Source organism: Rosenbergiella nectarea (assembly GCF_900111105.1).
GTDB classification, from domain to species: Bacteria; Pseudomonadota; Gammaproteobacteria; order Enterobacterales; family Enterobacteriaceae; genus Rosenbergiella; species Rosenbergiella nectarea.
The window spans coordinates 1-177,784 of the sequence record NZ_FOGC01000008.1 but is presented as its reverse complement, the minus strand read 5'-3'; the positions used below and the strand labels follow the sequence as shown (position 1 = coordinate 177,784).

Annotated in this window: 163 protein-coding genes, 7 tRNA genes, 1 rRNA gene and 1 pseudogene; 46 read left to right on the top strand and 126 right to left on the bottom strand. The window is 48.2% G+C overall.

The features are described 5' to 3' along the window. The 7 genes from BMX14_RS11170 to ubiD all read right to left on the bottom strand — a co-directional run. Positions 1 to 134, bottom strand: a 16S ribosomal RNA gene (locus BMX14_RS11170); the annotation flags it as partial. A gap of 378 nt (positions 135 to 512) precedes the next feature. Then, entirely contained in the window at positions 513 to 1,052 is a 540-nt protein-coding gene (gene hemG / locus BMX14_RS11165; RefSeq protein WP_092676821.1) for a menaquinone-dependent protoporphyrinogen IX dehydrogenase, read from the bottom strand. Positions 1,053 to 1,061: 9 nt separating this feature from the next. Beyond that, positions 1,062 to 2,513: a Trk system potassium transporter TrkH gene (gene trkH, locus BMX14_RS11160; protein ID WP_092676819.1), complete on the bottom strand. Its 1,452-nt coding sequence runs from the start codon at positions 2,511 to 2,513 to the stop codon at positions 1,062 to 1,064. Between the two features lie 34 nt (positions 2,514 to 2,547). After that, a complete protein-coding gene (locus BMX14_RS11155; protein WP_092676817.1) occupies positions 2,548 to 3,159 on the bottom strand; it encodes an IMPACT family protein in 612 nt (203 codons plus the stop codon). Then, positions 3,159 to 4,490, bottom strand: a complete 1,332-nt coding sequence (gene pepQ / locus BMX14_RS11150; protein ID WP_092676815.1) for a Xaa-Pro dipeptidase — start codon at positions 4,488 to 4,490, stop codon at positions 3,159 to 3,161. Before pepQ ends, BMX14_RS11155 begins: the two co-directional genes overlap by 1 nt. A gap of 203 nt (positions 4,491 to 4,693) precedes the next feature. After that, positions 4,694 to 5,395 carry an NAD(P)H-flavin reductase gene (gene fre, locus BMX14_RS11145; protein WP_092676813.1) on the bottom strand — a complete coding sequence of 234 codons (702 nt, stop codon included), beginning with the start codon at positions 5,393 to 5,395 and terminating at the stop codon, positions 4,694 to 4,696. Positions 5,396 to 5,441: 46 nt separating this feature from the next. Then, complete coding sequence (ubiD, locus tag BMX14_RS11140; protein WP_092676811.1) at positions 5,442 to 6,917, bottom strand: 4-hydroxy-3-polyprenylbenzoate decarboxylase; 1,476 nt, start codon at positions 6,915 to 6,917, stop codon at positions 5,442 to 5,444. Between the two features lie 181 nt (positions 6,918 to 7,098). Here ubiD and rfaH point away from each other — a divergent pair, with 181 nt between their 5' ends. Next, positions 7,099 to 7,587, top strand: coding sequence for a transcription/translation regulatory transformer protein RfaH (gene rfaH, locus BMX14_RS11135; protein WP_092676809.1), 489 nt, complete (start codon positions 7,099 to 7,101; stop codon positions 7,585 to 7,587). Here the strand turns inward: rfaH and tatD are convergent, their stop codons facing one another. From tatD to flgB, 32 genes are all read right to left on the bottom strand, one after another. Then, positions 7,588 to 8,376 carry a 3'-5' ssDNA/RNA exonuclease TatD gene (gene tatD / locus BMX14_RS11130; RefSeq protein WP_092676807.1) on the bottom strand — a complete coding sequence of 263 codons (789 nt, stop codon included), beginning with the start codon at positions 8,374 to 8,376 and terminating at the stop codon, positions 7,588 to 7,590. An 85-nt stretch (positions 8,377 to 8,461) separates the two neighbouring features. Next, positions 8,462 to 9,214 (bottom strand): Sec-independent protein translocase subunit TatC, encoded by a 753-nt coding sequence (gene tatC, locus BMX14_RS11125; RefSeq protein WP_092676805.1) that lies wholly within the window; start codon positions 9,212 to 9,214, stop codon positions 8,462 to 8,464. Beyond that, positions 9,214 to 9,789, bottom strand: a complete 576-nt coding sequence (tatB, locus tag BMX14_RS11120; RefSeq protein WP_092676803.1) for a Sec-independent protein translocase protein TatB — start codon at positions 9,787 to 9,789, stop codon at positions 9,214 to 9,216. Before tatB ends, tatC begins: the two co-directional genes overlap by 1 nt. A gap of 3 nt (positions 9,790 to 9,792) precedes the next feature. Continuing rightward, a complete protein-coding gene (gene tatA, locus BMX14_RS11115; RefSeq protein WP_092676801.1) occupies positions 9,793 to 10,035 on the bottom strand; it encodes a twin-arginine translocase TatA/TatE family subunit in 243 nt (80 codons plus the stop codon). Positions 10,036 to 10,119: 84 nt separating this feature from the next. Further along, positions 10,120 to 11,757, bottom strand: coding sequence for a ubiquinone biosynthesis regulatory protein kinase UbiB (ubiB, locus tag BMX14_RS11110; RefSeq protein ID WP_092676799.1), 1,638 nt, complete (start codon positions 11,755 to 11,757; stop codon positions 10,120 to 10,122). Further along, positions 11,754 to 12,359, bottom strand: coding sequence for a ubiquinone biosynthesis protein UbiJ (gene ubiJ, locus BMX14_RS11105; protein ID WP_092676798.1), 606 nt, complete (start codon positions 12,357 to 12,359; stop codon positions 11,754 to 11,756). The genes ubiB and ubiJ overlap by 4 nt, the downstream gene beginning before the upstream one ends. Next, positions 12,359 to 13,114: a bifunctional demethylmenaquinone methyltransferase/2-methoxy-6-polyprenyl-1,4-benzoquinol methylase UbiE gene (ubiE, locus tag BMX14_RS11100; protein WP_092676796.1), complete on the bottom strand. Its 756-nt coding sequence runs from the start codon at positions 13,112 to 13,114 to the stop codon at positions 12,359 to 12,361. The genes ubiJ and ubiE overlap by 1 nt, the downstream gene beginning before the upstream one ends. After that, positions 13,104 to 14,588: a DNA recombination protein RmuC gene (rmuC, locus tag BMX14_RS11095; protein WP_092676794.1), complete on the bottom strand. Its 1,485-nt coding sequence runs from the start codon at positions 14,586 to 14,588 to the stop codon at positions 13,104 to 13,106. Before rmuC ends, ubiE begins: the two co-directional genes overlap by 11 nt. 26 nt (positions 14,589 to 14,614) lie before the next feature. Further along, the gene (locus BMX14_RS11090) at positions 14,615 to 15,238 is read right to left on the bottom strand and encodes a LysE family translocator (RefSeq protein ID WP_092676841.1); all 624 of its coding nucleotides are present in this window, start codon (positions 15,236 to 15,238) and stop codon (positions 14,615 to 14,617) included. A 67-nt stretch (positions 15,239 to 15,305) separates the two neighbouring features. Further along, positions 15,306 to 16,067 carry a uridine phosphorylase gene (gene udp, locus BMX14_RS11085; RefSeq protein ID WP_092676792.1) on the bottom strand — a complete coding sequence of 254 codons (762 nt, stop codon included), beginning with the start codon at positions 16,065 to 16,067 and terminating at the stop codon, positions 15,306 to 15,308. Between the two features lie 107 nt (positions 16,068 to 16,174). Further along, positions 16,175 to 16,912 carry a C40 family peptidase gene (locus tag BMX14_RS11080; RefSeq protein ID WP_230527439.1) on the bottom strand — a complete coding sequence of 246 codons (738 nt, stop codon included), beginning with the start codon at positions 16,910 to 16,912 and terminating at the stop codon, positions 16,175 to 16,177. A 20-nt stretch (positions 16,913 to 16,932) separates the two neighbouring features. Continuing rightward, on the bottom strand, positions 16,933 to 17,835 hold the full coding sequence (locus tag BMX14_RS11075) for a flagellar motor protein MotB (protein WP_092676791.1): 903 nt from the start codon (positions 17,833 to 17,835) through the stop codon (positions 16,933 to 16,935). Further along, entirely contained in the window at positions 17,832 to 18,701 is an 870-nt protein-coding gene (gene motA / locus BMX14_RS11070; RefSeq protein ID WP_092676789.1) for a flagellar motor stator protein MotA, read from the bottom strand. The genes BMX14_RS11075 and motA overlap by 4 nt, the downstream gene beginning before the upstream one ends. Continuing rightward, positions 18,695 to 19,414 carry a FliA/WhiG family RNA polymerase sigma factor gene (locus BMX14_RS11065; RefSeq protein WP_092676787.1) on the bottom strand — a complete coding sequence of 240 codons (720 nt, stop codon included), beginning with the start codon at positions 19,412 to 19,414 and terminating at the stop codon, positions 18,695 to 18,697. The genes motA and BMX14_RS11065 overlap by 7 nt, the downstream gene beginning before the upstream one ends. Before the next feature lie 9 nt (positions 19,415 to 19,423). Then, entirely contained in the window at positions 19,424 to 19,882 is a 459-nt protein-coding gene (locus BMX14_RS11060; RefSeq protein WP_092676785.1) for a flagellar basal body-associated FliL family protein, read from the bottom strand. Between the two features lie 9 nt (positions 19,883 to 19,891). Beyond that, positions 19,892 to 20,968, bottom strand: a complete 1,077-nt coding sequence (locus tag BMX14_RS11055; RefSeq protein WP_092676784.1) for a flagellar hook-length control protein FliK — start codon at positions 20,966 to 20,968, stop codon at positions 19,892 to 19,894. A 4-nt stretch (positions 20,969 to 20,972) separates the two neighbouring features. Next, on the bottom strand, positions 20,973 to 21,245 hold the full coding sequence (locus tag BMX14_RS11050; protein ID WP_143056414.1) for a hypothetical protein: 273 nt from the start codon (positions 21,243 to 21,245) through the stop codon (positions 20,973 to 20,975). Positions 21,246 to 21,264: 19 nt separating this feature from the next. After that, positions 21,265 to 21,651 (bottom strand): flagellar export chaperone FliS, encoded by a 387-nt coding sequence (fliS, locus tag BMX14_RS11045; RefSeq protein WP_092676780.1) that lies wholly within the window; start codon positions 21,649 to 21,651, stop codon positions 21,265 to 21,267. 11 nt (positions 21,652 to 21,662) lie between these two features. Continuing rightward, positions 21,663 to 22,937 (bottom strand): flagellar filament capping protein FliD, encoded by a 1,275-nt coding sequence (gene fliD, locus BMX14_RS11040; protein WP_230527437.1) that lies wholly within the window; start codon positions 22,935 to 22,937, stop codon positions 21,663 to 21,665. Positions 22,938 to 23,126: 189 nt separating this feature from the next. Then, a complete protein-coding gene (locus BMX14_RS11035; protein WP_177173138.1) occupies positions 23,127 to 24,038 on the bottom strand; it encodes a flagellin N-terminal helical domain-containing protein in 912 nt (303 codons plus the stop codon). A 92-nt stretch (positions 24,039 to 24,130) separates the two neighbouring features. Further along, positions 24,131 to 25,153, bottom strand: coding sequence for a hypothetical protein (locus BMX14_RS11030; RefSeq protein WP_092676778.1), 1,023 nt, complete (start codon positions 25,151 to 25,153; stop codon positions 24,131 to 24,133). A 2-nt stretch (positions 25,154 to 25,155) separates the two neighbouring features. Beyond that, positions 25,156 to 26,055, bottom strand: a complete 900-nt coding sequence (locus BMX14_RS11025) for a flagellin N-terminal helical domain-containing protein (RefSeq protein WP_092676776.1) — start codon at positions 26,053 to 26,055, stop codon at positions 25,156 to 25,158. 14 nt (positions 26,056 to 26,069) lie between these two features. After that, positions 26,070 to 27,401 carry a flagellar hook-associated protein FlgK gene (flgK, locus tag BMX14_RS11020; RefSeq protein WP_092676774.1) on the bottom strand — a complete coding sequence of 444 codons (1,332 nt, stop codon included), beginning with the start codon at positions 27,399 to 27,401 and terminating at the stop codon, positions 26,070 to 26,072. Further along, on the bottom strand, positions 27,401 to 27,772 hold the full coding sequence (locus BMX14_RS11015; RefSeq protein ID WP_230527435.1) for a rod-binding protein: 372 nt from the start codon (positions 27,770 to 27,772) through the stop codon (positions 27,401 to 27,403). The genes flgK and BMX14_RS11015 overlap by 1 nt, the downstream gene beginning before the upstream one ends. Continuing rightward, positions 27,769 to 28,869 carry a flagellar basal body P-ring protein FlgI gene (locus BMX14_RS11010; protein ID WP_371316058.1) on the bottom strand — a complete coding sequence of 367 codons (1,101 nt, stop codon included), beginning with the start codon at positions 28,867 to 28,869 and terminating at the stop codon, positions 27,769 to 27,771. Before BMX14_RS11010 ends, BMX14_RS11015 begins: the two co-directional genes overlap by 4 nt. Positions 28,870 to 28,879: 10 nt before the next feature. Next, complete coding sequence (gene flgH, locus BMX14_RS11005; RefSeq protein WP_092676770.1) at positions 28,880 to 29,551, bottom strand: flagellar basal body L-ring protein FlgH; 672 nt, start codon at positions 29,549 to 29,551, stop codon at positions 28,880 to 28,882. Positions 29,552 to 29,556: 5 nt separating this feature from the next. After that, the gene (flgG, locus tag BMX14_RS11000; RefSeq protein ID WP_092676768.1) at positions 29,557 to 30,342 is read right to left on the bottom strand and encodes a flagellar basal-body rod protein FlgG; all 786 of its coding nucleotides are present in this window, start codon (positions 30,340 to 30,342) and stop codon (positions 29,557 to 29,559) included. A 13-nt stretch (positions 30,343 to 30,355) separates the two neighbouring features. After that, positions 30,356 to 31,087 carry a flagellar basal-body rod protein FlgF gene (flgF, locus tag BMX14_RS10995; protein WP_092676766.1) on the bottom strand — a complete coding sequence of 244 codons (732 nt, stop codon included), beginning with the start codon at positions 31,085 to 31,087 and terminating at the stop codon, positions 30,356 to 30,358. Continuing rightward, the gene (locus tag BMX14_RS10990) at positions 31,087 to 31,857 is read right to left on the bottom strand and encodes a flagellar hook-basal body complex protein (protein ID WP_092676764.1); all 771 of its coding nucleotides are present in this window, start codon (positions 31,855 to 31,857) and stop codon (positions 31,087 to 31,089) included. Before BMX14_RS10990 ends, flgF begins: the two co-directional genes overlap by 1 nt. A 28-nt stretch (positions 31,858 to 31,885) precedes the next feature. Beyond that, on the bottom strand, positions 31,886 to 32,545 hold the full coding sequence (locus tag BMX14_RS10985; RefSeq protein ID WP_092676762.1) for a flagellar hook capping FlgD N-terminal domain-containing protein: 660 nt from the start codon (positions 32,543 to 32,545) through the stop codon (positions 31,886 to 31,888). Next, on the bottom strand, positions 32,545 to 32,967 hold the full coding sequence (gene flgC, locus BMX14_RS10980) for a flagellar basal body rod protein FlgC (protein WP_092676760.1): 423 nt from the start codon (positions 32,965 to 32,967) through the stop codon (positions 32,545 to 32,547). Before flgC ends, BMX14_RS10985 begins: the two co-directional genes overlap by 1 nt. A gap of 15 nt (positions 32,968 to 32,982) precedes the next feature. Then, positions 32,983 to 33,333 carry a flagellar basal body rod protein FlgB gene (gene flgB, locus BMX14_RS10975; protein ID WP_092676758.1) on the bottom strand — a complete coding sequence of 117 codons (351 nt, stop codon included), beginning with the start codon at positions 33,331 to 33,333 and terminating at the stop codon, positions 32,983 to 32,985. A 97-nt stretch (positions 33,334 to 33,430) separates the two neighbouring features. Between flgB and flgA the strand changes: the two genes are divergently transcribed. The 3 genes from flgA to flgN all read left to right on the top strand — a co-directional run bounded on the left by flgA (position 33,431) and on the right by flgN (position 34,972). Then, positions 33,431 to 34,186, top strand: coding sequence for a flagellar basal body P-ring formation chaperone FlgA (gene flgA, locus BMX14_RS10970; protein WP_177173137.1), 756 nt, complete (start codon positions 33,431 to 33,433; stop codon positions 34,184 to 34,186). 67 nt (positions 34,187 to 34,253) lie between these two features. Then, the gene (flgM, locus tag BMX14_RS10965) at positions 34,254 to 34,532 is read left to right on the top strand and encodes a flagellar biosynthesis anti-sigma factor FlgM (protein WP_092676755.1); all 279 of its coding nucleotides are present in this window, start codon (positions 34,254 to 34,256) and stop codon (positions 34,530 to 34,532) included. After that, on the top strand, positions 34,529 to 34,972 hold the full coding sequence (flgN, locus tag BMX14_RS10960) for a flagellar protein FlgN (protein ID WP_092676753.1): 444 nt from the start codon (positions 34,529 to 34,531) through the stop codon (positions 34,970 to 34,972). Before flgM ends, flgN begins: the two co-directional genes overlap by 4 nt. On the opposite strand, the gene BMX14_RS10955 is transcribed toward flgN, so the two are convergent. The 7 genes from BMX14_RS10955 to BMX14_RS10925 are packed head-to-tail and all read right to left on the bottom strand — an operon-like array spanning position 34,969 to position 41,325. Beyond that, on the bottom strand, positions 34,969 to 35,394 hold the full coding sequence (locus BMX14_RS10955) for a flagellar FliJ family protein (protein WP_092676751.1): 426 nt from the start codon (positions 35,392 to 35,394) through the stop codon (positions 34,969 to 34,971). The genes flgN and BMX14_RS10955 overlap by 4 nt on opposite strands. Next, the gene (locus BMX14_RS10950; RefSeq protein ID WP_092676750.1) at positions 35,391 to 36,707 is read right to left on the bottom strand and encodes a FliI/YscN family ATPase; all 1,317 of its coding nucleotides are present in this window, start codon (positions 36,705 to 36,707) and stop codon (positions 35,391 to 35,393) included. The genes BMX14_RS10955 and BMX14_RS10950 overlap by 4 nt, the downstream gene beginning before the upstream one ends. After that, complete coding sequence (locus BMX14_RS10945; protein ID WP_092676748.1) at positions 36,704 to 37,381, bottom strand: FliH/SctL family protein; 678 nt, start codon at positions 37,379 to 37,381, stop codon at positions 36,704 to 36,706. The genes BMX14_RS10950 and BMX14_RS10945 overlap by 4 nt, the downstream gene beginning before the upstream one ends. A gap of 10 nt (positions 37,382 to 37,391) precedes the next feature. Further along, positions 37,392 to 38,423: a FliG C-terminal domain-containing protein gene (locus BMX14_RS10940; RefSeq protein ID WP_092676746.1), complete on the bottom strand. Its 1,032-nt coding sequence runs from the start codon at positions 38,421 to 38,423 to the stop codon at positions 37,392 to 37,394. Further along, entirely contained in the window at positions 38,398 to 39,978 is a 1,581-nt protein-coding gene (fliF, locus tag BMX14_RS10935; protein ID WP_092676744.1) for a flagellar basal-body MS-ring/collar protein FliF, read from the bottom strand. Before fliF ends, BMX14_RS10940 begins: the two co-directional genes overlap by 26 nt. 12 nt (positions 39,979 to 39,990) lie before the next feature. Continuing rightward, complete coding sequence (fliE, locus tag BMX14_RS10930) at positions 39,991 to 40,311, bottom strand: flagellar hook-basal body complex protein FliE (RefSeq protein WP_092676742.1); 321 nt, start codon at positions 40,309 to 40,311, stop codon at positions 39,991 to 39,993. Positions 40,312 to 40,332: 21 nt separating this feature from the next. Beyond that, positions 40,333 to 41,325 carry a sigma-54 interaction domain-containing protein gene (locus BMX14_RS10925; protein WP_092676740.1) on the bottom strand — a complete coding sequence of 331 codons (993 nt, stop codon included), beginning with the start codon at positions 41,323 to 41,325 and terminating at the stop codon, positions 40,333 to 40,335. A gap of 356 nt (positions 41,326 to 41,681) precedes the next feature. On the opposite strand from BMX14_RS10925, the gene BMX14_RS10920 reads away from it, so the two are divergent. The 8 genes from BMX14_RS10920 (at position 41,682) to BMX14_RS10885 (ending at position 48,561) form a co-directional block, all read left to right on the top strand. Continuing rightward, positions 41,682 to 42,533 carry a FliM/FliN family flagellar motor switch protein gene (locus BMX14_RS10920; protein ID WP_177173136.1) on the top strand — a complete coding sequence of 284 codons (852 nt, stop codon included), beginning with the start codon at positions 41,682 to 41,684 and terminating at the stop codon, positions 42,531 to 42,533. A 6-nt stretch (positions 42,534 to 42,539) separates the two neighbouring features. Continuing rightward, on the top strand, positions 42,540 to 42,920 hold the full coding sequence (locus BMX14_RS10915; protein WP_092676736.1) for a FliM/FliN family flagellar motor switch protein: 381 nt from the start codon (positions 42,540 to 42,542) through the stop codon (positions 42,918 to 42,920). Beyond that, positions 42,917 to 43,666, top strand: a complete 750-nt coding sequence (fliP, locus tag BMX14_RS10910; RefSeq protein ID WP_092676734.1) for a flagellar type III secretion system pore protein FliP — start codon at positions 42,917 to 42,919, stop codon at positions 43,664 to 43,666. Before BMX14_RS10915 ends, fliP begins: the two co-directional genes overlap by 4 nt. A gap of 1 nt (position 43,667) precedes the next feature. After that, a complete protein-coding gene (gene fliQ, locus BMX14_RS10905) occupies positions 43,668 to 43,940 on the top strand; it encodes a flagellar biosynthesis protein FliQ (RefSeq protein WP_092676732.1) in 273 nt (90 codons plus the stop codon). Between the two features lie 4 nt (positions 43,941 to 43,944). Continuing rightward, a complete protein-coding gene (locus BMX14_RS10900) occupies positions 43,945 to 44,724 on the top strand; it encodes a flagellar biosynthetic protein FliR (RefSeq protein ID WP_092676730.1) in 780 nt (259 codons plus the stop codon). Then, complete coding sequence (flhB, locus tag BMX14_RS10895) at positions 44,711 to 45,835, top strand: flagellar biosynthesis protein FlhB (protein WP_092676728.1); 1,125 nt, start codon at positions 44,711 to 44,713, stop codon at positions 45,833 to 45,835. The genes BMX14_RS10900 and flhB overlap by 14 nt, the downstream gene beginning before the upstream one ends. Continuing rightward, entirely contained in the window at positions 45,828 to 47,909 is a 2,082-nt protein-coding gene (locus tag BMX14_RS10890; protein ID WP_092676726.1) for a flagellar biosynthesis protein FlhA, read from the top strand. Before flhB ends, BMX14_RS10890 begins: the two co-directional genes overlap by 8 nt. Positions 47,910 to 48,042: 133 nt before the next feature. Further along, complete coding sequence (locus BMX14_RS10885) at positions 48,043 to 48,561, top strand: tetratricopeptide repeat protein (protein ID WP_177173135.1); 519 nt, start codon at positions 48,043 to 48,045, stop codon at positions 48,559 to 48,561. A gap of 43 nt (positions 48,562 to 48,604) precedes the next feature. Here BMX14_RS10885 and BMX14_RS10880 read toward each other — a convergent pair whose 3' ends face one another. Then, positions 48,605 to 48,841, bottom strand: coding sequence for a hypothetical protein (locus BMX14_RS10880; RefSeq protein WP_230527433.1), 237 nt, complete (start codon positions 48,839 to 48,841; stop codon positions 48,605 to 48,607). Positions 48,842 to 49,229: 388 nt separating this feature from the next. On the opposite strand from BMX14_RS10880, the gene metR reads away from it, so the two are divergent. From metR to glpQ, 3 genes are all read left to right on the top strand, one after another. Beyond that, a complete protein-coding gene (gene metR / locus BMX14_RS10875; protein WP_092676720.1) occupies positions 49,230 to 50,147 on the top strand; it encodes an HTH-type transcriptional regulator MetR in 918 nt (305 codons plus the stop codon). A gap of 136 nt (positions 50,148 to 50,283) precedes the next feature. After that, positions 50,284 to 51,633 carry a glycerol-3-phosphate transporter gene (gene glpT, locus BMX14_RS10870; RefSeq protein ID WP_092676718.1) on the top strand — a complete coding sequence of 450 codons (1,350 nt, stop codon included), beginning with the start codon at positions 50,284 to 50,286 and terminating at the stop codon, positions 51,631 to 51,633. 9 nt (positions 51,634 to 51,642) lie between these two features. Beyond that, entirely contained in the window at positions 51,643 to 52,704 is a 1,062-nt protein-coding gene (glpQ, locus tag BMX14_RS10865) for a glycerophosphodiester phosphodiesterase (protein WP_092676717.1), read from the top strand. A 39-nt stretch (positions 52,705 to 52,743) separates the two neighbouring features. Here glpQ and yigL read toward each other — a convergent pair whose 3' ends face one another. From yigL to lptM, 13 genes are all read right to left on the bottom strand, one after another. After that, positions 52,744 to 53,550 carry a sugar/pyridoxal phosphate phosphatase YigL gene (gene yigL, locus BMX14_RS10860; RefSeq protein WP_092676715.1) on the bottom strand — a complete coding sequence of 269 codons (807 nt, stop codon included), beginning with the start codon at positions 53,548 to 53,550 and terminating at the stop codon, positions 52,744 to 52,746. 48 nt (positions 53,551 to 53,598) lie between these two features. Further along, complete coding sequence (gene pldB, locus BMX14_RS10855; protein WP_092676713.1) at positions 53,599 to 54,594, bottom strand: lysophospholipase L2; 996 nt, start codon at positions 54,592 to 54,594, stop codon at positions 53,599 to 53,601. 2 nt (positions 54,595 to 54,596) lie between these two features. Then, positions 54,597 to 55,217, bottom strand: coding sequence for a threonine export protein RhtC (gene rhtC / locus BMX14_RS10850; RefSeq protein ID WP_092676711.1), 621 nt, complete (start codon positions 55,215 to 55,217; stop codon positions 54,597 to 54,599). Between the two features lie 35 nt (positions 55,218 to 55,252). Next, positions 55,253 to 57,076, bottom strand: coding sequence for an ATP-dependent DNA helicase RecQ (recQ, locus tag BMX14_RS10845; protein WP_092676709.1), 1,824 nt, complete (start codon positions 57,074 to 57,076; stop codon positions 55,253 to 55,255). A 16-nt stretch (positions 57,077 to 57,092) separates the two neighbouring features. Then, positions 57,093 to 57,974, bottom strand: coding sequence for a phospholipase A (gene pldA, locus BMX14_RS10840; RefSeq protein ID WP_092676707.1), 882 nt, complete (start codon positions 57,972 to 57,974; stop codon positions 57,093 to 57,095). Between the two features lie 254 nt (positions 57,975 to 58,228). Beyond that, entirely contained in the window at positions 58,229 to 58,465 is a 237-nt protein-coding gene (locus BMX14_RS10835) for a hypothetical protein (protein ID WP_092676705.1), read from the bottom strand. A gap of 297 nt (positions 58,466 to 58,762) precedes the next feature. Then, positions 58,763 to 59,716, bottom strand: coding sequence for a magnesium/cobalt transporter CorA (corA, locus tag BMX14_RS10830; protein ID WP_092676703.1), 954 nt, complete (start codon positions 59,714 to 59,716; stop codon positions 58,763 to 58,765). Positions 59,717 to 60,033: 317 nt separating this feature from the next. Further along, a complete protein-coding gene (uvrD, locus tag BMX14_RS10825; protein WP_092676701.1) occupies positions 60,034 to 62,196 on the bottom strand; it encodes a DNA helicase II in 2,163 nt (720 codons plus the stop codon). 46 nt (positions 62,197 to 62,242) lie between these two features. Beyond that, positions 62,243 to 62,959 carry a 5-amino-6-(5-phospho-D-ribitylamino)uracil phosphatase YigB gene (gene yigB, locus BMX14_RS10820; RefSeq protein ID WP_092676699.1) on the bottom strand — a complete coding sequence of 239 codons (717 nt, stop codon included), beginning with the start codon at positions 62,957 to 62,959 and terminating at the stop codon, positions 62,243 to 62,245. Next, complete coding sequence (gene xerC / locus BMX14_RS10815; RefSeq protein WP_092676697.1) at positions 62,959 to 63,870, bottom strand: tyrosine recombinase XerC; 912 nt, start codon at positions 63,868 to 63,870, stop codon at positions 62,959 to 62,961. The genes yigB and xerC overlap by 1 nt, the downstream gene beginning before the upstream one ends. Next, complete coding sequence (locus BMX14_RS10810) at positions 63,867 to 64,577, bottom strand: DUF484 domain-containing protein (protein ID WP_092676695.1); 711 nt, start codon at positions 64,575 to 64,577, stop codon at positions 63,867 to 63,869. Before BMX14_RS10810 ends, xerC begins: the two co-directional genes overlap by 4 nt. Continuing rightward, on the bottom strand, positions 64,574 to 65,398 hold the full coding sequence (dapF, locus tag BMX14_RS10805) for a diaminopimelate epimerase (protein ID WP_092676693.1): 825 nt from the start codon (positions 65,396 to 65,398) through the stop codon (positions 64,574 to 64,576). Before dapF ends, BMX14_RS10810 begins: the two co-directional genes overlap by 4 nt. A gap of 27 nt (positions 65,399 to 65,425) precedes the next feature. Then, a complete protein-coding gene (gene lptM / locus BMX14_RS10800) occupies positions 65,426 to 65,590 on the bottom strand; it encodes an LPS translocon maturation chaperone LptM (protein ID WP_168174345.1) in 165 nt (54 codons plus the stop codon). 172 nt (positions 65,591 to 65,762) lie between these two features. Between lptM and cyaY the strand changes: the two genes are divergently transcribed. Next, positions 65,763 to 66,080: an iron donor protein CyaY gene (cyaY, locus tag BMX14_RS10795; RefSeq protein WP_092676690.1), complete on the top strand. Its 318-nt coding sequence runs from the start codon at positions 65,763 to 65,765 to the stop codon at positions 66,078 to 66,080. 2 nt (positions 66,081 to 66,082) lie between these two features. Here cyaY and BMX14_RS10790 read toward each other — a convergent pair whose 3' ends face one another. Next, positions 66,083 to 68,641: a class I adenylate cyclase gene (locus BMX14_RS10790; RefSeq protein ID WP_092676688.1), complete on the bottom strand. Its 2,559-nt coding sequence runs from the start codon at positions 68,639 to 68,641 to the stop codon at positions 66,083 to 66,085. A gap of 271 nt (positions 68,642 to 68,912) precedes the next feature. Between BMX14_RS10790 and hemC the strand changes: the two genes are divergently transcribed. From hemC to BMX14_RS10765, 5 genes are all read left to right on the top strand, one after another. Continuing rightward, positions 68,913 to 69,845, top strand: a complete 933-nt coding sequence (hemC, locus tag BMX14_RS10785) for a hydroxymethylbilane synthase (RefSeq protein WP_092676686.1) — start codon at positions 68,913 to 68,915, stop codon at positions 69,843 to 69,845. Between the two features lie 4 nt (positions 69,846 to 69,849). Further along, on the top strand, positions 69,850 to 70,587 hold the full coding sequence (gene hemD / locus BMX14_RS10780; RefSeq protein WP_092676685.1) for a uroporphyrinogen-III synthase: 738 nt from the start codon (positions 69,850 to 69,852) through the stop codon (positions 70,585 to 70,587). A gap of 25 nt (positions 70,588 to 70,612) precedes the next feature. Continuing rightward, positions 70,613 to 71,767, top strand: coding sequence for a uroporphyrinogen-III C-methyltransferase (hemX, locus tag BMX14_RS10775; protein ID WP_092676683.1), 1,155 nt, complete (start codon positions 70,613 to 70,615; stop codon positions 71,765 to 71,767). Position 71,768: 1 nt separating this feature from the next. Then, complete coding sequence (gene hemY, locus BMX14_RS10770; protein WP_092676681.1) at positions 71,769 to 72,965, top strand: protoheme IX biogenesis protein HemY; 1,197 nt, start codon at positions 71,769 to 71,771, stop codon at positions 72,963 to 72,965. Between the two features lie 110 nt (positions 72,966 to 73,075). Next, positions 73,076 to 73,900 carry a PhzF family phenazine biosynthesis protein gene (locus BMX14_RS10765; protein ID WP_092676679.1) on the top strand — a complete coding sequence of 275 codons (825 nt, stop codon included), beginning with the start codon at positions 73,076 to 73,078 and terminating at the stop codon, positions 73,898 to 73,900. Between the two features lie 47 nt (positions 73,901 to 73,947). Here BMX14_RS10765 and BMX14_RS10760 read toward each other — a convergent pair. The 16 genes from BMX14_RS10760 to trxA all read right to left on the bottom strand — a co-directional run bounded on the left by BMX14_RS10760 (position 73,948) and on the right by trxA (position 87,310). Next, positions 73,948 to 74,024, bottom strand: a tRNA-Pro gene (locus BMX14_RS10760). Positions 74,025 to 74,055: 31 nt separating this feature from the next. Next, a tRNA-Leu gene (locus BMX14_RS10755) sits at positions 74,056 to 74,142 on the bottom strand. A 15-nt stretch (positions 74,143 to 74,157) separates the two neighbouring features. Further along, positions 74,158 to 74,233 (bottom strand) — tRNA-His (locus BMX14_RS10750). A gap of 83 nt (positions 74,234 to 74,316) precedes the next feature. Further along, a tRNA-Arg gene (locus tag BMX14_RS10745) sits at positions 74,317 to 74,393 on the bottom strand. 132 nt (positions 74,394 to 74,525) lie between these two features. Beyond that, positions 74,526 to 75,278, bottom strand: coding sequence for a lipopolysaccharide N-acetylmannosaminouronosyltransferase (gene wecG / locus BMX14_RS10740; protein WP_092676677.1), 753 nt, complete (start codon positions 75,276 to 75,278; stop codon positions 74,526 to 74,528). Beyond that, entirely contained in the window at positions 75,265 to 76,644 is a 1,380-nt protein-coding gene (gene wzyE / locus BMX14_RS10735) for an ECA oligosaccharide polymerase (RefSeq protein WP_092676675.1), read from the bottom strand. Before wzyE ends, wecG begins: the two co-directional genes overlap by 14 nt. Beyond that, positions 76,641 to 77,720: a TDP-N-acetylfucosamine:lipid II N-acetylfucosaminyltransferase gene (locus BMX14_RS10730; protein WP_092676674.1), complete on the bottom strand. Its 1,080-nt coding sequence runs from the start codon at positions 77,718 to 77,720 to the stop codon at positions 76,641 to 76,643. Before BMX14_RS10730 ends, wzyE begins: the two co-directional genes overlap by 4 nt. After that, the gene (wzxE, locus tag BMX14_RS10725; protein ID WP_092676672.1) at positions 77,720 to 78,967 is read right to left on the bottom strand and encodes a lipid III flippase WzxE; all 1,248 of its coding nucleotides are present in this window, start codon (positions 78,965 to 78,967) and stop codon (positions 77,720 to 77,722) included. The genes BMX14_RS10730 and wzxE overlap by 1 nt, the downstream gene beginning before the upstream one ends. After that, the gene (gene rffA, locus BMX14_RS10720; protein WP_092676670.1) at positions 78,967 to 80,097 is read right to left on the bottom strand and encodes a dTDP-4-amino-4,6-dideoxygalactose transaminase; all 1,131 of its coding nucleotides are present in this window, start codon (positions 80,095 to 80,097) and stop codon (positions 78,967 to 78,969) included. Before rffA ends, wzxE begins: the two co-directional genes overlap by 1 nt. Next, positions 80,084 to 80,779, bottom strand: a complete 696-nt coding sequence (rffC, locus tag BMX14_RS10715; protein ID WP_092676668.1) for a dTDP-4-amino-4,6-dideoxy-D-galactose acyltransferase — start codon at positions 80,777 to 80,779, stop codon at positions 80,084 to 80,086. Before rffC ends, rffA begins: the two co-directional genes overlap by 14 nt. A 1-nt stretch (position 80,780) precedes the next feature. Beyond that, a complete protein-coding gene (gene wecC / locus BMX14_RS10710) occupies positions 80,781 to 82,043 on the bottom strand; it encodes a UDP-N-acetyl-D-mannosamine dehydrogenase (protein ID WP_092676666.1) in 1,263 nt (420 codons plus the stop codon). Then, positions 82,033 to 83,169 carry a non-hydrolyzing UDP-N-acetylglucosamine 2-epimerase gene (gene wecB, locus BMX14_RS10705; RefSeq protein WP_092676664.1) on the bottom strand — a complete coding sequence of 379 codons (1,137 nt, stop codon included), beginning with the start codon at positions 83,167 to 83,169 and terminating at the stop codon, positions 82,033 to 82,035. Before wecB ends, wecC begins: the two co-directional genes overlap by 11 nt. Before the next feature lie 6 nt (positions 83,170 to 83,175). Further along, positions 83,176 to 84,129: a Wzz/FepE/Etk N-terminal domain-containing protein gene (locus tag BMX14_RS10700; RefSeq protein ID WP_092676663.1), complete on the bottom strand. Its 954-nt coding sequence runs from the start codon at positions 84,127 to 84,129 to the stop codon at positions 83,176 to 83,178. Between the two features lie 3 nt (positions 84,130 to 84,132). Next, positions 84,133 to 85,224: a UDP-N-acetylglucosamine--undecaprenyl-phosphate N-acetylglucosaminephosphotransferase gene (gene wecA, locus BMX14_RS10695; protein ID WP_092676831.1), complete on the bottom strand. Its 1,092-nt coding sequence runs from the start codon at positions 85,222 to 85,224 to the stop codon at positions 84,133 to 84,135. A 164-nt stretch (positions 85,225 to 85,388) separates the two neighbouring features. Continuing rightward, positions 85,389 to 86,648: a transcription termination factor Rho gene (gene rho, locus BMX14_RS10690; protein WP_092676661.1), complete on the bottom strand. Its 1,260-nt coding sequence runs from the start codon at positions 86,646 to 86,648 to the stop codon at positions 85,389 to 85,391. A gap of 329 nt (positions 86,649 to 86,977) precedes the next feature. Beyond that, positions 86,978 to 87,310: a thioredoxin TrxA gene (gene trxA / locus BMX14_RS10685; protein WP_092676658.1), complete on the bottom strand. Its 333-nt coding sequence runs from the start codon at positions 87,308 to 87,310 to the stop codon at positions 86,978 to 86,980. A 116-nt stretch (positions 87,311 to 87,426) separates the two neighbouring features. Here trxA and rhlB point away from each other — a divergent pair, with 116 nt between their 5' ends. Next, entirely contained in the window at positions 87,427 to 88,722 is a 1,296-nt protein-coding gene (gene rhlB, locus BMX14_RS10680) for an ATP-dependent RNA helicase RhlB (protein WP_092676656.1), read from the top strand. Between the two features lie 4 nt (positions 88,723 to 88,726). Further along, positions 88,727 to 90,214: a guanosine-5'-triphosphate,3'-diphosphate diphosphatase gene (gene gppA / locus BMX14_RS10675; RefSeq protein ID WP_092676653.1), complete on the top strand. Its 1,488-nt coding sequence runs from the start codon at positions 88,727 to 88,729 to the stop codon at positions 90,212 to 90,214. On the opposite strand, the gene rep is transcribed toward gppA, so the two are convergent. Then, positions 90,211 to 92,232 (bottom strand): DNA helicase Rep, encoded by a 2,022-nt coding sequence (gene rep / locus BMX14_RS10670; RefSeq protein ID WP_092676650.1) that lies wholly within the window; start codon positions 92,230 to 92,232, stop codon positions 90,211 to 90,213. The two genes, gppA and rep, sit on opposite strands and share 4 nt — an antisense overlap. An 81-nt stretch (positions 92,233 to 92,313) precedes the next feature. Between rep and ppiC the strand changes: the two genes are divergently transcribed. Next, positions 92,314 to 92,595 carry a peptidylprolyl isomerase PpiC gene (gene ppiC / locus BMX14_RS10665; protein WP_092676647.1) on the top strand — a complete coding sequence of 94 codons (282 nt, stop codon included), beginning with the start codon at positions 92,314 to 92,316 and terminating at the stop codon, positions 92,593 to 92,595. Here the strand turns inward: ppiC and BMX14_RS10660 are convergent. The 9 genes from BMX14_RS10660 to eptB all read right to left on the bottom strand — a co-directional run bounded on the left by BMX14_RS10660 (position 92,592) and on the right by eptB (position 104,363). Next, positions 92,592 to 94,064, bottom strand: coding sequence for a M16 family metallopeptidase (locus BMX14_RS10660; protein ID WP_092676644.1), 1,473 nt, complete (start codon positions 94,062 to 94,064; stop codon positions 92,592 to 92,594). The genes ppiC and BMX14_RS10660 overlap by 4 nt on opposite strands. 215 nt (positions 94,065 to 94,279) lie before the next feature. After that, positions 94,280 to 96,223 carry an EAL domain-containing protein gene (locus BMX14_RS10655; RefSeq protein ID WP_092676829.1) on the bottom strand — a complete coding sequence of 648 codons (1,944 nt, stop codon included), beginning with the start codon at positions 96,221 to 96,223 and terminating at the stop codon, positions 94,280 to 94,282. Between the two features lie 193 nt (positions 96,224 to 96,416). Beyond that, a complete protein-coding gene (locus BMX14_RS10650) occupies positions 96,417 to 97,412 on the bottom strand; it encodes a peptide ABC transporter ATP-binding protein (protein ID WP_092676642.1) in 996 nt (331 codons plus the stop codon). Continuing rightward, positions 97,402 to 98,388, bottom strand: a complete 987-nt coding sequence (gene dppD, locus BMX14_RS10645; protein WP_092676639.1) for a dipeptide ABC transporter ATP-binding protein — start codon at positions 98,386 to 98,388, stop codon at positions 97,402 to 97,404. Before dppD ends, BMX14_RS10650 begins: the two co-directional genes overlap by 11 nt. A gap of 11 nt (positions 98,389 to 98,399) precedes the next feature. After that, a complete protein-coding gene (gene dppC, locus BMX14_RS10640; protein WP_092676636.1) occupies positions 98,400 to 99,302 on the bottom strand; it encodes a dipeptide ABC transporter permease DppC in 903 nt (300 codons plus the stop codon). A gap of 9 nt (positions 99,303 to 99,311) precedes the next feature. Beyond that, a complete protein-coding gene (dppB, locus tag BMX14_RS10635) occupies positions 99,312 to 100,331 on the bottom strand; it encodes a dipeptide ABC transporter permease DppB (RefSeq protein WP_092676633.1) in 1,020 nt (339 codons plus the stop codon). Positions 100,332 to 100,440: 109 nt separating this feature from the next. Beyond that, a complete protein-coding gene (gene dppA / locus BMX14_RS10630) occupies positions 100,441 to 102,054 on the bottom strand; it encodes a dipeptide ABC transporter periplasmic-binding protein DppA (RefSeq protein WP_092676630.1) in 1,614 nt (537 codons plus the stop codon). Positions 102,055 to 102,489: 435 nt separating this feature from the next. Next, positions 102,490 to 102,566, bottom strand: a tRNA-Pro gene (locus tag BMX14_RS10625). 87 nt (positions 102,567 to 102,653) lie between these two features. Then, a complete protein-coding gene (gene eptB / locus BMX14_RS10620) occupies positions 102,654 to 104,363 on the bottom strand; it encodes a kdo(2)-lipid A phosphoethanolamine 7''-transferase (protein ID WP_092676627.1) in 1,710 nt (569 codons plus the stop codon). A gap of 321 nt (positions 104,364 to 104,684) precedes the next feature. Between eptB and BMX14_RS10615 the strand changes: the two genes are divergently transcribed. Both BMX14_RS10615 and BMX14_RS10610 read left to right on the top strand, forming a co-directional pair. Beyond that, a complete protein-coding gene (locus BMX14_RS10615; protein ID WP_092676624.1) occupies positions 104,685 to 105,389 on the top strand; it encodes a DUF3053 domain-containing protein in 705 nt (234 codons plus the stop codon). A 93-nt stretch (positions 105,390 to 105,482) separates the two neighbouring features. Next, positions 105,483 to 105,845: a YibL family ribosome-associated protein gene (locus BMX14_RS10610; protein ID WP_092676621.1), complete on the top strand. Its 363-nt coding sequence runs from the start codon at positions 105,483 to 105,485 to the stop codon at positions 105,843 to 105,845. 48 nt (positions 105,846 to 105,893) lie between these two features. Here BMX14_RS10610 and BMX14_RS10605 read toward each other — a convergent pair whose 3' ends face one another. The 12 genes from BMX14_RS10605 to kdpA form a co-directional block, all read right to left on the bottom strand. Then, a complete protein-coding gene (locus tag BMX14_RS10605) occupies positions 105,894 to 106,832 on the bottom strand; it encodes a VirK/YbjX family protein (protein ID WP_092676618.1) in 939 nt (312 codons plus the stop codon). 147 nt (positions 106,833 to 106,979) lie between these two features. Next, positions 106,980 to 107,597: a superoxide dismutase [Mn] gene (sodA, locus tag BMX14_RS10600; RefSeq protein WP_092676615.1), complete on the bottom strand. Its 618-nt coding sequence runs from the start codon at positions 107,595 to 107,597 to the stop codon at positions 106,980 to 106,982. 229 nt (positions 107,598 to 107,826) lie between these two features. After that, positions 107,827 to 108,636 (bottom strand): formate dehydrogenase accessory sulfurtransferase FdhD, encoded by an 810-nt coding sequence (gene fdhD, locus BMX14_RS10595; protein WP_092676612.1) that lies wholly within the window; start codon positions 108,634 to 108,636, stop codon positions 107,827 to 107,829. A gap of 64 nt (positions 108,637 to 108,700) precedes the next feature. After that, positions 108,701 to 110,770, bottom strand: coding sequence for a glycine--tRNA ligase subunit beta (glyS, locus tag BMX14_RS10590; RefSeq protein ID WP_092676609.1), 2,070 nt, complete (start codon positions 110,768 to 110,770; stop codon positions 108,701 to 108,703). A 9-nt stretch (positions 110,771 to 110,779) separates the two neighbouring features. Next, entirely contained in the window at positions 110,780 to 111,691 is a 912-nt protein-coding gene (gene glyQ, locus BMX14_RS10585; RefSeq protein WP_092676606.1) for a glycine--tRNA ligase subunit alpha, read from the bottom strand. Positions 111,692 to 111,819: 128 nt separating this feature from the next. Then, positions 111,820 to 112,200, bottom strand: coding sequence for a VOC family protein (locus tag BMX14_RS10580; protein WP_092676603.1), 381 nt, complete (start codon positions 112,198 to 112,200; stop codon positions 111,820 to 111,822). Positions 112,201 to 112,249: 49 nt separating this feature from the next. Beyond that, positions 112,250 to 113,902: a class I fumarate hydratase FumA gene (gene fumA / locus BMX14_RS10575; protein WP_092676601.1), complete on the bottom strand. Its 1,653-nt coding sequence runs from the start codon at positions 113,900 to 113,902 to the stop codon at positions 112,250 to 112,252. Between the two features lie 220 nt (positions 113,903 to 114,122). Further along, positions 114,123 to 114,791, bottom strand: a complete 669-nt coding sequence (locus BMX14_RS10570) for a response regulator (protein WP_092676598.1) — start codon at positions 114,789 to 114,791, stop codon at positions 114,123 to 114,125. Next, positions 114,788 to 117,457 carry a two-component system sensor histidine kinase KdpD gene (kdpD, locus tag BMX14_RS10565; RefSeq protein WP_092676595.1) on the bottom strand — a complete coding sequence of 890 codons (2,670 nt, stop codon included), beginning with the start codon at positions 117,455 to 117,457 and terminating at the stop codon, positions 114,788 to 114,790. Before kdpD ends, BMX14_RS10570 begins: the two co-directional genes overlap by 4 nt. 3 nt (positions 117,458 to 117,460) lie before the next feature. Next, complete coding sequence (kdpC, locus tag BMX14_RS10560; RefSeq protein ID WP_092676592.1) at positions 117,461 to 118,039, bottom strand: potassium-transporting ATPase subunit KdpC; 579 nt, start codon at positions 118,037 to 118,039, stop codon at positions 117,461 to 117,463. Positions 118,040 to 118,049: 10 nt separating this feature from the next. Then, a complete protein-coding gene (gene kdpB, locus BMX14_RS10555) occupies positions 118,050 to 120,089 on the bottom strand; it encodes a potassium-transporting ATPase subunit KdpB (protein WP_092676589.1) in 2,040 nt (679 codons plus the stop codon). A 1-nt stretch (position 120,090) separates the two neighbouring features. Continuing rightward, positions 120,091 to 121,779 (bottom strand): potassium-transporting ATPase subunit KdpA, encoded by a 1,689-nt coding sequence (gene kdpA, locus BMX14_RS10550; protein ID WP_092676586.1) that lies wholly within the window; start codon positions 121,777 to 121,779, stop codon positions 120,091 to 120,093. A gap of 292 nt (positions 121,780 to 122,071) precedes the next feature. Here kdpA and mmuP point away from each other — a divergent pair, with 292 nt between their 5' ends. Both mmuP and mmuM read left to right on the top strand, forming a co-directional pair. Continuing rightward, entirely contained in the window at positions 122,072 to 123,484 is a 1,413-nt protein-coding gene (gene mmuP / locus BMX14_RS10540; RefSeq protein ID WP_092676827.1) for an S-methylmethionine permease, read from the top strand. Then, the gene (gene mmuM, locus BMX14_RS10535; RefSeq protein WP_092676580.1) at positions 123,462 to 124,412 is read left to right on the top strand and encodes a homocysteine S-methyltransferase; all 951 of its coding nucleotides are present in this window, start codon (positions 123,462 to 123,464) and stop codon (positions 124,410 to 124,412) included. The genes mmuP and mmuM overlap by 23 nt, the downstream gene beginning before the upstream one ends. Here mmuM and oxlT read toward each other — a convergent pair. Next, positions 124,402 to 125,658: an oxalate/formate MFS antiporter gene (gene oxlT, locus BMX14_RS10530; RefSeq protein ID WP_092676577.1), complete on the bottom strand. Its 1,257-nt coding sequence runs from the start codon at positions 125,656 to 125,658 to the stop codon at positions 124,402 to 124,404. The two genes, mmuM and oxlT, sit on opposite strands and share 11 nt — an antisense overlap. 150 nt (positions 125,659 to 125,808) lie before the next feature. On the opposite strand from oxlT, the gene BMX14_RS10525 reads away from it, so the two are divergent. Both BMX14_RS10525 and BMX14_RS10520 read left to right on the top strand, forming a co-directional pair. Next, positions 125,809 to 126,810, top strand: a complete 1,002-nt coding sequence (locus BMX14_RS10525) for a LacI family DNA-binding transcriptional regulator (RefSeq protein WP_092676574.1) — start codon at positions 125,809 to 125,811, stop codon at positions 126,808 to 126,810. 252 nt (positions 126,811 to 127,062) lie between these two features. Beyond that, positions 127,063 to 128,376 carry an MFS transporter gene (locus BMX14_RS10520; RefSeq protein ID WP_092676572.1) on the top strand — a complete coding sequence of 438 codons (1,314 nt, stop codon included), beginning with the start codon at positions 127,063 to 127,065 and terminating at the stop codon, positions 128,374 to 128,376. A 65-nt stretch (positions 128,377 to 128,441) separates the two neighbouring features. Here BMX14_RS10520 and BMX14_RS10515 read toward each other — a convergent pair whose 3' ends face one another. After that, a complete protein-coding gene (locus BMX14_RS10515) occupies positions 128,442 to 129,272 on the bottom strand; it encodes a fumarylacetoacetate hydrolase family protein (protein ID WP_092676569.1) in 831 nt (276 codons plus the stop codon). A gap of 178 nt (positions 129,273 to 129,450) precedes the next feature. Continuing rightward, positions 129,451 to 130,296: an aldo/keto reductase gene (locus BMX14_RS10510; protein WP_092676566.1), complete on the bottom strand. Its 846-nt coding sequence runs from the start codon at positions 130,294 to 130,296 to the stop codon at positions 129,451 to 129,453. A gap of 1,134 nt (positions 130,297 to 131,430) precedes the next feature. Between BMX14_RS10510 and BMX14_RS10505 the strand changes: the two genes are divergently transcribed. Both BMX14_RS10505 and BMX14_RS10500 read left to right on the top strand, forming a co-directional pair. After that, entirely contained in the window at positions 131,431 to 133,107 is a 1,677-nt protein-coding gene (locus BMX14_RS10505; RefSeq protein ID WP_230527431.1) for an ABC transporter permease, read from the top strand. A gap of 31 nt (positions 133,108 to 133,138) precedes the next feature. Continuing rightward, positions 133,139 to 133,924 carry an ABC transporter ATP-binding protein gene (locus BMX14_RS10500; protein ID WP_092676560.1) on the top strand — a complete coding sequence of 262 codons (786 nt, stop codon included), beginning with the start codon at positions 133,139 to 133,141 and terminating at the stop codon, positions 133,922 to 133,924. A 226-nt stretch (positions 133,925 to 134,150) separates the two neighbouring features. Here the strand turns inward: BMX14_RS10500 and BMX14_RS10495 are convergent. The 3 genes and pseudogenes from BMX14_RS10495 to BMX14_RS10485 all read right to left on the bottom strand — a co-directional run bounded on the left by BMX14_RS10495 (position 134,151) and on the right by BMX14_RS10485 (position 138,867). Continuing rightward, positions 134,151 to 136,590: pseudogene (locus BMX14_RS10495) on the bottom strand (membrane-bound PQQ-dependent dehydrogenase, glucose/quinate/shikimate family). A gap of 76 nt (positions 136,591 to 136,666) precedes the next feature. After that, on the bottom strand, positions 136,667 to 137,836 hold the full coding sequence (locus BMX14_RS10490) for a TDT family transporter (protein ID WP_092676558.1): 1,170 nt from the start codon (positions 137,834 to 137,836) through the stop codon (positions 136,667 to 136,669). 143 nt (positions 137,837 to 137,979) lie between these two features. Continuing rightward, the gene (locus tag BMX14_RS10485; protein ID WP_092676555.1) at positions 137,980 to 138,867 is read right to left on the bottom strand and encodes a LysR family transcriptional regulator; all 888 of its coding nucleotides are present in this window, start codon (positions 138,865 to 138,867) and stop codon (positions 137,980 to 137,982) included. A gap of 130 nt (positions 138,868 to 138,997) precedes the next feature. Here BMX14_RS10485 and lldD point away from each other — a divergent pair, with 130 nt between their 5' ends. Next, entirely contained in the window at positions 138,998 to 140,137 is a 1,140-nt protein-coding gene (gene lldD / locus BMX14_RS10480) for an FMN-dependent L-lactate dehydrogenase LldD (RefSeq protein WP_092676552.1), read from the top strand. A gap of 158 nt (positions 140,138 to 140,295) precedes the next feature. Here the strand turns inward: lldD and BMX14_RS10475 are convergent, their stop codons facing one another. Further along, positions 140,296 to 141,501 (bottom strand): BaiN/RdsA family NAD(P)/FAD-dependent oxidoreductase, encoded by a 1,206-nt coding sequence (locus tag BMX14_RS10475; protein ID WP_092676549.1) that lies wholly within the window; start codon positions 141,499 to 141,501, stop codon positions 140,296 to 140,298. Positions 141,502 to 141,730: 229 nt separating this feature from the next. Between BMX14_RS10475 and pitA the strand changes: the two genes are divergently transcribed. Continuing rightward, positions 141,731 to 143,218 carry an inorganic phosphate transporter PitA gene (gene pitA / locus BMX14_RS10470; protein WP_092676546.1) on the top strand — a complete coding sequence of 496 codons (1,488 nt, stop codon included), beginning with the start codon at positions 141,731 to 141,733 and terminating at the stop codon, positions 143,216 to 143,218. A gap of 209 nt (positions 143,219 to 143,427) precedes the next feature. Then, complete coding sequence (gene uspA / locus BMX14_RS10465) at positions 143,428 to 143,859, top strand: universal stress protein UspA (RefSeq protein WP_071432661.1); 432 nt, start codon at positions 143,428 to 143,430, stop codon at positions 143,857 to 143,859. 43 nt (positions 143,860 to 143,902) lie between these two features. On the opposite strand, the gene rsmJ is transcribed toward uspA, so the two are convergent. Together rsmJ and prlC are read right to left on the bottom strand one after the other, a co-directional pair. After that, a complete protein-coding gene (gene rsmJ, locus BMX14_RS10460) occupies positions 143,903 to 144,664 on the bottom strand; it encodes a 16S rRNA (guanine(1516)-N(2))-methyltransferase RsmJ (RefSeq protein WP_092676543.1) in 762 nt (253 codons plus the stop codon). Positions 144,665 to 144,667: 3 nt separating this feature from the next. Next, positions 144,668 to 146,710, bottom strand: coding sequence for an oligopeptidase A (gene prlC / locus BMX14_RS10455; RefSeq protein ID WP_092676540.1), 2,043 nt, complete (start codon positions 146,708 to 146,710; stop codon positions 144,668 to 144,670). A 195-nt stretch (positions 146,711 to 146,905) separates the two neighbouring features. Between prlC and BMX14_RS10450 the strand changes: the two genes are divergently transcribed. Then, positions 146,906 to 147,748 carry a 23S rRNA (adenine(2030)-N(6))-methyltransferase RlmJ gene (locus BMX14_RS10450; protein ID WP_092676537.1) on the top strand — a complete coding sequence of 281 codons (843 nt, stop codon included), beginning with the start codon at positions 146,906 to 146,908 and terminating at the stop codon, positions 147,746 to 147,748. A gap of 63 nt (positions 147,749 to 147,811) precedes the next feature. On the opposite strand, the gene rnz is transcribed toward BMX14_RS10450, so the two are convergent. Beyond that, on the bottom strand, positions 147,812 to 148,723 hold the full coding sequence (gene rnz, locus BMX14_RS10445; RefSeq protein WP_092676534.1) for a ribonuclease Z: 912 nt from the start codon (positions 148,721 to 148,723) through the stop codon (positions 147,812 to 147,814). 141 nt (positions 148,724 to 148,864) lie between these two features. Here rnz and gorA point away from each other — a divergent pair, with 141 nt between their 5' ends. After that, entirely contained in the window at positions 148,865 to 150,217 is a 1,353-nt protein-coding gene (gene gorA, locus BMX14_RS10440; RefSeq protein ID WP_092676531.1) for a glutathione-disulfide reductase, read from the top strand. 84 nt (positions 150,218 to 150,301) lie between these two features. Here the strand turns inward: gorA and BMX14_RS10435 are convergent, their stop codons facing one another. The 6 genes from BMX14_RS10435 to mntP form a co-directional block, all read right to left on the bottom strand. After that, complete coding sequence (locus tag BMX14_RS10435) at positions 150,302 to 152,005, bottom strand: DUF2534 family protein (RefSeq protein WP_092676825.1); 1,704 nt, start codon at positions 152,003 to 152,005, stop codon at positions 150,302 to 150,304. A 40-nt stretch (positions 152,006 to 152,045) separates the two neighbouring features. After that, on the bottom strand, positions 152,046 to 152,474 hold the full coding sequence (locus BMX14_RS10430; protein ID WP_177173132.1) for a DUF2946 domain-containing protein: 429 nt from the start codon (positions 152,472 to 152,474) through the stop codon (positions 152,046 to 152,048). A gap of 74 nt (positions 152,475 to 152,548) precedes the next feature. After that, positions 152,549 to 153,052: a TIGR00645 family protein gene (locus BMX14_RS10425; protein WP_048912933.1), complete on the bottom strand. Its 504-nt coding sequence runs from the start codon at positions 153,050 to 153,052 to the stop codon at positions 152,549 to 152,551. Between the two features lie 78 nt (positions 153,053 to 153,130). After that, positions 153,131 to 154,966: an ABC transporter ATP-binding protein gene (locus tag BMX14_RS10420; protein WP_092676525.1), complete on the bottom strand. Its 1,836-nt coding sequence runs from the start codon at positions 154,964 to 154,966 to the stop codon at positions 153,131 to 153,133. 196 nt (positions 154,967 to 155,162) lie between these two features. Further along, positions 155,163 to 155,525: a protease inhibitor I42 family protein gene (locus BMX14_RS10415; protein WP_092676522.1), complete on the bottom strand. Its 363-nt coding sequence runs from the start codon at positions 155,523 to 155,525 to the stop codon at positions 155,163 to 155,165. Between the two features lie 33 nt (positions 155,526 to 155,558). After that, positions 155,559 to 156,131, bottom strand: a complete 573-nt coding sequence (gene mntP, locus BMX14_RS10410) for a manganese efflux pump MntP (protein ID WP_092676519.1) — start codon at positions 156,129 to 156,131, stop codon at positions 155,559 to 155,561. A gap of 246 nt (positions 156,132 to 156,377) precedes the next feature. Here mntP and BMX14_RS10405 point away from each other — a divergent pair, with 246 nt between their 5' ends. Together BMX14_RS10405 and mqo are read left to right on the top strand one after the other, a co-directional pair. After that, positions 156,378 to 156,626, top strand: coding sequence for a DUF1158 family protein (locus BMX14_RS10405; protein ID WP_092676516.1), 249 nt, complete (start codon positions 156,378 to 156,380; stop codon positions 156,624 to 156,626). Positions 156,627 to 157,004: 378 nt separating this feature from the next. Next, complete coding sequence (gene mqo, locus BMX14_RS10400) at positions 157,005 to 158,630, top strand: malate dehydrogenase (quinone) (protein WP_092676513.1); 1,626 nt, start codon at positions 157,005 to 157,007, stop codon at positions 158,628 to 158,630. Between the two features lie 34 nt (positions 158,631 to 158,664). Here mqo and BMX14_RS10395 read toward each other — a convergent pair whose 3' ends face one another. Then, positions 158,665 to 159,249, bottom strand: a complete 585-nt coding sequence (locus BMX14_RS10395) for a LysE family translocator (RefSeq protein WP_092676510.1) — start codon at positions 159,247 to 159,249, stop codon at positions 158,665 to 158,667. A gap of 141 nt (positions 159,250 to 159,390) precedes the next feature. On the opposite strand from BMX14_RS10395, the gene BMX14_RS10390 reads away from it, so the two are divergent. From BMX14_RS10390 to BMX14_RS10375, 4 genes are all read left to right on the top strand, one after another. Next, complete coding sequence (locus BMX14_RS10390) at positions 159,391 to 160,881, top strand: aminotransferase-like domain-containing protein (protein ID WP_092676507.1); 1,491 nt, start codon at positions 159,391 to 159,393, stop codon at positions 160,879 to 160,881. 55 nt (positions 160,882 to 160,936) lie between these two features. Continuing rightward, positions 160,937 to 161,947: an inner membrane protein YhjD gene (gene yhjD, locus BMX14_RS10385; RefSeq protein WP_092676504.1), complete on the top strand. Its 1,011-nt coding sequence runs from the start codon at positions 160,937 to 160,939 to the stop codon at positions 161,945 to 161,947. Between the two features lie 219 nt (positions 161,948 to 162,166). After that, a complete protein-coding gene (locus BMX14_RS10380) occupies positions 162,167 to 163,486 on the top strand; it encodes an MFS transporter (protein ID WP_092676501.1) in 1,320 nt (439 codons plus the stop codon). Positions 163,487 to 163,988: 502 nt separating this feature from the next. After that, positions 163,989 to 164,444, top strand: coding sequence for a GNAT family N-acetyltransferase (locus BMX14_RS10375; protein WP_092676498.1), 456 nt, complete (start codon positions 163,989 to 163,991; stop codon positions 164,442 to 164,444). Positions 164,445 to 165,317: 873 nt separating this feature from the next. Here the strand turns inward: BMX14_RS10375 and ilvC are convergent. Then, a complete protein-coding gene (gene ilvC / locus BMX14_RS10370; protein ID WP_092676495.1) occupies positions 165,318 to 166,796 on the bottom strand; it encodes a ketol-acid reductoisomerase in 1,479 nt (492 codons plus the stop codon). 155 nt (positions 166,797 to 166,951) lie between these two features. Between ilvC and ilvY the strand changes: the two genes are divergently transcribed. After that, on the top strand, positions 166,952 to 167,836 hold the full coding sequence (ilvY, locus tag BMX14_RS10365) for an HTH-type transcriptional activator IlvY (protein ID WP_092676823.1): 885 nt from the start codon (positions 166,952 to 166,954) through the stop codon (positions 167,834 to 167,836). Here ilvY and ilvA read toward each other — a convergent pair whose 3' ends face one another. The 6 genes from ilvA to ilvL all read right to left on the bottom strand — a co-directional run bounded on the left by ilvA (position 167,837) and on the right by ilvL (position 174,394). Next, complete coding sequence (ilvA, locus tag BMX14_RS10360; protein WP_092676492.1) at positions 167,837 to 169,384, bottom strand: threonine ammonia-lyase, biosynthetic; 1,548 nt, start codon at positions 169,382 to 169,384, stop codon at positions 167,837 to 167,839. It abuts the gene before it with no gap. A 4-nt stretch (positions 169,385 to 169,388) separates the two neighbouring features. After that, positions 169,389 to 171,239 (bottom strand): dihydroxy-acid dehydratase, encoded by a 1,851-nt coding sequence (gene ilvD, locus BMX14_RS10355; protein WP_092676489.1) that lies wholly within the window; start codon positions 171,237 to 171,239, stop codon positions 169,389 to 169,391. Positions 171,240 to 171,301: 62 nt separating this feature from the next. Beyond that, positions 171,302 to 172,231, bottom strand: coding sequence for a branched-chain amino acid transaminase (locus BMX14_RS10350; RefSeq protein WP_092676486.1), 930 nt, complete (start codon positions 172,229 to 172,231; stop codon positions 171,302 to 171,304). A 16-nt stretch (positions 172,232 to 172,247) separates the two neighbouring features. Continuing rightward, positions 172,248 to 172,505, bottom strand: coding sequence for an acetolactate synthase 2 small subunit (gene ilvM, locus BMX14_RS10345; protein ID WP_092676483.1), 258 nt, complete (start codon positions 172,503 to 172,505; stop codon positions 172,248 to 172,250). Further along, a complete protein-coding gene (ilvG, locus tag BMX14_RS10340) occupies positions 172,502 to 174,148 on the bottom strand; it encodes an acetolactate synthase 2 catalytic subunit (protein WP_092676480.1) in 1,647 nt (548 codons plus the stop codon). Before ilvG ends, ilvM begins: the two co-directional genes overlap by 4 nt. Positions 174,149 to 174,295: 147 nt before the next feature. Next, positions 174,296 to 174,394, bottom strand: a complete 99-nt coding sequence (ilvL, locus tag BMX14_RS10335; protein ID WP_092676477.1) for an ilv operon leader peptide — start codon at positions 174,392 to 174,394, stop codon at positions 174,296 to 174,298. Positions 174,395 to 174,665: 271 nt separating this feature from the next. On the opposite strand from ilvL, the gene BMX14_RS10330 reads away from it, so the two are divergent. Then, positions 174,666 to 176,177, top strand: coding sequence for a YifB family Mg chelatase-like AAA ATPase (locus tag BMX14_RS10330; protein WP_092676474.1), 1,512 nt, complete (start codon positions 174,666 to 174,668; stop codon positions 176,175 to 176,177). 30 nt (positions 176,178 to 176,207) lie between these two features. On the opposite strand, the gene BMX14_RS10325 is transcribed toward BMX14_RS10330, so the two are convergent. Further along, the gene (locus BMX14_RS10325) at positions 176,208 to 176,546 is read right to left on the bottom strand and encodes a DUF413 domain-containing protein (protein WP_092676471.1); all 339 of its coding nucleotides are present in this window, start codon (positions 176,544 to 176,546) and stop codon (positions 176,208 to 176,210) included. Positions 176,547 to 176,667: 121 nt separating this feature from the next. Here BMX14_RS10325 and hdfR point away from each other — a divergent pair, with 121 nt between their 5' ends. Next, positions 176,668 to 177,492 carry an HTH-type transcriptional regulator HdfR gene (hdfR, locus tag BMX14_RS10320; RefSeq protein ID WP_092676468.1) on the top strand — a complete coding sequence of 275 codons (825 nt, stop codon included), beginning with the start codon at positions 176,668 to 176,670 and terminating at the stop codon, positions 177,490 to 177,492. A gap of 115 nt (positions 177,493 to 177,607) precedes the next feature. Here hdfR and BMX14_RS10315 read toward each other — a convergent pair. Together BMX14_RS10315 and BMX14_RS10310 are read right to left on the bottom strand one after the other, a co-directional pair. Beyond that, positions 177,608 to 177,683, bottom strand: a tRNA-Trp gene (locus tag BMX14_RS10315). Positions 177,684 to 177,690: 7 nt separating this feature from the next. Continuing rightward, positions 177,691 to 177,767: transfer RNA gene (locus tag BMX14_RS10310), tRNA-Asp, on the bottom strand. Between the last annotated feature and the right edge of the window lie 17 nt (positions 177,768 to 177,784).

The window sequence follows — 177,784 nt, the reverse complement described above, 5'->3', positions numbered from 1 at the left end:
CAGATCCCCAGACATTACTCACCCGTCCGCCACTCGTCAGCAGAGTAGCAAGCTACTCTCTGTTACCGTTCGACTTGCATGTGTTAGGCCTGCCGCCAGCGTTCAATCTGAGCCATGATCAAACTCTTCAATTTAAAGTTTGATGCTCAAAGAAATTATTCTGTTATTCGTAAATGAATTTTCAGTGTCACTCTTCAAGACTTGATACTACAAAGTTTTTTTGTGATATCAATCCTGCGAGTGCCCACACAGATTGTCTGATAAATTGTTAAAGAGCATTGCGAATCAACGTTTTAACTCGTTGTCGCGAGGTGGCGTATATTACTCGCTTCACCTCAGAAGTCAATCATTGTTTTGATTTTTTCTCCTGGACCGAATCGCTTCAGTCCCTGTCACCGCGCTGCGTATCTCGCTTTGCCGTGTCAGTGGATGCGCATTATAGGGAGTTCCGTTCAGAGCGCAAGGGATTATTTAAAAAATTTTTTCGTTCGTTTCTTTTCTAACCGAACCACTCAATTTGCCACCAATTTGCTCTTTTTCTCAGCGATTTTCAGGGCAAATTCACGAACCTTTTCCCATTCCGTGTATTCAACCTCTTTGGTCTTATCCGTTTCTCCTCCGGTCATCTTCATAATCAATCCGATCATAAAGCGATCGAGCCAACGATAACGGGGATAACGTAACGCGCCAGCAAAAACGGCGACCTCATCCGGTACCCAAGAAGAAGTGCTTAAAAACTTATGCGTGTAGACATTCGTGTCGGGCGACGCTTTATCAGGTTTTCGCGCCGTAAGGTTTACCGAATAGAACGCACTATAGCGCTGACCTAACTCGTCGAGATGAGCATCGACAAACTCTGCCAACTGTGGTGCAAAGCGCCCGTAGCGAATCGATGCGCCAATAATCACTTTATCGTATAGCGACCAATCGATATTAGGTAACGCCGTTAAATCATAAAGGTCGACCTGTTGTGGAACCATATCCAGCTGGATAGCTTGCGCAATCTTACGAGTCTGGCCATCACGCGTGGAATAAAGAAGAAGAGTTTTCATTCATATACCTTATTGACGCCAGAAGGTTGGCGTGAAAAGAACGAGTAGCGTAAAAACTTCTAAACGCCCAAACAGCATAGTCGAAATAAGTATCCATTTCGCGGTGTCATTCATTGACGCAAAGTTATCTGCCACCACGCCAAGACCAGGGCCTAAGTTATTGAGTGTGGCAGCCACCGCAGCAAATGCAGAAAAGTTATCTACGCCCGTTGCGATGATCGCCATCATGCTGACTAAAAAGACTAAAGCATAAGCCGAGAAGAATCCCCATACTGCCTCGATAATTCGTTCGGGTAGGGGGCGATCCCCCAATTTGATGGTATAGACTGCGTTAGGATGCACTAAGCGCTTTAGCTCACGGTTACCTTGCTTAAAGAGTAAAAGGATACGAATCACTTTAAGCCCGCCGCCTGTCGAGCCTGCACACCCACCGATAAACGCGGTACATAATAGCAGCACGGGCAAGAATAACGGCCAATGAGCGATACCATCTGTAGTAAATCCCGATGTCGTTGCCATCGAGACAACTTGGAAAAAGGCTTGGTCTAGTGTGGCCCAAAAGCCGTGATAGACATGATGCGTCATTAAAATCAGGGTGGCGATAACAACCAGGCTTAACTGCACACCAATGAAGACGCGGAACTCCGGATCACGCCAATACACTTTAAGGTTTCGACCAGAAAGCAGCGAGAAGTGGAGACCATAGTTACAGCCAGAAATGAGAAGGAAGATTGCGATAATACTGTTGATCAGTGGGCTGTTGAAATAGCCGACACTCGAGTCATGGGTAGAAAAACCACCAATCGATATCGTTGAGAAGCTATGGCCAATCGCATCAAATAATGGCATCCCGGCAAACCATAGCGCGAGAGCACAGGCTATCGTCAGCAATACATAAATTAACCATAACGTTTTAGCCGTTTCAGCAATCCTTGGGCGCATCTTATTATCTTTTAGGGGTCCCGGCATTTCTGCGCGGTAAAGCTGCATCCCCCCTACCCCTAATATAGGTAGGATTGCTACGGCTAAGACAATAATCCCCATACCGCCTAGCCACTGCAACATCTGCCGATAAAACAATATTGCCTTGGGTAAAGTATCTAGACCGATAAGTGTTGTCGCACCGGTAGTGGTCAGGCCAGAGAATGACTCGAAAAAGGCGTCAGTGACAGAAAGATGTGGGCGCTCGGCAAACATAAAAGGCAATGCCCCAACGCTACCCAGTACTATCCAAAATAGGACGACGATAAAAAAACCTTCGCGAGGTTTGAGTTCACGCCGATGCTTACGGTTAGGCCACCAAAGTAATGAACCGATGACTAGTGCGGTGAGAAAGGTTTGGCTAAAAGCTCTTCCTGCCCCGTCTCGATAGATCAGTGCCACAAGCCCTGGCAACATCATGGTGCCGGAGAAGATAATAATTAAAAGACCTACAATACGGGTTAGGGCTCGGAATTGCATGCTGCCTGTCCTATTCGACCTGATTCAGGATTATTTATTGCTGCTGTAAATGGAGTTCACCACGACTAAACTGGCTCAGTGCCTCATTACACTCTGCTAAAAGGGCTTCAGGCAGGGCAATGTTAACCGTGACATGTTCGGTAAAATGAGTATCGAGAAGTTCACCTTGGTAACGTTGCACGATACGTTCGATCTCTGCTAACTGGCCATACTGACATTGCAGCCAATAGGCATTTTTGGGAATTTTTATTTGCCGTTCAACTTGCTTAAGGGCTAACTGTACCCCGCCACCATAGGCTTTCACTAACCCCCCCGTTCCAAGCATGACTCCACCATAATAACGCACAACAACGGCGGTAACTTCCCCCAGCCCGCTCCCCATTAATTGCGCTAACATAGGCTTACCTGCCGTTCCCGAAGGTTCACCATCATCCGAAAAGCCCAACTGTTGCGAGTCATTAGGGGCACCCGCAACAAAGGCCCAGCAGTGATGGCGTGCCGTAGGGTGTTGTTCTCGAATAACTTGAACAACACTTTTTGCGGCGTCAACGCCAACGGTATGCACAATATAGGTGATGAAACGACTTTTTTTTATCGTCTCTTCAACTATCGTTTCTGCTTGAACAGGGATCGGGTAGCTATGCATTAGGGTAGCTGTAAATCACGCGTCATATTCTCGACGTGGTCAGGCCACATGATGACATTGTCTTCAATACGAATCCCACCGTAGCCTTTCAATTCATCTATTGCATTCCAATTGAAGTGCTGGCTGTATGGGCTATTACGCCAAGGTGCGAGAAGCGACTCAATAAAGTACAAACCCGGTTCAATCGTTAGCACCATACGGGGTTCAATAATCCGCGTACAACGTAACCATGGATACTCAGCCGGGGCGGCAAGATGTGTCCCTTGGTCGTCTTGCATAAAACCGGCAACATCGTGAACTTGTAATCCGAGCGAATGGCCCACACCATGCGGCATAAAGGTAGAAGTAATATTTTCACTCACCAGTGCCTCTTCGCTGATACTTTTCATAATGCCGGTTTCGCAGAGAATAGAAGCAATACGCTGATTCATTTGCAGATGGTAGTCGCTGTAACGTTGCCCCACTGTTAACGTATCAATTAACGCCAGTTCATGTTGATTTAACGCCGCCACTAGCTCGGCATATAACGTTGTGGGTGATGCTGCATAAGACCGCGTTAAGTCGGCCGCATAACCGTTAAACTCACTGCCCGCATCTAACAAGAAACTGCGTGGTGTTTTCGGCCGCTCATGATCTAAATGGGTGTAGTGCAAGACAGAGGCATGTTCGTTGATCGCTACAATATTCCCATAGGGGACATTGGTATCACGTTGTCCTGTCGCCGCGAGATAATCATTATTGATTTGGAATTCACTTGCTCCCGCAAAGAAACTCTCGCGTGCGGCCAGATGCCCCTTCACCGCACTCTGCTGCGCTTCACGCATGCAGTACAGCTCATAATCAGTTTTAAAACTGCGATAATAATGAAGATAGTCGATGATCGGTTGCGGGTTTTGTTGTGAGGCTGGGATCCCAAGCTCTGTTGCGCGATGAGTCGCCGCCCCAAGGTAAGCCACGTTGCTGCGATCAGCCGGGAGTAAGGTTGCGATATCATTGGCCTGTTTTAACGCCACAACAGTAAATTCTCGGCTCCAAAAGGTATCTGGAAGCGGATCGACTTTGTGCCAGTAGTCGGTAGGAGAATAGAAATAGAGTGTGGGGGGAGTCTGGCCATCAATCCACAACCAGCAGTTTGCGGTTTCGATGATTGGCAACCAGGCCTTAAATAAGGGATTAACTTTAAAAGGATAAGCATGGTCATCTTGGAACGCGGTGATGAGCTCTCCAGAATGAATCAATAGTGCATCGCGCTGTGATCGCGCCAAAATAATCCGTGCGTGAGCGACCAAACTTTCAAGATGAGCACGATAGAGTGCGGGTAACGAATTCATTCTGCCTTCTCCAAACGGTTCAAAATCAGCCCATATGGTAGCACAGCTTTTTACTGGAGTGCGCAATGGCTCCTCAGCGATACGGGGCAAAACGGTATAGGTTAAAAAGCGTCGGATGGTGTGAATAGTACTTCTCAAATAAAAAGACCGATAACGGTGAGTTAATCGGCCTTTATTATGAAATCTAGGTTACTGAAAATAACTTATAAGAAAGCGAAAGCATCCCCATAAATATTTTCAGCTTGCGCGCCCGCTTCCGCACAGAAACGCTCGCGAGCGATTTTGGCCATTTCAAAGCGACCTGCAATATAGATATCATGTTCAGCAAGCGAGACGTGATCATTGAGTACCGCGGGGAGAACCGTTCCCGTGCGCCCCTGCCAATGAGCATCGGGTTGCTCGACCACCGGTATAATTTTGAGTGAGGGGTGACGTACAGCTAATGCCTCCAGCTCAGTTAAATCATACAGGTGTTGAGGCTCACGCCCTCCCCAATAGAGCTCAATCTCACGCTCTGGATTTTCCGCTAGGGCGGTTAATAGGATTGAACGGGCATAAGAAAATCCGGTGCCCCCCGCAATGAGAATAATAGGGCGTTGACCCCCTTCACGTAACCACGCATCACCATGAGGCATGTCCACTTGAATGGTTTTCTGCTGGCGAATTTTGTCCATCACCGCCATGGCATAAAGATTCATATCCGAAGCGCCAATATGTAATTCGATAATATCTTTTTCCATTGGCGTTGACGCCACAGAGAACGGACGTTTGTCTTGCTCATCCATCACAACCATTAAATATTGGCCAGCGCGAAAAGTAAATTCGGTTTCAGGGACAATCCTCACGCGATAAACGGTCTCGGTGATGGTTTCTACAGAAATTACGTTACAGCTCAAAATAGTCATTCATTACCTCTGTCAGGCATTGACAAGTTTATTGTAGTGTTGGCCTTTATTTCGTCTGAAAAATCGCTAGATCATCCCACAGGGCATCCACACGAGCGGTGACTTCAGGGTCTTTGACGATTGGTCGTCCCCATTCACGGTCTGTCTCACCCGGCCATTTATTGGTTGCATCCATTCCCATTTTTGAACCGAGTCCTGAAACAGGTGAAGCAAAATCGAGATAGTCTATGGGGGTATTTTCGACCAGTACTGTATCTCGTGCTGGGTCCATTCGTGTGGTGATCGCCCAAATAACGTCGTTCCAATCGCGAGCATTTACGTCATCGTCACACACTATCACGAATTTGGTATACATAAACTGACGTAAGAAAGACCACACGCCAAACATAACGCGCTTTGCATGCCCTGCATACTGTTTCTTAATGGTCACCACGGCTAAGCGATATGAACAACCTTCCGGCGGTAAATAGAAATCTACGATTTCTGGAAACTGTTTGATCAGTATTGGGACTAATACCTCATTCAAGGCAACACCGAGTACGGCAGGTTCATCTGGCGGGCGGCCAGTGTAAGTCGAATGGTAGATAGGCTTATCGCGATGAGTCACATGCGTCACGGTGAAAACAGGGAAGTCATCCACTTCATTGTAATAGCCAGTGTGGTCACCATAAGGGCCTTCTGGTGCCAGATCACCGGGTTCGATATACCCTTCCAACACAATTTCAGCGCTTGCTGGAACTTCCAATTCAGAAGAGAGGCATTTCACCACTTCTGTTTTGGTGCCTCTTAACAACCCGGCAAAAGCATATTCGGATAAACCATCGGGTACCGGCGTGACCGCCCCTAAAATGGTGGCGGGGTCAGCCCCCAACGCGACACTCACCGGGAAGCGTTCGCCAGGATGTTCTTTACACCATTCCTGGAAATCGAGCGCACCGCCGCGATGGGACAACCAACGCATGATCAGCCTATTTTTACCGATGACTTGTAACCGATAGATACCGAGATTTTGTCGCTCTTTATGAGGTCCGCGCGTCACCACTAATCCCCATGTAATCAGTGGGGCGGCATCTTCTGGCCAACAGCGCATGACAGGAATTTTATGTAAGTCGACTTCGTCGCCTTGTTCTACATGTTGTTGGCAAGGCGCCGAACGTAGCCTTTTAGTCGGCATATTTAAGACATTTTTGAAACGCGGCAGTTTATCAAAGAGATCACGGAACCCACGAGGAGGCTCAGGCTCTTTAAGAAATGCTAGGAGCTCTCCGACTTCACGCAGCGCACTGACTTCTTCTCTCCCCATGCCGAGGGCAACACGACGCGGCGTACCGAACAGGTTACACAATACTGGCATATCGTAACCTTTGGGGTTTTCGAATAATAACGCCGGGCCCCCTGCCCTTAAGGTCCGGTCAGCAATTTCAGTCATTTCAAGATTAGGATCGATCGGTAATGTGATTCGTTTTAATTCACCGATGGCTTCCAACTGCTGAATAAAGTCTCGTAAGTCCTGATATTTCATAACGGGTGATATCTACAATTATGATGGGCAATACTGCCATTATATGTATGAATAGCGACGGGCGCTGCGATTTATTTGGGTAAATTCCAGAATTTACTGAGATCTCCTAAGATTACCCCACAAGTAAACTATACCAATAAATATCTCTTTGTTATCATTTACCGTTACCTTTGGAGAGATTATGGCTGGTTGGTATTTACTGTATTGCAAGCGTGGGCAGATGGCTCGTGCGCAGGAGCATTTAGAGAGACAGCAAGTCACCTGTTTTGTCCCAATCATTGAGACGGAAAAGTTGGTGCGGGCCAAAGTCAAAAAGGTCTGTGAGCCACTCTTCCCGAACTACCTTTTTTTGCGGTTCGATCCAGAGATCATTCATACTACCACCATCAGTGCCACACGTGGAGTCAGCCATTTCGTTCGCTTTGGCTCAACGCCCGCTCTTGTCCCCGAACAAGTGATCACCAGTTTGCAGGCCTGTCCCTCAGAGAGCCCTTTCTGTCCCGCTCTCCCGCAAGCGGGTGAAAGCGTCATGATTACTGGCGGTATCTTTGAAGGGATGAGCGCTATTTACCAAGAAACTGATGGCGAAACACGCTCAATCTTATTGCTCAATCTGTTAAACAAGACAGTGGCACGCAGCGTTGAGAACGACGCATTTACCAAAAAATAACTATAAACCGCTGAGACCGAATAAACGCCGGGCGTTACTATCGGTTTGCACCGCTAAGCTTTGCGCATCTTCACCGCGCCAGGTTGCGACCTGATGGACTATATGAGGAAGATAACAAGGTTCATTACGCCTTGAGGGTGGCCGTGGCCGCATATCTCGCGGAAGTAGATAAGGGGCATCGGTTTCGAGTAATAAGCGAGCAGCAGGGATCAGTGGTAATAGTTCCCGAACCTCCCCCCCACGCCGTTCATCGCACACCCATCCGGTAATACCAATCATCATGCCCTGCGCAATATAGTCCTCGAGTTCCTTACGCGTACCGGTGAAACAGTGCACCACTACCGCGGGAAGTTTGTCTAACCATGGCGTGAGAATCGCCATAAAGCGATCGTGCGCTTCGCGACAATGAAGAAAGACTGGCATTGATAATTCAGCCGCTAACTCAAGTTGCGCATTGAACGCGTACTCTTGTTGCTCAGGGACAGAGATATTTCGATTGTAATCTAGGCCACACTCACCAATAGCGACCACTTGAGGTTGGCGCGCTAACCGGCGAAGCGTGCCAGCGGTTTCTTGCGACCATTCACTGGCATGATGTGGATGAACGCCGGCAGTGGACCAACAGTAGCCTGGATGTTGTGTAGCGAGAGAGTGTGCTTGCTGGCTTTCGAGTGCATTCGTTCCGGTAATTAAAATCCCAGTGATGCCTGCCTGCTGAGCACGAGTGACGATCTGTTTTCTATCTTTTGCAAACTGCGTACTTGTTAGGTTAACACCAATATCAAACATCTTATTTTCCAACGCGAGGCCACACTTAGGTGGCCTGGTTCAACGTTGTTCCGCAGCTTATCCCGCAGAACCTGAGAGGGGGACCTCAGGATTCGCTATCCTGTTCCTTATCCCAACGTCCTTTTCCTACATAATAACGGGAGAAGAATACGCCGACTTCGAATAGGCAGTACATCGGAATAGCGAGTAAAGTTTGAGAAAAAACGTCAGGAGGTGTTAACAGCATCCCTACGACAAACGCACCCACCAAGATATACGGTCGTTTTTTACGGAGATCATCAGGCGTGGTTAAGCCGGTCCAACACAACAGGACTATTGCGATGGGGACTTCAAAGGCAACACCAAAGGCTAGGAAGATCGCCATAACGAAGTCGAGGTAGTTACTGATATCGGTGGCAATCTGTACGCCTTGTGGAGCCGTCTTAGCAAAGAAACCAAACGCTAGCGGGAAGACAATAAAATAGGCAAATGCTACTCCCACGTAAAACAGCAGGCTACTCGAGAAGAGTAACGGCATCACCAGTTTGCGTTCATGGCGATAGAGTGCCGGTGCGATAAAGGCCCAGACTTGGTAAAGGATGACGGGCACTGCCAAAAAGACTGAGACAATAATGGTCAGTTTAATCGGGGTAAAAAAGGGTGACGCGACATCTGTCGCAATCATGCTCGCACCAACCGGCATTTGTCGAATAAGCGGCGCGGCAATCATTTGATAAATATCATTAGCGAAATAGATTAAAGCTAGAAAAATAACAAATACAGCAATAATACAGTTAAGCAGCCGCTTACGTAGCTCAATTAAGTGGCTGATTAGCGGTTGAGTATCTTCGACATCCATTAACTTTTATCTTCGCTAGTAGAGTGGGTTGCTTCTTTTACGACGCCAGAAGCCGCTTCAACCGCTGAGGTTGGCTTGGCCGCAGGAGCCGCTTCAACCGCTGGGGTTGGCTTGGCCGCAGTAGGCGCTTTTTCATCTTCAGGGGTCACTAAGCGTGAGGAACTCACCGTTGGCTGAGTCGTTTGGCTGTCTGGCTGGGGCTGGCTCGACGCTGAGGCTTTCGCTTTTTCTACTGAATCTGTGTGAGAGGCTAAATCTTCACTGCGCTCAGTCTCAATCGATTCATGATAGGTTTGCTTCACCGAATCAGCCGTTTTGCGTAGCTCTTCGATTGACTCTTTCAGCTCTGGGGAAAGCATGCCTTTACCGGCCTCTTCCACCTTTTTAACGCTGTCCTGCAGCTCTTGAAGCTTGAGTTCTTGCGCCAGTTCATGCTGTACGTTGGCAGCCAAAGAACGGATAGCACGGATCCAACCGACGACGGTTTTGACCGCTACGGGGAGTCGTTCAGGGCCTAAGACAACAAGCCCTATAACGAAAACCAACAGTAACTCGCTAAATCCAATATCGAACACGGGTTATACCTGATCTTTGTCTTTATGCTTAACTTCAGATTGCGAAGCGCTTTCAGAATCAGAGAGGGATTTTGTCGAGAATTCGGCATCCTGATCTTTTTTCGTTTCATCGTCGCTCATTGCTTTTTTGAAACCTTTGATTGATGACCCTAAATCGGAGCCTAAATTACGCAGCTTTTTTGTTCCGAAGAAAAGGATAACAATAACGGCAATGATGAGGAGTTTGGTAATACTTATCCCAGCCATGATGACCTCAAATGATAATAGCTTGTTAATTAAAATTGATCATACCAGATGTTTAACGGCAATGCTGTGCTCTACCATGACTCTTTACGTAGTTTTTCGCCAGCCCACTATCCAGCTAATCAAGGCTCCTGCCAGTAATCCCCCCGACATCCACTTCAATTCCGGGTGAACCAGCATTACTGCTGTGCTACTCAGCAAACAGATGGCGCCCATTCCCCACAAGTATCGAACTTGTATATGACGGTTATGCTGTTGGTTGAGTTGATCGGCGAGCTTATCAACACTATGCTTTAACAATTTATGGTGATGAAGCGTATCGAAGACCAGTTCAGGCAGTTCAGGTAGACGTTCCGCCCACATAGGGGCCTTGGTTTTTACCGTACGCCAGAGCGCAGGGAGGCCCACTTGATCTTTAATCCACTCTTCAAGGAAAGGCTTCGCCGTTTTCCATAAGTCCAGTTGCGGATAAAGTTGGCGACCAATACCTTCAATATAAAGTAAGGTTTTTTGTAACAGTACCAGTTGCGGCTGGACTTCCATATTGAAGCGACGAGCTGTGTTGAAAAGATTAAGTAACACATGACCAAATGAGATTTCAGCCAGTGGTTTTTCAAAGATTGGTTCGCAAACCGTTCTGATTGAAAACTCAAAATCCTCAACATTAGTGTCTGGTGGTACCCAGCCAGAATCCACATGTAGTTCAGCTACGCGTCGATAATCACGATTAAAAAAGGCGATAAAGTTTTCTGCGAGATAGCGTTTATCGTTTTTATTTAATGAGCCGACAATCCCACAGTCAATGGCAATATATTGTGGATCATCGGGATGATCATGACTGACAAAAATATTACCGGGATGCATATCCGCATGGAAGAAACTGTCACGAAACACTTGGGTAAAGAAGACCTGTACCCCACGCTCGGCGAGGAGTTGCATATTAATGCCTCGCTCTACCAGTGTTTGCGTCTCAGAGATAGGAATACCGTAGATGCGTTCCATCACCAACATCGTTTCACTACCATAATCGGAATAAATCTCCGGCACATACAGCAGGTTATTCCCTTCAAAATTACGGCGTAGTTGGATGGCGTTAGCCCCTTCGCGTAGGAGATTTAACTCATCAATCAGAGTTTTTTCGTAATCTTTAACAACTTCAATCGGGCGCAGGCGACGACCATCCGGTAAGATCCTCGGCAGCCAGCTCGCTAGCCGATAAATCAGTCGCATATCGGCTTTGATCACGGGCAGGATATCGGGACGGATTACCTTAATCACGACATGCTTTTGATTCTCTTTGAGAATAGCCGTGTGGACTTGCGCGATCGATGCCGAGGCTAAGGGATTGATATCAAAATCGTCGAAGTAGGTTTCAACCGGCCCACCTAGCGATTTTTCAATCTGCGCTTTAGCGCGAGCACCATCAAAAGGCGGAACACGGTCCTGAAGCGAGGCTAACTGATCTGCAATTTCAGGGGGGAAAAGATCGCGTCGAGTTGACAGCATTTGTCCCAGCTTGATCCAGACCGGACCTAACTGCTCAAGGGCAAGACGAAGACGTAAACCAATTGCCTTATCTTGGTGCCTATTCGGTATCCAAAAAACACCCTTACGCCAAAGCCTAAGCGGCAAGGCTAAACGAGTTCGAGGAATTAACTCATCTAATCCGTAAGTTAAAAATATACGAATAATAAAATAGAGCCGACGCAATTCACCAAACGTCATAGAGTCTCCAATTTCGATAAACGATCGTCTAACGCCTGACACTGTCGGGCGACAGCCTGCGCTTCTTCACAAAACCACGCTTGTTCAAGAGCACCCGGTACAACGCGCCACTCTTCAATCAGCGTATCACTGACCTGTGACTGCCGTCGAAGAAAGGTTCGCTGGACGAAGTTAGCGATATTTTTACCCGTCTGGGTCACCGATTGCGAGAATAAATCCCCGACCCAAGGCGCGAGATACTCGGCAGGGTCGAATTCTGCTAAATCGATCAACGTTGAAAAGAGCTGAATGACCTGTAGATCACCGTCTACCTCGACTTGACTCGACTTAATCAACGATGTCAGGTTTTTACGATCCTGAAGCTGAGGTAGCACAGTGATGCTTAGCGTGACGGTACAATCACTGTCGGGCGTTTCCATATTCAATACATCGATCTGCTGGTCGCTGAAGTACAGCACTAGCGGCTGACGCAGCTCACGAATATTGAGGGTAAGAATTTTCCCTTTTAAGCGCTGCCGAGTACTTTTCGCCCCGCGATCCTGCCAGAGCGTTCGGTTAAGTCCTTGCTCAAGTAGCGCCGTGATCATTGGCATGGTTGGCATTAAAATTTATACCCGCGATGAAGCGCAACAATCCCACCCGTCAGGTTGTAATAAGTGCTGTTCTCGAACCCGACGTCTTCCATCATCTGTTTTAACGTCTCTTGGTCCGGATGCATACGGATAGATTCAGCAAGATAGCGATAGCTTTCGGCATCGTTCGCGACGAGCTGCCCAATACGGGGCAGAATATGGAAAGAATACGCATCGTAAACCTTACTGAGTGGCGCGAGCAGTGGTTTAGAGAACTCTAAGACTAATAGACGACCGCCTGGCTTTAAAACACGGAACATCGATGCCAGCGCTTTGTCTTTGTCTGTAACATTACGCAGGCCAAAAGAGATGGTAATACAGTCAAAATAGTTATCAGGGAAAGGTAGCGCTTCAGCATTCGCTTGTACGTAGCTCACATTCCCCGCAATGCCGAGGTTACGCAGTTTCTCGCGTCCCATTTTAAGCATTGAACTGTTGATATCCGCCAGTACGACTTCACCGGTTTCGCCCACTAGACGAGAAAATTTTGCGGTTAAATCACCGGTTCCGCCCGCAAGGTCGAGTACACGTTGACCACGACGCACACCACTGCAATCAATAGTAAAGCGTTTCCAAACCCGATGGATACCCATCGACATTAAGTCGTTCATCAGGTCGTATTTTGCTGCAACGGAATGGAATACATCGGCTACTTTGCCGGCCTTTTCATCTTTAGCTACGGTTTGAAAGCCAAAGTGGGTGGTGTCCTTGGAATTATCTGCCATCTGTATTTACCTGCTTAGTCAATGCGTCTGTATCAAGTGTATCAGAGTCCGGCTCATCTGACATGGCTTGTTCGGTTAATTGCTTGTCTATAGGACGTTTTACCTCAACCCCTAACTGTCGGAATGCTTCCGTTTGTGCCAGCATATTACCACGCCCATGGGTAAGCTTTTTCATCGCCTGATGGTAACTAGATTGGGCCTTATCCAATGTGCCACCCAGCATCGTCATATCCTCTACAAATAGCCGCATTTTGTCGTAGAGTTTTGCCGCGCGCTCAGCGATTTTTTGCGCATTCTGACTTTGATGCTCGTAGCGCCATAGATTATTAATGGTCCGCAATGCCACTAACAACGTGGTAGGGCTGACCAGCATGATATTATGCGCTAACGCTTCATTGATCAGTTCGGGTTCCCGATCCAACGCCAAAAGAAAAGCAGGTTCAACGGGAATAAACATCAAAACGTAATCAAGACTGCGTAACCCTGGTAACCCTTGATAATCTTTGCGACCTAGCCCACGAATGTGCTGACGCACGGCCAAAATATGTTCTTGAGCGGCTTGCTGCCGCACGACGTCATCCGTGGCATTAAAATAGCGTTCATAAGCGACCAAGGTCATTTTAGCATCGATTACCACATCTTTCTGTTGAGGTAATCGCACAATAATATCGGGTTGATAGCGCTTTTGTTCGCTCTGGATACTGACTTGGGTCTGGTATTCATACCCTTCGCGCAGTCCAGAAGCTTCTAACACACGAGCGAGAACAACTTCTCCCCAGTTACCCTGAATTTTGTTATCCCCCTTCAGGGCATTGGTAAGATTAAGGGCTTCTTGTGCCATTTGGCTATTCAGTTGTTGTAACTGTTTTATTTCATGCGTAAGCGTATGTCTTTCTCGGGCCTCTTGACTAAAACTCTCACTAACATGCCGACGAAATCCATCGAGCTGCTCACGTAATGGCGATAATAGCCCACTCAGACTTTGGCGATTCTGTTCGTCGACCCGACGATGGCTCTGTTCAAAAATCCGGCTGGCTAAGTTTTCAAACTGCGTGGTGAGCCGTTTTTCGCTGTCGGTCAATAACTGATGCTTCTCTTCCATCGCACGTTGCGACTCTTGCCAACGTGTGGTGACTTCCCTTAGCTCGGCCTCTTGCGCACGATTAAGGTCGAATTGATGGCGTAATTCTTGATTGAGCTGTTCGGTCTGTTGCTGCCAGTAGTCAAGTTGTTGGAGTTTTTCCTGCGCCGCCGCGGCTTTAGCATGCCACTCGCTCTGTCGTTGCTGTAACAGCTGCAGCTGCTGTTGCTGATCATGGCCACGTTGCTCGCTAAGCTGTAAGTTCTGCGTGAGGTGTACGAACTCCGCCTCCCTCACTGCCGTGCTACGTCCTGTCCGTAGGATAGCCACTAACCACCCCACTACGATGCCGCATAATACCAAGGCCACATAGATTACATTCTGAAAATCCAAGATTACCCTCTTAATGTTTTGGTCAATTAGCGTGAACTCAACGCGAGTTTTGCAGCGAATAACACAAAAACACCTGCTGTAACGCGGTTCATCCACTGAATAATTTTAGGCTGCCGTAAATAACCCGATGCCTTTGCGGCGATATTGATCAACACCGTCGACCACAATGTTCCCATGACAACATGGATGGAGACCAACAAGAATGTCCACATCACTGGCGATTGGCCCACTGGGATAAATTGCGGCAAAAAGCTGACGTAGAAAATACCCATTTTGGGGTTTAACACATTCCCTAAACAACCCCGTAAAAACCAATTTGTCGTTTTAGGTTGATTGCTCGTCGAGGCGATGTCTAAGGGTTGGGGACGGGCGAGAATAAGCTGTATCGCTAACCAAAGTAAGTATGCCGCGCCAATCCATTTTAAGCAGTCATAGGCAACTTGGGAGGCCGCAAGCAGCGCACCAAGGCCTAACGCCACGATTGCCCCCCAAATAAAACAGCCCGCATTAATCCCTAACGCCGCCTTAAAGCCATTCTTACGGCCTTCGGCGATAGAGGTTCTTAGTATGAGGGCTGTGTCGAGTCCAGGGGTCAAGGTTAGGAGCATTGCTGCAAGGCTAAAGGTTAAGAGTGTCGCTATCATTACAATCCACCTCATGAGTTAATTGAGCTAATAGCAACACTATACGTTTTCTGCCTAATAAAGCGAGAGCGGTTTACAGCAGGCGACGCGCCGCTTCCACAACGATACGTATCGCCATACTTTCGGTATTCTGCATGGTACTTTCGTCCGGGATCTCTTGCTGTGTGCGGTTCACAATCACGCCTGCGATCATCCCTGCACGTAGCCCTTGGCTCGCACACTGCGTAAATAGGGTGGCCGATTCCATTTCATAGTTAAGCACCCCCATCAGTTGCCATTCTTGTAAGCTACCTTGGAAGGCACTGACTACACGTCCAGAATAGGTATCGTAGCGTTCTTGACCTGAATAGAAGGTATCAGAAGAAGCCGTAATACCGATATGGGTCGAGGCACCCAAGGCTTTAGCAGCGTCGACTAAGGCAGTGGTACAGCTAAAGTCCGCTACCGCCGGAAACTCTATCGGTGCAAAATGACGGCTTGCTCCATCGAGTCTTACGGCACCCGTCGTGACTAATACATCACCGACTTGAATATCCGGTTGAATAGCGCCCGTTGTGCCAATACGTAAAAAAGTACGGATCCCCAATTGTGCTAACTCTTCTACCGCGATGGAGGTTGAAGGCCCACCGATCCCTGTCGAGCAAACGATCACCGCTTGCCCATCGATTTCCGCCCGCCAAGAAGTAAATTCGCGATGCGAGGCCAATGGCTGAGGATTATCCATTAACTCGGCAATTTTTCTAACTCGTTCTGGCGCCCCAGGAACAATGGCTAGTGTCGCGCCTTGTAAATCGGCTTTCGTTAAACCAAGGTGAAAAACTTCTGCTTTCGACATACGACCCTCACTTGTGCTGGAAATTATTGACGTTAATCTTATGACACCCTAGCGGAAGGCCAACTATTGTAACTAGAAAAATCGATAACGTTCTCGAAATTAGTGTTTTAGTCACTCCCTTTACCGCCAAAGTGGTCACGTATTGTCCATTCCGTTAATACTCGGCGAGCCCCCGCAAAGTGCTGCTGCCAAAATGGATTATCAAGCTGACTGATACGAATAGCTAAGCCGGTGCGCGGCGCTTCAATAAATTGGTGGTTGCCTAAATAAACGCCTACGTGGTCGGGGGAAGTTTGTCGATGGATCCTGAAGAAGAGTAGGTCACCTCGGCGTAAGCGTTCCGGGCTGACTGCGCGCATCCGTTTATCGCTAAACAGCGTGCTTGCTGTGCGCGGGAGCGGCCAATTAACATAGTTTCGAAAAGCAAACCAAACTAAACCACTGCAATCAAATCCTTGATTAGGGGTTTGTCCCCCCCAGCGATAAGGGAGTCCGATCTGTGCCTGCAGGGTATCGATCACCTTTTCGAGTGTGGCCAATAATGTCGGCGATCCGGTTTCTCGTAATAACTCCTCAGGCGGTAACAGCGCCCAGCCCAAGCCACTGTCTCCAGGGATAACCCCCCGATTCAATAGAAAAAGGGAGCGTTGCCGACGCCGTTTCTTATCTTCAGTCGAGTTAGTCGCATTAGCCGTTGCAACATCTGACTGCCGATGCGTTGCCTCCTGCCATAAACGCAGCCGATTCCGCTCGCGTTGCTGTTTATCGGCGGAATGCTGATTCGAGGCAGTTGCCGCCTCGGCATAAGCGCAGGATGTCGCGAGGATAACCATCGCGATCAGCAAATAACGTCCCCTTACCCTCACTATTTATCCGCTGACGATGCCGATATAGAGTGCGCTGCAGGCATAGCAAAGGATTTCTCCCAATCAGACAGCCCAGACGCGGAGAGAATAATAAACTCTATACGACGGTTAATCGCGTTGGCCGGCTGCTGCGGATCCAGCAGTTTCTTATCCGCCACCCCAGAAATCTGGATGATTTTATCGCTTTCCATTCCAGCACGTAATAACACCTGCCGTGCAGATTGCGCACGATTAACGGATAAACTCCAATTATCATAAAACGGATTTTGTTGATAAGGGGTCGCATCGGTATGACCGATGATCATCAGATGAGAGCCGCTCTGTTTCAATGCCGGGACTAGGCTGGCTAACAACTGTTGGAAATAGGTCGTTACCTTAGCACTGCCGCGCTCGAACATCATGCGATGCTGATCATCGTTCACCACGACTCGAATGCCTTGGGCTAACCGTTCAATTCGCATATTACTCTGCGCTTGTTTGCCTATCATCAGGCTTTGCAGTGCTTGCTGTAATTGTCGTTGCTCTGCATCGCTCTGTTTAGCACTCGCCTGCTTAGGCTGGTCGGTTGGTGAATTTGCCGGGGATTGGGATGGCCCGGTGGAATTGCCCACAGCGCTGGGCGTCACTTCCGGAGCATTGGCGGGCGCGGGGTCGTGAGCAGAAAAGGAAATTGGGCTGTAAGAGTGGCTATCAAATATCGACTGATTATTTAAGGTGTACATGATCGCTTTGCGATCTTTTTCCGAGACCTGTCCCATAATCCACATCACCATGAACAGGGACATCAACGCCAGCATAAAGTCTGCAAAAGCCACTTTCCATGCTCCGCCATGCCCGCCAGCATGGGCACGACGCGAACTGCGCTTAATAATCGTAGTATGGCCTTTCTGACGTCCACTCATGCCGCTTGTGCATCCTGACGGGTATCGACCCAATTTTCCAGCTGCGCGAAGGAAGGTTTACTGTCCACAGGTAACATCTTACGCCCCGCATCCACAGCGAGGAGCGGTGGCTTGCCCGCCACTTGATTCACCATGATGGTGCGCAAACATTCGAAAGAGGTCATCTTCTTTTTCACCAATTGCTCCATCGCATTGGCTAAGGGGTCGATAAGGCAGTAGGAAATAAATACGCCGAGGAAGGTACCAATCAGCGCTGCGGCCACTTTCACGCCGACGATGGCTATTGATCCATCAATAGATTGCATCGTGATCACAATCCCTAATACCGCGGCACAGATCCCAAACCCAGGCATGGCCTCCCCCATTCTCTGCAAAGATCGCGAGGCTTGCAGCAGGTTCTCTTCGACCGAATTAAGTTCTTGCTCTAATAACCCTTCCAGCTCATGCTCGTTAATTTTTCCCATGGCCATCATCCGAAAGTTATCCGCGATAAAGGTACAGAGTTCGGTATCGCTGGCAATAAGAGGATAACGTTGAAACAGCTCGCTATCGGTAGGGTTTTCAATATGGTTATCGAGGCTTCTTAACCCCCCATTTTGTACGCTGTCCAATAGCTCATACATCAGCATTAAGAGTTGCTGCGAATACTCCGCGTTGTACCGACTTTTACGCATGACCTCTTTAAGCTGTGCGAGGATCTGCTTTAGTACCGTGCCAGCATTGGCGAGGACTAAGGTGCCAATACCACAACCCAAAATGATAACAATCTCTCCAGGCTGCCAAAATGCCGCCAGGCGACCGCCAGAGTGTAAATACCCCCAAATTAAACAGATAAATACAATAAGTATTCCGCCTATCTTTAACATACCGACTCACTTTGCTTTATATGAGCGACTAACTTATCGTTTAATCGCTTGTTTAATTGACAGACACGCGCTTCGCTCACTTCCAATACCAAGGCGATCTCTTTTAAATTCATTTCATGGTGGTAATAGAGCGTAAGGATTAATTGTTCGCGTGGATCCAAAATCGCTATCGCCTGCGAGAGTTGCTGCTGTCTGGCGTAAAAGCGTTCGGGATCCTCGCGATGCGTGCCGAACTGTGCCTCGCCCTCACCTTCCATGACTGCGTCAAGGCTCTCTACGCTGGCTAGATACTCGCTTTGTAGATAATCGTGATAGGTCTGTGCGTCGATCGCTAAGGCGTGTTGGAGATCGCTAAAAGTCGGCTCCCGCCCCAACTTTTGGCTAACTTGCTGAATTTGATGCGAAAGTTGATGAGTTTTCTGCCTAACCGTTCTGGGTCGCCAATCGGCCTGACGTAATTCATCGAGAATCGCGCCTCGAATACGGTATTTCGCATAACCTGGAAATTCCGCATCGGGTATGCCATATCGGCGTAAGGCCGTTAACAACCCCACTAAGGCAATTTGCTGTAAATCGTGGCTATCGATAACCGCATTGGCGTGATAACTCAGCTGCCGTAAGATTTTATTCACTAACGGCAGATACTGCTGAATATAACCGGCCTCCTGCTCTGCAGTGAGGGCGTCGGTTTGCGCATAATCATTGACTGACATGTTGTCCACTTACTGGAAAACCATTTTACTGATCATAATGTCGTCGAAAGGCAACGTCTGAAAGCCAAGCTGCTTTGCCTCGTCTTGATACCGCTTAAGTAATTGATCGTGCAACGCAGGGAGCGTACGCGACCGAACCTCATCGAATGGCTGATTATTCAGCAGCGCCACCGTCGCGCTTCTTACCGCCGGTTCAAAGGCCTGAGCTTGTGTTGATTGCTCTTCGCCTCGAACGACCAACACAATATCTAACAACAGGTAGCGTGGACGATTCTCTTCAGCCTGCAACGTAATAACGAGGTCTTTGATTTCGATAAAACTGGCCTGCGGGGGTTTACTCTTAAACCAACTGCCCATCCCCTGTGTCCCGTTATTTTCAGCCTTATGGTCGGCCATCAACCACCATCCACCCGCACCAATCACTGCGAGGAAAATAACGATTAAGACAAGGATGAGTGATTTCTTCATGGCAGACTCTTATAGCGTAATTAAAATGGAGTGATCGGTCGCCGACGCCTGAGTGTCGGTAAGGCTAAGATGATTAGCGGAGATGACCTTAGGATTTTGTGGCTGAGGAGCCTGGCGGCGTTGTTGATGGCCCTGAGACGAGACATCGACTGCCACCTGCCCCCCCTGACTGAGGGTTAAGCTCTCTTTTAACTCATTAGCCGTTTGTTGGACGAGTTGCTGGGTCTCAGGTACCTCTGCGTGGATATGCAGTTGTAATGCCCCAGCATTCATATGCAACGTAATCGTCATCGCTCCGAGTTCAGCGGGGTGTAATTGCAGCTCGACACTCTGCTGATGTTGAGTGATCTGCCAGGCTATGTGGCCACTGAGAGCGGTCACTAAGGGTTGCGCATAGCCAGTTTGATCGCGGTTCAGCGTTAGCGGTAATGTCAACATGCTCGGATCCCCGGCTTTCAGCGATGCGCTAGGTGTGGTGAGCACAGTCTCCCCCGCTGGCAATACAACGTTCAAGGCATCTGCTGGCGGCACGTCAGCCAATGTCTGCTCCACGACAAGTGGAAGTGCTGCACTATCTGTACCCCGTAATGGGCGTGAGGTTTGCTCACTCTGGCCCGTTAACGAGCGTTCAATCGGTGGCGGGAAGAAGAATAGGCTCGAAATGGCTATCCCCGTCTCCTGCTCTGACTGATGCGGGGCGTCAGCTATCACCGCGCTATCGTCTGTAACCGGCTCCGATCTTGCTCGATATTTTGACGCACTCAAGGCGAGGTCTACTCGTGGCATGTCGACTAACGACAGGGGCGTTGCCTCCGCCACCAAGCGGTCAGAGTTCTGCCCTTGGCGGATTGCCTGGCGATAAGAAAGCTGAGCCTGCAGACTCTCCATTAGCGGTTGAGCGTTTTCGGCTGTCAGCCCATCGACAATAGGAGCGGCGACCTCACTGGTAGTGCTGCTATCTCCCTCTTCTGGCGACAATAAAAACTGCATCGCTGACGACTCGGCTTGTGCCGAGACCTCGACAGCCGAGTTAGGCGCCGTGGAGGGCAAGATCAAGGTCGGAGAAGCTAGCGAAATCGCGTTCATTCATCTATCCCGAGAAACTCTCAGCATCACCGAAACAGGCGTATGCCGCCATCGCTTCACGGTCATCCAGCGTTTTTTGAATTTTATGCCACAACGTATCGGCGTGACGTTGGCATTCTGCCAAGCTAGCGTGATAAAAATGCTGGAGTTCGCGGCGCTGCTGCTCAGTCTCGCCCTCGGCCTGTAGGATTAAGGTGAGTCGTTGATTCACAATAGATAAGGCATCCCAATCCTGCAGGCGAATCGCCTCATCGACGGCGAGAACTAACTGTTTCAAGCGGCGCTCATCCAGCATTTTATACCGCCATCTCGCGCCAACCGGCTTCGATCTCGGTTAATAATGACTCTACCTCGGTAATTTTATCGACCGAGAGTTGGTGGCTGGCTTCGTAAAGACAGCGGACGGCATAGTCGTAGAGACTGGCTAATGATCTTGCTAGCTCGCCACCTTGCTCAACGTTCAGCGCACTGCTCAAGGCATTGAGGAGATCAATACAGCGATTGATACTGTGCGCTTTTTGTTCATAGCGTTTCGCGTGAATATGGCTTTTCGCTCTCACCAATTCATCCATCAGTCCACTGAACATAATCAGTACGAGCTGATGAGGGGTTGCGGTAGCGACTTGTCGCTCCAAATCGGCAGAAAGATAATCATAGCCATCAAGGTGGTCATTACTGTACATAATCGGTCTCGTTAACCTAATAAGCTGCTAAGCGTATTGTTCATATCCTGCATCGCACTTTTTAATTTCGTAAACTGCGTTAAGTAGCGGTTATAGGCATCGTTATAGCGGGTGGTAATTTTCGTCTGCCGGTCGGTAATATCACTTTGTTGTCGATCGAGAACCTCTTGGCGGCTTTGCAGGACACCATGGCTGGTGCTGAGATAGTTATTCATCGATTTATCAATGCTCGAGAGGAGGCCTTGGCTATTAAAGAATTGATTGATCGATTGTGGATTCTTACTAAGTTGTGTTTTCAGAGTATCGCTGTTCAGTGTCAGCTTGCCGTCTTTATCAGAGGTCACCCCAAAGCGGGTCATATCAAAGCCATTCGCCGTTCCGCGGATTACACTGTTTAGTTCAGTATTCAGCGATGAGACCAAGCCATCGTTGCCGCCGGTCGCCGAGCCTTGGGTATCTAATACCGAACGTAAGCTGTTATAGGCGTCGATAAAGCTCTGCAGATTTTTTTGGGTGCCGCTAGTATCTGTACCGACCGTCAGGGTTAACGGAGCGTCTGCTGCGGTGACCGTTTGTAGATTGATGGTGACCCCTTCAATCAGAGAGTCTAATTTATTAGAGCTACTACTGAAGGCCAGAGAGCCGATACTGACTTTCGCATCTTTCGCCGCAGAGATCTCTACGCCTTGATTGAGCGCCGCTGCCGTTTGACTGTCCAATTGGCTGGTCGTTAAGGTCAAGGCATTGGCGACACCGCTTTCGTCGCTACTTAGCATCAGCTGGACTTTGCCGTCGGTTTTAATTAATGAGGCGGTGACGCCGGGATTATCGGTTGCTTGATTGACGGCATCGGCGAAATCAGCCAACGAAGTCAGCTTGCCCATCTCAATCGAGATGCTTTTATCTTTAATCGCTAAGGTCAGTGAACCGCTCGCCTGCTTCACCATCTCGTCGGTGAGGCCGGTGTACGCCGTCTGCTGGGCCGAGGCGAGCTGACTCACATTCAGCGAATAGGTCCCGCGATTCGCTTGCGAAGTCGTCGTCACTGTCGCGACGGTTGATTGACTTAAGGTGGCACTATTGGCCAACATCCCTTGCGTCGAACTATTAAGGCTGGCAAGACTGCTGCGAAAGGTAGTGAGGGCCGTTTTTAATTTGCTGAGGTTGTTACTTTGCGTGGTCAGTGAGCCTTGCTGTTTAGTGGCTGCACTTTGCGACGCTTGAATATCGTATCCGGCCATTTGCGTCGCGAGGGTTTGCGGATCAAGAGAACTGATATCGGTCATGGTGGTTATACCCGCTTAAAAAAACTCATCAACTGACTAGGGATCGGCTTTATGTTCCTTGTTAAGCAATAATCATGCCAACTTATTAAGTGCCGCCCCATGGCTGATAAGAAACGACAAAGCGGAAGATGAACTTCCGCTTTATGGATGAAGAGGAAAGATGAGGGTCACTCCCTCTCACTAGGCTGCTTAGCCTAAGATACTCATCACTAGGCTCGACATGCTGTTCGACTGCTTAAGCATTGAAGTACTGGTTTGTGCCAGCATTTGGCTACGTGTCATTTTCGAGGCTTCCGACGCGAAGTCAGCATCTTGAATGTTACCCAGCGCTTGATCGGTGTTATCTTTCATATTGGTTAAGTTCGCAGCCGCATGGCTTAGACCATTGATTGACGCACCGAAAGAAGAACGTAGGCTAGAGACGTTATCTAATGCCGTATTCAAGGTATCAATCATCGCATTAGCGTTGGCAGTACCCGAAACAGCTGGTTTATTGTTTGTCGCATCGGCTGCGGTATCTTGTACGGAAGCCGTCGATAACGTATCAATGCTACTAAACACATTTTTGAGTTGTGCTGAGACATCGACTTTAGTGGTTTCACCGCTTTCCGAACCGGTTTGGAAGATCATTGCATCGCCCATTTTCGCTTTGCTAGTTACCGTTCCAGTTGCGTCTTTAGTGTCGCTGAATAACTTATTGCCCGCGTAAGAGGTATTGCCCATGATGCTGCTAAGCTCTGTTTTTAGGCTATCCATCTCAGTGTCAATCGCTTTACGGCTATCTGCAGTATTGGTGTCAGTTGCGCCTTGCGTCGCCAGATCTTTCATGCGGTACATGATATTACTGACTTCATCCATCGCCCCTTCACCGGTCTGCAGCATGGTGGAGGCATCGGCGATATTACGCTGAGCAACCGCCATACCATTGGTTTGACCTTGCAGGCGGGTGGCGACTTGCAGGCCTGCCGCATCGTCAGACGCCTTAGTAATACGTTTACCGGTGCCTAAATGCTCCATTGCGGTGGCCAATGTGGTGTTGGCTTTTTGTAATGCGTTGCTGGCAGACATTGCGGATGAGTTAGTAAAGAGTGTAATAGCCATCTGGCGGCTCCTTCAAAAGTGGACGATGTGTAGTAACTAAAGTTAATAACGACTGGCGTCTCACAAAAATAAAGGGCTAAAGGTTTTTTTTTCTATTCACCGATAATTAACTGATAAACCACGGCGGTCGGGAGATTCGCTTGGCACTGTAAGGCTTGATTTAAGCTCCGAAATCCGCCATGGCACGCCGCAAGCTGCTGGCGAACAAGCTTTGCCAAGCGCAACGCTTGCTGCCGCCCTACTGGGATGGCACGTTGCGCTAACTGTTGATCGACTTGTTGCCGATGCCATAATAATTTTTGCCGTTCTTGCTGTAAATGTCGAACCGCTTGTTCTGCATTGAATGAGGTGGCTGTTGTGCCGCCAGCCAGCAACTGCTGCAACTGTTGTTCAAAACAAGTAATGGGCAGTGGACGCAATAACGTCAAGCTATCCGCCGCAAAACAGATGCCTCCGCCGCGCACTGTCCAATGAGCAGAGTGAAACCACTGGCTTTCCGGTAACGTGAATAACAATCGCTGTGTCGGCAAGTCGTAATAACACCAAATCCTAAACTGACCTAACGCGCGATTCAGCGCAAAAAGTCGTTGCCCTAATGACATTTCTGGCGTGATAACCAGTGAGGCCCAACGGCGAAATGTCCCTTCGCCTAAGGCAAAAGTGATAATTTCACGTTGCTCAGTCACCATTAAGGTTTCTAATGCCTCACACTGAAAAATAATTTGTGCGGGGCGATCTAAGCAGGCGGTAAAATTACGGTCTACTGTCCCACCGGATTGCTGCACACGCCGTTCAACCAGCTGACGAGTACGTTGTAGCTGTCGCTGTCGCTTTTCTCGACTCATCGTCTGTGCCAAGCCCCTCAGCGATAACTCGGTTTCGTTCAAATAGTCGCTGGCACGCTGTACGGCAGTAATTTGTAGATTTAATTGGGTATTAAATCGCTGAGGATCACGACTGATCAGCAATTCGTCCGGAAACCGTAATCCCTGTCGTGATGAGGAGACGCGTTCAATCACCTCATTGGCGGTCGGCACGGTGCTGGATTGTGAACGCGTTGCCCCATCACTGCTGAGGGGGCGATTAAAAGAGCCGGAAGAGAGTGGTGATAACATGGTTAAATCACATCAAAGAGAGAAAACTGATTCATTAAACCATAAGCCTTACTGCTGTATTCCACCGTCTTCATCCACGATTGCAATTGCAGCGTTGTTTCTGCGGTGTCGGTGCTTTGTAAGTGGTTTAAGACTTCACTGTTGGCGGCGGTCAGATCGGTATACATATCCGAAAGCTGCGTAAGCTGATTTTGTCTGCTGCCGATCGACGCTCTGGCGCTACTGACCTTATCCGACGCATCGCTACTCTGTTGGATCAAGGCTGAAAGCGTCGTACTGTCTGCCAAGGATTGGCTCGAAGACTGGGTAAGTTCACCGATCTTATTCAAGAAACTGAGAGGGTCGCTACCCGCAGCGAATAACGAACTTACCGTCGTTCCAGCGCTAATACGTTGCTGTTGTCCCACTTGGACGCTTTGTATTTCCTCATTCCCCTGCCATTGGTACTTACCGTCTACCTTAATCACCGGAGGTTGACTATTATTGGTACCGGCGAAAATATAGTGCCCCTGCGCATCTTGGCTATTGAGGAGGTTAACTATCCCTTCACTCAGGCTGGAGAGTTGGGCCGAGTAACCCGCCGCCGTACTCGCCGATTGCGTAGCATTATTCATACTGCGGAGCTGGTCTTGGAGAGAGAGCACCAGATCACTCATGCTGCTTAATAGCGTATCTTGACGCGTCAAGGCATCGTTCGCCGAAGTAATATTCTGCTGATATTGCGCGGTGATTGCCTGTTGTTGGGTCACGGCAGCGGTGCGGGCAGCATTAAGCGGATCCTCTGAAGGTAAGGTTTGCTTTTGCTGCGTGGCTAACTGATCCTGTAGTTTCTGTATTTGGGTATTGCCTGCTTCTAAGGTCGCCAACATTCTTTGCGGCTGGCTGAGACTACTGATACGCATAATGATCTCCTCCGCTAGCTAAACAGCGTTAATAGTTCGCTGAATAGCTGATTGCCTACTGACATCACCTTCATATTGGCTTGGTAAGATTGTAGGTAGGTTTGCAGGTTCACGGCTTCTTCGTCTTTATTCACCGCGCTTAAATTGTCACGTTGCTGCTGCCACTGCTGAGTCACGGCATTAGCGACTGCGAGCTGATTACTGCTCTGACTATTCGCCAGCGCTAAATGACTGGTAATCGCCGCGGCTTGATCCTTGAAATCCTTTGTTGTTTGAAGCCCGCTTAACGCACTAAGATTATCGCCGTTCGCGGGAGTCTTTTGCTCAAGTGATAATCCGAGCTGTGCGGGCGTTAAGGTAGTGGTCGCTAACCGAGTCACCCCTGCGCTATCTTTGGAGACGGTAAATAAAGCTTTGCCCTGCTCACCTTGTAAGTCATAGCCATTGGCCAGCGTACTGTTAATCTGCTCACTCACGGATTGCATCAAACCCGTCACCTGCGTTTGCAACGGTGAAAGTACCTGCTGTTGGTAGTCATACAAGGCCCCGAGTTGCCCTCCGATGGCCGTTGATAGGGTCGATGACGCTTGCCCCAAACGACTCTGTAGTTGCCAATTCCCTTGCGTATCGGTACTGGAAGAAATGACTGCCGCTTGCTTTCCCGCAACCAGTGTCGAGCCTTGAGTCGTTAAGGTATAACTGCCGGTATCGGTTTTCTCGACCGATACCGTAATCAATCCACTCAGCGTTTTTACCTGTTGGTCACGCTGGTCTTGTAGACTGTTACTCTCGGCACCGGTGCCTAAGCGTTCAATCTGTTGATTAAGATCCGCAATTTGCGAGGAGAGTTGATTGACTTGCTGAATCGTAGACTGCTGTTGCTGACCAATACTGGTCTGCTGATCGGCAAGGTTTTGGCTGGTTTGCGATAAACCATTGGCTAAACTGGTTGCAGAGCTGATCAATTGCTGCCGATACGCCGTGGAGTCAGGCTGACTGGTTAACGCGCTGACCGAGTTAAAAAAGCTGGTTAACAGCGTCGACGGCTGGGTCGCACTGGAAGAGATCACCTTTTCTAATGAAGTGCCCCAGCTATTCAACGATTGGTAATAACCTACCGAACTCTGCGTACGCCATAACGCTTGATTGAGCGTTTGATCCGTTATTCTGCGGGGATCACTGGTCCTAACCCCGTTACCGACTGAGTCGACCGTTGATGCGCTTTGGGTAATCTGCTGGCGGGAATAGCCCGCCGTTTGCTGATTCGCAATATTTCCCGCACTGACCGAGAGCTGGTTCTGGGCGGCCTGTGCACCTTGTGCCGCAATAGTAAAAAGGTTCATCATCAGCTTTGATCCCTAAATGTCTGTTCTGTCGATTCAGAACGACCGCCCGAGCCGATTTCTGAAGGGGTAGGCTTGGGAGAAAGCTGCTTGACGATCATTTCAGCCAAACCGGTAGAGTGTGTTGCCGCCAGGTTGGCACTCAATTGATCATCGTAAAAATCACGCCATAGGGCCTGCTGCTTGCTGTCTACCGGCGAATCTTTCACCAATGCGTCCGTTGCATGGCGCATCTCTTTAATCATCTGCCTGAGAAATTGGTTTTCAAACTGTTCAGCCGCTTGCGATAACGTATGCGGCTTTTGCTGATTGCCAATATCGCCAGGTACGAGCGCCTCGCCCATACCCATTGAGGAGGCTAAGGAGACTGTCATATCACCACCAATTCCGCATCTAACGCACCCGCCTCGTGCAGGGCTTGTAGAATCGACATAATATCGTCGGGAGTTGCTCCCAAACCATTTAAAGCATTCACTATGCTGCGTAGCGTGGTCGCGGTCGGGATCACTACGCTATGGCCATTGCCTTGGTTAACCCGTAATTCACTTTGTGGGGTCACCGCGGTTCTGCCATTACTTAATGGCCCTGGTTGGCTCACATTGGCAGACTCACGAATGGTTACGGTTAAATTACCATGGGATACCGCCGCCGCATGCACTACCACATTCTCGCCGATCACCACAGTGCCGGTGCGTGAATTGAACACGACACGCGGTGACATTTTCCCGGGGATCACCTCAACATCTTCTAATGCAGACATGAATGCGACCCGACTCCCAGGGCTTAAGGGAGCTTTAACAGCGATACGCGTTGCGCTCTCAGCCGTCGCGGTGCCATAGCCGAAGGACAGATTCAGCGCGCTGGCAATATTATTGGCGGTCTTAAACTCGGGACGATGTAGGTTAAGATAAACCAGATTATTACTCTGAAAGTCCGTCGCAATTTCCCGTTCGACTGTCGCCCCATTGGGGATTAGCCCGGCGGTAGGCGTGTTGATCGTAATGCTGGATCCGCTATTCCCTTGCGCTTGCAACCCGCCGACCACCACGCTTCCTTGGGCGAGCGCATAAATTTCCCCATCTGCACCCCGTAGTTGCGCTAAGAGTAGCGTGCCGCCGCGTAAACTTTTCGCATCGCCTATCGATGAAACGGTCACGTCAATCGATTGACCACGGCTGTAACCAGGCGGTAACACAGCACTGACGGCCACCGCCGCAACATTCTTAACCTTAGGGTCGATTTTAGGAGGTAACTGCACCCCAAATTGACGCAGCATGTTGGTCACGGATTGGTTGGTAAAACGGACCTGATTCTTATCCCCCGTCCCATCCAGTCCAACCACTAAACTGTAACCAATAAGCTGATTCCCGCGGATACCTTCAACATCGACCAGATCGCCCAAACGCGCGGCGAAGACTGAGGCGGGAAAGAGTAACGATAGCAATACCCATCGCGTGATTCGATAACGCACAGAACGCCCCTTACATTGGGAAAAGTGGATGATTAAAGAAGCGAGTGAGCCACCCGGCACTGTTTGCATCGCTCAATGCCCCACGTCCCGCATAAGAGATACGCGCATTGGCAATACGTTGTGAATTCACTGAGTTATCACGGTCAATATCATCTGCGCGGACTAAACCGGTGATACGGATATATTCGTCCCCTTGATTGAGGGTCAACCATTTCTCACCACGTATGACCAGCACACCGTTAGCCAATACGCGGTAAACGGCTACCGTAATAAAGCCCTTTAAGCTATTTTGTTGCTGTGAGCTACCATTACCATTGAAGGTTCGATCGGCATCCACCGAGGCAGAAAGGCTATTGACTGAATGACCGAAAACATTGGGGATGCCAAAAGTTGTATCGTTCTTCTTATCAAACCCGGTCTTTGCCTGCTTACTGGCTTGTGTTGCTTCATCCAGTTTAACCGTCAGAATATCGCCTACCCGATAAGCGCGTCTGTCCTGCGTCAAGGACCAATTAAATCCTGTGGTAAATACCCCTCCCCCATGATTGGTGGGCGTTGGAGCCAAAATTTCATCCGGTGGCGCGTAGGCTTCATCGTCTTTTTTAACTAAATAAGGCGAGCTTTCGCATGCTGATAGCAAAACAGCCATGGCGATCACCACAAGCAACGGGTAGCGCATCATCTTTCCTATAGGGTTTGGGTCACAAATTTCAGCATATCGTCGGCAGCGGAAACCATTTTGGCGTTCATCTCGTAGGCTCGCTGTACCGTGATCATATCGACCATCTCTTCCACCACTTGCACGTTAGACCCTTCCAGCGCGCCTTGCTCCAGCTGTCCTAGACCATCTTCGCCGGGCGTTCCTTCTGTCGGTTCACCGCTCGCCGCCGTTTCCTGATAAAGGTTATCGCCTTGCGCCGATAGCCCGGCGGGGTTCATAAAGTTAACCAGTGTCAGCTGACCTAACTCTTCCGGATCGGTTTGACCCGCAACCGTTGCGCGCACCGTGCCATCTTTCCCAATCTGGATATCCGTTGTATTCGCGGGAATATCAATTTGCGGTTGTAGGGGCAGGCCTTGTGCCGTAGTGAGTACACCATCTTGATTACGCTGAAAATTTCCCGCACGGGTATAACCAATATCGCCGTTGGCTAATTGCACTTGGAAGAAGCCATCGCCGGTAATGGCGACATCCAATTTTTGTCCTGTGTTTTGGATATTACCGACACTGAACTCTTTTTGCGTACCAACGATTTTTACCCCTGTCCCATATTGCGTGCCGATGGGGGTATTATCTTGCTGATCGAGTGGGCTACCCGGTGCGCGTTGATTTTGATAAAACAGATCCGCAAACAAGGTACGGTCTTTTTTGAAGGCCGTAGTATTCACGTTGGCTAAGTTATTGGAAATAGAGGTCAGACGCGCATCTTGAGCGCTTAGTCCTGTTTTACTTATCCATAAAGCTGGATTCATGGTTTACGCTCGCTTAACTATTTCTCAGTAGCTGATTTCCCGCTGAAGCCAAATCGTCAGCGGTTTTCATCATTTTGATCTGTGTTTCGAATTGACGATTGATCGACATGCTGGCCAGCATCTCACCGATCGCCGAGACATTCGATCCTTCGAGATGCCCTGAAGCTAGGCTTATCGTTTCATCCACAGGGTTAGTTCGATTACTGCTCACCAGCAGACCTTGCGCGTTTTTCGATAAGCTCGCGGCGGGAGGACTGGCCAATTTAATCCGATCAACCTCGATCGGCGTGGTATTACCACTCTCTTGCGGCACAATTGAGATAATCCCATCCGCACCGATACTGACGGAAGAGAATGGCGGTAAGATGATCGGGCCATTATCACCCGCGACCGGATAGCCCTGCGCAAACATTTGGCCCTGCTGGTCGACCGCTAGCTGACCATTTCGCGTGTAGGCTTCACCGCTTGGCGTGGCCAGTGTGAGATAGCCATGGCCTTGAATGGCGACATCAAGATTACGTCCTGTCGACTGGATGGCCCCCGTGGTCAGGTCCACCCCTGAAGGCTGCTCTGCGCTCAACACCCGAGTTTCAATCTCACGCTGTGACAGGGCTTGCTGCTGCGCCAGAGCAAAATCTGCGCGAAACCCTTCCGTGTTGACGTTCGCCAAGTTATTCGCATGGATTTGCTGCTGCTGCTGTGCCACATTCGCCCCACTGAGCGCGGTATAAAGTAATCTGTCCATTAGATCGCTTGGAACAGTGCAGTGAACATGCTGCTATCTGTACTAATCACTTTGGTATTGGCTTGATAATTACGCTGCGCAGTCATCAAGTTCACCAGCTCGCTGGTTAAATCGACGTTCGAGGATTCGAGAGAACCATTGTGTAAGCTGCCCAGAACACCCGTTTGAGCAACCCCAAATTGCGCCGCACCTGAGCCTTGGGTAGCCCGCCATAGGGTCCCATCTTCAGGCACTAATTGGTCCATATTGGCAAAACTTGCGAGCGCGACCTGCCCTACCGTCGCCGTCTCACCGTTGCTATAGCTCGCCTGAACATTGCCTTTTTCATCAAGGTTAACGCCGCTTAACGTACCACCGTTACGCGTGGGTGGAATAATAATTGACGAGACGGCACCCGTCGTCGTTCCCGCTGGATAGCCTTGATATTTCAGTCCAGTGTTATTAACTAAATACCCGTCTTTATCCACTTGCACATAACCCGCGCGACTAAATTTTTGGCCGCCGGTTGTATCTTGTAACGCGAAAAAGCCTTTGCCACTGATGGCGAGATCCAAACTACTGGAACCACTGATGACGGAGCCGTTGGTGTTTAAGCTTTGTTGAACACCCTGATCCAGCACGCCATTACCCTTGCCATTGACGTATAACGCAGAAAAATTTTCACGGCCCGACTTATAGCCAACAGTGTCCGCATTGGCGATATTGTTTGAGATGGTATTTAACTGGGCACTGACCGCATCCAGTCCACGAATCGCAATATTAAAACTCATCTTTAGTGTCCTTAAAGGGTATCGAAGGCTATGCCATCGTGAATTGGGTGATCGTGCTGTAATTAACGTCGCCAATACCTTGCAAACTTAATACTGGATCGCTGCCAGACAGTGGAAAACGTACCGCTTTCACCGTACCTAATAGCTCGGTAGAGAGGTTATTTTGATTATTATCTGTCGTCACGCTCAGGCTATAGCTCCCCGCGGGAAGGCCCAGTGCTCGCGGATCAACAGTGAAATTCATATCGCCCGCGGACGCCGCCCCCAGGGAAAGGGGATAGCGATTACCTGCCGAATCTTTTAGCGTTAAGGTGACCTGCGACGCGGCATGGGCCAGCGTTGTACGACCTGTGACAGCGGTTGTGCCATCCGTTGATAACTGGTCTGTCGCGACCATCACTTTTTGTCCGGTTAACGCGCCGATACTCTGTTTTTGTAACGAGCTAACTTGCCGAGAGGTACTGGTCATTAGACTCGAAATGCTGTCCATGGACTGCACTTGGCTTAATTGTGCCAGCTGGCTGACATACTCTTTACCGTCCGTGGGATTGGTCGGGTCTTGGTTTTTTATCTGCGCAACCAGAAGCTGTAAGAACATATCGCTAATTTGGCTATTACCGCTGGTCGACGTCGTTGTGCCACTGGTGCTGGCCGTCGCGGCGGCCGTTGGGCTATTACTGATATTCATTAGGTCACCTCGCCGAGGCGCAGTAGGCTTTGCTGCATACTTTTAACATTTGCCAGCACATCAACGTTCGTTTCAAAGCTGCGACTGGCTGACATCATATCCGCCATCTGATCGACCGTATTAATCACCGGATAATAAACGTACCCTTGCTCATTCGCTAAAGGATGATTCGGCTCAAAGCGCGCGACTGAACCGGGTTGCTGACTAATCGCGGTGACGGCAACGCTTGCGCCAGCAGCGGGATCTGCCGAGGACGTTTGATTCATCACCGCACTGAATACGGGGACCCTTGCCTTATAGACACTGTCCGCAGAAGAGGCCGGGGTATCAGCGTTGGCCAAATTACTGGCAACTGTATTTAAGCGAATCATTTGTGCATTCATTGCCGAGCCAGCAATTTGATAAATCGCATTAAATCCCATCATCACTCCTCTTCATCAGCTTTTTCCCTCGATAGCCTTTTGCATACTCGCTAATTGCATGGAGAGAAACGATAAACTTACCTGAAAACTTTGACTATTATTGGCAAAGGCTGCTTGCTCGGTATGCAACTCGACCGTGTTGCCGTCCGCCCCGATTTGTTGAGGCACTCGGTAAAGCACCTGTGCGGGTTGAGATGTCATCTCGGTATGCTGGCGTTGCATTTCAGCAGAAAAATCAATATCTTTGGCTTGAAAATGTGGCGTATCGGTATTCGCCAAGTTACTGCTTAATATTTCAGCCCGTTGTAATCGTAAGTCGATAGCCTGTACGCTATTGCCTAACGCACGGCTGAAAGATATGCTCATTAATAGAAGCCCTATTCTTAGTTCCTGAAATCTTTAAGCAATTTCCATGCCAATAAATAAATTATATTTTAAGCTTATCTTTCAGGGGGTTATATCTATGCTAAGCATTGAGGGGAAACATCTCTTCCGCTTTATTCGCACCGCGGGTTACGCGTTATTAGGAAGCTTTATTGTCGTATTCGTTAACCCCGCCTGGGCTGCATCACCGATTGAGCCGCAAGCAACGCGGTGGGTCGAACAACAGATTCAGTTAATCGGACAACAACAAGGTTGGCAGTCATTACAGAGTAAAGCGAGCGTAGAACTTTTCAATGCCAACAATCGACTATCCTCCTGTAATACCCCCTTAGTCTTCTCGGCCCCCTTATTGGCTCAGTCACCGACCCGCTTCCCATTGGTCATCAGCTGCAACTCGCCCAGTGGTTCATGGAAAATGAGGGCTCAGGTCAACGTTGAGATACGTGTGGCGGCCGTCGTGGCCGTTACCGCTCTGCCTGTGGGCACCCTTTTAACAACAGACAATATTCAGCTCATACCTGTAACGCTAAAACCTGGGACACGCATTCGTGTCATGACGCACACCGATGATGCATTACAAATGACCCTTAAGCGTGCCGTAAGCGCTGGGCAGCCGCTAACCCCCCTACTCTTAGATATGCCAAAAGTCATTTCACGTAACCAAGCCGTCACCCTTGTTATCCAGCAAGAAGATCTTGAGCTAACGACAGGTGGGGTCGCCTTACAAAATGGCAGCAAAGGCGCAACGATCCGCGTTAAAAATAGCGGCAGTGGTCGAGTCGTGAGTGGCACGGTGATGGATGCTCAGCGAGTACTGGTCCACGTCATTGAATAAAAATAAGAGATATGACTTAATTTCTCCGCCCCCTGAGTCGTTGTAAGTCATAAATGGAGATTTTTTTATGATAAAACTAACCCCAACCTTGCCCAATGACCGAGTCAGCACATCCATGACTCAATCGGTGAAAACCGAGAATAGTGAGAAAGTTGTGTCGACAAAAATTGCCTCTCCGTCAACAGAACAGACGCTAACACAAGCTCGTGAACAGTTGGGGCAACTGCCAGAGGTGGATCTCGATAAGGTTGCCGAGGTTAAAGCAGCATTGAGCCGCGGTGAAATAGGGCTGGATAGCGATGCGCTTGCTCAATCGATGCTTGCTTTCTTTCAGAGGTCTGAATGAAACGGATCGATATTGTTCGACAGTTAGTGGCCGATTTACTGGATGATCAACAACATTTTCAGCGGATCGAGACCCTGCTCTCCGCCCAGCGCCAAGCGATTATCAGCTTTACACCCTCGCAGCTCGAAAACCATACCGAGCAGCTGATGCAACATTACCGACAGATTCATCAACATGCTCAACAACGCATTCGCGGTCTGCAACAATTATCACTAAGCGCCGATACCCAGGGAATGCGTCAGTTACTTGAAGGCTTAGCGCCTGCTGCACAACAGCATTTGCTCAAGGTGTGGCAAGATCTCCCTGCACAGCTGCAGCGCTGCCAACAAGCCAATAGCGCTAATCAGCAGCTACTGGAAATGCAGCACAGTCTGTTCACCGAGTGCATGCCTGAGTTGGATCCCTCCGCTTGGCTTTATCATCCCGATAGTGTGGGCTAAACTTTCCGACTAAAACGTATTGCCGCGAGTTCATCATTCAGCTTTTGAATTTGTTGCTGCTGTTGCTTATCCTTCGTCTCGGTTATCACTTGGCAGTACTGCTCGAGTCGTTTTTCTTGACGATGGCTAGCGATAAGCTGGGCATTCCGTTGGGCTAGCTCCTGCTCTGCAGACTGACACTGTTGCTGTTGCCATTGGTATAACCGCCGCAGTTCTTGCACATAACTCTCATGATTCCTTAGCGCTAAGCCGTTGCTCATCGTCGGTATCGGCGAATCGATAAAGTGCTGCAAAGTGTTCAACTTATTGCGCATCTGTTCGACATGATGTTGCTGTGCGATCACCCGCTGTTGAGACTGTTTTCGACGCTGTTGTCTTAGGCGCTCTAGCGCCTTAAGCTGGGGTGAGAGCGGGGAACTCATTGTTCACCCTGCATGATAGAAGAGAGTTCCTGTAGACTTTGGCCAAGAGGGCTCAACTGCTGATCCTCTTGCTGTAAGAATTGATTCATAGCCGGTGCTAAGTGTATCGCTTGGTCGACCTCTGGGTCGGCTCCTGAGATATATCCGCCTAAGGCAATCATCGGTTTGATCTCTTGATAACGACTATAGTGCTGCTTAAAGGCTCGTGCCAAATGACGATGTTCAGCAGTGGTCACTAATCCCATGCAACGGCTCACGGATTGACCAATATCGATGGCAGGAAAATGCCCCATTTCTGCAATCGATCGGGACAGGACAATATGGCCGTCCAAGACGGCACGGGCGGCATCGACGATCGGATCTTGCTGGTCATCGCCCTCAGCTAATACCGTATAAATAGCCGTTAAGCTCCCCTCGCTACTGCTATTGCCTGCCGCTTCCACCAAGCGGGGGATCAACGAGAAGACAGACGCTGGGTAGCCTTTGGTCGCTGGCGCTTCGCCAAGGGATAAGGCGATCTCGCGCTGTGCCATGGCATAGCGGGTGAGAGAATCGATCATCAATAACACATGATAACCTTGATCGCGAAAAAAGGCGGCGATGGCATGACAGAGTTCTGTCGCTTTTAAGCGCATTAAGGGGCTTTCATCGGCGGGGGCCGCGACTACGACGGCCTTTTTTAACCCCTCTTCCCCCAGCGTATGTAAGAGAAATTCATTCACTTCCCGCCCGCGTTCACCAATTAATCCGACCACCACTATCTGTGCATCCGTGGCACGCGCCATCATCCCGAGCAAGACACTTTTTCCGACACCGCTTCCGGCCATTAGTCCTACCCGCTGACCGCGCCCTAAGGTTAATAAACCATTAATCGCGCGAATACCCACATCTAGAGGGGCGGAGATTGGACGGCGCTGCAGCGCCGATATTGGCGGTAATTGGCGCGGTAGCGTAACACTGCCGGTGACAGTGCCTTTTTCATCGATAGGTTCCCCCACCCCATTCACGACACGTCCTAACCATTCCAGACCTATGGTCAACCTTGGATGCTGAGTAGAAGGGAGTACCCTCGCACCACTCCTTAACCCTGTCAGGCTGTGCAGCGGCATTAAATAAGTGAGTTCGCGATTAAAGCCAACCACTTCAGCGATAATCCTTTTTTTATCGACGGTTTCAACTTCACAACGTTCGCCGATCGCCAGTGGGCAGCCACTGACCTCCATTAACAGTCCCGTGACCCGACACAATTTGCCGAAATCTTGGCTGAGGGGAATAGCCCCGAGGGAAGAAAGTGCGTGTTCTAGCCCTTTCATCTCTCATCACTCGTTGTCGTCAGGCTCTGTTCCAGCGTCGATAGGCAGCTGTCTAGGCGTTGTTGACATCCCAGATCGAAATGTTGTTCCGCTGTATCAATGACACACTCTCCACGAGGCAGATTCGCCTGTGGCTGTAGCGTCCACTGGTCGATTTTTTCTGGGGCTAGGCGTTGTATGGCTTGATAATCCTCCTCCGCCACTCGTACTGAAAAGGTCGAGCCCATAAGCTGTTCATTGGCCACTTTCTCCTCTATCCAGGTCAGTAATAGCTCGGGTTGTGTCGCCATTTCGTGTTGGATCACTAGCCCGGCGATGCGTGTGACTAAGGCTAAGGTTGCCTCTCTTTGCTGCTGTTCAGCCTGTGTATAAAAATTATGGAGCGTCTCGACGAGGGTTGTGATCGGTGAGCTTGCTTGCTCAAATAAGGCTTTACTCGCAGCCATACCTGCAAAGTGGCCCTGCTCGTAACCTTGCTGTTTCCCCTCCTCCAGCCCCTGCGCAAGACCTTGCGCGTGGCCTTCTGCCAAGCCTTGCTGGAAGCCGGCCTTTATTGCTTCATCGATCAGTGAATGGCTCTCGACGGAAACATTCTCTTCGAGGACGCCCTCAACTGCATCAGCATCGCCAGTGTGTAGCGAGGGGAAGCGATAGGGGAACACCGTTTTACTCATCGTTTATCCACTATTCGACCGTACGCTCGGCGTACATTTGCAGGGTAATCTCCCCCTCTTCCGCCAGTTGACGGAGTGTCGCCATGATATCCCGTCGTACTTGTTCAATTCGACTGATAGGAATAGGGCCTAATCGCGTAGAGGTTTGCTCCAGTTGGCCCACTTGACGCTTAGGCATGATGCTGAACAGCGCATCACGCAGTACAGGTTCAGCTCCTTTCAGCGCGATTGCCCACTCTTCAAGGGAGACTTCGTCGAAAAGACGCTGTAGCGTTTCTTCACTTTGACGGCTCAAAATAAAGAATTCATACATTTGGTCTTCAAGCGCTTTAAATAGGCCGGCATCTTGCTGTTTCATCTGCGCCAGTAATTCGTTCTGCTGCGCCGGCAGACGGTTAATAATATTCGCCGCATGCTTTGCGCCTGTTATGCGTGAACCATGCTCGGAAATCGTGGTAATCCCGCGTTCGATGAGTCGATCCAGCTCGGCTATCACGTCACGATTGATATCGTCTAGTCGTGCAATCTTGAACAAAATTTTATCTTGCAAAGCGAGCGGTTGCATCGCGAGTACCTCAGCCGCGACATCTGGGGGAAGAAAAGCTAAAAAGATCGCTTGCAGTTGAACATGCTCTTGGCTGATTAAGGCCGAGAGTTGCGAGGTATCCACCCACTGTAATCGTGCCATACGGTAGCGAATCGCATCCCCGTAGATATGATTCATCACGCTAGTCGCGATCTCTTGACCCAGAGATTTTTGCAAAATAGTCTGTAAATAAGCACGCGACCCACCATGGATCCCACTTTGCTGACGGTAGTCGTCAAAAAAGTGATTAAGCGCCTGATGGGCTTGCGACACTTTAACACCTTGTAACCGTGCCATCGTTTCACTCAGTACGATCACTTCCTCTCGGGAAAGCTTTTGCATCACTTGTGAAGCCGCATCTTCGCCAATACTGAGCAGAAGAATAGCGGCTTGCTCGACACTGTTACGTTGCCGTGTGAGCAGTGAAACCTTAGACGTTGTCGCGGGGTCGGTCATTACTGTTTATCCACTGTTTGATCACTTCAGCGACGCGGTCAGTCTCATTCGCCGCGAGCTGTTGTAAATAACTTACTTTATCTTCGATACCCGACGCTCGTGGTGGGAGATCCGCTTCATTTTCAAATTGATGTTTTTCAGTGCCTGTCGTCACGTCTTGCTCAGTATTAACGGAACTCTCCTTGGCCAAAGCCCCTGAACGACCGCCAATAAACGCATTCATCGCAGGGCGTAGGATGAAGAGGATCATCAAAATCACCAGTAGGCCAACACCTGCCCAGATCGCCCAGAACTGAATATCCGGTTGTTGCCACCAGCTTAGTACCGGAACGGATAGTGGGGCAGGAACAATAAAGGTAAGCTTATCGAGAGTTAATGTATCGCCCCGCTTAGCGTCCACTCCTGCTGCGTTTTCTAAGAGACTTTTGAGTTGGGCGAGTTGGGTTTCCGACATCTTAGCAACGGTATCTGTCCCAGTATTTAACGCTACCGCAATCTGCAGCCTCGCTAATTGTTGAACCGGATAGTTAATATGTTTGATTTGATGGTCGTAGGCATATTTACGCTGCGTTTGGCTAACGGAACGTTGGGATTTCTGCGGCTCTGCGCTATTTGTTGTCTCTGCCGCTGGGCGGTTACTTAAGGTACCAGGGATACCCGATGCCGCGGCCTGATCGCTACTATCGTTATTGACTTGCTCTTCAAGTACCTTCGGGTCCCCTTGGTAAGTCTCCTGGGTTTCTTCGGTGCGACGAAAATCAATGTCTGGCATCACCGTGACACGATAATTCTTTTGTCCGACGGCAGAATCAAGAATTTGCGTTAAATTCTGAGTAATAGGTTGGCTGATACTTCGGAGAATATCCGGTGAGGCACTGGCTGTGTCTTCGGTTGCCTCATTCAAAAGCGCCCCGGTTTGGTCGACAATATGAATATTGCTTGCGGTCAATCCTGGAACACTTCCCGCCACCAGCTGGCTTATCGCTCGCACTTGTAGGGCGGTTAAACGGATCCCTGGTGCCAAGCTCACCAAAACGGAAGCGCTGCTTGCCGGTTGATTGGACAGAACAAAACCACTTTCGGCTTGGATACCGAGGTGTACGCGTGCCTCTTCAACGCCCTGTAGTGACATGATGCTGCGTGCCAACTCTCCCTCTAGGCCCCGTTGATAGCGGATATTTTGGATATATTGACTGGCTCCCAATACCTCATCTTTATCCATTATCTCAAAGCCCGGGGCAACAATCGGCTGAATATTCTTGTCGGCTAACACCATCCTCGCCCGAGGTAACAGTTTATCGGCGACCAATACTTGGCCATTTTCAGGGTTAATGCGAAAATCGATCTGCTCAGCGGCTAATGCACTCGCAACGGCATCATTAGGGGCATGCTGATGGGCACCGTACAACGGGACATAATCTACCTGCCCGCGCCACAAGGTCGCCACGATAATGAGGGTGACTATTCCCCCCGCAGTTGCCAAGGCCCAAGGTTTTTTTAATAACTCTAGTGAACCATTACGTTTGGTGAACCAAGCGCTAAGTGAATCAAACATTATGGCTCCACATCAGAGAGGGGTATTTAAAATATCGTCTAGCGCGCTCGTCAACTTATTACGCACTTGCAGCAATGCACTAAAGCTGATGTTCGCTTGTTGACTGGCCACCATTGCCCCCGCCAAATCGTCACTTTGACCAGAGTTAATCGCTTGTTGCTGCTCACTTGCCGCCAGCTGTAGTTGAGTGACGTGCCCTACAGCGTGAGCGAGTACAGATTGAAAGCTGTCAGTTGAATGGCTTGTAGGCATGGCCGGAAGCGGGTCCTGTGGCAAACTCTCACCGCCCCGAACCCCGGATGAAAACAGTGAAATAGTCGGATCAATACTCATTTATCCATTCCTCCAGAGGACTTAACGACATAAACCCGCTTGGCGCATTGAGCTAAGGCGGTAACGTAACGCTCGCGGCGTAATCCCAAGCTTTTCAGCGGTCAGCGTTTTGTTGCCGTTAAACTGTTTGAGGACGTCCAGCACGTATTGTTGTTCCACCTGTTTCCCCAAATCCCGGATAGCTGGAATACTATGGACTTCACTGTACGCTATCTTTTGCGGAGAACAGGCTTCGGGTAATCCGAGGTCTTCTACCGTTAGGCTAGCCCCTTGGCAAAGAATGAGGCCGCGCTGCACCTTATTTTCAAGCTCTCGAACATTACCGGGCCAGTCATAGCTCACTAAGGCCTGTTTAACGACGGGGGGAAGCGTAATGTCTGACGAGGTAAACGCCCGATACTTCTGCATAAAATGATTGACCAACGGTAGAATATCTTCAGGGCGTTCACGTAACGGCGCAATAGTGATGGGTAAAACGGCTAAACGATAGAAAAGATCTTGTCGAAACCGTCCCTCTTTGACCGCCAGTGGAATATCTTGATGTGTCGCGGCGATAATTCTCACGTTTAGTTTTATCCGTCGAGTACTGCCCAGCCGCTCGACTTCCTGCTCTTGCAAGACTCGCAGTAACTTAACTTGCAGCGACAGAGGCATATCCCCAATTTCATCGAGGAGTAAGGTGCCACCATTCGCTTGTTCAAATTTACCCGGCATGGTTTGGACTGCCCCAGTAAAGGCCCCCTTCTCATACCCAAAGAGGGTGGCTTCTAACAAGCTGTCGGGGATCGCTGCACAGTTGACGCCGATGTAGGGGGCGGCAGTCGTAGCGCCAAATTGTTGTCGATGGATGTGACGAGCAATACACTCTTTGCCGGTGCCTGACTCCCCGTAAATCAGAACGGGCACACTCACCTTGGCTATTTTTTCAGCTAGGCGTAAAGTGTCGATACTCTTTGCAGCGCATGAAATTAGATCAGCATCAGCAGTATTTATCCCAGAAGAATAAAAACTCATTGATATTTCCCAAGTGTAAAGTAAGTGTTTTGCTAATTTTTATTAATATTTAAAATTAACAATGACAAATTTTTCTGTTCAATTTATGGGCGAACCCTCAGAGAGAGTACGCTTTTAAGGTTATACATTTTAATATAATTGGCGATAAATCGTACAGAAGTGGTGCTTACGGCCCATGCATGACCATTTCCTAACCAAAAAGTGATGGTTTTTAGAACAAATTTGCAGAATCTTCTGATACAAATCTAAACAAAACCCTTGCAAGCCGCAACCAATATCTCATAGTATTCTTAATAATTCCTTACTAAATGCTTAGTATTGCTTATCAGATACAGCATCAGAACGCCGGACACAACATGGTTTCCGCTAAAGATACACTGAAAAAACTAAACATTGATGGGGAGGATAACGTCCTGCCCCTGGCGGTCAGTCAGCTCGGCAAACCTTGGCACAAGCTCGCAGAACATATTAATAAAAATTATGATAATTTCGATGTGAGCGTGAGCCGTTATTTTTTAAATAAATTTAGAATAAATACTTCGCTCGCTAATATTATTTTTTCTATCGAAGAAAATAAGAAATGCCACCAACTTTATTCCTGCTCGGCTGGGAAAATAGCCTTCGAAATCGACCGACCTTTATTACTGACATTATTGAATGACTTTTATGGTGTCACCGATAACACTGAACTGAACGAAACGACTGAGATCACTCAGACAGAGTTACGGTTACAAGAGCGGCTTGGGGATGAGATCAGTCAAATATTTTTGACTCCAGAAGTGATTGGGTTGCCTATTACGTTACAGCCCCATCATAACCAACAACACAGCCAGTGGGCTTGGTCTCTTTCCTTCCAGCTGCGCGGCTACCCGCAAGGGGTCATCACTTTACATTTTGATCATCAACTGATTGATCACATTTTAAGTGGTTTACGCCAAGAAAATGAACAGGCTGTGCACACGGCATTATCCGGCGACCAGTTGGAACGACAGCTGTGCCGGGTTCCCTTTACCTTAACCGCTCAGCTGGCCAGTGTTGAAACGACTCTGGAACGCCTGCTGACATTACAGGTTGAGGAGGTATTGCCTATTTTTCTGAATGAGTCTGTGCCGGTTATTTTAGGTGATGAAGTCCTGTTCCAGGCAAAAGTTTCTGAGCATCAAGGCCAGCTTGTGTTGTCAGATTTTATTGATCATTACACCAGGTAACGCAGTATGAACTACGATAATAATACCACTCCGTCCGCTTTTTCTTTGGACGATATTCACTTAGATGATCTTAGCCCCCAAGGGGCAGATCCAGTCTCAAATACCGATTATGCACAACAAAAAGCGGATGAGCGTAAACGGCAGTTATTTAACCGAATCCCCTTAACCTTAACGCTTGAGGTCGCCTCGGTGAACGTCTCCCTCGCCGAATTATTGGCGATCGATAATAGCTCTGTCATTGAGTTAAATAAGATGGCAGGAGAGCCGCTTGATTTAAAAGTCAACGGTGTGCTGTTTGGTAAAGCCGAAGTTGTGGTGGTGAATGATAAGTATGGCTTACGTATTATTGAGTTCACTGGACAATCGTTGAGTGATCTGACGCCATGAGCCTAACTGCCAAGGCAGGTTACCTATTGCCAGCTATTGGGCTGTTAGCCTCTGCGCCACTCTTTGCCGCCCAACCGGGATTACCGCTATTCAGTACCCAAGCCGCCAATGGTTCGCAGCAATATAGCGTGAATATTGAAATTCTGGTGTTGATGACCCTGCTCGGCTTATTACCGATTATGGTATTAATGATGACCAGTTTTACTCGCTTTATTATCGTATTAGCGATCTTGCGCCAGGCATTGGGTTTACAGCAAACGCCGCCGAATAAAGTGCTCACCGGTATCGCGTTATGCCTAACTTTACTGGTGATGCGCCCAGTCTGGACCACCATCAATCAACAAGCCTTCCAACCTTATCAAGCGCAACAGATTTCACTGACCGATGCACTGCAGCGAGCCAGTGATCCGTTGAAAAAATTTATGCTCGCGCAGACCAGCAAACCGGCGCTCGCACAGATCATGAGTATCGCTAAAGCCAGCGGTAAACCTGAAGATCAGGATCTCACGATCATTACGCCTGCTTATCTCCTCAGCGAGTTAAAAACGGCCTTCCAGATAGGCTTTATGATCTATCTGCCTTTTCTGGTTATCGACCTGATTGTCTCGAGCATTCTGATGGCCATGGGCATGATGATGTTATCGCCAATGGTTGTCTCCTTGCCTTTCAAACTGCTGCTCTTTGTTTTATGTGATGGTTGGACGTTAATTACCGGTACCCTTACGCATAGTATTCAGGGGTTTTAAGATGTTTACGCTGGATAGTATTAGCGATCAGATGGGAAGTGCCATTCAACTGGTCTTGCTCATTTCAGCCGTCATTATTTTACCCGGACTGTTGGTCGGTCTATGTGTCAGTATATTTCAAGCCGCTACGCAAATTAATGAACAGACACTGAGTTTTCTGCCTCGCTTAGTGGTGACACTCCTCGTATTAATCGTCGCCGGGAAATGGATATTAATCAAATTAATCGATTTCACTGAGCTATTGTTCCATCAAGCGGGTTCGTTGACTGGGTAGCAACATGCTGGATTTAACGGGCTTCTACAGTCATCTTCTTACCCTATTGCTGCCTTGGGTGCGAATACTCGCCTTCTTACAGTTCAGCCCCCTCGCCGAAAGCACGCTGATCTCTCGAAAAGTTCGGCTACTACTCTCTATGGTGCTGACGGCGCTTATCGGGCCATTACTGGCTCTTCCTCCTTTACCCGCATTGCTCTCAAGCACCATGTTAATATTAGTGGCGGAGCAGATCGGCTGGGGAGCGATTTTTGGTCAACTGTTACAGTTCGCCTTTTCGTCGTTACACACTGCAGGGCAGATTATTGCGATGAATATGGGCTTATCGATGGCGGTCCAGAACGATCCGGTGAATGGGACAAGCAATACCTTGGTCGCACAACTGTTCAACCTGACCGCGATGTTGATTTTCTTTGCTGCAAATGGGCACTTACTGCTGATCACCGTCTTGTATAAAGGCTTTATCTATTGGCCTATCGGCGCTGCATTGAGTTGGCCAAGCTTGCAGGTGATGATCAGCAGTTTTGGCTGGATTATCTCCGCAGCGGTCATTATTGCGCTGCCTTCGACGATCATCATGCTACTCATTCAGGGCGTATTTGGATTGCTCAATAAGGTTTCGCCGAGCCTTAATTTATTCTCACTGGGCTTTCCGCTAGCAACCTTGGCCGGTATCGTGAGCATTGCGTTACTGATCCCGTCCTTATCTGAACATTATCTATCGTTGACCAACCAAATTATTCACCAGTTTGATCTGTTGCGAGGGGCCAATGTCTCAAGCTAGTGATAAAACCGAAAAAGCCACACCGACCAAGCTCAAAAAGGCACGTGAAAAAGGGGATGCCGGCCGTGCAAAAGAACTCTCCTCCGCGGCGTCCTTGGCTGTCGCCTTCGCCACCTTGATACTGTTAACGCCATGGTATTGGCATCTGGTTGCTGACTTTTTTCAGCGTCTGCCTCAGCATAGGATCGCCCCTTATTCAAACGACGACTTACTCTCTATGGTGGGGAGTGGCCTGTATAGCGTACTGATGATAGTGCTCAGTTTTTGTATTGTGCCCTTGGCTGGAAGCTTAGTCGCCCTCTTTAGCGGCGGATGGATCTTTAGCCTGCCTAAACTGCTGCCTGATTTTAAGCGCATCAATCCCCTTACCGGTATCGCGCGTCTTGTCGCCCTCGATAATCTGATTGAATTAAGTAAGGTGATGGTGAAGAGCGTAATAATCTTAGTGATGCTGGTGATCGTACTGCGCCATGCTCTGCCCGAGATCATGCTGCTCTCTCGTCTTAGCTGGCCAAGCGGGCTTTCCATCGGTTTAGCGTTAGTGGTAAAACTCTTCGCGTATTTTGTCGTGCTGATGGTGGGCTTTGCATTAGTTGAATGGCCATTAAGCCGTTACCAATTCCAGCGTAAAATGCGGATGAGCCGCCAAGAAGTAAAGGATGAATTTAAAAACACAGAGGGTAACCCGCAGATTAAAGGCCGTTTACGCCAACTGCAGCGGCAGATTACCCAAGGTCAACTGCGTCAGAGCGTCCCGCAAGCTAATGTCATTATCACGAATCCGACCCATTACGCCGTGGCATTACGATATGATCCGCAAGCTGCCGCCGCCCCCTATGTCGTCGCGAAAGGGATCGATGATCTCGCGCTGTTTATCCGTCAGCTGGGTCAAGAACATGCGATTGAAGTGGTAGAGTTTCCCCCTTTAGCCCGTGCGGTGTATGCCTCGACTCGAGTAAACCAACAAATTCCCCACCAGCTGTATCAGGCCATCGCACATGTCTTAACCTATGTCATGCAGTTACGCCGGTGGCGGGAAGATCAATCGTTACAAAAACCGCGTATGAATAACACATTATCGCTGCCAGCCGAAGGACAATTCAGTGAATAAATTTCCACTCACACCATGGGTTCAGTCTGCCAAAAAATTCCCATTAGGGCTGCCGATCCTGATTTTATCGGTATTATCCATGGTGATATTACCGTTAAATCCCTTGGTGCTCGATTGCCTATTTACCTTCAATATTGTGCTGGCCATCCTGATATTGCTCGTGTCGGTCAACGCTCAACGTCCACTCGATTTCAGTATTTTCCCGACTTTACTGCTTATCACCACTTTGTTACGGCTATCATTAAATGTCGCCTCAACGCGGGTGGTTCTGTTACATGGGCATGAAGGTGAAGGCGCAGCCGGTAAAGTCATCGAAGCCTTCGGTCAAGTGGTGATCGGCGGCGATTTTGTAGTGGGCTTAGTTGTTTTCATTATTCTGATGATTGTCAATTTCGTGGTTATCACTAAGGGAGCTGAACGGATTTCCGAGGTGTCCGCCCGTTTTACCCTTGATGCCATGCCTGGTAAACAGATGGCGATTGATGCCGAATTAAATGCTGGCGCTATCACCCAAACGCAAGCCCGCGAAAGGCGTGCGGAAGTGACGCGAGAGGCCGACTTTTACGGTTCGATGGACGGTGCGTCGAAATTTGTGCGGGGTGATGCCATCGCAGGAATGCTGATTCTGGTCATTAATATGGTCGGCGGTATTGCTATTGGGATGGTGAAATACCAACTCGATGCTAGCCAAGCATTCCAGCAATACGTTTTGCTAACCATTGGTGACGGCCTCGTTGCGCAGCTTCCTTCCCTACTCCTCTCGACAGCAGCGGCGATCATCGTCACGCGTGTCAGTGATGGACAAGATATCCGCCATGAAGTCCGTGAGCAGCTGCTTGCCCAGCCTACCGTTCTTTATACGGTAGCGGGTATCATGTTTGTCATGGCCCTGGTGCCCGGCATGCCACATGTCGCATTTCTGAGTTTCACCCTCTTATTGGCCTTTACGGCATGGCGTCAGTCGAAACGTATCGCGACGGCGAAGGTAATGCCTACCGCCGAGATCGATCGCCACCTTGAGATTCAGGCCCCGCCAGTAGAGTGGGAGAGTCTTACCCAGACAGAAGCCCTCGGCCTAAACTTGGGGTACAAGCTGGTCACGCTTATTGACCCAGCGCAGGGTAGCTTGCTCTCTCAACGCATTACGGGCGTACGCCAGATTCTGTCGGAAAATAGTGGCATACTACTGCCTGAAATTCAGGTCAGAGAAAACTTCCGTTTAAAACCCACCCAATACAGCATTACGGTACAAGGAATCCAAGCCGCAATGGGGGAAGTCTATGCCGATAAGTTAATGGCACTGGCCAGTAATGAAATTTACGGTGAGCTCGACGGAATTCTAGGGACTGATCCCGCCTATGGAATGTCCGCCATCTGGATTGACCCGACACAGAAAAGCCAAGCATTACGCTTTGGCTATCAAGTGGTTGATTGTGCCAGTGTGATCGCTACGCATGTCAATAAAGTGGCTAAACTTCACCTGCCAGAACTCTTTCAATACGACGATATCACCCAGCTACATAAACGTTTAGCCGCGCAAGCCCCACGTTTAAGCGATGATCTCCAACAAGCCCTCACCTATGCGCAACAGTTGCGTATTTACCGCACACTACTGCTTGATAGTGTTAGTTTGAAAGATATTGTGACGATCGCCACCGCGCTATTAATGGGCCATCAAGTCACCAAGGACCCGCTACTCCTCGCCGCTGATGTGCGTTATGCCTTACGTCGACAAATTGTGCAAGGGATCAATAAAAACCGGTCGCAGTTCGCGGTATTCACGTTGAGCGATGAGCTGGAGAATTTACTGTTAAGGGCCCAACAAGCGGCGGGGAATAAAGAGTTAGATAATATTCCTCTCGATCCCCATTTATTATCACAGCTGCAGACGAATATGCCGTTGATTACCCAACAAATGAAGGCCGAGAACTTACCGCCAGTATTGATTGTACCGCCGGCATTGCGCCCCCTACTCGCCCGTTATGCGCGTTCCTTCTCCACCGAACTTTTTGTCCTGTCTTATAATGAAGTGCCTGAAGACCGAGAAGTCACGATACGTGGACATTTAACCTAAAATGTCCTTTTACCGCGATTAGCCTCTCTTTCGGAGTTAGGCGCAAAGCACCTCAATGATTATCGGCGTACACTCTTTTCACGCACCCTCAGGGAGCCAGTCCCTGTGGGAACTCTATTGAATGAGAGGGCCTATGAAAGTATTGATCCCTGCCACTCTGGCAGCATTGGCGTTAAGCCTGTCGGGCTGTAGCACTTACCATCGGTTTGTTGATTATTTTTCATCATCCTCGCCAGCCACCCCCTATGCACAGCAAGCGGAACTCGACCAACATCTTAAGGGGTGTGAGAATCAACAGGGTGAAGACTGTCTGGCTGCGGGAACGATGTTTGAAATGCGCGGTAGCCACTATTACTCGCAAGCCCTACGCTATTACCAGCTCGCGACAGGGTTGAAGCAGCCTGCGGCCTATAGCGCCTTGGGCCATATGTTTGAGAACGGTTATGCTGTCCCGCAAGATTTAACGCGTGCGCGCGAGCTATATCAACAAGGGGCTGAACTCGGTGATGCAACCTCTTATCTCTACTTATCGAATATTTATCATTACGGACGTGGGGTGGATAAAAATCTGCCAAAGGCGCGCCAGTACGCGACGCTCGCCTGTAAGAAAGGGAATGTCATGGCCTGTAGTACCCGCCGTCAGAGCAAATAGTTATCGTTCCTCGATATGCCCCGCGATGTGCTAAAGCGGGGTCTTACAGTACCTTATCCAAGCGATCGGTCATCCAGTCGATATCTGACAGGCACGACCCATGGATGTCATACACGCTGGGGCCTATCTCATTGGGGTACTCGTACTCTTCAAAGGATTCGAGTTGTTCAAGATCATCATGGGCCGCGTGTGGCGATAATACCGGAATCAACCGGGCGAGAGCGTTACCTTCCAACCGAGTCGCGGTATGATTCAGCTTAAAGCTGTCAGCCGCCCACATAAGATAAGTTTCCCATTCCAAGTGATGAGCTCGGGCGGCCTGACCGAGTAGGGGATCATTCTTTTTCATAGTGCAGTCACTGTTCCTTCGTTATTTCCACTTTGCTGAGGCCCTGGCTAGGCGCACTTCCCAGCATCCTTATTTACACACTCGTTAAAATCTATGTAATCAATACCTAAACGTCAAGGTGAGCGAGGCTATCGGCTGAGGAATTTTACACTGCAACGCTAAGCCCTATCCGGTCATAAAGTGATGAAAAAAATGCGTGATCAAATTGAAGAAAAATAACGTAGATGTTTAGACATCCAGATGTTTACACGCCTGATAATAACCAGTACATTGTCTCTTAGGATAAATAAAGTGATGATTTCTACCGTTAAGGCGCACCATGATTGAGCTTAAGCATTTGAAAACACTGCAGGCATTGAAGCAGACGGGGTCTTTAGCCGCCGCCGCCGCTCTTTTGCATCACACTCAGTCAGCCCTCTCTCATCAGTTTAGTGATATCGAGCAACGTCTAGGCTTCAAGCTCTTTATACGGAAAAGCCAGCCGCTGCGGTTTACTCGTCAGGGTGAAGTGTTATTACAACTCGCAGATAGCGTTTTGCCCCAAGTTCACCAAGCACTACAGGCGTGCCAGGCCCCTCAACAGACCACATTACGTATTGCAATCGAGTGCCATAGCTGTATCCAATGGATGACTCCGGCGTTAAATAGTTTTCGCGAGCAATGGCCACAGGTCTCCGTCGAATTCGCGTCAGGGGTCACCTTCGATCCGCAACCCGCCTTACAGCAAGGTGAATTAGACCTAGTATTGACCTCCGATATTTTGCCGAAAAGCGGATTACACTACACACCGTTATTCGATTTTGAGGTAAGGCTGGTCGTTGCGGTCGGCCATCCTTTGGCCACTAAAGCGGTGATATTACCGGAAGACCTGACCGATGAGACGTTGCTTATCTACCCGGTACAGCGTCAACGTATGGATATCTGGCGTCATTTCCTGCAACCCGCCGGCGTCACCCCATCCTTAAAAACCGTCGATAACACCCTCTTACTGATTCAGATGGTCTCCGCCAATATGGGAATTGCCGCATTGCCGCACTGGGTGGTGGAAAATGTTGAACGTCAAAAGCTGGTCGTCACACGAACGCTCGATAACGGCCTTTGGAGTCGTTTATATGCGGCGACTCGGGAAGGAGAGAATCGCCAACCGACGCTAGATGCCTTCATTACCCATGCCCAACAGCATGCGCGTCAATTACCTTTTGTCAGGGATGCCTCAGGGGCACTAGTGACCGCTTAGCCGTAATATACCCATAGCTAAATATTTTGTAATATTTGTGTGATGGGTCAAAGTTACCGTACACAATAATCGTTACCCTTGCCGCTTGCACACACGGAAGCCTACCTTCCGTGCCCATCCGACTAGGAAGAAAACGATGTTGAATCTATTTAAACCGGCTGCTCATACCGCACCGCTGGCTGACAAGATGATCGATCCCACCTATCGCCGACTGCGTTGGCAAATTTTTATGGGTATTTTCTTTGGTTACGCCGCTTACTATTTAGTCAGGAAAAATTTCGCTTTGGCTATCCCTTCGCTGGTTGAACAAGGTTTTAGCCGCGGTGACCTAGGCTTTGCCTTATCAGGGATCTCCATCGCTTATGGTTTCTCCAAATTTATTATGGGCTCGGTCTCTGACCGATCTAATCCCCGTTACTTCCTCCCCGCAGGGCTGATTTTAGCCGCACTGGTCATGCTGATGATGGGCTTTATCCCATGGGCCACCTCAAGCATTATGGTAATGTTTTTCCTACTGTTTTTATGTGGCTGGTTCCAAGGAATGGGCTGGCCACCTTGTGGCAGGACGATGGTTCACTGGTGGTCGCAGAAAGAACGTGGAAGTATCGTTTCGGTGTGGAATTGTGCGCATAACGTCGGGGGCGGTATTCCGCCTCTGCTCTTTTTACTCGGAATGATGTGGTTCGGTGATTGGAAAGCCGCGTTTTATATGCCTGCATTCTTAGCGATCATTATCGCCCTAATCGCTTTCGCCCTGATGCGGGATACGCCACAGTCCTGTGGATTGCCGCCTATTGAAGCCTACAAAAATGATTATCCTACCAACTACAGTGCTGAGAGCGAAACTGAATTAACCACTAAGCAGATTTTCAGCCAATATATTCTGCCCAACAAGCTCCTGTGGTACATCGCCTTAGCTAACGTTTTCGTCTACTTACTGCGTTACGGTATTCTCGATTGGTCGCCAACTTACTTGAAAGAAGTCAAACATTTCACCTTAGATAAATCTTCCTGGGCCTACTTCTTTTATGAATATGCCGGTATCCCTGGAACTCTGCTGTGCGGATGGGTTTCCGATAAAGTCTTCAAAGGAAATCGAGGGATCACGGGCGTTATCTTTATGAGCTTAGTGACTATTGCCACGATTATCTATTGGCTTAACCCCGCGGGTAATCCAGGTATTGATATGGTTTGTATGACCGTGATTGGCTTCCTCATTTACGGGCCGGTGATGCTAATCGGTTTACACGCGCTAGAGTTAGCACCGAAGAAAGCCGCAGGGACTGCCGCAGGATTTACCGGCCTGTTCGGCTACTTAGGAGGCTCCGTCGCAGCCAGCGCCATTGTAGGCTACACCGTTGATTACTTTGGATGGGACGGTGGCTTCCTCGTGATGATAGTCGGGTCAGTGTTCGCCGTACTTCTGCTTCTCCTGACTACGGTCAGTGAAAAGAAACATAAACAAACCCTACTGCAAAATGACTAGGAGAAATGGATGAAATATTTATTAACTGGACTCGCCTTATTCTCCTGCAGTGTATTCGCGCAAGCCAGCGAGGATAAGCTGGTCATTGCCCATCGCGGGGCAAGCGGCTATCTACCCGAACATACCTTGCCTGCCAAGGCGATGGCTTACGCACAGGGGGCCGATTATCTTGAACAAGATGTCGTGATGACACGCGATGATCAACTCGTCGTACTGCACGATCACTTTTTAGATCGCGTCACGGATGTCGCCCAACAGTTCCCTAACCGCCATCGTGCAGATGGCCGTTATTACGCTATCGACTTCACCCTCGCGGAAATCAAACAGCTACACTTCACCGAGGGTTTTCATCTTGAAGGTAAAAAACAGGTTCAGAATTACCCTGGGCGTTTTCCGATGCATCGCTCTGAATTTCGCATCCACACCCTTGCGGAAGAAATTGAATTTATTCAAGGTCTTAACCACTCCACAGGTAAAAACATTGGTCTCTATACCGAGATAAAATCACCCTGGTTTCATCGCAAAGAAGGTAAAGACATCAGTAAAGCCGTGCTGATGACCCTGAAGGAGTATGGCTACACTAAACCGACTGATAAAGCGTGGTTGCAGTGTTTTGATTATGACGAACTCCAGCGGATAAAACAGACGCTGGAGCCGCAACTGGGCATGAACCTTAAGCGGGTACAGTTAATTGCTTACACCAAAGATAACGAGACACAGACCCTGCATAATGGCCACTGGCGTAATTACGATTACGATTGGATGATGACCCCTGAGGGTATTGAGAAATTATCGAAAACGGTGGATGGCATTGGCCCCGATTATCATATGCTGATCGATTCGCAGTCCACGCAAGGTCATATCCGTTTAACCCCGATGGTCGCCGCGGCACATCGCTATAAATTACCCATACACCCTTATACGGTTCGCGCGGATCAACTGCCTAATTATGTCAGCAATGTCGACGAGTTATACCAAATACTCTATCAACAAGCTGATGTTTCAGGGTTATTCACCGATTTCCCGGATAAAGCCGTTTCATGGCTAGCGACTCATCCACAGGCTGAATAACCTTAGCAGGCTGCTGAACACTCAGCAGCCTTTTACCGATTACTCCGCGACGGCAAACAATTTACGGAGATAATGTGGCACAGCGTCTTGACCATTAGTGCCGATAACGGCGAGTTCTGGTAATAGGTCTTTCAGTCGCTGTTGGCCGTTTTCCATGATGCAGCCTTTACCCGCCATACTGAGCATCTCTTTGTCGTTCATCCCATCACCAAAGGCGATACAGTCATCAAGGCTATACCCCAAGCGGCGGGACACGTTATCTAGGGCATGGCCCTTAGACACCCCACCCGCCATCACTTCTAAGCATATTGGCAATGAGAAGCTAACGTTAACGCGATCGCCAAAACGGGAGACCAACGCTTCTTCAAGCTGGATCAGTCGCTGATGGTCGTTACAGGTGAAGAAGATCTTACTGACCCCCTCAACGGAAAAATCTGCCGGGTTGTAAAGCTGATAACGGAAGTCTGACTCCATAAAGAAAGAGGCTTCATCGCGACTTTCTCGAGCAATAAACCACTCATCATCACGATAAATTTGCGTAAGGATCTCAGGATCGTTATAGCAGAGCGTAATCAACTCTTCAGCGATCGATTGTTCAAGATTGTGTGCAAAGATAAGATCCCCTGCAGTGTCGTGTACACGTGCGCCATTAGACGTGATCATATAAGCATCTATCCCGAGTTTCTCACGGATCTGTCCCACATCAACATGGTGGCGACCGGTTGCAAAGACGAACGAAACGCCTTGTTCGGTGACGCGTTGTAATGTTTGAGCGGCAAAATCGGTGAGGGAATGCTCTGGTGAAAGCAACGTTCCATCGAGATCAGAAGCAACAATTTGGTACATGACTACCTCGCAGCGGTACAGGCTCAAAACCATTTTAAACCTGGAAAATTAACGACTAAAGGTTGAAAAATATTCCGTGATTTGCTGTAAGGCTTCGGCACGGATTTCATCTTTTTCAAATAGAATTTCATGGCGGGCCCCTTCCATCACCTGCGGATGGTCGCCATGGCAGGGAAAGCCCGCTAAGCTTCTCGCGAGCGAAAACCGTTCTTGGGCTTGGTTATCGACGACTTGATCCTCGCTGGCTTGTAGCAGCAAGATTGGGTGGTGTAACTCTGGGGCAATACTCTCGATATAACGGCCCGTTAAGATTGCCTCGCGCACCCAGTGCGTGGTAGGCCCACCGAGCTGTAATTCAGGCTGGTCGGCATAACAGCGCAGGCTGCGCTGATAACGCACCCGACTGTGTGTAAGGTTATTTATCCCAAAGGGGGTGGCATGCCAGCGGCCCGTTCCAAAGGCAAAACCTTCCCGTAGATGCGGGCGCGTGGCAGTCCAATTCAGAATCCGCTCAACAACCCATTCTGGCATGGGGAGAACAATACCAAACATCGGGGCGACCAGAGCCGTCGCGGTAAACAGCGAAGGGTGACGCTGGGATAAGAGTGTCGCGATAGCGCCGCCCATGGAGTGGGCGAGGACAAATGTCTGCTGGTAACGACTGCCTGACAGCTCTAACTCACATAACCTTTCTAAATCATCTACATAATCTGAAAACTGTGCCACATGCCCTAGCTGAGGATCGTCCAATAGCCGTCCGGATAAACCTTGGCCACGATGGTCAATGACGAAAATATCGTAACCACAATTGAATAGATCCCATACCACTTCTGGGTATTTGCTATAACTTTCCGAGCGGCCCGGTACAAGTAAAATCGCCTTCTTATGCGAGGCGGCAGTCATATGCATATAGCGGATAACGACTCCGTCTTTGCCAACGAATTGGCGATCTTGTCGCTGACGCCAAAACGGTAATAAGGGACCGGTGACGAACGCGGAGAAGGATTTCTCTCGATGCGTCCACTGTGACGGTTTTTTTTTCATTCTTATCGTGAAAAAATCAGATGTAAGCCAAAGGCGACAAATAAGGTGCCTGCAATACCATCAATCCATTTTGCCAGCTTTTGATATTTTGCCTTGACCCAAGGGAGTGAGAAGAGTGTGGCGACCAAGCTAAACCAGACCAATGTTTCCGCCACGATCAGGATAAAGATTGCGGTACGTGTCGCACTGCTCACATCATCGCCGACAATTAACGAGAAGATACTACCAAAGTAGATGATGGCCTTAGGATTAGAGAGGTTCGTTAATAAGCCGCGTAAAAAGATATTTTTCTTACGCAACGTCGTGACAGGTGTTATCTCTGCGCCGACAGGTTGCGGTTGGCGCGCTGACTTAATCATCTGAATCCCCATCCACATCAAGTAAGCGCCTCCAGCCAGCAGGATCAACTGATGTAACCAAGCCATCTGTTTCAGAATCAGGTTCAAACCGAGCAGAGCGACCGCCGCCCAAATCGCGACCGCGAGCGTGATACCGGTCACTCCCTTAAAGGCGTCACGTCGTGATTGGCTCGCCGCCGTTTGTGAAATAAAGAAAAAGTCAGGGCCTGGACTGGCCAGGGCAACGATCTGGACTACTGCGACGGTAATAAAAAGGGATATCATGAAAGCTCCTTGTTATGGCCTAGAGGTAGAGTGAATTACTCATCGTCCAAATGTTGTTTAATCAACTGCATAAAAGGACGTCCGAAACGTTCTAATTTACGTTGCCCAATACCATTTATCCCCAACATTTCAGACGGCGATATCGGTTGAATCTCAGATAACTCAATCAGTGTTGCATCGTTAAACACCACGTACGGAGGTATGTTTTCCTCATCCGCAATCGCCTTACGTAACTTCCGTAGTTTAGCGAAGAGCTTTTTATCATAATGACTTCCTGACAAACGGCTCATCACCGGACGGGTTTTAGTCACGATGATCCGAGGAACCGCTAACTGCAGCGGCGATTCGCTGCGTAATACGGGCCGGGCACTCTCTGTCAGTTGCAGTGCGGAATGCTGGCTAATATTTTGGGTAACCAATCCGAGGTGGATCAGTTGCCGTAATACGTTAACCCAATGTTCGTGACTTTGGTCGCGACCAATCGCATAAACGGGTAACTTGTCGTGACCGAACTCTTTTATACGCTGATTAGCGGCTCCTCTCAGTACTTCAACAATATACCCCATACCAAAACGTTGGCCGACTCTGTAAATGGTGGATAGCGCTTTTTGTGCATCGACTAAACCGTCGTAGCGACGAGGAGGGTCCAAACAGATATCGCAGTTACCGCAGGCTGCTTGACGATTTTCACCAAAGTAGTTGAGCAGCACTAAGCGTCGACAGGTTTGCGCTTCGGCAAATGCCCCCATGGCATTGAGCTTATGCCGCTCAATATCTTGGCTTAGTCCTGGGCTTTTCTCATCCAGACAACGGCGTAACCATCCCATATCTGCGGGATCGTACAACATCATCGCTTCAGCAGGTAAACCATCGCGCCCCGCTCTTCCCGTCTCCTGATAATAGGACTCGATATTACGCGGAATATCCAGATGGAAAACAAAGCGGACATTCGGTTTATTAATCCCCATACCAAATGCGACGGTCGCCACCACGATTTGTAGATCATCACGCTGGAAGGCTTCTTGAACCCGAGCTCGCTCGCCCGCCTCAAGGCCTGCATGATAGGCGCCTACACTCCAGCCGCGACTCTGTAAACGAGCGGTAATATCTTCTACTTTTGCGCGGCTGTTGCAGTAAATAATCCCGCACTTGCCTCGCTGATCGCGTAGGTAAGTGAGCAACTGGTCTGTCGGTTTATATTTATCGACCAGCGTGTAGCGGATATTAGGCCGGTCAAAACTACTTACCTGAATAAAGGGCTCATGAAGCTGAAGACGCTGCAAGATATCTTGACGAGTGGTGCTGTCTGCCGTAGCCGTTAAGGCCATAATCGGTAGTGAGGGGAACCGTTCTCGCAGACGGCCAATTACGCCATATTCTGGACGAAAATCATGTCCCCATTGCGAAATACAGTGCGCCTCATCGACCGCAATCAGGGCGGGATGCCAGCTACTCAATGTGTCGAGAAAACTCTCCATCATCAAACGTTCTGGTGCCACATACAAGAGCTTAATCTTACCTTCTCGACAGGCTTGATAAATCTGTTGCTGAGTCTCTCTGGGTTGGCTTGAGTTAAGACTCTCTGCGCTAACACCGTTTGCGCGCAGTTGGTCGACCTGATCTTTCATCAGTGAAATAAGAGGGGAAACCACCAGCGTGAGTCCATTACGCACTAACGCGGGTATTTGGTAACACAGTGACTTACCACCGCCAGTCGGCATTACCACAAGACAGTCTTGTCCAGAGATCGCCGCTTGAATAATACCGTCTTGACCGGGACGGAACTGCTGGTAACCGAACGTTTCCTGCAGTACCTGAATGGCGTCAGCCTCCCGGTCCGCTTCTAGCACTGTTGCCACACGCTACCTGTTTTAATCAGAGAACATCATTAAGAGTTAGACCAATACCAACCCGCGTTTGACGGTGATTATAGTCGATTAACGATTCGCCATAACCACTGTAGACTTGGGTGTAAAATCTGACGTTGTGGGTGATTGGATAGCTCCAGCCTAGTTGAGCGCCACCGTAACCGGAATTCCAATTATATTGACCTTCAACGCTGAAGACGCTTTCGCCCCATTTATAGCCTAATTTAGCACGATAATGTCCCATATATTTGATGATATCTGGGTTATCGTCGTCACCACCGCCCGTATCAAGACGCACCCAAGGCTTAATTTCGGCTGTCATATTACCATTTTCCGCCATTAAACGCAGGTAGCCACGGTTCCAACTACGGGAAGTGGGATCACTACGTCCGTTCGATTCATGGTTTAAGCCGGTCTCGACATCACGCAGCGTCCAGTCACCTAACGAGTAGTCTGTTGCCCAGCCAATGAACAGCTGAGGTTCGTAGTTCGTTTCGCGGAAAGGTGAAGATTCTTTGCTGTTTGAGATTTGCCACCAAGAACGCTGGGTGTAAGAAGCGGCTAAGACTGAGTTATCACCTAAAATACCGAGCCAGATAGGGAAGGCTAAGCTTAATTGGAATTTTAGCTCATCCTTGCGGGCATTATGGCCCCAGTTATAGCTTTCAATCGCGCCCTTGTTGATATTACTGGTGTAGGTATACAACACATAGTTACTTTCGTAAGGATAGAGAACGAAAGCGCTATCATGCTTTTGTAATAGATTTGAGATAATGCTGCCATAAACAGGCGGGTTATTCTGTACACCCACATCATACCCATTACTTTCTGCGTTAGCTCCCAGAGGTAACGCTAGCGCTGCCGCCAACACCAAACACTTTCGTTGCATAGTTGTCCCTATCACCCGTAATTGATCAAATTCGTCAAGCATGACTAAAAGATTATCGTACTAAGGGCGTAATTTTGACCTGAAATGGTTTTTTATGACAGCAGAATATGACAATAAAGGAGAACTTCTCTATGCGGGTTGAAATTGGTACTCATTTAGGCAGGGACGTAAGAGAGTCGAGTAACGCTAAAGGGTGAGAAGTACGACATTTGAAGAGGGTGAAAGCCGTGCATCACCCTCCAAATGAATACTGATTAATTTTTTCGGCCTAACCCTGAGACATCTTGGATGTTGTGTAATACAGCCGTCATTCGTACAAAGTTACCGGAGCTAGCACCCGTAATTTTATATTCAGCGTCATGGTTATCGGCAATCTTCATAATCTTATTTTCAGCGCCTTGTAACGAGATGTCGGTTACAGAGATGCTTTTTGCAAAAGAAGCCGCTGGTAGTGCAAGTAAAGCGAGCATAGCGATAGTTATTTTTTTCATAATATAGACTCCTCTGGTGTGAGACTTAAAGGTACATCTCTGGTCGTAATTAAGCGTTTCGTTTTGTAAAAAAATGAATTAAATCTTATCTATTAAGAATATATTTTTTTACAATTTGTGTTGCACATCACATAAAAAGCATTAACTTTCATATAAAAGTGATAAATATCAAATAGTCATAATATTTAGGTTTAATTAAATTTCTGTCTATCAGAGGAAGACGAGACAGCTTCATCATAAATCTTTCTGCTGTTTTTACTCCCCGTAAAAACGGCGCCTTGGGCGCCGTAGAGAGAGTTATAACCAGTTTTTACGTTTAAAGTAGAGATAGGGTGCCAAACCCGCCAATATCATTAATAAAATGGCCCCAGGGTAGCCAAAGCTCCACTTAAGCTCCGGCATAAACTCGAAGTTCATTCCATAACTTGAGGCGACCAATGTCGGGGGGAGGAAGACCACCGATACCACTGAGAATATTTTAATAATGCGGTTTTGCTCAATACTGATAAAGCCCATTGCCGCTTGCATCAAAAAGTTGACTTTTTGAAAGAGTGATTCGTTGTGCGGCAGTAATGAGTCGATATCGCGCAGAACTTCGCGAGCTTGTTCTAACTGATTCGCGGGGAGTCGAGCTTTACGGATCAAAAAGTTTAAGGCGCGTTGAGTATCCATCAGACAGAGGCGCACTTTCCAACCGATATCTTCTAGCTCTGCTAAGCGGGAGAGCGCTTCGTCGTACTCTTCGCCCTGTTGCCCTTCCATGATCACGCGACTTAATTTTTCCAGGGCGCTATAGATATTCTCGATTTCGTCGGCTAGCTGCTCGATTTTGGTCTCGAACAGATCCAATAAGACTTCAAAGACATTACCATCGATTAAGGTTTGGCTGCGGGCACGCATCCGATACAAGCGAAAAGCGGGAAGTTCACGTTCACGTAAGGTGAAAAGACGCCCATCACGAATGGTAAAAGCGACTGTCGCGTTACCAGCGTGATCGTCAGCATCTTCATAAAAGAAGAATGAGTGGATATGTAGACCATCTTCGTCTTCGAAAAAACGCGCAGAGGCTTCGATATCTTCAAGTTCTGGCCGAGTCGCCAAACCCTGGCCCAGTGTTTGTTGTACCAGATCGCGTTCATCTTCATCTGGCTCAATTAAATCAACCCAAACGGCATTAGAGAGTGCGACATTACTCTCTTCAGTTTCCATCCGGCTTAAGCGATTTTCTTCGAGTTTGAAAGCACTCAACATAGCAGTATGACTCCCCTTGCTTTATCGGCAGGGACAAGACAAAGCCATTCCTCATTTATCTTAATGAGTAAAATAGCGATACTTGAACACGGGGCCACAGAGTGTGAATACATCAGTGCTGATGATCGTGATGACGGGAAATAATCACCGGTAAACAGCTAAGCTCACCGGTCAAAGAACGGTAACCTTAGCAGTTTTTCCTAATCAGTAGGAAATTGATCCAGCATCGACTGGGGGTGTCCAAGGTCATTGTCCTCTAAGAATTTTAGTGTGCGCATGTTACGACGAGACGAAAATATCGTCAAGAACCGTCAATATTAAACTGCTTCTAAACGTGCATAAGCCGCAACAAGCCATTTCACGCCTTGTCCTTGAAAGGCTATTTGTAAGCGACAATGCTCGCCACTGCCCTCAAGATTGATAATAGTCCCTTCCCCGAACTTACTATGACGTACTCGCTGACCCAACGACCAGCCGCTATCATTGGCCATCACTGGTGCCCCCATCCGTTTGGTGTCAACCGGACGAGTAATATTCGCGCGCGATCTGACTTCTTCCACACACTCTTCAGGTAACTCACCAATAAACCGTGACGGTCGGTGGCTGACTTCCTTCCCATATAACCGTCGGCTTTCCGCAAAGGTCAGGGTCAGTTTTTTCATCGCGCGAGTGACCCCCACATAGGCGAGACGGCGCTCTTCTTCTAAACGTCCACTCTCTTCAATCGACATTTGGCTTGGGAACATCCCCTCTTCCATCCCGACAATAAAGACCTGGCTAAATTCTAAGCCTTTTGCTGAGTGGAGGGTCATCAGCTGTACAGCATCTTGCCATTTATCCGCTTGCCCTTCACCCGCTTCCAGCGCGGCATGGGAGAGGAAAGCTTGAAGTGGCATCAAGTCTTCATTTTCATCTTGATAACTAAATTGGCGCGTAGCGGTCACCAGCTCTTCCAAGTTCTCAATCCGGGCTTGGCCTTTTTCCCCTTTCTCCTGCTCGTACATTATCCACAGTCCCGAGTCTTTAATGACCCGATCGGTTTGAACATGGAGCGGCATTTCTCCGGTTTCATAAACCAGAGATTCAATCAGTTCGATAAAACGCTGTAGAGCTGAGGCTGCACGACCCGCTAAGACTTTTTCTTGCAGAAGCTCACGTGCGCTCTGCCAAAGCGTCATTTGTCGGTCGCGTGCGAATTGGCGAACAACGTCCAACGTTCGATCGCCAATGCCCCGCGTAGGAGTGTTCACTACCCGTTCGAACGCCGCATCGTCATTGCGGTTCGCCATTAACCGTAAATAGGCCAAGGCATCTTTGATTTCTTGTCGCTCGAAAAAGCGCATCCCGCCATAAATGCGGTAAGGCAAGGTGCTTTGTAGTAAGGCTTCTTCCAGTACCCGTGACTGAGCATTACTGCGGTAGAGTATTGCGCAGTCGGCCAGTGCGCCGCCCTGCTCATGCCATTGACGAATACGGTTCACGACAAAACGCGCCTCATCCAGCTCGTTGAATGCACAATACAAAGAGATTGGCTCACCAGAATCATCTTCCGTCCACAGCTCTTTGCCAAGTCGTCCCGAGTTGTTAGCAATCAGAATATTCGCGGCTTGCAGGATATTACGCGTGGAACGGTAGTTTTGTTCCAAGCGGATGGTCTGTGCCCCAGGGAAATCGCTGAGGAAACGCTGGATATTTTCTACTTGCGCACCGCGCCATCCATAAATGGATTGGTCATCATCGCCAACAATCATCACTTTACTGCTGTCGCCCGCCAACATACGGATCCAAGCGTATTGGATATTGTTAGTATCTTGGAATTCGTCGACTAATAGATTAGTGAAACGTTCGCGATAATGATTAAGCAGATGAGGTTTGTTAAGCCATAACTCATGGGCGCGCAGTAACAGTTCGGCAAAATCAACCAGTCCTGCACGGTCGCAGGCTTCTTGATAAGCTTGATAGATAGATAACCAGGTTTTCTCGACCGGGTTGCCATAACTATCGATATGCTTTGGCCTTAAGCCTTCGTCTTTTTTACCATTGATGTACCACATGGCTTGCCGCGCTGGCCACTGTTTATCATCCAGGTTTAGCGCTTTAATTAACCGTTTAAGCAGGCGTAACTGGTCTTCACTGTCAAGAATTTGGAAATCAGCGGGTAGGCCTGCATCAAGCGGATGCGCGCGCAATAGGCGATGCGCCAAACCATGGAATGTGCCGATCCACATGCCGCCTTGGCTCGTCCCGACAACTTCCTCAATACGATGACGCATCTCCGCGGCGGCTTTATTGGTAAAAGTCACCGCCATAATGGAATACGGGGAACAGCGCTCAACCGTTAATAACCAAGCGATACGATGGACTAATACCCGGGTTTTACCACTGCCTGCGCCAGCTAGAACCAATAGGTTACTCCGCGGGGCGGCTACCGCCTCGCGCTGTTTATCATTTAAGCCGTCGAGCAGTTCAGAAACGTCCATAAGCACCGTTGCATTAGTAAGAGGAGGCTGTATATATCTACAGCCATTATAGCAAGCTGGTCAGTGAATCCAACCGCGAAATTTCTAGATGGGGGATAACTCGTGCTGAACTCGCCGTGATCAGGTTCTGTTGACGATCATTGATCCAGCAGGCTTGAAAACCTGCCACCAGCGCGCCTTGGACATCAGTAATCAGGTCGTCACCAACATGTAAAATGGTATTAGCGGCTAGGCGTAAATGCTGCTCGGCAATCTGATAAAGGTCGCCGCAAGGCTTTGCTTTGCCGTCTGGCCCCGCCCGTAGCACTAGCGTAAAATACTGGGCGATGCCCAACTGCTCAGCATCCGCATTACCATTAGTGATGGCCACTAACGGGATTTTAGCTGCCAGTTCAGCCAATACTCGGTGGGTCATTTCAGGAATATGCGCCGCGCTGCGCCACTGATGGAAAACGGTCATCACCTCTGCGGCCCCAGCCTGTGCCTGATCAAGGCTCATTCCTACACGTTGGATCAAGCTGACTAAGGTTGCCTGACGCCACGCCGTAACATCATGAACTATCTCTGGGCGTTGCTGTTCAACCAACAGCCGTACACGGTCATAGTCTTGCGGCGTGATGTTGGCCAAACGGGGATGCCACGCTTGCAGTGCCTGATGCGTTTTTTCAACAGTAGTGAGAATAACTTGTCGATTATCGTAAAGCGTATCATCCAAGTCGAATGTTATTGCCTGTGGGCGATTGATCGGTCGATAAAAGCGCATTAGGTTTTACCTCGTTTAGCACGGGGATGGGCGGCATCATAGACCGAGGCAAGATGCTGAAAGTCTAAATGAGTATAGATCTGCGTTGTCGAGAGATTCGCATGACCTAAAAGCTCTTGCACGGCGCGCAAATCTCCGCTTGATTCTAACATATGTGTGGCAAAAGAGTGGCGCAGCTTATGCGGATGAACATGGGTAGTAATGCCTTGTAAGACGCCCCACTGTGCGAACCGTTTTTGGACATTACGCGTCGAAATACGTTTACCTTGTTGCGAGACAAAGACTGCATTATCTTCTGGCAGAAAGAGTTCACGCATCTCGAGCCAACGCACCAACCACTCGACCGCCGTCTTACCGATAGGTAATCGCCGCTCTTTACTTCCTTTCCCCATGACCCACACTTCCCCCGATTCGAGCTCAAGGTGCTGGCAATCTATATTTACCAATTCGGAAAGACGCAGCCCCCCGCCGTACATCACTTCGAGCATGGCGCGATCGCGAACCGATAGCGGATCATTCAGATCAATGGACAGTAACTGATTGATGGAATCGACATCGATATTTTTGGGTAAAGGCCGGCCCGCCCGAGGGGTGGCTATTCCTTTGGCTGGATTAGCCACTAACAGCCCCTGTGACACTTGCCAATCGAGAAAGCTGCGTAATGAGGAGAGCCTTAAGGCAAGACTTGAGGCTTTCAAACCTGCTCGCCGCGAGGCTGCCGCCATTGACCGAATGAGTACCGGGGTAAGCTGCGACCAAGCGCTCAGGGATGCCGCAGTAAAAAATTCACAGATTACCTGTAACTGTCGCTGATAGTTGGAGATCGTCAAGGGGCTGAGCTGCCGCTCGACCCGCAAATAGCGTAAATACTCTTCACAGCGTTGAAACAATGCGTCGCCCTCGGCCGTCATGAGCGACTCATCCAACGAGTCAGTAAATGTGGCAGAAATCCTGCGATACAATCCAATAATTCCGTCCCCATGCCTGGGTGATAATGGTCTTTGTTACGGCTACTAAAAATAAGGACGCCCACATCTTGGCCTTTATCCGTGAGCAACGACAGCGCCACGGAGCCGATCGCTTTCGCTTCAGGCATCAATAACAATAGTTCTGGGCCCTGCAGGCGGCCCAGATAGTGGCTCTCTTGGTTAAATCGCTGTAACTGTAACGGCGTAAAAGCATTGCGATCTAACCCCAGATGGTGGAACCCAGAGGGTGCGGCCAACTGCCAGCTATCGTTAAATAAACGAAAGGTTGCGCCCGCCAATCCAAGCCCTCTTGCCCAATAGTGCAAACGACTTTGCAGTTCGGCGAGATCATTGGCTGTCGCGAGATGGGATTGCAAATGGAGTAGTTGACCAAACAAATGCTGGTTCGCTTGTGCTTGTTCCATTAATAACGTGATTTCTTGCTCTAAATTTGCAATGTGTTGGCGTTGACGGGCCAACTGCCATTCAACCAAAGACACACTACCTTTTACCGGATGAGGGATAATCATCTGTTCAACTTGACGCGCATTATGAATAAAGAAATCAGGGTGCTCGCGTAAATATTCGCTCACACGCTCATCATCTAGCGGTTGACTCGGTAAGGTCGTCTGTTCTTGGTGAGTGGTCATAAGTGAATAAATCCATCATAAACGTGAGTGGCTGGCCCGGTCATAAACAGCGGCGTTCCCGGTCCCTGCCAGGCAATATGCAGGGTACCACCCGGGAGATCAACCCGAACATTCTGACTCAGCAAACCTTGTTGAATACCACTCGCGACTGCCGCACACGCGCCGCTACCGCAGGCTTGTGTTTCTCCTGCGCCACGCTCGTAGACACGTAATCGGATATGTTCGCGATTGACGACTTCCATAAACCCGACATTCACCCGTTCTGGAAAGCGCTCGTAGCTTTCTAGAATGGGGCCCAGTACTTCAACCTCCGCCGTGGCGGTGGCTTGTACTTGGATCACACAATGGGGATTCCCCATAGAGACCGCGCCAAACATCACCGTTCTCTCTTCAACCCGTAGCAGGTAAAGACTTTCAGCTTTATTGGCTCTAAACGGTACCTCTGCCGGTTCAAACTTGGGTTCCCCCATATTGACCTGCACCAACTCGTCGCGGTTAACGGTTAGCACCATCTGGCCCGCTTGTGTGCTCACCCGAATACTATTTTTGTTAGTCAGCCCTTTTAGCCGAACGAAACGGGCAAAACAGCGCGCCCCATTTCCACACTGCGCCACTTCACTGCCATCAGCATTATAAATGCGGTAGTGGAAATCGAGATCGGGGTCATAGGGTGGCTCTACCACCAATAATTGATCGAAACCAATCCCTAAATGGCGATCGGCTAAGCGTCGTATCAGTTCTGGAGAAAAAAACACATTCTGAGTAACGGCATCAACCACCATGAAATCGTTACCTAGGCCATGCATTTTAGAAAACTGCATGCTTCACCCCATTGCCATGTTGGCTAACTATAAGTTATCGGATTTTTTGTTCGATTTTTTGAAAACACCTTGGTCGTAACCGGTATTTTGGCCCTGTTGCTTACCCGAGCTATCTTTTGGGAAATAGAGAGGACCTTTTAATCCACAGCCTGTTAACGCAATAACGGCAATAAACAGAGTATATTTAGCCACAGCATTCTTCATTGTTATTTACTCACTTAACTTTCTATTCTACGTATCATCGCAGTTGAAACGGGAAAAGCAACAGAAAATAGTGGAATTGGCGGATGAGCCCCTTCGCTCGCTAAATCTCGGATGACCCATTGTTAAGCAATCGTTATACTAGTCAAAAAGAGGAGCGAGCATGAACGACAGCGAATTTCATCAACAAGCAGACCAACTATTATTAACTATCGAAGAACGCTTAGACGAACACGATGGCGATGCGGATATTGATTACGAAACTCATGGCAATGTGATGACCCTGAGTTTCGAAAATGGCACCAAAATAATTATCAATCGACAAGAGCCATTACATCAAGTCTGGTTAGCCACTAAGGCGGGGGGGTATCATTTTTCTTTAGAAGAAGGGAAATGGGTATGCGACCGTACTGGCAATGAGTTTTGGGCATTACTGGCCGAGGCCTGTACGGTGCAAGCAGGCGAACCTGTTTCGTTTTGATCCTAAGGACGATAAGGGGATCGCGGAAGAATGTTTTGACCGAGTTGCGGGGAGACTCTCTCCGTGACTTCATCCTGGCTTGGGGAATGGAAGTTGATGATCGTTGAGCGTCCCTGATGTTCCACTACTTGATAAAACTGCGGCAAATTAAAATTGATGGAGGATGTCCCGAAAGTTAGACGGTCGTGAGACGATGAATAAAATCGGCACACATCACGCATCAGTTCCTCTTTACTCCCTTCACAGTGCTGATAGACCTCTGCATGATTCTGTTCATCGAGTACATAGATACTGAAGCTTTCGGCGGGAGGATGGTCTTCGAAGAAGAACTGGATAATGCCTTCACTGGCATAATTTTTGACTACCGTGGGAAGATTCGCCTGTTTCGAGTCCATCTGAATCGACAAGCCTTGTAACTTATTATTGGAAATTGCGCCATAAAACTCGACCGCATTTTTGAGTTTCTGAACGGATACTCCCATCCGCTCAAAGAATAATCCCCAGGTATCACTTGCCAGTTTCAAGGCTTTAAATCGTCCGGTTTCTTGGCGATTACTGGAAAGACGTAAATCGATGCACTCTGAAACCAACTGTAAAACCCGAGTCCGGATCAGTGCACGTAAATGCGGACTGTAACAAAATACCTCGACCGCCTCCGGTGGGAGTGCTTCTTGATGCATCTTACCTAAGATGGTCTTCAAGGCTTCAATCATCGCTGATTCACCTTCGAAATGCAGCGTTCTTACCTCGTTCCACGAGTTCCGATAGAGAAGATCCACGCTGCCAATTAAACACTGCTGCTGCTGACCGAAGCTAAAAACATCCATCTTACGAAAATCAAATAATACAACTTGATCACGTAATGCCTGGGTCGGGTCAGACTCTACGTTCACCATCAACGCCAAATGTCGAATCTCACAGGGGCTGTATAGCGCTTTGGGCGTCGGGGCGGGCAAGCGAATCGGGAAATGTGTAGCAATATCGTGAACGAGCTCTTGCAGGCGAGGCAGATCACACAGACTGGTTCCTTTGATATGGAGATGGGTCTTTTCAGTAAACAAGCCATTAAACCATGCCCACGCCACGAGTTTATTTAAATAACGGTTATATTCGAGGGGTTGGTGGCTAATGATCGCATTCATCTCCGGGGCCTGATTATACAGATACCATCCACGGCGGTTCGCACGCCCTTCGGCCACATAAATAAAAGTGAGATGGTCTTCTGAGAGATCGGGAGAGATTTGCGGGTTAAGTAGCGCTACTTTGCCGGGTAATGCCTCAAATGCTGCATAAAGCTTACGCGTAAGAACGCCAATGTCTTGTGGGCTAGCACTCACACTAAGATTATTACGGCGAGCAAAACGGATCAGATTTCGATAACTTTGCATCATCGCATCGAGCAACTCGTTATGGGCGACACGAACCTGTTCTATTTTCCACTGTGCACGCCCATCAAGTTGGGTGAGGAGGTCGCTCCCCCATCCCCAGCGCATCACCAATTGTGCCAGAATTTCTCGTCGCCAAGGCGTCAGCTCGCCATCGCTCTCTGACGTCAATTTTTCAGAAACTTTCAAGTAAAAACAGCGGCGAACTAAATCCAGCCGAGCGGTATCATTGATGGCTTCTAAATAGGCGGTCACGCGTTCAAGCATCATACAATAAGGATCGAGACCAAAATGAATGATCTCCCCATCGTGTAAACACTGCTTAATTTCTGTCGCTAACAGGCGCGTATTCGGATACTCCCAGCTATAAGCTTCCAATAATACGGTTTTCAGCACGGCCTTATAGGGGGAGTCAATGCTTTTATACAGTTGCCACAGGCTTGCGCCGAAATACTCTTCCGCAGACAGCGCTCCTAAACCGCCGAGGTCGATCCACTCGTTCGGCACGAGCGCACCTTTGGCATAAAGCTCCATCACATACTCGTCGTAATGCGCTTCATGCTCACTGGGGACCATATTCCACAGAATACGTTTACCCGCCAAGCGGACTGCACTTCGGTAAAACTCATCCAGCAACAGAATATGTTGGGTGCTGCCACAATCCTCTTTGCCTAGCGCCCCGCTCTCGTTCATCCGAAAACGGTTTTCATCAATCAGAAAGAAGCTGATCTCGACCCCCTGCTTTTTGCACCACAGCTGGAGCTGATGACATTTATTTTGCAGGGCCTGGCGCTCCGCACCATCTAACCAAGATTGGTGACACACCCAAATATCCAGATCAGAGTCGCTGCTCTGACCGATAGAAGAGGTACTGCCCATCGAATAAAGTCCCAGGATGGGGGCATTATCAGGCGGGGGTAGCAGTGTGTAGGCATTGTCTGGAAAAAGTGTCTCGAGCAGCGATAATTGGCTCTCGTCCGGGGTGAAGAAACTTATACCATGCGGAGTACTATGGGAAAGGTAACCCGGCATATCTGGGTGATGATAATGCAATAGCACAGGAAGCAAACTATAGATGTGACGAAACGCCGCGCCCATCGCCACGGTGGCACGATCAGTGCGTAACTGATTAATCGCATCCAATCGTTGTTTCAGTGTCTCTATATAAAGATACAAGGCATCACACCCGAACTCATGGCAAGAAGTTGATAAAAGGTTCCGCGCGGTTTGTGCTGCATTCTCTACCGCGGTCGGTCAATCTAACACTGCCACCCCATCCGGTAAAGCGTGTTAGTGTCTTCACCCTAGCATGTCTGCTTAGCCAGCATTGAACAATCTATGTATTATGGTTAAAAAATAAACGGCATGGGTTTTCATTGGTGGAAAGTGCCACATCCTAGGTTTAAATGTTAGGATAATAGATAAATGTAAAACCATGGTTACGAGTATGACTGACAAGACAATCCGAATTGCCACCCGTAAAAGCCCGCTTGCCCTCTGGCAGGCAGAATATGTGCAGCAACAATTAATCGCTCATCACCCAGGTTTACGTGTTGAGTTAGTCACCATGGTGACAAAAGGCGACATATTGCTGGATAGCCCGCTATCTAAAGTAGGCGGAAAAGGATTGTTTGTTAAGGAGCTCGAATCAGCGATGCTGGAAGGTCGTGCCGATCTTGCTGTCCACTCGATGAAAGATGTTCCGGTCGCATTTCCTGAGGGATTGGGGCTCGCGGCCATCTGTCCACGTGAAAATCCGTTAGATGCCTTTGTCTCTAATGATTACGACAGTATTGATGCGCTACCACAAGGCGCCATCGTCGGCACTTCAAGCCTGCGACGTCAATGCCAGTTAAGCGCACTGCGCCCCGATCTGGTTATTCGTTCATTACGGGGTAACGTAGGGACTCGCTTATCTAAACTGGATGCTGGCGAATACGATGCGATTATTCTCGCCTCAGCAGGACTTATTCGTTTAGGGTTAACCTCCCGGATCCGTTACTCACTGCCTCCGGAAGTTTCTCTGCCCGCAGTTGGGCAAGGTGCGGTAGGAATTGAATGCCGAAATGATGACACTGCATTGCATCAATTATTAGCACCGCTAAACGACTCGACAACGGCGATCTGTGTCAAAGCAGAACGTGCAATGAATACTCGCTTAGAAGGCGGATGCCAAGTTCCCATTGCCAGCTTTGCACTGCTTAACGACGGTAAGTTATGGCTCAGAGGGCTGGTGGGGACACCAGAAGGCGACGTCATCATCGCCGGTGAACGTCATGGTACGACTGAAGAGGCTGAAGCGTTAGGGACCTCGCTAGCCGATGAGCTATTAGCCCGCGGGGCCGGCGATATCCTCCGTAAAGTCTACCAAGGGCAGTAATACGATGAGTATTCTGGTCACTCGGCCTTTTCCTGAAGGACAACAGCTCGTTGAACGGCTGCGCTTGACCGGACGTCAAGCTTGGCATCTCCCCCTCATCGACTTTCTCCCAGGCCGACAATTATCAAAATTCTGTTCACACCTCGCTACGCTCAACCGCGGGGATCGGATAATTGCGGTATCGGCGCGAGCGCTTACTTATGTCGGGCCTTATCTGCAGGCGGCGAATAAGACTTGGCCAGCCGATGTCCATTATTTCGCCATCGGTAAAAACAGTGCCTTGGCGCTACACCACTATTGCCAACAACTCGTTGAGTTTCCAGAGGATTCACTCAGCGAGCAGTTAGTGGATCTGCCACTATTAGAAAATGTCGCGGGTAAAAACTGTGTGATATTACGCGGTAATAATGGCCGAGAGCTGCTCGGAGAAACGTTGCAATCGCGTGGTGCTGACGTTAACTATTTCGAATGTTATCAACGGGTCGCTATAAATTATCATGGCGCAGAGCAGGCTTTTCGCTGGCGACAAAAGGGGATCTCAACCATAATTGTGACAAGTGGTGAGATGTTAAACCTACTCTATGAATTAATTCCCGCCCTAGATCGGAACGAATGGTTACTCCACTGTCGGCTAGTTGTCGTCAGTAAACGTTTGGCAACGCTTGCCACCGACTTCGGTTGGCGGGATATTATTGTTGCCGATGGTGCGGATAACGATGCGTTATTGCGCGCATTACGCTGAAATTAAACTTATGGGATAAACCTCTATGACGGAACACAAAGCCCCCTCCGCCATGCCGGAAGAAGTGAAAGAAGATAATACTGCAACACCTTCTCCGAAGCCTGTTAACACGGCAGGTAATGGTAAAGCACTGGCGAGCCTCGCAATCGTTATTGCGTTAGCGTCAGGCCTAGGTAGCGCCTGGTACATCACGCACACTCATCACGCGCAATCGAGTTCAATTCAAGCGTTGCGCGACCAACTCGCGCAGGCTCAGCAACAAAATGGTAATGGTCAGCAGCAGCTGGCCCAACAGCTTTCCAATACTGAACAAGCGCTAAAAGCATCTCGGTCCCAGCTGCAAGAGAATGAAAAGGATTTACAAGGCCTTCGCGATAAAGTGAATTCACTGACCGGCAATGATGCCAGTGTCTGGTTAGTGTCCCAAGCCGATTACCTGGTGAAGCTTGCGGGAAGAAAATTGTGGAGCGATCAAGACGTCACCACGGCGCTGGCCTTACTTAAAAGTGCTGACCGCAGCCTCGGGCAAATGGATGACCCGAGTATTATCAATGTGCGCCGTGCGCTGAACCAAGATATCTCCACGTTGGCCAATATCAATCAAGTCGATTATGACGGTATCATTCTGCAAGTTAGCCAATTGGCGAATAACGTTGATAACCTGCGTTTAGCCGATGATAGTGACAACGATGCGCCAATGGATAAAGACAGCCATGATATTTCGGGATCGTTAGCCGAATGGCGACATAACTTAATCGCTAGCTGGCACGACTTTATGGATAACTTTATTACTGTTCGTCGTCGGGATAATAGTGCGCAACCTTTATTGGCGCCTAACCAAGATATCTACTTGCGCGAAAACATTCGCTCGCGTCTGCTTATCGCCTCACAAGCTATTCCTCGCCATCAAGAAGATATCTATAAACAATCTCTTGAAGCGGTGTCGACTTGGGTACGGGCCTGGTACAACACAGATGATCCGACAACTAAAGCTTTCTTAGCGCAGATAGATCAACTGTCACAAACCCCTATCGCTATGGATCTTCCCGAGACGCTCTCCAGCCAAGGGTTGATCGATAGATTGATGCAGAATCGCGTCAGAGGCTTAATGAGTAGCCCAAGCAATAACGAACCACAGCCTGCTCAAGCGCCGGCCACTACGCCGCAACAAGGAGGTTAAGGTGATTAAAGTCTTAGCACTCTTTATTTTGCTGATTGCCGGCATCGTATTAGGCCCCGTTTTCGCTGGCAAGCAAGGCTACGTACTGATCCAAACCTCAGAATGGAATATCGAAACCTCCGTGACAGGATTAGTGATAATCCTTTTAGTGGCGCTGATCGTTATTCTGCTGATTGAGTGGGTGATACGCCGCCTCTTTAGAACCGGCTCCCGTGCCCGCCGCTGGTTTACTGGCAGAAAACACCGCCTGGCGCAGAAACATACCAATACGGCATTGATTAAATTAGCAGAGGGCGATTACCAGCAAGTTGAAAAACTGATGACAAAGAATGCTGACCATTCTGATACGCCTGTCGCCAACTATTTGCTCGCCGCAGAAGCGGCCCAACAACGGGGCGATGAGATCCGCGCGAATCAACACCTTGAGCGGGCATCAGAGCTCAGTACGGATAATCAAATACCTGTAGAAATCACGCGCGCAAGGATCCTCTTAGCACGTGAAGAGAATCATGCTGCCCGCCACACCATTGATCGTTTACTGGATGTTGCGCCCCGCCACCCTGAAGTACTGCGCTTGGCACAAACAGCGTATTTACGTACTGGTGCATGGTCAGCCTTACTGGATATATTGCCTTCGCTTGAGAAAGACCAATTGGTGACTAAAGAGGAAGCAGAGACGCTAACGCAGAAAGCTTGGTTAGGCCTTATAGAGCAAGCTATGGCATCTGGCGGTAGCGAGGGCTTGAAACAATGGTGGGGCCATCAGACACGTAAAACACGCCAAGACTCGCGTTTACAGGCCGCAATGGTGACACACTTAATTGAGTGTGACGATCATGAGATGGCACAGGTTATCGCGATGGATGGGCTTAAACGACACTATAACGAAAGGTTAGTGCTCGCAATTCCAAAGATCAAAACGGCGAACAGCGAAGACTCCGAGAAATTAGTCCGTCAACTGATCAAACAGCATGGGTCGACGCCATTACTTGAAAGTACTCTGGGGCAATTGTTGATGCGTCGAGGCGAATGGCAGCAGGCTGAAGAGGCATTTAAAGCGGCCTTAGCACAACGCCCCGATAGTTTTGATTACGCTTGGTTAGGGGATGTCTACGACAAAATGCGCCGTCCAGAAGAAGCCGCAAAAATGCGTCGTGAAGGACTCCATTTAACGCTAAAAAAATATCCCGACCAGTAACTTACCCTTCTCTTCGGCGGCTGTTCGCAGTCGCCCTCTCCCAACGCTTATTGCTATGATCACCAAACCATGATGTCATCAGGTTTCCCCTACCTTTAGGCGTTACCGTTATGAAATCGCGTTTTGAACAAATCAATGTCTTTGCAACACATTCCTTGAAAGGTAATCCTTTGGCGGTCGTACATTGCCAAGAGGAAGACTATTCCACAGAGACTATGCAGGCGTTAGCACGTTGGACCCAGCTCAGTGAAACCGTCTTTATCACCCCTGCGACAGAGGGCGATGCGGACTATAAGGTGCGCATTTTCACGCCCGCCGAAGAACTTCCTTTTGCTGGACATCCAACATTAGGGGCCTGCCACAGTTGGTTGAATGGGCGTAAACAGGCCGTGGTCCATCAGCAATCCGCGATGGGTATTGTTGAGATCCGCCAAGAGGGCAACCAATTATTTTTCGAAGCTCCCCCCTTAGTGGTGCAACGCCCTTTCTCCACGGTAGAACAACAACAGCTTATCGCCTCCACTGGACTGCTTCCCGAAGCCATCACCGCCACCAAGGTATTGAGCAATGGTCCGGTATGGCACTGCGTTAAGGTGGATTCGGTGGAAACACTCCTCAGCATCACGCCAGATTATTCAGCGATGGGCGATCTCAAATTAGGGCTATGCAGCCTGAACCCGGAGGGAGAGGGTTTGGTGGTGCGTGCCTTAGTTGGGGTTGAAGCCACTGAAGACCCCGTGACGGGAAGCTTACAAGCCGTATTAGCGCAATGGTTGATTGAAACCGGAGAGCTGCCTGAACAGTATCACGCTCAACAAGGTGCATGTGTCGGCGCAGAAGGAGAAATAACGATTAAAAAAAGAGACGGGAAAATCTATGTGGGTGGGCACTCAACTAGGGTAATCAGTGGCGACATCACACTGCCGACAGATTGAAACCCACAAAAACAAAAAACCCCGCGTTAGCGGGGTTTCTTTAAATTTGGTCGGCGAGAGAGGATTCGAACCTCCGACCCACTGGTCCCAAACCAGTTGCGCTACCAAGCTGCGCTACTCGCCGAAATACTGCGTTACTACTTTTTGTTTTTATCTGGTGCGAGGGGGGGGACTTGAACCCCCACGTCCGTTAGGACACTAACACCTGAAGCTAGCGCGTCTACCAATTCCGCCACCGTCGCTCATCAGATAAAAATTGGGGTGGCTAATGGGACTCGAACCCACGACAACTGGAATCACAATCCAGGGCTCTACCAACTGAGCTATAGCCACCACCCCTAACTTCTTACTACCACTGATATTAACACATCAGCCTAACGCGGTAAAACACCACCGCAGCTCGACACCTAAAAAACTGGTGCGCCCGACAGGATTCGAACCTGAGACCTCTGCCTCCGGAGGGCAGCGCTCTATCCAGCTGAGCTACGGGCGCTTAGCGCCGTTGCGGATGCGGATATTACGGTAGTGTTGCCTAGCTGTCTAGTGGTTTTTTAAATTAAATTATCGTTTGATTGCGCTTTGTTCACTTTGTATGAAGTTTCGGCAATTTACCCTCTTTTTGGCCTTAAAGCTCCCCACGCCAGTGATAACCTTGATACTTTAACAACTTTAACTGTCGCTTTAATCGAGAAGGTTGCTTAATCAGTCTATACAGCCACTCAAGACCCAATTTCTGCCAAAGCAGTGGCGCTCGCTTCACTTTACCGATAAAGACGTCATAGGTACCCCCTACTCCCATATACAGCGCATCAGGGTATCCCTCATAACAACGCTGAATAAATAGCTCCTGTCGTGGAGACCCCATCGCCACGGTAACCACTTTAGCCTGACTCGCTTTAATCCGTTGGATAAGCGACTCGACCTCAGCTTCCGTAAAATAACCATCTTGTTGGCCTACAATCGGCACCTGCCATTGTTGCTTAAGTTTATTGGTGGCCTGCGCCAACACATCGGGCTGACTTCCGACCAAATAAACGGGGACGGATAATGCGCCAGCACGTTGCATTAAGGACTGCCATAAATCTGCACCCGCGATACGGGTAACTTGGCTACTGGGGTACTTTTTGCGGATGGAACGGACGATACTGATACCATCGGGATAATTGATCCCCCCGCTAGTCAGGATTTGATGCAGTAGTTGATTATGTTCTGCCGTTAAAATTTTTTCAGCATTCAATGCAATCAGACGTCCAGTATGCACCTGCAGAGCATCCGGCAGCAGGAAATCGGTAAACGCTTGCATAGAGGGGAAGCCATATACCGGGATCTGACGAATAGTAAAACTTGGCAACGTTATCGGACGGTTACTCACAGATATCCTTTTGTTTTGAGTAGAAGGGACTGACGGAAGGCACTGACGTTGCCCCGACCCGCTGTTTGACGAGCCCTGCGCGTTGTAAAAACCAAAATAAGAGTTTAGTCACCACCAGACACAGCAGAAAAATAATCGCGAAAAAAACCACTCGTGAGCCGAAAGCATCCAGCCCTTCACGAGCTAAGACAATCATATTAAACACCGCCCCAAAACAGAAGCTGTTGATCAACGCTGCGGTATAGCGATTCGGCTCTTGCCGAGCGCGATAATAGAGGCTATCGAAGCCTTTAATAATAAGGCCGACTAACAATGCGCCAGGCACCAGTGTCCCTACGCCCCCCATGATGAGCAACGAACCGATCAACGTCGGAGATATCGCTAACCCTGAATGGTTGTCCAAAATCTGCCAAGTAAAATAATTTGCGCTATTTAAGATTGCCGAGGGTCGTTCCGGCCACAACCAACTTGGGATAAAGACATAAAAGTCTCGCCACATCGGTGCGGGTCCTTGGAAGTCGAGCTGCGAGTAATGACTAAAGATCAGCCCAAGATTTTCCCAAGGCGAAAACGTATCACGCGTCAGATAGAGAAAGGTATACCAAGCTTCTGGGCCAGTAACGTTCAGGTTATAGCGCTGCAACGCTAACCAAAACATTCCTACAATCGACATCGCCCCAGCACCGAGTAACATCGATAACGTAATCCACCCACGGCTAATACCAATAAATAAAAATAGCGCAAACGCGATGATGATATTGGCACGCGTTCCACCTACTACCATGTAAGTGATCAGACCGAAGGTCACGGTCATCACAAGAAATACGCACCACTGCCGTAACGTGGGCTTAAGGAAATACACCACCAACATGCCAGGGATAAAAAAGTAAAAGAAGCGTTTTAAGGCAACGCCCGATACTTGGCTGGAAAAAATTTGGCTATAGGAGGTCAGTCGAAAAAGTAATAACCCATTGTGCGCAAAAAAGATCCCTAGACTCACCAGCGCAACCAGTACTAACAATCCTGAGAATAGATGAGTCTCTAAGCGGGTCATCGTAAAAAAGCCGGTAACGGGTGCTACAGGCTTACGGGTTAATCGGACCTTATACGTCACATAATAGAGGGCATAAAACCCTGTTGCCGATAATAAGGCTTGCAACAGATAGAGAGGATCAACCACCGGCTCCTGAAAACCAAAGACTAATATTGAGGTAAGAGGAAACCCAAAATAGAACGTCAGTACAAAGAGTAATGAAAAGAACAGATGAAAATTAAAGCGCTCGCGACGGAATTCCTTCACCATTACCGTTAGGACAAAGCAAAGCGAAAGCACATATACCAAGGCTAAGCCTATAAACTGCCCACCCGTCATGATAACTCCATCTCTTCTAATCGCTGCAAACTATCACGCCAGCCCTGTATATAGCCGGGTGAGAAAAACTCAATCGTCGTTTTATCGTGATGGGTTAACTGTTGACGGGCACGCTGAATAATCTTTCGATCAAGCGAGTCTTCATCAAATAAGACCGGTAATTGTTGTTCAGCAAGATCACGCCAAAACGGGTTTTTTCGGCTGATAACGAACGGAATATTTTTATCAATCAATAAGCTGAGCGTACCAATTCCTTGTTGCCGTGCAAAGATGAAGTAACCCAGATGACAACGATCAACCACCTTCAAATAGGCATCGAACATTAACTTTTCCGTTAAGATCTCAACCTGTACTAACGGAAAGAGCTGTGAAGCATGTGAATTTACCCTCGCAATATACTCGTCATTATTGTCGGGATAGCCCATGGGAATGATCACCTTAACTTCTTGGCCAAAGCGCTGTGCTATCTGCGTCAAGGCCTGGCAGTGCCGGTTGGTCGGATCACCCGAGTTACCCAATAAGATGGTCAAGGGCTGGGTTGTAGCCTCCACAACCGGCGTTTGCGGTGTTGTCGCCATTTTGGTCGGGAAATAGAGTTTATGACCCGTTACCTTTGGGTATTTTTGCTGATAAACACTGAGATCGCCCAAGGTGGCATAAACCGCTGCGACGCGTCCTTGCGCGCGACGTCTTAGAATATAAAAAAGCCGAAATTTTAGCGACCGTGACGCTTCATATAAATCAGCCCCCCAGATATGCCAATGTAACTGGTGCCTTCTTATCCGCCCGCTGAGTAACGCCAACCATAGGTAAGGATTAAATTGGCCATGACAAAAAAATAGCGTTTGTCGATTTTTAGCGAGATCGGTGACCACTTTCGCCAATTGCTTTTTCGACGTCACACAGTCAATTGATAGGTTCGGATACTGCTCAGCCAGTGCGATATCCTGAGTGACCACAATAAACTTCCTCGCTTGTGAGCAGGGAACTTCAGTGGTTAATACCTCATTAAAAAAGGCTAACAACGTCTTGTTGTGATGAGGGATATCGGCCCCCAATACATGAATAATCGCCATTATTTTCGATACCAATAAAAAAATGCTGCAACAACCAACAGTAAATAACAGCTATAAGTGATGCTATACGCTTGCACTGCCCCTAATACGCCGTTCTCAGCAATGAGCCAATGACTGGTGGCCAATAATAAACAAAATTGTGTGATTTCTGTCAGGATATAGGCACGTAAACTGCCTCGTGCGATCACCAGATAACCAAACACATAAGCGGCCACTTTGCAGATATCACCGGGAAGCTGCCAAGCAAAGAGATCGCGCATCGCGATGAATTGGCTGGAGAAGAGGAGAGCAATAACCTGATCGCGTAATAACCAAACGGCAAAACTCAAGACTGTCACGACTGGGATAACGCGAAGGAGTGTCCGGCGAATCTCTGTGGCAATTGCCTTCTTTTCCTGCAAACGACTTAGCGCGGGAAGTAACCACACACTAAAGGTAGCCGTTATAAACTGTAAGTAAGCATCGGAAACACTCGCAACACCCTGCCAAAGCCCCACCGCTTGCCAATCATCATAATCTGCCAGCTGATGGCGCATCACGACCCATGCAAGGGGTAATGTGACCGCGGTAATCCCGGTCATAAGCGTATACTTTAGTAAGCGGCCAGCCATCTCGGTATTCCAGCCTAAACGCAGCGGCCCCAATCGCTCCGGTGTCGAGCGTTGATAGAAATAGGCTGCAGGCAATAACGCAATAGCGGGCACCACGGCTAATCCCACCAAGGCTCCTGTATAGCCACCTAAAGACCAACACACCAAGTAACCCGGCACAGCAAGAAGACACCCCCCCATAATAATCATGGCATTGCTTCGTGCGTCCTTAATCCCCTTCAATTTTGCCTGTAAGAGGTTTGCCCAACCTATACCACACTGCAAGAAAGCGAGATAACGAATGACCTGAGCATAGTCATGATGGCCAAAGAGCCCTTGACTGATAGGCTCAGCGAACAGTAAAAAAACTAAAGCAATCAGCATACCCGCGCCTAACACTAGGGTCGAGGCGGTAGCAGAAAGCTGGCGCAACGGGTGGGAGGAGTCTTGATATTCCGCCACATAACGCGTTACGCCGTTAAAGATACCCGCCCCCGCCATCACACTGAGTACGGTAATTAATTGCCGATAATTACTTGCAAGCCCAATACCTTCCGGCCCGTAAGTGACAGCCAGTAACTTTATAATCACCAAGCCGCAAAGGATCTTGGTGAGGGTTGAAGTCGCGGTCCAGATGGAGGCTCGAGCAAAAGACATTAGGAAAAGAAACTCAGCAGCGACCCTATAACAATTTTTTGCTGGTTATCAGTCAAATTGTAATACATAGGTAACCGAACTAAACGCTCACTCTCGACGGTTGTGTAGCAATCTTCGCCACTAAACTCACCGAATTGTAAGCCTGCGGGTGAACTGTGCAGAGGGATATAGTGGAAAACACTGAGGATCTCTGCTTCTTTTAACCACGTGATGAGATGATCACGATCCTCTTGGTCGCGCAATTTAAGATAGAACATATGGGCATTATGCTGACAATCCGCCGGTAGCGTGGGTAAGGTGAACCGTCCCTGATCGGCTAAAGGGGATAACGCATCATAGTAATTTTGCCATAGCGCCAAGCGCCGCTGATTAATAAGGTCTGCGTTTTCTAATTGCGCCCAGAGATAAGCCGCTTGCAAGTCAGACATCAGATAACTGGATCCCAAATCTCGCCAAGTGTATTTGTCGACTTGTCCACGGAAAAATTGGCTACGATTCGTCCCTTTCTCGCGAATAACCTCCGCCCGCTCGATTAACGTCGGATCGTTAATTAATGTCGCGCCACCTTCTCCACCTGCCGTATAGTTTTTGGTTTCATGGAAACTAAAGCAGCCGATATGACCAATCGATCCCAATGATTGTCCCTTCCAACTGCTCATCACGCCTTGCGCGGCATCTTCAATCACATACAGCTTATATTTGTCCGCCAATGCCATGATTACATCCATCTCACAGGCAACCCCGGCGTAATGCACCGGTACGATGGCGCGCGTTTTCTCAGTAATCGCGGCTTCAATTAAAGTTTCATCGATGTTCATGGTGTCAGGGCGAACATCGACAAAGATAATTTTCGCCCCACGTAAGACAAACGCATTCGCAGTCGAAACAAAGGTATAGCTCGGCATGATCACTTCATCACCTGGCTGAATATTGATCAGCAAGGCCGCCATTTCCAGAGATGCGGTACAGGAAGGTGTCAGTAAGACCTTGGGCACATGGCAACGCTGCTCAAACCATTGTTGTACTCGGCGGGTAAAGCCGCCATCACCACATAATTTGCCGCTTGCCATAGCTGAGTGCATGTAATCGGCTTCACTTCCGGTTACCGGAGGAGCATTAAACGGAATCATCTCTTTTCCTATAGAGCCAATAACTCGTAGAGGTTAAACGCGCACCGTGACGCAGGTAGAGACGCATCGCGGATAAATTACTAAGTTGGGTCGTGATATGCAGTTCCTTCAGCCCTTTGCTACGCGCCCAATCGGCGGCGGCAAGTAGCAACAGCTGGCCTACCCCCGCCCCTTGGTGAGTACTCGCCACCCCTAATAACCCAATCCGGGCAATCCGCTCAGTGTGACGTAAACTCACAAAACCGGACACAGCGCCCTGCTCATCGAGGCTGATTAGACATTGATCATCAAAGGTCCCTTGCACCGCATTTTCAATCCATTGTGCATAAAACTGTTGGGTTAAGGAGTGGTTAAACCATGGCGCGCGAAAACGACTGCCTGTAAACAGGCTACCTGCCAGGTGACGCAGTGCGTCGATATGGCCCGGACGAGCAATACGAATATCTGGTTGCCGCGTTGTCTCAGTGATGGCGATGACCAGTTCAGCCTCCCCTTCCACCAATGCAAAGCCTTGGCCTGTCAAGGTATCTAATGATTGATAGTCTGTACTGGGCACCTTGGCCTGAACCATATCCCAGTCAGCACACTCCTCTACGCTAAGGCGATCGAGTTGAGCAAGGTCGACCTTCCCCACTCGCTGAGAGAAAAAAGCACTTTCCCATGCCAAGAGGTTGATAGTCATCTCAGTTACGCCAAGCCCCACGCGTATCGATCACAAAGTCAGTCGTGAATTGTGACTTATCGAGTGCTTTAAAGACCTTATGGTCGGTCAGGAGAACGAGAATATCTGCACGGTGTATGGCTTCATCCATACCGACCAGAGCAGCTTTATCAGTAAATGTATGAGGTAATAGGCGAATATGCGGCTCGACTAACAGCGTCTCTCCTTGGTGCCAGTCACAAATCAACGTCGCAACCTGCATCGCGGGGCTTTCCCGTAGATCATCGATATCCGGTTTAAAGGCCAGACCAAAGCAAGCAATTTTTATATCAGCCGCTGTCTTACCATTCGCCATCAGGCAATCTGCGACCGCTTTTTTGACCTGGTTGAGCACCCAAAAGGGTTTACTGTCATTCACCTCACGGGCCGTACGGATTAACCGAGCTAATTCGGGAGTCTGCGACACAATAAACCACGGGTCGACCGCAATGCAGTGCCCACCCACGCCCGGGCCGGGTTGTAAAATATTCACGCGAGGATGGTGGTTCGCGAGTTGAATCAGCTCCCACACATCGATGTCCAGTGCATGGCAGATTAAAGAGAGCTCATTAGCGAACGCAATATTTACATCACGAAAACTGTTCTCAGTAAGCTTACACATTTCAGCGGTACGCGCATTGGTTGTCACGCACTCACCCTGCAAAAATAACTGATAAAGCTGACTCGCCTGAACCGAACATTCAGGGGTAATTCCCCCGACCACACGATCATTACTGACTAATTCGGCCATCACTTTACCAGGCAGTACACGCTCAGGGCAGTAAGCAATGGCAATATTCGGCTGGTCGCTGTGTCCGGGAACGTGAAGTTCCGGACGCAGTTCGGCGATCCAGGTGGCCACTTGTTCGGTTGCGCCGACAGGTGAGGTGGATTCTAGAATAACTAAATCACCCGCTTTCAGCTGTGACGCGATGGCGAGCGTCGCACTCTTGACATAGCTAAGGTCTGGCTGATGATCCGCCTCAAACGGCGTCGGTACCGTAATCAAAAAAGCCTCTGCAGGCTCTGGGGTTAAGGTCGCCCTTAAACGTCCTACCGCAACATTTCGCGCCACCACGTCGGCCAATTCGGGTTCAACGATATGGATTTCACCACGATTAATGGTCTCGACCGCCACTGGATTGATATCAACACCTATGACTTGGCACCCCGCATCGGCCAGAATCGCGGCGGTAGGTAATCCTATATATCCAAGACCAAAAATGGAGACTGTTTTAATGTGCATGCTCAACCCATGAGTGTTTAATAAATTCGACAATTTTCTGACAACTTTGACCGGTGCCGTAGGGGTTCTTCACCTGACTCATTGCTTGCCACGCCTGTTCATCATCAAGCAGTCGTGACGCTTCCTTAACAATGGTTTCGCTCTCGGTTCCCACTAAGCGCACGCTTCCTGCTTCAACCGCCTCTGGACGCTCGGTGGTCTCGCGCATCACCAACACCGGCTTACCGAGTGACGGTGCCTCCTCCTGGATGCCGCCAGAGTCGGTGAGGACTAAATAGGCGCGATTCATCAACCATACAAAAGGTAAATACTCTTTCGGCTGAATAAGATGAATATTTTCAACACCCTGTAATAAGCGTTCGACTGGCTCACGAACATTGGGGTTCATGTGCACAGGATAAACAATATCGACTTGGGGATAACGTTTTGCTAACGCAACCAGTGCCTGACAGATACGCTCAAATCCGCCCCCAAAACTCTCCCGTCGATGTCCAGTGACAAGGATCATCCGACGCCCATGCATTAAATACGGGAATTCCGCTGCAAGGCGCTGATCTAATGCCTTATCGCCGACGATTTTATCGCGTACCCATAATAACGCGTCAATAACGGTGTTTCCGGTGACAGTAATAGCGCTTTCTCGAATATTCTCCGCGACTAGGTTACGCATTGCATGCTCAGTTGGCGCGAAGTGCCAGTGAGCTAAGTGAGTGGCAACTTTACGGTTACCCTCCTCAGGCCAAGGGGAAAAAAGGTTACCGGTGCGCAAGCCCGCCTCAATATGCCCGACTTTTATTTGATGATAATAGGCGGCTAAGCTCACGGCTAACGTTGTGGTGGTATCACCATGGATGAGGACTAGATCGGGTTTGTAATCTTTGAAAATATCAGCCATCCCCACCAAGATGCGACTCGTAATGTCGCTAAGCGATTGGCCGGGCTGCATAATATTTAAATCAAAATCAGGAACCAGTTGAAAGACATGCAGCACTTGGTCAAGCATTTCACGATGTTGTGCGGTAACACAGAGTCGAGACTCGATTTCCTTGGTGTTCTGTAACGCTTGCACCAGAGGCGCCATCTTAATTGCTTCAGGTCGAGTACCAAAGACTGTTAATACCTTCACGCTTTCCTATTCCTTTTTCTTTACACGCTGAGTGAGGGCAATACCTGCACCAATAATGACGCCAACTAGGCCCCACATCACCATCAGTAAGGGCAAACGTGGGCTTTGTCGACTAATGGGCGGCTCTGGTGATTGCAACATTGTCCAGCTCGTAAAAGGCTTAAGAGAGGTCGGGCCGCTTTGCAGTGCTGCTAATCGGGCTTGATCACGCAGTAGACTATCGGAAGCCACCGGCCCCGTTTGCTCGACAACGTTAATGGCCGCTTTGGTTTGATTATCGTCAGACTGCGCCGCTTCATTTTTGAGTTGCTTGACGTGTTGGTCATAAGCCGCTTGCGCGACCGATTTTTCAAAAGCAATCTGTTGTTCAATCTTAGTCATTTCAGATTGCCAAGCCGCTGATAATTGCTGTTGGACTTGATCCATAACCTGCTGGTCAGTGAACGCAAGATAGCGCTTGAGCAGTTGACTACTGCTTGCCGCACTCTCTGCGGTCAGACTTAGGGTATCAACCGTTCCGTGCAGCTTATCCCCCGCGGCGAATTGAATGCTTGCCACTCGTCGGTCTAGTCGCGTTGGCGTCATGGATTCAGCCTTATCGGCCCTTCCTTGTTCCAACCAAAATCGACGACGGTTATCGACAGAGGCGAGCTGCTGTAAAAAAGTTTGGTATACCGCATCCAATACTGTCTCCACATCCGCGTTATCGGTTGTCGACGCGGGATCAGAATAGGTACTGAGTTGATTTAATTTCGAGAGTTCTTGGTAGTAGTGCGTCACTTTCGACAAATCTGGGCGACTAAATTGTGCTACTGACAGCCATTTTTGCGTGGCAAACATCGTGTAAGCCCACGCAAGCAGAACCCCTAAGATCAGGCCTAGACCGATCCATTTCTTACCGCGCCATAAACGCTGCACACAGCTTTCCACATCGAGCTCATTATCAATAGAAGAATGCATGATTTAATCCTGTGTTTGTCCATCACGCGCTTTACGGCGTAACTGCCATGCGCGTTTATTACGACGAATACGTCGGGCCACACGCCAGGCGTGCTTTAAACAGTATCCATAAACGAAGAAGGCCATGAGAAACAGTACCATCATGAACCATTCTGGAATAAAGCTGAAAAATTCGCCCAACATACCAATTCCCGCCAAGATCGCTGACGCGAGGGTAATGAGAACAAAGGCTTGGCGAGAAGTGAAGCCGGCACGCATGATCAGGTGGTGGATATGCTGGCGGTCTGCGGTGAAGGGGCTTTGCCCCTTACGTAAGCGACGATACATGATGGCAACCATGTCCATAAGCGGAATAGCAATTAACCACAACGCTGTCACGGGGCGGAGGGGGTGATATTGCCCTTGGCTCGCCTCCAATAATATCCAAATAACGGTAAAACCAATCATTGTACTGCCTGCATCACCCATAAAGACTTTATAGCGCCGTCCAAGCATACCGAGGTTGAGTAAGATATAGGGAATAATTGCTGCTATCATGGCGAAACACCAGAAGGCCAGACTAGGCTGACCTTGGTTATAAAGAATTAATCCTAATGCCCCAAAGGTGACACAGGAGAGCCCGCCCAATAGTCCATCAATACCATCGACCATATTGAAGGCATTTATCGCGGCCCACACTGCAAAGAGGGTAATGACATAACCAAAGGGACCGACACGCAGTTCGATCGGACCAATAATAAACCCCAAGGAATGCAGATAAAGATTGGCGACAGACATCATCACTATCGCGATGACGGCTTGTACTACTGCTCTGATTTTGACGCTTATATCGAATCTGTCATCAATCACCCCGACCAACACCAATACCCCAGCACAGGTGAGGTATAACATATCATTCGGCTGATAGTAATTGGTGATCAAGAAACCAAAGCATACCCCCGCAAACACGGAGATGCCTCCCACTAGCGGTACTGTTCCCTGATGGCGTTTTCGAAAATTAGGCTTATCAACTAATCCCACTTTTTTAGCCACTTTGCGAGCTAAGAAAACAAAGACAAGGGAAAAGAGAAATGTCAGTCCTAATTCAACACTCATATTGAGCATATTCACATTCAAGCTCTCTATCGTAACACTTGCGAAGTAAATCCATTTCAGATTGTTAATGCTATATGCATTAAAAAAAAAACGCCACGTAAACACGTGACGTTTGTTAACTTTACAATAAATCTGAGCTTAACGCGCGGTTAGGCTTCTCAGAATTAGGAACGTTTCATCATATCAAAGAATTCGTCGTTGGTTTTGGTCATCGCCAACTTATTGATGAGGAATTCCATCGCATCAATTTCACCCATTGGGTGGATAATTTTACGCAAGATCCACATTTTTTGAAGTTCTTCAGAAGAGGTAAGCAGTTCCTCTTTACGTGTACCGGAGCGGTTGTAATCGATCGCAGGGAATACACGCTTCTCGGCGATTTTACGCGAAAGATGTAATTCCATGTTGCCGGTACCTTTAAACTCTTCGTAGATAACTTCATCCATTTTCGAGCCAGTATCGACCAGGGCGGTAGCAATAATGGTCAAGCTGCCGCCTTCTTCAACGTTACGCGCAGCACCAAAGAAACGCTTAGGACGGTGTAATGCGTTGGCATCGACACCCCCTGTCAGGACTTTACCGGAGGCAGGGACAACGGTGTTGTACGCACGCGCCAAACGAGTAATGGAATCGAGCAGGATGATGACGTCTTTTTTATGCTCGACTAAGCGTTTAGCTTTTTCAATCACCATTTCAGCGACCTGAACGTGACGAGAAGCTGGCTCATCAAAGGTAGAAGCAATCACTTCACCTTTAACCAAACGTTGCATTTCAGTCACTTCTTCAGGACGCTCGTCAATCAACAGGACCATTAAGACACAGTCAGGGTGATTGTAAGCAATGCTTTGTGCGATGTTTTGCAACAGCATCGTTTTACCCGCTTTAGGCGGTGCAACGATCAGGCCACGCTGACCACGCCCAATTGGCGAGGCTAAATCTAATACACGTGCAGTAAGATCTTCAGTTGAGCCATTTCCCCGCTCCATGCGTAAGCGATTGTTTGCATGAAGAGGCGTCAGGTTTTCAAATAAGATTTTATTACGGGCGTTCTCAGGTTTATCGAAGTTAACTTCATTGACTTTCAGCAGGGCAAAATAGCGCTCACCTTCTTTCGGTGGACGGATTTTACCGGCAACGGAGTCACCTGTTCTTAAGTTAAAGCGTCGAATTTGGCTTGGAGAAACGTAGATATCATCGGGACCGGCGAGGTAGGAACTGTCTGCAGAGCGGAGGAAACCAAATCCATCCTGCAGTATCTCCAGCACACCATCACCGAAGATGTCTTCGCCACTTTTCGCATGCTGTTTCAATATTGCGAAAATAATATCTTGTTTGCGCATGCGCGCGAGGTTTTCTAACCCCATATTTTCACCCAGTGAAATTAATTCAGACACTGGTGTATTTTTTAATTCGGTAAGATTCATAGTGATGGGTTCTTGACTTGGGGTACTTCTTGAAATGTTAGTCATGAGTGGTCGGAAACGTCCCACGCCTGTTTTAGGTAATATCGTTTAGGTTTCAGCCCTAGTCTTTAATAGGAAGAAATGAGGCTGCGTAATTTATTAATTAAAGTGGAGATTCCACTGATGTTACCAAACCTGTTAATTCTGCGATAATGGACAACAAGTTCGATTAGAAATCTAGATTCTGACTACAGGTAAGATTGTAATGCAGTGTTAATAACTTAGCATGCCACTCAAGAGACGTCCAGTGATAGCGCAAAAATAAACCATCACTGGCATCTCGAAGAGTATTAACCGAGGTTAGCGTTTAAAAACTCTTTTAATTGGCCCTTAGACAGTGCGCCAACTTTGGTTGCAACCACTTCACCCGCTTTAAAGAGCAGTAAAGTTGGGATGCCACGGATACCGTATTTCGGTGCTGTTTCTGGGTTATCGTCAATGTTCAGTTTGGCGATAGTCAGTTTACCTTCGTATTCGTCCGCGATTTCATCAAGAATCGGGGCAATCATTTTACAAGGGCCACACCACTCTGCCCAGAAATCGACCAGGGTAATGCCTTCAGCTTTAAGTACATCAGTATCAAAGCTACTGTCGGTTAGGTGAACGATTTTTTCGCTGCTCATAGTTGGCTCCACAAATTTATGCCTGGTGATTCGGCTTCTATAAAATCAATATAGTTAACTTTATTTCAATTTATACGCTTTCGTAAAGCGCCAATAAGCTGATATTCTACCACACTATGAGCAAAACACACTTAACAGAAAAGAAGTTTTCCGACTTCGCCCTGCACCCTACGGTGATTAAAGCCCTTGATACCAAAGGCTTTACGCAATGTACACCTATCCAGGCGTTAACATTGCCTTATGCTCTTGCTGGGCATGACATCGCAGGTCAGGCGCAAACCGGTACCGGAAAAACGATGGCGTTCCTCACGTCAACGTTTCATTATCTCTTATCTCGACCTGCTGCCGAAGGGCGTCAAGTCAACCAACCTCGCGCCTTGATCATGGCCCCTACGCGTGAATTAGCGGTACAAATTCACGCCGATGCAGAGCCATTAGCGCAGGAAACAGGTTTAAAAATCGGTCTCGCTTATGGTGGCGATGGCTACGACAAACAATTAAAAGTTCTTGCCCAAGGCGTTGATGTCCTGATCGGGACCACAGGCCGCATCATCGATTACGTCAAGCAAAACCACGTCGACCTCGGTGCTTTACAAGTGTTAGTCCTTGATGAAGCTGACCGTATGTTTGACCTCGGCTTTATTAAAGATATTCGTTGGCTGATCCGTAAAATGCCGCCAGCGACCGAACGCTTAAGCATGTTGTTCTCTGCGACCTTGTCATACCGTGTGCGTGAACTGGCCTTTGAACATATGAATAATGCCGAATATGTCGAAGTCGAGCCGGAACAAAAAACCGGACATCGTATTCAAGAAGAGCTGTTCTACCCCTCTAACGAAGAAAAAATGCGTCTGTTACAGACCCTGATAGAGGAAGAGTGGCCTGACCGTGCGGTAATATTTGCTAACACTAAATACCGTTGTGAAGACATTTGGGGCCATTTGGTCGCCGATGGACATCGTGTTGGCTTACTGACCGGTGATGTCCCACAGAAAAAACGTCTGCGTATTTTAGAAGACTTTACCCAAGGTAATATCGATATTCTGGTTGCCACAGACGTTGCCGCGCGGGGGCTACATATCCCAGAAGTCACCCACGTATTCAACTATGACTTACCTGATGACCGTGAAGACTACGTGCACCGTATCGGCCGTACTGGCCGTGCCGGGGCGAGCGGACACTCTATCAGCTTAGCGTGTGAAGAATACTCGCTAAACCTTCCAGGTATCGAGGAGTATATTGGTCACAGCATTCCTGTAAGTAAGTATAATAGCGACGCATTGTTGACTGACTTACCGGCACCAAAACGTTTCTCACGTCCTCGTTCACAAAACAACCAGCGCCGTGGAAATAATAATAATCGCCGTGGTAATCAACCACGTAACAACAATCGTAACAAACGTACAGGTTAATACCATGCGAAGCGCATCATCACTCCATGCTGCCATTGATTTGGGTTCAAACAGTTTCCACCTGTTGGTGGTGCGCGAGATTTCAGGGTCACTGCAGACAGTGGCCAGAATAAAACGTAAGGTACGTTTGGCCGCAGGGTTAAATGCGGACAATCAGCTCTCTGAAGAGGCAATGCAGCGAGGCCTCAACTGCCTAGCACTCTTCGCCGAGCAGCTGGAGCACATCCCCTTCTCGCAAATTCGGGCTGTAGCAACCGCGACACTGCGTATTGCCACCAATGCCGATACCTTTCTTTCCCGTGCTCACGACGTGTTAGGACTTCCTATTGAAGTGATTTCGGGCGAAGAAGAGGCGAAGTTGATTTATCAAGGGGTGGCACAAACCACCAGCGGGTCTGATCAGCGTTTAGTGGTAGATATTGGGGGCGGAAGCACAGAGTTAGTGACCGGCATCGGTACCGAGGCCACCGCCCTCTTCAGCCTATCCATGGGCTGTGTAACGTGGTTAGAGCGTTATTTTACCGACCGTTATCTTACCCGTGAAAATTTTGACCGCGCGCAAGCCGCTGCCCGCGCTGAAATTAGCAAAGTGAAACAGACCTTACTGGCTAAAGGTTGGCAGATCTGTGTGGGGGCTTCGGGCACGGTACAAGCTTTGCAAGAGATTATGGTTGCTCAAGGAATGGATGAGCAGATCACGCTTGCAAAACTTGAACAACTTAAACAGCGTGCGATTCAATGTGGGAAACTCGAAGAGTTAGAAATCGAGGGATTGACCCTTGAACGCGCACTGGTTTTTCCTAGCGGATTATCGATTCTTTTAGCGATCTTCCACGAACTTTCCATCACACGCATGAGCCTAGCCGGTGGGGCATTGCGCGAAGGTCTTATCTACGGCATGATCAACCTTCCGGTGGATAAGGATATTCGTAAAAGGACGCTAGAAACGACTCAACAGCGTTTTTCTGTGGACCTTGAGCAAGCCGAGCGCGTCAAAGCGACCTGTTCCGTGCTAGTTCAACATGTCAGCGGCAGTTGGGGGTTGAGTGAGTACTGCCAACAGCTACTGTTTAGTGCTGCTGCCTTACACGAGCTAGGATTGGCCATTAATTATCGTCATGGCCCGGAAAATAGCGCTTATCTTATTAGGCAGCTTGAGTTGCCTGGATTTACTCCCGCTCAAAAGCAGCTAGTGGCGTCGATCGTGATGAATCAGAAAGGGAATATCGATCTCCCGAGCTTAAGCCAACAGAGTGCCTTGCCCTTGCAACAGGCCGAACAGCTCTGTCGACTTTTCCGTTTAGCCGTGATCCTCTGTAGTACGCGTACAGCGAGTGAACTGCCTTCCTTTCACCTATCGGCAAAAGGGAACCATTTAGCGTTACAAATTGGTCAGCAGTGGGCAATTCACCACCCTTATCGCTTAGAGTTACTTCAGCAAGAAGAACATCTGCAGAGTTATGTTCACTGGGGATTTACGCTTACTTACTAAGGTGACTTAGCACGATTTAGCATATCTCTGAGCCCTGCGACACGGCTCTGACTATTCGCCATTCGCTGCTCGCTGCTCATCGCTTTTTTTTGGTCTTCGTACTGCAAGTCGTCTTGTGGCAGCTCCAATAAAAAGCGGCTTGGCTCAGGGCGGTTGATCTCACCATACTGCCGACGTTCGCGACACAGGGTAAAGGTGAGTTCTTTCTGAGCGCGGGTTATCCCTACATAAGCTAACCGGCGCTCTTCCTCGATATTATTCTCATCGATACTACTTTGGTGAGGGAGTAAGCCCTCTTCCATCCCCACTAAATAGACGTAAGGAAATTCCAGTCCTTTCGAGGCATGTAATGTCATTAACTGAACTTGATCAAGCTCTTCATCGCTTTCTCCTCGCTCCATCATATCCCGTAGCGTGAAACGCGTAACGACCTGGGTCAAGGTCATCGGCTCGTCTAATTCAGAACCTGAAAGCATTTCAGTCATCCACTGAAATAAGGTATTTACGTTCTTCATCCGCATTTCAGCCGCTTTGGTACTGGCTGAGCTCTCGTATAACCAACTCTCGTAGTCTATGCCACGGATTAAATCTCGGACCGCATCAATCGGTTCGCGCTCGCTTAATGTAATCAGAGACGCAAACCACTCAGTGAAATCTTGTAAGCTTTTCAGTCCTCGTCCTGACAGGGTCTCGGCCAAACCGAGATCAAAACTGGCACGGAATAGGCTCTTATTTCGTAAATTCGCCCATTCTCCCAGTTTCTGTAGCGTTGCTGACCCAATCTCACGCCGTGGTGTGTTCACGATACGTAAGAATGCGCTGTCATCATCGACGTTAGTCATCAGCCGTAAATAAGATAGGATATCTTTGATTTCAGGCCGTGAGAAAAAAGAGTTTCCCCCCGATATTCGATAAGGAATACGGTTTTGCATTAACAGCTTTTCGAAAACACGCGACTGATGGTTGCCGCGATATAAGATCGCATAGTCCCGATAAGCCGTCTTATTAATAAAATGGTGCGCGATTAATTCTCCGGCGACACGCTCGGCTTCGTGATCCTCATTATTCGTGTGGATCACTTTTAAACTTCCCCCTTCCCCCAGTTGGGAAAAGAGCTTCTTCTCGAACACATGGGGGTTGTTGGCGATAAGAATATTCGCGGCACGCAGAATGCGCTGCGAGGAACGATAATTCTGCTCAAGTTTGATCACTTCCAATTGCGGAAAGTCTTCTTTGAGTAGGACCAAATTTTGGGGTCTCGCCCCCCGCCAGGAATAAATAGATTGGTCATCATCGCCGACCACGGTGAAGCGCGCTCGCGCACCCACTAATAATTTTACGAGTTGATATTGGCTGGTGTTCGTATCCTGATATTCATCGACTAACAAGTAGCGTATACGCTGTTGCCAGCGCTCACGGACTTCAGCATTATCCCGCAACAGAAGCGTCGGTTTAAGAATCAGATCGTCAAAATCCAGCACATTACAGGCACGTAAATGTTGCTCATACAGCTGATAGCATTTCGCGAAGATCTGATCGCGCTCGGATCGAGCCATGGCAGTCGCCTGCTCTGGACCAATCAGGTCGTTTTTCCAGTTTGAAATGGTCGACGTGAGTTGCTGTAACAGGTCTTTGTCTTCCTGTAACCACGGCTGGGTCAGCTCTTTTAATAAGGCCAGCTGGTCTTGATCATCGAATAGCGAGAAGTTGGCCTTCATGCCTAACGCACTCACTTCGCGTTTAATGATCTCTAATCCCAAGGTATGAAAGGTAGAGATTTGTAGCCCTCGCGCCTCTTTACGACCTAGCGTCTGCGCAACACGCTCTTTCATCTCACGCGCGGCTTTATTGGTAAAGGTGACCGCGGCGATATGCCGAGCTTGGTAACCACTCTGTCTGATTAACCAAGCGATTTTATTAGTGATCACCCGCGTTTTACCGGAGCCTGCGCCTGCTAAAACTAAACAGGGGCCGGTGACGGCTTCTACCGCGTGCTGCTGGCTGGGATTAAGACGCATAAAAAAATCGCTCAGTGAACTGTGAAGAAAGTGGTATATAAGGCAGCAAGTATACACTCACGACGCTTAGGAAAACATGTTATGGCGAAAACTGCGGCGGCCTTGCACATCTTGGTAAAACAGAAGGCTAAAGCCGAAAAATTATTAGCGGACTTGGAACAAGGCGCTCATTTTCAAACGTTGGCAAAAAAACATTCGACCTGCCCTTCAGGTAAACAGGGTGGCGTTCTTGGTGAGTTCCGGCGAGGGCAGATGGTCCCAGCCTTCGATAAAGCAGTCTTTAGCTGTCCGCTGTTAACGCCTTACGGACCGGTAAAAACTGCCTTTGGCTATCATATTATCAAGGTGTTATGGCGTAATTAATGGCTCTCTGACGAGGGTGCATTGGTGGTATCGCTCGCGCCCTCTTCACCCTCGGTAATCAAATCATTATATTGCGCTTGTAACTGCTCAACGCTAGGCCCTTGAGTCGTCTCTGGATGCAGCAATACAAAGCTTGCTGGTTGAGAGAGCTGCTGACGTAATTCATGGTTTACCGCTTCAAGCGTCAGGTTCGCTAAAAACTCTTGGCGTAGCGTCTGATATTGCTCAGGCGCAATATCGACCATCCCATTTTTCTGAGAACGTAACCGCTGCATCATTAACATATCTGTTGGGGTACGCGCATAGGTGGCGAATAGGCCACTGAGTTCAGTCGTTTTTTTGGTAAGCAATTGGTCGAATTCGCTTTGCGTCAATCCTTGATCCCGTAATCGAACGATCTCGTTGCCCACTGAGGCCAATTGTTTTGTTAACCCCTCGCCTTCCGCATCAATTTTCAAACCGCATTGGGCGCGAGAAAACAGCACCTGGCATTGTAAATCGACCGGTTCCAGAGCGACTTGTTTCAGCTCGGATCCTGCTTGCAGATGCCAATACAAGGCTTCTCGTGTTAAATCAGAGAGCCAGTAATGCTCAAGACTTTGCGAGTCCTGGATCGGTAACCACATCGCATCCCAATTCATCACTAAGCGCGGGGTATGTAAGAAATTATCCACCACGCTTATTGGTTGGGTCGGGAGCGGCGACAGCATTGGCACAGGCGTCGGTAACTTACGTTTACCCTTTAACGCATTAAAGGTTTTGGTAATTTGCTCAATGATTGCACGGTTCTCCACGTTACCGACAACATATAACGTCATCGCATCTGGGGTATACCACTGATGGTAGTATTGGGCCAGGGGTTGTGGATTGGTGATTGCACTAGGTTGCTCGCTGGGATCATGACCCAACAGTGCCGAATTCTGCAAGCGATAACGCCACAATGGGTCCTGCGTGTTATCGGGCCAGGTTGCCGTAGGGTCCGTGGCTTTCAAAGCGGTCGCAACCGTCGTTGGCGTGATTTGCATATCACCCGCCGTTGCCGCCAGCCACTCGAGTGCCGACTTGACAAGCTCCGGCCGATTGATGGGTAGACTTAGGTTATATTGCGTATAATCGTATGACGTAATGACGGGCGGTAAAGCCCCGGACTTCGACATATCGGCATGCCATAGCGTCCGTTGCTGCTCAGGGGTTAGCGCAAGATTGTGCACCATCGCTAGACGAGCAATAAGGTGGCTAAAGCCTTGTTGTGCAGGCCCTTCACTTAACGAACCTGTATTAACGACAAGCCTTAACTCAATGCGATCTGAAGGGCGCTGGGGGGTAGTTAGCACTTGCCAACCAAAACCATTACTCAACTGACCTTGTTGCCAAGCCGGATCAGGATGTAAAGGTTCTGCTTTGACCGTTAGGCTGAATGCTGATAAAAGCACTCCACCAACCCAAAGCAGTGATTTAATGCCCGGCATGAAGACCTCTGAGAGTAGTAGTGAAATTAGGAATAGTTAAATCTTAAGACCACAGAAAACGCCAAATATTCACTGGCAAATAAAGAATAGTGTGTGTCTTTCGCCATTATCCCAATCTCAGCCACGAGGGCAAGCCTCACACAGTGCAATAAACATCTTTTAACGAAAAAACTGCATAAGCGGGTAAAAAAACGACTATTCCATTGCACGACTCTTCACGATAGCCAACGTTCAGTAAACTCTGCTTCAGGGAGTGCGGGGGAATAGAGGTACCCTTGGGCGATACGAATGCCGCGATCCAGCAACCAATCGCGTTGCACCTCCGTTTCAACACCCTCTGCAACCACATCCACATGAATGATCTCTGATATTGCCACAATCACCCGTACCATTTTATCGTCAACGGGAAGTTCAGAAACAAAGCTTCGGTCAAGTTTGATCCGACGAACCGGCAATGAACGGAATTGATGTAGATAATGGAGATTTGAGTAACCCATCCCAAAATCGTCGAGTACCATCGATACCCCCGCTTGCTCAATCGGGCGCAATACCTTCATCACCCAAGCGGTATTGGTAATTTGTGCCGTCTCCGTCAGCTCAAGAACTAAGGTTCCCGGTTGGATACGGTATTCAGTAAGGAGCTGCTTTAGAAATTCCACCGTGGAGCTATCGCGCAGCTGCGCCGCAGAAAGATTGACACTTAAGGGAAGGTTTATCCCCTTCGCTTGCCAGCTGGCTAGCATACGGCAGGCTTCTTGAAAGACCCAGCGTCCGATTTCCGGCATGACCCCAATCTCTTCAGCCGTTGTAATAAAGTTTTCTGGGAGTGAATAACGGCCATCGTCGCGACAAACGCGCAATAAGGCTTCGGCACCACTGATTTTCCCAGTTTGCATATCAATTTGTGGTTGAAGGAACAGCGCGTATTGCTTCTGCTGAATTCCTTTCAATATCTCTTTAATCTGTACTAAGCGTCGATGTGACTTCTCGGTCATTTCTTGATCAAAAAAGAGTGCTTGATTAGCGCCTTTCGCTTCCGCACTCTGCATCGCCGCCACCCCAGACTCCAGTAATGATGCCGCACTCATCTGCTCGGGAGTCGTATAGGCAATACCGATATGCGCTTGTGCCTGTAAATAGAGATTTTCCACATGAAAGGGTTCAATCAGCGCGTCAATGTAAGCCTCTGCATAACCCATCAAGGCTAACGGTGCTGGGGCATATTTGAAAAAGAGAATGAACTGGTTATCCGCTAATTGGCCAACCAATATATCGTCGTTGACGAGTTGGCTAATTTTTTTTGCGAAGAGTCGTTTTACTTCACGTTGGTTTTCAGAACCGAGAAGACTATCTAATGGGGCAACTTTAACGACCATTAACGCCACATGGCTGGATTGGGAAGCCATATGTTGTTCCATTATGCCTAACAATAGCGCCTGAGTCGGCAGCTTAGTCAGCGCGTCGTGCGTTGTCACCTGCTCAAGCTGCTGATAGATAGTACCGCTCATCCGCTGCCGATGATTAATGCCGCGTACTAGCACACCGATTTCATCGCCACGGTGCCCTTCTGGCAGGGGGACTTCCACGTCAGTCCCGCAATAGGGCAGGCTTTGTAAAGAACGCGCAACATGACGTAACGGGTAGACGACCAGACGGTTGATAAACCAACTTATCGATATAGAAAGCACTAACGCCAACAATAGATAGGTCACCACCATTGTGCCGATCGTTGATCGGATAAACTGATAAACGCGGGTCGAGTCAGCTTCAAGTACTAAGGACGCCAGAGGCTTAGGCATCCCAGCATGTTCTGGGGAATAGAGTGGCAGCGAGATGATCACCGGTAGATTAAAGAGACGCGCAATCACTTCTGGAACAGTATCATAATCCGTAAAATCGACTTGTAGCGCCTGAAAGCCATCTGGCAGTGTAATGTCGGCCTTACCCAAGACACCCGCTGGTTTGAGGGAGTTTAATAAACGCTGAGCATCTTCAATATTTCCACGCAAGACTGCATCCGACAAAGGTTGACGAATGGTATGTGCAATATTTTCCATTTGTTGTGCGTATTCAATACGACGCTGCCCAACAAAATGAAAGAGCTGAATAAGGGTAAAAATACAGACAACCACAATAACAACAGAGGAAACTGTTGCCATTTGTTTAATTGTCAGTGAGCGATGCACGCGCAATGGATAGCCATCCTTCTCAAATTGCAGAAATTATTTCGATAGTGAGTATATCTCAGCCTTTTACCTTAATTGTCAGGAATTATCCATTAATCTGGATATTTTGATTAAATTTTTTTGAATGATAAGTGATAAACCAGCATCCTTGCTTCGTGATTAATCCTTATATTCTCGTCTCAGCAAGCTGTACGTAAAAGCACGCCACTTGTTGACCTTCGTACGACGTCAGCGACGGTGATTCTTGCTCACACTTCGGCATCTTGTAACGACAACGTGCAGCAAAAGCACAGCCTGTAGGGGGATTTAACGGGCTAGGTAACTCCCCGGTAAGTTTGATCCGTTCTTGCTTAGTCTGACTATTCAATCGCGGCGTTGCTGAGAGTAACGCTTGAGTGTAAGGGTGTTTAGCTTGACTGAATATTGCCTGCTTCGTCCCTTTTTCAACACAACGCCCCAAGTACATTACCATCACCTCATCCGCGATATGCTCGACAACAGACAGGTCATGGGAAATAAAGATATAGGATAGTCCCAACTCCTGTTGCAACTCCATCATTAAATTAAGAACTTGCGCCCTCACCGAAACGTCTAATGCTGATACGGGTTCATCCGCAATCAGAACTTCAGGATTCAACATTAAGCCACGAGCAATCGCGATACGTTGCCGCTGTCCGCCCGAAAACATATGCGGATAGCGATCATAATGCTCCACTTTAAGTCCCACCTTGCTCATGATTGCTAAGACTTTTTCGCGGCGCTGCGCTTTTGATAAGTCAGTATTAATGATTAAGGGTTCTTCCAGAATTTGGCTAATCTTCTTACGTGGATTGAGTGATGCGTAAGGATTCTGAAAAATGATCTGAATTTTTTTTCGGCGCAGTGCTTCTGATTGCCGGTCCGCTTCAAGGAGATTCTGACCATTCCAATAAAGCTCGCCTGCCGTCGGGGTTTCAATCATTGTCAGTAAACGCCCTAGTGTAGACTTACCACATCCTGACTCCCCTACCACCGCTAACGTTTTACCACGTGCCAAAGTAAAGGTAATGCCATCCAACGCCTTAACGTTTGCCGTTTTGCCCCATAGACTTTTTTTGACCGAATAATGTTTTTTAAGGTCCCTCGCATCAATTAGCCAAGGCTGTTCAACGTTATGCGTCATAGCTTGGTCTCCCCGAAGAATTCAATGGGTAATAGCATTTGACTTGCCTGCCTTCGAATTCATAAATATCCGGTTCTTGGCGGCGGCAAGCGTCCGTTACGTAAGGGCAACGAGGACTTAATAAACAGCCTGTTGGTCGGTCATATTTTCCTGGTACAACACCCGGTAATGAAGCTAACTTCGCTTTATCCGTCGAAAACTCGGGTAACGCGTTGAGGAGCGCTTGGGTATACGGATGTCGAGGAGTGGTGAAAATTTCCGTGGCTCGGCCTATTTCTACGACTTGGCCAGCATACATGACAATGATTTGATCGGCAGATTGAGCGACTAAAGCTAAATCGTGAGTGATGAGAATTAGCGCCATATTTTCTTGTTGTTGTAATGCCAACAGTAGATCGATAATTTGTGCCTGTATAGTGACATCAAGCGCTGTCGTTGGCTCATCGGCAATCAATAATTTAGGCTTACAAGCGATAGCCATCGCAATCATAATTCGCTGACTCATCCCCCCCGAAAGCTGATGTGGGTAAACATTCATTCGTGAGGCCGGATCAGGAATTCCTACGCGCTCTAATAACGTTATCGCTTGCTGTCGCCTTGCACGACAGCTGCCCCCTTGATGGGCCTTAATGGCTTCCATAATTTGATAGCCGACGGTAAAGCAGGGGTTCAAGCTCGTCATTGGATCTTGGAAGATCATCGCGATATCGGCACCAACGATCTTGCGCCGCTGCTTAGCAGAGATTTGCTGTAAATCATTCTCGCCAAAATGGAGATCGTCGGCGATAACTTTACCAGGGAAATCAATCAATCCCATGATGGCCAGTGAGCTGACAGATTTACCCGACCCAGACTCCCCGACAATTCCAACGACCTGCCCTGCATCAATACGGTAACTAATACGGTCTACCGCTTTGAATGGTGAGAGGGGATCGCCAAACTGCACCGATAGCTTATTTACGTTTAATAATGCCATGTCGATGCCTCTTATTGTTTAAGTTTTGGATCAAGAGCGTCACGCAAACCATCACCCACCAAGTTAAACGCAAGGACAGTAAGTAGAATGACGATACCCGGGAAAGTCACGACCCACCAAGCGCTGGCCGCATATTGTAAGACATCAGAAAGCATCGTTCCCCATTCCGGCGTGGGAGGTTGAGCGCCCATACCAAGAAAGCCTAATGCCGCCATATCTAAAATCGCATTAGAAAACCCCAGTGAGGCTTGAACAATCAGCGGCGCTAAACAATTTGGCAGAATATTAATAAACATCTGGCGATTGGCACTCGCCCCCGCAACCCTTGAGGCGATGACATAATCTCGCTGAGATTCGACTAATACTGCCGAACGCGTCAATCGGATATAATGGGGTAGCGCAACGAAGGTTAATGCTAACGAGGCATTCCAAATCGACGGGCCAAAAATCGCCACTAATACTAATGCGAGTAATAAACTCGGCAGCGCCAACATGATATCGACGATACGCATAATCGCCGCATCGACAGCGCCACCGAAATAGCCCGCCATCAGGCCAAAGACTACACCCAAAAAGAGAGAGAGGACCACGACAAGGCAGCCAACTAACAGTGATAGACGTGCGCCATACATAAGCCGACTGAGAATATCGCGTCCAACATCATCTGTTCCTAAGATAAATTGCCAAGTGCCGCCCTCTTGCCAAACCGGCTGATGCAAAAGTGCATCACGAAATTGTTCAGCAGGACCATGGGGAGCAAGAATATTGGCAAATATCGCCACAAGCAGCATGATGGCGATAAAAATTGCGCCTACCAGCGCGCCTCGATTTTGGCAAAAATAAACGCGAAACTCTTGGAGAGGGGTTAGGGGCTTAGCCGGTATTATTTTACTGTGAGTATCTTGAATAGACATAGATGCCTCCTATTTCTTATGTCTAATACGGGGATTGATCACCCCATATAAAATATCGACAATAAAATTTACTGCGATAATTAAGATAGCGACCAACAATACCCCACCTTGGACAACGGGATAATCTCGGCGTTGTAGGGCTTCTATCAGCCAACGACCTAATCCCGGCCAGGAGAAGATAGTCTCGGTGAGAATTGCTCCCGCCAATAATGAACCCACCTGTAATCCAATTATGGTGATAACAGGTAACATGGCATTGCGCAAAGCATGGACTAAAATCACGCGTAACGGTGTCAATCCTTTGGCTCTCGCCGTACGGATATAGTCCTCACCTAATACTTCTAACATTGCGCTGCGGGTCATACGCACAATCACCGCGAGTGGGATTGTCCCCAAGACGATGGCAGGCAAGATAATATGTTGGATAGCGTCTTTAAAATCCCCTGGTTCACCCCATAATAAGGTATCAATTAACATAAATCCGGTGAGCGGTTTGCTATCATCTAAAAAAACAACATCACTGATACGACCCGAGACGGGGAGAAGATTGAGCTTTACCGACACAAACATAATTAACATTATTCCCCACCAAAAAATGGGCATGGAATAACCGGCCAAAGAAATACTCACCGCAGTGTGATCGAAAATCGATCCGCGTTTCACCGCCGCAATGATCCCCACTGGAATACCAACGACAATCGCGAATAACATCGCGCAGACACCGAGTTCTAAGGTTGCTTGGAACCGAGGAATAAACTCGCTCCATACAGGCGTCCTGCTACTTAACGATATTCCTAAATCTCCGTGGAGTACCCCCTTGATATAGATAAAATATTGTTTCCAAATCGGGAGGTCTAAGCCGAATTGATGCATTAATAAGGCGTGACGTTCTGGGGAGATCCCCCGCTCTCCCGCCATGATCATGATGGGATCACCCGGAATAAGATGCACAAACGCAAACGTCAGTAAGGTAATACCGATAAAGGTAGGGATAACCAACCCCAATCGTCGAAAAATAAATTGCAGCATATAAAATCTCGTTCAATCCCAATCGTCACGTTGGGTTATCGCTCATCTTGCAAAAAATAGACTGTCGTTAAGAGACGCACCTGGTATGTCATTGCCAGGTGCAACCTTATTATTCTTTTAGGTCGACGTTTTCGAAGTGATGCTTACCGAGAGGATCAACACGATAGCCAACCACCTTATTACTCACTGGCTCATACACTGTTGAATGGGCAATAATAACCGCCGGAGCTTGCTCATGCATAATGACTTGCGCTTGTTGATAGTAAGCAAGTCGTTTTTGATGATCGCTTTCTGAGCGCGCTGGCTGAATTTGATCTTCAAAGGGCTTATAGCACCAACGAGAGTAGTTCGACCCGTCCTTCGCCGCGGCACAACTGAATAATGTTGCGAAGAAATTATCAGGGTCTCCATTGTCTCCCGTCCAGCCCATCATGACCGTTTGATGCTCACCGGCCTTGGCTCTTTTGAGGTATTCTCCCCATTCGTAGGTCACTATATTGGCTTTAACCCCAACTTTAGCCCAGTCGGCTTGGATCATCTCCGCCATACGCCTTGCATTAGGGTTGTAGGGGCGTTGCACTGGCATTGCCCAAAGATCAATCGTAAACCCTTTTTCCAATCCCGCCGCTTTGAGAAGCGCTTTAGCTTTGTCAGGATCATATCCATAATCTTTGATCGAAGGATTGTATCCCCACATTGTCGGCGGAATTAAGTTCTTAGCCGCCTCTCCAGCGCCTTGATAGACCGCTTTAATAATCGCCTCTTTATTCACTGCATAATTCAATGCTTGGCGAACTTGAACGTTATCTAATGGTTTTTTCTCGGTATTAAAAGATAAGTATCCGACATTTAATCCAGGCTGCTGTAACAAGTTTATCGCTTTATTTTGCTTCATACTGGCGAGATCCGCAGGATTAGGAAAAGCCATAACCTGGCATTCGCCTTTTTGTAACTTTGCATAGCGCACTGAAGCATCTGGTGTGATTGAAAAAACTAAGCGGTCAATTTTAGGCTGAGGCCCCCAATAGTTTGGATTGGCTTTATACAGAATACGCGAGTCTTTTTGATACTGTTGTAAAACAAATGGCCCAGTCCCTACCGGGTTAAGGTCCACTTTCTGCGGCGTCCCGGCTTTTAGCATTGCATCCGCATATTCTTTCGACAGGATAGAGGCAAAATCCATTCCTAAATCCGCTAAGAAAGGTGCTTCTGGGCGAGTTAACGTGATTTTTACCGTTAGATCATCCACCTTCTCAACACTTTTGATTAATTTAGGCATATCCATACCTTCAAAGTATTCGTAACTGCCGCCCGAAACATTGTGGTACGGATTATTTTTATCCAGTTGGCGCTCGAATGAAAACACGACATCGTCAGCGGTCAGGGTACGGCTAGGGGTAAAATCTTTGGTGGTTTGCCATTTAACCCCCGGACGAAGGTGGAAGGTATAGGTTTTACCGTCTGCACTCACCTCCCAGCGTTCGGCCAGCGAAGGGCGGAGTTCAGTCGTGCCGACTTTGAAATCGACTAAGCGGTTATAAATGGGAACAGAACTCGCATCGTAAGTCGTTCCACTGGTGAATAATTGGGGGTTAAATCCTTCGGGTGAGGCTTCTGAGCAGTAAACCAAGGTTTTGGCACTCACTCCCCCACTAACCATTAGAGCGCCTGTTAAAATACCTAGTGTGGATAACTTACGAAGATGAGACCGAGACTTTTTCATTGTCACTCCATGAATTACAAATGTTGTGTGCACAAGTCAGCAGGATCTTCTGCTTGATGAATTATTTTTATTATCGCGCATACTCAACGAGTGAGATGCCATCAACCAAGTTGTGGCTGAATAGCACAATGTGATGAAAGAGAGGGCAGGAAGTCAATCACTCTTCTGTGGTTATGGGCCGAGCTTGAATTGATAACGTGGTGCGTTGCGCTTTTATTGAACACAGCCCAAGCAGCATTGACTAAGAAACTTATAAATGCCAGCTGACACAGCTCGTAACTAGCTATACTTTAGCCGAAAGTTTTTATAATAAAAGATTCTGTTTCATCGATAGTGGAGAGCAAAAATCGAACTAAAACGTTTGGTTTGAGAATTGTGAACGCATCAAATTTTACGCAAAAAAAACCTGAACATTATGTTCAGGTTTCTTAAATTTGGTCGGCGAGAGAGGATTCGAACCTCCGACCCACTGGTCCCAAACCAGTTGCGCTACCAAGCTGCGCTACTCGCCGATGGGGGCGCATATTACTGCGCTCCCCGCCTAGCGTCAACCGCTTTTTAACACTCTCGGTTGCGAGTGCCTAAAAACCCAGCAAGCATTAATGCTGTGCCGTAGCAGCGTTAATCGCCGCTTCGGAGGTTGCACGGTCGCACCAGTTATTTTTTGCTTTAATTCCGCCATCGTCAGAACGATAGCCTAAGCATCCCATTAACGAATCGAAGATCTCAGTGTGTTTATGCGTGACACCGGCCTTCGATTGCTGCTGTAACAAGCTAAAGCGCTGTTTGTTATCACTATCCTCCAAGAAGGGAGTCGAGGCCCAGACAATCATCGGCACGCGGAATTGCTCAGGGGGAGCCATTTCTCGTGGTGTGCCATGGAAATGCATATTGTCACTGATCGATTCACCATGATCCGCCACATAAAATACTATTGCCTTCTTATCACGGAGCTGATCGTAAATCGCCGCCAGAGTATGGTCGACATATCTCACGGAGTTGTCATAAGCGTTAATCAATTGGTCTTTAGAGCAGAAATCGTTGCTACCAATACACTCGGGTGTGTACTTAGCAAAACTTCTCGGATAGCGTTGCGAATACAAATAGTGGGAACCCTTGGTATGTAAAATGATGAGATGCTTTCCTTTTGGAAAATGACTGACTGATTGCGCCACCTTGGGTACCAGCAGCATATCATCAACCGTTTTGCCGCGGTTTTCAGGTTCTGAGCCAATCTGCTCACGAAATTCAATATTGTTCGCATCAGTCTTACTGTAGAACCATACCTCGCCCTGCATCGCATACAGCTCTGAGGTAAACCCTAGCTCACGTAACACTGAGAACACGTTTTCCTCTTTGAGGGTACGCCCCGGGTCATTGGCTGCGCCGCCCTCACGCACAAACATACACCGTAACGATAATTTCGTCGCCGTATCACAGGATTCTCCTCTAAACGCGGCTAAATTAGGCTCTTTCGCTAAATTTGGCGTGGTATCACGACCGTAACCAAAGATCCCCATATGGTCCCAGCGCGTGGTCTCGCCTATTACAAAAACCACATAGGTATCGTCGAGACTTTTAGGTGCCGTGTAGTGAAAACGCTCGGCGGGGTCGAGAAGCTCTTCGGAAAAGACATCTTCGTTTAGCCGAGACCATGCAAAAATACCCAGTGAAGACAACCAGTTAGCGGGTAAGTAGGTATGTGCGACAGTGCCACCATAACTTGGCAGATCACGATTGGTTTGATGTTCTTGCGCTTTATAGGCTTTATCGAGCGTGCGGATGGGTAACCAGGCTAACGCCAGCGCTAAGCATAAGATCCCCCAACTTAATAGTGCAGACTTCACCTGACGCGATTGCGCCGCCAAGCTTACACGGCACTCGTTTACCCAGATCAAAAAAAGTGGCGGTAAACCTAGGATAATCAACCAAAGATAAAACCAAATACCGACAACTTCGGTCGTTAAGTCTGTATCGGTAGTGGTGAGTACCGAAGCGATAATCCCATAACCAATAATAACGTTGAACATAAACATGTAGTAAGCACTGGCAACTGATACCAGGACAATGACGGAGGAGAGTATTTTAAAACACCACCTTCCTCCCAAAGAGGTTAAGCGTAAGAGCAGAAATGTGGCGAAAAACGTCGCCAAAATCTCGGCGAAAACTGAACACCAAGTCAGCACAGTGGGTTGCTGAAACGCAAATTTTATATGTCTATATAAGATTACACTGTTTAAAAACCATCCCACATACATCGCGAGAAAGAGAGATACTTGAGTTTGACTCAACGTACGAACTTTTATCATTACACCCAACTTAAAAAAAATATGCCATTTATCTGGACAAGACTGAGAGTCTTAGAATAAAAATGAGTTCGAAAAAAAAGGAAAAAGCACAGAAAAATAAGAAAATATCTTAAATTAACATCATGTGACTACTAATTTCTTAAGTTGTACGAGAAAAAGTGGCGGGCCTCTCTCCTCTCAAGCCTACTCGCTGACGCCTACTTTTTAGCGTAATTTTCACATTGTCCCGTTGGCGTTGGACGCTGTTTGCTCTATTCTACTGATCACGCGCTTGAGATATCTCATAGGCTGCAAACCGATTTAATACAGGAGTTGTAATCAATGGCATCAGGACTTTCACAAATGATGAAAAAAGTAGGTGGGTTAATTGCGTTACTGCTGGTGGTGTGTCAACTCACTGCGTGTGGTGATAAAGATGCGGATCAACGTAAAGCATTTGGTGATTTCTTACAAAATACGGTCATGCGCAGTGGAACGCAATTACCGGCACTGAGCGAGAACCAAAAGAAATCGTTCGGTAATTACGTAGGCGACTATGCCATCCTCTATGGATTCTCACAACAGCTGACTCGCGCGTTAAACGAGGGTATCCGCCCAGTCACCGATCAACTTTCGGCGATTCACACTCCCCAGGATTATTTAGCTCAGCGTGATGCGTTACGTCAGGCGGGTGGTGCGCTCAATGTCGTCTCACAACAAGTCCAAAATGCGCGTAACTTAGCGGACAGCAGCAAAAGCTCGTTAAAACTGCCGGAAGATCTGCAAAAAGTCTACGAAGACGCTTATAAGAAGACGGTTACTACCCCAGCTGACAACTTACAGCCCATTTTGCCTGAGCTGCAAGCGTTAACGCAGGCGGTATTGGACACTGCTGACTTTTTACAAGCACAAGATACTCGTCTGAGCTTCAATAATAATGCGGTGCAATTCCCAACTCAAGATCAAGTCAATCAATACAACACCTTAGTCGGCAATATTAGCAGCCACGCTAATTCTTTGAGCCAAGCGAAAGGCTTACTACAGTAATAAAGCGTTCTCCGTAGGTGGATTCTGCTCCACCTACGCTGCCCCCACCTCATTTTTCGTGTATCCTATCTCAACGCAGAAAGGAGCCCAATTATGAAAGACCCCATCAAGGCTGAAATTAAACGTCTCAGCGATCAACTCGATAGCATTAACCACAAATCACAGCCTCTTTTAGAAAGCGGGAATGTGGAAAAGCTCGGCGAGTTAATGAAAGAAAAATTAACAATTGAAGAAGAACTTCAACGTCTTCGTGAAACTCACACCGCAAGTTTGAGTAAAGAAGCCCAGAAACTCCAGAAACTCGGTTTTCAGCGGGCGATTACAAAGAAAGAACAAGCGGATATGGGAGCATTAAAGAAACGTGTACGCGGGATTATCGTGGTTCATCCAATGACTGCACTGGGCCGAGAAATGGGCTTAGAGGCTGTGACAGGCTTTGCGCGCGAGAAGTTTTAAGTTTTTATACGAGGAGGAGCCGTTCACCGACTTCTCCTCATTTTTTATTTATACGGACGTTTGATCAATTTGCTGCTGCAACGCGTCCAATAATTGATAACGTCTACGGTATTCAGCCCGCTTCTTACTGGCAATGTCCTCAATATTTTTTCTTGGCTGAGTTAACGGCAATAAGAAAAGTTTAGTAGATTGCTCTTCCCCACCCAAAGTCGTCCAAAATTCATCATAACGGGCATGAAACAGTTCACGCTTACTAAAGCGATAACGTAGCTCTTTGACAAAGATATGGGAATTATCGCCGACCGCACAGATTTGCGAAAGGTTACAGGCTTTAGCAATTAACATTAACGCTTCAATGAGTAGCCGCTTTGGAAAGATCCCTTCACAGGCTTTTGTCGCATCACGAATAATATTTTGATCGAGATGGCGACCTGGCCCTTGAAGACCGGCAATGATGATGCTCGGTTTATGCTGATAATCGGCTAAGGAGAAACTGAGACTGGTAATGGCTTCTCCACGGAAGTGAAATATAAGCGTCAGTTCACCCTCACGATCGAATATTGCGGGGACGCAATAAATAGTGATCGGTTCATCATTCTTACCTAGCCAACTTAAAAGAGGCGTTTCACGCCGTTGACCTGATAAAAATTCGGTCAGTTCGCACTGGCCAAGTTGCTCAATACGCTGGTAATGAGAAATAATTTTTTCAGCGCGTTGCGCAGCGTTCAAGCCACCGATTAAATAGGGGCGATGAATTTTCGCCGGCACAATCCCATGGGTTTCCAAGATTAGCGGTAAATTTTTTAATCTCGTTAATGAAGAAAAAAAACGGTAACTCACATAAGGGGAGCAAGCACTACGAAAAATAAATTTGTTGTAAAATCGCCCACGTTTCCAAGCCCGATGTGGCTTGTATTTACGCAGAAGCATATCAACTAATAATTGCTTATGAGTGAGGGGCTTATTCGAAGAGATCGAAGTAGACATAGGTCTCTCTAGAGCTAAATGATGTGTGTTGAGTCGATTTTATGTCTAATTGAATAAACTTGTACTAAATAAAATGCGATAAATACTAAAAATAGAAAACCCCATGCAGATATCTCAATCCGCATGAGGTTTAACTAGGGACTACACTTATTCTGCGTGAGCAAAACGTGCTGCAGCTTCGTCCCAGTTTACAACGTTCCAGAATGCTTTGATGTAGTCAGGGCGTTTGTTCTGATATTTCAGGTAGTAAGCATGTTCCCAAACATCTAGGCCAACAATTGGATAGCCTGATGCGCCAGAGATTGCTTCACCCATCAATGGGCTATCTTGGTTAGCCGTAGAAACTACTGCTAATTTGTCGCCTTTTTTAACCAGCCACGCCCAGCCAGAACCGAAACGAGTTGCCGCAGCTTTTTCAAACTCTTCTTGGAATTTTTCAACGCTACCGAAATCTTTCTCGATCGCTGCTTTTAATTCACCTTGCAGAGTGGTACCTGTTTTCAGGCCTTTCCAGAAGAAACTGTGGTTAGCGTGGCCGCCTGCGTTGTTACGTAAAACAACTTTTTTATCAGCAGGCACTTTGTCTAATTGAGTAATCAGCTCTTCGACCGGCAGATCAGCAAATGGCGTCCCTTCTAGGGCAGCATTGGCATTATTGACATAAGTCTGGTGATGTTTAGTATGATGAATTTCCATCGTTTCTTTATCGAAATGTGGTTCTAACGCATCATAAGCATACGGCAGGGATGGCAGTGAATAACTCATGTTCAACCTCTCCAATTAAGTGTTTATCATACAGCGTCAATAAAGTGAAACTGTTCAGAATGTCCTTTCATTATAGTTAAATAATTGATCTGGAAAAGAAGAAACAATGCCCTATTTACAGTAGGGTCTTTACGGTAGTGGGAACATTCGCCTACTATTTGCCGATATTGTCGCCATTTAACCGCAGATGATGACATCCTATCCCTCTTATCTCATTTTTTGACTAAGCTTATCGCAACTGATTGTCAGACTGGCTGATGACTCTCTGAGCATGAGTATAAATGATTGCCCGCGTTCCACGGCTAAAGCCCACCAAGGTTAACCCCTGTGCCTGAGCGAGATCGACGGCCCGCTGAGTCGCCGCGGAGGCCGCACATAGGATCTCAACGCCACAGCTAATGGCTTTCTGCACTATCTCGTAACTGGCTCGACTGGAGATCAGTACACAACCCCCTTTTCCCCACTCGGCTTTGGCTCGTGCCCCCAACAATTTATCCAATGCCACGTGACGACCAATATCTTCATACCCTGCGCAAACCTTACCCTGGCCATCAACCCATGCCGCAATATGTGTACAAGCGGTCTGTTGACCGATGGGTTGCAGTGACGTTACTTGGTCCAATGCCGACCCGAGATGGGATAACGAAAACTGCTGCGTAAAAGGTAAGCGTTGCAGGGGATGCGCGACCATCGCTAACTGCTCAGTCCCACACAGACCACACCCCGTGCGCCCAGCTAACGAGCGACGACGCTGTTTTAATGCCATAAAACAACTACTTGCCAACTCAATATGAACCTCTATCCCCAGCGCTTGCGGCGTGAGCGTAATTCCATAAATCTGTTCGGCTCGGTCGATTATCCCTTCTGACAATGAAAACCCTAGCGCAAATTCTGGTAAATTCTGGGGGGTACACATCATTACGACATGAGAGATGCCGTTATAGACTAAAGCCACCGCCACTTCTTCAGCGATGATATCGTCATGATGCCTCACTCCCTGCGGGGACCATTCGACGATGGAAAAGGTTTTCACTGTCATGATGTTGCCCTATAAAAAAAAGCCCGAAGAGTCTCTCCGGGCTTTATCGATAGACGCCTAATGCCTATTGAAGCAGTGAAATATCCGCGACTTGTAAAAACAGCTCACGCAGTTTTACTAACAGTGTGAGCCGATTGACGCGCACTGCCTGATCTTCAGCATTGACCATCACTTGCTCGAAGAAGTTATCGACCGCTTCACGAAGTTGTGCCAGTTCGATTAGCGCTTCTTGGTAACGCCCTTGCTCGAAATAAGGCTGTAATTTGCTACTTAACGCGCTGACGTAAGTAGCGAGTTTAATTTCAGCATTCTCTTTTAACAGAGAGGCTTGAACTGCCGTATCCACTTCAACATCCGACTTAGCGAGGATATTCGAGACACGCTTGTTTGCCGCCGCTAAGCTTTCCGCTTCAGGCAAGGTACGGAAGTGAGAAACCGCTTTCATCCGCGCGTCAAAATCTGCTGGACGGGTAGGACGGCGCGCTAATACGGCTTGAATGGTATCGACGCTATGCCCCTCTTCCAAATACCAGCTTCTAAAACGCCCCAGCATAAAATCAACCACATCCGTGGTCACCGCGGTATTCGTGAGTTTATCACCGTACAATCTTACTGCTTCTTCGGTCAGAGACTGCAGATCTAAGTTCAGATCCTTCTCGACGATAATCCGTAATACGCCTAACGCCGCGCGACGCAACGCAAAAGGATCTTTATCCCCTTTTGGATGCTGGCCAATACCGAAGATCCCGGCTAAGGTGTCCATTTTATCGGCGATAGCCAACGCACACGCAACTAAACTTGAAGGTAAGGCATCCCCGGCAAAACGCGGTTGATATTGTTCATTTAACGCGACGGCCACATCTTCAGCTTCACCATCGTGACGTGCATAGTGCATCCCCATGATGCCTTGCGTATCGGTAAATTCGCACACCATGTTGGTCATTAAATCACACTTAGAGAGTAATCCTGCACGAGTAGCGTGGTTTACGTCGGCACCGATTTGTCCCGCAATCCAGTCCGCTAGCGCTTGTATCCGGTCAGTTTTATCCCGTAATGTCCCCAGTTGTTTTTGGAACAGAACAGTTTCAAGACGCGGCAGTTGGTCTTCTAAACGTCGCTTACGGTCGGCATTAAAGAAAAATTCGGCATCGGCTAAGCGAGGGCGCACAACTTTCTCGTTACCAGAGATAATTTGTTGCGGATCGCTGGACTCAATATTGGTGACGAAAATAAAGTGCGATAACAGATCACCCTGAGCGGAATAGACTGGGAAATATTTCTGATCGCCTTTCATTGTGTAAACTAAGGCCTCTTTCGGCACTGTGAGGAATTTCTCCTCAAATTGCGCCGTCAGAACAATTGGCCACTCCACAAGCGAGGTGACTTCTTCCAGTAGACTATCACTCAGGTCGGCAATACCCCCCACTTGCTGGGCAGCCGCTTTAGCATCGGTCTCGATCTTCGCTTTACGCGCATCGTAATCTGCCATCACTTTACCGCGCTCAGCAAGAATCGCTGGGTACTCATCGGCATGCGCAATATCAAAAGCACTCTCGCCCATAAAGCGGTGCCCACGCAGGGTACGCCCAGATGCCACGCCAAGAATGGTCGCGGGTAAAACGTTAGCCCCTAACAGTAGCGTTACGGTGTGGACTGGACGAACAAATTGCTCGCTGCTGGCTCCCCAACGCATCAGTTTCGGGACGGGCAGTTTAGCTAAGACTTTTGCAACCATATCCGGTAACAGCGCTGCCGCAGATTCACCCGGCACTTGCGCACGGTAAACCAGCCACTCGCCTTTATCGGTCGCTAAGCGCTCGGCTTGATCAACGGTGATCCCGTTACCGCGTGCCCAACCCTCTGCGGCTTTCGTCGGCTGACCTTCGCTGTCGTAGGCCGCACTGATAGCGGGACCACGCTTTTCAACGATGCGGTCGTCTTGTTTTTCACTGAGGCTTAGCACTTTGACGGCTAAACGGCGTGGTGTCGCATACCACTCTACGGCTTGATGCGAGAGTCCTGCTTGGTCAATCTCTTGCGTTAATTGATCTGCAAAGGCTTGCGCGAGTTGGCGCAACGCTTTAGGTGGTAACTCTTCAGTTCCAATTTCCACCAGAAATGTATTTTCGCTCATCCCCGTCCCTTATTTCGTTTTATTACACATTGGGAAGCCTAAGGCTTCGCGAGAAGCGTAGTACGCTTCGGCAACTGCTTTTGTCAGGGTACGGATACGCAGAATGTAGCGTTGACGCTCTGTCACCGAAATCGCCTTACGGGCATCTAACAAGTTAAAGCAGTGTGCGGCTTTCAGGATCCGCTCATAGGCAGGAAGAGGTAACGGCGTTTCAAGCGCCAGAAGCTGTTGCGCCTCTTTCTCGTGTTGCTCAAAGCAGCTGAACAGGAAGTCAACATCGGCATATTCGAAATTGTAAGTCGACTGCTCCACTTCGTTTTGATGGAAGACATCACCGTAAGTGGTTTTACCGAGTGGGCCATCGCTCCAAACGAGGTCATAAACGCTGTCAACACCTTGGATATACATGGCCAGACGTTCTAAACCATAGGTAATTTCACCGGTAACAGGCTTACACTCAAGCCCACCCACTTGCTGAAAATAGGTGAACTGTGTAACTTCCATTCCGTTTAACCAGATTTCCCAGCCTAAGCCCCACGCACCAAGCGTTGGGTTTTCCCAGTTATCTTCAACAAAACGGATGTCGTGGACGGTAGGATCCAAACCGAGTGCCTTTAACGATCCTAAGTAGAGTTCTTGGATATTTTCAGGCGACGGTTTGATCACTACTTGAAATTGGTAATAGTGCTGCAAGCGGTTAGGGTTTTCACCGTAGCGACCGTCAGTCGGACGACGAGAGGGTTGCACATAGGCCGACGCCATAGGTTCTGGCCCTAACGCGCGCAGACAAGTCATTGGATGAGAGGTGCCGGCACCCACTTCCATATCCAAAGGCTGGATAATAGTACAGCCCTGGTTTGCCCAGTAATCCTGCAATGTCAGGATCAGTCCTTGAAAGGTTTTGGTATCAAACTTTTGCATTATGAGTTCCGCACGCGATACGCTAAAAAAAGTGAAGGCTAGTATACCCTCTGGCTGTAAGATATGCAGCCGTAAATCCTTAGCAAATAGGTGCGAAACTCAACAATAAGGCAACCTTGGGCCGGTTATTATGCCTTACTGTACATTGCGCAAAGCTTATTGCCGAAAGGATCGCGCAGATAGGCAAGATACAGCTGACGCTCGCCTAGGGTTCTTATACCAGGAGGCGATTCAATTGCCGTGCCTCCCGCTTGCGCCCCGGCTTGGTGCCACTGATTGACGGCTTCCTCATTAGGAAGTGCCCAACCGATCGTCCCACCATTAGCACCGCTCGCAGCCTCGCCATTGATCGGACGAGTGACCAAGAACATTTGCTGCCCTTTGATGTAATAGAGACGACCTTTACCATCGATACCTTGCGCGTCAGCACCAATCACCGCAAATAATGCATCATAAAATTTTTGAGATACGGCGATATCATCAGAACCTAGCATAACGTGACTGAACATTTTATCCTCTCTCTTCACAATGGAGGCGTGTGGACACACGCCTTTGGTGTTAACCCTTAATCGCACATCCCTGACATTTACCGTTCTGAATATTTTGGAAGAAATCATTACCTTTATCATCCACCAAAATGAAGGCAGGGAAATCGGTGACTTCTATCTTCCAAATCGCTTCCATGCCTAATTCAGGATAGGCGACACATTCCAATTTAGTAATACTTTGTTGGGCAAGCACGGCGGCAGGTCCGCCAATACTTCCCAAATAGAACCCACCGTGTTGATGGCACGCATCCGTCACTTGTTGGCTACGGTTTCCCTTCGCCAACATAATCATACTGCCGCCATTCGCTTGCAGCTGATCGACATAGGAGTCCATACGACCGGCCGTGGTAGGTCCTAATGAGCCTGAGGCATAGCCTTCAGGCGTTTTGGCGGGTCCCGCATAATAGATAGGGTGGTCTTTCACGTATTGGGGCAACGGTTCACCGCTATCCATCAACGCTTTGAGTTTTGCATGCGCTATATCACGGGCTACGATAATGGTGCCAGATAACGATAAGCGAGTGGAAACCGGATATTGCGAGAGCTGCGCCAAAATATCGGTCATCGGGCGATTCAGATCGATACTAACCACATCCCCTTCACCCTGTTGACGCAGCGCTTCAGGAATATAACGGCCAGGATTGGCTTCAAGTTTCTCAATCCAAATCCCTTTACGGTTAATTTTCGCTTTGATATTTCGGTCGGCGGAACACGAGACGCCTATACCAATAGGGCAGGATGCTCCGTGACGAGGTAAGCGAATAACGCGAATATCGTGCGCAAAATATTTACCGCCAAACTGCGCACCAATCCCTAAATTCTGTGCCGCTTCTAACAGTTCTTGCTCTAATTGATGATCACGGAAGGCTTGCCCGTGCGCGTTACCGGTGGCCGGTAAATTATCGTAATAGTGTGCTGAGGCCAGTTTCACCGTTTTGAGTGTCGCTTCCGCTGACGTCCCCCCAATCACAAAGGCAATATGGTAAGGCGGACACGCTGAGGTGCCTAAGCTACGCATCTTCTCGACTAGATAGTCTTTAAGTTTTCCCGGCGATAGCAACGCTTTGGTTTCTTGAAAGAGATAGGTTTTATTGGCTGAACCACCGCCTTTCGCCATACAGAGAAACTTATACTCGTCTCCGTCCACACTGTATAAATCAATTTGAGCCGGAAGGTTGGTCCCTGTGTTGACCTCTTTGTACATATCTAGCGGCGCATTCTGCGAGTAACGTAAGTTATCTTCGGTATAAGTGTTGTAGACACCTTGCGCAAGTGCGGCTTCGTCCCCGCCTCCGGTCCATACCGCTTGGCCTTTTTTCCCGACAATGATCGCGGTACCGGTATCTTGACAGGTTGGCAGGATGCCGCGCGCAGCAATTTCAGAGTTGCGCAGGAATTGTAGCGCTACGTAGCGATCATTCTCGCTTGCATCGGGGTCATCAAGGATCGCGGCGACTTGTCGTTGATGTGAGGCCCGTAATAAAAATGACGCATCGTGAAAGGCGTGTTGGGCGAGTAGCGTCAGCGCAGCAGGATCAACCTTTAATACCGATTGCCCTTCAAATTCAGCGACAGAAACATGGTCAGTGCTCAGTAAGTAATATTCAGTTTTATCTTCAGACAGGGGAAAGGGTTCTTGGAAAAAAAACGGTTTATTCGACATTCTTCAGCTCACTTGACGTATTATCAGGACATCCCGTTGCGCTCCTTAGCACTGAAGCGTTAGGGCAAACTTACCGGGAAAACATTTATGGGGTGATTATTAACATATTTATTACAAATGTCATCCCTGCTCTCGTCTCACTTAATCACACTCCTCGCTGACGGATAGTGATCTTCGTCGATGAAAGTAGCGATTAGCCATCCTGCCCATTTCGCTCGTGTTATTCGACAAAGCGATAGCCGACGCCATTTTCGGTGATAAAATGTTGAGGCCGTCGTGGATCAGGTTCCAGTTTTTTACGCAGATGTCCAATATAGACCCGCAGATATTGGCTGTCCTCAGCATTTGGCCCCCATAGTGACGATAAGATGAAATGCTGCGTGAGGACTTTCCCAGCATGGCGAATCAGTAACTCCAACAATTTATATTCCATCGCGGTAAGGTGAATGATCTCCCCTGCCCGTTTCACCGTGTGCGCCTCGAGGTCCAGTTCGATCTCACCAAAGCGTTTCACCGTATCGGCATTAGGTTGCCGGCGCCGTAAGGCGACTCTCACTCGTGCCTGCAGCTCACCCACCCCAAAGGGCTTAGTTAAGTAGTCATCCGCCCCTCGGTCCAGTGCCATGATTTTGACTGATTCCTCATGCCGCGCCGACAGCACAATAATCGGTTTATCACTCCAGGTACGAAATTGCTGAATAAAGTCCAGCCCTTCTCCGTCCGGTAATCCTAAGTCAAGTAGGACCAAATCGGGAGGCCGCGCCGCCGCTAAGGCGAGTCCGTGATGTAACGTTTCCGCGTGCAGAATTTTCACGTGTTCTGCCGCTAAGATACGTTTTAAATAGCGACTAATCTGCACTTCATCTTCAATAATTAAATACGTGGTCATGGTACATCACCCTGTGGGGTTGTGGCGGGTAAATTCAGTGTAAAGCATGCCCCACCTTGAGGGCTATTTTCCGCATGAATATGGCCGCCATGTAATTCGGTAATTGTTTTACAGATCGCCAGCCCCATACCCACACCAGGGATAGTCGACTCACTTTTACCACGACTAAATTTGGTAAATAGGGAGACGGTCTCATTGGTCGGTAAGCCTGGACCTTGGTCACAAATGCTCACTGCGACCTGCTGCTCATTGGGTAAAATGACGACACTTATCGGCGCTTCGCGCCCTCGACCATATTTGACGGCGTTTTCGAAAAGATTAATAAAGACCCGTTCCAGCAAAGGGCCCTCTCCGCGAATCAAGACCACTTGCTCAGGACATTGAAAATCGATTTGTACGTCTGGAAAGAGGCGCTCTATGGATTCGCGCGCGCTCTGCAGAATTTCTTCCACGCTGAGCCAATCGGTATTGAGATGAAAACCTTCCGCTTCAATCCTCGCCATATCTAGAATATTACTCACTAAACGGATCATAGCTAACGTTTGTTCACGTAGTGCTGAAAGCTGTTCCATGACTGGCTCGGCTGGGTGGCCCAATTCGAGTGTTAACATTTCCACTTGAGCAAATAGAACGGTCAGAGGGGTTCGTAAGTCATGAGAGAGCGCAGAAAGCAAGGTATTACGTAGTTCTTCACGCTCGATGGTGACACGAGATAACTGTTCACGCTGTGTCAACGCAACACGTTGTTGTGCACTGGCTAGCAGTAACACGAAAGTATCCAATAAACGTTGTTGTTCTGGGCTGATTAACGCATGAGACTCAATAGTCGTTAATATCGCCACACCAAAACATTGGCTACCGCTCAGGAGTGGGATCATTTTGTAAGGGACCCCTGGCAGCGTATCGGTACCGGCTCCAGCGGCCTGACCTTTTTCAAAGCACCAATGTAAAATTGCCCGATCAGGAAGGAGTTGACTGGCTTCTTCTGAGATCGGTTGGAGTGTGTTCTGTTCATTAGGCAGCCAGATTTCACAATGCGCGGAGAATGCTCGACTGATCGCTTTCTGGCCGGCTAAAGCAATATCGCTCATCGCACTGTGTTGGCTGAGTTCGCTCGCAAGTTCATAAAGTTGTGTACTCCGTTTTTCTCGGGAACGGGCTACCCGCGCTTGATACCTTAGGCTCGCCGTAAGATTTCCGATTAATAACCCTACTCCCAACATAACGCTAAAGGTCACGGCGTATTGTGCGTCAGAGATCCCTAGCTGTCCGGTCGGTGCCACGAAGAACCAATCGAACACCACAATATTGATAATAGACGCAAAGACAGCGGGTAGACGACCGAATTTCAGTGCTGTTAGGACTACCCCCAATAGATAAACCATGACTAAATTAATCGGGGAAAATTGCGGAAGGAAAAAATTAAAAAATGCAGTGATCACCGCACAAAAAAATACTGCAGCAAAACATCCTTTCCAAGGGCGTGATTCCCAATCTAACTTAGGAATAAGCTTGGGCCGCTGTATCGTTTCCCCACAAGCTGTAATTAAGAGGTCAAGATCTGGGGCGGCTCTTGCCAATTGTTGAGCTAAACCTTGGGATCCAAACTTGAATAGGGATCGTCGATTCGGCGGACGGCCAATAATAATTTTTCCCAAGTTGTGTTCTCGAGCATACCGAACCACTGCTGTACACCGATCGGTATCGGGCAGTGTCGCCGTGACCCCCCCCAGGTTTTCAGCTAAACGCAAATGTTGTAATACGCGATGACGTTGTTCGCGAGAACGGCGGCGGTAGCTTGTGGTATCAACGTTTATCGCATGCCATTCGCAGCCCAGACGATTAGCTAACCTCGCTGCAACGCGGATTAATTTTTCACTGCCTACATCACTCTTTACGCAAACAAGCAGCGCATCGTTGGTATGCCAGACTCGGTCTGCTAAGCGCCGCCCTTCTCGCCAAGCCCTCATCTGTCCGTCGACACGTTCAGCCGTTCGGCGTAATGCTAGCTCGCGTAAGGCAAAAAGATTGCCTTTACGGAAAAAATTTTCTATTGCCCTCTCCGCCCGATCACCCACATAGACATTCCCTTCTTTTAACCGCTCCAGTAAGTCATCTGGGGAAATATCAACTAAAACCACTTCATCGGCGTGATCAAAGAAGGGATCCGGAAGCGTCTCTTGGACTTGGATACCGGTAATCCCCCTGACCACATCATTGAGACTATCCAAATGTTGGATATTAAGGGTAGTGAAGACATCGATGCCGCTTTCCAGTAGCTCCTCGATATCTTGCCAACGTTTGGGGTGACGACTTCCCGGTGCATTAGTATGCGCCAACTCATCGACTAAAATTATCGTTGGATGACGCTGTAACGCGCCATCCAAATCAAATTCGTCATAGAGTTTCCCGCGCCCTTTTTGCCGAGGAAGAAGGGGTAACCCTTCCAATTGCGCTTGCGTTCCAACACGCCCATGACTTTCAGCGATCCCGACCAGTATATTGACCCCTTGCTCTTGCAAACGGTGAGCCTCTTGCAGCATTGCCCAGGTTTTACCTACCCCTGCACATGCCCCAAGATAGATTTTTAGCTTACCGCGAGTTGCCCGCTGGCTTTCAAGCAGCAAATGATCAGGCGTTGGTCGGCGAACGTCATCGGCGGTCATGCATTACTTTCCTTGCGAGTATTGATCAAGCGCTAAATTTAATGACACTACATTTACCACAGCGGGTCCCATAAAAGACAGTAGTGGCTTTGTCGTAAATTGCTGGACCAACTGTTCGACTTCGCTCACAGATAATTGTCTTGCTCGTGCCACACGCGGAATTTGCCATTGCACCGCCGCAACCGAAAGCATCGGTTCAAGGCCACTGGCCGAGGTAGTGATAAGCTCAGTAGGAACCTGTGTATTCGCCTCAGGGTTCTGACTGCGTAGTAAGGTTATTTGTTGATCGACCCGTTGAATCAGTTGTGGATTCGTGACGGATAAATTACTTCCGCCAGAGGCCATTGGGTTATTCGCATGATCGGCCGTCGCCGAAGGTCGCCCTTGGAAATATCCTGGATGGCTAAAATCTTGACCGATGAGTTGTGACCCTCTGACGTTACCCTGTTGGACAATCAGTGAGCCCTGGACTTTCTGCGGGAACAGCTCATCACCAATAACGGTGGTAAGTAAGGGGTATACCCCCCCTGTAATCACTGTTAGTAGTACTAATAATAGTAAAGCAGGTCGTAATAGATTCATCATTAATCCCCTACACTAGGCCCAAAAAGGTCAGTAATAGATCGATAGCCTTAATACCGGGAAAAGGTAAGATCAGCCCACCCAAACCGTAAATCCATAGATTACGGCGTAACAATGCCGAGGCCGAAACCGCTTTGTAAGGAACGCCCTTCAAGGCTAACGGAATCAATGCAACAATAATTAAGGCATTAAAGATTACCGCCGATAAAATCGCAGAGGCCGGCGAGTGGAGGTGCATTACGTTCAATCCCGCTAACTGCGGATAGACGACGGTAAACGCGGCAGGAATAATCGCGAAGTATTTCGCCACATCGTTAGCAATACTAAAGGTTGTGAGCGACCCTCGGGTCATTAGCATCTGCTTGCCGATATGCACGACTTCCAATAATTTAGTCGGGTTAGAATCGAGATCCACCATGTTCCCCGCTTCTTTGGCCGCTTGCGTACCAGAATTCATCGCAACAGCAACATCCGCTTGCGCCAAGGCAGGCGCATCGTTAGTGCCATCCCCGGTCATCGCCACCATTCGGCCTTCTGATTGGTACTGGCGAATCAACGCCAGCTTCGCTTCTGGTGTGGCTTGAGAAAGGAAGTCGTCGACCCCAGCTTCGGCGGCAATCGCCGCCGCAGTCAGTGCATTATCGCCGGTAACCATTACCGTTTTAATCCCCATCTTCCTTAACTGGCTAAAGCGCTCCTTTATGCCGCCCTTGACAATATCTTTCAGAGCGACGACGCCCATCACCGTCTTATTTTCAACGACCACCAGCGGCGTTTCACCTTTACGGGAAATGTCATCGGCAATCTGCGCGACGCTATCTGGGAAAACAGCGTCGAGTGAGTGGGTGTAGTGGCGTACGGCTTCCATCGCTCCTTTCATTATACGTGTTTGTGCAAATTCAATTCCGCTCATTCGCGTTTGGGCCGTGAACGGAATAAAGGTCGCCTGTAAGGTGCTCAGCTCTCGTTCACGTACATTAAAACGTTGTTTGGCTAAGACCACGATACTGCGTCCTTCCGGCGTTTCATCGGCTAAAGAGGCTAATTGTGCCGCATTTGCGAGTGCTTCTTCCGTCACGCCTTCTGCAGGATAAAAGGCCGCTGCTTGCCGATTACCAAAGGTGATGGTGCCGGTTTTATCCATTAACAGGACATCAACATCTCCGGCGGCTTCCACCGCACGTCCACTGGTCGCAATAACATTGGCATTGAGCATGCGGCTCATACCCGCAATCCCAATGGCGGATAACAATGCGCCAATAGTGGTTGGAATTAAACAAACGAGTAATGCCACCAAGACAACGATATCAATTGATTTTCCTCCCCAGAGTGAAAAAGGAGACAACGTTGCCGTCGCAATAACGAAGATAATGGTCAAGGAGATCAAGAGAATCGATAAGGCTATCTCATTGGGCGTTTTACGGCGTTTAGCGCCTTCCACCATGGTGATCATCCGGTCGATAAAGGTTTCACCCGGGTTAACACTACACTGAACAATCAACCAGTCGGAGAGGATCCGGGTTCCACCTGTTACCGAGGCAAAATCGCCGCCGGCTTCGCGGATCACTGGTGCGGATTCACCGGTAATCGCGCTTTCATCAACGGAGGCCCCGCCGATTAAGACTTCACCGTCGCAAGGTATAATGTCGCCAGCCTCAACACGTACCCAATCCCCTTTACGTAGCGTATCGGCCTGGACACTTGTGTAGGCCGCGCTCTCAGTAGGTTGGTCAATTTTTTTCGCCCAGCTGGTTTGCTTTAATCCTTTCAAACTCTCTGCTTGTGCCTTACTTCTTCCTTCCGCCAATGCCTCGGCAAAATTAGCAAAAAGTACGGTAAACCATAACCAAACACTGATTGCCCCCGTAAAGGCAGCATCCCTCCACTGATGCTGAAAAAGTGCTTGAAGTACCAGTAGACTGGTGAGGGCGCTCCCTAGCCATACCACGAACATGACGGGATTTTTTAGCTGGGTGATCGGAGACAGTTTTTTGAAAGAAGCGCCACACGCCTGCAGCAGAGCGTGACGATTCATTGTTGAAGTTCGCATATTAGCGGCTCCCAATAAGTTGCATATGTTCGGCCACAGGGCCTAATGCTAATGAAGGGATAAAGGTCAAGGCTCCGGTGAGTAACACCGTTCCGATTAACAGCCCGATAAATAATCCACCGTAAGTCGGTAGTGTTCCTGCACCGCTTGGCTGAGTCGAGCGTTGTGCCATCCGTCCAGCAATGATTAACAATGGAATGAAAGGAAGGAAGCGTCCTAAAAGCATGACGATACCTAATAGAAGATTCCAAAAGGGGGTGTTTGCCGAGAGGCCAGCAAAAGCACTGCCATTGTTATTAGCGGCAGATGAGAGGGCATACAATACCTCGGTAAAACCGTGCGGGCCTGGATTCATTATTCCGGCACGTCCCGCTTCCGTCATTAAGGCGAAGGCTGTTCCGGTTAAGACCAACAGTGGCGTGATCAAAATATAAAGTGCCACCATTTTCATTTCAGTCGGTCCAATTTTTTTTCCCAGAAATTCCGGTGTACGTCCAATCATTAAGCCTGCGATAAATACGGCGAGCATGACATTAATCAACATGCCATACAGTCCAGAACCCACACCGCCGAAGACGACTTCGCCAATTTGCATCAGCCACAGTGGGACTAATCCTCCTAACGCAGTCAATGAATCATGCATCGCAACGACAGCACCACAAGAGGCTGCTGTAGTCACTACCGTATAGAGTGAAGACGCGAGGATACCGAATCGGCTCTCTTTACCTTCCCAGTTCATCACACTGTCTGCGCCGGCCAGTGCAAAATGAGGATTACCCTTCACTTCAGCCACCATTACCGCGATCACCGCAAAGACAAAAATAATCCCCATTGCCCATAACAACGCATTCGCATGCGGCCGATTATTGGCTACCTCCCCGAAGGCAAAGCAGAGTGCCGCCGGAATTAAAAAAATGAGGACCATTTGAACGAAGTTGGTCAGAGAAGTGGGATTTTCGAAAGGATGAGCGGAATTAGCATTAAAAAACCCGCCACCATTAGTCCCTAACAATTTGATCGATTCCATCGAAGCCACGGGGCCGAGTGGCAGTTTCTGTGGGATGCCTTCTAACGACGTATAATCCACGTAACGGTGTAACGTCTGTATCACCCCTTGCCCCATAAAGAAGATCGCAGAAAGAAGAGCGAGCGGAAGCAAAATGAACAGCGTGATGCGTAATAAATCTCGCCAAGCACTCCCTAGATAAGTTTGATTTCGCCAAACAAATCCACGAATCAAGGCAAAAAGTATTGCCATGCCTGTGGCAGCAGAAAGAAAGTTTTGTACAGTCAGGCCCACCAGGCTACTGAAATAGCTGACGGTAGTTTCTCCCGCGTAGGCTTGCCAGTTTGTATTGGTCACAAAGCTTATCGCGGTATTGAATGCCAAGTCCCAAGGTAGGCCGGGTAAATGTTGTGGATTGAGCGGTAACCACTGTTGGGAAACGAGTATACCCATTAATAAGACAAACCCGAGCAGGTTAAAGAGGCCTATCGCGAAGAGATAGTGAGTACTCGTCATCCCTTGACGACGAATACCACAGAGCGAAAAGAGGCTTTTTTCTATCACGCGGCAGCCTGGTAAGGGTTCATCCCGGATGATGATGGCTAAAACTTTTCCAAGAGGTTTAGCGCACAACAACACAGCAAGTAGGAAGCTAGCGACTAACAACACGGCTTGTGCTGGCATTAGAATTCCTCCGCGTAGAACAGAGCATAAAACAGGTAGACCAGTAAGGTGAGAATTAGCAACGTCCCAAACATAAAAAATAGCGACATACTGTTCGCTCCAGTTATTTTAACTAGCTGAATAGTAAGATTTTTAAGATAAAATTTTCGTAGAAAAAAATCGGGGGATATAAAAAAAATATAAAATTTTGACGTTTTTTGGGGTTCGCTCTCGGTTGAGTTTTGCATTCTTAAATAATTCAACGTATAAAGTGCTGATAGCTATTTAGATGTCTAAACGTTTAGAAGGTCGTATGCAACCAGAAGCAGAACAGAGCGGAACTTTACAGCGCACAATGAAAGCCCGTCATTTAGTGATGCTCTCATTAGGGGGGGTGATTGGGACAGGGTTATTTTTCAATACCGGTTATATCATTGCCACCACGGGTGCCGCGGGAACGCTACTCGCCTACCTTATCGGGGCCTTAGTGGTATGGTTGGTGATGCAAAGCTTAGGCGAACTTTCCGTGGCCATGCCCGAAACAGGGGCCTTTCATGTCTATGCCACCCGCTATTTAGGTCCGGCAACCGGCTATACCGTTGCCTGGCTCTATTGGCTAACCTGGACAGTGGCCTTAGGGTCCAGCTTTACCGCCGCGGGCTTTTGCATGCAGTATTGGTTCCCGCAGGTCCCTATTTGGCAGTGGTGTCTGCTTTTTTGCGTGATTATTTTTGGATTAAATATTATTTCGACCCGCTTTTTCGCGGAGGGTGAATTTTGGTTTTCACTCGTGAAAGTTATCACCATTCTGGTATTTATCATCTTGGGTGCGGCGGCGATCTTTGGCATTCTTCCGATGCACGATGGCACCCCCGCGCCTTTTTTACATAACCTCACCGCTCAAGGCTGGTTCCCCCACGGTACATTACCCATCTTGATGACCATGGTCGCCGTCAATTTTGCGTTTTCAGGTACCGAGCTGATTGGGATCGCGGCGGGCGAAACGGAGAATCCGGAGAAGGTTATTCCGGTCGCTATTCGTACCACTATTGCCCGCTTAATTATCTTTTTCTTAGGCACCGTATTTGTCTTAGCCGCGCTGATCCCGATGCAACAGGCGGGAGTAGAGAAGAGTCCTTTCGTACTGGTCTTTGAGAAAATAGGGATCCCTTATGCTGCCGATATATTCAATTTCGTTATCCTGACAGCAATTCTTTCGGCGGCAAATTCTGGTCTTTATGCTTCTGGGCGAATGTTGTGGTCACTGGCGAACCAGCGTACCTTACCTCGGGCATTTGCACAGGTTAATCGACGCGGGATCCCGGTCTTTGCGATCAGTATCAGTATGCTGGGCGGGATTTTAGCGCTCTTCACCAGTATTATCGCCCCGGACACCGTCTTTGTGGCACTCTCTGCCATTTCTGGATTCGCGGTGGTTGCGGTGTGGCTAAGTATTTGTGCCTCCCACTACCGTTTCCGCCGCCGCTATGTGGCCTCGGGTCAAAAGGTGGAGGCGCTGGCTTACCGTGCCCCGTGGTTCCCGATACTGCCCGTGTTGGGGTTTATTCTGTGCCTAATCGCCTGTTTAGGGCTCGCTTTTGACCCTAGCCAAAGAATCGCGTTATGGTGTGGTATTCCCTTTGTAGCGTGTTGTTATGCGGCCTACTATCTAACTTCTGCAAAAAAAGCTAAGGACGTGAAGCATGTCTCTGACTCATCCACTTAATTCGTTACTGGAACAGTCTCCTTTTATCGTACTGGATGGTGCCTTGGCGACCGAGCTTGAAACACGTGGCTGCCAGATCACCGACAGTCTTTGGTCAGCCAATGTCTTGATCAATCAACCTGATATTATCCGCCAAGTTCACCTCGACTATTTCCGGGCGGGAGCACAGTGTGCCATTACCGCCAGTTATCAAGCCTCTCTGCCAGGATTTGCCCAACGAGGATTAGACCGCGAGGACGCCGAAGCGCTCATCGCGCGTAGCGTGACCCTAGCCGTTGAAGCTCGCAGCCAATTTCTTGCCGAATCGCCAGCCTCACCCCGCCCCTTGGTCGCAGGGTCGGTTGGCCCTTATGGCGCTTACTTGGCCGATGGTTCGGAATATCGTGGTGATTATTCGCTAAGTCGTGAGGCCTTTATCGATTTTCACCGCCCACGCGTTACACAACTACTGACCGCAGGTGCCGATATATTGGCATGCGAGACCCAGCCCTCTTTTGCTGAAATTCAAGCCTTATGCGAGCTGATCCAAGCGTACCCTGAGGCAAGCGCATGGTTTAGCTTTACGCTTAAGGATGCGCACCATCTGAGTGACGGCACGCCATTAGCCACGGTGGTAAGTTACTTAACCACTCAGCCACAGGTCGTTGCCCTAGGCATAAACTGCATTGCCTTGACGGAGACGACAGCGGCGTTGAACCATCTACACACCCTCACCGCGTTACCGTTGGTGGTGTACCCTAACTCGGGTGAAACCTATAACGCGCAGAGTAAAACGTGGCACCATGGTGGGGATCACTGCCAACAGTTAAGTGATTATCTCCCTGATTGGCTTGCCGCCGGTGCTAAACTCATCGGGGGATGCTGCCGAACATCGCCGAAAGATATTCAAGCATTGGCCGCGCAGCAGCACGCGCTGTCTAACGAGTGATAAAGCGTTGACGCCAAGGTTTCAACACCACGATGGCTAACACTGCAGTCAAGATATCGAGGCCAATTGCTAAACTAAATACCGGGACCCAACCGTGGCTTGCTTGATAAAGCAATGCCGCGAGGGGGCCACCCAGTATTGATCCCACCCCTTGTGACATATATAACCAGCCATAATTACTGGCTGCATGTTGGCTACCGAAGGTATCGGTCAACGTGGCAGGAAAAAGAGAGAAGATTTCCCCCCACCCTAAGAAAACCACGCCCGAAAGCAGAATAAATAACAGCGGGTCATGACGAAACGTTAGCCATAAGCTCATTGCTACCGCTTCGAGGAGAAAGGCGACAAACATCGTATTTTCACGACCAATCCGGTCAGAAACCCAACCAAATAATGGCCGCGTTAACCCATTGGTTAAGCGGTCGATACTCATCGCCAAGGGTAATGCTGCCATGCCCCAAATCAAGACTTGGCCAACCCCGACATCTGCGGCAAAGCTTGCCAGCTGTGAGGTAACCATCAACCCCGAGGTAGACATGCAGGCCATCATAAAGAATAGTAGCCAGAACAGCGGCTGCTTGAGCATTTGGGAAGAGGAGTAGTGACGTTGAACGCATGCTTGATGACTGATCACAGGACTGGCACTGGGGGCATCGCGTAACCCTCGGCTGGCCAGTCCACCGAGTGCGGCAAAGCCCACGCCAAAGACCAGTAATGTCGAAGTCAGTCCATAATGGCTAAGCGATACTGAAATCGGTAGCGTCGTCACAATAGCCCCCATTCCATACCCTGCCGCAACCATTCCGGCCGCAAAGCCGCGTTGTTCGGGAAACCAGCGTACCACTTGTCCCACTATCCCGATATACACAATACCGGTGCCGATGCCGCCGACGACCCCATACAGCAAATAAAGCGACCAAAGGGAGTGACTGTATGCTGCACCAACCCAACTCGCACCCGTTAATAGCGTACCTAACCCAATTAAGCGCCGTGCACCAAAGCGGTCAATCAACTTGCCCTGCAAGGGTGATAAGAATGTTTGAAAGATGATCAGTAAGGAAAAGGTCACTTGTAAAAGAGGTAAATGAACATCAAGACGCTCGAGAAACGGCTTGGTTAACAGCGTCCAGACATACTGCGGACTGGAAATCGATGCCATGCAGAGCAGCCCTAGCGCCAGCTGTTGCCATTTCTGTGCGGAGCGGATCTGTATCGGGTTAATACTTACTTCGGTTTGTACGCTCATCGGCTGTTCTCCCTTATGTCGAAACGTTAACCGAAGCAAGCTTTGTGCCAGATTGTATAGATAAAAATATCTTAATGGTGATGCGGGCAGACATATCTTTTTTATATCGCTCACGGCATAATGAGTGCCCAATCTCTCAATACGTAATCTATGAAAAAACAACGTATTACCTTAAATGACATCGCGGTATTAGCGGGTGTAACCAAAATGACGGTTAGTCGTTTCTTGCGGACGCCCGGAAAAGTGAAAACCGATACGGCCGAACGCATCGCCAGTGTTATTGAGGAGGTTGGTTTTGAACCCGATTCGGATAATCCACAGATCACTAGCCAATCGATCCCTAGGGTTGGCGTACTCATCCCCTCGTTTAATAATCAAATATTTAGCGAGTTATTAGCGGGGATTGAGGCCGTGACGGAGGCTCAGGGTTACCAGACGCTGGTCGTCACCTACGACTACTCTTCTCAAAAAGAAGAGGAGCAAATTGCGGCATTACTCGCCTTCAATATTAAGGCGTTGATACTGACCGACACCGCCCATAGCCTTAGAGCCGAAAAATATCTACAGGCCGCGAAAATCCCGATTGCGGAAGTCATGGGGATTGCCACACAGCCTGATCGTATTAATGTTGGCTTTGATAATTTCCGCGCGGGCTATGAGGCGACGCAAGCCCTGATCGAGGCGGGTCGCAAGCATATCGCTTACTTCGGTTCGATGTCTGATCTACGCGATCAACAACGCTATCAAGGCTACTGCGACGCGCTAAACGCCGCAGGGTTATCCACCACCCATGTTAGCCCCAAAAAAGTCTCGTCCATCGAAACGGGTACGATGATGATGCAAGAAGCCTTACTTAACGTACCTAACCTTGATGCCATTTTCTGTACTAATGATGATTTGGCGATAGGCGTGTTACGGGCTTGCCAAGCTGCCTGTATTGATATTCCACAGCGTATTGCGATTGTGGGTTTTCATGGTTTGGAGATAGGGCAAATTACGACTCCCCGTCTGACCAGTGTCGTAACCCCCCGTTATGAGGTCGGTAAGCAGGCAACTGAACTGTTACTGCAGCGTGTTCAGGGGCACGAAACGGCTAGCCAAGTTATTCTTAAAACGCATTTTCTCATTGGCGATACTTTCCCGCTTTCCTAATGGCTTGGTAAAACACCCGCCGGATCACGTTATCCGTAACATCATTTCTTAACACGATTCAGCGTGATACAACTCGCAAAAACATTTGTAAAAACATTGTTTCATAGTCGTCACAAAATATCCGTCCTTTTGCCGAATATAATGACTATGCTTATAAACTTAGACTGCAAAAGAAGACGATAATGGATAATTTTTCATGGAAGATAAGCGAAGATTTATTTCAGGAATCTATTTTCTGAAGGGAGGAGTACTATGAGTCATAACGTTCCAAGGACCCGTTGGTATCGGATAATTGTGCCCATTCTGATTGCTTGTATCATCTCATTTATGGACCGGGTAAACATCAGTTTTGCCATACCGGGGGGGATGGATCAAGAGTTAGGGATCACCAGCCAAATGGCTGGGGTGGTGAGCGGGATTTTCTTTATTGGCTACCTCTTCCTACAAATTCCTGGTGGACGGATTGCCGTCCACGGTAGCGGTAAGAAATTTATTGCTGCCTCGTTAACGGCCTGGGCCGTGATCTCTATCGCCACTGGCTTTGTGACACACGAATATCAACTCCTCATTTTACGTTTCTTGCTCGGTATCGCCGAGGGGGGAATGCTGCCGGTGGTGTTAACCATGGTCAGCAACTGGTTTCCTGAGAAAGAGCTGGGTCGTGCCAATGCTATTGTCATGATGTTTGCCCCGTTGGGCGGAATTTTTACTGCGCCAGTCTCTGGAGCCATCATCTCGGCGCTGGATTGGCGCTGGCTGTTCTTTATTGAAGGGATCCTCTCCGCCATCGTGATGATGTTGTGGTGGGCGCTGATCAGTGACCGCCCGGAGGAAGCGCGTTGGTTGCCCGAAGCTGAACGTGAATACCTACTAACTCAGCTAAAAGCAGAACGCGAAGCACGTGAAGAAAAAGTTGAAGTCAGTAAAGCACCATTAAGAGATGTCTTTAAAAACCGCGGATTAGTGACACTTATTTTTCTCAACTTTTTTTACCAAACCGGTGACTATGGGTACACCCTATGGCTACCTGCCATTCTTAAGAATCTAACGGGTGGGAACATGGCCGATGTCGGCGGACTGGCGATTCTTCCCTTTGTCGCAATGGCAGCGGGTATCTATATAATCTCGCTATTCAGTGACCGATCAGGTAAGCGTCGCTTATGGGTCTGTGTGTCACTGCTCTGCTTTGCCGCCTCATTGGTCGCCTCGGTTGTCCTGCGCCATCACGTTGTCGCGGCTTATATTGCTCTCGTCGTCTGTGGTTTCTTCTTGAAAGCGGCCACCAGCCCATTCTGGAGTATTCCAGGGCGAATCGCTTCAGCAGAAGCTGCGGGGGCAGCACGGGGAGTAATTAATGGTTTAGGTAATTTAGGGGGGTTCTGTGGGCCCTACTTAGTAGGCGTGATGATAAACTTTTACGGCCATAATGTCGCCATTTATGCGCTATCCGTTTCACTCCTTATTGCGGCAATCTTATCGATAACGCTACCTAAACAGTGTGATATCCAGCCTGATGATGAGGCGGTCAACCACCCGGGAAAGGGGGTCGCCGCGTCTAATCGTTAAGAGTTTTGCGGTAGGGATCACTTACCGCACTTCAACCGATAGCGACTCCCTGCTATCGGTTCTTTTTAACGAATAATGTGTGATAAGCGGCCAATCTGACTAATTTCCACAGCAACATCGTCGCCGGGGAACATAAACAGTTGTGGGGTCCGAGATTTACCGACCCCTCCTGGCGACCCGGTAATAATGACATCTCCGGGTGAAAGCGGCGTGAAGTGCGTGACGTAGGCAATGATCGCCGCGACACTGTGAATCATATTTTGAGTCGAGTCTTTTTGAACTTGTACGCCGTTTAAGAACGTTTTTAATTCAAGTTGTTGCGGATCAGGGATTTCATCGTGTGTGGTCATCCAAGGTCCGAACCCTCCGGTGGCCGGCCAATTCTTACCCGCGGTGAACCACGTAAACTGCATGTCACGCACCGTGGCGTCCATAAAGCAGCTATATCCCGCAACGTAATGTAAGGCTTCATCTTCAGTCACTTGGTGAGCCGGTTTACCGATCACTACCGCCAACTCGCCTTCATAGTCAAATTGCTCGCTACTCACCGGCTTTTGAATCGGCTGTAGGTGTGCAGTAAGGCTATCCGCAAAGCGAATAAATAAGGTCGGCGCAGGATTGGTTTCACCAAATTCGATACGTTTTTCCGAATAATTCATCCCTACACACAAAATTTTATTAGGGGTCTTGATCACTGGCAGAAAACTGATCTCATGAAACGCATAATCTGCTGGGCGCGTAGAGAGAGGCTGCAATGCGGCGAGGCCATCATTTTCCAGTAGGTCTTTCAAATCGCGGTAGTCGAGCAGTTTTCCTGCATCAATCACACCTTGTTCACAGACCAGACCAAAGGTTTCATGGCCACTACTATTAATAATAAAGCTACATACCTGCATAAAATTCGGCTTTCGTTGATGTCTATGAGAAAATCGTCATCTCCCTGCAAGCGAATTCTTTATGTAATTGAGCATTGCGGTGGTGACGCCGTGAGCGGCTGATTCTAACAGCCTGACGATCCCGCAGCTAATCTTTTCACCGCCCTTTTACCAAAAATACCCTCTTTATTGACGCGACTTAGCGAATTTCAAGAGGTTCTGCCGTCTCAGGAGCAGGATAATAGCGCGTGAGTTGTGCGCAATCTTGCTCACTGATCTCAAGTTGTAACGCTTGCACGTTGTCGTCAACATGCTGAATATTACCGGATTCAGGTATCGCCAAAATGTTGTTCTGCCGGATCACCCAAGCGAGCAATAAGGCTGCAGGCGTCACCTGGTAGTTGGCGGCAAGCGTTTTTACTTCATCCAAATCGAGCAGGTGAGACCCCGCTCCGCCTAATGGACAATAGGCCATCATGGCAATAGAACGCTCAGCACACCAAGGTGCGAGGTCGTATTCAATGCCTCTGCCAGCAAGGTTATAAAAAACTTGGTTGACCGCGCAGTGCTCCCCACCCTCGACCTGTAGTAGGGATTGCATCGCCGGTAAATCGAAATTAGAGACGCCCCAAGCGTTAATCTTGCCTTTCTTCTTCATCGCTTCCAGTAGATTGACCACTTCTTGTAGATCGTTGCCGGACTGCCAGTGTAGGAGATAAAGATCGAGGTTATCTGTGCGTAGCCGATTAAGCGAGGCGTCTAAGCTGGCTTCAAGCTGCCTTTCAGTCGCATTCCAAGGATAGACTTTCGAGACGAGATAGGTCTGGTCGCGACGATCCTCGATCGCTTTACCGATCAGAGTCTCAGACTTCCCGTCACCATACATTTCAGCGGTATCGATGACTCGTAACCCAAGGTCTAGACCACGATGTAGCGCTGCGATTTCCTGCTGTTCACTGTAACGGCCTTGTCCTAACCGCCAGCTCCCCATACCAAGGGAAGGAAGTGTGTGCCCTGCTATCTGTAACGTTGAATGATGCGTCATCGTTTGCTCCAGGTGAATGGGGTAAAGCTTAATCGTAGTGCATAATCTGCAGTAGGCTGGAGCTTAAGTAGAAAAATTGTCTTCACTATGACAGTTAACAACAATTATTTCGCCGCACCTTACAGAAGGAATTTAAGCGTTATTAAGTATATTGAGATAAATAGAAAAGGTTGTTCCTTTAACCAGGTAGAGAGTCACTTTGATAATCAGTCGTTAATTAACTCTATTATCAAAAAGACAAATAATAAATTAAAATGAATTACCTCACTTTATTTTAAACTTAAATGATTATATTTTTTTATTAAAAACGAGCTAAAGAAATAATAAAAAACACACTATGATCACCCAAGATAATTCACTCCTCACAAAGAGAAGGTTTAATATCCGTACCTCTCTTAATCTAATGAGTATACGAATATCATCTTACTTACCGTTCAGATGGAGATAGGTAAAATGGATAAATTATCTATCCTTTTTTCTATTGCTCATCCATACGATTAAACTAAGAATTGTTCTCGTATAAGTTTTGTTTACTTTCCATCTGATACTATCCCGGCTTCTGAAATGTAGTGAGGAAAATTTTATGTCTAATGCTGCCCCCCGATCAGGGATAAAAATTTTTTGCTGATTATCCTCTCTTCGTATGCTTGATTGGGATAATTAGAGTACCTCACCCCTCTATTCGGGTGGATAGTTATCAATAGATCATGTATTGGAGTGAACCATGATGTCTAAAAAATATCCTCTATTTTCTATTTTAGAAATACCCTCTTTTTCTATTCAAAAAAGACGTTCTGTTAACGAATTAGACAGACTTCCCCTTGACGATCCCCCGACCTCTATTTCTTGTGCTTAAATTTAATTAATAAACACTCAGAAATCTGTATTCAATACGGGACTAAAAGCGATCTTCTCTCTGTATTAGATATAAATAGATAACGACCGACACCTATTATTACAAATATCTGTCGTTCTGAATCATCTCTGTGGTAGCCACTCATAAAATCATTAATTTCAGAATTCTATCGTTGTAATAAATTAATGTTTTTATGTGAGCAACCAAAAATCATCTTAAACTTGAGTTGTTAACCTATGCTAATGATAAAAATACATTCCATCCGGAACAAAATTCCTGTGAACGATTTGATCGTTATCCCCATTCTGGTTATTTTAGTCAGTGCTTTTGTGCAGGGTTGGCAAGGAATGCATGCCACTTTTAACGGGGCCTCCTTACCATCAGGAAACAGCAACTATACACAGCTATTTGAAGATGCGATACGCACGTCGATAAGATTAGTTTTCGGTTTAGTTTTATCGATGATCTTTACCCTCGTTTTTGGAGTTTTAGCCGCAAAATTCACGCCCTTACGCCGTGTTATTCTTCCTATAGTTAATTTTATGGAGTCAGTGCCACTGGTAGGATTCTTAACATTCACTACAGCTTTTTTTCTAGGGCTCTACCCACACAACGTCATGGGTTTGGAGGGATTGGCAATCTTTGCCATTTTTACAGGCCAAGCATGGAATATGATGCTAACACTGTATCAAATGTTACGCATCGTGCCTCATGAACTGGTGGATGCTACAGCAATATTTTATTGCAACCCTTGGCAACGTTTTTGGCGGCTAGGATTTCTCTATTCTTTTCCGGGGTTATTATGGAATACCATGGTGTCACAATCTGCAGCATGGTTTACCCTCATTGCATCTGAAATGTTAACTATTGGAAATAAAAATATAAATCTTCCAGGGATCGGATCCTGGATAGGTTGTGCTTTAAACAGTGGAAATATCCACGCCGTATTATGGGGTTTACTTGCACTCATTATTAATATTGTGCTGTTTGATCAATTACTGTTTCGTCCATTGGTTCGTTACGCAAGTCGTTTTAAAATTGAAGATAAGAGTGTAAGTAGCAAACAAAGCTCATGGTTTTATACATGTTTGGCACACTCTCTTACCGGAAATATAATTAGAAAAATCTTCGCGACATCCCGCGTCTTTTGGCTATTCGTTCTACCCAAATTATGGTATAAAATGAAATTCGACCGCCTATTTTCATCGCTGTCATCATTAAACGAGTTATGGTCGAAGTTATGGTATTTCTTCGTGCTCGTTATCTGCTTATATTTCATATATTACTTGTGGTGTTATCTTCCTTTTCACTATTTGACTCAGCTACCTTTATTAATGGGACTGACTGCATGTAGAGTATTTACTGCATTATTATTGAGCATTGCTATTTTTACCCCACTTGGAATTTGGATCGGATTGCGACCTAATTTACTGCGTTTTTTTCAGCCTATTATTCAGGTAATGGCCGCACTTCCCATAAATATTTTTTACCCCCTTATTGTTGTGGCGTTATTAACTTGGCATCAGAATCTGAATTATTGGACTATCCCAATGATTATGCTAGGAACTCAATGGTATATACTCTTTAACGTCATTGCAGGAGCCTCAGTCATCCCTGGGCAGATGACTGATGTCAGCCGGATATTCCACGCTAAAGGCATTATTTGGTGGACGAAATATATCCTCCCGGCGATTTTCCCCTATATTGTCACGGGTATTATTTCCGCAGCAGGCGGCGCGTGGAATGCAGCGATCGCCGCTGAATCTCTCAGTTGGGGCGACACAACCTTTAAAGCAAAAGGACTCGGGGCATTTATTTCTGCAAGCACGACCAGTAGCCAAGATCCCAAGGCTGCTCTCGGTTGCCTCGCCATGTGTTTCATGGTTGCACTTTGTGTCATTTTTATTTGGCGTCCTTTGTACCGCTATGCCGAGACCCGGTTCAAATTAGACTGATCCTTTCAAAAAGACATATAAATGAGAATTTATGATGAATATACTACAACCTGTTTTAGCGATAAAAAATGTCGAGAAATCCTTTGGCCGTCAGCAACAAACCCTACCGATTATTCAGAACATCACTCTACATGTTGATCATAACGAAATCGTGGCGGTATTAGGAAAATCCGGCTCAGGAAAATCTACATTATTGCGTATCATTGCCGGACTTGAATCGCCCACTTCCGGTTCCGTGCTCTGTAATAGTTTACCGGTCAAAGGTCCCTGCCCCGATGTCAGTATGGTATTTCAATCCTTTGCACTTTTTCCTTGGCTCACGGTTTCAGGTAACATCGCTTTCGGCCTTGAGGCGCTTGGACTTCCTGAGAGTGAGGTTAAACGTCGCACTGTGGACATGATCGATCTTATCGGGTTATCGGGTTATGCGAATGCGTGGCCTAGAGAGTTATCCGGCGGGATGAAACAACGCATAGGCTTTGCACGTGCGCTGGCAGTTGAACCCACTTTATTGTTATTGGACGAGCCTTTCTCTGCACTTGATATTTATAGTGCACGTAAGCTACGTCAAGAGTTAATGCACTTATGGCAACAGAAAACATTGAAAACTCAAGCATTGGTTCTTGTCACCCATAATGTGGAGGAAGCCGTCATGCTATGTGATCGGGTTCTGCTCATGACAGGAAACCCCGGCACTCTCACGGATAATTTCCACATTGGTATTCCAAGGGAACAGCGCAATAGTGATAATACCCAACCTCTTATAGAGTTAATCAGCCGAACACTTACGCAGAAGATTGCTACAACATCACACTAACTTTGACAGCTTTTGTTCGTGGAGAGTCATTCAAAGCCGTATGTCGTTATTTTAGACTGGCATGTAAGCGGATAAGAGGGGAAGGGCGACTTAACGAATATTATTTAAAAAGGTCACGTTGTTAGGTGAGTTAATTCCCGAAATCCTCATGTTATAAAATGACCCTAAGTGGGCCTGTAGTGATAAAAAGCCGCTACCCAGTAGCGGCTATCACGTTTACGATGATTTAGTTCAGCGCGTAAGCAATAACGTAATCACCACGGTCTGGGGACTGACGCGCCCCACCCGCAGAAATCAAGATGTACTGTTTACCTCTTTTCGGCGAGACATAGCTGATTGGACCACCTTGGCTGCCAACCGGGAGTCGAGCTTTCCAAACTTCCTTTCCGGTCGAACTGTCAAATGCCCGTAAGTAGTAGTCCTGAGTCCCTGCAATAAAGACCAAGCCCCCCTGCGTTGCAAGACTGCCCCCTAATGAAGGCATACCGATTGGCATTTTCATGCCCATCTTAATTCCCATTGGCCCGGTATCCTGCACCGTACCCAGTGGGACCTGCCACAGAATTTTTTGTGTGGTCATATCGATAGCTGAAAGTGTCCCAAATGGCGGCGCTTGGCAAGGGATGCCTAGTGGCGACATAAAGCGATTTTTATTCACCGAGTAAGGCGCACCTTTCATCGGTACCGCACCCATCCCAGTATTCACCGCCTCTCCGCCAGTATTGGCAGCCGTCGACGCATTGGGATCCGCCTTGATCAGCTGCTGCCATAAGCCTAGGCGCATATCGTTGACGAAAATCAGATGGTTATTCGGATCCGTCGACAGGCTTCCCCAGTTCATCCCGCCGAGAGATCCTGGGAAACTTAACGATTTATCCGTTCCTGGTGCGGTGTAGAGTCCATCGTAACGCATCGATTTAAAGCTGACGCGGCAGATCAGTTGGTCAAAAGGCGTGGCCCCCCACATATCGGATTCTTTCAGAGTCTGAGCACCAATTTGTGGCATACCCACTGAACGCGGTTGGATATCGCTGTACTGCTCACCGGGGATGTTGCCGCGCTTCACTTTAACGTTTTCGACTTTCGTTAACGGCTGACCGGTTAGACGATCTAACATGTAAATCTGGCCCGCTTTCGTTCCTACGACTACCGCAGGACGGTTTTCACCCGTTGGTGTTTTGAAATCGATTAAGCTCGGTTGCATAGGAATATCAAAGTCCCAGAGATCGTTATGGACGGTTTGATACACCCATTTTTCTTTACCGGTATTCGCATCGACCGCGAGAATTGACGCACCGTATTTATGATCTAACGGCGTACGGTTCGCTCCCCAGATATCGACAGAAGAGCTTCCCATCGGCATAAAGACGGTATTGGATTGCGGATCCTAGGACATAGGCGCCCAAGAATTCGGGGTGCTACGTACATAATGCTGTCCCGGTTGCAGCGTTGCATTCGGGTTTGGATTACCAGGGTCAAAAGCCCAACGTAATGCGCCGGTCAACACATCGAATCCACGCATCACGCCACCTGGCATATCTGTACTGACATTGTCAGAGATACGCCCGCCGACCACGACGGTAGTACCGGCAAGGGTTGGTGCAGAGGTAAGCACATACTGCGGATCAGGGGCATTACCCATCCCGGTTAATAAATTAACCGTTCCGTGATCGCCAAATCCTTCACAATACTGACCATTGTCGGCATTTAAAGCAATCAAACGTCCGTCAATAGTATTCATCAAAATACGACGGGGGCAGTTCGCAATATCGGCACCGTTAACGGCTAGAGGCTGGCTGCTCCCTGGCAGTTCAGGGTGTGGCAGAGACTTAGTGGCATCAAAATACGCCAGCCCACGGCAGCGCATCCAGACCGATGACTTCGCATTGATTTCGGCTTTCCACAGCGCTTTACCACTGTCAGCATCTACCGCGATAACGTTATTATGCGGCGTACACAGGAAGATTTTGTCGCCAACTTGCAGCGGCGTCTGTTGATCTTCAGCACCATTGCCGTCTGGACTAAGTGGGATATCACCCGTATGGAACGTCCACACCGGTTTTAGGTGTTGGACATTATCACGAGTAATCTGGTCTGCCGCAACGAATCGGCTTCCCCCAGGGGTATTACCATAATTATCCCAATTGGTTAACGGCGCTTGTTTTGACACTGGCACCAATGGCTTCGGCTCGCCTTGAAACGCAACGGGGTCATGAGGTTGAAACATGCCTGCAAACGCAGCCACGAAACCCACTGTCGTCGCTAAGGCGAGAACATAGCTGGCGATACTTACAATTCGCGTTGCCGCGGGTTGGCGCGGGTTGGCGCAGTGAAGGTAAGATAACGAACGCAATTATTGCCAAGCCAGCAGGGAACATCATGCGTGAGATCAGTGGCCAGAAGACAATGCCAACTTCCATCACCGCCCACACAAGCGTACCCAGTGCGAACAGGAGGTAACGTACCGCGCCTGACGCTCGTAAACGAAAGAGTTGTATGCTGCTGACTAACAGGAAGATACCTGAAATTAAGAAGTACCCACTACCGCCTAAACTCAATAATTTCCCGCCCTCGATAATAAAAAAGAGTGCGGTTAATAACAGTATTAGGCCAAGTAGGCGAGCCGTAATCTTTAGCCACAGCGCCTTTAGAGGTGTATTTCCCATGGAATTTTCCTGCCAAATATAAATAATGAGCCGTTATAATACTGTTGCAATCGATAACATCAACGTTTCATTGCAGTCACTTTTTTTCTGGTTCTTTATTAAGTGGTTGGCTTTCCTGTAAGCACGGCGCGAAAAATAGCTTTCCACTCCATGCTCCTCTCACCGTTTTAGTCATGACCAGCGTCCATATTCCGCTTAACAAAACAAGAAGCCCTATCGCAAGTGTTGAGAAAAAAGAGAGGTTGGTCAGCTGTGCAAGTTTAAACGTCGCAAGCGTAAAAACCCCTAAGGGGAAGGTGTAGCCCCACCAGCCTAAATTAAAGGGAATTCCCTGTCTTAAATAGTGGCAGGTGATACCCAGCGCTAACAGCAGCCACCACGCACCAACCCCCCATAATAAGATCCCCATTACCCAACCAAATCCCGCTACCACATGGCTGAAAGGTCCAAAGATCGGATTGCTCGCGAGGAGTATGCTCTGCTGGCTCAGTAAAAACATCCCCAAAGATCCCGTCCCTATTGGCCCTAACGCTAGCCACGTGGTGGCTGATAGGGCGACCGGGGGAAGCTTATGTAACGCCATACGTAACAGTAAAATGGTCAACAGGGATAAGGCGAGCGGCACAGAAAATGCCCATAAAATCATACTCGTAATAACCATCGCCTGTTGCTGTGTGGAATCGATCAAATGCGGCGCAATAATCCAACCACTGGCGGCGGCCACTTCTGCCGCGACAATCGGTAATAACCACAATCCTGTCATCGAGGAGAGTTGATGAGATTGTCGTGTAAACATGAAGAAAGGTAATCCAATGCCACACCCTATAGCGAGCAATACATCGACTTTCCACAGTTGTTGGGCAATGTCGACCGCCACGCTGCCAAAGAGAGGTACACCAAAGCTGATAAAGCCGTTGATGATTGTCGCCAACCCCATCGGAATGGTGCCTAAAAACATCGACATTTGGGGATGACCGAATATTTTATACGCTTCCTGCGGATAGAGGATCCAGCGACCAAGATACAGCATGACAAATACCGTAAAGAGGCCAATATTTATCACCCAGAGTATACGGGCTAAAGCAAATAAAGGCGTTGTAGGTGTGGCAGCTTGCGCGAGGACTAAGGCGAGTACGCCCGTGCCCATCGTCACCGCAAACCAATTCGGGGTAAAAAAACGCACGGTCTCATTAAAAGAGGCCAATTGATAAAAGGGTTTTTTTAAATTTTTTATTGTTAGCGGCATAAGCTCCTCCTGTGGTGAGGAACTATAAATCACCCTGTTAAATTATAAAAACGGGTAAATATTGTTATACCTACCAGATAAAGTGGTAACAAAGGTTGCTGCTACAATCATGAATCGGACCTATTTCAAGGAATGATGAATCTCTATTCCTTTGACGGTGCCAACGTTTTTGCCAACGCCAACCACGCTATTGCCGCGGGAGGTAATTGTGCTCCAGCCCGCCAAGCTAAGGCTATACGCCAGTCAGTATGCGGCTCGTTAAGAGGTACTAACGAAATACCGGAATGTTTATGCTTATTCGCAAGCATTCGCGGTAAAAATGCGACGCCCAATCCTGCTGTCACGAGATCGACAATAAAATCAATTTGCCCACTCCGAGCGGTAATTCGAGGACTGATATTTCTCCGTTCACAAGCCGCCATTATTAATTGATTAAGCGTGAAACCCTCCTCAAATAAAATAAATGGCTCCGCTTGCAAATCCTTAAAATCAAGCAGGTGACATTGCGATAGCGGGTGGTCCGCCTGTAAGACGACGACAAGTGGTTCATTACGCACATCTTGATAGGCTATGGCTTCATCGTGCGAAACCAGCAAGGCGGCGATATCAATCGCTCCAGCATCTAAACATTCACGTAATCGATTACCGCCATGTTCTATCAGTTCTATGTCCACTTGCGGATAGCGACTTCTATACTCTGTAAACATTTTGGCGAATAAATCGCCACATCCGACTGGCGGTAAGCCAATTCGAAGTGTACCGCCCTTGAGATCCCGTAACACCTCAATTTCTGCGAGAAGATGGTTTTTCTCCGTAAGTAAGACGAGTGCGCGTCGATAAGTGATTTCCCCCGCGGCCGTTAACTCCGTTTTATGGCCAATACGGTTTAGAAGAGGAACGCCCAGTTCAACTTCAAGTGCTTTTACTGCTTTACTTACCGATGATTGAGTCAATGAAACAACTTCGGCGGCTTGGGTAAAACCGCCTTGACGGACAACTTCGACAAATACTCGCAACGTTCTAAGGTTCATCACTATTCTACTTTTGACTTATTTTGAGTTGAAAAAGTTGTTTTTATCATAGCTAAAAATACCTTACTTTACCTTATACGCAAGTCGCCCCTTGCTTGGCTGAATATCTACAAACATAGGAACGATGACTATGATTATTTCCTCGGCATCAGATTACCGGGAAGCTGCGAGACGAAAGCTGCCCCGATTCTTATTCGATTATATCGATGGCGGAGCCTATACCGAACATACCCTGCGCGCGAACTGCTCAGACCTCGCCACGATTAGCTTACGTCAACGCATCCTGCGTAATGTTGAACATCTCAGCCTTAAGACAACGCTCTTTGGGCAGCAGCACGAACTCCCTATTATTTTAAGCCCTGTCGGATTAACGGGTATGTATGCTCGCCGTGGAGAGACCCAAGCGGCAAACGCCGCAGCAGCGAAAGGGATCCCTTTTTGTTTATCAACCGTCTCGGTATGCTCGATTGAGGAGGTCGCCTCCCAAAGCTCACAACCGCTCTGGTTTCAACTATACGTACTGAAAGATCGTGGATTTATGCGCAACGCGCTAGAACGGGCGCAAGCCGCGGGGATTACTACGCTTGTTTTCACCGTCGATATGCCAACACCGGGCGCTCGCTATCGTGATGCTCACTCGGGAATGTCAGGCCCCTTTGCAGCATCGCGACGGATCTTGCAAGCCTGTACGCGACCTGACTGGGCATTGAACGTTGGCCTACTGGGTCGCCCACATGATTTGGGCAATATCTCAAAATACTTAGGTAAAGCCACTACATTAGAAGATTACGTTGGATGGCTGGGGAATAATTTCGATCCATCGATCAGTTGGAAAGACTTAGAGTGGATTCGAGAGTTCTGGAAAGGCCCCATGATTATTAAAGGAATACTTGATCCAGAAGATGCTAAAGACGCAGTCAATTTCGGGGCTGATGGGATAGTCGTCTCAAACCATGGCGGTCGCCAACTGGACGGTGTCTTATCCACCGCGAAAGCATTACCTATCATTGCCGACAAAATTGGCGATGATCTGACCCTACTGGTCGATTCAGGCATTCGTTCCGGACTGGACGTGGTGCGTATGCTGGCACTAGGCGCCAAAGCCTGCCTAATAGGACGCTCAACGGCCTATGCACTGGCAGCGGAGGGTCAACGTGGCGTTGAAAATTTATTGGACATATTCTCCAAGGAGATGCGGGTTGCAATGACCCTTACCGGCGTCACGTCAATTGACCAAATCGATCGCAGCGCCTTGGTGTTACCCGAGTAAGTGACTCACATCATGGTACAGTAAAGATAACTAACAGGTACCTTAGCTGACAAGCCTGTGCTAACTGATTGTTATCTTCTGTACCCTGACTACGTCACTCGCTGAGTGAGGGCGAAAAACTGCATCGGATAAGTTTTTTACCCAGGCTCTAGCTGATTTTATCGACCTGCAGCATTACCTAACGCCTGTGCGCAAGCCCACGCCGAGCTCCACGCCCATTGGAAGTTATATCCTCCCAACCAGCCCGTGACATCCACCACTTCACCAATAAAGTAAAGGCCAGGTACATCGCGAGCCTCAAAGGTTTGCGACGAGAGATGTTGCGTGTCAACACCGCCTAAGGTGACCTCCGCGGTCCGATAGCCTTCGGTGCCATTCGGATAAACAGCCCATGCCGTCAGTTGTTCGACAAGCTGTTGTTGTTGGCGCGAATTGAGCTGTTTTAGCGTCACTTCGGGTAATAGAGAAAGCTCGACTAAACTGTCCACCAGTCGTTTAGGTAACAGACAGGCTAAACTATTCTTAAGCGAAAGATTGGGATGTTCGCTGCGCTGTGCCTCAATAAATGAGTGAATATCAGTATCAGGAACAAGATTGATCGTGACCGCTTGCCCCGGGTGCCAATAACTGGAAATTTGCAGTACGGCTGGCCCCGACAGCCCACGGTGGGTAAATAGCATCGATTCTTTAAAACGGGTACCGTCCGCAGCATCAACGGTAATGGGTACGGCAACGCCCGAGATCTGTTGTAACGTATCGAGTATTGGCTTATGCAAGGTGAAAGGCACTAACGCGGCGCTGACCGGTTTTACCGATAAGCCAAATTGTTCAGCAACCTTATAACCAAAAGGCGTTGCGCCTAGGCCCGGCATCGAAAGCCCCCCTGAAGCAACGACAAGTTTGCGAGTACTTACATTTACACCATTAAGCTTTAATAGGTATTCGCCAGACTCATGTCGTTGCAGATCGAGGATTTCACTGCGTAGTCGTAGTGTGACCTTGCCTAACTCGCACTCAGCCATCAACAGATCCACAATCTGCTGAGCCGAATCATCGCAAAATAATTGGCCTAAGGTTTTTTCATGCCAATTGATGTTGTACTTACCGACCAGATCAATGAAATCCCACTGTGTGTAGCGAGCAAGTGCTGACTTACAAAAATGAGGGTTAGCAGAGATATAGGCTGCGGGCTCAATGTATAAGTTAGTAAAGTTGCAGCGTCCGCCACCGGACATCAATATTTTTCGTCCGACTTTCTTGCCGTTATCCACCACCAGAACTTTCAGCCCTTGTTGGCCCGCTTGCGCGGCACAGAATAACCCTGCAGCCCCTGCACCAATCACCACTACATCAAATTTTTCCACACAACCCCCCTCTAAAAGGCCAGATTGTAGTGACCTGACAGGCCGGTGGCTAGTCAGAAAAAAAAAAGTTAAACGATAATTAAATAACTTACTCTTTTTTATAAGGAAATTGATGTATCTATTAGGGTAAAGGGAAGGGTAGGGTAAAAAATTATGATATTTTACTTTCCTGCAAGGACCTAACTCGCCGATAATGCCTCGGGTATGTCCCTTAAAATGGCGTAACATTATGTTTCATCTGTTTACCGGTCTTGATTTAACTACCAGTCTATTCTTAGTTCTGGCACTTTTGTTTGTTCTATTTTACGAAGCAATCAACGGCTTCCATGACACGGCAAATGCGGTTGCTACCGTTATTTACACCCGTGCCATGCGTGCGCAACTAGCTGTGATGATGGCTGGTTTATTCAATTTCCTCGGCGTAATACTCGGCGGGTTAAGTGTTGCCTATGCAATAGTGCACATACTGCCTACCGATCTTCTGCTGAATGTTGGCTCTTCCCATGGGCTGGCAATGATATTCTCGATATTGCTTGCGGCAATTATTTGGAATTTAGGGACTTGGTATTTTGGTTTGCCTGCATCAAGCTCGCATACGTTAATCGGTGCCATTATTGGTATTGCAGTAACGAACGCCTTGGTGACGGGTGGCTCACTCGTCGAAGCGCTTAACCTACCGAAAGTTATCAATATTTTCCTTTCATTGATTTTATCGCCAATCGTCGGGATGGTGATTGCGGGCTTCCTTATCTTCCTACTCCGTAAGTATTGGAGTGGAACGAAGAAGCGTCGTCGTAATCATATGACACCTGCTGAACGTGAGAAAAAAGATGGTAAGAAGAAGCCGCCTTTTTGGACGCGTATCGCCTTAATCATTTCAGCGATCGGTGTGAGCTACTCACATGGTGCGAACGATGGGCAGAAAGGTATCGGGTTGGTGATGCTGGTACTGATTGGTGTTGCGCCGGCCGGATTTGTGGTGAATATGAATGCCTCAGGGTATGACATCACTCGAACCCGTGATGCGGTAAATCACCTCGAGCAATACTATCAGCAACATAATCCACAAGTTTCAACGCTGATTGCGCCACCTGCTGCCAACAACGTTGCGATTGACCCTAGCGAACCTTTTCACTGTAACAGTGAGAATGGGTTAGCTACCGTTCATCATGCGCAGGATTTGCTGAATAATCTTTCAAGCTATGATCAGTTGAGTGTTGAAAACCGCTCTCAAGTGCGTCGCTTGTTATTATGCATGTCGGATACTGCCGATAAGATTGCTAAGCTACCGGAAACCTCTTCTAACGATAAGCGTTTCTTAAGTAACCTAAAAAGCGACCTTAACGATACCATCGAGTATGCACCGATTTGGATTATCTTAGCGGTAGCACTCGCACTGTCCCTCGGGACGATGGTCGGTTGGCGTCGTGTTGCGACCACTATCGGCGAAAAAATTGGTAAAAATGGTATGACTTACGCACAAGGTATGTCAGCTCAGATTACTGCAGCAGTATCGATTGGCTTAGCGAGTTATACTGGGATGCCCGTGTCGACCACGCATATCCTCTCATCTTCCGTTGCGGGGACCATGATTGTCGATGGCGGTGGCGTACAGTCGAAAACAATTCGTAGTATCGCGTTAGCCTGGGTATTGACCCTACCGGTCTCCATCCTGCTTTCGGGTGCTCTGTACTGGATAGCGTTACAACTGCTCTAAGCAAACTAAGACACAGGTCATCGATCTGTGTCTTACTTTTCCCTCTGATTCACTGCTCTCCTTGCCAAGTCAGGCTATACTTCTCTTAAATTTATTCAATCGTTTCCTCATGACAGTCCCTGCGCTTAACGCTATGATTGGGACTTCATAGAAACATCAATAAGAGCGTACCGCTGTGTCGTGACTATTGCGCCAATAAGGAGTTTACCATGTCATATCATCATGTTTTGGTGGCCGTCGATCTCTCACCAGAAAGCGAAGAATTAGTCCAGAAAGCGGTTTCTTTAGCAAAACCTTATAATGCCAAAGTCTCTATTATTCATGTGGATGTTAACTATTCCGATCTCTACACCGGTCTCATCGACGTAAACTTAGGCGATATGCAAAAACGTATCTCCCAAGAGACCTCGCAAGCCTTGACTACTTTAGCCAACCAAGCGGGTTATCCTTTTAGTGAGATTTTGAGTGGTACGGGCGAGTTAGCTCAGGTGCTGATCGACGCGATTAACAAATACGACATTGACTTAGTCATTTGTGGCCATCACCAAGATTTCTGGAGCAAGTTGATGTCTTCAGCGCGACAACTGATTAATAATGTTCACGTTGATATGCTAATCGTACCATTTCGTGACGAAGAATAGTCAATGAAGGTCTCCCGGTCTCTATACTGATCGGGAGCGTTTCTTAAGGCGTTTCAGGATTAAGGGAAGGGTAAATATCGAAGCGATGACTTTTCGTGACGACTGCGGAACTGGTCTCCACACCATTTAGCGGCGGGGCATAATCCGGACGCTTTACCACGATTCGTCGCTTAGCCAAAGCCCTAGCGGGATCCAATAGCCTGTCAGCATCTTCATCTGGACCGACTAAAGATTGAAATATTCTCATCTCTTTTTTGACCAATGCGCTCTTTTGACGATGAGGATACATCGGATCGAGATAAACGACATCTGGACGTGGGCTCAAGGTGCTAAGTTGTTGCGTGCTCGGGCCATATATTAGGGTCAGACGCTGCTGTAACCACTCACCAATTTCAGGGTCTTGATACCCCCGCTGTAACCCATCCTCCAATAAAGCCGCCACCACTGGGTGCCTTTCTATCATTCGTACTCGGCAGCCTAGTGATGCTAATACAAAGGCATCTCTTCCCAAGCCTGCTGTCGCATCGACAATATCCGGAAGATAAGCCCCTTTAATTCCGACTGCTTTCGCTACCGCTTCACCTCGGCCGCCACCGAATTTACGGCGGTGTGCCATCGCACCGGAAACAAAGTCGACGAAAACGCCACCGAGCTTAGGCTCATCACGTTTACGCAGTTCTAATTGCTCATCGGTTAACACGAGGGCCAATGGCGCATTCTCATCGTGGGTTAAACGCCAGCGTTCGGCGATCTCCGTTAAGGCACCCGATTGGGTGCCCGTTTCGTCAAGTAAGTAAATATTCACTTACTAGCCTTCAATACCGTATTGCTTGAGCATGGCGTCGATTTGCGGCTCACGCCCACGGAAACGCCTGAACAGTGCCATTGGTGCTTCAGAGCCGCCACGGCTTAAGACGTTATCTAAGAATGATTGTCCGGTTTCGCGGTTAAAGATCCCCTCTTCTTCGAAACGCGACCAAGCATCCGCGGCCAGTACATCTGCCCAGAGATAACTGTAGTAGCCCGCCGCATAGCCGCCAGCAAAGATATGACTGAAGGCATGAGGGAAGCGCCCCCAAGATGGAGAAGGCATTACCGCGACTTTTTTCTTCACATCTTGTAGGATGTCGAGAACACGAGCCCCTTTCTCCGGCTGGTATTCGGCATGCAGACGGAAGTCAAAAAGGCCGAACTCAAGCTGGCGCAGAATAAACATGGCGGCATTATAATTTTTTGCTGCCAACATTTTTTCCAGTAAGGCTTGAGGAAGTGGCTCGCCTGTCTCGTAGTGACCAGAGATAAAGGCAAGCGCCTCTGGCTCCCAGCACCAGTTTTCCATAAATTGGCTAGGTAGCTCGACAGCATCCCATGGCACGCCATTGATGCCGGAAACGCCTGCTGTGTCGATTTGCGTCAACATATGGTGAAGCCCGTGACCGAACTCATGGAACAGCGTAACCACTTCGTCATGCGTGAAGAGTGCTGGCTTATCGCCGACAGGACGGTTGAAGTTACAGGTGAGGTAAGCCACCGGTTTTTGTAATGAGCCATCGGCTTTTTTCATGCGTCCGACACAGTCGTCCATCCACGCCCCGCCACGCTTATGTTCACGCGCGTAGAGGTCAAGATAGAAGCTACCCACCAGCTGGTCATCGCCATCGAACAGGTCAAAGAAGCGCACTTCAGGATGCCATACCTCGACATCGTGACGTTCTGCTGCACGCAATCCGTAGACTCGACGGATGACTTCGAATAGACCGCTCAGCGCGCGCTGCTCAGGGAAGTAAGGGCGTAATTGCTCGTCGCTAATGGTATAGAGATGTTGTTTCTGCTTTTCGGCATACCACGTGATATCCCAAGGCTGTAAATCGCACACCCCGTAGTGCTGTTGGGCAAACTCACGTAATTGAGCAAGTTCACGCTGGCCTTGTGGCTGAGCGCGATCGGCAAGGTCGTTGAGGAATCCAATGACTTGGTCCGTTGACTCTGCCATTTTGGTGGCTAACGACTTCTCTGCGAAGGAACCGAAACCGAGCAGCTGCGCAATTTCATGACGTAATGCCAACTCTTCTTCGATCAGTGGGCCATTATCCCATTTTCCCGCAGTAGGTCCCTGGTCTGAAGCGCGAGTGCTGTAAGCACGATACATCTCTTCGCGTAATGCTTGGTTGTCGCAGTAAGTCATTACCGGTAAGTAGCTTGGAATATCCAGCGTCAATAACCAACCTTGCTGTTGTTTTGCTTCGGCTTGTGCCTTCGCGGCGGCGAGAGCGCTTTCTGGCATACCGGCCAGTTCGCTTTCCTCTGTGATCAGCTTACTCCAGCCCATCGTCGCATCTAATACGTTATTGCTGTAAGCCGCGCCAATCTCTGATAGGCGCGCAGAGATTTCACCGTAGCGTTTTTGTTTATCGCTCGGCAATCCAATACCTGACAGCTCGAAGTCGCGTAAGGCGTTATCCACCGCTTTCTGCTCCGCTAAGGATAATGCGGCAAACTCAGGGCTGTCCTTTAAGCTGCGGTACGCTTGGTAAAGACCAGCATGTTGTCCAACCCAGGTTCCATACTCTGACAAGAGGGGTAGCACGCCTTCATAGGCTTCACGTAATTCGGGGCTGTTCTTGACCGAATTAAGATGGCTGACGGGTGAAAAAATACGTCCCAAGCGGTCATCGGCTTCTGCTAAAGGCTGGCAAAGATTTTGCCAAGTGTAGGGGCCAGGCTGGGCAACCACGCGTTCAACCGTTGCGCGGCACTCGTCTAGCGCCGCCGTAACCGCTGGCACAACATGCTCGGTTTTTATCGCTGAGAAAGGAGGCAAGCTGAAAGGGGTGAGTAGTGGGTTTGTCATAGCACCATCCTATAAAAATTTGAGTTGAACGCTGATCGTATTCTTAAGATATGGGGACGAATAGAAAAATATCAATCATCCCGCCGCTGACCTTGCGTAATGCTACTGCCGCTGAGCGCAATTTGTTATACTTACCCCTCATAGACAGCTACGCCTGTCTCGTTTTTTGTCGTGTTCTGTTATAAAGGAAATCACATGCTGAGCTATCGCCATAGCTTCCACGCGGGTAACCATGCCGACGTTTTAAAGCACACCGTGCAAAGCCTTATTATTTCGGCATTAAAAGAGAAGGATAAACCTTTTCTCTATTTGGATACTCATGCAGGGGCTGGCCGTTATCTTCTTAACAGCGAACACGCTGAGCGGACAGGCGAATATATGGAAGGTATCGCACGTATCTGGCAGCAAAGTAATACGCCTGCCGAACTCGCGCCCTATCTTCAAGCGGTACGTGATTTAAACCCCTCGGGTCAACTCAAATACTACCCAGGATCACCGTTGATTGCTCGCCACTTATTACGTGAGCAAGATCAGTTACAACTGACAGAGCTGCACCCTAGCGACTATCCGCTACTACGCGGTGAGTTTCAAAAAGATCTGCGTGCTGTTGTCGCGCGAGGCGATGGGTATCAGCAACTGAAAGCGAAACTGCCCCCCCCCTCTCGTCGCGGTCTGATCCTTATCGATCCCCCTTACGAGATCAAAACGGATTATCAAGCGGTAGTCCAAGGGATCGCTGAAGGTTACAAACGCTTCTCAACCGGCGTTTATGCCTTGTGGTATCCGGTCGTATTACGGCAGCAGATCAAGCGGATGGTTACCGATCTGAAGGACACCGGCATCCGTCGGATCCTGCAGATCGAGCTTGCCGTCAAGCCAGACAGCGACCAACGAGGTATGACAGCCTCCGGCATGATTGTGATTAACCCGCCGTGGAAATTAGAACAGCAGATGCGCTCAGTGCTACCATGGTTGCACGAACAATTAGTCCCGCAAGGCATCGGCCATACGTTAGTCGAGTGGATTGTTCCTGAATAACGAATGTCGAGCGCTATCTTATATAGCGCTCGGTACACTGATGCGATACAAGCGACCTAACTCTTAAAGATTAACGACCATAAAGTCGTAAGCCAACTCAGTGTTGGCAAATTCCGTCCGGCATTCTGCCAGCAGTCGCGGCATATCCTGCTGACGATAGCGTGAACTAAAATGTGTCGCGATCAATTTACCCACCTGTGCCTGCTGAGCAATCGATGCCGCTTGCGCCGTGGTAGAGTGCCCCCTGCCATTCGCCTTTTCTGCCATCGCGGCTTCTAAGGTAGCCTCATGCACTAAAATATCTGCGTGCATCGCCAAGACAACCGCGTTGTCACAGGGTGCCGTATCGCCGAGAATTGTCACCACCTTCCCTTTTTTACTTGGTCCAAGGTAGCGTTCGGCCATGACGTCACGTCCATCGGGTAAACGAATATTCTTCCCTTTTTTTAACTGCTGTAACCAAGCCCCAGCCGGAATATTGTCGTCCTTCAGCCGCCGCTCGTCCAATCTCCCTGGGCGATCTCGCTGCTCGATGCGGTAGCCGAAACAAGGGATCACATGGTTTAACGGCTGGGCGATAACCCGAAATTCGTCGTTTTCTTCGATGATGCCTGGCTCCACTTCGATAATCTCAAGCGGAAAATCTACCCACGAGCCACTGACCGTAAGCGCCGTATCAATAAAGGTTTTCAACCCTTTCGGGCCATAAATAGTGAGGGGCGTCGCAATACTGCTCATCGAGCGGCTGGTCAATATACCGGGGAGACCGAAGATATGATCCCCATGAAGATGAGTAATAAAAATTTTCTCTAAACGGCCCGGTTTTAGCTCCGTTCGCATAAACTGATGCTGCGTTGCCTCACCACAATCAAATAACCATGTCTCACCCTTTGGTGAGAAGCTGAGTGCTATACTGGTGACATTACGTTGTAAACTGGGTGCACCCGCACAGGTACCAAGAAAAGTTAAATACATCGCTGCATCCCATTAGCTGTTATTTCATGATCTAAGCCTATCACAGCTATAGAAGCAAACTTTGCATAGTTTTTCTGCCGCAGGTTACACTGTACTGAGAAATTTATTCATTTATCGACCTCAACTAAAATGGAAGGAACGATGACGAAACATTATGACTATCTCGCTATTGGTGGCGGGAGTGGCGGTATCGCCTCGATCAATCGAGCAGCCATGCACGGTAAGAAATGCGCCTTAGTGGAAGCCAAAGCGCTAGGTGGAACCTGTGTCAACGTCGGCTGTGTGCCTAAAAAAGTGATGTGGCATGCCGCGCAAATTGCAGAAGCCATTCATATGTACGGCCCAGATTACGGCTTCGATACTACCGTGAATAAATTTGATTGGAAAACCCTGATCAAGAATCGTTCTGCCTATATCGATCGTATTCATCACTCTTACGATAACGTATTGGGAAAAAATAATGTCGATGTGATCCGAGGCTTTGCGACCTTTGTCGACGCCCACACCGTTGAAGTGAATGGCGAAACCTACACGGCTGATCATATTTTGATTGCAACAGGCGGTCATCCTGTTCTCCCCACGATTCCAGGTGCTGAATACGGGATCGACTCCGATGGTTTCTTCGAGCTGGATCAACTTCCGGCTCGTGTGGCGGTGATCGGAGCGGGCTACATCGCTGTAGAAGTGGCGGGTGTTTTGAATTCATTGGGTGCAGAAACCGACCTCTTCTTACGTAAAGATAAGCCGTTACGGGGTTTCGACCCGCTTCTTTCCGATACCCTCGTCGAGGTGATGGAAAAAGAGGGGCCTCACCTGCATAAGCAGTGTGAAGCGGAGCGTATTGAGAAAAACAGCGATGGTAGCTTAACTATCTATTTCACCAACGGTGAAGAACACAATACTGATTGCTTGATCTGGGCAATTGGCCGCGCGCCATCAACCGATAGTATCAATCTTTCGGCCACGGGTGTTGAGCTGAACGACAAAGGCTACATCAATGTCGACAAGTTTCAAAATACCTCTGTCCCAGGCATTTATGCTGTCGGTGATAATACAGGTGCTGTCGAATTAACACCTGTCGCGGTCGCCGCGGGACGTCGTCTCTCCGAGCGTTTATTTAATAACAAACCTGACGAGCATTTAGACTACTCCAATATCGCGACCGTCGTGTTTAGCCATCCACCTATCGGTACTGTCGGCCTTAGCGAGCCGGATGCCCGTGCACAATTCGGTGATGAGCAGGTGAAGGTTTATACCTCTTCATTCACGGCGATGTACACTGCGGTAACTCAATACCGCCAACCTTGCCGTATGAAGTTGGTCTGTGTGGGTAAAGAAGAGAAAATCGTCGGTATTCATGGTATCGGTTATGGTATGGACGAGATGCTACAAGGGTTCGCCGTTGCATTGAAAATGGGCGCAACCAAGCGTGACTTCGATAATACCGTGGCGATCCACCCAACTTCTGCGGAAGAGTTTGTGACGATGCGTTAAGTAACTTAACCGGAAAAAAACCACCTGCGGGTGGTTTTTTTTTAAGGTATTACGCAGAGCGTCCTGGCTCAGCGTCAGCGTTTATTATTTCCCTTGGGGATCGCTCTCACCCAAGAAGAAATACCAGAGAGGAATCGACATTAAGCCAGTAAAGACACTAGTATAGATGATAATCATCATCCCTTGCATCACATACATCCCCCCCGACCATTCGCCAAAAGGAAGGTGATATTCCTCAATCACGCCACCGATGATCGCTCGCGCCATCACGGTACAGGTTATTAACCAAATAACGATGACACCCCGGATAAAGTTACGCTTTTTCTTCCGCTGTTGTTGCTGCTCCGCCGTGAACTGAGATGACTCGCTTATCGGTGTATGTTGCATGGTTAACGCCCTCTTCCAGCGATAGATATCGATCAAAATAAAAAGTACAAGGCTTACCCCAAGAACAGGTAAGGCATAACTTATCAGCAGAGCGAAGATGATAACGATACTGCGCGTAACAATGTGGCAGTTCCGCCAAGCCTCGCTTAACGTCTGCGTTGGCGAGTGGTCGGCTGGATGAGGCCGACGCCGCCACCATTGCCGATACCCCATAATAATCAGGGCGCAGAGCCCGAGTGCAAACAGGGCAAGTATTAACTGATTTAATCCGCCAAATAAGAGCCCCATGTGCGCATCAACACCCCAGCGGGTTAATTTTGCCAGAAGCGGGTAATCGCGAAACTCGACGTGATCAATTACAGTAAGGGTTTTAGGATCCAATGCGACGGCATCGACCTGCACCGGCCAACGATGGTCAATTTCAGTGACAGTCCAAGTATGGTAACTATCCTTAGGCGGCCGAATTTCAATTTTAGCGGCCTGTATTCCACTCTGTCGTGCCTCGAACAGTGCGCGGTCCCATTCACCATCCGCCACGTTATAAGTCGGTGCAGAGGTTGGCGAAGGTTGGCTCATATCCATACCGGGCATACTGCCCATATCCATGGCCTGATGCTCAGCATGCGCATTTTTCGGTGCTTGGACCGTGACTCCCGCAACAACGGCAGTCACTTGTGGGGTTAACCACCCGAAGGCGTGTCGCAGCTGATTGACGTTGTCGCCCGCCCACTGTGACCAGGTAATTCCCGTAGCGGAAAGGAATAACATCCCTAAGAGTAATGCCCCACCGAACCGACGGTGCCAGCGCTGGCTAAAACTCGTCTTACGTTTACTTTGCTTAAGCTGTCGACGAGAACTCATCCAGAGAATGACACCCCCCAGCGCTGCAATCCACATCCATGAGGCGGCAAGTTCGCTGTACGCACGTCCGGCATTGCCTAACAGCAGGCTTTGATGGAGGTGATCGAGTGCCGTTCTAAACGGTAATATCCCCGATGTACCATAGACGGTGTAGTTGCCGGTCACCGTGAGACGATAAGGATCAATAAAGATAGCCCGGGTTTCCGAAGGTCCTAGTCCAGCCTGGGAAAATTGAACACGGGTGGTATCCGTGGCGCTAGGAGCAGGACGTACCGCGGCAAGCGTGGCGGGTTGATGAATCGCCCGCTTCGCCGCGGCAACTTGTGCAGCAAGAGGCTGAACGGTGCCATGCGGAACCACCTTGAGCGTAGAGGCATATAGCCCACTCTCCACACTGGGAGTGATGACATAAAGCATGCCCGTCAGGGACGCGATAAAAATAAACGGCCCAATAAATAAGCCAATATAAAAATGTAAACGACGGAGCAATAGCATAAATGCATTATTGCTGTTCGACGTCGCTTTTGCAGACTGAGTCATAGCGATCTCGCGGGTCAAAAAGAAAGTCAACGCACTGTATTCAGTGCACTATTGATTCACTCCGGACCCGCGGAGGTCCCCTCGAGAGTTGAGGCGGATAACAAGCGGTTAAGATAATCGTGCGATAAGGTAACTGAGGAGGCGTCCGAGATAAGGCGCTAATCAGCAAAAGGATAGCGGCAGCAATCCACGCGAAAAAAGGAAAGTGGACCAGTAATTCACAGTAGCCACAGACCATGCCCGATGCAGGAAGAGACCTATGGTCGCTTTTTTCGGCTGACATACTGTGTGACATCATCGCGTCTGACATTTCCCCATTGCCCATTGCGTCACTGCAGCGTTGTTCAGTCTGTGTGATACGCGAGGCGTGGGCGAGGTAAAGTGACTGCGAGATTAACGGCGCAATGAACAACAGTAAGATCGACAGTACTGCAAGTACTGCGGCAAGTCGATATTTTACGGGGGTCATGAACATGTGCGCGGTCTATTTTATCAAGCCTTAGGGCAACAGTATAAACTGCCCCGAGGCGAGGGCGTTAATGATTAGTGTGCTGATTTATCATGGCGAGAGAGTTTATCTAAATAGCCCATCACAAACGCAGAGAAGACAAAGGTAACGTGTAGCACGACATACCAAAGAATTTTCGTATTATCGATAGTGCGTACTTCCATAAAAACACGCAGAAGATGAATGGATGAAATGGCGACGATTGACGCTGCAACCTTATTCTTTAGCGATCCCGCGTCCATTTTGCCTAACCAGCTCAACTTCTCTTTGCTTTCATCGATGTCGAGACGAGAAATAAAGTTTTCATACCCAGATAACATCACCATAATCAGTAATCCGCCCACCAGCGACATATCAATCAGGGACAGCAGTAATAAAATGAGATCGTTTTCACTTACAGTAAACAGCTCAGGAAGAACGTGAATGACTTCTTGGAAAAATTTCACCGTTAACGCCAGTAGCCCAATCGATAGGCCAAAATAGACAGGCGCCAAGATCCAGCGGGTGGCATACATTAAATTTTCTACAAAACGTTCCATAATAATCCGAGCAAGAAAAAGACGTGTGAGCCAGTATAGCAAACCGCGCGTGCAAACTGACCCACAAATCTTCACCAATTACTCATCGACGCCCACAAACCCGCCGGTTTGACGTTGCCATAAACGGGCATAGATACCTTGGTGTGCTAATAATTGTTGATGCGTCCCCTGCTCGGCAATCCGTCCTTGATGTAATACAATAAGACGGTCCATACGCGCGATGGTCGACAAGCGGTGTGCAATGGCGATAACGGTTTTCCCGCTCATTAGCGATTCTAAACTCTCCTGTATCGCCGCTTCGACCTCGGAATCCAACGCTGATGTCGCTTCATCCATAATCAAGATCGGTGCATTTTTTAATAACACACGGGCGATGGCAATGCGTTGCCGCTGTCCACCGGACAATTTAACCCCTCGCTCACCCACTTGCGCGTCCAGACCGCTACGCCCTTCATTATCGGAGAGTTGGGGAACAAATTCATCGGCGCGCGCGCCGATGATCGCCGTCGCAAGTTCTTCCTCTGTCGCATCAGGGCGGCCATATAACAGGTTATCCCGGATGGAGCGGTGCAGCAGTGAGGTATCTTGGGTGATCATCCCGATTTGACTGCGTAAGCTATCTTGAGTGACCTGCGCGATATCTTGATGATCGATGCTAATTTTACCCTGATCGACATCGTACATTCGTAGTAAAAGGTTAACTAGCGTCGATTTACCCGCTCCCGAGGAGCCGATTAAGCCAATTTTTTCGCCAGGCTGAATGGTTAAATTAAGGTGGTCGATAATGGTCCGTTCTTTCGAATAGCCAAAGCGTACATGGTCGAAAACAATCTCCCCTTGTGTCACAGTAAGCTGCTGCGCATGCGGCGCATCTTGCACGCTCAGTGGCTGAGAAACGGTTTTCATCCCATCTTGGACGGTACCAATATTATCGAAAATACCGTTAACCACCCACATGATCCATCCGGACATATTGACCAGACGAATAACTAGCCCCGTCGCTAAGGCAATGGCCCCAACTGAGATCAATGATTGACTCCAAAGCCATAGCGCCAACCCGGTTGTTGTCACAATCAATGCGCCATTCATGGTCGAAAGGGTAACATCCATCGCCGTAATCATTCTTCCGGCTAATTGCGTTTTTTCCGTCTGATCTTGGAGGGTCTCGCGGGCGTTTTGCTCTTCGAGTGCGCTATGCGCAAACAGTTTTAAGGTAGCAATGTTGGTGTAACCATCAACAATAAATCCCATTAATTTGGAGCGAGCTTCCGAAGAGACGACCGAACGTTGTTTGACGCGTGGCACGAAATAGCGTAATGCCGCAACGTAGACCACCATCCAAACAATTAATGGGATCATCAATTTCCAATCAGTTTCTGCAAAGAGCACCAGAGAGGTCACGGCATAGATCACGACATGCCAAATTGCATCGACAAGCTGCACCGCAGAGTCTCGTACTGAGTTACCCGTTTGCATAATACGTTGTGCAATGCGCCCAGCAAAATCGCCTTGGAAGAAGGACAAACTTTGGCGCAACACGTAGCGATGATTTTGCCAGCGGATCATACTGGTCATCCGCGGGTTAATAGTTTGGTGAATGAGTAAATCATGCAACCAAATCATTATTGGGCGGATCACTAACGCGACTGCACCCATCCACAACAGAATAGGCCAATGCTCATGAAATATCGTCGCGGGCCGACTGTGGTTAACGAGGTCGATAATGGTACTTAAATAGCTAAAAAGTGCGACTTCAATCAGCGCACCAAGGAAACCCACCACCAGTAAGCCGGCAAAACAAGGCCATACTTGCCGTAAATAGAAAAGATAGAAAGCGCCAATCGCTTTAGGTGGCTCGGCACTCGGGGCCTCGCGGAAAATATCAATCAATCGTTCAAAACGCTCAGAAATCATAACTATACCGACTCTATGCAGTGCATGAACCAATAAGTTTACTGTAAAAACGATTGAACTGCCGCCTTCAGTAACGATTATTCGGCTATTAATCTGGCCGCAGGGTTCACCAGTGAGGGGGGGAGTAGCGTATGAACTTATTATTTATTCACGATAAGGCTGCCCAGGTAATGGCAACAGCCTAGTGCAGCAATACTTAGTTGATGACCACGGGTACCGTTTTTTCTTGCCACGATGTTTTATCAAAAGCTCGACCGTAGATCAGCTGTAAGCTTGTAGTCCCTGCTTGCTGAGCTATGAAGGTGAAGGTTTGTTTACCTGAACAGCCTACCGCACCTTTGGGACAATCTTTATTTTGTTGATAATCACTCGAGACAAAGATTAATTCCTGTGGCAGTTTGCTAATCATCCACTGATAACCGGTGGTGGGGTTACTCTTAACCTCTAGTCGAACGATTTTCCCCTGCGCGCCTTCAAGTGTCGGCACTGACTCGGCGGCAAATAAGGGTGACGATGCAAGCAGCATTACGCCGGCGAGCAGTGGAGTGATCATTTTCATAACGTTTTCCTTGAGTGTAAGCCGTAAGAAGCCTTAGTTTAGTAAACCGAGATGTTCAACTAAAATCGATGTACCAATCCCCATCAGCACCACACCGCCTAAAATTTCCGCCCATTTACCCAATACAGGACCGATAAATCGCCCGATAAGCATGCCGGTGGTGGCCATAATCATGGTGCTGATCCCAATAGTCAATGCGGTCAGCACAATATTGACCTGTAGGAAAGCCAGCCCTACGCCAACGGCGAGTGCATCTAAGCTTGTCGCTACCGCCGTTAAGGCTAATACCATAAATCCATGGCGCTCTGGAGGACTAATCTCCTCGTCATTACGATGACGTAATCCTCCGATCACCATGCGTCCGCCGAGCACCATGAGTAAGACAAACGCTATCCAGTGGTCCCAAGCCATCACATATCGACTTGCTGCAATACCGAGGGCCCATCCAAGTAAAGGAGTCAATGTTTCAATCACACCGAAAATGAGACCTGTACGGAGGGCCTCTTTGAGGGTGACGTGTTTAAGTACAGCGCCCTTACCTAAGGCGGCGGCAAAAGCATCCATCGACATGCCCAGGGCAAGAATAAGTGTGGTCAGTATGTTCATAATAATCTGAGTAACTATACAAAGTAACAGTGATGTTCCCTGATCGGGAAGTCGTCATGGAGAGGAGTCTACCATGCAAAGGGTTAAATAAAAAAGCAATAAAATCATGTAGTTAAGTATAGCAAAGGCTATAACTTTTACCCTAATACATAAACGAGGCGCAAGCCGAGGATATTCTTGGTAAAATTAGTTTTTGTTTTATGGTGAGTTAAATCACGCTCGACGTGAAGAAAATACGAGTGCCTTATGAAAAATCCGCTTGAAACACTCTTCATCCCCGCTGGGATCTTATTGCTGGGCTTTCTGTCGGCATTGTTACTGCCCGCCCCAACTTTCGGTATTGGCTTGGCCAAGTCCATAATGCAAGGGTTCCATCTTATGGACCTCAATCAGCTTTATACGATTGTTTTCGCCTTATGGTTTCTCTTTTTGGGAACGCTAGAGTACTTACTGATACGTTTTATCTGGCGGCGTTTTATCGCTAACGTAGCCTGATCAATTAGTGGCAAATTTAACAGATAATTAACCACTATGTGACATAAATCACATTATAGGTTGAGTGGCGATTATATTATGAATTATCATTATCTTACGGAATAAAAAGGTAATTATTAGCAATAATTCTAATAGTTATATTGAACTCACTAATAATAGTAGAATGAATAAATAATTAATTGATTTATATGTTAAAAAAATACATACGACTATGATTTTCCATCTATTTTAATTGCTGCCGTTTCTCGAAAAATACTTCAAATCCGATGTTTAAATTAGACAGGGAAATGTTATATTTATCGGTATCTTACCGAGAGCTTCATTTACTGTCACCACGCTGTAAGCGGATCGGCGTCTTACAGAAGAGGATATTGCCTCATGTCGAAATCACCATTACATCTACCACTCTCCATGAGTGCGAGCCACGCTATGACTGCTAATGTACCCGAATCTTCTCCCCTCGATATGTTATTGATTGGCGCGGGAATTATGAGCGCAACCTTGGGTACTTTTCTGCAAGACGTTGAACCGACTTGGCGTATTGAGATGGTAGAACGCCTGCCTGGCGTTGCAGAAGAGTCATCAAATGGTTGGAATAATGCTGGGACTGGCCACTCAGCGTTGGCGGAGTTGAACTATACACCGCAACGTGCTGATGGCTCGATTGATATCTCTAAGGCGATTTCGATTAACGAGGCCTTTATGGTTTCTCGTCAGTTTTGGGCTTCATTGGTAGAGCAAGGTCGTTTAGGCAACCCGAGCAGTTTTATCAATACCACGCCCCATATGAGTTTCGTGTGGGGAGATGACAATGTCAATTTCCTGAGAAAGCGCGCAGAGAGTTTACGTAACAGTTGCTTATTCCGCGGAATGGCCTTTTCTGATGAAGCCGAAACGATCCAACAGTGGGCACCACTGATTATGAAAGGACGTCGACCAGGAGAGAAAGTGGCTGCGACCCACTCACCTTTCGGTACTGATGTGAATTTCGGTGAATTAACCAAACAACTTATTGAGAGTTTACGTCAACGCGATAATTTCAACCTATCCCTTCGTCAAGAAGTGCGAACGATTACGCGCTTAAAGAATGGCTTGTGGCAAGTCACGCTACAAAACCTGATGAATAACACCTCGCGTACGGTGACCGCGAAACATATCTTCATTGGCGCTGGCGGTGGCGCACTCCCTCTCCTACAGAAAACCGGGATTGACGAAGCGAAAAAATTTGCGGGTTTCCCGGTAGGTGGCTCCTTCTTAGTGACCGAAAACCAAGACTTGGTCCAGCAGCACTTAGCTAAAGTTTACGGTAAGGCCAGTGTTGGGGCGCCGCCAATGTCGGTGCCTCATGTCGACACACGCGTTCTCGATGGTAAACAAGTGCTCCTGTTTGGGCCATTTGCCACGTTCTCTACCAAGTTCCTTAAACAAGGCTCTTTACTCGATATGTTTGGCTCGATGACGCCGAATAATATTGTCCCGATGATGCAAGTCGGGGCGCGTAATTTCGGCCTAGTGAAATATCTTATCGGGCAAGTACTTCTTACCGATAAAAATCGCCTCGATGCGCTGCGTGAATATGTCCCTCACGCTAAGGCGGAAGATTGGCGCTTAGTCGTCGCCGGTCAACGTGTGCAAGTCATTGAAAACGATGGCAGTAAAGGCGGTACGTTAAAACTGGGTACTGAGATTATTACCTCGCAGGACGGAACCATTTCAGCACTTTTAGGAGCATCACCCGGTGCATCAACCGCTGCCCAAGCGATGCTTGAGGTAATGGGCAGGATCTTTAAAGATGAGATCGCTTCTGAAAGCTGGCAACAAAAGATTAAGCAATTGATCCCTTACTGGAAAACTGCGCTTAACGATGATGAACAAGCCACCGAGCAGGTCTTGAAGCACACTAGTGAAGTCTTAGAACTCGATTACCCTACGCCTGATAGCGAGCAAGAGGCTGTAACACTTAGCCCTTTACCCATCACTGAGGGTGAACCTCTCTCGGTATGATAGCAAACGGCCTGCTTTATGCAGGCCGCTTACGCTATGCCATGATCACTTCACCCAGCATCCAACTCGCTGTCATCACGAGAGTTAGCGCCATCACGCTATTGAATACCCAGCGTTTACTGGCATCTTGTAGCAAGCCACTCATCTTATCGCCTAGCATCGCCCAAATAATGACGCAAGGCAGTGTCATTGATCCATAGCTTAGCAACATCCAACTCAACGGAATGTCGGCAGCGTAGACCAGCGCGACATTCAAACACATCAGCCATGCTTTAGGGTTTACCGCCTGAAATAAGACCGCCCCGAAAAAACTCATCGGTGTTGAAGCTTGCGTGAGTTCGGGGGCTGCAGAACGAAAAATTTTCCATGCAAGCCAGAATAGGTATCCACTGCCTAATAGCGTAAGCGGTATACGGATCATCGCCATCCAATGTAAGAGTTGTTCAAAGGCTAAGATGGAAAAGAGCAGTTGTACGAGACAGCCCGCGATAATCCCTAGCACCATGGGCAAGGTCTTTTTCAAACCATAATTAACCCCAGAGGTCGCCAACATCACATTATTTGGACCCGGTGTGACCGACATAACGACGACATAACTAATGTAAGAGGGATCAAGCATGATGAGTGTCCTGCAAAAATTGAGTGAGGCTATGCTACCTCAGCGGTAAAAAGGGTAACAGAGACAAAAAAGGTTTATTGTAATGAGTACAATTTTAGTTATAGTAAATTGTACCCATCAAACCCATGACTAGGTGTATCCATGACAGAGGCCACGACTCGCTATCAGCAACTTGCCGACGAATTTGCAACCTTAATCCATCAAGGAAAAATCAAGGCAGGTCAGCGACTACCTGCTATTAGGCGTGTTGCTGAAACGCATCAGGTAAGTGTCAACACAGTGCTCGCTGCATGGCAGCGCTTAGAAAATCGAGGGTTGGTGGAAGCGAGACCTCAGTCAGGATTTTACGTACGGAGTGTGCTCGCAGAGGTCGCCACCTCCGCGCCAAGACAGTTAAAGCCTCGCGAATTAGGCCGAGAAAAAATGGCGTTAATTGAAGCGGCTTTTGCCGCTCAGCGTAATCCCGCTTACACCAATATTTCACTCGCCTGTCCTCAGCATGAGGACTTTTTCCCCACCGCTAAACTGACAAGAATTGCCGCTTCGCTATTACGAAGACAACCTGAAATCATTGCTAAGTATGCGCTACCCAATAATGGCGAACCGCTACGCGAGCAAATTGCTAAACGCGCCCTCTATTCGGGCTTGTCCCTCTCTGCCGAGGAGATCATTATTACTCACGGCTGTTCAGAAGCGATTCAATTAGCCTTGCGGGTTATCACCTCCCCCGGGGATTGTATCGGTGTCGAAAGCCCAACCTACTTCTTCCTTTTTCCATTATTAGCTGAACTGGGATTGAAAGCCGTCGAGATCCCTACCGATCCCCGAAAAGGGATCAAGATGGATGTACTTGAATTGATGTTAAAAGAGAAGCGGATCTCCGCGTTGATTACCATCCCTACGGTTCATAACCCATTAGGTTTTACTTCCGCTATCGCGGATAAAAAGCGATTGGCACAGTTAGCACAACACTATCAATTACCGATAATTGAAGACGGTATCTATAGCGAATTACAATTTCATGCCCCCGAGTCACCGGCGGTTAAAAGCTTCGATAAAGAAGGTTGGGTGATCTACTGCACCAGCTTTACCAAAACCCTGGCACCGGATTTTCGTATTGGCTGGATGATGGCGGGCCGTTTTCATGACGCGATCTCTCGTCTGAAAGGCTTGAGCACGTTAGGCGAGTCGGCTCTGTTAACCTCTACCTTAGCCGAATTTATCGCTAATGGCGGGTATGACCACCACTTACGCTCACTGCGCAGGCGCTATGCCAGCAATATGGATAAGGTCAGAGATATGATTTCGCGCTATTTTCCAGAAGGGACACAGGCGACACGGCCGATGGGCGGCTTCGTTTTCTGGGCTGAGCTGCCGGGAAAAATTAATACCGTTGATTTATTCGAACAGTTATTGAATGAACGTATCTGTGTAACACCGGGTTCTCTCTATTCACTCAGCGAGCACTACCACCATGCGTTACGCTTATCCTGCTGCTATCCTTTTGATGAGCGCTACCGTTATGCACTGCGTCGTACCGGTGAACTGGCTTGCGAGATGACGGGGATCCCACCGCAAGATTTTCAGATGACCGGTGCAACGACTCTCTGCGAAGGCAACAGCGAACCATAAGCTATACTGTAATAAACAAGACCTTTATCGCCCAAACCACAATGATGGAATTTTTATGGTTGAGACAAAAAATAATTCAAAGAAGGATAACGAAGACCACGAAGCGTCGGTCATCCCCATCAAAACGGGAAATGCCTCAGTGGATCACTCCATCAAGCAGGCTTCACGCTTCTATATTTGGTTTACTTCTCTTAGACCCGTGGCCCACTTTTTGCGGGCCATTGAGCGTTTTAATGATCGCTTAGGAAGCCAATTCGGTGCTGCAATCACCTACTTTTCCTTTCTGTCATTAATTCCCATCTTGATGGTTTCTTTTGCGGCACTTGGCTTTGTGTTGGCCTCGAACCAAGCATTACTTTCAGAGTTAATTGATAAAATCGTCAATAGTATTAGTGACCCAACCCTGACCTCAACGCTGAAAAATACCGTCAATACTGCTATTCAGCAGCGTACCACTGTGGGAATAACGGGGTTATTGCTGGCTCTTTATTCGGGAATTAGCTGGGTGGGTAACCTGCGCGAAGCCATTCGCGCCCAGTCCCGCGATGTGTGGGAACGCGCACCGAAAGATCAGGAGAAAATGTGGCATAAATACTTGCGCGATTTTGTCTCGTTAACCGGATTAGTGATCGCACTAGTGATCTCGGTTTCCTTAAACTCTATTGCCGGGTCCGCACAATCCACCTTAATCAGTGCGTTAGGGTTAGATCATATTAGTTGGTTACGTCCTCTGATTACTGTTAGCGCGTTATGTATATCAATAGGCTGTAACTATCTAATATTCCTTTGGATTTTCTGGATACTTCCTCGTCATAAGCCCCATAAAAAAGCCCTGTTCCGTGGCACCTTGTTAGCGGCAATAGGTTTCGAACTGATTAAGTTTATTATGACCTTTACCTTACCTAAATTAGCCTCTTCGCCTTCAGGCGCCGCATTTGGTTCAGTATTGGGATTAATGGCCTTCTTCTATTTCTTTGCCCGCTTAACACTGTTCTGTGCGGCATGGATCGCCACAGCGAACCCTCCAGCTTCTGACGAAGAAGATAACACGCCAACGTCTCATTAATATTTCGATAGGCTAAATTAAATAAACCATTTTTTTTAGCCTATTTTTAGTGTATCCCACCAGCTTACTCTCAATTTTCCTATAACTTCGTTTGTATAACGTCGTGTTACTACCATTATTCTCTATAGGGCTTGTGCGGCTACGTGTCGGTTAATTGAACCGTGGAGTATGGCTGCGTAATATGATTTTCCGATGTAAATAAAATAAGAAAATGGAATTATGCAAACTTCAGAAACTCTGGCTGAATATGCTCAGCATGCCCCCCCAATCAATTCACGTAATAAAGTGATCATCGCGTCTTTAGTCGGTACGGCAATTGAATTTTTCGATTTTTATATCTATGCCACGGCAGCGGTCATCGTTTTTCCACATATCTTCTTTCCGCAAGGCGATCCAACGGTTGCGACCTTACAATCGTTAGCGACCTTCGCTATTGCCTTCGTCGCCCGCCCGATTGGCTCTGCACTCTTTGGACATTTCGGCGATAAAGTTGGCCGTAAAGCAACATTGGTTGCTTCATTAATGACGATGGGTGTCTCTACGGTGATTATCGGCTTACTTCCCAGCTATCAGACCATCGGTGTTGCTGCGCCACTCCTTCTGGCCCTGGCTCGATTTGGTCAAGGTTTAGGCCTGGGTGGCGAATGGGGTGGCGCGGCGTTACTCGCAACGGAAAATGCACCTACCAAAAAAAGAGCGTTGTACGGCTCCTTCCCACAACTGGGCGCACCGATCGGTTTTTTCTTTGCTAATGGTACCTTTTTAGTGTTGTCATGGTTGCTGACTGACCAGCAGTTTATGCAGTGGGGATGGCGTGTTCCCTTTATCCTGTCCGCGGTGCTTGTCATTATCGGGCTGTATGTGAGGGTATCGTTGCACGAAAGCCCTGTCTTTACCCAAGCTCAACACGCACAGCAGCACGTCAGCCTGCCTATTAGTACCTTGTTTAAGAAACACTTCCGCGCAATGGTATTAGGTACTTTTATCATGCTGGCGACCTACACCCTGTTCTATATCATGACGGTTTATTCCATGAGCTACGGAACGACACCCGCGCCACAAGGGCTGGGCTTTTCCCGAAATAGTTTCTTATGGATGTTGATGGTGGCGGTGATCGGATTTGGTGTCGCGATCCCTATTGCTGGGATCTTGGCGGATCGCTTCGGTCGTCGCCCTACAATGATCGCCATTACCCTATTGATCATCGTGTTCGCCTTACTGTTCCCCACGATTTTGGCCAGTGGTTCACAGTGGTGGGTGATGCTCTTCCTGACGCTGGGGTTAACCATTATGGGTTTAACCTTCGGTCCTATGGGCGCTTTGTTACCCGAGCTCTTCCCCACCGAGGTACGCTACACCGGGGCATCCTTCTCCTATAACTTGGCATCAATATTAGGTGCTTCTGCCGCGCCCTATATTGCGACGTGGTTGAATGCCAACTGGGGCCTTTTCGCCGTAGGCCTTTATCTTGCCTCGATGGCTGTACTGACGTTAATCGCCCTCTTGATGAGCAAAGAGACTAGGCATACAACGCTCTAGCCACACCGTGCTTAACATCATTCCCCCAGTATGGGGGGGTGGATCAGCAGTAAAAATCCTCCTCCCCAATGGAAGTTTTGATTATTACTCCTGCAAGGGCCCATATAAAGTTTCTCTTCCCTTTAGCTAGTCAATCTACTGCCCATGCGCTTATCTGGTTTTATCCTGATGACATACAGGATCAACGGTTGCAGGTCACTTTGCAGAGAGTCGTTTTTTGAAACCCTAAAGCACCAAATCTAAGGCCCGCCAGATGTATAAATCAGTTACATTATTTTTATTCGTTTCGGCTAACTAAGTATCATATTTAGGAGGCTGAGGGTGGGTTGGCGCTGAGCGGTATAGCGGTGGTAGGCAAAAGAGTACTTATCTTAAATAGCCCTGTTTTATTTTATAAAATTGCACGTAAACTAGACGATGGTCGCTACTCGTGATTTTATATACCCGCCATGGGTGGCATTACGCTTACCCTATTCTAGGGTAATGATAGTAGGTAATAAATATGAAGATAACATGGGAATTTACGACAGGCGATAAGATTATCGCCAAAGACCTATACGCTGTTTTATTGCTACGTAACAAGGTATTTATAGTCGAGCAAGCCTGCCATTATCAGGATATTGATGGGCTAGATTTAAATAAGGATTCAATCCATGTTCGAGGTCTTTACGAAGGTCAGTGTATAGCCTATTCACGAATCCTTAATTGTGGTTCCGCTGATACCCCATCAGTAATCGGACGAGTTATTATTGATTCTTCTTTTAGAGGACAACAATTAGGAGTTAAGCTAATAAAAAATACAGTTGATTATCTTAAACGTAATAAAAATTGCCATTCAGTACAACTATCTGCTCAATCTCACCTGATCAATTTTTATGAGAGGTTTGGGTTCTCAGTTGCATCGAAAGAGTATTTAGAAGACGGGATACCCCATACAGACATGACACTGGTACTTTGACATCTACTCCTCTCATTAACGGGGGGGAGACTCTCGGAGATGTTCTGATTCATTACAGGCTGCCCCTCATCAAATTGAGGTACTCCTTCATGTCCTCTTAGCCATGAAGCATCATGCGAATACCAGATATAGGAATAACCATATTTTGGGGAGTATCCTCTAACGTAGCTATACGTAGTATCACATAATCTTGAGAAGTCCGTTCAACCGTAAGATAATAACCGAAAATTGAACAAAGATGTCGAAATTTCCCAGCAAAAGGCTCATGATGATTTAAATATTCAATTCATTGAAGCCACCTAAAACGTTCGCGTTTAACTCCCGTAGTTTGAGTATAAGAGGAAGTGTGCGCTTTCCTACACATATTACGATAAAGATTGACTATCCCGCTAATAAAGTCGTTACACTCAAAATAGGTACTATTATAAAGGTAAATTCCTTTTATTCTTAACCTTCATATTCATAACCTTGGTATTCTTTAAAGGTTATTAACAACGAAAGCTTTTTTTAGTCATCCTCTTTATCTATCCAGGCAATACCAACCTTCACATCATCGATAAAGATTTATATAACGTTATCCTGCAAGAAATGCCCCTTGAAGCCGTTAAACTGAAATTGCTCATCCCAGCCTAGTAAATCATCAACCCAAGGTGCCATGTATCTTTTATATATGGTGAAAGTAGCAAAACCCTCGTCAACCACTTCCGAAGTCATTTGTACGACCACTTCTGTAATCGCAAAACAGATAAGTATATTTACCTTAACGTGGTCTCACGCCCACCCCACAATAAGCGCTCTATTACAGAAATAAAAAAGCCCCTACATTGTTAAACAATCTAGGGGCTTCGAAGAGATGTCCGATGCTACTGGATATTAGCCTGCTACAGCGATACTCTTCATATCCGTCATATAACCGCGTAGTTTACGTCCCACTTCTTCGATTGGGTGGTGACGAACGGCTTCGTTCACTTCACGTAATTGTGCATTATCGACGTTATTATCTGTTGTCGCTGACTTACCTAAATCACCTGGCTTCAAGTTAGCCATAAAGTCTTTTAATAATGGCACTGCTGCAAAGCTAAATAGGTAGTTACCGTATTCTGCTGTGTCAGAAATAACCACGTTCATTTCATACAGACGCTTACGTGCGATGGTGTTTGCAATTAACGGTAGTTCGTGAAGAGATTCGTAATACGCTGACTCTTCGATGATGCCCGCATCAACCATTGTTTCGAAGGCTAACTCAACACCCGCTTTAACCATCGCGACCATCACGACACCTTGATCGTAGTATTCTTGCTCAGCAATCTTACCTTCAAACTGTGCCGCATTCTCGAAAGCGGTTTTGCCGGTCTCTTCACGCCAAGTTAGGAGATCTTTATCATCGTTGGCCCAATCGGCCATCATACCGGATGAAAACTCACCAGAGATGATGTCGTCCATATGTTTTTGGAACAATGGTGCCATTAACGTCTTCAGCTGCTCTGAAAGTGCATAAGCACGTAATTTCGCTGGGTTGGATAAACGATCCATCATCAGGGTGATGCCACCAAACTTCAGGGATTCGGTGATGGTTTCCCAACCAAACTGGATTAATTTTTCAGCGTAGGTCGCATCGGTACCTTCAGCCACTAATTTATCGAAGCATAAAATTGACCCCGCTTGCAGCATACCGCAAAGGATAGTTTGCTCGCCCATTAAATCGGATTTCACTTCAGCAACGAAAGAGGATTCTAAAACACCGGCACGGTGGCCGCCAGTTGCAGCTGCCCAAGCTTTAGCAATCGCCAAACCTTCTTTTTGCGGGTCATTTTCTGGGTGTACCGCTAATAGCGTCGGGACACCGAAACCGCGTTTGTACTCTTCACGTACTTCGGTACCTGGACATTTCGGTGCAACCATAACGACAGTGATATCTTTACGGATCGTTTCGCCCACTTCAACAATGTTGAAACCGTGAGAATACCCTAACGCTGCACCTTCTTTCATCAGTGGTTGAACCGCTTGTACCACTGCTGAGTGTTGTTTGTCTGGAGTCAGGTTAATCACTAAATCCGCTTCAGGGACTAACTCTTCATAAGTCCCGACCTTAAATCCATTATCTGAAGCTTTACGCCATGATGCGCGTTTCTCATCGATAGCTTCTTGACGCAGTGCATAAGCAACATTTAATCCAGAGTCGCGCATATTTAACCCTTGGTTTAAGCCTTGCGCACCACAGCCCACGATAACGACTTTCTTGCCTTTCAGGTAGTTAGCTTCATCAGCAAACTCTTCACGAGACATAAAACGACATTTGCCTAATTGCGCCAGCTGATTACGTAAGTTCAGCGTATTAAAATAGTTAGCCATGAATACTCCAGATAATGTTGTGCATATTTTGTGTAATTATTGAAACGTCTCTCGTTTCATTATGACCCCATCATATGACAGGAAATGCATTGCTTAAATTGATATATTAACAATATTACATTGCAGTTAACGCAACATTAAAAGGCATGATGATGATGGATTTACGCGATTTAAAATTGTTTCTCCATTTGGCTGAGTCTTGCCATTTCGGGCAAACATCTCGAGCAATGCATGTCAGCCCTTCAACGCTTTCTCGACAGATCCAACGCTTAGAAGATGAGCTAGGTTATCCATTATTTCTGCGAGACAATCGCTCGGTGTCTCTCACCGAAGCGGGCGAGCAATTAAAAGTGTTTGCTCAGCAAACGTTATTGCAATATCAACAGCTGAAACATGCGATGGCGGTCGATAGCCCATCGCTGAGCGGAGAGTTGAAAATTTTCTGTTCAGTCACTGCCGCCTACAGCCATTTACCACCAATATTAGATCGGTTTAGAGTCGTCCACCCACAGGTCGAAATCAAATTATTCACTGGCGATCCTGCTGATGCCGTGGAGATTGTCAGCTCCGGTCATGCCGATGTGTCTATTGCAGGTAAGCCTCTCTCACTACCAAGCGGGATTGATTTTACCCCTCTCGCCACATTACCTCTTGTCATGATCGCCCCTGCACTCCCTTGCCCTGTACGTCAGTTGGCGATGAATCATGAAACGCGTAACTGGCAGGAAATTCCTTTTATTATTCCTGAGCAGGGGCCTGTTAGACGTAGTATCGATCTGTGGTTTCGCCGCCAACGTATGCCAAACCCGATAATCTACGCGACTGTCGCTGGACATGAGGCAATTGTCTCCATGGTTGCACTTGGCTGCGGAGTCGCGCTGCTTCCAGCGGTGGTGATTGAAAACAGTCCTGAGATGGTCCGTAACCGGATCATGATGCTAGAGGGTGAAGATTTAGGGGCGCCCTTAGAATTGGGGATTTGTGTACAAAAACAGCGGCTACGAGAGCCGCTGATTGATGCTTTTTGGAATCTTCTCTAATTACTGGCCTGCTAAGAAGAATTTAAATGCAGGATTTTCTGTTTCGTCGTGATACGCATACCCCAATGCATCGAGGTGGGGTTCAAAATCCGTTTCTCGCGGGTTTTGTTCGAATCCGGCTAAGACTCGCCCATAATCGGTGCCATGGCTGCGATAGTGAAACAATGAGATATTCCAATGAGTCCCTAGCGTCTCCAAAAACTTGAGTAATGCACCGGGTGACTCAGGGAACTCAAAACTGAAGAGGCGTTCTTCTAGGGCTTTACTTGGACGTCCACCCACCATGTAGCGTAAATGCAACTTAGCCATTTCATCATCAGAAAGGTCAACGACTTGATAGCCATGGTTTTGGAGTTGAGTAACGATCTCTTTGCGCTCTTCATCGCCCCGCGTCAATCTGACCCCGACGAAAATACAGGCTTTCCCTTCGTCGGCATAACGGTAGTTAAATTCAGTGATTGAGCGGCCACCTAACGTTTGGCAAAAGGTAAGGAAACTCCCTTGCTGTTCTGGGATCGTCACCGCCAAGAGGGCCTCACGTTGCTCGCCTAACTCGCAGCGTTCAGAGACATAGCGTAAGCCATGGAAATTAACATTCGCACCAGAGAGGACATGCGCTAAGCGTTCCCCTTCGATGCCATGCTGTTGAATATATTTCTTCATTCCCGCTAAGGCTAACGCACCAGAAGGCTCCGCGACCGCCCGTACATCTTCGAACAGATCTTTCATCGCTGCACAGATAGCATCACTGTCGACCGTCACGATGTCATCAATGTATTGCTCACATAAACGGAAGGTTTCGCTACCAATACGTTTAACTGCCACCCCTTCGGCAAAGAGCCCTACGCGCGGTAGCTCAACGGGATGCCCGGCTTCCAGCGCAGCCGCCAAGCAAGCGGAGTCGCTGGCCTCAACAGCAATGACTTTTATTTCAGGCATCAGCTGTTTAATCAAGACAGCCACTCCGGCTGCAAGACCACCGCCACCCACCGGCACGAAAATACGGTCCAAGTGGGCATCTTGCTGCAGCAGCTCCATACCTAGGGTGCCCTGTCCAGCGATGACTGAAGGATGATCGAAGGGAGGAATAAATGTAAGGCCATGATCCGCTGCAAGCTCGATTGCTTTCGCTTTCGCCTCGTCGAAGTTAGCACCATGTAATAGTGCTTCTCCGCCAAAATCACGCACCGCATCGACTTTGATATCCGCTGTCGCCAGCGGCATCACTATTTTCGATTTGATACCTAATTTTGCGGCCGAAAGTGCAACACCTTGTGCATGGTTTCCTGCTGAGGCCGTCACCACACCACGAGCTTTCTGCTCTTCACTGAGTCCCGCAATCATGGCATAAGCCCCGCGCAGTTTAAAACTATGCACGGGCTGACGGTCTTCACGCTTGACCAAGATGGTATTACCCAAACGATCTGAAAGCTTATTCATCACTTGTAGCGGAGTGACCTGTGCAACATCGTACACCGGAGACCGCAGGATGGCGTGAAGATATTCGCCTGCTGATGGCTCAGCAGGCAAGGGTTTAGCTGTCGCCATCGACTTATCCCCCAAGTTTACTCTTATCACGCACCGCACCCTGGTCAGCACTGGTTGCTAAGGATGCGTAGGCACGTAATGCGAACGAGACTTCACGCTCACGATTTTTTGGCGTGTAAGCTTGCTCTCCACGCTGAACTTGTACGGCTTGGCGCTCTGCGAGTTCTGCATCGCTAATATCTAACGTAATCCCACGTTGTGGAATATTAATCGAAATCATATCGCCTTCTTCCACCAGCGCGATAATGCCGCCACTCGCTGCTTCGGGTGAGACGTGGCCAATCGATAACCCAGAGGTGCCGCCAGAGAAACGACCGTCGGTAATTAAGGCGCATTGTTTGCCCAGTCCCATCGATTTCAAGTAGGTAGTTGGGTAGAGCATCTCTTGCATGCCCGGTCCGCCTTTGGGACCTTCGTAGCGGATAACGACCACATCGCCCGCAATAACTTTACCGCCGAGGATTGCTTCGACCGCATCATCTTGGCTTTCGTAAACTTTCGCTGGACCACGGAAGGTCAAAATTTCTTCATCTACGCCCGCAGTTTTAACGATACACCCTTTCTCTGCTAAGTTACCGTAGAGTACCGCGAGTCCGCCATCCTGTGAGAAGGCATATTGGCGCTCGCGGATACAGCCGTTTTGGCGATCGTCATCGAGCGTGTCCCAACGGCAAGATTGTGAAAACGCTTTAGTAGTACGAATCCCCGCAGGACCTGCACGGTACATGGTTTTGATCGCCTCATCCTGAGTCAGCATGATGTCATACTGCGCTAAGGTCTCTTTCAGCGTCGAGCCCAATACATTCGGCACATCGGTTTTCAATAGTCCGGCACGATCAAGCTCACCAAGGATACCGATGACCCCTCCTGCGCGGTGTACATCTTCCATATGATATTTTGGGGTGCTTGGTGCAACTTTACAAAGGTGCGGGACTTGGCGAGATAAACGATCAATATCGGAAATATCAAAATCAATATCCCCTTCTTTTGCCGCCGCAAGTAAGTGTAATACGGTATTTGTGGAACCCCCCATCGCGATATCTAGCGTCATCGCATTTTCAAATGCCGCTTTCGACGCAATATTACGAGGTAAAGCACTGCTATCGTCTTGCTCGTAATAGCGCTTAGTCAAACTAACAATACGTTTACCCGCGTTAATAAATAACTGCTCACGATCGGCATGCGTCGCTAAAAGCGAACCATTACCGGGTTGTGAAAGTCCTAAAGCTTCGGTCAGACAGTTCATTGAGTTGGCAGTGAACATTCCTGAACATGACCCACAGGTTGGGCAAGCCGAGCGCTCAATCTGTTCACTGTCGGCATCACTCACATTAGGGTTGGCGCCTTGAATCATCGCATCAACCAAATCGAGCTTAATGATTTGATCAGAAAGCTTCGTTTTACCCGCTTCCATCGGGCCACCCGAGACAAAAATGACGGGAATATTTAGGCGCATTGACGCCATTAACATCCCTGGGGTGATTTTGTCGCAGTTTGATATACATACCATGGCATCAGCGCAGTGGGCATTAACCATATATTCAACAGAATCAGCAATAAGTTCGCGCGAAGGTAAGGAATAGAGCATTCCTCCATGCCCCATCGCGATCCCATCATCGACGGCAATGGTATTAAATTCTTTCGCCACGCCGCCCGCCGCTTCGATCTGTTCCGCGACCAGTTTACCGAGATCCCGTAAATGGACATGGCCCGGGACGAATTGGGTGAAGGAGTTTACGACGGCGATAATAGGCTTACCAAAATCATCATCGGTCATTCCAGTTGCGCGCCATAGGGCACGAGCGCCAGCCATATTACGGCCATGGGTGGTGGTTGCAGAACGGTACTTAGGCATGCTCAATCTACTCCAAATAACAGCAAAACGGGCACATCATGCCCGTTATAAAATGAATAAGGTTATGCGTTGACCGGATCTAACCAGCCCCATTTGTCTTCCGTCTCACCGGTGAATAACCCGAAGAAGGCTTGTTGGATGCGCTCGGTCACAGGTCCACGTTTACCTGCACCAACGGTAATGCCGTCCACGCTTCTCACCGGGGTAATTTCTGCAGCTGTACCAGACATGAAGACTTCATCAGCTAAGTAAAGTGACTCGCGAGACAGCACTTGCTCACGCACTTCAATACCCATTGATTTTGCTAGGGTGATAATAGCGTCGCGAGTGATACCCGGCAGCGCCGAAGAGGTAAATGGTGGCGTAAACAAAACACCCTCTTTAACTTCGAATAAGTTTTCACCCGCCCCTTCAGAAATATAACCTTGAGTATCTAAGGCGATGCCTTCTTGATAACCATGACGACGAGCTTCACTCCCTACCAGTAATGAAGATAGGTAGTTCCCACCAGCCTTCGCTGCAGTAGGAAGAGTATTCGGCGCAACACGGTTCCAAGAGGAAACCATCGCATCAATACCTTGTTCTAAGGCTTCCGCACCTAAGTAAGCTCCCCATGGAAAGGCTGCAATGATGACGTCCATACTGAAACCTTCTGGCGGGTTTACCCCTAGGCCCACATCCCCAACAAAGGCTAAGGGACGAATATAGGCGCTTTTTAAATTATTTTTACGTAGCACCTCACGGCATGCTGTCATTAACTCGTCGACAGACTGCGTGATAGGGAAACGGTAAATCTTGGCGGAATCGTGTAGGCGTTGCATATGTTCACGATGGCGGAAAACCACTGGGCCTTTGTGCGAATCGTAGCACCGGACGCCTTCGAATACGGAAGTGCCGTAATGCAGGGCGTGAGACATAACGCTGATTTTAGCCTCTTCCCATTTAACCATTTCGCCATTAAACCAAATGAATTCTGCTTTTTTTGTACTCATTGTCTGTCCCTTACGATTATGCACGTATTTGTTGTGTTTTATTATGTGTGACGTTAACGCTGTTTACGTCGATTAATTTAGTCAGCTGTGTCGAAAGTAACTCAATACCACGGTGGCTGGCGACTGTCATTTCGATATTAATCTGCTCGGGCCCCAGAGTTTGTGCCATTTGCATGGTTTTAATTTCAAATCCACGATGGCGTACCACCCGTAAGATGCGCTCTAATACTTCAGGACGATGACTTGCGGCGATAGTGAGTTGATGCTGATTCATGCGCTTTTCTCCATCATATTAGTGTTACTCGCACCCGGTGGGACGAGAGGCCAAACATTTTCGTTTTCATCAATCTGAATATGTAAAAAATAAGCGGTCGGTGCATTTAAAAATTCATCAAGTGCCGCGTCGATCTCATCCTTTTTACTAATACTTTTGCCAGGGATATCAAAAGCGCGAGCGAGCATCAGGAAATCCGGATTATCGGTCAGCAATGTTTCGCTATAACGTTCTTCGAAGAACAGTTCTTGCCACTGACGTACCATCCCCAGTCGCTGATTATCCAACAGCAGAATTTTGACCGGTAACTGCTTGCGCTTTATGGTTCCCAGCTCTTGAATATTCATCATGATCGACCCATCACCCGACACACAGATCACGGTATCTTCAGGGCGAGCGACTTGGGCCCCAATCGCTGCAGGTAAGCCAAACCCCATTGTGCCTAGCCCACTTGATGTAATGAAGTTTTCCGGCTGGTTGAAAAACATATGTTGTGCTGCCCACATCTGGTGTTGGCCAACATCGGTTGTGACCACTGCACTGTGTGGCATTTTTTCAGCCAGTTTCTTAAGTAGCGCTGGGGCGAAAATTGGTGCACCGGGATGATCGTAATTTGGCGCAGTATCGCTCTTCAGTTCTGCGACATGTGCTACCCAAGAACCGATCGATAATGTCATTGTCAACTCGGGCAATATCGCCGCAATGCTTCCCTGTAACCCCACGTGTGCCCGACGTAATTTATTGAGTTCTGCCGGATCGATATCGATATGGATAACTGCAGCATGTGGGGCAAAGGTATCGAGCTTTCCCGTAACGCGATCATCAAAACGCGCGCCAATAGCAATCAGTAAGTCACTTTCCTGTACCGCTAAATTTGCCGCCTTACTACCATGCATACCCAGCATTCCTAAGTAGGTAGGCTCTTTATGGGGGACTGTCCCCAGTCCCTTCAACGTACACACTGAAGGCAGTGAGGTGGCTGATAAAAAGGCTCTTAGCTCGGTGACCGCGCCAGCCATACCTACGCCACCGCCGACATAAACGATCGGTTTCTTTGCCTTGTGGAGTAAATCCTTTGCGGCGTCGAGCGAACCTAGGAAAGAGGCGTTGTCTTGAGATACCGCGCTGAGGACCGGCTGAAAATCGGCAGCGCCCAGTTGAATATCCTTAGGGATGTCGACTAATACAGGACCGGGACGGCCTGATTGAGCAATCGCAAAGGCATCCGCCAGAACTTGCGGTAACTCTTCAGCACTTTGAACCATGAAGCTATGCTTAGTACAAGCCAGAGAAAGCCCGAGTACATCGATTTCTTGGAAGGCGTCAGTACCAATCACCGCCGAAGAGACTTGGCCTGTGATGGCGACAATTGGGACTGAATCCATCATGGCATCAGCCAGACCCGTAATGAGATTAGTCGCTCCCGGCCCCGATGTCGCAATGCAGACGCCGGTTTTTCCAGTGGCGCGCGCAAAACCAATTGCCGCGATTACCGCCCCTTGCTCGTGCCGGCATAATAAATGTTCAACTCCACCGTCGTATAAGGCATCGTACACAGGCATGATTGCCCCACCGGGGTAGCCAAATACCGTCTTAATTCCTTGCCCTTTCAGGGCATGAACTACCCATTGCGCTCCAGTCATTACTAAACCTCTGCCTTTTTTGGGTTATACAGAATTTTATGCTGGAAATTCTGTCGCCTCAGATTTTATTATTTTGTTGTGTTTGGACCAAAAAAAAACCCCCGGACTATTAAGTGCGGGGGTTTTCTTTAGATTATGACTTGATTTTTAAGCCTTTTCTCTTCCGAACGCAGCCCCGCAGGATGGGAGAAGAATCACCACCACGCTAATGAGAATAAGGCTAATCACTCGTAAAAGGGCTTTCATAATCAGTTCAGATATTCATCTTAATCGAATCAATACCTACAGAGTTATCATAGTTTTTAGCTATGATGCAATGTTTTTTTAATTAACAACCGAATGCGATTATCATTAGATTCAGATAACTCCATGATAAATATTAATTAAAAGTTAAATTCCATAAAAAAACAAATAATCTGCAATTGTTACTTAATTTATCGACGAGACTCGTAATGAAGGATCTGAGTGATAGAAGAGCTGTTTATTTTAAGCATACTTCTGTGAGGAGGAAACGATCATGCCACTTGCGGAAGTTTGCACTCGTTATGTCGTGGGAATGAATGCCACACTGGTCACTGTTGAGATTGATATCAGCCAGGGTCTACCCGGATTTATCTTGATCGGACTTTCTGATAGCACTTCTCGTGGTATAAGGGCGCGAGTGCGTAGTGCAGTGCAAAATAGTGGTTATCATTTCCCCACGAGAAAAATAACCCTAAGCCTGACGCCTAGCCCTCGTCTCAGTGACACAAATGGCTATGACTTACCCATAGCCCTCGCGATCCTTATCGCTTCAGGACAGGTCCAGTTAAAACGTCATGGTAACGTGGAATTTTATGCAGGGCTCTCACTCGATGGTTCACTGACCAGTTGTAAGGGCGCTATTTCGGCTATTCTTGCGGCTGCCGATGCAAAACATCAAATTATTATCGCTCAACAACTCTTTTCACCAGAGTTGATTTTTACTGCTGGTACTGTTCGTTATGCAGAGAACCTTCGGCAAGTTTGCCACTATCTTGAAGACGAGGTCATTTTATCGTCTAAAAAACTGATGGTTTCAACAAAAAAACCTGAGTCCCCGAGTATTGATTTACAGACCATCGTTGGCCAGCATCACGCTAAACGCGCCTTGGAGATTGCGGCCGCTGGCGGGCACAGTATATTAATGGTTGGCCCTCCCGGTACGGGAAAAACAACACTCGCTCGTTGTCTGCCCAGCATACTGCCCGAGCTGACACTTGAAGAAAAGATTGCTATTGCCCAAGTGGAAAACTTATCTAAAAGTCATCTAGAGCAGCCTTTGTCTCGTCCTTTTAGAAGCCCACACCATAGCATTACAGCGGCTGGATTAATCGGGAGTACTCATCCCGAATCGCCAGGTGAAATTACACTCGCCCATCGGGGAATACTCTTTTTAGACGAACTATTGGAGTTCGATAAGAAAACTTTAGATGCCTTAAGAACACCATTGGAGCAAGGCTATGTTCTGCTATCACGCGCGGGGAGACAGGTTATCTATCCCGCCAGATTTCAATTAGTGGCAGCAACGAACCTTCCCTATTGCTATGCCCCGCCAGAATTGAAGGCTAAGAATACTAGAAGTGCTCTGGGGAAAAGCGTAGAGATACTTTCTGCCGCGTTAATCGACCGATTTCAACTTTCTGTAGAGGTTCCAGCCCCATTGGACGGCTCAACGTCACTCGATAATGAGCCTAGTCGAACGGTCAGATCTCGAATTAGCTTGGCAAGAGCACGTCAGATTAAGCGACAAGGTGTAGAGAATGCTTTGCTCGATTACAGCGCAATCAGACGCTATTGTCAGTTAACACCAGAGGATGGCGATTGGTTAAAAGATTGTCTACATCGATTATCGCTTTCCCATAGAACTTACCACCACATATTAAGAGTGGCGCGAACGATTACCGACCTGAAAGGTGAGCTTGAGATAACTAGAGAAACCTTACAGGAGGCATTAAGTTATCGATATACTGAACGTATCGTTCAATACCTCACGCAGATGTACCAATAAAAAAAGGGCCCACCTTGGTGAGCCCTCCTATCAATCGTCGCTATCGCTATAATCTTCAACCGCATCCATTTGTGGCTTACCGCCGGATAAGGTATGAAAACGTTTAGGTCGCTTAATGCGAGCCATATACTTAGACCATACTTTTTCTGCTTCAGTCTCTGCAGGACGTTGTCCGCGACATACTTCAACAAACTGTTTCTCTTCTTCGTTAGCCGGCTCACGCTTTGCGAGATCGAGCTCATTCATCGCAAAACCGTGACGTTCTAATAATTGAGCTTCTTTAATCGTAAAATCTCCATGACGGGAGAATCCACGTGGGTAATGCTTATTATCAAAAAAACGGTGGGTAGTTACAAAGCTTTCCGCCATATAACACGCTCCTGCTTCTATTAATAGCTGTGTGGTTCATGCCGCGGAGTATTAGTTAGGCTTGACAAAGTGTAAAACAAAAGATTTAAATTGATACGATAAATTTTTTTGGAGATGTACTTTGGACACTGAATTACTGAAAACTTTCTTGGAAGTCAGTCGTACACGACACTTTGGTCGTGCTGCTGAAGCATTATATCTCACACAATCGGCGGTAAGTTTTCGAATTAGACAGCTCGAAAACCAGCTAGGAGTCAGCTTATTTACCCGCCATCGCAATAATATCAGATTGACGACTGCAGGCGAGAAGCTAAGGCCCTACGCCGACGCACTGATGTCGACATGGGCTCAGGCAAAGAAAGATGTCGCATTAGCCTTACAACACCATGAGCTGTCTGTAGGGGCCAGTACAGCCTTATGGGAGGGCTATCTAACCAATTGGCTGAAATCACTCTATACAGAGTATGACGAGCTCCATATCGAAGCAAGGGTCGCACAGCGACACTTATTAGTAAAACAGATACATGAGCGCCAACTAGACTTACTCATAACGACTGAAGCGCCGAAAATGGACGAACTAGCCAGCCAACCTATAGGTTCATTGAATTTGGCTTTATTCCGTTCGAAGAACAGTATTGAAGGTGAGAAAAATCGCTACATAAAAGTCGAATGGGGTGCAGACTTCCAATACCATGATGAGTATCTCGCAGAGATCAATGACTCATATCTTTTGACAACGACCTCTGCCAACATAGCGCGAGAATTACTTGGCTCGACTAATAGCTGCGCTTTTTTGCCTGACTACTGGGATCAACGGTATCCGGACCTTATTAAAGTTGAAAACTCACCGTTGATTCCGAGAACGCTTTACGCAGTTTGGCTACAAAATAGTGATCATCTGCAAGAATTAAAACAGTTAATAGATGTACCTGTCAGTATTAGTTAGGGAGTAGGTGTTAGACGTCGAAAGGCGGATAACACCTTTTTGACTGAGGTAACGTAGAAATACGTAGATTTTAGGCAAAAAAAAATCCTTTACATCTGTAAAGGATTTTACTTTCTGGCAGGGGCGGAGGGACTCGAACCCCCAACACCCGGTTTTGGAGACCGGTGCTCTACCAATTGAACTACGCCCCTAAAAAGGTGGCGGAACGGACGGGGCTCGAACCCGCGACCCCCTGCGTGACAGGCAGGTATTCTAACCAACTGAACTACCGCTCCACCGATTCTGTCTCAAA

Coding starts and splice junctions, on each gene's coding strand:
- kdpA (WP_092676586.1), bottom strand. CDS start 121,779: ATGCCAGCACAAGCCGTGTTGTTAGTCGCTAGCTTCCTACTTGCTGTG.
- ubiB (WP_092676799.1), bottom strand. CDS start 11,757: ATGACGTTTGGTGAATTGCGTCGGCTCTATTTTATTATTCGTATATTT.
- BMX14_RS10605 (WP_092676618.1), bottom strand. CDS start 106,832: ATGTCTACTTCGATCTCTTCGAATAAGCCCCTCACTCATAAGCAATTA.
- BMX14_RS10390 (WP_092676507.1), top strand. CDS start 159,391: ATGACAGAGGCCACGACTCGCTATCAGCAACTTGCCGACGAATTTGCA.
- fliF (WP_092676744.1), bottom strand. CDS start 39,978: ATGTTTGATTCACTTAGCGCTTGGTTCACCAAACGTAATGGTTCACTA.
- tatC (WP_092676805.1), bottom strand. CDS start 9,214: ATGGATGTCGAAGATACTCAACCGCTAATCAGCCACTTAATTGAGCTA.
- BMX14_RS10945 (WP_092676748.1), bottom strand. CDS start 37,381: ATGAGTAAAACGGTGTTCCCCTATCGCTTCCCCTCGCTACACACTGGC.
- dppA (WP_092676630.1), bottom strand. CDS start 102,054: ATGAAAAAGTCTCGGTCTCATCTTCGTAAGTTATCCACACTAGGTATT.
- flgN (WP_092676753.1), top strand. CDS start 34,529: ATGAAACGGATCGATATTGTTCGACAGTTAGTGGCCGATTTACTGGAT.
- BMX14_RS10920 (WP_177173136.1), top strand. CDS start 41,682: ATGGTTTCCGCTAAAGATACACTGAAAAAACTAAACATTGATGGGGAG.
- BMX14_RS10580 (WP_092676603.1), bottom strand. CDS start 112,200: ATGTTCAGTCACGTTATGCTAGGTTCTGATGATATCGCCGTATCTCAA.
- BMX14_RS10730 (WP_092676674.1), bottom strand. CDS start 77,720: ATGGCGATTATTCATGTATTGGGGGCCGATATCCCTCATCACAACAAG.
- hemG (WP_092676821.1), bottom strand. CDS start 1,052: ATGAAAACTCTTCTTCTTTATTCCACGCGTGATGGCCAGACTCGTAAG.
- fliP (WP_092676734.1), top strand. CDS start 42,917: ATGAGCCTAACTGCCAAGGCAGGTTACCTATTGCCAGCTATTGGGCTG.
- uspA (WP_071432661.1), top strand. CDS start 143,428: ATGTCATATCATCATGTTTTGGTGGCCGTCGATCTCTCACCAGAAAGC.
- flgG (WP_092676768.1), bottom strand. CDS start 30,342: ATGAATCCAGCTTTATGGATAAGTAAAACAGGACTAAGCGCTCAAGAT.
- BMX14_RS10350 (WP_092676486.1), bottom strand. CDS start 172,231: ATGAGTACAAAAAAAGCAGAATTCATTTGGTTTAATGGCGAAATGGTT.
- flhB (WP_092676728.1), top strand. CDS start 44,711: ATGTCTCAAGCTAGTGATAAAACCGAAAAAGCCACACCGACCAAGCTC.
- rffA (WP_092676670.1), bottom strand. CDS start 80,097: ATGATTCCGTTTAATGCTCCTCCGGTAACCGGAAGTGAAGCCGATTAC.
- fre (WP_092676813.1), bottom strand. CDS start 5,395: ATGACTATTTTGAGCTGTAACGTAATTTCTGTAGAAACCATCACCGAG.
- kdpD (WP_092676595.1), bottom strand. CDS start 117,457: ATGACCGCCGATGACGTTCGCCGACCAACGCCTGATCATTTGCTGCTT.
- fliD (WP_230527437.1), bottom strand. CDS start 22,937: ATGACCGATATCAGTTCTCTTGATCCGCAAACCCTCGCGACGCAAATG.
- BMX14_RS10900 (WP_092676730.1), top strand. CDS start 43,945: ATGCTGGATTTAACGGGCTTCTACAGTCATCTTCTTACCCTATTGCTG.
- trxA (WP_092676658.1), bottom strand. CDS start 87,310: ATGAGCAGCGAAAAAATCGTTCACCTAACCGACAGTAGCTTTGATACT.
- fdhD (WP_092676612.1), bottom strand. CDS start 108,636: ATGACAGTGAAAACCTTTTCCATCGTCGAATGGTCCCCGCAGGGAGTG.
- wzxE (WP_092676672.1), bottom strand. CDS start 78,967: ATGTCTTTTGCTCGAGCCTCCATCTGGACCGCGACTTCAACCCTCACC.
- rhtC (WP_092676711.1), bottom strand. CDS start 55,217: ATGATATCCCTTTTTATTACCGTCGCAGTAGTCCAGATCGTTGCCCTG.
- BMX14_RS11060 (WP_092676785.1), bottom strand. CDS start 19,882: ATGAAGAAATCACTCATCCTTGTCTTAATCGTTATTTTCCTCGCAGTG.
- rep (WP_092676650.1), bottom strand. CDS start 92,232: ATGCGTCTTAATCCCAGCCAGCAGCACGCGGTAGAAGCCGTCACCGGC.
- ppiC (WP_092676647.1), top strand. CDS start 92,314: ATGGCGAAAACTGCGGCGGCCTTGCACATCTTGGTAAAACAGAAGGCT.
- dppC (WP_092676636.1), bottom strand. CDS start 99,302: ATGTCTATTCAAGATACTCACAGTAAAATAATACCGGCTAAGCCCCTA.
- BMX14_RS10835 (WP_092676705.1), bottom strand. CDS start 58,465: ATGAAAAAAATAACTATCGCTATGCTCGCTTTACTTGCACTACCAGCG.
- prlC (WP_092676540.1), bottom strand. CDS start 146,710: ATGACAAACCCACTACTCACCCCTTTCAGCTTGCCTCCTTTCTCAGCG.
- ubiD (WP_092676811.1), bottom strand. CDS start 6,917: ATGAAATATCAGGACTTACGAGACTTTATTCAGCAGTTGGAAGCCATC.
- pepQ (WP_092676815.1), bottom strand. CDS start 4,490: ATGAATTCGTTACCCGCACTCTATCGTGCTCATCTTGAAAGTTTGGTC.
- BMX14_RS10515 (WP_092676569.1), bottom strand. CDS start 129,272: ATGCAGGTATGTAGCTTTATTATTAATAGTAGTGGCCATGAAACCTTT.
- BMX14_RS10450 (WP_092676537.1), top strand. CDS start 146,906: ATGCTGAGCTATCGCCATAGCTTCCACGCGGGTAACCATGCCGACGTT.
- BMX14_RS10650 (WP_092676642.1), bottom strand. CDS start 97,412: ATGACGCATAACGTTGAACAGCCTTGGCTAATTGATGCGAGGGACCTT.
- trkH (WP_092676819.1), bottom strand. CDS start 2,513: ATGCAATTCCGAGCCCTAACCCGTATTGTAGGTCTTTTAATTATTATC.
- BMX14_RS10325 (WP_092676471.1), bottom strand. CDS start 176,546: ATGGCGGAAAGCTTTGTAACTACCCACCGTTTTTTTGATAATAAGCAT.
- fliS (WP_092676780.1), bottom strand. CDS start 21,651: ATGTACAGTAATGACCACCTTGATGGCTATGATTATCTTTCTGCCGAT.
- BMX14_RS10380 (WP_092676501.1), top strand. CDS start 162,167: ATGCAAACTTCAGAAACTCTGGCTGAATATGCTCAGCATGCCCCCCCA.
- ilvC (WP_092676495.1), bottom strand. CDS start 166,796: ATGGCTAACTATTTTAATACGCTGAACTTACGTAATCAGCTGGCGCAA.
- xerC (WP_092676697.1), bottom strand. CDS start 63,870: ATGACGGCCGAGGGCGACGCATTGTTTCAACGCTGTGAAGAGTATTTA.
- BMX14_RS10655 (WP_092676829.1), bottom strand. CDS start 96,223: ATGGCAACAGTTTCCTCTGTTGTTATTGTGGTTGTCTGTATTTTTACC.
- BMX14_RS11075 (WP_092676791.1), bottom strand. CDS start 17,835: ATGAGTGGACGTCAGAAAGGCCATACTACGATTATTAAGCGCAGTTCG.
- BMX14_RS10700 (WP_092676663.1), bottom strand. CDS start 84,129: ATGCATTCTTCTATTGATAATGAGCTCGATGTGGAAAGCTGTGTGCAG.
- BMX14_RS10940 (WP_092676746.1), bottom strand. CDS start 38,423: ATGACCGACCCCGCGACAACGTCTAAGGTTTCACTGCTCACACGGCAA.
- ilvA (WP_092676492.1), bottom strand. CDS start 169,384: ATGGCGACAGCTAAACCCTTGCCTGCTGAGCCATCAGCAGGCGAATAT.
- fliQ (WP_092676732.1), top strand. CDS start 43,668: ATGTTTACGCTGGATAGTATTAGCGATCAGATGGGAAGTGCCATTCAA.
- BMX14_RS10395 (WP_092676510.1), bottom strand. CDS start 159,249: ATGCTTGATCCCTCTTACATTAGTTATGTCGTCGTTATGTCGGTCACA.
- metR (WP_092676720.1), top strand. CDS start 49,230: ATGATTGAGCTTAAGCATTTGAAAACACTGCAGGCATTGAAGCAGACG.
- rfaH (WP_092676809.1), top strand. CDS start 7,099: ATGGCTGGTTGGTATTTACTGTATTGCAAGCGTGGGCAGATGGCTCGT.
- BMX14_RS11035 (WP_177173138.1), bottom strand. CDS start 24,038: ATGGCTATTACACTCTTTACTAACTCATCCGCAATGTCTGCCAGCAAC.
- ubiE (WP_092676796.1), bottom strand. CDS start 13,114: ATGGCAGATAATTCCAAGGACACCACCCACTTTGGCTTTCAAACCGTA.
- gppA (WP_092676653.1), top strand. CDS start 88,727: ATGCGAAGCGCATCATCACTCCATGCTGCCATTGATTTGGGTTCAAAC.
- cyaY (WP_092676690.1), top strand. CDS start 65,763: ATGAACGACAGCGAATTTCATCAACAAGCAGACCAACTATTATTAACT.
- mmuM (WP_092676580.1), top strand. CDS start 123,462: ATGTCTCTGACTCATCCACTTAATTCGTTACTGGAACAGTCTCCTTTT.
- BMX14_RS10990 (WP_092676764.1), bottom strand. CDS start 31,857: ATGAGTTTTAATATTGCGATTCGTGGACTGGATGCGGTCAGTGCCCAG.
- BMX14_RS10520 (WP_092676572.1), top strand. CDS start 127,063: ATGAGTCATAACGTTCCAAGGACCCGTTGGTATCGGATAATTGTGCCC.
- BMX14_RS10425 (WP_048912933.1), bottom strand. CDS start 153,052: ATGGAACGTTTTGTAGAAAATTTAATGTATGCCACCCGCTGGATCTTG.
- lldD (WP_092676552.1), top strand. CDS start 138,998: ATGATTATTTCCTCGGCATCAGATTACCGGGAAGCTGCGAGACGAAAG.
- BMX14_RS10660 (WP_092676644.1), bottom strand. CDS start 94,064: ATGCCGGGCATTAAATCACTGCTTTGGGTTGGTGGAGTGCTTTTATCA.
- dppD (WP_092676639.1), bottom strand. CDS start 98,388: ATGGCATTATTAAACGTAAATAAGCTATCGGTGCAGTTTGGCGATCCC.
- BMX14_RS11055 (WP_092676784.1), bottom strand. CDS start 20,968: ATGAACGCGATTTCGCTAGCTTCTCCGACCTTGATCTTGCCCTCCACG.
- glyS (WP_092676609.1), bottom strand. CDS start 110,770: ATGAGCGAAAATACATTTCTGGTGGAAATTGGAACTGAAGAGTTACCA.
- BMX14_RS10405 (WP_092676516.1), top strand. CDS start 156,378: ATGAAAAATCCGCTTGAAACACTCTTCATCCCCGCTGGGATCTTATTG.
- BMX14_RS10485 (WP_092676555.1), bottom strand. CDS start 138,867: ATGAACCTTAGAACGTTGCGAGTATTTGTCGAAGTTGTCCGTCAAGGC.
- mqo (WP_092676513.1), top strand. CDS start 157,005: ATGTCGAAATCACCATTACATCTACCACTCTCCATGAGTGCGAGCCAC.
- flgB (WP_092676758.1), bottom strand. CDS start 33,333: ATGAGCATATCTTTCAGCCGTGCGTTAGGCAATAGCGTACAGGCTATC.
- eptB (WP_092676627.1), bottom strand. CDS start 104,363: ATGATAAAAGTTCGTACGTTGAGTCAAACTCAAGTATCTCTCTTTCTC.
- BMX14_RS11065 (WP_092676787.1), bottom strand. CDS start 19,414: ATGTCAGTCAATGATTATGCGCAAACCGACGCCCTCACTGCAGAGCAG.
- rffC (WP_092676668.1), bottom strand. CDS start 80,779: ATGACTATCAACCTCTTGGCATGGGAAAGTGCTTTTTTCTCTCAGCGA.
- BMX14_RS10950 (WP_092676750.1), bottom strand. CDS start 36,707: ATGAAAGGGCTAGAACACGCACTTTCTTCCCTCGGGGCTATTCCCCTC.
- BMX14_RS10765 (WP_092676679.1), top strand. CDS start 73,076: ATGAAATCGCGTTTTGAACAAATCAATGTCTTTGCAACACATTCCTTG.
- gorA (WP_092676531.1), top strand. CDS start 148,865: ATGACGAAACATTATGACTATCTCGCTATTGGTGGCGGGAGTGGCGGT.
- flgF (WP_092676766.1), bottom strand. CDS start 31,087: ATGGACAGATTACTTTATACCGCGCTCAGTGGGGCGAATGTGGCACAG.
- BMX14_RS10525 (WP_092676574.1), top strand. CDS start 125,809: ATGAAAAAACAACGTATTACCTTAAATGACATCGCGGTATTAGCGGGT.
- ilvG (WP_092676480.1), bottom strand. CDS start 174,148: ATGACTGGAGCGCAATGGGTAGTTCATGCCCTGAAAGGGCAAGGAATT.
- yigB (WP_092676699.1), bottom strand. CDS start 62,959: ATGCGCTTTTATCGACCGATCAATCGCCCACAGGCAATAACATTCGAC.
- BMX14_RS10985 (WP_092676762.1), bottom strand. CDS start 32,545: ATGAATATCAGTAATAGCCCAACGGCCGCCGCGACGGCCAGCACCAGT.
- BMX14_RS10490 (WP_092676558.1), bottom strand. CDS start 137,836: ATGCCGCTAACAATAAAAAATTTAAAAAAACCCTTTTATCAATTGGCC.
- BMX14_RS10810 (WP_092676695.1), bottom strand. CDS start 64,577: ATGACCACTCACCAAGAACAGACGACCTTACCGAGTCAACCGCTAGAT.
- glpQ (WP_092676717.1), top strand. CDS start 51,643: ATGAAATATTTATTAACTGGACTCGCCTTATTCTCCTGCAGTGTATTC.
- pldB (WP_092676713.1), bottom strand. CDS start 54,594: ATGAAAAAAAAACCGTCACAGTGGACGCATCGAGAGAAATCCTTCTCC.
- tatD (WP_092676807.1), bottom strand. CDS start 8,376: ATGTTTGATATTGGTGTTAACCTAACAAGTACGCAGTTTGCAAAAGAT.
- glpT (WP_092676718.1), top strand. CDS start 50,284: ATGTTGAATCTATTTAAACCGGCTGCTCATACCGCACCGCTGGCTGAC.
- BMX14_RS11015 (WP_230527435.1), bottom strand. CDS start 27,772: ATGACAGTCTCCTTAGCCTCCTCAATGGGTATGGGCGAGGCGCTCGTA.
- yigL (WP_092676715.1), bottom strand. CDS start 53,550: ATGTACCAAATTGTTGCTTCTGATCTCGATGGAACGTTGCTTTCACCA.
- mmuP (WP_092676827.1), top strand. CDS start 122,072: ATGCAACCAGAAGCAGAACAGAGCGGAACTTTACAGCGCACAATGAAA.
- BMX14_RS10885 (WP_177173135.1), top strand. CDS start 48,043: ATGAAAGTATTGATCCCTGCCACTCTGGCAGCATTGGCGTTAAGCCTG.
- BMX14_RS10880 (WP_230527433.1), bottom strand. CDS start 48,841: ATGTGGGCGGCTGACAGCTTTAAGCTGAATCATACCGCGACTCGGTTG.
- BMX14_RS11155 (WP_092676817.1), bottom strand. CDS start 3,159: ATGCATAGCTACCCGATCCCTGTTCAAGCAGAAACGATAGTTGAAGAG.
- fliE (WP_092676742.1), bottom strand. CDS start 40,311: ATGAGTATTGATCCGACTATTTCACTGTTTTCATCCGGGGTTCGGGGC.
- fumA (WP_092676601.1), bottom strand. CDS start 113,902: ATGTCGAATAAACCGTTTTTTTTCCAAGAACCCTTTCCCCTGTCTGAA.
- yhjD (WP_092676504.1), top strand. CDS start 160,937: ATGGTTGAGACAAAAAATAATTCAAAGAAGGATAACGAAGACCACGAA.
- BMX14_RS11025 (WP_092676776.1), bottom strand. CDS start 26,055: ATGCGTATCAGTAGTCTCAGCCAGCCGCAAAGAATGTTGGCGACCTTA.
- BMX14_RS10415 (WP_092676522.1), bottom strand. CDS start 155,525: ATGAAAATGATCACTCCACTGCTCGCCGGCGTAATGCTGCTTGCATCG.
- hemC (WP_092676686.1), top strand. CDS start 68,913: ATGACTGACAAGACAATCCGAATTGCCACCCGTAAAAGCCCGCTTGCC.
- BMX14_RS10435 (WP_092676825.1), bottom strand. CDS start 152,005: ATGACTCAGTCTGCAAAAGCGACGTCGAACAGCAATAATGCATTTATG.
- ilvD (WP_092676489.1), bottom strand. CDS start 171,239: ATGCCTAAGTACCGTTCTGCAACCACCACCCATGGCCGTAATATGGCT.
- BMX14_RS10500 (WP_092676560.1), top strand. CDS start 133,139: ATGATGAATATACTACAACCTGTTTTAGCGATAAAAAATGTCGAGAAA.
- corA (WP_092676703.1), bottom strand. CDS start 59,716: ATGTTGAGTGCTTTCAAACTCGAAGAAAATCGCTTAAGCCGGATGGAA.
- udp (WP_092676792.1), bottom strand. CDS start 16,067: ATGTCGAAAGCAGAAGTTTTTCACCTTGGTTTAACGAAAGCCGATTTA.
- BMX14_RS10610 (WP_092676621.1), top strand. CDS start 105,483: ATGAAAGACCCCATCAAGGCTGAAATTAAACGTCTCAGCGATCAACTC.
- wecA (WP_092676831.1), bottom strand. CDS start 85,224: ATGAGTGTTGAATTAGGACTGACATTTCTCTTTTCCCTTGTCTTTGTT.
- pldA (WP_092676707.1), bottom strand. CDS start 57,974: ATGCAACGAAAGTGTTTGGTGTTGGCGGCAGCGCTAGCGTTACCTCTG.
- dapF (WP_092676693.1), bottom strand. CDS start 65,398: ATGCAGTTTTCTAAAATGCATGGCCTAGGTAACGATTTCATGGTGGTT.
- flgK (WP_092676774.1), bottom strand. CDS start 27,401: ATGATGAACCTTTTTACTATTGCGGCACAAGGTGCACAGGCCGCCCAG.
- sodA (WP_092676615.1), bottom strand. CDS start 107,597: ATGAGTTATTCACTGCCATCCCTGCCGTATGCTTATGATGCGTTAGAA.
- flgH (WP_092676770.1), bottom strand. CDS start 29,551: ATGATGCGCTACCCGTTGCTTGTGGTGATCGCCATGGCTGTTTTGCTA.
- BMX14_RS10615 (WP_092676624.1), top strand. CDS start 104,685: ATGGCATCAGGACTTTCACAAATGATGAAAAAAGTAGGTGGGTTAATT.
- BMX14_RS10375 (WP_092676498.1), top strand. CDS start 163,989: ATGAAGATAACATGGGAATTTACGACAGGCGATAAGATTATCGCCAAA.
- BMX14_RS10955 (WP_092676751.1), bottom strand. CDS start 35,394: ATGAGTTCCCCGCTCTCACCCCAGCTTAAGGCGCTAGAGCGCCTAAGA.
- hemX (WP_092676683.1), top strand. CDS start 70,613: ATGACGGAACACAAAGCCCCCTCCGCCATGCCGGAAGAAGTGAAAGAA.
- ilvM (WP_092676483.1), bottom strand. CDS start 172,505: ATGAATCAGCATCAACTCACTATCGCCGCAAGTCATCGTCCTGAAGTA.
- BMX14_RS10915 (WP_092676736.1), top strand. CDS start 42,540: ATGAACTACGATAATAATACCACTCCGTCCGCTTTTTCTTTGGACGAT.
- wecC (WP_092676666.1), bottom strand. CDS start 82,043: ATGCACATTAAAACAGTCTCCATTTTTGGTCTTGGATATATAGGATTA.
- kdpB (WP_092676589.1), bottom strand. CDS start 120,089: ATGCGAACTTCAACAATGAATCGTCACGCTCTGCTGCAGGCGTGTGGC.
- uvrD (WP_092676701.1), bottom strand. CDS start 62,196: ATGGACGTTTCTGAACTGCTCGACGGCTTAAATGATAAACAGCGCGAG.
- ilvY (WP_092676823.1), top strand. CDS start 166,952: ATGGATTTACGCGATTTAAAATTGTTTCTCCATTTGGCTGAGTCTTGC.
- BMX14_RS10330 (WP_092676474.1), top strand. CDS start 174,666: ATGCCACTTGCGGAAGTTTGCACTCGTTATGTCGTGGGAATGAATGCC.
- rnz (WP_092676534.1), bottom strand. CDS start 148,723: ATGTATTTAACTTTTCTTGGTACCTGTGCGGGTGCACCCAGTTTACAA.
- ubiJ (WP_092676798.1), bottom strand. CDS start 12,359: ATGCCAACCATGCCAATGATCACGGCGCTACTTGAGCAAGGACTTAAC.
- tatA (WP_092676801.1), bottom strand. CDS start 10,035: ATGGCTGGGATAAGTATTACCAAACTCCTCATCATTGCCGTTATTGTT.
- rho (WP_092676661.1), bottom strand. CDS start 86,648: ATGAATCTTACCGAATTAAAAAATACACCAGTGTCTGAATTAATTTCA.
- flgA (WP_177173137.1), top strand. CDS start 33,431: ATGCTAAGCATTGAGGGGAAACATCTCTTCCGCTTTATTCGCACCGCG.
- BMX14_RS10925 (WP_092676740.1), bottom strand. CDS start 41,325: ATGAGTTTTTATTCTTCTGGGATAAATACTGCTGATGCTGATCTAATT.
- BMX14_RS10420 (WP_092676525.1), bottom strand. CDS start 154,966: ATGATTTCTGAGCGTTTTGAACGATTGATTGATATTTTCCGCGAGGCC.
- hemD (WP_092676685.1), top strand. CDS start 69,850: ATGAGTATTCTGGTCACTCGGCCTTTTCCTGAAGGACAACAGCTCGTT.
- dppB (WP_092676633.1), bottom strand. CDS start 100,331: ATGCTGCAATTTATTTTTCGACGATTGGGGTTGGTTATCCCTACCTTT.
- BMX14_RS10510 (WP_092676566.1), bottom strand. CDS start 130,296: ATGACGCATCATTCAACGTTACAGATAGCAGGGCACACACTTCCTTCC.
- motA (WP_092676789.1), bottom strand. CDS start 18,701: ATGTTAAAGATAGGCGGAATACTTATTGTATTTATCTGTTTAATTTGG.
- BMX14_RS11030 (WP_092676778.1), bottom strand. CDS start 25,153: ATGTTATCACCACTCTCTTCCGGCTCTTTTAATCGCCCCCTCAGCAGT.
- mntP (WP_092676519.1), bottom strand. CDS start 156,131: ATGAACATACTGACCACACTTATTCTTGCCCTGGGCATGTCGATGGAT.
- pitA (WP_092676546.1), top strand. CDS start 141,731: ATGTTTCATCTGTTTACCGGTCTTGATTTAACTACCAGTCTATTCTTA.
- kdpC (WP_092676592.1), bottom strand. CDS start 118,039: ATGAATCTATTACGACCTGCTTTACTATTATTAGTACTACTAACAGTG.
- rhlB (WP_092676656.1), top strand. CDS start 87,427: ATGAGCAAAACACACTTAACAGAAAAGAAGTTTTCCGACTTCGCCCTG.
- glyQ (WP_092676606.1), bottom strand. CDS start 111,691: ATGCAAAAGTTTGATACCAAAACCTTTCAAGGACTGATCCTGACATTG.
- flgM (WP_092676755.1), top strand. CDS start 34,254: ATGATAAAACTAACCCCAACCTTGCCCAATGACCGAGTCAGCACATCC.
- flgC (WP_092676760.1), bottom strand. CDS start 32,967: ATGGGATTTAATGCGATTTATCAAATTGCTGGCTCGGCAATGAATGCA.
- wzyE (WP_092676675.1), bottom strand. CDS start 76,644: ATGACGGGTGGGCAGTTTATAGGCTTAGCCTTGGTATATGTGCTTTCG.
- oxlT (WP_092676577.1), bottom strand. CDS start 125,658: ATGAGCGTACAAACCGAAGTAAGTATTAACCCGATACAGATCCGCTCC.
- BMX14_RS10430 (WP_177173132.1), bottom strand. CDS start 152,474: ATGACCCCCGTAAAATATCGACTTGCCGCAGTACTTGCAGTACTGTCG.
- BMX14_RS10570 (WP_092676598.1), bottom strand. CDS start 114,791: ATGACCACGTATTTAATTATTGAAGATGAAGTGCAGATTAGTCGCTAT.
- ilvL (WP_092676477.1), bottom strand. CDS start 174,394: ATGAAAGCCCTTTTACGAGTGATTAGCCTTATTCTCATTAGCGTGGTG.